The sequence below is a fragment of the Pseudomonas sp. PME37.24/006 genome (assembly GCF_055556635.1).
Genome location: NZ_JBVHNL010000003.1, coordinates 603,845 through 833,029 on the forward strand (window position 1 = coordinate 603,845; position 229,185 = coordinate 833,029).

Sequence of the window (229,185 nt, forward strand, 5' to 3'; positions counted from 1 at the left end):
CGCGGGATGGAGCAGTCTGGTAGCTCGTCGGGCTCATAACCCGAAGGTCGTCGGTTCAAATCCGGCTCCCGCAACCACCTTCGAAACGAAAGCCCTGACAGCCTAGCTGTTGGGGCTTTTGTTTTATGGGCGCCTGAAAACGTCTGGGCATCACCTGCACAACCCTACCTGAAGCACTATCCTCTTCTTGCAGATAAATCTTTCATGGCGTCCGGCATGGACACCTTGAAGCGGCACGCCTGTACCCATACATTATTTGTCACACAAAGAAACTTGGCTTCCGCCTTCCAATCTGAGCCGCACTACCCAAGAGGTATCCGATGCGCGCCAGCTCCGACGCTACTGCCCCACCTTCCCTGCCCAAATCTCAACTCCTGTTATGGCGCCAACGCCTGGATCGATACCGCCAGCCGCTGGGGCTGAGTGTCGCGCTGCTGCTGTTCGTGGTGGCGCTGCTCGCCTGCCGGCACCTGCTCGATGAGCTCGACCCCAGTGCTCTGCACCAATCCATCCTGGCCGTGCCGACCGTGAATCTGTTCGGCGCCGTTGGCCTGACCGTACTGGGTTTCATCGCCCTGCTCGGTTACGAATGGTCGGCCAGCCGCTACGCAGCCGTCAGCCTGCCAGCCCGCACACTGGCCACCGGCGGCTTCTGCGCATTCGCCATCGGCAATGCGGTCGGCCTGTCGATGCTTTCCGGTGGTTCGATTCGCTATCGCCTGTATGCCCGCCACGGCATCGGCGCTGGCGATGTGGCGCGCATGACGGTATTCGCCAGCCTGTCACTCGGCTGCGCCCTGCCCCTGCTGGCAGCCCTCGCGGCCCTGGCTGATCCAGGTGCAGCGGCCGCCGCCCTGCACCTGCCAACCCCGGTATTGATCGGCCTCTGCCTGGTGCTTCTGGCCCTTGGCGCGGCACTGCTTGTGGCTTTGCATCGTGCTCGCCTCACGGAGCGACCGGCCCCGGATTGCGTCACCGTGCGCCTGCACAGGCACCTGCTGCGCCTGCCCGACACACGCCTGAGCCTACTCCAAGTACTGATCACCCTGATAGATGTCAGCGCCGCAGCGGGTGTGCTGTATCTGCTGCTGCCCGAAGCGCCGCCCTTCACCACCTTCCTGCTGGTCTACCTGCTGGCGCTGGCCGCTGGTGTGCTCAGCCACGTGCCCGGCGGTGTGGGAGTATTCGAAGCGGTGCTGCTGGCAGCTTTCGCCAACGAGCTCGGCGCCGCTCCATTGGCGGCGGCGCTGCTGCTGTATCGCCTCATCTATATCGTGCTGCCGTTGCTGGTGGCGTGCTTGCTCTTGTTGGCCATGGAGCTGCGCCGCTTGGTCGATGCCCGCCAGGCGATTCGAGCCGCCAGCGGCCTTGCCGCCCCAGTCCTGGCGCTGCTGGTGTTCATCTCGGGGATGGTGCTGCTGTTCTCTGGCGCGACGCCGAGCCTGGACGAACGCCTGGAGATTCTCGACTTTCTCATTCCGCACCGACTGATCGATGCCTCGCACTTCGGCGCCAGCCTGATCGGCCTGCTCTGCCTGCTGCTGGCCCAAGGGCTGCGCCGTCGTCTCTCTGCGGCCTGGGCGATGACCCTCGGGCTATTGATCACCGGTGCGGTGCTGTCGCTGCTCAAGGGCTTCGACTGGGAGGAAGCGTTGCTGCTGAGCATCACCGCTGGCCTGCTGGCCTTGTTCCGCCCCTACTTCTATCGCCCCAGCCGCATCATGGAGCTTCCCTTCTCGCCCTGGCACCTGGCGGCCAGCGCCTGCGTGCTCGGCGCCTCCATCTGGCTGCTGTTCTTCGCCTATCAGGACGTGCCCTACGAACACCAGCTGTGGTGGCAGTTCGCGGTCAACGCTGACGCACCACGTGGCCTGCGTGCCGCCCTCGGTTGCGTGCTGCTGCTCGGCGTGGTCTTCCTCGCCTGGCTGCTGCGCGCCGCACCACCGGCCATCACCCTGCCGAGCAGCGAAGAACTGGATCGCGCAGCGCAGATCGTCAAGGCCTCTGGCCAGGCCGATGGCGGCCTGGCGCTGACCGGCGACAAGGCCCTGCTGGTACACCCGGAGGGCGATGCCTTCCTGATGTACTCGCGCCGCGCCCGTAGCATGGTCGCCCTGTTCGACCCCATCGGCACGGCGCAGCGGCGTGCCGAACTGGTCTGGCAATTCCGCGACCTGTGCGACCGCCATCACACTCGCCCGGTGTTTTACCAAGTGCGCGCCGAGAACCTGCCGCTGTACATGGACATTGGCCTGACCGCCATCAAGCTGGGTGAAGAAGCTCGGGTCGACCTGAATCGCTTCGACCTGGAAAGCACCGGCAAGACCATGAAAGATCTGCGCTACACCTGGAACCGCGGGCAGCGCGACGGCCTGGCGCTGGAATTCTTCGAGCCCGGCCAAGCGCCTCTGGACGAATTGCGCGGCATCTCCGACGCCTGGCTGAACGGCAAGCAGATGCGCGAGAAAGGCTTTTCCCTCGGTCGTTTCGATCCCGCCTATCTGCGCCACTTCCGCATCGTCGTCGCGCGAGTCGAAGGCCGCGCCGTGGCCTTCGCCAATCTGCTGGAGACCGACAGCCGGGACCTCGCCACTCTCGATCTGATGCGTGTGCTGCCGGATGCACCAAAGCTGACCATGGAATTCCTCATGCTCGGCTTGATCCTGCATTTCAAGGCAGCCGGCTTCGCCCGCTTCAGCCTTGGCATGGTGCCGCTTTCCGGGCTGCAGCCACGTCGCGGTGCGCCGCTGGCCCAGCGTCTTGGCGCCCTGGTGTTCCAACGCGGTGAGGCGTTCTACAACTTCCAGGGCCTGCGCCGCTTCAAGGACAAGTTCCAGCCGGACTGGGAACCCCGCTACATGGCCGTACCTGCCGGGCTCGATCCGCTGGTGGCGCTGACCGATACCGCCGCGCTGATCGCCGGTGGTTTTACCGGACTGGTGAAACGTTGATGACCCGTACTGCCAAACGCCTGATACCGATACTGATCCTCCTGCTCTTGCTGGTCGCTGGCGGCCTCTACTACTGGCTGCGGCCGCCCGCCGAAGCCAGCCTGGCACGCCAGCCGCTGGCCTCCGGCGGCGACCTGATGCTCGCCACACCGGGCGATAGGGTGCAACGCCGCGTGCTCTTGGCCCTGCCCGCCGACCAGCAACTTGGCGATGCCGAACTGCTGGAGCTGGCGCAATCCAATCACGCCATGATCGGTCAGTACCAAGCCACGCAGCAGAGCTGTGAAGCGCAGGCCAAGCGCCTGGAAGAAGCCACTGCACTGATGGACGGCCCAGTGAACCTGTTCGCTGGCAGCGACAATGCCGCCATGCTCTCCTGGCGCTGGCTTGCCGCCCAGACCGACGACAAGGCTCAGGCCCTGTCGGTCGGCTTCTCGCTCTCCAAGCCCGATTGCGACACACCTCCCCCGGCCAGCAGTGCCCACGGCCACTGGCTGGCCGTATGGAACGACAACCCGGATGACGCCAGCGCCCGCTTCGTACGCCAGCAGGGCAACGCTGAAACCCTGATCGGCGACTACCAGACCGCGCCCAAGGCGCTGCTCACGGCGCAACTGCGTCGCTTGCTGCAAGGCGCCAGCGATGCGCTGCCGGTAGTCGAAGTGCCGGCAGCCCAGCCCGGTGATACGGTAAGCCTGTTCTACTCGGGTGACGGCGGCTGGCGTGACCTGGACAAGGCAGTCGCCGAACAGATGGCTGAGCGTGGCTACCCGGTGGTCGGCGTCGACACCCTGCGCTATTTCTGGCAGCGCAAGAGCCCCGAACAAGCCGCCAGCGACCTCTCCGAATTGATGCGCGAGTACCGGGAGAAATGGCACGCCAAACGCTTCGTGCTGATCGGCTACTCCTTCGGCGCCGATGTGATGCCGGCGCTGTACAACCGCCTGCCGGACAGCGACAAGAGTCAGGTCGACGCCGTGCTGCTGTTGGCCCTGGCGCGCAGCGGCGCTTTCGAAATACGCGTTCAGGGCTGGCTCGGCAAAGACGCCAGCGAAGCGGCCACCGGGCCAGAACTGGCCAAGCTCCCTGCTGAAAAGGTGCTGTGCGTCTATGGCACCGAAGAAACGGCCGAAAGCGGCTGCACCCAGGCCGAAGCCGTGGGCGAGAGCCTGCAGTTGCCAGGTGGGCACCACTACGACAAGGATTACCCTGCGCTGGCCCAGCGACTTATCGCTGCGATCCAGAAACGCCAGGGCAGCACTCACTGACTGCGGCCAAACGAATAGCGGCAGGCGCACGCAATCGACGTACGACGCTGGTGTTAGCGCAGCCATGCCGCTAGAATTGCGCACTTTTTGATCAGAGGCGCTCCAGCGCCCGCATCACCCCAGCCTGAGGTTCGCCCGCATGACCACCACCGCCACGCCGAAAGTCGGCTTCGTTTCGCTCGGCTGCCCGAAAGCACTCGTCGACTCCGAACGCATCCTCACCCAGTTGCGCATGGAAGGGTACGAAGTGGTGCCGACCTACCAGGACGCCGACGTGGTGGTGGTCAACACCTGTGGCTTTATCGACAGTGCCAAGGCCGAGTCGCTGGAAGTGATCGGTGAAGCGATCAAGGAGAATGGCAAGGTCATCGTCACTGGCTGCATGGGCGTCGAAGAAGGCGCGATCCGTCAGGTGCACCCCAGCGTGCTGTCGGTCACCGGTCCGCAGCAATACGAGCAGGTGGTCAACGCCGTGCATGACGTGGTGCCGCCACGCCAGGATCACAACCCGCTGATCGACCTGATCCCACCGCAGGGCGTCAAACTCACACCGCGCCATTACGCCTACCTGAAGATTTCCGAAGGCTGTAACCACAGTTGCAGCTTCTGCATCATCCCGTCGATGCGCGGCAAGCTGGTCAGCCGTCCGGTGGGCGACGTGCTGGGCGAGGCCGAGCGCCTGGTCAAGGCAGGCGTCAAGGAACTGCTGGTGATCAGCCAGGACACCAGCGCCTACGGCGTCGACCTCAAGTACAAGACCGACTTCTGGAACGGCCAGCCGGTCAAAACGCGCATGAAAGAGCTCTGCGAAGCGCTCTCCAGCATGGGCGTGTGGGTGCGCCTGCATTACGTGTACCCGTACCCCAACGTCGACGACATCATCCCGCTGATGGCTGCTGGCAAGATCCTGCCGTACCTGGACATCCCCTTCCAGCACGCCAGCCCGCGCGTACTCAAACTGATGAAGCGCCCGGCCTTCGAAGACCGCACCCTGGCGCGCATCAAGTCGTGGCGCGAGCAGTGCCCGGATCTGACCATCCGTTCGACCTTCATCGTCGGCTTCCCCGGCGAAACCGAAGAAGACTTCCAGTACCTGCTCGACTGGCTGACCGAAGCCCAGCTCGACCGCGTCGGCTGCTTCCAGTACTCGCCGGTAGAAGGCGCGCCGGCTAACGATCTGGATGTAGATATCGTCCCGGATGACGTCAAACAGGATCGCTGGGATCGCTTCATGGCCCACCAACAGGCGATCAGCACCGCACGCCTGCAGATGAAGATTGGCCGCGAAATGGACGTGCTGATCGACGAAGTCGACGACCAGGGCGCGGTAGCCCGCTCCTGCGCCGATGCCCCGGAAATCGACGGCAGCGTCTTCATCGAAGGCACCGACTTCCAACCGGGCGACAAGGTACGCGTGCGTATCGTCGATGCCGATGAATACGATATGTGGGCTGAGCGGGTTTAACCCCTACCCTCACGACAAACGCCCATTGGGTCGGGAATGACGCACCGCGTCAGCCTGGTTCAATGGGCGTTTTTGTATCAGGCCCTCTGGCCTCAAAGCAGGTAGACCATGAACCGCCGCAAGAAGATAAAGCAGCTGTTAGAGGCTCACGCCAAAAAGGCCAATGCCAAACTGGCGCCTAAGAACAAGCCTAAATACATCTGCAAAGCTGACAGGCTGAAACTGGCCAATGAGGCGAGCGAGGCACCAGCCGTTTTGCCTGAGAGCTGAGTACTCGCTGGCGCCTGTAGCTAATACGCCATACTGTTTCCTGACGCGGGCTAAAGCTCCTCAACCAAACGTCGGCCGCAGAGGTAGTCATGTGCAAGCCATGGAAGATCAGCACTGTTTATGCGCTTTGTTTTTTGCTCAGTGCCTGCATCGGTTCAACACCGCCTCAACCCTGGTTCGAGGGCGAGGCCGCATGGCCAAGTGTTCACAGATTTACAATCAGCACCGGGGGCACGCCGCAGCCCTTCGAGCTCGCCACGAAAATTCATTATGTAGACACGTCCAGCACCTGGATCTATCTGTATGTGAATGACTTCAAAAGAGGCTCGGCCTCTATGAGTTACTCAGCCAAAGACGCCTATATAAAAAAGGAAAACGGCGAACGCATCACGCCAACGCTTTACATAACCAGCCCGGACGCGGAAAACATACCGCCTGGGCTGCCATGGGCAGGGAAAATTCCGGATATCGCCGTACGGGAACCAGCAGTGAACCCCAACGACAGCGGCGGAGTGCATGGCGGCGTTGATGTGCGTTTCGATACTTCGCCACCAGAGGCAGGATCGCGCTGGATCTTGCACCTGGGCAAAGTGACCTTCGGCGATACGGACGTCGAAATCCCGGAGCGAACGATAATTCTCAGAGCCAGGCAGTGGTACACGGTGCCCGTGCAGTGACTAAATAGCCCGGACACATAGGGTGGATCGGGGCGCGAAGCCAACGCGAAGCGTGTCCACTGCGCTCCTTACTGAACCAATCTTTCAAGATTCAATGCCGCCTATGAAGTACATCGTACCCATCAGTGAACAATCATGCCCCGACGGTCTCTACACCGGCCCGGTCGCGCCAGAAGACGCTGGCTATCTCACCCGCTGCGTGATCCCTCATCTGCAACCGCTGAGCGATGAGGAGTATCTCGACGGGCCGGCAGCGATACTGCAAACCGGTGCTCGTTACAGCTACCTACTCAGCGGTGAAGACATCTACTGGTGCGTGGAGTGGCAACCGGGGCTTGTCGTGGTGAGGTTTTCGCCCGATACCAGCATGGCCTGGGTAGCGTTGCGCTCGCCCGTGCCTAACTTCGGAGGCCGTGTCGCCCTGGAAGTCGATACTGCCCAATACGATGAAGACGACGAGGACCATCAATACAACCTGGTGTTCAGAAGCTGGGACGCGCAGTTCGACGAATACCATAGGGTTCGGGGCGCCTTTGAATCTGCCTCCGCCAGCGAAGAGGCGTCGTTCAACGCAGCCATAAGGCACGCCAACAGACTGTCGAATCAGGATCACAGCGATGACATGGAGCGCCGTGATCGTCTGGAGCGTTTTACCGCCCGCTGTGGCGAAGGCATCCGGGTGAAATATTAGCGCCATGTTAAAGCGTCCCAAGCCAACGCCGTGCAGGCATACCGGCGAACCGACAAGCAGCCCGTTTAATGGCAGCCGGAAAAACCCAAGAGCGTTGGTGGCATGCCTGGCCTACAACCTATTCAACTCGGCTCTGTTTTCTCTATTCATCAGAGAGGCGCTGATAATCCGCGGTGATGGGCCTGGGGGCTTTGGTGAGCTGATACTCAAGCTGCTGATGTCTCATATGGCGCTCGCACTGCTAGTGATGGGGTTGATTGCCTCCATCAAGGTGTTCTGCACCGAAAAGCGTGGTTGGGGCTCGATAACGGCATGCGTTATGTCGACGTTGATCCTCCTTGGCTTCTCCGCAATCGCGGTCGCGGAAGCCTGCATGGATGATCGCGGGCATTGCCGCAATTGGCATTGGTACACCTAGCCTTCAAGGCCAACGATTAGGTTATCGGCAGATCTGCTGTCCGCGGCACGTTCAGCAGACACCCAAGTTCCCAAGCCTCACGACCACGCTGTCTCACTTTGTCCAACCTTTACGCCCATGGATGCATACGATTCGCGCCTGCAAACGATTCGTAAGGAACATTCCATGCACGCGCCCTTCCCTCGCCGCCGTATTGGCACCCTGATTCGCCTGGCGACTTTCTGCCTGGCCACTGGCAGCACCTTCGCCCATGCCGACACCGTCGAGTTGGACGACATGGTGGTGACCGCCTCCGGCTTTGCCCAGAACCTGGAGGACGCTCCGGCCTCGGTCACGGTGATCAGCGGTGATGATCTGCGTAAGCGCTCGGTGCAGAACCTCGGTGATGCGGTGCGTGATGTGGAAGGTGTAGTGGTCAATGGCGGCGCCAACGAGACCGATATCCAGATCCGCGGCATGCCTGGCGACTACACGCTGATTCTGGTCGATGGCAAACGCCAGAGCGGGCGGGATTCGCGGGTCAATGGCAACCGTGGTTATGAGCAGAGCTTCGTACCGCCGACAGCAGCCATCGAGCGTATCGAAGTGGTGCGTGGGCCGATGTCGTCGCTGTACGGTTCGGATGCCATCGGTGGGGTGATCAACATCATCACCCGCAAGGTATCGCCCGAGTGGGGCGGTAACATTTCCTATGACTACTCGGCGCGCCCGAATAGCGACCAGGGCAATGCCCGCAACACTCAGTTCTACCTCAATGGCCCACTGATCAACGAGGTGCTTGGCCTGCAGGTGTGGGGCAGCTACCTCGACCGCCAGGCCGATGACGACGCCGAAGCTAACGAAGGCTTCGCCAAGTCCGACAACAAGAGCCTGACCGCTCGCCTGGCTCTTACGCCAAACGAAAATCATGACTTCCTGCTCGAAGCGGGCGCCTCGCGCCTGAAGAACGGCGATGGTCTCAGCGCCAACTGGTCGACCCGCGAACAGAAGAACGACCGTGATCACTGGTCGCTGACCCACGACGGCCGCTGGGGTTGGGCGGATTCGACGCTGTCTTTCGCCGAAGAAACCACCAGCCGCGAGGGCAAGGCGACACCGGCGCAGACCGACGTGTTCGGGCGCAAGCCGGAGATCCGCAACCGCGTGCTGGACGGCAAACTGGTGATTCCAACCGATTACCACGTCACCACCACCGGCGTGCAGTGGAACGAAGCCACGCTGACCGACTGGAACCAGGCCAACCGCGGCACCTCCCGCGAGCGTGAGAACGAGGAATACTCGGTGGTGCAGAAGGCCCTGTTCGCCGAAGACGAGTGGTCGATCACCGACGATTTCGCCCTTACCACCGGCGTGCGCCTGGATCATCACGAGCAGTACGGCAGCCACGTCAATCCACGCGTCTACGGCGTCTGGCACCTGAATAACGAATGGACGCTGAAAGGTGGCGTGGCCCGCGGCTTCAAGGCGCCCGAACTGCGCGCTGTGATCGACGACTACGCGGTGATACGCCGCAACCGCTTCGTGCAGTTCGGCAACTCCAACCTCAAGCCCGAGAGCAGCACCAACTACGAGCTGAGTGCGATGTGGTCGAACCGTGACGACCTGTCGGCCGGTGCCACGCTGTTCTACAACGACTTCAAGGACAAGCTGTCCACCGTCACCACCGCCGAACAGTGGCAGGGCCTGACGGTGATGGAGCGAGTCAACGTGGACAAAGCGGTGATCCGCGGTCTGGAGTTGAGCGGCAGCTGGCAGGCACTGGCCAACGTGGCGATCAAAGGTAACTTCACCTATCTGGATTCCGAGCAGAAAAGCGGCGTCGACAAGGGCCGGCCGCTGTCCCTGACCCCCAAGCGCAAGGCGAGCCTGCGTGCCGACTGGGACATCAACGACAGAGCCCTGGCCTGGGCTGCCACCAACTACAGCGGCGAGGAATATGGCGCCACGCTGACCGGCCAATCGTCCCGCGCCTACACCACTGCCGACATCGGTGGCTCTTACAAGCTGACGCAGAACCTGACGCTCAACTCGGCCATCTACAACCTGGGTAACAAACGCCTCAATGACGAGGACGACGGCACGGTCAACTATGGCCGTACCTACTGGCTGGGCGCGTCGCTGGACTTCTGATGCCCTGAGCGCTCCGCACCCGCTACTGCACCTGAGTCGGACGCGGAGCGTCCTGCAAAGGCATTCCCACGCGGAGCGTGAGGAACGATCAATGTGGTGGGCTAAAGCCATTCAACGCCGATGGTGGCTGGCTATTTGATCGTTCCCACGCTCCGCGTGGGAACGATCACTAGTGACTGGCAAGCACCACCCTCGTCCCCTCTTTCGCCTCCGGCGTGGCGCGTTTGCTCATCTCGTCGGCCTGCCTGCCCAGGTACCAGCCGAGTGCTCCCCACACCAATGCGCAGAGCGCACCCACGATTGCCACCAGCACCGCACCCTGGCTGAGCATATCCAGGCCACTTTTCAGCCAACCGCTGATCGCATCGCCGGCCCGATAGACGACGGTGTCGATAAAACCCTTCGCCTTGTATTTGCTTTCGGCATCCAGCGGCGCGAAGAGCATTTCCCGCCCAGGCCTGACGAAGGCGTACTCGCCAATGCGTCTGACGATCATCAGCCCCGCCAGCATGGCGAACGTCGGTGCCAGGGCAAGCCCGATAAAGCCCACGCAGACCAATATCGGCACGATCGCCAACAACATGCGCACACCCAGTTTCTGAGCGATACGCCCGGTGATGAACAACTGCGACAGCAAGGCGCCAGCCTGCACGATCACATCGATGATGCCGAATACCCGGATCTGCGACTCGCGGTCAGGAAAGCGCTCAGCCACCAGGCGCGCCTGCTCGAAGTACAGAAAGGTCGTCACGGTCGCGAGCAGCACCACGAAGCCGGCGATCGCCAACAGGTAAGGCGATTGCAGCACCCGCGTCAGGCCGCTGAATGGATTGCCCGTCACCGGCTTGCGAGTGCTCTCCGTCAATGCAGCGCCCGGCCTGCCAGCGCCGCCGACCTCCCGCCAGCGCATCAGCGGTGCCTTGAGTGCCAGGGCGACGCCCAACAGCATGGCCGCCAGTAGCATCAACCCGGACTCGCCGATAACGCCGACCAGCAGCGCACTCATCGCCGGCCCCACCAGGCCGCCGACACTGGCGCCAGCCGCAATGAAGGCGAACAGCCGCTTGGCCTGATGCCCGTCGAACACGTCGGCCATCAAGCTCCAGGCCACCGACACCACGAACAGGTTGTAGACCGAGATCCACACGTAGAACACCCGCGCCAGCCAGACGTTGTCATCGCTTAGCTGAAACAGCCCGGCAAAGGCCAGCAGGTTCAGGCAGAAGAACCCGTAGACCCAGTCGACGAAGTGGATGCGTGGCACACGGGAGCTGAGCCAGGCGAACAGCGGCACAGCCACCAACATGACCACGAAGGTGGCGGTGAACAGCCATTGCAGGTTCTCGATACCGGCCATGATACCCATCGACTCGCGAATGGGCCGCAGCATGAAATAGCCGGAGAACAGGCAGAAAAACAGGGCGAACCCCGCAACTGCGGGACTCAGCTCGTGGCGTTCGGCGTTGATGGCGACGCCGAAGCGCCGCACCAGAGTTGCTGAGAGCATGATGACACTCCTGCGGCGAGGTTCAACGGTAGCTGACACCGGTCAACTGTTCGGCAACCTGCCACAGACGGGCCGCTGCTTCGGCGTCCTTCGCCGCGGCTGGTACGGTAGCCAGGCCCAGCGGCCCACGCTTCTCCTCCTCACCGATCGGTCCGTAGTAAGCACCGCCCCGCGCGTTCGGCGCAGTGGCTGCATACAGGGTCGGCAATGCGCCTTGGGCAGCGGAGTGATAGCGCTCGCGATCCTTGGCCCATTCGCGTCCAAAGTCGCTATCCAGACCTGGGCCACGCTTGATCAGCTCGGTCACGGCAACACCTGGGTGCGCGGCAATGCTCTGGATGCCCCAACCTTGCGTCTCGCTGCGGCGTTGCAGCTCGAAGGCCCACATCAGAACGGCCAGCTTGGACTGGGCATAGGATGAGTAAGGGTTGTAGGCCTGTTCGGACTGCAGATCCGCGAAGTTGATGCTGCCGCGCCCGACCGCGATGCTGGATAGCGTGACGACACGAGGGGAGTTGCTCTTACGCAGCAGCGGCAGCACATAGCCAGTCAGGGCAAAATGTCCCAGATAGTTGGTGGCCAGTTGCAGCTCGAAGCCATCTGCTGAAGTGGCTCGCTCTGGGGGCGCCATCACAGCGGCGTTATTGATCAGGCCATCGAGGCGCGGCAAGGTCGCATTGAGGCGTTCGCCCAGCGCTTTGACCGATGCCAGATCAGCCAGATCGACCGCCTCGAACTGCACTTGGGCACCCCGAACTTCCTGTTTGATGCGGGTAATGGCTTCTTTTCCGCGCTCTGGGTTGCGTGCAGCAATCACCACCTCGGCGCCAGCCGCTGCAAGGGCCTTGGCATCTTCATAGCCCATGCCGCTGGTACCGCCGGTAACGAGGAAGATACGCCCGCTCTGCGAGGGCATGTCAGCCAGGCTCCAATCCGGTTTTGGTTGACTCTGGGCGTTGGAGACACCAGCTTCCAGCATGCAACTGAGGGCGAGGCCAACGGTTGCCAGGCCTTTGCGCCACGCGGCGCTGACGGCGCTCAATGGGTTCATCTGCAGGGTTATGTTTGTCATTGTTCGATCCTCACGTAGGTAATGACCTGACGAGCCGCTGCGAAGCGATGCGTCGACGTGAGGCATTGTTCACCCTGGAATTACCTGCGATAAGCCGTATAAAAATGGACGCTATGTACGGCCATTCGTACAATCTGATTTTCTCTGCGGAGCAGCATAGCCATGCGCCAGCCCAACCTCACGGATGTCGCGCTGTTTGCAGCGGTCGTGGAAGCCGGTGGCTTCCGGGTGGCGGCGCAGAAGCGTGGCATGTCGGCGTCATCGATCAGCGATTGCGTGCGCCGACTGGAAAGCGACCTGGGCGTGCGCTTGCTCAACCGCACTACGCGCAGCGTAGTTCCGACGGATGTGGGTGCTCGGCTGCTGGAGCGGCTGCGCCCTGCCCTCGACGAAATCGGCGCAGCCTTCAGCGACCTCGATGACGATGCGCTACACCCGGTCGGTACGCTACGCCTCAACGTCCCGGTGCCGATTGCCCGCTTCGTGCTGCCGCGGCTGATCCCCACCTTTCTTGAACGCTATCCCGGTGTGAGCGTGGAAGTGACGATGGACAACACCTTCATCGACGTCATCGCTGCCGGCTACGACGCGGGGGTGCGCTATGAGGAACGTGTCGCCAAGGACATGATCGCGGTGCCCATCGGGCCTCGCCGGCAGCGCTTCGTGGCAGCCGCATCGCCTGCTTATCTGCAAAAATACGGCACACCGTTGCACCCCAGAGACCTGCTCAACCACCGCTTGATCGGTCATCGCTTCGAAAGCGGCAAGCTGGGCGTGTGGGAGTTCGAAAAAGACGGTGCCGTCGTGCGTGTTCCGCCGCAAGGGCCGCTGCTCTCATCGTCCCAGGATCTTGAAGTGGGCGCCGCTATCGGTGGCGTGGGCATCATGTACACCTTCGAGGAATACCTCGGGCCACTGTTCGAGCAGGGAACGCTATTGCCGGTACTGGAAGACTGGTGGCAGGCATTCGATGGCCCCTACCTGTATTACAACGACCGCCGCCACGTGCCCTCGCCGCTCAGGGCATTCGTGGATTTCCTCAAGGCCGAAAACCAAGGCTGAGCGCATCAATGTTTGATCGTTCCCACGCTCCGCGTGGGAATTCGGCCCTGGGCGCTCCGCGCCCGCCACTGCACCCGGATTGGACGCAGAGCGTCCTGCGCAGGCATTCCCACGCGGAGCGTGAGGAACGATCGGAGCGCAGCCTGGCGACGCAATTCAACGACCCTCCACGGGTAAACGCAGCACCGCGCAAAGGCCAGCAGGCGGGCGGTTTTCCAGGATCAGTTCGCCGCCGTGGGCCTGCACGCACGCGCGGGCGATGGCCAAGCCGAGACCCTGCCCTCTCGTACTTTTCCCTGCACTCAGTTGCACGAACGGCTCGAACACCTGATCCAGCCGTCCGGGATCGATGCCCGGCCCGTGGTCGAGGATCTCCAAGCTAATCTCGCCCGTTTCGGTAAGTTCCAGGCTGATCACTGCATCACCACCATGTTGCAAGGCGTTGTCGATCAGATTGGTAAGCGCCCGCTTCAGCGCCAGCGGTCGGCAACGACAGAAAACCTCGTGCCCCGTCTGCCAACTGACCGGCTGACCCAGAGTGCGATAGCGCCGCGCCAGATCATCGAGCAATCCGCTCAATGACAGACGCACCGTCGGTTCCTGCACGGCATCGTCGCGGATGAAGTCCAGCGTCTCGGCAACCATCGCGCGTAGCTCGTCGAGGCTGTCGAGCAAGTCCTCGCGCAAGGGGCCGTCATCGAGCAACTCGAGCTGCAGGCGCAGCTCGGTCAAAGGCGTGTTGAGGTCATGGCTGAGCGCCGCGAGCATCCGCGTACGCCCTTCCACGTGCCGCGCCAGGCGCTCCTGCATCAGGTTGAAGGCCTGGCTCAGCTCCTGCGCCTCGCGCGGGCCGAACAGCGACAACGGTGCGATGCGCTCGCCCCGGCTGATGCGCTCGGTGGCGGCGGCCAGCGTCCTGAACGGGCGCACCACCCGGGCCATGAAGAACAGCAGGATCAACAGGATCGGCACGATGCTCACCGGCAAGGCATACGCCAGCAGGCGACTCCATTCATAGGCGCCGGATGGATGCTGCAACGCATTGAGGTACTGCCCCGACGGCAGCCTGATGCTGCTGCGCAGGCGCAACGGCTCCCAGCCGGCGGGGCTCAGCACATCTTCGCGAGCGGGCCCGCCGCCGATGCGTTCGAGCTGCATATGGATCAGGCCTGCAGGAGCCTGCAGCTCATTGGCCAACTCGGCGGTCAGGCGTAACTCTTCCGGGTGCATCTCGAAGCCCGGAACATCCGCCTCGGCGGCGATCCAGAAACGCGCCTCGACGCCGCCCATCGATATCAGCAAGCGCTCGCCATCGCCCTGATTCAATTCCGAAGCCGCGTGGTAAGCGGTACCCAGACGCTCCAGTACCTGGGCACGGGACAGCGGATGCACCAAAGCGCCGGTGCGCTGCAGCAGCAGGACGGCAATAGCATGGGATGCCAGCAACGCGACGATCAGCAACACCGCCAACTGATGAACCAGCCGCTGCGGCCACAGGCGCGCCAGCAACCTCATGAGCGCGTCACCTCCGCGACCAGCATGTAACCGCCGCCCCACACGGTACGCAGCAGGTCGTCACAGCCGGCGCTGTCGGTCAGCTTGCGACGCAGGCGGCTGACCTGGCGGTCGATGGTGCGATCAAACACATCGCTGTCCGGGCGAGCCGTCAGGTCGATCAGTCGGGCGCGATCCAGCACCTGATTCGGATGGTCGAGAAAGACCTGCAGCAAGCGCCCTTCCGCCGTGCTCAGGCGGATCGCCTGCCCGTTGCTATCACTCAGACTGCCACTGCCGCTGGCAAACGCCAGGCCGGCGAACTGGTAATGGCGCACCAGCGGCTGCGGCGCCGACTCGACCGGCGCCGGCTCAGCGCTGAGCGGGCCGCGCCGGCGCAGCACGCTGTGGATGCGCGCCACCAGCTCCCGAGGCTCGAAGGGCTTGGTCAGGTAATCATCGGCGCCCAGATCCAGCCCACGGATGCGATCACTGGTGGTATCGCGGGCGGTCAGCAGAATCACCGGCACGCCGTTGCGCCGGTGCAACCGGCTGCACAGTTCGAAGCCATCACCGTCAGGGAGCATCACATCCAGCACCACCACGTCGAACTGCTGGCCGTCGAGCAACTGCCACATACCCTCGGCGCTTTCCGCGGTGCGCACGTCGAAAGCGTGCTTGCGCAGGTAAACGGCCAGGGGCTCGCGAATCTTGCGATGGTCGTCGACCACTAGAACGCGCGGTGCAGAGAGCGGAGCAGTCGGATTCATGGTGGCTCGGGGCAGTCGCAGCCTGGGCGATCAAGGCTGTCTATGCAGAGGATTATCATTTGCATGCCGATGATACGCCAGAGCCCGCCGCAACTGCAGCGGCGTCGCGTCGCAGGCGGCGTATCTGCTTCATTTGATGACGCACGGTTTCGGCCACACGCGCCTCGGCTTATGATGCCCGCCATGATCAAAGACCCGTTCCAACGCCTGAACCTCGACCGCGAGGTGCTCAGCGTCAGCCAGCTCAACAACCGCGCACGCCTGCTGCTCGAAGATGTCTTCGGCGGCATCTGGGTAGAAGGCGAGATTTCCAACCTGGCGCGGCCGGCCTCCGGGCATATTTACTTCACCCTCAAGGACAGTCAGGCCCAGGTGCGCTGTGCGCTGTTCCGGCAGAACGCTGCGCGGGTACGTCAGGCACTGCGTGACGGTCTGGCGGTCAAGGTTCGCGGCAAGGTCTCGCTGTTTGAGGGCAGAGGTGACTATCAGCTGATTCTCGACTCCGTGGAGCCGGCCGGTGACGGAGCCCTGCGCCTGGCCTTCGAGGCCTTGAAGGAGAAGCTTGGCGCAGAAGGGCTGTTCGCCGCCGAGCGCAAGAGCCCCCTGCCCGCTCACCCCCGGCGCATCGGCATCATCAGTTCGCCCACCGGCGCAGTGATCCGCGACATCATCAGCGTATTTCGCCGCCGTGCGCCGCAGGTCGAACTGAGCCTGATTCCCACCGCCGTACAGGGCCGCGAGGCCACCGCGCAGATCGTCCGCGCCTTGAAGCTGGCGGATGCCCAAGGCTTCGATGCACTGATTCTCGCTCGTGGCGGCGGCTCGCTCGAAGACCTCTGGTGCTTCAACGAAGAGGCCGTGGCCCGTGCCGTGGATGCCTGCGTCACACCCATCGTCAGCGCGGTCGGCCATGAAACCGATGTATCGATCAGCGATTTCGTCGCCGACGTGCGCGCTCCTACGCCGTCAGCCGCCGCCGAACTGCTGGCGCCCCATAGCGATGATCTGGTGCAGCGGGTCACGGTGCTGCAGCGCCGCCTTACCCTGGCCATCAACGGTCGTCTGGCACGCGAGCGCATGCGCCTCGAGGGCCTTACCCGGCGCATGCGCCACCCGGGCGAGCGGCTGCGTCAGCAGGCCCAGCGCCTCGATGATCTGGACATGCGCCTGCGCCGCGCTTATGCGCAGCAGGTCAATGGGCGCGCTCACAAACTCGCGCAGCTGCAGGCGCGCCTGGCCGGGCAGCATCCGGGCCGTCACCTCAAGCTGCTGCGCCAGCGCCTCGACAGCCTCGCCGAACGCCTGCCAAGGGCCATGAGGGAAGGTCTCAAGTCCCGCCGCCTGCTGCTGCAGAGCCAGATGCAGACGCTGCACGTGGTCAGCCCGCTGGCCACCCTTGGGCGCGGTTACAGCATCCTGCTCGACGACCGCGGCCGGGCTATCCGCAGCGCCGCCGCCACTCAACCGGGGCAACGCCTCAAGGCACGCCTGAGCGAAGGCGAGCTGGATGTACGCGTCGAAGACAACCACGTTGCACCGGTCACACTTTCGCTGCTGGACTGATATCGATAAGGAAACCCCATGCGCTCCCTGCTGTTGCTGCTCACCCTCTGCCTCGCCCTGCCCGCTCACGCCGAAGGCTTCATCAGCCGCCTGCTGAACAAGCCAGTGCCCGGTGGCGTTGCCGTGGTCGACCTCGGTGCTTCGGCTAGTGCGCCCAGCGCTACCTACCAGGGCAAACCGGTGCTGGTGGTGCATGAAGATCAGCAGCGCTGGATCGCCATCGTCGGTATTCCGTTGAGCGTCAAACCCGGCACCCAGCAGATCGAGTCGGGCGGTCAGCGTATGAGCTTTCAGGTAGGCAGCAAGACCTACGTCGAGCAGCGCATCACCATCAAGAACCAGCAGCAGGTCAATCCCAACGCCAAGAACCTTGCGCGCATCGAGCGGGAGCTAGCCGAACAGACCCGCGCCTACCAGCAATTCAGCCCTCGGCAACCGAGCAACCTGATGTTCGACAAGCCGGTCAACGGCCCATTGTCGAGCCCCTTCGGGCTGCGCCGCTTCTTCAACGGCGAAGAACGCAACCCGCACTCCGGGCTGGATTTCGCCGCCAATCGTGGCACACCGATCAAGGCACCGGCGGCCGGCAAGGTGATTTTGGTGGGCGACTACTTCTTCAACGGCAAGACCGTTTTCGTCGACCACGGCCAGGGCCTGATCAGCATGTTCTGTCACCTGTCGGAGATCGGCGTGAAGGTCGGCGACGAACTGCCGCGCGGCGGCGTGCTCGGCAAGGTCGGTGCTACGGGCCGCGCCACCGGGCCGCACCTGCACTGGAACGTCAGCCTCAACGACGCGCGGGTCGATCCGGCGATCTTCATTGGTGCTTTCAAGCCTTAACCTGCGCCAGGCGTTGACGTGTAGAGTGGCGATTATTCGCTGATCGCCGCGATGCAGATGGCAGTCGGCGCACTCACCGACCAGGAGCCATGATGATCACCGTCCATCACCTGAACAACTCGCGCTCGCAGCGCATCCTCTGGCTGCTCGAAGAGCTGGGCGTGGAGTACCAGATCCAGCGTTACGAGCGCGACCCGAAGACCATGCTTGCCCCAGCGGAACTGCGCGCCGTACACCCGTTGGGCAAGTCGCCGGTGATTACCGACGGCGACCTGACCCTGGCCGAGTCCGGCGCCATCATCGACTACCTCGCCAACCGCTATGGCCCGGCACTGTTACCGCCCGAAGACAGCCCCGAACGCCTGCGCTGCACTTACTGGCTGCACTACGCGGAAGGTTCTGCCATGCCGCCGCTGCTGCTCAAGCTGGTATTCGACAAGGTGGAAAGCAGCCCGATGCCCTTCTTCGTCAAACCCATCGCCCGCGGCATTGCGCAGAAGGTCAAGAAGGCATTTGTGACCCCACAACTGCAGCTGCATCTGGACTATCTGGAAGGCGAACTGGGCAAGAGCACCTGGTTCGCCGGTGAGCAGTTCAGCGTTGCCGATATTCAGATGAGTTTCCCACTGGAGGCGGCCACGTCGCGGGGCGGTCTGGATGCCAGCCGCCCTCGGCTTAAGGCTTTCCTGGAACGTATCCACGCCCGACCCGCCTATCAGCGCGCCCTGGAAAAAGGTGGGGAATACGCCTACGCCAGTTAAGGCACCGGCCAGCCTTACATTGCGTACCACGGCACGTCAGGACTAATCACCCCACAGCCCAACAAACAAAGACTCGCGCTCCAGCGTCCTGTTCCTCGCCGCGAATCGAGCTCAACCCTAGACCTGAGAGGCAAGCGTAATGCCCACGCTCGCCCACTTGCAGCCTGCGTTTGCTATGGTACGTGCCCGCCGCGATCCGAGCCTCGCCTCGGACAGTCAATGAAACAAGCGAGAAACGCGATGAAAGAGCACTACCAGTCCACCCTCGAGTGGCTGCAACACTATCCCGAACTGCACACACTGATCAGCCTAGCCCTGCTGGTAATAGGCGCCTGGCTGGCCAACTGGATCGTCAAGCGCATTCTGGTGCGCGGCCTTTACCGTGGCTTGCGATCCACCAGCATGGGCCAGGACAAGGCCCTGGCCGATTCCCATGTAGTACGCCGCCTGGCCAACATCGTGCCGGCGCTGATTATCACCAGCGGCATCAAGGTCGTCCCGCACCTGCCTACTGCCGTGGTCACGGTGGTGGATAACGTCTGTAGCGCCTTCATTATCCTGACCATCGCCCTGGCCATCGGCGGTGTGCTGAACCTGTTCAACACCCTGTACCAACGCCGGCCGAGCGCGCACCTGAAACCTATCAAGGGTTATATCCAGGTGGTCACCATCGTCATCTATGCGATTGCCGCAATCCTGATGGTCGCGACGCTGATCGACCGCTCGCCGCTGATTCTGCTCTCCGGCCTCGGTGCCATGGCCGCAGTACTGATGTTGATTTTCCAGGACACCTTGCTTTCACTGGTGGCCAGCGTGCAGATTTCTTCCAGCGATATCGTCCGTGTCGGCGATTGGATCGAAATGCCGCAGCTCAATGCAGACGGCGACGTGATAGACATCGCCCTGCACACCGTCAAGGTGCAGAACTGGGACAAGACCATCACCACCATCCCGACCAAGCGCCTGATCAGCGATCCGTTCAAGAACTATCGGGGCATGCAGGAATCCGGCGGCCGCCGCATCAAACGCAGCCTATTCCTGGATCAGACCAGCGTGCGCTTTCTCAGCCCGGAAGAGATCGCCCACCTACAGCGCTTCCTGCTACTCGGTCAGTACCTGAGCAGCAAGCAGAGCGAGTTGCTGAGTTGGAACACCGAGCTGGCCGAAGCTGCACAGGAGCCCGCCAACACACGCCGGGTCACCAACCTCGGCACCTTCCGCGCCTATGTTGAGCACTACCTGCGCCAGCACCCGGGCATCAACCAGAACATGACGCAGATCGTTCGCCAACTGCAGCCCACCGGCGACGGCCTGCCGCTGGAGCTGTACTGCTTCACCAATACCGTGGCGTGGGTGCCGTACGAGGGGTATCAATCGGATATCTTCGACCACCTGCTGGCGATCCTTCCGGAGTTCGGTCTGCGCGTATTCCAGCACCCGAGCGGCGCCGACATGCGCGAGCTGCGGCCGACCCTACAAGCCGGTAGCTGACGGAGCAAAACCTGGCGTGGCACCACGCCAGGTTGCCTGTCGCAATGCAAAAGCTGAAATAACCAAATTACCGCAATAAAAAATCATCTATGACCAAGTCTTGGTGGCTTTCACCAATTTCCAAGACAGGCTTGCCAGCTTTCCCCTCACTGGGTAGGGTTAGCCACATGAACGTCTCGCAAACCCTCATCCTCCTCCGGCAACACGCCAATCTATGCTTGGTCGCCCAGCGACTGCGCTAGGGTCTGTTGGCGCCCAAGCACGTCGGCAAACCCGCTCCCCGCTTATCCCCTTTTTATCTTTTTGTTTTCAGTACGGCCGTTGCCGGCCTTCGTCTTCAGGAATTTTCCATGAGCATGCTCAAAGACCCATCGAACAAGTACCGCGCCTTCACCCCGATCAACATTCCGGATCGCACCTGGCCGGACAAGATCATCGACCAGGCACCGATCTGGCTGTCCACCGACCTGCGTGATGGCAACCAGTCGCTGATCGAGCCGATGGATGCCGAGAAGAAGATGCGCTTCTTCAAGTGCCTGCTCGCCGTGGGCCTGAAGGAAATCGAGGTGGGCTTTCCGTCCGCCTCGCAGACCGATTTCGACTTCGTGCGCGAACTGATCGAAGGCGGCCACATCCCGGATGACGTCACCATCCAGGTGCTGACCCAGGCTCGCGACGACCTCATCGAGCGCACCTTCGAATCGCTTAAAGGCGCCAAGAAGGCCATCGTTCATTACTACAACGCCTGCGCGCCGAGCTTCCGCAAGATCGTCTTCAACCAGGACAAGGCTGGCGTCAAAGCCATTGCCGTTTCCGCCGGCACCACCATCAAGCGCCTGGCCGAAGCCGCACCGGAAACCGCATGGGGCTTCGAGTACTCGCCTGAAGTGTTCAGCTCCACCGAAATCGATTTCGCCGTCGAGGTATGCAACGCGGTGATCGACGTGTTCCAGCCGACCCACGCGAACAAGCTGATCCTCAACCTGCCGGCCACCATCGAGAACGCCACACCGAACAACTACGCCGACCAGATCGAGTGGTTCGGCCGTCACGTCGACAAGCGCGACAGCGTGCTGATCAGTCTGCACACCCACAACGACCGTGGCACCGGCGTGGCAGCGACCGAGCTGGGCCTGATGGCGGGCGCCGACCGTGTCGAAGGCTGCCTGTTCGGCAACGGCGAGCGCACCGGCAACGTCTGCCTGGTGACCGTGGCGCTGAACCTCTACACCCAGGGTATCGACCCACAACTGGACTTCTCCGACATCGACGCCGTGCGCAAGGTGGTCGAAGACTGCAACCAGATTCCGGTGCACCCGCGCCACCCCTATGTCGGTGACCTGGTACACACCGCCTTCTCCGGCTCGCACCAGGATGCCATCCGCAAGGGCTTCGCCCAGCAGAAGGAAGGCCAGGTCTGGGAAGTGCCGTACCTGCCGATCGATCCGGCCGACATCGGCCGCGATTACGAGGCGGTGATTCGCGTCAACAGCCAGTCCGGCAAGGGCGGCATCACCTTCCTGCTCGAGCAGGAATACGGCATCAACCTGCCACGTCGCATGCAAATCGAGTTCAGCCAGGTGGTTCAGGGCGAGACCGATCGCCTGGGCCTGGAAATGACTGCAGGGCAGATTCACGGCCTGCTCGAGCGCGAATACCTGCAAGCCAAGGCGCCGTACGAACTGAAAGGCCACCGTCTGCAGGAAGAAAACGGCGACAGCAACGTCGAGGTGCAGGTGCAGGTGGACGGCGCTGTGCAACGCTGGAGCGGTGCTGGCAAGGGCGCACTGGAAGCGTTGGTATCGAGCGTACCGCTGTCGGTGGAGATCATGGATTACCACGAGCACGCCATCGGCGCTGGCGCCAACGCCAAGGCCGCCTGCTACATCGAGATCCGCCTCGATGGCCAACGCCCGCTGCACGGCATCGGTATCGACGAGAACATCACCACCGCAAGCTTCCGCGCCCTGTTCAGTGCACTGAACCGCGCCATTCGCCAAGCCGACGGGAAAACCCAAGCGGCCTGACGATTAGCCGGTAACGCACAAAGGGACGCCTCGGCGTCCCTTTGTCGTTTCTGAAGCGATGGCTGGAGCGATGGTTCTGTAGCCTGGGTCGAGCACAGCGACACCCGGGGGAATCTCCTGGGTATCGCTTCGCTCAACGCCAGGCTACGGTCTGTTAGTGCTCAACCCAGGCTACCAGCAGGCTCTTTCACGGGCTTCACCTGCCGCTGCAGGGTGTTGCCGAGGAAGAATGCCGGGGACTGCCAGCGGGCGATGAACATCAGCACCAGGCCCAGCAGCAGAATCACCACGGCGATCACGAATACCAGGCCGAGCCCAGCGATGTGGGAGCCACTGCCGAAGTCTGGCGACATGCTGTCGAAGGTGGTCTGCCAGAAGATGATCGACAGCATCACCGCCCCCACCAACGGGCACAGCCCTCGCATGAAGAAGTGGCGCACGCTGTCGAACAGGCTGTGGCGGAAATACCAGACGCAGGCAAAGGCGGTCAGCGCGTAGTAGAAGCAGATCATCATGCCCAGCGCGGTGATGGTATCGGCCAGCACGTTTTCGCTGAGGGTGCGCATGGTCACGTAGAACACCGCCGTAGCGATGCCTGCAGCGATGGTCGCGTAACGTGGCGTCTGCGAAAGCGGATGCACGCTGGCGAAACGCTTCGGCACCGCCCGGTAATACCCCATCGCCAGCAACGTACGCGCAGGCGAAATGAAGGTGGATTGCAGGGACGCCGCCGTGCTCGCCAATACCGCGATGGACATCAGGATCGCCAGCGGCCCCATCACCGGGCCAGCCAGGTGGGCGAAGACGTTTTCCTGGATCTGCGCATTGCCCAGGCCCAGACCGGTATCGCCGGTGCCAGCGAACTGCAGGGTAGCCGCCGCGGTGAACAGGTAGAGGGCGAGGATCAGCAGCACGGTGATGGTCGCCGCGCGCCCAGGCACCTTCTCGCTGCCCACCGATTCTTCGCTGACCGTCAGGCAGACATCCCAACCCCAGAAGATGAAGATCGACAGCGACAGACCGGCGGCGAAGGCAGAGAACGAGTCGATGTTGAACGGGTTGAACCACTCGGGATGGAAGACCACCGGCGAGCTGTCCGGCGCAGCGGCGAAGGCGGCCAGCGCGAAACCGATCAGCACCACCAGTTGCAGGGCCACCAGCGTGTACTGCACGCCCATGGTCATGCCGATGCCTCGACAACAGACCCACACCGCCATGGCGATGAAGATGCAACAGGTGACGATGTTCACCAGCAGGTTCTGGGTAAGACCCGCCAGCCAATCCAGCCCGGTCAGTTGGGCGAGAAACAGGTAGAAGAAGTCCACCGCGATGCCCGCCAGATTGGAGAGCACGATGGTCGTGGCAGTGACCAGCCCCCAACCACCGATCCAGCCGATCATCGGCCCGAACGCCCGTGCCGACCAGGTGAACGAAGTGCCGCTGTCCGGCTCGGCCGCGTTGAGCTCCCGATAACCGAGTGCCACCAGCAGCATCGGCAGGAAGCCCACGATGAACACAGCAGGCAGGTAGACACCGACTTCACGGACGGTCGGGCCAAGGGCGCCGGTCAGCGTGTAGACCGGCGCGATGGTGGAAATGCCCAGCACCACACAGGCCAACAGTCCGACTTTGCCTTGCGCCAGCCCCTTGGCGGATGCTCCAGCGGCAGCAAGAGGGCCTCCCTGGACGGTCGATGATTCACTCATAAGCCTCTGCCATCATTTTGGAATTGTTCGTCAGAGCGCCTCGAACCTGACAGGGTTCAGGCGGATTCAGCGTGTTTACCGTGTCAGTGCATAAGCCTGGCAAGCATCGCGGAAGGCCTGGAACAGCTTCAACGACTCGGGGTTTTCGGTGAACCGCCATTCCGGGTGCCACTGCACGCCGATCAGGAAACCTGGCGAATTCGCTATCGATACCGCCTCTACCAGACCATCCGGTGCCAGAGCCTCGATGCGCAGGCTGTCAGCCAGGCGATCGATGCCCTGGCTGTGCAGGGAGTTGACCTGAAACTGCGGCGGCAGGCCGATACGCTCGAACGCCCCGCCAGGTTGCACGGTCACCGCATGCTGCGGCGCGTACTGCTCGGCAACCGACTCGCTCTGCGGCTCACGATGATCCAGATAGCCCGGCAACTCCTGGACACGCTGGTGCAGGGTGCCACCCAGTGTCACGTTGAGCTCCTGGAAGCCCCGGCAGATGCAGAACACCGGTACGCCCTTCTCGATGGCCAGACGCAGCAACGGCAAGGTATTGGCGTCGCGACGTGGATCGTGCTGAGTGCCTTCCAGGCTAGGCGTGCCCTGGTAATGACGCGGCTCGACGTTGGAGGGCGAGCCGGTGAACAGGATGCCATCCAACTGATCGAGCAACTGATGCGGATCACTCGGCGTGCTGCGCGCAGGCAATACCAGCGGCAGGCCAGCGTAAGCCGCCGCCTCGACGTATTTATCGCCTACGGTGTGCGAATCGTATTTACCAAGTTGCTGCCGGCAGGCAGTAACGCCGATCAGGGGCATGCGGGTCATGGTTTTTTCTCCGGAAAAGCCTGCCAGCGGCTCACGCCGGCAGGCACAGCATCAGATACCGAGGCGATCACGCAACTGGTAGTAAACGGCGCCCAGGGCCGTGAACGGCACCCGCAGCAACTGCCCGCCAGGGAACGGGTAATGCGGCAGCTCGGCAAAAGCGTCGAAGCGCTCGGCCTGCCCGCGCAGTGCCTCGGCCAGTACCTTGCCGGCCAGGTGCGTATAGGTCACGCCATGGCCACTGCAACCCTGGGAGTAGTAGATGTTGTCGCCGATACGACCGACCTGCGGCAGGCGCGACAGGGTCAGCAGGAAGTTGCCCGTCCAGGTGTAATCGATCTTTACGTCCTTGAGCTGCGGGAAGGTCTTGAGCAGCTTGGGTCGGATGATCGCTTCGATGTCCGCCGGGTCACGGGCGCCGTAGACCACGCCGCCGCCGTAGATCAGGCGCTTGTCGGCGCTCAGGCGGTAATAGTCGAGCAGATAGTTGCAGTCTTCCACGCAATAATCCTGCGGCAACAGGCTGTGCGCCAGCTCGTCCGACAGCGGCTCGGTGGTCAGTACCTGAGTACCGCAGGGCATCGATTTGGCTGCCAGTTCCGGCATCAGACCGCCGAGGTAGGCGTTGCCCGCCACGACCACGAACTTGGCCTTCACCTGCCCGTTCGGCGTGTGCACCACTGGCTGTGGGCCACGGTCGATGCGGGTCGCCGGGCTCTGCTCGTAGATCGCCCCACCCAGGGAGGCCACTGCAGCGGCTTCACCAAGGGCCAGGTTGAGCGGATGGATATGGCCGCCGCTCATGTCCAGCATGCCGCCGACATAACGGTCGGTGCCGACCACTTCGCGGATGCGCCGCTCGTCCATCAGCTCCAGCTGGGTATGGCCGTAGCGCTCCCACAGCTTCTTCTGCGACTCGAGGTGGCCCAGCTGCTTCGGAGTGATGGCAGCGAATACGCCACCGTCCTTCAGATCGCACTGGATGTTGTACTTGGCGACCCGCTCACGAATGATGCGCCCGCCTTCGAAGGCCATCTCGCCGAGCAGTTGTGCCTGACGTGCGCCGACCTGACGTTCGATGACGTCGATGTCGCGGCTGTAGCTGTTGACGATCTGCCCGCCGTTGCGCCCCGAGGCGCCGAAGCCGACCTTGGCAGCTTCCAGCACGGTAACGCGAAAGCCATGCTCGAGCAGGAACAGCGCCGTGGACAGCCCGGTATAACCGGCGCCGATGACGCAGACATCGGTCTCGACGGATTCGCCGAGCGTGGGGTAATCGACTCGCGGATTGCGCGAGGCGGCGTAGTAACTATCGACGTGTTGAGTCATGCGAAACTCCCTGAAACCATCAAAGCGCGCAATCGTGATGAAGCCGGCTGCCGGCCTGCCGCGCTAGCGTCGGCAAGAGACAAGCGGTTTCCAGTTCGGTGTACTTGGCTAAGGCCGCGCAGCCGTCAGCGTCGTGGCAAGCCCCGCCGATAAAGGCCGGGGCTGGGCATACAGGCGGCGCGACGTTAGCAGGGCTAATGCCGGTGAGGCTGCGCCGCTCCGTCAGACCGTATGCAGGTACCAGTTGTATTCGAGGTCGGAAATGGTCGTCTCGAACTCGTGCATTTCCGCTTCCTTACAGGCGACGAAAATGTCGATGTACTCCGGGCGGATGTACTTGTTCATCACTTCGCTGTCGTCGAGCTGGCGCAAGGCGTCACGCAGGTTGTTCGGCAGGCTCTGTTCCAACTGCTCGTAGGAGTTGCCCTCGATCGGCTCACCCGGCTCCAACTGGTTGGTCAGGCCGTGGTGAATACCGGCGAGGATCGACGCCATCATCAGGTACGGGTTGGCATCGGCGCCGGCTACGCGGTGCTCGATACGGATGGCATCGCTGCTGCCGGTCGGCACGCGTACCGCCACGGTACGGTTGTCCAGGCCCCAGCTCGGCGCGTTGGGCACGTAGAACTGCGCGCCAAAACGGCGATACGAGTTGACGTTCGGGCACAGGAAGGCCATCGAAGCAGGCATGGTTTCCAGGATGCCGGCGATGGCATGGCGCAGAGGGGCGTGCTGCTCCGGGTCTTCGGTGGCGAAGATGTTCTGGCCGGTCTTCTTGTCCAGCAGCGAGATGTGCACGTGCAGACCATTGCCCGCCTGGCCCGGATAGGGCTTGGCCATGAAGGTCGAGTCCATCTCGTGGTCGTAGGCGATGTTCTTGATCAGGCGCTTGAGCAGCACGGCGTAGTCGCAGGCTTTGATAGCGTCTTCGACGTGGTGCAGGTTGACCTCGAACTGCGCCGGGGCGCTTTCCTTGACGATCGCATCGGCCGGCAGATCCTGCTCTTTGGCCGCTTCGAGCATGTCTTGCAGGCAGTCGACGTACTCGTCGAGATCGTCGATCAGGTAGACCTGCGTGGAGATCGGGCGCTTGCCGGAAATCGGCGAACGCGGCGGCTGCGGACGGCCGTTAACGTTCTCCTGGTCGATCAGGTAGAACTCCAGCTCGAAAGCGGCGCAGATGGTCAGGCCCAGCTCGTCGAACTTCTCCACCACCTGGCGCAGCACTTCGCGCGGGTCGGCGAAGAACGGCTTGCCGTCCAGCTCGTGCATGGTCATCAGCAATTGCGCGGTCGGGCGCTTCTGCCAAGGTTCCTTGCACAGCGTGTCGGGGATTGGGTAGCAAATGCGGTCGGAGTCGCCGATATCCAGACCAAGGCCGGTGCTTTCTACGGTCGAACCGTTGATGTCCAGCGCGAACAGCGACGCGGGCAGGTTGATGCCCTTTTCGTAGACTTTGTGCAAGCTGGCACGCTCGACACGCTTGCCGCGCACGATGCCGTTCATGTCGGTGATCAGCAAGTCGACGTACTGAATCTCCGGGTGATCCTTGAGAAAAGTGTTCGCCTCGTTGAGCTGGACGACACGGGGGGTAACCGAAGTCATGGGAAGCATTCCTTTTGGCTCGGCGCGCCCGCGGAAGACATCTCACGAGCCTGGCGCCTCTTTATTCTGGGTATCCGCAGCGCGGATTTGATTCAAGGCAACGGCCTGAGTATAAGTGGGCGATTACGCAACCGATACTGGCATTTAGACAATTCATGATTGCATCGACGCAATATGAGATCAGCCATGCCGATCTTGCACTAGTACTCGCTCTGATACGCGGACGCTCTCTAGCGCGGGCCGCAGAACAATTGCATGTGGACGTTTCCACGGTGTTTCGTGCCATCCGCAAACTGGAGGCCAGCCTCGGCGTTGCACTGTTCGAGAAAAGCCGCCGCGGTTACATGCCGACACAAAGCGCCCAGGCCCTGGCCGAACAGGCCGAGCGTGCTGAACAAGCGCTGGATGCGGCGCGCATTGCCTTGCAACACGGCGAAAAAGTCATCAGTGGCACCGTGCGCCTGACCTGCACCGACGCGGTGCTGCAAAACCTCCTACTGCCCAGCCTGGCCGAACTGATGCCGCGCTACCCGGCGCTGTCTGTGGAGCTGACGACCACCAACACCTTTGCCAACCTCAGCCGCCGCGACGCCGACATCGCCCTGCGCCTTTCCAACACGCCACCCGAGCACCTGGTCGGCCGACACCTGGGGCACACCGCCTACTACATCTGCGGTCGCCCCGAATACCGCGAACTCTTCCTGCAAGCGCCCACCGCAGTGCCGTGGATCACCCCGGACGACTCCATGTCCGACCACATCACTGTGGCTTGGCGGCATCAGGCTCACCCCAGCCTGATGCCGCGTTACCGCTGTAGCAGCATGTCGGCGTTGGCCACACTGGTGCAGGCCGGCCTCGGCGTTGCCGCCCTGCCCGACTTCATGGCTCACAGCCTGGATGGCGTGGAACGCCTGAGCGACGCGTTGGTCGATTGCAATACTGCCCTGTGGCTACTGACCCGCCCCGACTGCCTGGCCCTGCGCTCGGTACAAACGCTGTTCGATGAGCTCACGCCGCTGCTGCGCGCCCGTCTCAATAGCCGATAAGCCCGCATCCGTAGCCTGGGTTGAGCGCAGCGATACCCGGGAAAGCCTTGGCTCGCCCCAGGCGACGAAACTGCATGCCTGCTTGCTCGTTCCCACGCTCCGCGTGGTGACCAGACACGGGCGCTCCGCCCCCTGCGCGCCTGCCAGGAAAACCGCACGAAGAGCGTCCTGCCAAGGCATTCCCACCTCGTGCGTAAATAAGCATCGGTGGAGGATCAGGACAGAGCGCAGCAGGATTGTGCAATCGACATTCGAGCGTCCGGCGCTACGCTTATCATCCCCCGCGGCCAACGCAGCCGCATTGCAAACGATAGGAATTGCCCATGACCACCATTCTCGGCTACGCCGCCCAGGACTCCAGCAAACCTCTCGCGCCCCATCGCTTTCAGCGTCGCGCCGTCGGTACCCACGACGTGCAGATCGACATTCTCTACTGCGGCGTCTGCCACTCCGACCTGCACACCGCGCGCAACGAGTGGAAGAACACCCTCTACCCGTCAGTACCGGGCCACGAGATCGTCGGCAAGGTGACCGCAGTGGGCAGCGCCGTAACGACCTTCAAGATCGGTGATCTGGCTGGCGTCGGCTGCATGGTCGACAGCTGTCAGAGCTGCCCATCCTGCTCCGAAGGGCTGGAGCAATATTGCGAGAGTGGTTTCACCGGCACCTACAACGGCCCGGTATTCGGTGGCGAAAACACCTTTGGTGGCTACTCCGACAACATCGTCGTCGACCAGAAATTCGTCCTGCGCATTAGCCACACCGACAACCTGGCCGCCGTCGCACCGCTGCTGTGCGCAGGCATCACCACCTACTCGCCGCTGCGCCAGTGGAATGTCCAGCCCGGTGACAAAGTCGGCGTGGTCGGCCTTGGTGGCCTTGGCCACATGGCCGTCAAAATCGCCGCCGCCATGGGCGCTCACGTGGTGCTGTTCACCACCTCGCCGAACAAGCGTGAAGACGCCCTACGCCTCGGCGCGGCCGAAGTGGTGGTATCGAAGAATGCCGACGAGATGGCCGCCCACGCCAACAGCTTCGACTTCATCCTCAACACCGTTGCCGCGCCGCACAACTTGGACGCCTTCCTCGGTCTGCTCAAGCGCGATGCCACCATGACTCTGGTCGGCGCACCGGACTCACCGCACCCGTCGCCGGAAGTATTCGGGCTGATCTTCAAACGCCGCCGCCTGGCCGGCTCGTTGATCGGCGGCATCGCCGAGACCCAGGAGATGCTGGATTTCTGCGCCGAACACGGCATCGTTTCGGAAATCGAGATGATCGATATCCAGAACATCAACGAAGCCTACGAGCGCATGCTCAAGAGTGACGTGAAGTACCGCTTCGTGATCGACATGGCCTCCCTGGCCAAGGACGAGCACGCCGCATAACGCTGGCCAATCGTCACAAACAACCGGCCCGGTTTCGCCCTAGCGAACCGGGCCGGTGTCGTTTCTGCGGCATGCCTGCGCGCGGCCAAGGCGTTTACCAGGCGAACCTCGCAAGCCGTCGGGCGGTCACACGCTGACGCCCCATCAACTCGAGGAGCATTCGATGTCCAAACGCACTCTCGGTCAGTCCGGCCTGCAGGTTTCGCCCATCGCCTTCGGTGGCAACGTATTCGGCTGGACGCTGGACGAAGCGCAGTCCTTCGCCATGCTCGACGCCATCGTCGACAACGGCCTGGACTTCATCGACACCGCCGACATGTATTCGGCCTGGGCCCCAGGCCATCAGGGCGGCGAGTCGGAAAGCATCATCGGCAAATGGTTGAAACGCAGCGGCAAGCGCGAACGTATCGTGCTGGCGACCAAGGTCGGAATGGAAATGGGCCACGGCGGCAAAGGCCTCAAGGCGGACTACATCCAGAAAGCCGTGGAGGACTCGCTCAAACGCCTGCAGACCGACTACATCGACCTGTATCAGGCCCATCAGGACGATGCCGACACGCCTCTGGAAGAAACCTTGGGCGCCTTCTCGCGCCTGATCGAGCAAGGCAAGGTGCGGGTGATCGGCGCTTCCAACTACAGCGGCGATCGCTTGCGCGAAGCGCATCAGGTGGCGCAGCGCTTGAGCGTGCCGAGCTACCAGAGTCTGCAGCCGCACTACAACCTGCACGAACGCAAGACCTATGAAGAGGAACTGGAGCCGGTGGTGCAGGAACTCGGCATCGGGGTGATCAGCTACTTTTCCCTGGCCAGCGGCTTTCTCACCGGCAAATACCGCACCCGCGACGATATCGCCGGCGCCCGCGCCGACATGGTCAAGGGCTACATGGACGAACGCGGCGTCACCATCCTCTCCGCGCTCGATGAAGTCGCCGCAGCCCGTGACGCGACGCCGGCCCAGGTTGCACTGGCCTGGCTGATCGCCCGTCCGAGCATCACCGCGCCCATCGCCAGTGCCACGTCGAGCAGGCAACTGGCCGATCTGGTTGCCGCCACCCGCCTGCAATTGAGCGACGACGAAGTGACCATGCTCAACCAGGCCAGCGCCTATTAAGGCAACAAAGTAAAAGCGGCAGTCGCCGTGGATGGCGTTGAGCGAAGCGATACCCATCAAAGGCTACTTGCAAGGCCCGATGGGTATCGTTGCGTCGCCCCTAGGCCTACCCGGCCCGTTCCATCCTACGTATGGTCGATTTGATGCGCTTTTGATGATCGTTCCCACGCGCTGCGTGGGAACGGTTTCTTGGGTGTTCCGCGCTGCCTTCCTGAATCAGCGAAACTCGAACGGGTCAGCATCCTGGTGCGCCGGAAAACGCTCGCGATAGGCAGCCAATGCGGCGCCATCCAGGCGCTGATGGAACAAGCCAGGCTTGTCGCGGGCATCGAGCAGGCTGTCGCCCAGAAAGTCCAGCACCTGGGAGTCGCCGCTGTAGGGGTGGTTCTTACCGTCCACACCGATGCGATTCACCGCTGCGACGTAACACAAGTTCTCGATCGCCCGGGCTGGCAGTAGCCGGTTCCAGTGCGAGCGCCGCGCCGCGGGCCAGTTGGCGGTGTAGAGCAGCAGGTCGGTGCCCTGGGGATCACGGCTCCAGACCGGGAAACGCAGGTCGTAGCAGATCAGTGGCCGCACTCGCCAGCCCTTGACCTCGAATACCTCCTGCCGGTCACCGGCCGCGTAGTGCTCGTGCTCCCCGGCCATGCGAAACAGGTGGCGCTTGTCGTAATGCGCCAGCGAACCATCGGGTCGCGCCCACAGCAGGCGGTTGCGATAGCTGCCATCGGCGGCCTGGATGATCAGGCTGCCAGTGATCACCGCGCCAACCCGCTGTGCCTGCGCGCTGAGCCAGCGGCTGGTGGGGCCGCCTTCCGGTTCGGCCAGCTCGGCCGACTGCATGGAAAAGCCGGTGCTGAACATCTCCGGCAGTACGACCAGATCGGCGCCAGCAGCCTGTTGCAGTTGCGCTTCGAAATGCCCGCGATTGGCCTCGGGATCGTGCCAGGCGAGGTCGCTTTGGATCAGCGCCAGTTGCAGATTGGTTGTTTCGCTCATCAATGCCTCTCTTGCTGGATGCGGATCCGTGCGATGTGAATAAAGCTGCGTTGTCCAGTTGTAGGAGCTGCGACCCCGCAGCGATTATCGTCACGCCCGCGATTCTGCGTGATGGCCACCACCATCGCGCCGGGGGCGGCGCTCCTACAGTTCGCTTCCCCGCGGCGCAATTATATCTGCCGTAGTTTTTCCGCCGCCTGGCGCAGGGTTTCTTCACGCTTGGCGAAACAGAAGCGCACCAGACGCTGCGCCGGATCCGGCGTCTGGCAGAATACCGACACGGGAATCGCCGCCACGCCGTGCTCACGGGTCAGCCATTGGGCCATGGCCACGTCGTCCAAGTCAGGGCGGATCGCCGAATAGTCGGCCAGTTGGAAATAGGTGCCCGGCGTGCGGCTGAAGGTGAAGCGCGAGCCCCCCAGCAGGTCGCAGAACAGGTCGCGCTTGGCCTGGTAGAAGCCGGGGAGTTCGTCCACGTGCTCGGGGCAGGCGGCCATGAAGTCCGCCAGCGCCCACTGCAGCGGGGTCACGCCGCAGAAACTGACGTATTGATGAACCTTGCGCAGCTCGGCGCTCAGCGCGGGTGGCGCCACCACGTAACCGGTCTTCCAGCCGGTGACGTGATAGGTCTTGCCGAACGAGCTGACCACGAAGGCGCGGGCATAGAGTTCGTCATGGCTCAGCACACTGGCGTGCTGGCGACCATCGAACACCAGGTGCTCGTAGACCTCGTCGCTGATCAGGTAGATGTCACGGTCGCGGATCAACGCGGCCAGGCGATCCAGCTCTTCACGGCTGATCAGCGCACCGCTCGGGTTGTGCGGTGTATTGAGGATGATCAGCCGGGTACGCGGGCTCAGCGCCGCCTCCAGCCGTTGCCAGTCGATGGCGAAATCACCGCTGGCCAGCGTGACATGCACGCAGCGGCCACCGGCCAGGGTGACGCCCGGGTCGTAACTGTCGTAGCTCGGGTCGAAGACGATCACCTCGTCGCCGGGGTGAATCAGCGCCTGGATCGCGCAGAAGATCGCCTGGGTCGCGCCGGGCGTGACGGTCACCTCGCTGTCCATACCGACTTGGCGGCCATACAGGCGCTCGATCTTCAGGGCGATCTGCTCGCGCAGCGCCGGCAAGCCGGTCATCGGCGCGTACTGATTATGTCCGGCGGCGATGTGCCGGTTGACGGCCTCGCGCAGCGCCTCGGGGCCATCGTAATCGGGAAAACCCTGCGACAGATTGATGGCGCCGGTCTGGGCGGCGAGCTGGGACATGGTGGTGAAGATGGTGGTGCCGATCGACGGCAACTTGCTGGTGAACATCGCAGCGTCCTGGGCAATTGAGGCAGACGCCGAGGATAGCCGATGGCGTGAAGCCCACGCACCCGGTAATAATCGCAGGCCAACCGATGAGAAGCCCATGAACGTCGAAGACCTGCGCCTGTTCGTCACCACCCTCGACACCGGCAGTTTCACCGCAGCCGCCGATGCCCTTGGCGTCACCAAGCAGTACGTCAGCCGGCGTGTTGCCGCGCTCGAGGCACTGCTCGGCGTGCGCCTGCTCAACCGCACCACGCGCCGCCTGCAGGCCACCGAGTTAGGCTTGCTGCTGCATGACAAGGCCACCACCATCCTGGCCGACCTGCGCGACGCTCAGGAACTGGTGTCGGCTCAGGGGGCTTCGCTGCGCGGCACCCTGCGGGTCAGCGCGCCGATGACGTTCGCGACCCTGCACCTGAGCCACCTGTTGCCGCTGTTCATGCAGCAGCACCCGCACATCAATCTGGAAATCGACCTTAATGATCGTGCCGTCGACCTGCTCGCCGACGGCTACGACATGTCGATCCGCATCGGCACGCTGGAAGATTCCAGCCTGATCGCCAAGCGCCTGACCGACATGCAGACCATTCTCTGCGCCAGCCCGGCCTATCTTCACGAGCACGGCACGCCGGAAAACCTCGATGATCTGCAGCGGCATGCCTGCCTGCTCTACGGCCATAGCCGGCATGTCGAATGGCGCCTGCGCGATCAGGGTAAGGCCCGCAACCTGACCATGCGTGGTCAGCTGCGCGCCAACAATGGCGAACTGATCCGCGATGCCGCCATCGCCGGCATGGGCATCGCCTACCTGCCCACCTTCATCATCGGTCAGGCGCTGGAAAGTGGCGCACTGGTTCCCATACTCGACAAGCACTGGCCAGCTGCGGCGGCGGTCTACGCGGTGTATCCGCAACACCGGCAATCTGCGCGGGCGGTGCAGGTGTTCTCGGATTTCATCAAGGAACATGTTCAACACATGGGCGATTGAGCCCTGAATAATAGTCAACCCAAAGAAGACAATCATTCCAATTTCAGCCCGTTAATCAATCCACAGATAGTCAGTAGACTCACTCCCATGCCGCCGAATCAGGCAGCGATCATCAACAGGAGGATTCATCATGCTGGCTATCCGTAAATCGACCGATCGTGGCCACGCCAACCATGGCTGGCTCAACTCCTTCCACACCTTCTCTTTCGCCAGTTACAACAACCCGAAAGAAAGGGGCTTCTCCGACCTGCTGGTCATCAACGACGACACCGTGGCTGCCGGCCAGGGCTTCGGCGAGCACCCGCACCGCAACATGGAGATTTTCTCATACGTGCTGCAAGGTGCTCTCGAGCACAAGGACAGCCTGGGTACCGGCTCGGTGATCCGCCCGGGCGACGTGCAACTGATGAGCGCAGGAACCGGTGTTTCGCACAGCGAGTTCAACCACTCGCCCAGCGACTCGGTGCACTTTCTGCAGATCTGGATAGTGCCGAGCGAGCGTCAGGCCGAGCCACGCTATCAGCAGGAGCACTTCAGCGAAGCGCAGAAACGCGGTCGCCTGCAGTTGATCATCTCGCCAGACGGCGCTGATGGCTCGTTGACCGTACGGCAGAATGCGCGGGTATATGCCGGGTTGTTCGACGGCGCCGAGCGGGCTCAGTTGCAGCTCGACGAGAACCGCTATGCCTACGTTCACGTGGCTCGCGGCAGCGTCGAGCTGAACGGCCAGCCGTTGCAGGCCGGCGATGGTGTGAGGTTGCGCGATGTGCGTGATCTGCATCTGAGCAACGGCGAACAGGCCGAAGTACTGGTGTTCGATCTGCGGCCCAACGAACTACCGTCGCTGTCCTGACAGGCAGTAGCCCGGCGTTGAACGAGCGATACCCGGGGAATTCCCCTAGGTGTCGCTGCCCGCTTTCGTAGCTTGTCGCTGAGCGGAGCAATGCGCGGGGAGCGGTGCTCAGCCTTGCATGCTTGGGCAGAGCGGATACCGCTTCCTGGGTTTCGCTTCGCTTTACACCAGGCTACTCATGCAGATCGATGCGCTTGTCCCTAGGCGCCCCTATACGCCTGCCTTAGAATGAGCTTCCGCCGTTCGCCGGCCATCCGCTCAGTCGAAAATCCCATGCGTTGGTTGCTCGCCTTCACCCTGCTCTCTCTGACCTTCGCTGGCCAAGCTGCGACCGCGCCTGCCTCTCCCGCCGCGACCGTCGACAAGATTCTGGTGGAGAAATCCCAGCGTCGGCTGCACCTGATCGGCAAGGGCGAAACGCTCAAGTCATACCGCATTTCCCTGGGCAAGCAGCCGCTTGGCGCCAAGCAGCGCGAAGGCGACCTGCGCACGCCGGAAGGTTTCTACTGGATCGACTGGCGCCGCAAGAGCGAGAACTACCAGCTGTCCCTGCACATCTCCTACCCCAACGCCCGCGATCAGACCCAGGCCAAAGCCGCCGGGGTAAAGCCGGGCAGCATGATCATGATCCACGGTACGCCAGTGGACGACGAATACCCCGAGTGGTTCTTCCACACCCTGGACTGGACCGAAGGCTGCATCGCCATGAAGAACGCCGACATGCGCGAGGTCTGGGCGATGGTGAAGGACGGCACGCTGATCGAGATTCGCCCCTGAGAACCTATCCAAAGTCTGCTGCGCGTCGGCCCTGCTGCGTAAAAAACAGGCTCGGACTGCTCATTTACAACGCGTAAACTCCGCGTCCTCGCCTGTTTTTGCCTTGCATGGCTCTAGCTCGCGAGACTTTGAAAAGGCTCTTAGGCGAGGCGCTTACCAGCGGATGCTGCGCGCCACCTCGGTGCCGCCCGGCGCCAGCCATTGCGCACTGACCAGCACCGGTTGCAGTGCCGCGCCGGGTTCGACTCGCCCCATCAACCTGGCCTGCCGGGCGAGCAGATCAGCCGCCAGGTCGGCCTGATGCTGACCAGCCAAGCTCAACTGCCCAGCCAACTTCCAGCCAACGCTGCAATCGAGCGCCACACGCGCCTGCCCCAGATCCAGCTGCCAGGGTGCGAGCAGCGCTAGACCATCACCCTGTAAATTCCCGTTGGCTGACAGACAGCGTGTTCCACGGCCCTGCAACTCGATGCTGCCCTGCCACTGCCCTGCCAAGCGGTAACCGGTTACGAACGTATGTAGATCGCTGGCGGGTTGCAACGAGGCATGCCAGGCCCAGGGCCAGCCGGACACCTGCAGTTGCCAGCGCTGCCCTTGATATCCAGCACTCGCCTGCGCGCTGAGCCGCCAGGGTTGCCAATTCCAGCGCAACGGGCCGAGATCGCCCAGGCGCTCGGCCTGCCCCTGCCAGATACTGCCGCTGATGCCTGCCAGCGGCACGGGCAGCGGCGCCAACAGCCAGCGGGCGGGCAGCTCGACCAGCAGCGTCATGACAAAGACCAGCAACGCCCACAGCCAACGACGCCGCGTCATCGTTGCAACGCCAATTCGAAGTGCAACGCCGACTCGCCACGCTGCAGGCCCCAGCGCAGCGGCCGTGCGCCTTCTCGTTCCAGTTGCAGAAGCCAATCCTGCAGCACGCGCTCATCTTTCAGCTGGCCGCGCACCAGCCACTCTTCGCTGCCGGGCTCCAGGGTTTCGATGCTGATTTCACGGGCCTTGGCGGCCTGCTGCAGGTCATCGGCGCTCAACGTCCTCTCGGCACGCAGCGCCAGGGCCGACTGCGCCAGCGTCTGCCACTGGCCGAACGCCTGCCAGTGCTGCCGACCTTCACGCCAGGTCAGCAGCGCCAGCAACACGGCGACGATCACGACCGCCAGCAACCGCATACCGCGGCGCTCAAGATTTAGATTCATGATGCTGCTCCCAGGTCGAAGGTCAGATTGAGCTCGTCGTTTGCCTCGCTCACCTGCACCGCTACGCCTATGGCGCTGGCCATCGCCTGCCAGGGTGACTCGTCGATGACCTCATGCCCTTGCAGGCGCAGCGTCCAACGCTGACCGTCGAAGTGGGCAGCGCTCAATTGCCAGCTACCGTTGGCGCGCAACCAGCCATCAAGCTCGCTCTGCAGGTGCTCCAGTTGCCGCAAGCGAAGCTGTCGTTCATCTGCCCCCTGGCGTTGCTGCTTCAACCGTTGCGCCGCTTCACGGAAGGAAGCGACTGGCCCGACCACTTCTTCCACCTGCGCTTGATAGATGCCTTGCTGCCGCCACTGCTGGCTGGACCACAGGCCAACCCAGAGCACGGCCAGGGCCAGACAGGCGGCAGGCAGGCGCCATAGACCAGGGCTCATCTGCCGGGCCTGGCGCTTAGCGCGGCGGCGCTCGAACAGAGTAGGCAGGCCATCCAGCGCGGCGAAACGCTCAGGCCAAGCCCCCTCGAACGCCTGCATCTCGAGCTCGCGCCAAACACCGGCGGGTGCTGCCGCCTGAAGCTCGATGGGCCACGCCAGCCAGTGCTGACGTGCCTCGGCGCTGCTACCCACTAACAGGCTCAGCCGCGCGTCCCGCTGCCAGCACCACGCGGTGCCTGGAGACGGCGCCGGCAACAACTGGAACTCCGCCCAGCAGCGCTGCACGTCGAGCTGCCACGCAGCACACTGGTCCAGCCAGCCATCCAGCAGCGCCTGGTCGACGCAGACCAGTTGCAGGGAGCCGGGCTCACGGCCCAGACATCCGCAGGCCATCGTCTGACCGTTCTGCAGCAGGCGATCCTCGAGCAATAGCGGCCACTCGTGGCGTTTCAGCCCCGGCGGCGCGGGTACCTGAAAATGGCTGCACAGCTCACCCGGCAGCACCAGCGCCACCCGCACACCCGCTATCGAGGGCGGCGCGCCAGAACCCGACGCCTGAACGTACCCCAGCTCAACCTGCGCCCACTGCCAGGCCTCGCCATGGGTATCCGGGCGCATTAACAGCCAGGGGCGTGCCGCGCGGCGGCGCCAGCGTTCACGCTTCATGAGCGGCCCCAAGGCAAGGCGAACGTACAAACATAGGGTGCTCCATCACGCTGAAAAGTCAGGCGCACGCCCCTGTCCGGGCGCAACCTGTCCGTCGATGGCCAGGCCAGCCAGCGGCTGTCCTGGCGAAAGGTAAAACTCACTGATTCCACCCCATCCAATTGCTCGCGCAGTGTCCAGACCGGCGCGGCCGCGGCGTACAGATCACTGGATGCCTGCAGCAGCAGACGCTGGCTGCGACGGTCGTAAACGAGGCGCTGACGCTGCAGGCGGGCGCCACCTTCTGCGCTTGGCCAGGCGCCCAGCGCCACCCATTGCAGTTGCAGTTCATCCGGCTTCCAGTCCAGCCAGTTCAAGGCGAGCGGCAAGCGCCGTTCATGCAGCTGACGCAGCACGGTGGTATCGAAACGACGCTCCAGCGCCAGGCAGAAATCCAGTACCGGCATCCCCGGTGAGCCTTGCGACAAGCGCTCACGAACGTTGATCCAGCCGTTGACCAGGGCAGCCAGCAGCACACCGAGCAAAGCCGTGAGCGCCAAGGCGACCAGCAGCTCCACCAGGGTCAGGCCACGCTGCCTGCTCATCACGGGCGCACCAGAAACAGTTGATACAAACCCAGCGACTCACGGCGATCACCATCCGCGAACAGGCTCAGTTCGGCACGCCGCAGATCCCGTACACCGGTGCCCTGCATCTGCAATTGCCAGTGGCAGTTGGCGTGGCCCTGGGCGAGCACGCCAGTGAGGCTGTTCTGCGCAGGCCAGAGCTGCTCGACCGCGAAACGTGCCTCCAGCTCACGGGCACACAACGCCCCCAGTTGATGCTGCTGGACGCTCTGCTGCACGGCCAGGCGCTGGCGCAGGACCTGGCTGGTCATGACCGCCAGCGTGGCGGCGATACCCAGGGCGACCGTCACTTCAAGCAGGGTGAAACCCCGTTGGCGCTTCATGGCAGGGACGTCCGCTGCAAGCGACCGGCGCTGTCCCACTGCCATTGCTCGCCACCCTCCGGCCATTGCCAGCGCAGCGCCTGCGGACGACCGACACCGTTTGGCGTGAAGACCAGACGCGGCTCACCAGCAGCCGGCCAGTCAGGCCTCACCGCCGCCGGCCACTCGCCCAGCGCTACCGGCTCGACCTGCCAACGCAGTTGATCGTTCTCCCGCACCTGGCGCACGAACTCCGGGCGCAGGCCATTCCAGCGCAGGCCATGAATCTGCCCGGCGTGCAGCGCCACTCCCGCCTGGGTGCGGCTGGCGGCGGCAAGGCGTTCCAGCGCCTGCTGCGCCGGCGCCTGGCCGCTGTCGAGCCAGGCCACGCTGAGGCTGGTCAGCAGGCCGGCGATGAACAGCACGACCAGCAATTCCAGCAGGCTGAACCCGCGCTGCGCAGGCGTAGGGTAGATGACGCGCTTTTTATCCAGCATGGCGACAGTGGAACGGTGGACGGGTGAAGCGTCGTCCACCCTACGTTGCTTGACTACCATCGCGTTCTGGCAAAGGGTCATAAGCCGCAGCTCAAAGATTCCAGTTGCCCAGGTCGCCGTCGATGCCTTCGCCGCCATCGACACCATCGGCGCCCAACGAATAGATATCGACCCGGCCATGCTCTCCCGGGCTGCGGTACTGGTAAGCATTGCCCCAGGGGTCCTGCGGCAGGCGGCGGATGTAACCGTCGGCGCGCCAGGAACGCGGCAGCGGTTCGACGGTGGGCTTGGTCACCAATGCCGCAAGCCCCTGCTCGTTGCTGGGGAAGCGCAGGTTGTCGAGGCGGTACATGTCCAGGGCCTGCTCGAAGGTCGACAGGTCGGCCATCACCTTCTGCTTCATGGCCTTGTCCTGGCTACCCAGCACGCTGGGCGCGACCACGGCGATCAGCAGCCCCATAATGAAGATCACCACCATGATTTCCATCAGGGTGAAGCCCCGTTGAGTGAAACGATTGCTGCGCATGATGGCTCTCCTCATCACAGTGTCAGGCCCTGATTGAGCTGCATGATCGGCAGCAGCACGGCCATTACGATGAACAGCACCACGCCGCCCATCACCAGAATCATCAGGGGTTCGAATAGCGCCATGGCGGTGTCCACCTGGCGGGCGAAGCCACGCTCCTGGTTGTCCGCCACGCGTTCGAGCATGTCCGGCAAGGTGCCGCTGGCTTCGCCGCTGGCGACCATGTTCAGCAGCAACGGAGGAAAATGGCCGCTGGCCTCCAGCGCACGGTGCAGGCTGACGCCGCCCTTCACCTCGCTGCCGACCCGTTCCAGCGCCAAACGGATACGCCGGTTGTTGACCGTGGCGGTCGCCACCTGCAGGGCTTCCAGCAGCGGCACACCACTGCCGGCGAGGATCGCCAGGCTGCGCGACAGCCGCGCGCTCTCCAGCACCTGCAACAGCACGCCGACCTGGGGCAGGCGCAGTAGCAGATCATCGCGGCGCAGGCACCAGTGCGGCTTGCGCAGCAGCAGCCTGCCGACCAACGCTGCCAGCAGTGCCGCGCCCAGCAACCACGGGCCAAGCAGCACCAGCGTATTACTGATGCCGATCAGCAGCGTGGTGATCCACGGCAGGCTCTGCCCGGCATGGGCGAACTGTTCGGTGAGCTTGGGCACCACGAAGGTCATCAGGCCGATCACCACGGCCAGGGAAACGCCCATCAGCACGGCCGGATAGATCAGCGCGGTGCGGGCCTTGTGCTGTTGCCGCTGGACCTGTTCCAGGTGCTCGGCCAGGCGTTCAAGTACCTGGGCCAGGCGACCGGAGCGCTCGCCCGCCTCGACCAGCGCGCAATACAGCGTCGAGAACACCCCGCCCTGACGCGCCAGGCTGCGGGCCAGGCCAACGCCCTCGGCGAGGGAGCCGCGCACCGCCACCAGCAGGCTGCGCAGGGCTGGCTGGACCAGTTGCCGTTCCAGAGTGCCGAGTGCATCGACCAGCGGAATGCCTGCGCCGGTGAGAGTCGCCAGTTGCCGGGTCAGCTCGCACAACTGCGCGCGGCTGACCCGCTGACGACGTGGCTGCCGGCTTTGCGGGTCGTGACGGTGCAGCTCACGGGCGAACAGACCACTCTCGCGTAATAGCTGCCGGGCGTGGCGCTCGCTGTCCGCCTGCAGACTGGCCTTGTGCGGTTTGCCGGCCAGGTCGACGGCGTGATAGCGATAGGTCGGCATACTCAGCCCTGCACCGCGCGCAGCACTTCGGCGAGGCTGGTGTCGCCGCGTGCCAGGCAGTCGCAGGCCATGGCCGACAGGCTCTGCCGTCGATCCTCGAGGTAGGCCTGCATGCTCACCTCGCTGGCGCCGCTGTACAGCAGCGCGATCAGCCCGGCATCCAGTTCGATGAATTCGTAGAGCCCCAGGCGGCCCTGATAGCCGCTACCCTGGCACTGCTCGCAACCGACTGGATGAAAGCTGTGTTCGAGGTCGGCCAGCTCCGGCATCAACTGCCGTTCGGCGTCCTGCAAGGGTCGACGCTCGGCACAGCTGCACAGGCGGCGAACCAGGCGCTGGGCGAGCACGCCACGCAGGCAGGAGGCGATCAGGAAGGGCTCGATGCCCATGTCGCGCAGCCGCGTCACGGCGCCCACTGCGCTGTTGGTATGCAGGGTCGACAACACCAGATGCCCGGTGAGACTGGCCTGCACGGCGATCTGTGCGGTCTCCCGATCACGGATTTCGCCGAGCATGATCACGTCCGGATCCTGGCGCAGGATCGCTCGCAAGCCAGTAGCGAAGGTCAGCCCGGCACGCGGGTTGATGGCGGTCTGGCCGATACCGGTGATGGCGTATTCCACCGGGTCTTCGACGGTGAGGATATTGCGGCTGCCGTCATTCAGGCTGTTGAGGCTGGCGTACAGGGTGGTGGTCTTGCCCGAGCCGGTTGGCCCGGTGCTCAGCACGATGCCGTTGGGGCGGCCCAGACAGGCACGCAGGCCCTGCTCCACCGCAGGCGGCATGCCCAGATTGGGCAGCGCCAGCAGGCTGGCCTGCTTGTCCAGCACGCGCATCACCACCCGCTCGCCGTGAATGCCCGGCAGCGTGGAAACCCGCACGTCGACTTCGCGACCAGCAGCACGCAGGGTGATACGTCCATCCTGGGGCTGGCGTTTTTCGGCGATGTCCAGCCGCGCCATAACCTTGATCCGCGACACCAGCATGGCCGACAACGCCCGTGGCGGGCGCAGGACTTCGCGCAGATGGCCGTCGATGCGCAGGCGCACCACCAGGCTCTGCTCGAAGGTTTCGATATGGATATCCGAGGCCTGCAACTGCAGCGCCTGGGCGAACAGGCCGTTGATCAGGCGGATCACCGGCGCCTCGTCATCGCTCTCGAGCAGATCCTCGATGCGCGGCATGTCATTCATCAGGCTGTCGAGATCGACCTGCTCGCCGATGCCCTCGATCAGCGCCGCGTTCGCCCCCTCGCCGGCCTGATACAGCAGGCCGAGACGTTGCTCGAACTCGGCCCGCGGCAAGCGACACACCGATCCGGGCGCGCCTTCGACACGCAGCAACTCCTGCAGTTGATCGCTATCGGCGTCATCGCACAGCCACAGGCTCCAGCCGTCATCAGCCGGCACCCAAGCTACGCCGGTCTGACGAGCCAGGCGATAGGGCAACAGGCTCATTACCAGATGCCCTCGTCGAGGCGCGCGCGGCTGGCCGGAAAGAGCTGCTGCAGCCTGGCGTCGCCGTCCAATGCGGGTAGTTTGAGCGCCGTTTCGCGTTGCAGGTTCTGGTATTTGTCGGCACTGAAACTGGCGATGCTCGGCCCGTCACGCAGAATGCGCGGACGAATGAACACCATCAGATTCTGCTTCACGCCGCTCTTGCCCGTGGAGCGAAACAGCCGGCCGAGCCCGGGAATGTCGCCTAGCAACGGCACCTTCTGATCCCTGCTGCTGACTTCATCGCTGATCAGCCCGCCGAGAATGATCAGGCCGTTGTCCTCGACCATCACCTTGGTCTTGATCTCGCGCTTGTTGGTGATCACGTCGCTGGCCGAGGCGAAGTCGGCGATCGACGAAACTTCCTGGACGATATCCAGGCGCACGCTGTTGTCGATATTGATCTGCGGCTTGATGCGCAGCTTCACACCGACTTCGCGGCGCTCGATGGTCTGGTACGGGTTGCTGTTGTTCTGGGTCACCGAGCCGGTAACGAAGGGCACTTCCTGGCCAACCAGAATCGATGCCTCGGCGTTGTCCAGGGTCAGCAGGGTCGGCGTAGACAGCAGGTTGAAGCCACTCTTGCTCTTCAGCGCGTTGAGCAGCACGGCGAAATTGAACCCACCACCGAAATGGCCGATGCCGGCGGTCGCGCCGTTGACACCCGAAAGCAGCTCGCCGAGGGCGGCGTTGTCACCACTGGCCGCCGCACCGGCGATACCCGCTATGTTCGCGCCGCCCGCGCTGAAGTTGACCACCCCGGCGCCGAGTTTCTCGTCGGCGAACAGCCACTGCACGCCCAGCTCCTCGGCACGGGAATCGGAGACCTCGGCGATGATCGCCTCGACCACCACCTGGGCGCGGCGGATGTCCAGTTGTTCGACGATGGAACGGTAGGCCGCCAGCTCGCTGTCCGGGCCGACCATCACCACCGCGTTGGTGCCCTCCTCGTACTCCAGGCGCACGCCCGAATCGCTGATCGGCAAGCGCGCAGCCTGGACGCCCTCCGCTCCCTCGCCGGGTGCCTGTGGTGCCTCCTGACTGAGACCACGCAGCACCTTGACCACCTCACTGGCATTGGCGTGGCGCAGGTAGATCACCTGGGTATTGGAGCTGCGCAGCTCGCCACCCGGCCGATCCAGTTGTGTCAGCAGGGCGCGCACCCGTTCACGGCTGTCGGCACTGCCGCGCACCAGCAAGGCGTTGCTGCGCGGGTCGGCGATCACCTGGGCGCTGTCGCCGCCCTTCTCGCTGGCCAGCAAGCGGGTGATCAGCACGCTGGTATCGGCAGCGCTGGCATGCTGCAGGGGCATCACCTGCAGCGGCTCGTCACTGACCTGATCGAGCTCGGCAAGCAGGCGATCGATACGTTCGAGATTGCTGCGCCAGTCGGTGACCACCAGCAGGTTGGCGGCAGGATACGGGGTGATGACGCCCACCCTTGGGTCGATCAGCGGCTTGAGGATGCCGAGCAACTGTTCGCTGGCGGCATTGCGTACGCTGAATACCCGGGTGGCGATACCGTCGCCGCCAGCCTGCTGCCCGCCACTGGGGTCCACGGGCACTGGCTCCAAGCGCGCCGCCTGATCAGGGAGAATCTTCACGCTGCCGTTGGGCAGGTTGACCGCGGCAAATCCCTGGGCACGCAACTGGGCGAGAAAGATGTCGTAGATCGCTTCGCTGTCATGGCGCTCGACCGTGCGCACGGTGACCTTGCCCTTGACCCGCGGGTCGACGATGAAGGTCGTCCCGGTGATCTGCGACACGCTGTCGATGAACTCGCTGAGCTCGGTGTCGACGAAATTCACCTCGTATAGCGGCGACTCGGCGACCGGCAGATCCAACACGTCATCGGCCAGAATCTGGGTAGCGCCCAGGGCCAGCAGAGCGGCCAGGCAGTAGCGAACGATCATCTCTTATCCTTGCCGCTTGAAGCCGGTCACGGCAGGCCGTGGCGGCCAGGGCAAGCGCTCGCGCCGCCCCTGGTTATCGAAAATCAGCCCCGTCTCGTCGATGTCCTGCAACACGACGCCAGGCCCCAGGCGTTGCCCACGGCTGAAGCTGCGCACCTGCTGGCCGTAGCGCAACACCACCACCGAGGCGCTCAAGGGCACGGCACGCAGGCTGCCGAGGTACTGAACCGGCAGGCGCGTCAACGGCAATGCACCGCTGTCGGCGGTCACTTGCCAGTGGCCCACCAGCAGCCCCGGTAGCGCGGCCGTATCGACGGCAACAGCACGGGCCGGCTGCGGTTCACGGCTGAGCTGCAGTACGCACTGCGCCGCCAGCCATGCGCCAAGGGTCAGCCACAGGCCGCCCCACAATCGCTGGGCGCTGATCAACTGACGCCTCTGGGATGCCAGCCGGGATGGCCCTGCACATAGCGCACACTGGGCAGATGCAGAGCAGGTAACTGCCAACCGCTAGATTGCGTGGCCAACCACGCCTCGACGCGCTGCCAAAGCGGTTCACCGGCGTTGGCGTCGTAGGCCATGGAAACACTGCGGCACAGGCCGTCGAGCGGCGCCAGGCCGGAAACGCGCTTACCGGTTGGGCTGTAATTGACCTGCCAGGTTTGCCCCTGCCAACGCGGCAGATCACGACTGTTGTCGAGCAACAGAGGGTTGCCGAACAGCTGGTCGGCAGCACTCTCCAGCACGCCTTCGAGAGCCTTGAGCGGCGCTTCCACGACGGGAGCCGGATAGCCGCCAGTCAGGCTGATCAGGTGTTCACGGGTGATCGCCTGGCCGGCGGCAACCGGGCTGTCATAACGCAGACCGGGCAACAGCACCTGCATCTGGCCGTCATCGGACAGCGCCTGATGCAACAGGCGATCCCAGCTGCCACCGCGGGTATCGCGGCGCCACAGCGCTTGTGGCGCCTTCGCCAGAGGCTGATCGAGCCAGGCGGAGTGAGGCGCTCGCTGGCCTTGCAACTGTGTACGCAGGCGTGCGGCGTGCGCCTTGCCCGCCGGTGAAAGCAACTGCTCGAATGCGGGGTGAAAACGCGCAACGAACTGCCATTGCCCGGCCTGCCGCTGACACCCAATATGAAAGGCACCGCTGGCCCGACAGCCACCGAGCACTACCGGCACCAGCCTGCCGCTGGTCTGCAGCACCTCGATCGGCGCCGGCCAGAAATCCTGCCCGCGGGCACACAACAGCAGGTCGGCATCGCTCAGCCGCTCGGCCAGCCAGAGGCCGGGCCCGGTACCCACATCGGCCAGGGCGATGATCAGATCGGCCTGGGCACGTGCTTTCTTGAAGGCCGGCAGCAGCGATTGGTACCACTGTTTCAGGGAGGCGTTCTGATCGGCGGCATAAGGGTCGGTCACCCCGACGACCGCGATCCGCACCCCGGCGCGCTGGATGATGGTGAAGGGTTCGATGCCCAACGTTTGTGACTGGGCGTCTGCCAGGCCGGCGCCGACGACGGGCCGAGCGAAATGCCGATAAAGACCAGCGCAGCGTTGCGGCCACAGCACGCGCTCATCGCTGCTGACCCGCACCTCGCTGCCAAGCAGTTGGCTGCCCTGTGCGCCACTGCTTCCCTGCGTCAGATAAGCCAGGCCACTGCCGTTCCAGCCCTGACCGTTTTCCAGAGTCAGGCAGCGCTCGGCACCGTGGCGCTGGCGCAGCTCTTCCAGCAAGGCACCCAACACTGAATAGCCGCCCGTGCTGACACCTTCGGCCAGACGTGCATCGAGCAGTGGATTGAGTTCGCTGCGCGACTGGTGGGCATTGCTGCCACTGAGCCAGGGCGCTCGCCCAAGGTGCGAAACCGGTCCCAGCCGAGTCGCAGGCACTACCGGTTGGCCAGGCTGGCGGGCATCCAGCGTATCGGCGAAATACAGCAATTCCAGTTCGGATTGTCCGTCCTGACGCGGGGTCGCGAAGCCCGAGCAGGCACTCAGCAAAGGCGCCATTGCACCGATGCCCATCCAGCTCATCACTTCACGTCTGCCGATGTCTGTCATCGCCCCACCCGCCTCACCTTTATGCATTGTCGGGGCGGGATACTGGGCAGCTTATGTGACAGTTTAATGGCGGTTATTCGACAGCCACACCTCGACCTTCAATCGAAAAATTCAGATAAATCAGAAAGGTAGCGTCACAAAGCTTTCAATAGCCGTTAACAGAACTGCCAGAAAATCATCACATTCGGTCTCTAAAGTCCCGGTTTCCTCAAGCCGCTTCAACAGAAAAAGGACATGACCTGATGAGTCGAGATACCGGCGATAACCTGAACCGCAACCCCAGTGGCAACCTGCCGATGGCATCGGTTCTGGATTCGTACCTGAGCCGCCGCAGCGTGATGCGCGGTGGCCTGGGCGCCGCGATCGCCATGATCGCGGGCACCGGCCTCACCGGCTGTTTCGACAGCGGCGGTTCCAGCAACGACAGCCCTTCCGAGCCGCCAGCCGAGCCGAAACTGGAGCTCGGCTTCCAGTCCATTGCAGGCTCGCGCACCGATGCCTGCGTGGTAGCTGCCGGTTACAGCGCCTATGTGCTGGCCCCCTGGGGAACGCCGTTCAACAGCGCGGGTGGCACCTGGCAGGCCGATGGCAGCAACACCTCCACCGAACAGGAAAACTCGGCCGGCATGCACCACGACGGCATGCACTTCTTCCCCATCAACGGCAGCTCCGATGATGGCCTGCTGGCGATCAACTACGAGTACATCGACGAAGACGCTCTGCACCCGAACGGCCAGACCTTCGTCAATGGTCAGCGCCCGGCCGAGGAAGTACGCAAGGAGATCAACGCACACGGCGCTGGCGTCATCCGCATCAGCAAGGTCAGCGGCCGCTGGCAGGTGGTCGATAACGATCCGCTGAACCGCCGCTTCACCACCGCCACCGTCATGGACATCTCCGGCCCGCTGCGCGGCACCGATCACGTCAAGACCAAGTTCTCCACCGACGGCACCCAGACCCGCGGCACCAACAACAACTGCGGTAACGGTTACACCCCGTGGGGCACCTACCTGACGTGCGAAGAGAACTGGCCGTCGATCTTTATCAACACCGGCACCCGCCCTGCCGACCAGTCACGTATCGGTGTCGGCACCGGCACAGGCCGCTATAGCTGGGAAACCGCTGCCGGGGATGCGTCGGAACAGGACGACGAATTCACCCGCTTCAACATCACCCCGAGCGGTGCATCGGCGACCGACGATTACCGCAACGAAGCCAGCACCTATGGCTATATCGTAGAGATCGACCCGTACGACTCCAGCACCCGCGCCGTGAAGCGTACCGCCCTGGGCCGCATCCGCCACGAAGGCTGCTGGCCGGCACTGCCGGTAGTCGGCAAGCCAGTGGTGTTCTACACCGGCGACGACTCCAACAACGAGTACCTGTACAAGTTCGTCTCCGACGCGGTTTGGGACGCTGCCGACGCCAACCCGAGCGACCGCCTGGCCACCGGCGCCAAGTACATGGACAGCGGCACGCTCTACGTCGCTCGTTTCGACGCCGACGGCAGCGGTGTATGGATCCCGCTGGTAGCCGCCACGCCGACCACCGATGGCAGCACCCTGGGTACCAAGTTCACCGACCTGCCGGGCATTATCCTCAACACCCGGGGCGCAGCCGATGCTGTGGGCGCGACGCCTATGGATCGACCGGAGTGGACCGCCGTCAACCCGCTCAATGGCGACGTCTACCTGACCCTGACCAACAACAGCGCGCGCACTGCGGCGGCCGTTGACGCTGCCAACCCACGCGGCCCGAACCGTCACGGCCATGTGATCCGCTGGCACGACAGCGACGATCAGCTCAGCTTCGCCTGGGACATCTTCGTATTCGGCGCCAACGCCTCGGGCACGCCCGATATCAACCGTTCCGGCCTGACCGAACTCAACCAGTTCGCCAGCCCGGACGGCATGAGCTTCGACAGCCGCGGGATTCTCTGGATCCAGACCGATAACGGCGAATCGAGCGTGACCAGCTACACCAACGACCAGATGCTGGCGGTAATTCCCACCAACCTGGTCGACGCCAACGGCGAGCAGGTACCGGTCAACGCGCAAAACCAGACGGATCTGCGCCGTTTCTTCGTCGGCCCCAACGGCAGCGAAGTGACCGGCATCGCCTTCACGCCGGACAACAAGACGATCTTCGTCAATATCCAGCATCCGGGTAACTGGCCATCCACCGACGTCGCCACGGACGAAACACCAGCCAGCACCAGCGTCCGCCCACGTGCTTCCACGGTGGTGATCCAGCGCAACGACGGCGGCGAAATCGGCGTCTGACCTACCCACGCGGCACGGGGTCATCCCGTGCCATCTCTCTTTGCCTGGATCGAGCTCCGCGACGTCCAGGCCCTTCTTTCCGTGTATCGCCACGCTCGACACCGGCTACCAAAACACCCGGTGCGCAGCCTGCGATTGGTGGCAACGGCATGCCCATCTGCTCGCATCGCCCGCAAGCGGACTCCTACGGATTAGATCACCATGCATCGTAGGAGCCGCGACCCTGCGGCAAATGGTGGCAACAACGCGGACGTTCAGAATGGCTACCAGCGCATTCGCGCCGAGGTCGACGCTCCCACAAATGTGGTGCCGGACGCTCCTCTTGCAGGCGCCTCGATATTGTAGGAGCCGGCTTGCCGGCGATCCGCGAACGCCCTGTCAATTCATCTGAACAACCGCTTCGTAGCCTGCGATTGGTCGCATCGCCCGCAAGCGGGCTCCTACGCAAGTAGGCGACTTGCGCTACAAAGCGAACGGCAAGGGTTCGCGGCTGATCACTTGCACTCGCTGCACCGGCACCTGTGCGTGCCAGCGCACCACGCCCTGAGCCTGCACCTGGAACTGGCTGCTGATCAGCCGGCCATCCTGCTCGAATTCGAGCTGCAGCATGAAATCACCGCTGTTGAGCAGTAACCCTTCGCTCAAGCGCTCGAAGGTCGGGTCGTCCACGGCGCCCACTGCTTCGCGCAAGGCGGCCACGTCACGGTAACCATTGGCTGGTCGGCCGGTGATGATGCGAGTCAGCAGCGAGCGCGCGAACTCACCTTCGTAGAGGGCATCGAGCAGAGGCAAATGTTCAAGGCTCAAGGCATTGGCATTCAACCGCCAGCCCGACGTCTGCGGCAGCGCACAGAGCTGGGGATAACGCTGCTGTCGCCCAGGTTGCGGCGTGAGCAGCAGATTCAGTTCGCTCATGTCCACCATGGGCTGATTGGCGGCGAGCCGAGGCGGCGTCTGGCGCAGGTACTGGTCGCTTTCGGCGCCGTGCAGGCGGCTCTGGCCGTCGCTGTCGATCCAGTCGGCCAGGGCATGCACCAGTTGTTCGGCGGCCAGGTCGTCACCGAGCAGGTACTGCAGCTGACGCTCGGCACGCTCAGCCTCCTGGCCGGCCAGCGCATTGACGTTGAAGCAACTGTGCAGATCGCGGATGCGCAAGGTCGCCGCACCGCCAGCAAAATCGTAACGCAGCGGCTGCCCACGCAGGGCTTGCCAGAAAAGCGGGCTCTGCCGCCAAGCCGGATCCCTGAGGGCTTGCTCGGCGAAGGCCAGACCGGCGACTTCCATTGCCCGTGCTTGAATTCGCTGCTGCTGCAAGCGCACCGCATCGACCTGCTGCCGCCCCTGTTGCACCATCCACGCCAGCCCACCGGCGAGCATGGCCAAGGCCACCAGTACCATCAATAACGCTGCGCCGCGCTGCCGCCTGCCCCCCATCGCTCACCCCTCGAACCAAGAGTCGACAGTCAACAGGCTGAATGTTGCAGAGACGTGGCAAACGCCCCTTTTCGTCATCACCACGTCACCGTAGCGTCATAAAGCGCAGGCAAATTAGTCCTTCAATTTCATAGTGTTGGAGATTCGCAATGGGCGGCATCGGTATCTGGCAACTGGTCATCGTGCTGTTGATCGTATTCTTGCTGTTCGGCAGCAAACGTCTGAAGACGCTGGGTGGCGATCTTGGAGAAACCATCCAGGGCTTCCGCAAATCCATGGCCAGTAACAGTGAAACAGACGAGACGCCCGCGCAGGTGCAACAACAGGCGCCGTTGCCGGGAGCCGCTCAACAGTCCCACACCCAAGCGGATCGTCAGGCCTGATGTTCGAAGTAGGCTTCACCGAACTACTGCTGGTGAGTGTTGTGGCGCTACTGGTGCTAGGCCCGGAACGCCTGCCGGTCGCAGCCCGTACGCTGGGTCGCGGCCTTGGCCAGGCAAAGCGGGCGATGGGCATGCTGCGCGATCAGGTCGAACGTGAACTGGATGCCCAGGCCGTAAGCAAGGAACTGGACGCTGCGCCGTTGCGGCAACTGGAGCAGGAGCTGCGTCGCAATATCAACCTCCAAGCAGAGCAGCAGCCGACGGCTGCCAAACCCGAGGGCACAATATGAGCAACATGCCATTGACCGCCCACCTGGGAGAACTGCGCAAGCGACTGGTACGCTGCCTGCTGGTTATTGTGCTGGCGTTCCTGGGGCTGTTTCCGTTCGCGCAGACGCTCTACACGCTGATCTCCGAACCGCTGCGCCGCTACCTGCCAGAAGGCGCGAGCATGATCGCCACCAGCGTGACGTCGCCCTTCCTGGCGCCATTCAAGCTGACCATGATGGTCGCCGTATTCATCTCCATGCCCGTGCTGCTGCATCAGGCCTGGGGGTTCGTGGCGCCGGGGCTGTATCGCCGCGAGCGGCGCATCGCGGTACCTCTGCTGGTCTCGAGCATTCTGCTGTTCTATGCAGGCATGGCCTTCGCGTTCTTCGCGGTGTTCCCGATGATGTTTGGCTTCTTCGCCAGCGTCACGCCGGACGGCGTGGAAATGATGACCGATATCGCCCTGTACCTGGACTTCATCCTGGCGCTGTTCCTGGCATTCGGATTGGCCTTCGAAATTCCGGTGGCCACCTTCATCATCGTCTGGGCCGGGCTGACGGATGTCGACACGCTGCGCCGTAGCCGGCCTTACGTGATCGTCGGCTGCTTCGTGGTGGGCATGTTGCTGACCCCACCCGACGTGTTCTCGCAAACCATGTTGGCAGTGCCGATGTGGCTGCTGTTCGAGGTCGGCCTGCTCGCCTGCGGCAGCATCCAGCGTCGGCCCGAGCAGGAAAGCGAGCAGGAATTGGCAGTCACCGATTAAGGCTCGAAATGGGCGCCTCGAGCGCGGCAAAGATTGCGGAAGTCGATCTATCGATAGCCTGCTGGCGGGCAGCAGGCTGAGTCAGAACTGCAGATCGGACAAACGCCACACTTCGAAAGCGGGCATTTCGTAAGGATGGTTTTTCTTCATTGCCTTGACCGCGTTGTGGATCAGCTCATCGGCGACCACCAGCTCGACCTTCCACTCCGCGAGCGTTGCCAGCTCTCCGCTCTGACCAATGAACGGCGTGCTGCCCTCAAGCGGGCGAAACTGGCCGCGGCCAAGCGTTTGCCAACAGCATTGCTCGTACTCGCCGATACGCCCGCCGCCCGCTACAAATACGGCCGACTTCACGCTTTCCAGATGACTTTCCGGAACGTAGAAACAAAATTTGTACATCAACTACTCCGCTGCAAGTCGCTGAAAACAATAAGCTAATCATGTCACAGAATAATGGCACATTGACACATCCGATGCGTGACACAGCCGACACTGCTGACATATTCAGACTCGCTTCAGGAGGCACCGTTCCCGGCTAGAAAGACGTTGTAATGGGATTGGGCGATGCGTCGCACACTTCGCCTGAAGGCATTGTGGGTCGCAGCGATGGTGGGTTAAGGCGCGACGAAGACCCTGTGGTTTCCCGAGGAGGGTCAGATACCTCCCTTACCCTGCGGATATAGACTTATACGTAGCGCTGAAACGAAAAACGCCAGGCAATGCCTGGCGTTTTTCTTGTCACCGACTGTGGATCAGTCGACCCACACCCGCGCATTGCGGAACATGCGCAGCCAGCCGCCGTCTTCCTGCCAGTCATCCGGGCGCCAGGAGTTCTGCACGGCGCGGAACACGCGCTCCGGGTGCGGCATCATGATGGTCACGCGACCGTCACGGCTGGTGAGGCCAGTGATCCCGCGCGGCGAGCCGTTGGGGTTGGCCGGGTAGTTTTCGGTGACCTTGCCGTGGTTGTCGACAAAACGCAGTGCGACGGTGCCGGACAGGTCGGCTTCCAGCAGTGCCTCTTCGCTCTCGAACTCGGCATGACCTTCACCGTGGGCGATAGCGATTGGCATGCGCGAACCTGCCATGCCGCGCAGGAAGATCGATGCCGACTCCTGCACCTGAACCATGGCGACGCGGGCTTCGAACTGCTCGGAACGGTTGCGCACGAAGTGCGGCCAGAACTCGCTGCCCGGAATCAGCTCGTGCAGGTTGGAGAGCATCTGGCAGCCGTTGCACACGCCAAGGGTGAAGCTGTCCTTGCGCTCGAAGAAGCCCTGGAAGGCATCGCGGGCACGGGCGTTGAACAATGCCGACTTGGCCCAGCCTTCACCAGCGCCGAGCACGTCGCCATAAGAGAAGCCACCACAGGCGACCAGGCCCTTGAAGTCGTTCAGGTCGACACGACCGGCGAGGATGTCGCTCATGTGCACGTCCAGCGCAGCGAAACCGGCGCGGTCGAAGGCCGCGGCCATTTCCACCTGACCGTTGACGCCCTGCTCACGCAGCACGGCAACCTGCGGACGCACGCCCTTCTTGATGTAAGGCGCGGCGATGTTGTCGTTGACGTCGAAGCCAAGCTTGACGCTCAGGCCAGGATTGTCTTCTTCCAGCAGCGCATCGAATTCCTGGTCCGCGCAGTCGACGTTGTCACGCAGACGCTGAATGCGATGGCTGGTTTCAGCCCACTGACGCTGCAGCAGGCGACGCTGACCGGTGAACACCGGCTGGTCGTTGAAACTGATGGCCACATCGCCATTGTTGACCGGCTGGCCGATTACCGCGACGCAGTCGGCGAGGCCGGCAGCGCTGAACTGCGCCAGCACGTCCGGGGTGGCGTCCTGACGAACCTGGATCAGCGCACCAAGCTCTTCGTTGAAGAGGATGGCCGCCAGCTCCTCGCGGCTCTCGGCCAGGCCGTCGAGCTGCAGGTTCAGGCCGCAATGACCGGCGAAGGCCATTTCCAGCGCGCTGACCAACAGGCCGCCGTCGGAACGGTCGTGGTAGGCCAGCAGGTGACCGTCGGCGTTGAGGCCCTGGATCACCGCGAAGAACGCCTTGAGGTCTTCGGCGTCGTCGACGTCCGGCGCCTGACGGCCAAGCTGGCTGTACACCTGGGCGAGGATCGAAGCGCCCATGCGGTTCTGGCCACGGCCGAGGTCGATCAGGATCAGATCGGTCTCGCCCTTGTCCATGCGCAGCTCGGGCGTCAGGGTCTTGCGCACATCGGCGACCGGCGCGAAACCGGTGACGATCAGCGACAGCGGCGAGGTGACGCTCTTCTCTGCGCCCTCTTCGCTCCACTTGGTCTTCATCGACATCGAGTCCTTGCCCACCGGAATGGTCAGACCCAGCTCGGGGCACAGCTCCATGCCGACGGCTTTCACCGTGTCGTACAGACGCGCGTCTTCACCCGGGTGACCCGCAGCAGACATCCAGTTGGCGGACAGTTTGATGTCGGACAGTTTCTCGATACGCGAAGCAGCGATGTTGGTCAGGGTTTCACCGATGGCCATGCGACCGGACGCAGGGGCATCGAGCAGTGCCAGCGGCGTGCGCTCGCCCATCGCCATGGCTTCACCGGTGTAAACGTCGAAGCTGGTGGCGGTGACGGCGACATCAGCAACCGGAACCTGCCAAGGGCCAACCATCTGATCACGGGCAACCAGGCCGGTGATGGTGCGGTCGCCGATGGTGATCAGGAAGCTCTTGCTGGCCACGGCCGGGTGGCGCAATACGCGCTCGGCGGCTTCGGTGATGTCAAGGGTGCTAGGGTCGAAGTCATCGCCCAGCTCGACTTCACGGGTTACCGAGCGGTGCATACGCGGCGGCTTGCCGAGCAGCACTTCCAGTGGCATGTCCACCGGCGTGTTGCCGAAATGGCTGTCGGTTACGGTCAATTGCGGCTCTTCGGTGGCTTCACCGACTACCGCGAATGGGCAGCGCTCGCGCTCGCAGATGGCCTGGAAGCGGTCGAAATCCACAGCGCTGACGGCCAGTACGTAACGTTCCTGGGACTCGTTGCTCCAGATCTCGTGCGGGGCCATGCCCGGCTCGTCGTTGGGCACGTTGCGCAGCTCGAAACGACCACCGCGGCCGCCATCGTTGACCAGTTCCGGGAAGGCGTTGGAGATACCACCCGCGCCAACGTCATGGATGAAGGCGATGGGGTTCTGGTCGCCCAGCTGCCAGCAGCGGTCGATGACCTCCTGGCAACGGCGTTCCATTTCCGGGTTCTCGCGCTGTACCGAGGCGAAATCCAGATCGGCCGAGCTGGCACCGGTGGCGACCGACGAAGCGGCGCCGCCGCCCAGACCGATCAGCATGGCCGGGCCGCCGAGCACGATCAGCTTGGCGCCAACGGTGATCTCGGCCTTCTGCACGTGATCTTCACGGATGTTGCCCATGCCACCGGCGAGCATGATCGGCTTGTGATAGCCGCGCACTTCGTCGCCATGGGGGGTGCTGATCGACTGTTCGAAGGTACGGAAGTAGCCGGTCAGCGCCGGACGACCGAATTCGTTGTTGAACGCAGCGCCGCCCAGTGGGCCTTCGATCATGATGTCCAGTGGCGTGACGATGCGCTCAGGCTTGCCGTAGGCCTGTTCCCAAGGCTGTTCGAAGCCGGGAATGTTCAGGTTGGAGACGGTGAAACCGGTCAGGCCGGCTTTCGGCTTGGCGCCGCGACCGGTAGCGCCCTCGTCGCGAATCTCGCCGCCGGAACCGGTGGAAGCACCCGAGAACGGCGAGATGGCCGTCGGGTGGTTGTGGGTTTCCACCTTCATCAGGATATGCACCGGCTCCTGCACCGCACCGTACTGGCGGGTTTCAGGATTGGGGAAGAAACGCCCGGCGGTGTGGCCGACGATGACCGACGCGTTGTCCTTATAAGCGGACAGCACGTTTTCGCTGTTCATCTGGTAGGTGTTCTTGATCATGCCGAACAGGGATTTTTCTTGGGCTTGGCCGTCGATGTCCCAGCTGGCATTGAAGATCTTGTGGCGGCAATGCTCGGAGTTAGCCTGGGCGAACATCATCAGTTCGATGTCGTGCGGGTTGCGCTTCAGGCCCTGGAAGGCCTCGACCAGATAATCGATTTCGTCTTCGGCCAGGGCCAGGCCCAACTCGGTGTTGGCCTTTTCCAGCGCGGCACGACCGCCACCGAGGATGTCCACTGCGGTCAGCGGCTTGGGCTCGGCATGGCTGAACAGCTTGGCAGCGTCTTCCAGGTTGCTCAGCACCAGCTGGGTCATGCGGTCATGCAGGATGGCGGCCGCCTGCTGCACATCGGCGTCGCTCAGCTCGCCCGAGACGTAATAGGCGATACCCCGCTCCAGGCGGCGAATCTTGCCCAGGCCGCAGTTGCGGGCGATGTCGCTGGCCTTGCTCGACCAGGGCGAAATGGTGCCAAAACGCGGGATGGTCAGCAGTAGACGACCGCTTGGCTCCTGCACCGGCACACTCGGGCCGTACTTCAGCAAACGGGCCAGCACTTGCTCTTCATCGGCACTCAACGCACCGTCGACATCGGCAAAGTGTGCGAACTCGGCGTAAAGGCCGGTCACAGCGGGAACCTTGCCGGTCAGTTGCTCGAGCAATTTACCGTGACGAAAAGCAGAAAGGGCGGGAGCGCCGCGCAGGATCAACATCGGGGACAGCCTCTGGGAAGGGGGTGTACTTTGAGGCCGCGTATTCTAGCCTAAAGCGTCGTTCGCGGCACGCCCACTCGCGCCGTACGGTGATTGGCGGGTGACGAGCGAAATACGTCGAAAAAAGCACGTTTGCCTAGCAGAGCGCGGCTTCGCTGTCCAGATATGGAACGGCACGACGTTGGCGTATACTGCGCCGATGCCCTCCCCTTACCTGATTGGCAAGCGCTACGCCGGCTGGCTCTCGGCGATCGGATTACTCCTGATGCTCAGCGGCTGCGCGGAACCTCCCAGCAGCCTTGAGCGTATCAAGGAGGAAGGCGTGCTGCGTGTAATAACCCGCAACAGCCCGGCTACCTACTTCCAGGATCGTAACGGCGAAACCGGCTTCGAGTACGAGCTGGTCAAGCGCTTCGCCGACGACCTCGACGTAAAACTGGAAATCCAGACCGCCGACAACCTCGACGACTTATTTTCCCGCCTAGGCCAGCCCAACGGCCCAGTGCTGGCTGCCGCCGGCCTTGTGGAAAGCCAGGGGCGCCAGCAAAGTGCGCGCTTCTCCGTGCCCTATCTGGAAGTCACCCCGCAGATCGTCTACCGCAACGGCCAACGTCGCCCGAGCCGCCCTGCGGATCTGGTCGGCAAGCGCATTCTGGTGCTCAAGGGCAGTAGCCATGCCGAACAGCTGGCCGCGCTGAAGATCGAGGAACCAGAGCTGCAGTACGAGGAATCGGCCGATGTGGAAGTGGTCGACCTGCTGCGCATGGTGGATGAAGGGCAGATCGACCTGACCCTGGTCGACTCCAACGAGCTGGCCATGAACCAGGTGTATTTCCCCAACGTGCGCGTTGGCTTCGACCTCGGCGACTCGCGCAACCTGGGCTGGGCCGTGGCCCAGGGCGAAGACACCAGCCTGCTCGATCAGGTCGACGGTTTTCTGCGCCGCTCTCAGGACAACGGCAGCTTGCAACGTCTGAAGGAGCGCTACTACGGCCACGTCGATGTACTCGGCTACGTCGGTGCCTATACCTTCGCCCAGCATCTGCAGCAACGCCTGCCGCGTTACGAAAAACACTTCCGCAAGGCTGCACAGGAAAACGATCTGGACTGGCGCATGCTCGCTGCCGTGGGCTATCAGGAATCGCTCTGGCAGCCCGGCGCCACCTCCAAGACTGGCGTACGCGGCCTGATGATGCTGACCCTGCGCACCGCCCAGGCGATGGGCGTGTCCGACCGCCTCAATCCGCAGCAGAGCATCCAGGGCGGCGCCAAGTACCTGGTGCACGTCAAGGAACAACTGCCAGACAGTATTCAGGAACCGGATCGTACCTGGTTCGCCCTCGCTTCATACAACGTGGGCGGCGGGCATTTGGAAGACGCCCGCAAGCTGACCGAAGCCGAGGGGCTTGATCCCAACAAGTGGCTCGACGTGCAGAAGATCCTGCCACGCCTGTCGCAGAAGCAGTGGTACAGCAAAACCCGCTACGGCTACGCCCGCGGCGGCGAACCAGTGCACTTCGTGCGCAACATCCGCCGCTATTACGACATCCTCACCTGGGTGACCCAACCGCAACTGGAAGGCAGCCAAGTCGCTGAAAGCGGGCTACACGTACCCGGCGTGGTCAAGGATCACCCAGAAGAGCAGGACAAGACGCCGCTCTAAGAACGCTCGATACCATGCGCCTGTCACGGCCACATGGCGTCGCTAACGAACGCTTTTCATCACGTCGATAAATCCCCTCAACGCTGCCGATACGTGGCGATGGCCCGGGTAATACAGACGCAGCCCGCCAACCTGCGGCGACCAGCCCTCCAGCAGGGCGATCAGCCTCCCATCCTCCAACCATCGCTGTGCCGCCATTTCCGGCACATAGGCGATGCCCAACCCGTTGACCGCGGCTTCGATCATCAGTTGCGTATGGTTAAGAGTCATGGCGCCGGGCACGTCGACGACAATCTCCTGCCCGCGCTGCTCGAATTCCCAGCGGTACAGCTTGCCACTCGGCAGGCGCTGACGAATGCAGCGATGCGCGCGCAAGTCCTCGGGTGTTTGCGGCCTACCGGCGCTAGCCAGATAACCCGGGGCAGCCACTGCCAGGAAACGAAAATCTTCACTCAGGGCGACTGCGATCATGTCCTGCGGCACAGCCTCTTGCAGCCGAATGCCGGCATCGAAGCCCTCGCGCACGACATCCACCAGTTGACCATCGGTGACCAGATCCAGTGAAACCTGCGGATAACGCTCCAGGAAGGTCGGCACCACTCGCCTGAGCAATACGCGCATGGCCTCCTCGCCGCCGTTGATGCGCAAGGTTCCGGTGACATGACCACCCTCTTCGGTCAGCGCATCGATGGCTTGATCCAACCCCTGCAATACCGGCACCAAGCGCTGCAGAAAATGCTCGCCTGCCTCGGTCGGCGCCACGCTACGTGTCGTGCGGTGCAGCAGGCGGACACCCAGCCTGCGCTCCAGCGCGGCAATCACGTGGCTGAGCGAAGAGCGCGAGATCCCCAGTTCATCGGCAGCCTTGCGAAAGCTGCGGTGCTGCGCCACGGCCATCAATGCGGTGAGATCGGTCAGCGTCGGCCTATTCATTGTTCACTCCCATTCACCAGCTCATGCGGATTAAAGCCGATTATCTCAACAGGGTGAATGATTACAGTGATCTGAACTCACCAAAGAGCGCTAACCATGAACAAGACTTGGCTTATCACTGGAGCCACATCCGGACTTGGCAAAATAATGACCCGCAAACTGCTGGAGCGCGGTGACCGGGTAATCGCCACAGCACGCCGCTGCGAGGCCTTGCAGGATCTACTGAGCGCTTACGGGGAACACCTTCAGGTACTGCCGCTTGACCTGACCGATACCTCACAGATTCATAGCCTGATCGATCACGCCTTCGAGCGTTTCGGTCGTATCGACGTGATCGTCAGCAACGCGGGCTACGGCCTGTTCGGTGCCAGCGAACAGGTAAGCGACGAACAGATCGACCGGCTGCTGGCCACCAACCTGACCGGTTCGATCCAGTTGATCCGCAGCAGCCTGGCGCACCTGCGCGCTCAGGGCGGCGGGCGCATCGTCCAGTTGTCATCCGAGGGTGGGCAGATTGCCTATCCCGGCTTCAGCCTCTATCACGCCAGCAAATGGGGTATCGAAGGCTTCGTCGAGGCCGTGGCGCAGGAGGTAGCACCGTTCGGGATCGACTTCATCCTCGCCGAACCGGGCCCTACCCGCACGAACTTCGCCGCGGCGCTCGATCTGGCAACTCCTTCCGGCGTTTACCAGGACACACCGGCAGGCAAGGTTCACGAGATGATCGCCACAGGCGCATTCGAGATCCGTGGAGATGCCGCTAATACGGTCGACGCGATCATACAGGCGGCCGACTCGGCTCATCCTCCCCTGCGGCTGGCTCTGGGCAGTACTGCCTACGAAAACATCCATCGCGCGCTGACCCAGCGCCTCGAATCGCTCGAAGCCCAGCGCGCTGTAGCCTTTTCGGCCGACAGCCAAGGAGCCTGAGATGAGTCTGTATCAGTTAGCCCGAATGACCATAGCCGCTGCACTCGTGCTGGGCGGCGCGAGCAGCGTGGCCGCGCAGGAATCTAACAGGGTCGCCGGCACCTGGAACCTGATCGCCGCCACAATTGAAATCGATGGCATGACGTCTTACCCCTACGGGCCCGAGCCACGCGGCAGACTGGTCTTCACACCGGATATGTACTTCGTGGAATTCCTGCACGACCCACGCATTCCACGCTTCCAGTCCAACGAACGTGGCAGAGGAACCGACGCGGAAAATCGCGCCGTCATAGCAGGCAGTCTGGCGTTGTATGGCCGCTATACCATCGATGCACAAGGCAACTTCAGCGGCAATACCGTGGAGGGTTCATCGTTCCCGAACTGGATCGGCGACGTGCGGACGACCCGGGAACTGCGCATGGACGTACAAGGCAACCAGATGATCGAAAGCTTCCATCGCCCTGGAGGCGCAAAGGTCAGAATCGTTTTCGAGCGTGCCGATTAGCTGCCCGACAGCCTACCCCCAATTAACGGATGCCACAGGGAGCGAACCCATCGGGTAGCAGTCTGGTTGCCATTCGCGCAGAAACTCTACGCCTGTTTCTTCGCTATCAGCGAGCTGCCTGCGGCCGATCTTCTGCGATCGCTTTACGCACATCCCCCGCCAGGCTGAAATCGAATGCCTGCTGCACATCCAGCTGTTTCGGTAACACGCCATGGCGGTGGAAGAAGTCTGCGGCTTTCTGCAGGCTGGTCGCGACTTCCTCGTCCAGTGCGGCGGGCTGGATGCGCGCCTCTTCCACCCAGCGCCGGGCGACGTTCTGGGGAATATTGAGGTCTTCTGACAGCGCGTCAGCCATTTGCTGTGGATGGGCAAGCGCCCACTGCTGGGCCTTGGCCAGGCGAACCAAAAGGTCGCCGATGGCGGCTTTCTTGTCGGCATCCGCCAGGGCTTTTTCGCTGGCCAGGGCGTAGGAATAGCCGCTCATGATGCCGCGGCCATCAGCAATCACCCGTGCGTTGTCGATCAGGATGGCATTGGAGGTGTAGGGTTCCCACGGCACCCAGGCATCCACTGAGCCACGCACTAGCGCGGCACGACCATCGACCGGGCCCAGGAAAGAGAAGGTCACATCCTTATCGGTCAGGCCGTTCTTCTCCAGCAGACCAAGAGCCAGAAAATGCCCCCAGCCGCCACGATTCACGGCAATGCGTTTGCCTTTGAGATCCTTCACGCTCTGCGCGGTTGAACCCTCAGGCACCACCAGGGCCACGGTCGCGGTGTTGTAGCGCCAGGCACCTACCGCCTTCAACTGGGCACCGGCGGCATGTACGAACAGAAACGGGATATCGCCGGTGAAGCCAACGTCCAGGGCATTGGCATTCAGCGCTTCGAGCACTGGGGCACCGGCAGCGAACGGCGTCAGCTCGACCTTGTAATCGAGATTCTCCAGCTCGCCCGAAGCGCGCAGCGAGGCGTAGCGATCACCCTTCACATCGCCGAGGCGAATGGTGACGGGCTCGGCGGCCTGCAACAAACTGCTGAACGACAAGGCGGCGAGAAGAGAAGTGACGGTAAAACGGATACGGGACATGTGACAGACTCCAATGGCGATTACGCGACGAAAGCGGCTGCGTGGGTACGCTCACTGGGCTCGAAAGAAACGGTCATGATGTTGCCTGCTCCGCCGGTACGGTGGCAGGCCCTGGCTTACTTGAAGGCGCTGCCAAAAGAGGTGTCGATAACCGCCTTGGTGTCGAATGCCTTGGGCAATGCGCCGGTTTCGACGAGGAAGTCGGCGGTGTCCTGATAATCACGGGCTGCCTGCTCATCCACCGGGCCGACGCTCATGTTGGCCTGGCCGATCCAGTGGCGGGACACGGCAGGATCCAGATTGGCCTTCTTCGCCCACAAATCCGCGTAGGTTTCCTTGTTCGCCTCAACCCAGGCGCGGGCCTTCTGCAGGCGACCGAGGAAATCGGTGATAGCGGCCCGTTTCGTATCCAGCGTATCGGCGTTGGCGGCGATACTCGACAGCCCCGGCATCAGGTCGCGGGCGGTGATGATCGGCTTGGCGCCGGAAAACACGATCTGCTGGGAGATGTAGGGTTCCCACACCGGGAACGCGTCGATGCTGCCCTGTGGCAACGCCGCAGCAGCGTCGATGGGCATCAGTTTGACGAACTCCACGTAGTCGCGGGGTAGCCCGGCTTTCTCCAGAGCCCGCAAGGTCAACTGCTGGCTCCAGGCTCCTGGCCAGTAGGCAACCTTTTTGCCTTTCAGGTCAGCGATGGTCTTGGCTGGCGAATCCTTGGGCACCAGCAGCGCGATGGTGTCCGGGTTCTGCCGCGATACGCCGATCAGCTTCACTGGCGCGCCCTTGGCAGCCAGGAAGATAAAGCCCGAATCGCCGAGAAAGCCCAGATCCAGCGCGCCCGCATCCAGGCCTTCCGCGACTGGCGCGGCGGACTGAAAATGCTTCCAGTCGACCTTGTAGGGCGCGCCTTCCAGCACACCGGAGGCCTCCACCGAAGCGCGGACGTTGTAGTAGTTCTGGTCACCCACGCGCAGGGTGATCTGCTCGGCCGCCTGAACCAGAGGCGCGGCCAGGAACGCGCTAGCCAGCGCGGTGCGCAACAGTGCGGACAATTTCATTGCAAGGTTTCCTCAGGAAGGTTGCCCAGACGGGCGATGTGTTCATGAATGGCAGGGATCAGTCCCTGGCCATAGGTGATGGCGTCGCCCAGTGGGTCGAAACCACGAATCAGAAAGGTGGAAACCCCGAGCTTGTAGTACTCACCCAACGCCGCCGCGACCTGCTCGGGCGTGCCGACCAGTGAGGTAGAGTTCCAGCGCGCGCCAGTCAACCGAGCAACGCCCATCCACAAGCGGCTGTCCAGTACCTCACCCTGCCCGGCAGCCGCCAACAGGCGCTGCGAACCGACGTTTTCGGGGGCGTGCTCGGTGAGTGGCAAGCCCAGGCGAATGCGATTTTCGCGAATCTGTTCGAGTATCTCGGCAGCACGCTTCCAGGCGGCCTCTTCGGTGTCGGCGACGATGGGTCGAAATGACACCGAGAACCTCGGCACGCGGCCATGTACGGCGGCGGCAGCCCTTACGCTGGCAACCTGTTCGGCCACCGAAGCCAGGGGCTCGCCCCAGAGCATGTAGGTGTCGGCATGCTGCGCCGCGACCTGCACCGCCGCTGCCGAAGCACCACTGAAATATATCGGGATGTGAGGGCGCTGAGTGCAGCGCACCGCAGGCGAGGCGCCCTGGAAACGATAGAAGTCGCCACTGAAATCCACCGGCTGCTCGGCCGTCCAGATCGCTTTCAATGCCTGCAGGTATTCTTCAGTGCGGGCGTAACGCTGAGCGTGATTGAGGTAATCACCGTCGCGCTGCAAATCCTCGTCATTGCCGCCACTGACAACGTTGAGTGCCAGGCGCCCACCACTGAACTGATCCAGCGTGGCGAGCTGCCGGGCAGCCAGAGGCGGCGCGATCATCCCTGGCCGATACGCCAGCAGAATGCCCAGCTTGCGCGTCGCGGCAGCAGCGAAAGAGCTGACCACTGCCCCCTCCGGGCCGTTGGAAAAATAGCCGACCAGTACCCGGTCGAAGCCCGCCTCTTCATGGGCCTGGGCGAACCGGACGACGAATGCTGGATCAACCGCATCGCCCAGTGGCTGATCCACTTCCGAAGCTGGCGCGGCCGTAATCATGCCGATGATTTCAATGCTCATGTCGCGATTCCTGTCACGTGGTCATGTCCGGGAGCCAAGGTGCTACAAACGTCTCGCTTATAATGAAAACGTCTTTAATGGCTAATTCTTATAAAATTTATAGATACACGAACAAGAAATGAAATTCATTTTAGGAATATCCTAATATGCGAAATAATAAAAATCGCACGACAGGCTCAAGCATGGCCTGCAGCCACGTGGTGACGATGGAAATAACCCGCTCATGAACGACGGGGGAACCCCGCAGGGAGAGAAGGCGAGCCGAGCGACGCGCCAAAAAATTACACAATTCGCATATTAGCTTATGCATAAATTGAATTTTTATAATCAATGGCGGATTGCTACCTTAGGCTCCAAACCGCTACGGATTACCCGCCATGAGCCACCCCACAACTCCGGAACGCCTGAACGCCTTCGTTGCCGGCCTCTCGGATCTGCTGAACCGCGAGCCCGATGAGGGCACCCTGATCGAACGCGGTGGTGAGCTGCTGCAGCAACTGGTCAGCCATGACGACTGGCTACCGCGCGAACTCGCGCAGCCCAGTACCGAGCGCTACCAGCAATACCTGCTGCACCTTGACCCAGCGCGGCGCTTCTCGGTGGTCAGCTTCGTCTGGGGCCCAGGGCAAAGCACACCGGTGCACGACCACCGCGTCTGGGGGCTGATCGGCATGCTGCGTGGCGCCGAGGATTCCCAGGGATTCAGCCGCCAGGCCGACGGCAGCCTACACGCCGATGGCGACGTCGTGCGCCTCAAGCCCGGCCAGGTAGAAGCGGTATCGCCGCGCATCGGCGACATCCATCAAGTCAGCAATGCCTTCGATGATCGCGTGTCGATCAGCATCCACGTCTATGGCGCCGACATCGGTGCGGTGCATCGCGCCGTGTACCGCGAAGACGGCAGCGAAAAACTGTTCATCTCCGGCTACTCCACGCCTCCCTCCATTGCCCAACGGCAGCCTGCCCAACACGAGTCCTGAACCATGAGCCAAGTCGACACCCGCTCTTTCGCCGATATCCGCACCGCCCTGCTGCAACAGCAGGAAGTCGCCCTTATCGATGTGCGCGAAGAAGCGCCCTTTGCCGAAGAACATCCACTGTTCGCTGCCAATATTCCGCTGTCCAAGCTCGAGCTGGAAATCTACGCGCGGGTGCCGCGCCGCGACACCGCGATCACCGTTTATGACGATGGCGAAGGTCTGGCCCAGGTCGCCGCTGAACGCCTGCTGCAACTTGGTTACAGCGACGTGGCCCTGCTGCAAGGCCAACTGGCCGGCTGGCGCAACGCCGGTGGCGAGCTGTTTCGCGACGTCAACGTACCGAGCAAGTCTTTTGGCGAACTGGTGGAAAGCCAACGCCACACGCCATCGCTGGCCGCCGAAGAGGTACAGGCGCTGCTCGATGCCAAGGCCGACGTGGTGGTGCTCGACGCCCGCCGCTTCGACGAATACCAGACCATGAGCATCCCCAGCGGAATCAGCGTACCGGGTGCCGAGCTGGTGCTGCGCGCCCGCGAGCTGGCGCCTGATCCGGCCACGCAGATCATCGTCAACTGCGCGGGGCGCACCCGCAGCATCATCGGTACTCAATCGCTGGTGAATGCCGGCGTACCAAACCCGGTCGCCGCGCTGCGCAACGGCACCATCGGCTGGACTCTGGCTGGTCAGCAGCTGGAACACGGTCAGAGCCGCCGCTTCGGCGAGGTGAGCGCGAACAACCATGAGCAGGCTGCACGCTCGGCACGCGCCGTGGCCGACAAGGCCGGCGTCGGCCGTGCCACGCTCGAACACCTGAGCCATTGGCAGGCACAACCAGCGCGCACCACTTACCTGTTCGACGTGCGCACACCGGAAGAATACGAATCTGGCCACCTGCCCGGCTCACGCTCCACGCCCGGTGGCCAACTGGTACAGGAAACCGATCACTTCGCCAGCGTACGCGGTGCGCGCATCGTGCTCGCCGATGACGACGGCGTGCGCGCCAACATGAGCGCCTCCTGGTTGGCCCAACTGGGCTGGGAGGTGCACGTGCTGGACAACCTGCCACAGAACGCTTTCAGCGAAACCGGCGCCTGGCCGACTCCCCTGCCCGCTCTGCCGCAGGCCGAGGAAATCAGCCCGCACACTCTGCAAACCTGGCTGGCCGCAGGCGACACCGTAGTGATCGACTTCACCACCAGCGCCAACCATGTCAAACGTCACATCCCCGGCGCCCACTGGGCGATCCGCGCACAACTGCCGCAGGCCCTGGAAAACCTGCCAGTGGCCGAACGCTATGTACTCACCTGCGGCAGCAGCCTGCTGGCCCGCTTCGTGGTCAGTGAACTGCAGGCTCTGACCGGCAAACCGGTGTTCCTGCTCGCGGGTGGCAACGCTGCCTGGTTCGCCGCCGGCCTACCCGACGAATCCGGCGAACAGCACCTGGCCGTGCCACGCAGCGACCGCTACCGCCGCCCCTACGAAGGCACGGACAACCCCCGCGAAGCGATGCAGGGTTACCTGGACTGGGAGTTCGGCCTGGTCGAGCAACTGGGCCGGGATGGCACCCATGGGTTCAGGGTGATCTGATTGGTTCGGTGGATCACGCTCCATCGATCCACCGAAGCATTTCTGCGATGACTACCCTTCACTCACGCCGCGCACTCGAACCACCGCCTGATAGGGCTTCATACCACCCTCATATGAGGGTGGATAAGCATTGTCGTCCGCGCGCGCTCAGCCCATGCGGTCTGAATGCAATCAGAACTCCAGGGTGCTGGACAGTTGCACCTGGCGCGGATCACCCACCGAGACGTTGAGGGTGTTCACCGACGAGCTGTAATAGGTCTTGTCGAACAGGTTCTTGACGTTGAGCTGCAGCTTGAGCTTGTTGTCGCCAAGGCGGGTGTCGTAGCTGGCGAAGGCATCGGCCACCGTATAGGACGGCAGGGTGAAGGTGTTGCCGGCATCGCCTTCCCGCTCGCCGACATAACGCGCACCGGCGCCAGCGCGCAGGCGGTCGCCGCCAAACAGCGCGCCAAAGTCGTAGACAGCGGAAAGCGAGCCGGTCTGCCGAGCGACGTTCTGTAGCCCGTTACCCTTGAGATCGGGGTCTTTGGTCACCTCGGCATCGGTCAGCGCGAACGTGCCGATCAGGCTGAGGCTGTCGGTCAGTTGCCCGGTAACGTCCAGCTCCACACCTCGGGAGCGCACTTCGCCAGCGCCAGTAGCGATGGTTTCAGTGCCAATGGTCTGGGTAACCAGCACGTTTTCCTTGACGATATCGAACAACGCCAGGGTACCGGTGATGCGCCCCGGCATATCAAGCTTGGCGCCGAGCTCCCAGGATTTACCCTCCTCCGGCGGCACGCCATTGATCGTTACGCCGTTGCTCAACGGTGCAATCGTCGAGTTGGGCTTGAAGGACTCGGTATAACCGCCGTACAGCGACAGCTCGTCGTTGAGTTTGTATACAAGGCCCACGCGCGGCACCCAGACCTGGCCGTCGATATCGGTGTTCTTGTTGAACGGCCGTCCACGCCCGGCAAGTTGGTCATACAGCTGATAGCGGGCGCCAGCGACGAAGATCCACTGCTCGTTGAGATGAATGGAATCCTGGATGAAGGCCGACTGGGTGACCACACGATCGGTCTGGTCGCTATCGGAGGCCGCCACCGTGGTTGGTACCGGTACCACGCCGTAGACAGGGTTGAACGGGTCGAAGCGAATGCCGGTGTTCTGGCGCAGCAGATCGGCGCGATAGAACTTGCGGTACTCGTGATCCACGCCCATCAGCAGATCGTGCTGCATACCGCCGAGCACCACCTTGCCATCCAGATCGAAGGTGGCGAAATGAGAGGTACTGACCGCGCCCTGGGTGCCGTCCAGGCGCCTGGTGTAAGTGCCGTCGCTCTCTGCGCGGAAGATTCGCGCCTGGTAATCGTCATAACGATCGCGGTTGTAGCTGTAGGCGAAGTGGGCCTTCCAGTCTTCGTTGAACTGATGGGACAGGTCGAAGATGGTCAGGTGCGAGCGGCCGTCGGTGATGTTGTAAGCCTCGTCCAGACGGCGCTCGGCAGGAATGTTCAGGGGCTTGCCGTCACGGAACACCGTGCCGCGATCGAAAGGCACCGAATACTCGCGGTACTCATGGCTAAGGGTCACCGTGGTGTCCTCGCCGTACCATGCAAGCGAGGGCGCAAAGGTCTTGTCGCGGTTATTGCCGAAGCTGCGCCAGTAGTCGGCGTCGTCGTAATCGGCGACCAACCGATAGGCCAGGCCTGTTTCGCCCAGCGGGCCGGTGACATCGAGGGTGCCGCCACTGCCGTTCTTGCCGTGGCCGAAGGTCGAGGCACGGCCGGTGATGGCGCGGTAGCTTTCCAGCTGCGGCTTCTTGCTGACCACGTTGATCACACCGCCCGGATCGAGAATGCCGTAGAGCATCGACGATGGCCCTTTGAGCACTTCGACCCGCTCGGCGGTGGCGGTGAAATTGCGGCCCTGGATGGTGCGCATGCCGTCACGCAGGATGGAGCCGTCACGGTTGTCACCAAAGCCGCGCTTCATCACCGCATCGAGCGTGCTACCCAGGGTATTGGACTGGGTGATGCCACTGACGTTGGCCAGGGCATCATCGAGATTCTGGGGCTGCTGATCCTGCAGCACCTGCGCCGGCACCACGGCAACGGCCTGGGGAATCTCCAGCAGCGGCGTGTCGCTGCGCATCAGCGAGGTGGTTTCAGGTGGCTGATAGCTGTAGGCCGTGCTGCGTTGCGACTGAATGTTCACGGCATCCAGATTGACCGCGCCCTCGCTGCGCAGCGCCTGCAGCGCCACGGTATTGGTGCCGGCCTGGCGGTAGGTGAAGCCGGAGCCAGCCAGCAAACGGGCTAACGCCTGCTCGACGCTCATGCGCCCCTGCAGCGCCGGAGCCTGCACGGCGTAAGGCGCTTCGTCGGTGTATACCAGGTTGAGGCCGGTGGTTCGGCTGAACGCGTCGAGCGCTTGCGGCAGCGGCTGCGCAGGTATGGCGAACGCGTAGGTCGCCGCCTGATCGGCAACGGCCTGGGCCAGCGCGGGTTGTGCCAGTGGCAGCATACCTGCGCTCAGCAGCAGCGCCGCCAGGCCCACATGTTTCAAGGTGGCATCCTGCCGACGCATGGTGCGGTGATTCATGGCTTTGTTCATCCCGGGTGCTGGTTCTCGTTGCGAAAAAGTCGCATTCAAAGCAGTACACGGATGCCGACGGGGTTTACCTCATCCTCCAGCGAAAATATTTTCAGCGCAGGATGATCAGCCGCCCCAGCACCTTGTGTTGCTCGAAGCCGACCACCGCCTGCAGGGCATCGAGAATGGCCTGGGGATTCTGGCTGGCGAAGCTGCCACTGACCCGCTGCTCACGCAGCTCATCGCTGAGCAGCACTATGCGGCCTGGGTAATAGCGGCGTAGCTCGGCCACCACCTCGCCCAAGGGTGCGCGATAGAAACTCAGGCGACCATCACGCCAAGACGTTAGCGCGTCGACATCGACACCCTGCAGCGTGCCGCTGACCCCATCGGCAAAACTCAGTTGCTGGCCGGCAGTGAGTACCCTCGCCGTGTCCGCGGGGCCACCGCGGACGGCCACTCGGCCCTGCATCACCGAAACCCGCGCGCCGTCATCGAGCCGGCGTACTTCGAAACGTGTGCCGAGCACCCGCGCTTCGCCACCGGCAGCCGCCACGGTGAAGGGAATATCTCCTGGCACCACGCTGAAATACGCCGCGCCGCGCCGCAGCTCGATGTGCCGCTCGCCTGCGCCATATTCGACGGCGATGGCGCTGTCGGCATCCAGCACCACGGTGGAGCCATCGCTCAACGTCACGCTGCGCAGCTGCCCGGGCGCCGAGACAATATCCGCGCCCAGGTCATCGACCCAACGCAGTGGCTGCCACCCGCCTCCCCAGACCACCAGCAGCAGGCAGGCGGCCAGCGCCAATGCCGAAGCCCAATACGGGCGCCTGCTCGTCGGCGGGCGCAGGTACTGCTGCAGGGCGGCAGCCTCTTCCTCGGCGAGGTGCTGGGCAGCAGGGCGGCTCAGGTGCCAGAGCGACTGCATGCGCACGAAGGTATCGACATGCTCGGGCGCGGCGGCCAGCCACTGTTCGAAGGCCATCTGCACCTTGTCGCCCGGCTGGCCCTGCAAACGGCCGAGCCACAGCCAGGCGTCCTGCTCGATGCGCGACAGTGACTCCTCCTGTAGATATGACTCGTGACTCATGGCGCGGCGCTTCCGTGTGAGTGGCTGGCCGGCGTGTCGATGACGCTGGCCTTGCAGGCTTCCAGGGCGCGCATCATATGTTTTTCCACGGCGCTCTGGGAAAGCGCCATGCTGCGGGCGATCTGCCCGTAGGTCTGACCGTGAATGCGATTGAGCAGGAAGATATGCCGGGTTCGCTCCGGCAGCCGCCGCAGCGCGGCCTCCACGCGGCGCAGATCGCTGCCAGCCTCCAGAGCCGCGTCCGGGGAAACGCTGCTGTCGCCACGCTGTTCGGGCAGCAGCCCGGCTTCGTTGCGAGTGCGCGCGCCCTCGCTGCGCAAATGGTCGATGGCCAGGTTGTGGGCGCTGCGGATCAGGTAGCTGCCCATGTCCTCGAGCGGCGCACTGGGCCGTCGCCAGAAGCGCAGGAACAGCTCCTGCACCAGATCCGCCGCGGTCGCCCGACAACCGACACGCCGCCGCAACACCGCCTCCATCTGTTCACGACGGGCGAGAAAGGTGCGCAGGAAAGCATCGCGCTGCACCGGCTCCGTCGCGGACGGGTCGGGCTGGCGAGGCTCGGGCGAAGACGGCTGGTCGACCATGACGTGGGGTTGCTCGTGACGATGCGCCAGAGGCGTGGCAGCAATCCGGCGAATGATAATGCTTATCAACAAATACCGATAGCGTCGTGACGACCGACAAGCGGAACGATCGCGGCCGACCCGCGGCCTAAGGCACATGCGCATAAAGGAGCCGCCATGACTTTTTCCATCGTTGCCCGCTGCCCCAGAACCGGCCAGTTCGGCGTTGCCGCCGCTACCGCCATGCCCGCCGTTGGCAAACTGCTCAGCCATGCCGCCGCGGGAGCGGGCGCAGTGGCGACCCAGGCCCAGGTCAACCCGTACCTGGGCCTCGACGGGCTGGCATTGCTACGTCAGGGCCATTCGGCCCCTGCGGCACTCAAACGGCTGATGGATACCGACCCGTGCATGGAGCTGCGCCAGTTGGCCCTGATCGACCGTAACGGTGACAGCGTGTGCTGGACAGGTGATGAGTGCATTCCCTGGGCGGGCTCGCTGTCCGGTGAGCAGTTTTCCGTACAGGGCAACCGCCTGGCAGGCCCGCAGGTGCTGGACGCAGTGGCCGATGCATTCCGGCTTGGTGAAGATCGCCCGCTGGTCGAGCGTCTGATCGATGCCTTGGAGGCCGGTGATGAGCGCGGCGGCGACCGCGAGGGTGAATCTTCGGCAGTGATCTATATCGTCGACCGCGAGGAATATCCGCTGTGGGACATTCGCGTCGATCATCACCGCGATCCAGTTGCCGAGCTGTGGCGCCTGCACGGCGTATTCGCGCGCGAAGTGCTGCCGGAAATACTCGCCATGCCGACCCGCGAGAACCCGGCCGGCAAGGCGGCCGAAGATTCGGTCTGAAAGATCGCCGCCAACCGGAAAAACCGCCCGCCTCCCCTATCGATGGAGCACAGGCTAAGGTGTAGGCCACCCCCTTCCCACGGAGAACATCATGAGCAAGCGCGCCCTGATTCTGATCGACATCCAGAACGACTACTTCGCTGACGGCAAATGGCCGCTGCATGGTATCGACGCGGCCACCGAAAATGCCGTTCGTGTACTGGCCGCAGCCCGCGCGGCGGGTGATACGGTCATACACGTGCGTCACGAATTCGAAGGCGACGGTGCGCCCTTCTTCGCCGCAGGATCCACGGGTGCGCATATCCATCAAAGCGTGCAGCCGCAGGCGGGTGAGAGTGTGGTGCTCAAGCACAAGGTCAACGCGTTTCGCGACACCGATCTGAAGGCGCAGCTCGACAAGGCCGGCGTCGAACAGATCACCCTGGTCGGCGCCATGAGCCATATGTGCATCGATGCCGCCGCCCGCGCCAGCGCGGACTTCGGCTACACCACCACGGTGATTCATGACGCCTGCGCGACACGCGATCAGGAATTCGAAGGCAATCAGGTTCCGGCAACGCAGGTACAGGCAGCCTATATGGCCGCACTGGCGTTCGCCTACGCGACCGTTATCTCGACCGAGCAATACCTGGCGAGCTGAGCGGCAAACCGTAGCCTGTGGTTGAGCGTAGCGATACCCAGGGAGATCGCTCCCGGGTATCGCTACCCTCAACGCCGGGCTACGGACAGAAAAACCGTAGGAGCTGGCTTGCCAGCGAATCGATCTGCGCTCCGACACCAGCGGCGAATCTTCTGCCGCTTTCGCCGGCAAGCCGGCTCCTACAACCGTTGCACCTGCCAAATCCTTCTGCTGCACAGAGCCCTAAAACCGTAGGAGCTGGCTTGCCAGCGAATCGATCTACGCCCCAACACCTGCGTCGAATCTGCCACCGAAATCGCCGGCAAGGACTAGGCGTCCCCCCGGCTCCTACAACTGCTGCACCAGATGCCGCGGGTGGTGCCTCAGGCCAGCTCTTTGCGCAGCTGACGGGCGGCAGCGACCATGTTGACCAGCGCGGCTTCGGTCTCGGGCCAGCCGCGGGTTTTCAGGCCACAATCGGGGTTCACCCACAGGCGTTCGGCAGGGATGCGGCGCACGGCCTTGCGCATCAGCTTGACCATTTCGGCCGTGTCCGGCACTCGCGGCGAATGGATGTCGTAGACGCCCGGGCCGATCTCGTTGGGGTACTCGAAGGCCTCGAAGGCGTGCAGCAGCTCCATGTCCGAACGCGAGGTCTCGATGGTGATCACGTCCGCATCCATGGCGGCGATGGACTCGATCACGTCGTTGAATTCGCTGTAGCACATGTGGGTGTGGATCTGCGTTTCGTCACGCACGCCACTGGCGCACAGCCGGAAGGACTCCGTTGCCCAATCCAGATAGTGTTGCCAGTCGGCCTTGCGCAGCGGCAGCCCCTCACGGAATGCCGCTTCGTCGATCTGCACGATGCGGATGCCGGCACGCTCGAGGTCGACGACTTCGTCGCGAATCGCCAGGGCCAACTGCCGGGCCTGCACTTCGCGGCTTACGTCTTCGCGTGGGAACGACCACATCAGCATGGTCACCGGGCCCGTGAGCATGCCCTTCATCACCTTGCCCGTGAGGCTCTGCGCATAACGGATCCACTCCACGGTCATGGCCTGGGGTCGGCTCAGGTCGCCAACGATCACCGCCGGTTTCACGCAACGCGAACCGTAGCTCTGCACCCAGCCGAAACGGGTAAACAGGTAGCCGTCCAACTGCTCGGCGAAGTACTCGACCATGTCGTTGCGCTCGGCCTCGCCGTGCACCAGCACGTCGAGCCCCAGGCGCTCCTGAATCTCCACCGCATGGCGAATCTCACTGTGCATGGCGTCGGTGTAATCACCCAGCGACAGCTTGCCCTGCTTGAACGCCTGGCGCGCCAGGCGAATCGCCGCGGTCTGCGGGAACGAGCCGATGGTGGTGGTCGGGAAAGGCGGCAGATCGAGGCCGGCTCGTTGCTTGGCGATGCGCTCGGCGAACGGCGCCCCACGCTGGCTATCGCGGGTGGTCACAGCGGCCAGGCGCGCCTGCACCTGCGGCTTGTGGATACGTGGTGACGCCGCTCGACTGGCCTGCACGGCGCGGCTCTCGGCCAACGCTGCACGCACGTCGGGAGCGTCCGGCTGATTGACGGCGCGAGCCAGCAGCGCCACCTCGGCGCATTTCTGCGTGGCGAAGGCCAGCCAGCCTTTCAGTTCGGCATCCAGTTGATCTTCACGCTGCAAATCGACAGGGCTGTGCAACAACGAGCAGGACGGCGCGATCCACAGGCGTTCGCCAAGCCGGCTGTGCGCATGGCCGATCACCGCCAGGGCGCTTTCCAGATCGCAGCGCCACACGTTGCGGCCATTGACCACGCCGAGGGACAGCACCTTATAGGCCGGCAGGCGGTCGAGGATGGTCGGGTACTGCTGTGGCGCGCGCACCAGGTCGATGTGTAGGCCGTCCACCGGCAGGTTGGCCGCCAGACCAAGGTTCTCTTCGAGGCCGCCGAAGTAGGTGGCGACCAGCTTCTTCAGCGGTTCGCGCTGCAGACTGTTGTAGGCGCGTTCGAACGCGTTCTTCCAGTCCTGAGGCAGGTCGAGCACCAGAATCGGCTCGTCGATCTGCACCCATTCCACGCCCTGCTCGGCCAGGCGCTGGAAGATCTGCCCGTAGAGCGGCAGCAGGCGCTCGAGCAACTCCAGCTTGTCGAAACCCTGGGCCTCGCCCTTGAGCTTGCCCAACCACAGGTAGGTCAGCGGGCCGATCACCACCGGCTTGACGTTGTGGCCCAGGGCACGGGCCTCATCCACTTCCTCAAACAGTTGCTCCCAGCTGAGGGCGAACTGCTGGTCTGCAGTGAACTCGGGCACCAGGTAGTGGTAGTTGGTATCGAACCACTTGGTCATCTCTTGGGCATGGGCGCCGCCGCAACAACTGTCGCCACTCACCCCGCGGGCCATGGCGAACAGGGTATCCAGGGTCGGCTTGCCGCTGCCAGGGCGGAAACGCTCGGGGATCACCCCGAAGGTCAGGGAATGGGCCAGCACCTGGTCGTACCAGGCGAAATCGCCGACCGGCAGCAGCTCGATACCGGCCTCCTTCTGCACCTGCCAGTGCCGGGCACGCAACTCACGGCCCACGGCACGCAGGCCGGCTTCGTCCAGCTCACCTTTCCAGAAGGCCTCCTGGGCTTTCTTCAGTTCGCGGTCACGTCCGATTCGGGGGAATCCGAGGCTGTGTGCCAGGGCCATGGCGATATCTCCAATGCATAAATGATGACGTGCATTGTCGAGGCGCCTTTCGAGTGAAACAAACTCAATCGACTAACGTTAAAAACAAATTTTACTCACGTTGGTAACGCGCGGCTCATCCCGGCCATCCACTTGAGGCCTCAGCCGGAGTCGGGCAAGCTGGCCTCTGCGCCTTGGACGAAACCGGCATGCCAGATATCCCCGACGACCCCGCCCAGACCGAACGCACCCGCGAAACCGTGCTGCGCTATCACTACAGCTGGAAGTACCGCGATCTGGATGCGGTGATGGCGCTCTATCACCCCGAGGTCGAGTACCACGACTTCTTCCTCAACCGCAGCATGGGCCTGGCCGAGCTGCGCGACTACGTGCTCAGCACAATGCCGCGCCACCCGGACGAAGCGCTGGAACACACCGACCGCATCCGCATCGACGGCCATACTGCATTCATCCAGTACCGCACCACGCTGCATGGCGGCGAGGGCCTGGTGTCGTTCCGCACCGCTGAAGCCATCACCGTGCGCGACGGGCTGATCTGGCGGGTCAACGAATACGCCTCGCTGGTGCATGAAGGTCAGGACACGCGACCACCGATCCAGACCAGCGCGGCAATCAGCAAGCTGGGCCTGTCGACACGGCAGCTGGGCTTCATGGCGCAGGACCTGCAGGACTATTTCCAGCGCCGCCAACCCTTTCTCGACCCGGCCCTGAGCCTGCAACAGGTGGCCACTGCCACCGGCTACAGCCGCAACCAGATTTCCTACCTGCTCAACCAGGTGCTCGGCCAGAGCTTCTACCGCTACGTCAACCAGGCGCGCCTGCAGCACCTGCTGCAACGCCTGCAGGCAGGCAATGACCTGCGGCGCATGGACGAGCTGGCCTTCGAAGCCGGCTTCAATTCCCTGACGGCCTTCTACAGCACCTTTCGCCGCCACACCGGCCTGTCACCCAAGGCCTACCTGAAAGACATCTACGCGCGGGTACGCGCGCAAGACAACGCCTGATCGGGCTTCTAGTCTTGCTGCATACATTCTGCGTGGAAGCGGTGCATGAACGACTGGCGCAACATCAGCCTGTGGATGGATCAACTGGATGAGCCGCTGACACCGCGCCCATCGCTGCAAGGCGATATCCAGGCCGATGTCGCCATCATCGGCGCGGGCTACACCGGCCTGTGGACGGCCTACTACCTCAAGCGCCAGGCTCCCGAGCTGCGCATCGTCATCGTCGAGGCGAAGATCGCCGGCTTCGGTGCATCCGGGCGCAATGGCGGCTGGCTGATGGGCAACCTGCTCGGCGAGGATCGCCTGCTTTCCGGCCTGACCCCGCAGGCCCGGCGTGAATCCTATGACCTGCTGCACGGCATTCCCGATGAAGTCGGCCAGGTGCTACAACGCGAAGGGATCGACTGTGATTACCGCAAAGGCGGCGTGCTGTATTGCGCGGCCCGCTATCCCGAGCAGGAACTGCGCTTGCGCGAATACCTGCGCGGCTATCGTGAAGAAGGCCTGGGCGACGACGACTACCGTTGGCTACCCGCCGAAGAACTCGCCCAGCAACTGCGCATCCCCGGCGCCTATGGCGCACTCTACACGCCACACTGCGCGACCATTCAGCCGGCCCGGCTGGTGCGCGGCCTGGCCCGCTGCGTGGAAGCGCTGGGCGTGAGCATTTACGAAGGCACGCCGGCCCTGAGCTGGCAGGCCGGCAGCGTGCGCTGCGAAGCGGGCGAAGTGCGCGCAGACTGGATCGTGCCTGCAGTGGAAGGCTACGCCGCCAACCTGCCGCCGCTCGGCCGCCATCAGATTCCGGTGCAGAGCCTGATCGTCGCCAGCGAACCACTGCCCGCCTCGACCTGGGCGGAGATCGGCCTGGAACGCGGCCAGGCCTTCTGCGAAACCAGCCGCCAGGTCACCTACGGCCAGCGCAGCATGGATGACCGGCTGATCTTCGGCGCGCGCGGCGGCTATCGCTTCGGTAGCCGCCTGCGCAGCGACTTCAACCTCAACGACGAAGAACGTGGCCTGCGCCGCTACCTGTTCAGCGAATTGTTTCCGCAACTGCGCAATGTGCGCATCACCCACGCCTGGGGCGGCAACCTGGGGATGGCGCGGCACTTCCATCCGCACATGCTCTGCGACCGCGGCAACGGTATCGCCCTTTCCGGTGGTTACGGTGGCGAGGGCGTAGGCGCCAGCAACCTCGGCGGGCGCACCCTGGCCGACCTGATCCTCGGCAACGACAGCCTGCTCACCCGCCAGCCCTGGGTACGTCACGACACCCGTGTGCAGGACTTGCCGCGCTGGGAGCCGGAGCCCTGCCGCTGGCTCGGCTACAACGCCATCATCCGCAGCTTCGTGCGCGAAGACAAACTGCTGGCCGACCCATCCAGCCGCCCGTGGCAGCGCTACATGGCACAGCGCGTCGCCAGCATGATGGAAGGTTTCATGAAGTGAATACCCTCACCCGACACTCAGGTTGCAAGCCATGACCATCACGCATTTCCGTAATACCGACAGCGTCGCACTCGACGAACACAACCCGGTCGCGGTACCGCTCAGCGAGCCCGCCGCCGTCACTTCGGTGACCTGCGTGGAGCGCGACGACGGCGTGGAAACCGGCATCTGGGAATGCACGCCCGGGCGCTGGCGCCGACAAATCGTGCAACAAGAGTTCTGCCACTTCATCGCCGGGCGTTGTACGTTCATTCCGGACGTGGGCGAGCCGATCGAGATCAAGGCCGGCGACGCGCTCATGCTGCCGGCCAACACCACTGGCGTGTGGGACATACAAGAAACGCTGCGCAAAACCTATGTACTGATTTTCTGACTGCTGCCTCCAAAACATCGACAACAACAGTTGAGGTCTCCCATGCTGAAATCGCTCATCCCGCTCATGCTCGTCGCCTCGGTCAGCCAGGCAGCGCAGGACGTACGCATCTACAACTGGACGGACTACATCGCTCCCGACACCCTGAAGAGCTTCCAACAGGCCAGCGGCGTAACACCCCACTACGACGTCTACGACAGCAACGAAACCCTCGACGCCAAGCTGATGGCCGGCCGCTCCGGCTATGACGTGGTCTTCCCCTCCAACCACTTCATGGCCCGGCAGATTCAAGGCGGCGCGCTCAAGCAACTGGACAAGAGCCAGCTGCCCAACTGGCAGAACCTCAACCCGACGCTGCTCAAGGCGCTGGAAGGTAACGATCCGGGCAACCACCATGGTTTCCCCTACCTGTGGGGCAGTACCGGCATCGGCTACAACGTCGAGAAGGTCAAGGCCGTACTCGGCGATGACGTACCGCTGGACTCCTGGGATCTGATCTTCAAGCCCGAGCTGATGGCCAAACTGAGCAAGTGCGGCGTGGCGATTCTCGACAACGGCCCGGAAATGCTGCCCATCGCCCTGCACTACCTGGGCCTGCCGCACCACAGCCAGAAGGCCGAGGATTACAAGAAGGCCGAAGCGCTGCTGATGGAGATGCGCAAGAACGTCGCCTACTTCCACTCATCCAAATACGTGGGTGAACTGGCCAATGGCGACGTGTGCATGGCGGTGGGTTTCTCAGGCGACATCATGCAGGCCAGCGCCCGCGCCAAAGAGGCCGGCAACGGTGTCGACATCGCCTACGTGATTCCCAAGGAAGGCGCGCCAATGTGGTTCGACATGGTCGCCATTCCCAAGGATGCGCCCAACGAAAAGGCCGCCTACGCCTTCATGAACTATCTACTGGAGCCCAAAGTGATCGCTGGAATCAGTGACTACGTGCACTACGCCAACGGCAACAGCAAGGCGGACGCGCTGGTCGACCCGGCACTCAAGGCCGACACCACCGTCTACCCGCCCGATGACGTCATGGAAAAGCTCTATGCGCTGGAAGCCATGCCACTGAACGTCGACCGCATCCGCACGCGGATCTGGACGAAAGTGAAGAGCGGTACCTGAAGTATCTGACGTAATGGCGATGGGCTGGCGTTCGCAACGAGCGCCAGCCCAGCCGTCAGATCCACAGATCGTTTATCGCCGTACGCTCACCGCCCTCCTCTCCGGTATTCAGCACACCACGCGGCTCGATGAGCATCAGCTTCACTTCCTGCTCGGCGTAAGGCTTGTGCTCCACACCCTTGGGCACCACGTACAGCTCGCCGCTGCCAAGCGTTACCTGGCCATCACGGAAATCGAGTCGCAGTTGCCCATCGAGGACGAAAAACGCTTCGTCCGTCTCGGCATGCGAATGCCAGATGAAATCGCCCTGCAGGCGCACGACCTTGAACTGGTAGTCGTTCATTTCCGCGACCACTCTGGGTGACCACTGATCGTGGATCAGGGCCAACTTCTGCTCGAGGTTGACGGTTTTTTTCGATGACGGATTCTGGCTGGGCATAGGCGGCTCCTCGGTTGGTTTTCACCACTCTAGCGAGGCGCCGGAGCGCTATCTTGTACGATCCTGCAACCTGACCATGCTCAACCAGCGGGCCGGGGACAGACCGAAGCTTCTGACGAAATGACGGGTCATGTGGCTCTGGTCGAAAAAGCCGGCGATCAGTGCCGCGTCGGCCAGACCGATGCCCGCCAATGTCAGCTCACGGCAGCGATCCAGCCGACGCATCGTCACGTAGCGGTAGGGGCTGGTGCCGAACAGCGCGCGAAAATCCCGGGAAAGACTCCAGCGCTCACGCCCGCTGACATGCTCCAGCTCGTCCAGGGTGATGCTCGCCCCATTACGGCTATGGATGTACTCCCTGGCCCGCTGTGCAGCGCGATAATCGAAGGCGTGCCGCCCGCGACTCTTCCCCGCGACCGTATCCAGTGCGCGAGCGAGGTCATGGATGGCATCGTCTTCCTCCAGCGGCTCGAGAGGATGATCCATCGCCTGCATGAACGTCTCGGTGGCCCAGCGCAGACGCGCGTCATCGCTGAGCCCACCAGCGATGAAGGGCAGCGGTTTGCCGCCCAGCACCTGCTGGATCAGCACGGGATCGATATAGAGCATGCGATAGCGAAAACCGTCCTCGGTTCCCGCCATGCCGTCGTGCAGCTCGTCCGGATGCAACACCAGCGTGCCGCCAGGAAGGCTGTGACGCATGGCCCGCCGATAACGAAAGCTCTGCACGCCGGACAGCGTGCGGCCAATGGCGTAAGAGTCGTGACGATGCGGGTCGTATCCATGGCCGCTGAAATAGGCCTCGATGCGCTCCACCCGACCCGGCACGTGGCTGCGCAGCACCCAGTCGCGGCCGTTCGTATCTGTGCCCATGCCTCGACTCCCCTGCCGCTGCGCTATCTGACGCCGCCACAGTAAATCGACTTGGGCAGGAAGTCTCTTGTCGTGTGCTTCCGGCTGAAAACGAACGGCGGCGCCAGACGGGCTTTCTCCGTAGATCCCGCCCTCTGGCGCGGCCATCACCGGCTAGCGGGAGCTCTCCGCTGTGGCCTGCTCGTCCTCGTCTCGGCGGTGCAACCACTGATAGAGCGCTGGCAGCACCAGCAGGGTCAGTGCGGTGGAGGAAAGAATTCCGCCGATCACCACGGTCGCCAATGGCCGCTGAACCTCGGCACCCGTGCCTGTGGCCAATGCCATGGGCACGAACCCCAGCGAGGCGACCAGGGCGGTCATCAACACAGGCCGCAAGCGTGTCAGGGCTCCCTCGGTGATCGCAGCAGATAACGGGCGCCCTTCTTCGCGCAAGCTACGGATGAAGGCAATCATCACCAGGCCGTTGAGAACGGCCACTCCGGACAATGCGATGAACCCCACGCCTGCAGAGATCGACAGGGGAATATCACGTAACCACAGCGCCATCACACCGCCAGTCAGTGCGAAGGGAATACCGGTGAAAACCACCAGGCCATCCTTGAGGTTGTTGAACATCATGAACAGCAAGGTCAGAACCAACAGCAAAGCCACCGGCACCACGATTTGCAGCCGCTTGGCCGCTGACTGCAGCTGCTCGAACTGGCCGCCCCAGGTCGTCCAGTAGCCAGTGGGTATCTGCACGCCTTGCTCGATACGTTGCCCGGCTTCCTCCACGAACGAGCCCAGGTCACGACCGCGAACGTTGGCACTGACCACCACCAGGCGCTTGCCGTTTTCACGACTGACCTGGTTGGGGCCCAGCACCAGGTCGAGGCTGGCGACATCCGCCAGGGTAATGAACTCGATCTGATCCGCCACACTGCCAGGGCGCGGCGGAATGGGGATGAGCAGGCGCGACAAGCCGTCCACGTCGGTGCGCAATTGATCGGACAGACGCACGACGATGGCGAAGCGGCGGTCGCCCTCGAACACGGTACCGGCCTGCTGGCCGCCCACCGCGAAGGCGATGGTGTCCTGCACGTCGCCGATGTTCAGGCCATAGCGCGCGACCTTTTCGCGGTCGACGTTGATGGTCAGCATCGGCAAGCCGGAGGTCTGCTCGACCTTGACCTCGGAAGCACCGCTGATCGATTCCAGCACCTCGGAGATTTCGCCAGCGGTCTTGTTGAGTACGTCCATGTCGTCCCCGAATACCTTGACCGCCACATCGCTCCTCACCCCGGAAATGAGCTCGTTGAAGCGCAGTTGAATGGGCTGCGACAGCTCGTAATTGCTCCCGGCCACCGAGGCACTGACACGCTGCAGATCGGCAATCAGGGCTTCCCGTGACTTGTCTGGATCCGGCCACTGTTCTTTGGGCTTGAGCATCACGTAAGCGTCGGAAATATTCGGCGGCATCGGGTCGGCGGCGATCTCCGCGGTGCCGGTTCGGGCGAACACGCGCTCGATCTCCGGCATGTTTTCCATCAGCGCGGTTTCCAGACGGCGCTGCATTTCCACCGATTGCGTCAGGCTGGTTCCGGGTACCCGCAACGCCTGCAGGGCGAAGTCGCCCTCGCTCAGGCTGGGCACGAACTCACTGCCCATGCGCGTGGCGACCAGGCCGGAGAGTGCGACCACCAGCAGAGCGGCGGCGAACACCGGGGTACGATGGCTCATCACCCACGCCAGCACTGGCTGGTAAGCGCGGCGCGCCGAGCGCATGACCATGCCCTCCTCTTCCTTCACCTTGCCGGTGATGAACAGCGCAATGGCGGCGGGCACGAAGGTCACGGAAAGGATCATCGCCCCCAGCAGCGCGATCACCACCGTGAATGCCATGGGGTGGAACATCTTGCCCTCGACCCCGGTGAGGGCAAAGATCGGCAGGTAAACGACCATGATGATCAACTGACCGAAGATCAACGGACGCCTGGCCTCCCTGGACGCCGCGAACACCTCGCGGAAGCGCTCCGCGCGGGTCAGCATGCGGCCGTGGTGCTGCTGAGCATGGGCCAGCCGGCGGATCGAGTTTTCCACGATCACCACCGCACCATCGACGATGATGCCGAAGTCCAGCGCCCCCAGGCTCATGAGGTTGGCGCTGACGTTGTTGGCGAACATCCCGGTGAAGGTGAACAGCATCGACAGCGGAATCACCATGGCGGTGATGATTGCCGCACGGATATTGCCCAGGAACAGGAACAGCACCGCGATGACCAGAATCGCCCCCTCGATGAGGTTCTTCTTGACGGTGGCGATGGCCTTGTCGACCAGGTTGGTTCGGTCATACACGGCGACCGCCACCACCCCTTTCGGTAGCGAGCGGTTGATCTCCACCAGCTTGGCCGATACGGCCTGAGACACGCTGCGACTGTTCTCGCCGATCAGCATGAACACGGTGCCGAGGACCACTTCACGGCCGTTCTCGGTCGCCGCGCCGGTGCGCAATTCGCGGCCAATCTGCACGTCCGCCACGTCACTGACGCGAATCGGCGCGCCACCGGCGTTCGAAACGATGATGTTGGCGATGTCTTTCTCGTCCGATACCTGCCCCGGTGCGCGAACCACCAGCTGTTCGCCGTTACGTTCGATGAACCCCGCGCCCACGTTGGCATTGTTGCGTTCGAGCGCAGTGATCAGGTCGCTCAGGGTCAGCCGGTAGGCGGCCAGCCGGCGGGGATCCGGGGCGACCTGAAACTCCTTGGCGAAACCGCCGATGGTGTTGATCTCCGCAACGCCGGGCACGTTGCGCAATTGCGGCTTGATGATCCAATCCTGGATGACCCGCAGATCGGTGGCGGTATAGGCCGTGCCGTCCTCCTTGGTGGCACCGGGCTGGGCTTCGACAGTCCAGAGGAAGATCTCCCCCAGCCCCGTGGAAATCGGCCCCATCGCCGTTTCCGCATTCACGGGAAGCTGCGCGCGGGCCATCTGCAGGCGTTCGTTGACCAACTGCCTGGCGAAGTACAGGTCGGTACCGTCTTCGAAAATGACCGTGACCTGAGAAAACCCCGAGCGCGACAAGGAACGTGTCTGTATCAGTTGCGGCAGACCAGCCATCGCGGTTTCGATGGGGAAGGTCACGCGCTGCTCGGTTTCCTGCGGCGAAAAACCTGCAGCAGCGGTATTGATCTGCACCTGGACGTTGGTGATATCGGGGACGGCATCGATCGGCAGCTTCTGATAGCTGGCGATCCCCACACCGGCCATCCCGAGTACGAAAAGCAGCACCACAAAGCGCTGCTCGATGGCGAATTGGATAATACGCTCGAACATTAGATTTCTCGCTGGTGGCCGTCAGTGGGCGTGGTCTGCAGAGCCTTTACCAAGCTCGGACTTGAGGATGAAGCTGCCCTGCGAAGCAACCGCGACGCCGGCACTCAAGCCCTGTGTGACCTCGACGAAACCATCGCTGGTCACCCCCAGCGTTACCGGCTGGGCAACGAATCCTTTCGCGACCCTGACGAATACCTGGGTCTGCTCATCGATACGCTGCACGGCTGCGGCCGGAATAGTGACGGCAACTTCACGGGATGCGGTCGCCACCTCGATGGCGACGGGTAAGCCAGGCCGCCAGGCACCATCGGGGTTGGTCAGCACCGCGCGGGCGGTCGCGGTGCGCGTCTGCTGGCCCAGCAGGCTGCCGATGTAGGAAATACTGCCCTCCACTTGGGTCTGCAGTTCAGGTGACAACACCTGAACCGTCTTGCCGACCTGAATGGCTGCCAGATCCTTTGGCGCGACGTTGAACGTGGCCCACACATGATTCAGATCGGTGAGCGTGAAGGCGTTGCTCGATGCATCGACCACCTCGCCCAGCACGAAATGCTTCTCCACGACGGTGCCGTCGAACGGTGCACGCAGCTCGTAGCGATTGCCCTGGGATAACGCTCCTTGCCCACCCAGCGCGTTGATCTTCTGCCTGGCATTACCGAGGGCGATATCCGCCTCCTGCGAGAGCTGGCGTGCCTGCAGATAGTCCTGCTCGGCGGAGATGCCGTCCTGCCATAGCTGCTTCTCGCGGTCGAGGGTGGTTCTGGCCAACTCGCTACGGCGCTGTGCTGCCGCCAGCTCGCTGCGCTGATCGGAAATCTGCTGGCTGGCGATGACCGCCAGCGTCTGGCCCTTGCGCACCATGTCGCCGAGATTGACGGGCACGCTTTCAACCACGCCGGCAATGCGGGGTACCACATGGGCGGTACGATCCTCGTCGAAGCGGATTTCTCCAGGCAGTCGGGCCGTGGAATCGATGATCCGAGGTTGCGATTTCTCGCTCTGGATGCCTGCAATCTTTATCTGCTGCTCGGTCAGTTCGAGCAGCCCTTCGGTCTTCGCGTAGGCGAACTCAAGGGTTTGTTCTGCGCTTCGCACGGTGATTTTCGCGTCGAAGAAATGCGGCTCAGCGATGCCCATCGGACTGACAAATGCAGCCTTCTGCGGCGTGAATGCGAGCGTAACCTGCTCACCCGAGGCACGTGTCGCGTCGAGGGTGACAGAGGTATTCGCTGACGGCGTAATGGGCTTGCCATCTTTCAACAGGTAAATGGAGATCGGCTTCGAACCGTCCTCACTTTCGGGGGCTACCAGCTCCAGGCTGACGGCACCCTGGGTATGGATTTCACCGCCGTTGGGCCCAGCCTGCTGCTCGTCATGCCCACTCTCGCTGTCGGCATGCCCCTCTTCGGCGTGGCTGGCGGCGTCCTCGCTCGCGTGATCGGCCGAGCGTTCATTCAGGTACCAGGCGCCACCACCGGCCACACCAATCCCAAGGGCGAGGCTGATCGCCAAGGCCAATTTCTTACTCATGAATACTCCCGAATGGATAAGCCGGGCGCCTACCGAAGCAGTAGGCGCCCCATGGCGATTCTGAAAATGAAAATCTGCGTGATGAGTGCCGAGGCTCACTCGACAGCGGTGACGTCACCGAGGATGCGTTCGAGCTGCACCCAGGATTCGGTGGCCGCAGACAACGCCTGGATGTATTGCGCACGCGACTGGATCAACGTGCGCTGCGCGTCGAGCACATCGAGGAAGCCGAACTTGCCCATCTCGAAACCACGCGCGGTGCTTTCAACGGCGTTCTGGGCCGAGGGCAGGATCATCGATTCGAAGGAGCGGATTTCCTCCTTGGCCATCAGCCACTGATCAGCCGAGGTGGCGATTTCGTTGCGCAGCCGCAGCTCGGTGGCATTGCGCTGGTCACGGCTCTGATCAGCTCGGCGCGCCGCCGCCAGGATATTTCCCTGGTTACGATTGAAGAGCGGCAAGGGCATGGACAGCCCGACCAGGTTCACGCGTTCACGGTCGGCAGCGCTGTACTGGCTGCCGATGCTGACGTCCAGATCAGGGATGCGCTGCGTTCTTTCCAGCGCGAAAGAAGCCTCCTGCTGTTCGATGGCCAGCCTCGCAGAACGCAACTCGGCACTGCCGCCAAGTGCCGACAGCAAACGGGAAACGGACGGCAGCTCCGGAATACGGGTCGCATCACCTTGCAGCCGAAGCGTGTCGGCAACCTGTTCCTCGCCCAGAACGAGGCGCAGACGAGCCTTCGCGATGCCCTGATCACGGGTGGCTCGACTGGCTTCCAGTTGCAGCTCGGCAAGTTGCACCTGGGCGCGCGTCAGCTCTATCGGTGAAACCTTGCCGGCCTTGACTCTGCCCTGTGCAATGCCGAGCGCGCGTTGCGCAACTTCACGGGACTCGTTTGCCAGCTCGACCCGCATGCCGGCCTGCAGGGCTGCGTAAAAAGCCTGGATGACGTCCGCCCTCAGCGCGTTGCGGCTCTGCTCTACCGTGAGGGCAGCGACATCCATGCCACGCTCGGCGAGATCGACACGCGCCCCGCGCTTGCCGCCCAGTTCGATGGGCTGAGTCAGTTGCACGGTGGTGGTTCGCGTATCGCTGCGGGTGTCTTCAACCTCCCACGACAACTGCGGGTTGGGCAGCAACCCGGCCTGTTTACGTTCGGCCTTGCTGATGTCCAGCTCCCAGCCGGCAGCGGCCAACGTGGGGTTGTTCTGTTGGGAAAGCCGCAGCGCCTCAGGCAGCGTCAGAGCCGCGGCACTGGCATTGGCCTCCCCCGCCCACAGAAAAACTGTCGCGGCGAGCACCAGCGTTATGCCCCGTGAACATCCCAAAAAACCTGGATTGGCAGACAATTGTTAAGCCCTCAATCAATACAGTGTCGACACCACAAGTGCGGCAGCCGAACGACCGATGACTATTCGAAGTAGTGATTGGGGCTAAATCTAATTAGGCGCGCTTATCGCCAAGGTGACCGCAAGATTACAAATATGTAATCCACTCTTTCGGCAAAAACTTTTGCATTAAGATCGCCTCGCCAAATAACCCTGCCGGCAAGCACTCATGTCGCTTGGTGACTCGCAAGCCCAGCGTCCGTACGAACGGAACAGAGCCGTCACAGGGCTGCGTCAGGTTGCCACAGCCCCCGTAAATAGCGGCCAAGAGCCTTTACCCTTGAGTGACTACAGGGTTTAGAATTTCTTGATTCACCCTAGCGTTTCGTCCCCAAGAATAACGATCAGAACAATCACCGAATCAATCCCTTCAGGACACTAACAATGCGAATCCTAATTATCGAGGATGAGCCTAAAACTGCCGAATACCTCCATCAAGGCCTTAGCGAAAGCGGTTATGTGGTAGATAGAGCAGCAACAGGTATCGACGGTTTACATCTGGTCAAACAACATATTTATGATTTGGTAATACTCGATGTGAACCTGCCGGAAATGGATGGCTGGGGGGTTCTCGAGAACATCAGGCGCAGCACCAGCACCCGCGTCATCATGCTGACGGCGCGCGGCAGGCTGGCCGACAAGATCAGAGGGCTGGATCTTGGCGCAGACGACTATCTGGTAAAGCCGTTCGAGTTCCCCGAGCTGCTGGCCAGGGTCAGGTCACTGCTGCGACGAACCGAGCAAACCCATGTACCAGACGTCTTAAAGGTGGCCGATCTCGAGCTCGATCCAGGCCGCCATCGGGCCTTTCGTGGCGCTCAGCGAATCGACCTGACGACCAAGGAGTTCGCGCTGCTTCACCTGCTGATGCGCCGTTCGGGTGAAGTGCTTTCCCGTACGCAAATCATCTCACTGGTGTGGGACATGAACTTCGATTGCGACACCAACGTCGTCGAGGTCTCCATTCGACGCCTGCGCGCCAAGATAGACGACCCCTTCGAGCACAAGCTGATCCACACCCTCAGAGGTGTTGGCTACGTGCTCGAGGAGCGCTCATGAAGCCCGCCAGTCTGTCCATGCGCCTCGGCCTCTCGGTGGTGTTCATGGGCGCAGCATTGGTGGTTCTGCTGACCATACTGGCCTACTTCGCACTGACCCACGAGCTATCATCGCTGGCGACCGAAAGCCTGCGCGGCAAGCTGAGTCAGATAGAGCACAGGTTGGCCGAAGACAAGCTGACCACGCGTAACCTGAGAGACAAACCGCACGAACTGCTCGACCTGGTGCTCGGCCACGACAACCTGCGCTTGACCCTCTATGAATCAGGCGCCGAGGTGCGCGAGCTGCTCAGCATCAACGATCTGCCCGCGGCCTTACCTGCCAATGACACGGCGCTGGGTAAAATCACCTATGGCAAAAGCACTGATAGCCGCGACCACAACATCCTCATTGCCACGACGGCGATGCGCCTGGTCGATGGCAACAAGATCATCGTGCGCCTTGCGATGGATCGCACCAACGACGAAGACCTGCTCAGCGCGTACTTCAAATACACCCTGAGTGCATTGCCGTTCGTGCTCCTGCTCATCGGAGGTGGAGCCTGGTGGGTGGTGCAGCGCGGGCTCAAACCGCTGAAGCGCTTCGGCAAGATAGCCGCACTGGTCTCCACCCAGGATCTGACCCACCGCATACCGGTGGAGCGCCTTCCCAAAGAGCTGGGTGAGCTGGCCGAAGGCATCAACTTCATGCTTCATCGTCTCGATGGCGGCGTTCAACAGCTCTCGCAGTTCTCCGACGACCTCGCGCACGAGTTGCGCTCTCCGCTCTCCAATCTGATGGGCAAAGCGCAGGTTTCGCTGTCCAGGCAACGCACTCCGGAAGAGTACAAGGCGGTTCTTGAAAGCAGCATCGAAGAGCTCGAAAGAGTCGCCCGCATCGTCTCCGACATGCTGTTCATCGCCCACGTCAGCCACCCGGCCGCGCTGGTAAAATTCGAAGCGATCAGCCTGAGCGATGAAGTGAGCCGGGTTGTCGATCTGTTCCATATGGCAGCGGAAGAAAGGCACATAACCCTCGCCATCGAAGGTACCGGCACGGTCCGTGGTGACCGGCTGATGATCCAGCGAGCCATTTCCAACCTGCTCTCCAACGCGATCAGGCATACACCGACAGGCAACACCATCGACCTGAACATCGAAGAACGCGAAGGCTCGACGACACTGTCCATCCGCAACCCCGGCAGCGGCATACCGCAGCAGCACCTACCGCATATCTTCGAGCGTTTCTATCGCGTCGACGCCAGCCGCTGCCGTGCAGATGGCGGTACGGGGCTGGGACTGTCCATCGTGCGTTCGATCATGAGCCTGCATCACGGCAGTGTCAGTGTTGACTCCACCGTTGGTGAGACGACTGTCTTCCAGTTGACGTTTCCACGTTAGAACTTCCTGATTATTGAATACGTTCCGCCAGGCGCCTTCCTGTCAACAATGTAATATTCACGCCACGCTGGCGATAGCATCGGCAACAGATAATGACTGCACATTTAAAGAGGAGTGCAGTTATGAAAGTGAGTAAGTATCTGGTTGCCTTTGTCCTGCTGAGCGGTGCGTCTTTTGCTCAGGCCAAAGTATCCGTCGAGAAACTCCACGAGAAGTACCAGAACGAAAGCAGCGCGATCATGCAGGAATATGCGGCGAGCACCGGCAAGCCCGCCCCGCTGATTCGTGACTATGCCTATGGCATGAAAATCGACGTGGCCAAGCTGGTGCACACCACGAAAGACATCAGCACCTGCGGTAACTTCAAGAAGATCATGAGTTATGAAGACTCGCAAGGATCGTTGCATTCCGTGCGCTATACGATGCCAGGACAATGCGTCAACCAGCGATGATACAGAAGTGCTGTATATGAAAGCCGCCTCTTCAGGCGGCTTTTTAATGGCTGCGACTCAGTAGTCCCTGCACATGGGAAATGGCAACACCGAAGTTATCGAGCGAACATAAAAAAGGCGCCCACCAGGGGCGCCAGGATTCACCTCTTCCAAAGGAGCATGAATGCTTCAAAGGTGAATAGGGTGAGCGCTCGAAGAACTCCGAACGCTGCAAGGGACATGCAATGACTATATCCGGCGAAGATAACAAGAGCGTTGTTGGAACATTACAATCCTGCAATCAATCACTAGTTACCTTTACATACACAGCACCTACTAGAGAACGCTGAGTGGGTATTCGACTATCAAGCGAACTTCGTCCAGATCCGACTCGAACTGAGTCGCCCGTGTGTTGGCCTGACGAATGCGAAAGCTCATATCCTTGAGCGATCCAGTCTGCACGATGTATTTGGCTTCGAAGTCCCTCTCCCAGCGCTTTTGGTCGGTCAACGGATTGCCGTCTGCATCCCGGCGCATGTAGACGCTGTTGGCATTGGAATAGTCGGCGTCCGTTCCTTTGCCATACCGCGCCATGAAGGACAGCCCTGGCACGCCGTAGGGCGCCATGCTGAGGTCGTAACGGAGCATCCAGGACTTTTCCTTGGGCGAGTTGAAGTCGCTGTACTGGATCGAGTTGTCGAGGTAGATGGAGTCGGCCTGGCGCAGGTAATCGAAGTCGTCGTCACCATTGTTGCGCTGGTGCGTCAGCGCCAGTGTGTGAGCACCGAACTGCACGCCAAGCTTGCCGCTCCAGATGCTGTTGTTGAATTCACCCAGTTGCTGGGAGCCTTCGTCCACCGCCTTGTAGTAATTGAAGCCACCGATCAATGCCACGTCATCGCTGATCGGGTAGCGCAGGGATGTACCCACGTAGTACTGATCCCATGCATCTTTCAGTCGGCTGCTGTAAGCGCTGAAGCTGACGTTTTCATTGAGGCTGTAATCACCACCGAAGTAACCGACCCACGGCGAGTCGACACCGCCGGCGTAAAAGGTCGCGAAATTGTCGCGCATGTTGCTCGACACCGGCTGGCTCATCGAGTGCAGGCGACCACCCTGCAGGGTCAGCCCATCCAGGCTGTTGTTGACGACGGTAACGCCGCGGAAGGACTCGGGTAACAATCGCGAGTCACCGTAATGAACGACCGGCGTGGCAGGAAATACATCCCCGACCTTTATCGTGGTATCGAATGCCCGCGCTTTCAGTGCGCCACCGACTTTGCTGTAGTCGTCGCGCGCCTCGCCATCGCGATCCACCGGCAGCACGTCGAACGAACTGCGCCCGCCATTGCGGCCACCGCCGGTGTCGAGCTTGATACCGAGCATGGCAAAGGCATCGACGCCAAAACCAACGGTGCCCTGGGTGAACCCAGACTCGAATTTGCCAATGATGCCGTGTGCCCAGGCCTCGGAATAACCGGCACCACCCGGCGCGGTTTCGCCGTTGCGATGATCACGGTTGAAATAGAAATTACGGTTGAGGATGCTCAAACTACTGCCTTCGATGAACCCCTCCTTCTGCTCATCGGCAATTGCATAATTGCTTCCAATGATCGCTGACATGACGGCAAGCGACAGTGCGGCTTTTTTCTTCATGGTTGCTCCAGACGTTAAGGCAGTTTTCTTATAGATAGGTGGCGCTTTTGTAATTCGTGAAACGTTGGCCAAACGCTATCTTCCGCCCGGGAGCTAACGCCAAGGTGATGGGGAAATTACAATTCTGAAAGGAATGAGTAGCCACGCGAACCATGCGTTGACGGCCACTTTTACGGGGTGTCTGCCATTACGAGAGTGAGCAGGAAGTTGCCCGCGAGTAGTCTGAAGACCGGGCCTACTGCAATTGAAAACGGCCTTGCAAGGCGAGCATTGCTCTGGCGGCGATGCGGATATCGATGGGCTTCAAGGAGGATTGGGTCTGACGCCCGCTTGGTGCCGATCAGCGAATTGGCGACGAGCAAACCACCGTTCAAAACGAAGCGATTTCGTAGTGAACGGCGGGTTGCATGGGAAACCCCTGGAACGGCTTGCCCGCCCCGGGGTTCACGGTTTACTGATTACGCGTCACGCGCCAGATGGTATTGGCGAGGTCGTCGGCGATGATCAGTGCGCCTTTCGGGTCGACGGTGACACCCACCGGCCGGCCGCGGGTTTTGCCCTCGTCGGTGCGGAAGCCCGTGGCGAAGTCGATCGGCTCACCCGCCGGACGCCCGTCATTGAACGGCACGAAGATCACCTTGTAGCCCACCGGATTGTCGCGGTTCCAGCTGCCATGCTCACCGACGAAAACGCCGTTGGCGAACTGCTCGCCCATCTCCGGAATGGAAAAGTCGACACCCAGCGCGGCGACGTGGGACCCAAGGCTGTAGTCCGGTTTGATGGCACTTGCCGCCTTGTCCGGATTACCCGGTTTCACCCGCGTATCGACTGTCGTGCCCCAGTAGCTGTAGGGCCAACCATAGAACTCGCCTTCACGCACCGAGGTCAGGTAATCCGGCACCAGGTCAGGGCCCAATTCATCTCGTTCGTTGACCACGGCCCACAACTGCCCGGTCTCCGGCTGAATGGTCAGCGCCGTGGGGTTACGCAACCCGGTCGCGTAGGGCTTGTGAGCACCGGTCTCGGCGTCGACCTGCCAGACCAGCGCGCGGTCGGCTTCGACTTCCATGCCGCGCTCGCCGATATTGCTGTTGGAACCGATACCCACGTACAGGTAGCGACCGTCCGGGCTGATGGTCAGTGCCTTGGTCCAGTGATGGTTGATCGCCGACGGTAGGTCGGTGACCTTGTTCGGTGGGCCGCCCGCTTCGGTCTGCCCATCTTCATAATCGAAGCTGACCAGCGCGTCCTGGTTGGCCACGTACAACTTGCCCTCGAAGAAGGCCAGGCCGTATGGCGCATTGAGGTTGTCGGCGAACACCGTCTGCACCTCGTAGGTGCCGTCGCCATCGGCGTCACGCAGCAGCGTCAGGCGATTGCCACCTTTGACCTTGGTATTGCCCTGAGCCTTGATATAACCCGCGATCACGTCCTTGGGCTTGAGCTTCGCAGCGTTGCCGCCGCGGCCTTCGGCGACGAGGATATCGCCATTGGGCAGCACAAGCGTCTGACGCGGAATACGCAGGTCAGTGGCGATCGCCGTGACGCTGAAACCCTCGGGCACGGTAGGCTTTTGATCGCCCCACTCCTCTGGTTCGGCGATCTTCATGCTGGGTAAAAAACCGCGTTGTGGTTCCGGCAGTTTGGGATCCGGGCCACGGTCCATGGTGGTATCCGCTTCGCCGCCGCAGGCGCTCAGCAACAGCGCCATGCTCAGGACAGTCAGTGAGCTTGCAGTTCTCATTCGACACCTCCCGAACGCAGGCCGCTAAGACCGATCCACGCCGTAATGGTGATCAACAGGGTCACTATCACCGACAGCACCAGGCTCGCCGGCATGATGGCCCAGGCGTCTTTCGCGTGCTCGAAGGCGTTGACCAGCCCGAGTACCCAGGTAATCAGCAACAGCAGGAAGTACATGACCGGGCGCCCGGCCTTGCGGTCGGCACGGATCAGATTGACCAGCGCGAACAGCAACGCCAAACCGGAGAACAACAACCCACCGGCGATTAGCCAGGCGGCGAAGTTACTCCACTGGATCTGGAAGGTCTTGTAGTAGGCGATGTCGCTCAGCAAGGCGCCGAGAAACAGGGGGACGGCTCCGGCAAGCAGGATCGCATGTAGCGGGCTTGGCGTGCGTCGATAGACGGGGTGGGTGGTAACGGTCACGGCGGCTCCTTATCGTTCAGCGACACTGGATCGAGGCTCGGTACGAATGCACCGGCCCGTCAGGCTCGCGCTGACTGCGCATAGGAAAGGATCGCGCTGCCGGAACGTTAGTTCACCTCCATTTCCCGACGGAAATATTTTGAAAAATCGACTGCATTGCTCAACAGAGAATCTCCCACAATCGGCTGCCTGGAGTGAAAGTGCCAGGCAGCCGATTGCACCTCAACTTGCAGTACTGCTGCATCATCGGCGTATGCAGCAATCGTTCAGGGCTTGGGCAGATAGCCCGGCAGTGCCTCTACCCGCTCGAGCCACCGCGCGACGTGGTGGTACGGGCTGAGATCCACACCGCCTTCAGGCGCCAGCACGACGTAAGGGTAAACCGCACAATCGGCGCCACCCGCCTGGTCACCTGCGCAGCGCTCCGACCATCGACACACCGCAATCACTGAGCGAGCACGCCTGCATCGCGCTGGCCTCGCAAGGCCGCCACTGGTACTACCGCCACAAGGGCAAGGAACTCGCCGAAACCATCACGCCTAGGCTGGTATGCAACCAGATCCGCGCTGCCAGCCAGGCCAGCGTGGAAGGGTTAGCAGGCCGTTGAAAAACGTTGGCGAGGCAGCCAGCGCAAGGCAAAAACAGGCGAAAAAGCGGAGTTTACGTGTTGTAAATGAGCATTTTGAGCCTGTTTTTAACGCCGCGATGGCCACGCAGGTAGTTTTTCAACAGCCTGTTAGGCATCACCCGGCTAATGCATTACCAGGTGGCGGACGAGCTGGCCGACGGTCGCCTGGTGAGAATCCTCAGGGATTTCGAACCGGAGGACCTGCCAATCCAACTGGTCTACCCGCACGCCTTGCAGCTCTCGCCGCGGGTGCGCGCATTCGTGGAATGGGCATGCCCGCAGTTGGAGAGGCTTGTGCCGGATCCTTCCGGGCAATGACGATCAGCCCAGCAACCCCTTGAAGAACTGTGAGGCGTTTTCGTCGAGGGTGGCGATGTCGTAACCGCCTTCCTGCACCACCACGCAGGGCAGGCCGAGGGCGCGAATGCGACGCCCAAGCGCCTCGAAGCCGGCATGGCTTACCGAGACCTTGGACTGCGGGTCGTTCTCGTAGATGTCGAAGCCCAGCGAGAGCACCAGCACCTGGGGGGCGAAGTCGCCAAGGGCCTGCTCGGCCTGGCCGAGATAGGTGAAGAAATCCGCCTCGGACGCGCCATGGGGCATCGGCAGGTTGAGGTTGTAGCCCTCACCTGGACCACTGCCCTTCTCGTCATCGAAGCCTGCCACCACCGGGTAGAAGTTGGTCGGATCGCCGTGGATGGAGATGTACTGCACGTCGTCACGCTCGTAGAAGATCTCCTGGATACCCTGACCGTGATGCATGTCGGTATCGAGGATGGTCACCCTGTCGAAGCGCGCCCTGAGCACTTCTGCGGCAATGGCGGCGTTATTGAGGAAGCAGAAGCCCCCGGCGCCTTCGGCACGGGCGTGATGGCCCGGCGGGCGGCACAGGGCGTAGGCCTGAGGCTCGCCGTCACGCACCGCAACAGCGGCAGCGACGGCGGCCTGCGCCGACCAGTAGGCGGCCTGCCAGGTGTGCTCACCGATAGGGCAGCTGCCGTCGGCCAGGTAGCGAGCGGTCTTGCCGAGGATGCCGCGCAGCGGATTGTTCTCGCGGATGAAGATGTTCGACATCACCTCGTCGCCCCAGTCTTCGTCCACTTCGTGCCACTGCGTGTAGGCGTCTCGCAAGTACTCCAGATACGCAGTGCTGTGCACAGCATTCAGCGGCGCAAGGCCGTGATCCTCGGGTTCGATCAGCGCAAAGCCCAGCTGGCGCGCCATGGCCAGCAGCGGATCGATGCGCGCTGGAATTTCCTGCGGCTCGCGCATCTGCCCGCGGGACAGGTAGGAGCGTGGGTGATGCAGACGTTGGTGCGGATGGAAGAAAGTCTTCATGGCGATTCTCGTCAAAAGCGTTGGTCTCGCGGTGCCGGCGGCCAGCAGCGCCTGTCATTTCAGTAGCCCAGCTCGGCGTCGACCTGATTGTTCAAAGGCAGGCCCGCGCTCAGGCGTTCGAGGTTGTCGGCGATCTGGCTGGCGATGCAGGCATCGGAGGCGGCCGAGGCCATGTGCGGCGTCACCCACACACCGGGCGCCTGCCACAAGGGCGAATCCACGCGCAGCGGCTCTTCGGCGAACACATCCAACAGCGCACCGCGCAGCTGACCACTGGCCAGCGCTTCGAGCAGATGGTTTTCTTCCACGTGCTCGCCGCGGCCGCAATTGACCAATGCGGCTCCCTCGGCCATGCGTGCGAACACCTCGTTGTTGAGCAGCCCGCGAGTCGCGGGCGTCAGCGGAAGCAGATTGACCAGCAGGTCGAGGCCATCGAGAAACTCGGGCAGCGACGCGTCCCCGGCGAAGGTGGCGACATCCGGGAGCTGCCGCGCGGTGCGGGCCCAGCCGCGAACGGTGTAGCCAGCCTGGGTCAGCCGCGAGGCCACCGGCGTACCGATGGAGCCCAGGCCCATGACGCCGACCTTGAAGTCCCGCGCGGCGCGTTGCACCGGCCGCTGCCACTGCTGGCTCTGGCGACCATTGAGCACCTGGTCGAAGCCGCGGTGAAAATGCAGCACGCCCCACTGCACGTATTCGGCCATGCCCTGGCTATGATCCGGATCCACCACGCGGCAGACGGGAATCGAACCCGGCCGCGAAGGGTCATGCTCCAGATGATCCACGCCCGAGCCGATCGAGTGGATCAGCCGCAGCGCCGGCAGCCTGCCCAGACTTCCGGTAGCGGGATACCAGCACACCGCGACCTCGGCCTGCTCGGCGCCCTCCTCGCCTGGGCGAAACACCTGCAGATGCGGCGCATGTCGAGTGAACAGACCGGCCAGCCAGTCTTCCAGTTTCGGCTCTCGGCAGAGCAATACGATGCGCGCCATGAGCCTAGCTGCACCAGTCGTTGCGCTGATCGTCGATCAGGCTCAGGGCGGCTTGCCAGGCCAAATCGATGATGCCCTCGATACCATCGCGCGAGAACTGCTCTGCGGTATGCCGGCACACTTCCTCACTGGGAATGTTCAGCGCCACACCCGCCGCCATCGCCTGAATCTGCGCCTGGCAGGCACGTTCGAGGAAATAGATCTCGTGGAAGGCGTGCGCCACGCTCTGGCCGCCGGCCAGCAGGCCGTGGTTACGCAGGATCATCGCGTTGTGCGTACCCAGATCCGCGACCAAGCGTGCACGCTCCTCCAGCGACAGCGCGATGCCTTCGTAGGTGTGATACGCCAGATTGCCGTAGAACTTCAGGGCATGCTGAGTGAGCGGCAACAGGCCGTCACGCTGAGCGGCCACGGCCATTCCGGCGGCGGTGTGGGTGTGCACGATGCAGTGCATGTCCGGCCGTGCAGCGTGAATCGCCGAATGGATGACGAAGCCGGCCGCGTTGACCCGGCCCTGGCCGTCCAGACGATCCACGACATTGCCGTGCAGGTCGATCAGCACCAGATCGCTGGCGCGCATCTTCTCGAAGGCAACGCCATAGCGGTTGATCAGAAAGTGATGCTCGGGCCCTGGCACGCGCAGGGTGATGTGCGTGTCGATCAGGTCGGTCATGCGGTAGTAGGCGACCAGCCGGTACAGCGCGGCCAGGTCGCAACGGGCCTGCCATTCGACCTCGGTGAGGGTGTCGGGTTTGCTCATGGGGTAACGGCCTCCGGGTTGGACAGGCTGACGGGTTGCCGCTCGCTGGCGCGCAGGTGGGCCAGGCCGATGACGCCAACCAGCGACATCAGCGCGAGGATGCTGAAGAACAGCGCCAGCGGCCACCACTGCCCGGCGTACTGCCCGGCCAGGTAGGTGCCGATCAGCGGCGTCAAACCACCGGTCAGGCCGCTGCCCAACTGATAGGCAATCGAAATACCGGAGTAACGCACCTGCGCTGCAAAAGCTTCGGCCATGTAGCCGGCGATCGCCGAATACAGCGCCGCCAGCAGCAATACGGCCAGGGCGATACCTGCCGTCATGTAGATCAGGTTACCGGTCTGCACCAGCAGGAACATCGGGTACGGCACCAGCATGCACAGGCCCGCCACCCATTTGAGGAAGCGCCCCTCACCAAAGCGCTCGGCGAGCAGTGCCGAACACGGCTGGGAGAGGAACTGCAGAATGGTCACCAGGAACAGGCAGTCGAGAATGGTCGACTTGGATATGCCCTGATACTGCGTCACGTAAGTGATCATGAAAGTGTTGGTGAAGAAGAAACCGCCGGAACCGATGGTCACCGCCAAAGCGGCGAACAGGATCTGCCGCCAGCTATGGCGGATGACATCCTTGACCGGGCTCTTGGAGGTCTGCTTCTGCTCCTTGACCTTGGCGAACTCCGGCGACTCGGGAACACCGAAGCGGATGAACAGCCCCACCATCATCAGCACGCCACTCATCAGGAACGGCACACGCCAGCCCCAGCTCATCAGCGCGTCCTGATCCATCTCGCTGATGGCGCGAAAGGCGATCAGCGCCAGCAGCAGGCCAGCCGGGCTACCCAGCTGGGCGAAGGAGGCAAAGAACACCTTGCGGCCCTTGGGCGCATGTTCGCTGGCCATCAGCACCGCGCCGCCCCACTCGCCGCCCACCGAAATACCCTGCAGGAAGCGCAGCGCGACCAGTCCGATCGGACCCCAGATACCGGCCTGAGCGTAGGTTGGCAGCAAGCCGATGCAGGTGGTCGCCACGCCCATCAGCACCATGGTGAACAGCAGCATCTTCTTGCGCCCGAGACGATCCCCGAGATGACCGAACACCACCCCGGCGAACGGCCGCGCGATGAAGCCGACAGCGAAGGTGGCGAAGGCGGCCATGGTGCTCAGCACCGCGTTGTCACTGGGGAAGAACAGCTGCCCCAGCACCAGCGCGGCGGCGAAGGCGTAGATGTAGAAATCGTAGAACTCGATCGTGGTGCCGATGAAGGCGGCCGCCGCGGCACGGCGCGGCGTGGAGGTGGGTGTAGTCATCGCAAGCTCCCGGATTCGTTTTTATAGGCAGGAGAAAAAGCACATCCCAGGTGCGGGATCGGTCGCACTCTGGCGGTGCATTGCCAGATCATGCCCCCGCCCCTATGCTAAGCAAAGCTTCTAATATCAATACTCAAGTATAAGCAAGACGGATAATCGAACACCCATGAACCCCGGCCACCGCAACCCCGAGGCCCGCCGTTTCCTCAACGACCGGCTGGACTGGAACCTGCTGCGCACCTTCCTGGTGATCGGCCAGGAAGGCAGCATCAGCCGCGCCGCAGCCCGCCTGCACCTGAGTCAGCCGGCGGTCAGCCAGGCCCTCAAACGCCTCGAGGAACAGCTGGAAAGCGCCTTGGTAATTCGCAGTGGCCCACGCATCGCGCTGTCCAGGGCCGGCGAGGAAGTCATGCAGATCGCTGCCGAACTCTACGGCACCGTCTCGCGCCTCGGCCCGGCGCTGGATGCCCCGGAGGAAAACGTTGCCGGCAAGATCCGCATGCTGATGATCAGCCGCATCCAGTCGAGCTTCTACGACGACTTCCTGGCCAACTTCCATGTCGACTACCCCAGGGTCGAGTTCGAATTCGACGTGCTGCGCAGCTCCGACGTAGTGAGCGCGCTGCTGCAGAAAACCGCTTCCTTCGGCCTGAGCCTGTGCCGAACGCCGCAGTCACGGCTGGAACAACGGGTGATGCTCAAGCAACGCTATGCGTTCTTTTGCGGCAAGCGCCACCCACTGTTCGGGCGCAAGAACCTGAAACTCGGCGACCTGCAAAGCGAGAACTTCGTCAGCTTCACCAGCGACCAGATCGGCGGCAACCTCTCGCCACTGACTATCTTCAGGGATCAGCAAGGCTTCACCGGCCGCATCGTGGCCTCCTCGCCGAGCCTCGACGAAATACGCCGCCTGGTCGCCGCCGGCTATGGCATCGGCTGCCTGCCGGAACATATCGTCGCCAAGGACGTGCAAGCCGGCGAAGTCTGGCGCCTGCCGCCTGCCGAAGGTGTCATCGACGTGGACGTCTACCTGCTCTGGAACCGCGACCAGAAACGCACCCACGCCGAAGCGATCTTCCTGGAACGCTTCGAGCAAGCGTTGCGGGCGACGGAGTTGCAGGATCGGTTTTGAGCAGCGATGCAGGGGCAACACCGCCTGCATCGGCCTTGCGCGCCGGCTAGAGAAATTCCACCCCTTCGCACTTGTAGGCTCCGATGAACAGGTCGTCGGTGAGAATCTCACCGTCGAGGTTGAAGCAGAACAGGTAACTCTCGGTGCGATCACCGATCTCCACGCTCTTGAGACCGATGCATTCGTTGGGGTGGCCGGGTACCAGCTTGAACGAGGAAATGCCGCGCTCGGGCACACGCTCACCAATCTCCAGCACCTGAACGTCGCTAAAGTCCTCACTGGCGATTACCAGCTTGTTGCTACCTCTCTCGCGCCCGTCGACCTCCTCATCGAAGGGCTCGGTAGATACCTTGCGGGGGAAAAACAGCCATTGGCGTCGGTACGGATGCCACTCAGCCGCCTCATGGATCACGTACCCCTGCTCGCCCACGCCCAGCGCTTCGCGGATCAGTGCATAACGATCCTGCCAATCGATGCTCTGCAGGCCGTAGTCACGGCCAACCACCTTCACCCACTCCTCCTCGGGACGCTTGCCGTGGCTACCGACCACCAACTGATCGCCCCATAGAGTGGCCCATTCGCTCTTGAAGCCCTTGAAGCGTTCATCGCCGCTGCCGGTCATGAGAATCTGTCGCGGGATCAGCTGGTTGTGCTCGCGTATCTCGCAGACTAGACCGGTGCGGTCGTCGAAGGTCAGCAGGCGCTTGCCGAACATCACCAACTCGGAGAATTCCGCACCCCGACCGCCTTCGGCGATCAAGCTGACCAGCTGGAATTCGCCACCTTGCTCGGGCAAGATTTCCTCGAAGCGATAATGCGCGCGACCCGCTCCGTCAACAACGCGGTGCAGGCGGTCATGCCGCAGGGTCGAGCGCCAGGCGACCTGACCATCTTCCAGTTCGATCTGCGAGGCATGGTCTTCGTCAGTGATGATCGCCAGCAAGTATTCATCGGTCTGGTCATCGTATCGCTCCAGGCGCTGGCGGTCGGCATCGATGTGGGTCATTTGGGTAGTACCTTTACTGGATTGCAACGGCAGACCCCCGCCACGGCACCTCAGTTCAGAACAGTTGCAACGGCTCAGCGATTTCGAGGCCTTGGGCAGCACACAGAGAGATTCGTCATGCGCAAGCAGCATCACTTTCGCGACAGCAAAGACGGCCTGCTGGCCTGGGATGTCCTGCCTCTTTTCGCTTAGGTTGAGGTTGTCGCCCTCACCCGGCCCGCTTTCAAAAACGGAGGTTCATAGCTGCAGCAAAAATAAATCTAACCCTTCAGCCGGTTCGCGGAGCTGCCCACGCGCTGGGCATTTGTGCAAGACTTCTTGTGCTAAATCCAGCGCCGCACCTGGGCCTGATAACTCGTAAAAGACGCCCCGAAGCGCTCCGACAAGGCACGTTCCTCCGCAGCGATCTGAAAGCGGTTGATGTAAGCGATGAACCCGACCACGCCGATGACCGCTTGTGGCGTGCCAAGCACCATCGCCCACGACAGCAGCACAACGGCAAAGCCCAGATACATCGGGTTGCGGCTGTGCCGATAGATGCCGGTGCTGACCAGGCTGGTAACCTCCTGCGGTACCAGCGGGTTGACGGTGGTGCGTGCTCGACGAAAGCTGCTAACACCCGCCAAACAAACACCCATACCCAGCAGCAAGAATGGCAAGGCGATAACCAGCCGTACCGCTGAAGGCTGGCCAAACGCGTACGCCGAACTTAGCCACATCAACAGTGCAAATACACAGGCGACCAGCACAGGCGGAAAACGGTTATTCAGAAAATCCATCTTGAAAACTCCCTGGCCCTGCAATGAGTCCGCTGTTCTGGAGAAAAGCGAACATCTTCTCGCCATAACCCAAAGGTAATTATCGAGGGTTCTCGTCAAGCTCACTTCTGATCAGGTCGTAAAGCTGCTGAGCACCGAACTGGGTGAGCGGGCGGCCATTCACGAAGAACGTCGGCGTGCCGCGTACGCCCAGGCGCTGGGCGTCAGCAGTATCCTTCTCCAGCGCGGCGTTAATGTCGGCCGACATCATGTCCTCACGTGCTTTCGGCACATCCAGCCCGGTACGCTCTGCTGCGTCCCAGGCGGCAGCGACCTGAGGATCGTCATGCCAGGCAGGCTGGGAATCCAGCACTGCTTCGATCACCGGAATGAACAGATCCTGCTTTCTCGCCGCTTCGATGATCCGTGCGGTTTCTTCCGAGCCCTTATGGTTGAGCACATAGCGCAGAACCAGCCTGATATCCCCTGGGTGCTTGTCCATCATCTGTTTGACGATTGGATAGAAGGCCCTGCACGCCTCGCATGAGGGGTCGAAAAACTCGACGACTGTCACGCTCGCATTGGCAGGACCGAAGCTCGGTGAATGAAACCGCACCAGGTTCGCAGCACGCGGTGCCTCGGTGGCGGCTGTATCAGCCGGAACTGGCTGGTAGGCAGGTGCTCCCTCTCTCGGATAGAGAAACCCCGCAACAGCGAAGCCAATGACAGCAAGGACGATAACGGCAACGACCAACAGACGGCGACTCATGCAACTGACCTCCGGCGAACGAGCAAAAGTAGAACAGCGATCAAACTGAACACCCCAAGGGAAAGCAAAGGCAGCGGCAAACTGCCGAGTACCGTCATGTCGGCGCCAGAGCAAGACGGGCCCATGCCGCAGGGCTTGATGGCTTCGGGAATGACTCGGAAATACAACAGGTTGTGGTACAGCGAGACCAGCAAGCCCGCGACAGCGACAGGCAGGGCGTAACGCCAAACACCGGCATCGGACAGGTAACAGGCGACCCCCAGGATGACCACGAGCGGAAACATGAAAGCACGCTGAAACCAACACAGGTTGCAGGGAGCCTGCCCCATGACCTCACCAACGAACAGCACCGCCAGCGTAGCGAGCAGCGCCAATAGCCAGGCAGTGAGCAACAGAGACCAAACGCTAGACCGTAGGTGGTTCATACACATCCCGTATTGCTGGCCACGATAGGCAACAACTAGCGCTGCTACCGAATAATGGAGACCAACATAAAGGCTGTAGCGACTACAGAGTCAAATGTTTTGAGGTTGACTGCACCATCCCCGCATATTTGCTCCCTCTCCGAATGCGAATGCCGCTTCGCCACCTGCGATACGCCGGAAATACTCGGCCCGTATTTAGCCCAATGAACTGTCCCAAAAATACAAAACCCCTGACTTTTGGCTAAGTGCAGGGGTTTTGTATTAGGTACGAGATGCCTTTGGTGAGGGCATCAGGGCAGTGCTTTAGCGGCTAACCACCTCCATCGACTTCACCGCCACTACCTTGGCCTGCCTCAACGCGTGCTCGACCACGACGGTTTCAATACTGCGAACGCTGGTTCCCAAGCGTTTCTTGGCTACCGCAAGACCGTATGCAGCAAGCTCATCGCTAGGGATATCGCTGGCCATAAGCGGCACTTGAACCATCAGCACACCATCGCTCAGTACCGTTACCTGAAGGTTCAACAGCTGCCCATTGGCCAACGTGACGACCCCCTCCACCGACCTGGAGCCAGAGCGTTGCAACACAGGCGCCTGGCGGCTTCCGTTATCGGCCAGTTCCAGCGTGATGCTGTTGCCCATGTCAGTCGCAGCGTACTGACCTTCTGCACTTAGCGGCTCACCCGAACGGGTTCGATAAATTGCCAGACTTTTACGCACTGCGGGCTCTGAGCGACCATCGAGCAGCGCCAGGCTCATCCTGCCGTTACCGGTTAGCACAGCATCCTGAAGAACCAACGCGTCACCCATGCCGATGTTCGCTGGGGTCGTTGCCAGGCTGGGCGTATCGCTGAACAGCGCCGTAGACAGAATCGGCTGAACAGTGGCTTGGCCCTCCACGATCACCTGATTATCAGGCCGCTTAACCGCTACGCCAGTGCCGTTGACGCCCTCTGGTGCATTGATCAAACCAACTGGCGTGAAGAATGGCGGCTGAATGCTGGCGATGCCGATCACTGGCTGGTCAGCCAACAGATAGTTGGATGCGTCACCACCCTGCAGTTGCAAACCGGTAACGCTTACAGTTTTCCCTTGGCCCGCCGTCGGTGTTTCAAACGCAGCGTTCCCCGTTGCACCGACAGCATCGCCGACAACGATACCGTCAACAGTGATATCCCGGATGATGGCCGTGCTACTGCCGTCGTACGGCTTGTCGGCAATATCAACCCTGACAGTCACCACCTTACGGTCGATATCGGCGGTGCCGATCTGCGCATCGGTGTCGAATGCGTAGTTGTTCGCCTCATCGCCGGTCAGGGCGATGCCCGAGCCGGTAACCGATTTGTCCTGCCCCGCATTCTTGTCGATGAACGCGCCCTTGTCGCCACTGCCGGTGACCTTGCCCTGGTCGCCATCGACGATGCCGATCAGCGAGATATTGCTCAGGTCAGCAACCGTGGTGCCGTCGTAGGTTTTGTTGGCTACGTCGGCGTTTGCGGTCAGGGTCTTGCGGTCGATATCAGCGGTGCCGATCTGTGCATCGGTGTCGAATGCGTAGTTGTTCGCCTCGTCGCCGGTCAGGGCGATGCCCGAGCCGGTCACCGATTTGTCCTGGCCCGCGTTCTTGTCGATAAACTGACCTTTGTCGCCACTGCCGGTGACTTTGCCTTGATCACCATCGACGATACCAACCAACGAGATATTGCTCAGGTCAGCAACCGTGCTGCCGTCGTAGGTTTTGTTGGCCACATCGGCGGTTGCGGTCAGGGTTTTGCGGTCGATGTCGGCGGTGCCGATTTGCGCATCGGTGTCGAATGCGTAGTTGTTCGCCTCATCGCCGGTCAGGGCGATGCCCGAGCCGGTAACCGATTTGTCCTGACCTGCGTTCTTGTCGATAAAGGCGCCGGTGCTACCACTGGTGTTCACCTTGCTTTCATCACCGTCGACGATGCCGATCAGCGAGATATTGCTCAGATCAGCAACCGTGGTGCCGTCGTAGGTTTTGTTGGCCACATCGGCGGTTGCGGTCAGGGTTTTGCGGTCGATGTCGGCGGTGCCGATTTGCGCATCGGTATCGAACGCGTAGTTGTTCGCCTCGTCGCCGGTCAGGGCGATGCCCGAGCCGGTAACCGATTTGTCCTGACCTGCGTTCTTGTCGATAAAGGCGCCGGTGCCACTGGTGCTCACCTTGCTTTCATCACCGTCAACGATGCCGATCAGCGAGATATTGCTCAGGTCAGCAACCGTAGTGCCGTCGTAAGTTTTGTTGGCTACGTCAGCGGTCGCGGTCAGGGTTTTACGGTCGATATCGGCGGTGCCGATTTGTGCATCGGTGTCGAATGCGTAGTTGTTCGCCTCGTCGCCGGTCAGGGCGATGCCCGAGCCGGTAACCGATTTGTCCTGACCTGCGTTCTTGTCGATAAAGGCGCCGGTGCTACCACTGGTGTTCACTTTGCTTTCATCACCGTCGACGATGCCGATAAGCGAGATATTGCTCAGGTCAGCAACCGTGGTGCCGTCGTAGGTTTTGTTGGCTACGTCGGCGGTCGCAGTCAGGGTTTTGCGGTCGATGTCGGCGGTGCCGATTTGCGCATCGGTATCGAATGCATAGTTGTTCGCCTCATCGCCGGTCAGCGCGATGCCCGAGCCGGTAACCGATTTGTCCTGGCCTGCGTTCTTGTCGATAAAGGCGCCGGTGCTACCACTGGTGTTCACTTTGCTTTCATCACCGTCGACGATGCCGATAAGCGAGATATTGCTCAGGTCAGCAGTGGTAGTGCCGTCGTAGGTTTTGTTGGCTACGTCGGCGGTCGCGGTTAGGGTTTTGCGGTCGATCTGCCCCACATCACCACTTACGCTGGAGGCGTCGACCTGGTAGCCGTACACCTTGACGTTTCCATTGGTCGCCTCGGAAACCTCGACGTCGTCTACCGTTACGCCCTTTCCGGCGCCGGCATTCTTGTCGGTGTAATAGGCATTACCAAACGAGAGCACGTCGATGGTGTCGCCATCGATTGCGCCGCTCATGTCGAAGTTTGCATTGTTGACGGTCGCGGCGGTGTCGCCGTCATAGGTCTTGCGAACCTCTCCCTGCAGCTCAACCTTCACCTTCGGTGCATAGCTGTACAGGTGTCCATTGCCGCTGCCCAGCACCGTATCGCCATACTGCGCGGCGTACTGTTTGAAAGCGACATCCAGGCCGCCACGCGTATCGTCCAGAGGACTGCTGGAATAGGTGAGCCAGCGGCCGTTGTCGGTAACCAGCGCGTTGGCGCCCGCGTTGTTGACGAGGTTACGCTCGGCGACCAATACGACGGCGTCGCCGCTGCCCTGAGCGGTGACTGTGCCGCCGCTGCCGATGACGATATCGCCGGTGCCAGCCTGGGCGATGATGTGTCCGCTGGCGTCAGTGTTGCGCAGCGCGCCATCGATCTGGATATCACCGTTGAGCAGCGTCAGGTTGTTGTTGGCGCTGAAGCCAAAGCCGGAAGCTTCAACGGTCGTGGTACCCGTACCGTCGGCACGGCCGATGGTGAGGTTCTTGATTCCCACCAGTTTGCTGATATCGGTCGCGGGCGCGCTCGCATCTAGGAAGATGCCGCCACCAGCGTTACCGCTGCTGCTGTCCAGCTGGATATTGGTCGTCGCGTCGTAGGGCTCCAGGCGAATACTTGCCGTGGACAGGTTCTGCAAGGTCGCCTGGCTGAAGTCGACGTTGTTGGCGCGCAGGGTCAGCAGGTCAGTGCCAGTGTCCAGATTGACCGTGCTGGTGAAGTTGATTGCGCCGTCGGTGTAAACGGAAGCGCCCCCCTTCATTGTCAGGGGTGTACTGAAGTTCACGTCGCCACTGAGGCTGAGGAGACCACCGAGAATCTTGTTACCTGTAGAGGCACCCAAACCTTGGCCGCCTGCTGCGTTAATGGCATCACCAAAGTACAGGCGGCCATTACCCAAGACCATATCACCCAACAGTGTCGCACTACCGTTGTTACCTGAACCAAAGGAGATATATAAATTGCCACCCTCGGTATTGATAGGTGTGTTCAGGGTGAAATGCCCCTGTCCGCCGACATCCGAGTCACCAGAAAGGCGTACATACCCACCATTGGTAGAAATCGCGCCGCCAACCGTTAAACCATCTGCGCCCAGCAAAGTGATACTACCTGCTCCAGGCGTACCGCTACCGATCACAGCCACGTTGTGAGAGGGAATATCTGCAATCGACGGATTAACACCCTGACCTAGTGCGGTGAGGTTGAATACGTTGCTGATAGAACCGGTCCCAACACCACCGGACTGAAAATAAATACTTCCAGTCCCTGATACAACGAGACCGTTCTGGTTGTTATCAAATTTTATATCACCCCGGTTACCAGACCCGGTTACTGCATCGCGAATAACTTCTGCACGGAAGCTCACGTCTTCCTGCATGCTGATGGTGCCATCGCCGCCATTGAGATTCAGATCCGCGAACTGGATGCTGTTAGTGGCCTGCATCAGCACGTTGGCCGTCTGCTCCTCCAGCGTCTTCTCGTACACCGTCACGGCACCGCTGCCGTTCGACCAGTCGCCACTGGTGCCGCTGCCACCGGAAACGATGATGGTGGTCGGATCGAGCAACAGATCACCCGTACGCCCCTTGGCTGCACGCGCGTCGGTCTTGCCCGCATACTGAAGCGTTTGCTTGCCAGACACTTCAGCCTTGCCGCCGTTACCTGCCTGCTCACCACCACGGATCGAGATGTCGCCCGCGAAACGGTTGTCACCGTCCGACCAGAACACCACCGTGCCGCCATCACCGGCCTGGGTCGCGTCGGCTTTGACCTTCACGCTGCGCTCGACCGTCACCTGCGAGGCATTGGCCACGCTGGCATCCTTGCCCTGCCAGCCGCCACCGACCTTGATCGTGCCGCCACCTGCCGCGCCGCTGGCATCCAGCTGCGCATCGGCAATGGCGATACGCTCGCCCGTCACGACGATGTCGCCGCCCTTGCCATGCACGGAGGAAGCGTCGAGCGTACCTGCGATTTGCGTGAGGCCACCCTCGGCATCACCATCCAGAAGAATGCGCCCACCACGCTCCACCAGGCCGTTGGCTTCGATGATCCCGGTGTTGTTGATCACGCTGTTCAAGGCAGCATCAGCCGATCGCGCACTCAACGCGACCAGGCCGCCGTCGGCGCTGATGTGACCTTCGTTTTTAACCAGAGCATCGAGCACACCACGCTCAATGTTGACACCGACCAGGCCGTCGCCCTGGAAGTCCAGTGTCACCTTGTCGCCAGCCGCCATTAGCGTGCTGCCACCCGGTGTCTGGATCGTCCCGCTGTTGCCAACCTGGGGGCCGACCAAAGCAACCACGCCACCTTTCGCTGCATTGATGGTGCCCTGGTTGAGCACTGCGCCCGCACCGGCACCGCCGTTCAAGGTGGTTTTACCTGCGAGGAAATCCTGGTCGCTGATCTGCAGCGAAGAGGCAACCAGCCCACCGACGTTGACCTCGGCGCCCTTGCCGATCACCACGCCGTTCGGGTTGAGCAGCCACACCTGGCCATTGGCATCGAGCTTGCCAAGGATCTGGCTGGCATTACCGCCACCGATCACGCGGTTCAGGGCAATGCTGTCGACGCCAGGCTGGTGGAACGTGACACTGGCATCGCTGCCGATATCGAAGCTATTCCAGTTGGTAACCAGCTTGCCACTGTGCTGATCGATAACCATATGGCTACCGTTCTGAGAAATATTACCGCTGCCACCGACGATGGCTCCTCCAGTCGGAAGGTCGGCCGCCAGGGCCATGCCGCTGCCCAGCAGACCGACAGCGGCGAGGAAACCGATGGCGCCGCCGCGCTTGCCGCGTGAGGTGGAATGTTCTGCTACAGCGACGAATGCCTGATCGGCATCGCTCCAGACCAGACGGTAAAGATGGTTCAACGAAGCCCGCTTCATGATGTGCTCCTAAAATTCTTAAATAACCGCAATGACTTGATCAGAATGCGTACGAGGCTTGAATCCAGGCGCGCCAGTCGCTGGCACGGCTGTCTGCATCCAGGCCGGACAAACCACGACCTGGGTTGTTATCGAGCGTGCGCGCGACAGCGGTACGGACACTGAAATCACCCGCCCACAGGTTGGCGCCTATGCCCACGGCATGCAGGTCGTAGCGGTTGGTGTCGCCAGCATTGTTGATCGAGCCAGGCCAGGGGTTCTCGTGCAGCCAGACACGGCCGGTGTCGAAGAATCCGAGCCCCTGCAGCGTCACGCCAGGCAGGTTCAGATCGAGGTTGCGGCGCAGTTCGAGGGTGGCCAGCCAACCATGATCCGCAGAGGCTTCGCCGACCGGATAAGCACGTACGCCGGCCGGGCCACCCAGCAGGAATTTCTCGGAAGAGTCGAGGTTGTCACTGGCCCACTGAGCTGAAATGCCGCCGAACAACGTCCACGGGCTCGCGGCACCCAGGCTCTGCAAGCGCGACACGCGCAGGTTCAGCTTATGGAAGCTGCCATCGCTCTCAGCGCTCACGCTGTCGGCGAACTGGTCGTCACGGTTGCCGGACAGGTCGAGCTCACCCAGCGTCAAGGCCAGCATGGCATCGGTCACACCGCCGCCGGCAAAGCCGTCAAAACGGTTGCCACTCATGGCCAGCACGATGTTGTTCAATTCCCGATCGCGCAGGTTGGTACCCAGTGCATGATCCTCCAGCGCCTTGTACTCATAGGTCGCCGCGAGATTGAGATTCTCCAGTCGCGAGCGAATCAGCGGGTAGCTCAAGCCCAGCGAACCGCTGCGCGCAGTACCGCGCAGATCGAGGGGGCGGAATTGCTCCTGATCGACGTCATAACGCAGGTAAGAGCCCGCGGCATTCAGGCGCAGCCCGGAAGCGGCCAGCGGCAGGCTGTAGGAGCCACCGACAATATCGCTACCAGTGCTTTTGCTGACGCCGATATTCAGTTGATCACCAATGCCCAGCGGATCGTTGAAGCTCAACTGTGCATTGGCGCGCGCCGTGCCGGTGCTGCGATTGCCATAGTTGTCAGTCGACACGCCACCATTGAGCAGCGGGCCCTGTTTGGCATTTATCAACAGGCGACTGGTACCGGGCTCGATGCCGCGTTCCAGCGCCGACTGGGCACTGATGCCCGGCTGATCGTTGATCAGCAACAACGCCCGCTCCAGATCTTCGACGCGCAACACCTCGCCTTCGGCAAGGGCGCTGTCGGCGATCCCATGCAAACGCTCGTGGCTGCTGCGGGTAGCGCCGCTCATTTCGATGCGCGAGGCCCCGGACTGCAGGCGGCCCTTGACCAGGGCGATCTCCAGCTGGCCTTCGGTGAGGTCCTGACGCGGCAGATAAGCGCGAGCCAGTACATAGCCGCGGCCACGAAGATAGCGAGTAAGGCTGTCTACAAGTTGCTGAAGACCGGCATGGTCGAGGGTCTTGCCCAGAACGGGTTTGATCAGCTCTTGCAGATTCTCGGCTTCGGCCAGCGCGGTATCTCCGCTGAAGCGGATTGCCTTGAGCTGCACCCGAAGGCCGGAGTCCCCTGGCTGGTTGGTACCCGATGGCAGTTCGAAGGCAGCTGGCGGCTGAGTGGAGCGAGGTTCGGAAGGTTGGGTCTGCTGGTGCTCGTTAAGTAACTGCCCTGCGTCGGGCACAGCCTGCGCAAACACCAGCGGGGCAGCACTGGAACCCGCCAGAACGACGGCGCAATACAGCAGATGCTTGCCCGCGCGAACGGAATCCTTGTGAGGAACTGGCATCGTACAACTCCATGAAATTTGGGAAACCAACCATCGGGTCAAGCCGATGGATGAAGAGCCCGCGGAGTCTACTCACGCCATGAACGATCAAATTTTGCCCAACCGGATGGGACTTTTGCCGCAGCGGATATCCGTGATTATTTTGCAAAGCAGGCCGAATGAGAGCGGCGAACCGGCCACCTCGAAGCGAACGCAGGTACGCGGCTGTGCAGCCTGAGAAGGCGCCCGAATGAATCGCGAACAGCGCTAGTACTGAGCTCGCCAGGTCATGCCGAGACTGCGCTGCGGGCCCGGTAAAACACCGTAATCTCCAGAGCCCAGGGTGGCGTACACCGCACTGGCATAATCCTGGTCGAACAGGTTTTTAGCCCATAGCTCGAGTGCCCACTGCTGATCGATACGGCCTATGCCGATACGCAGATCGGTCAGCCCGTAGGCAGGCTGATAACTGCCAGCACCTCGTTCCAGAACCCCGTATGAACCACTGCGCCAGCTGTAATCCAGCGCCCCAAACAACGCCAAGCCGAGCGCCAATGGTCGTTGGTAATTCAAGCCAGTTGCCGCGCTCCACTGCGGGGCATTGAACAGCCGCTTGCCCGAAAGATCACACGACAATGCTGCGCTTTGCGGCGCGCAGGGCGCGTTCTCGAACGAGCGGTAGCGTGCATCGCTCAAGGCGGCAGCAAGATGCCACTGCCAATGGCCACTCAACAGCACTCGACTATCGAGCTCCACACCGCGCAGGCGTACCTTGCCCACGTTGATAAGGCTGTCGCGCAGTGGCGGTGACAGATCATCGACCGCCTTGCTGTTGCTCAATGCCTGGTAGTCGTCGACGTCCGTTTGGTAGAACGCCATGTCGACGAGCAGCCGCTCCTGCCACCAGCGGCTTTTGAAGCCAACCTCCATCGAGGTAGCCCGCTCCGGGCCGAATGTAGGTGGCACCCGCGGCCCCGTCACCTCGAGGTTGATGCCGCCGGCCTTGTAGCCTCGCGACCAGTTGGCATAGCCAGTAACCGCATCGGTCAATTGATAGCTGATCGCTAACTGCCCGGAAAGGTTATGTTCCTCGATGCTGTTGCGGCGCAGGTACTGGCCGCCCAGCGCAACATCGCGCAGCAGCGTGCCACCGAGCTGCGACACCAGATCGCTGCCGAGCGGAGCCAGGCCATCGACGGACCGGGTAATACGTCCGCGTTTGCGCTCGCGGGTGTAACGCAGCCCCGGCGTGATGGCGAGTCGCTCAGTGGGGCTCCAGGTGAATTGCCCGAACACCGCCTGACTGTCGCTTTTCTGCTCCCCGCGAATATCCTGATGGGCGCCTTGCAGCAAGGTCGACGGCACCATGCCAGGGGTTACGCCAAGCGACGTCAGTTCCGCACGGTCGCCAAGAAAGAATGCCGCGGCATCAGGGCCAAATCGCACATCACTCTGGCGCTGAAAGCGTTGCCGCAGGTAGTAGAGACCCAGCACATAATCGAACTTTTCATCGAGCGTCTGCGCAAGGCGTAGTTCCTGGCTGAACTGGCGATGGTCGATATCCACGGCCGAACGAGCTATCGACAGCGCCATACTGTCGGCGTCGCTCTTGCTGTCATAGGCCCAATCCCGATAGCCCGAGATGCTGCTCAGGGTTATGTCGTGATCGAGATGGTTGTCGAGTAGCAGCGTCAGACCGCGTTGCCGGGTCTCCAGGCGGTTGGGTTCATCGTGATCGATGCGGCGGGCGTAGGGGTCTACAGGAGGCGGCGAATACCCGACAAAGGCGGCACGCTGACGAGTCACCGCACTCAGGTTGCTGGCAACCAGCACTGCGCTCTCATCCTGCACGGCATACTCACCGATCAACCGAGCACTGAAGAACTCGTTGGGCTCCCACAGTAACTGCCCTCGCCCGCCCTGCCTGTCTTCACCTGCTACTGCACGGCCGCTATAGCGATTCTCGATGGCGCCGTCGCGCGCAGCGTCGTAGAGGCTCAACCTGCCAGCCAGCACTTCATCGATTAGCGGGCCTGACAGGCTCGCACGGTATTGGCGCAGGCCGTCCTGGCCCATGCTCACCTCGGCACTCCCCTCGCTGACGAAGCTGGGTGCCCGGCTGAGGATATTGATCGCGCCTGCCGTGGCGTTCTTTCCATACAACGTGCCCTGCGGGCCGCGCAGCACTTCGACCCGCTCTATATCGCCAAGATCCTGCAGGGACATGCCCTGGCGACCGAGATAAACGCCGTCCGAGAATACCGCCACGCTGCCATCGAGCCCGTCGTTAGCGGAGCTCGACCCCAGCCCACGGATTCCGTAGGCGGCATAGCGAGGGTTGGGAGCGCTGAGCGTCAACCCGGGAATGCGCGCAGCCAGCGCATTCATAGTATCCAGGCCGGCCCCGCCAAACTGCGCTCCCTCAACCACAACGAGACTGATCGGTACCTCCTGCACACGTTCTTCACGATGACGAGCGCTGACATTGATTTCATCGAGTTGCAGGGCGGCAGTTTGTGCCCATACCGCGAACGGCGACATCAGGCCCAGCAGGTGCGGCAAGGTTCGTCTGAGCCTCATCATGCTGGCCCCTGCCGCTGTGCGCCGCTTCGGCTGAGGGTATCGATGCAGGCCATCAGATCCCGGCTCGATGCCGGTTTGAGCAACGTGGCATCGAAACGCAGTTGCGCTGACATGCCTGCCGGGCGCAACGCGGGCGCCGCCGAATACAGCAGCACTGGCAAATCGGGCCAGCTCAAGCGCAGGGTATGCAGCAGCTCCCAGCCGTCCATACCCGGCATGCGCTGATCGGTGACGAGCAGATCGGGCGTGTCGCGCTGCAACCATTCGAGCGCCTGAAGACCGTTCTCGGCGCAGTCCACATCGAACCCGTAACCGGACAGCAAATCGCACAACCACTCACGATTCTGCTGCAAGTCATCGACCAGCAGCACACGCCGGCCATTGCCCTCTACGTCGATGCCATGCTCGTCGATGAAGCTGCTTTCCAACTCATCTTCACCGGCCGGCTCCAACACCAGCTCGAACGCGAAACAACTGCCCCGTGGCTCCAGCCGTTCCAGCTTCAGTTCACTGCCCATATGGAGCAGCAACTGAGTGACGATGGACAGCCCAAGCCCACTGCCGTCATAGGATTCGACACCTCGGCCACGCTGGAATGGCTTGAGCAACTGCTCTCCTGCATGAGGATCGATCCCGATGCCGCTGTCACTGATCTTGAGGCTCAGTCGCACCCGCCCGTCCGCTTCGGCACTGGCATCGACTTCAAAGCGAATCCAGCCGTCGTGGGTGAATTTCGCGGCATTACCCAGCAAGTTGAGTAATACCTGGCGCAAGCGGCGAAAATCCGCCCGCACCAATGCGGGTAGATCAGCGGCAAAACGGCACTCGAGCCGGTTGTTCTGCCGTGCAGCCAGAAAGGCCACCTCTTCTTCCAGCTCGCGCAGGAAGCCGTAGAGATAACCTGGCGCCAGCGTCAACTCCAACTGCTGCAGCTCGCTGCGGGAAAACTCCAGCAACTCGTCGATCAGCTCCAGCTGTTGCCGAGCATTGCGTTCGATTTTGTGGGGAAAATCATCACGTGCGACACCTGCCTGAACGAGGCGCGCGTAATCGATGATGCTCACCAGCGGGGAGCGCAGGTCATGGCTGATTCGCGCCATCAGCGTACTGCGGGCACGCAGCGACTCGCGCAGCTGGCTGGTGCGCAAGGCGACGGTACTCTCCAGCCTTTCCTGCTCGGCCTTTTGCTGGCGCTCCAGGGCGGTCAGTGCGCGCTTTTCCCTTCGCCGGCTACGGCTGACTTCGGTGATCAGCGTGCAGACCAGTATCGCCACCCCCGGCAACGTCGAGGACAAGCTCAACACACTGCCGCGGGCCTGCCAGGGCAACTGGTCGAGTTGCAGGACATAGCGCACCAGGAACTGCAGCAGCATGAAACCAGGCACTGCCCAGGCCATCCAGCTGAGCGGCAGGCCTCTTCGCCAGGCCGTAAACAGTGTCGCAGGCAGCAGCAGATAAGCGGCGACCCGCGTGCACCACTCAGCAAGCGGTCGCCCCTGGGCCGAATCGACCAGAAGGCCCCAGAGGCACGCACAGATGAATAGCAGCAGGATCAGATCGTAGAGCCTGCCCCAACGCGCAGGCAGGCGGCGAACCTGTAACAGTTCGCGGGCGTAAGCCAGGAAAAACAGAAAAGACAGTACGCTCAACAGCGACCATATCGGCAGACTCCAGGGCATCAGAGCAGGCCAGGTAATCAGATAGCCACTGGCGACCCAGGTCACCGTGACGTAACTGAATACGGTTGCCGCGTGAACCGCCAGCAACCGAGAGCGCACGATCCAGCCGACGACCAGACTGAAAGGCACCACCAACAGCACGATACCGAGGGTGATACCGTCACCCAGCGAAACCCGCTGTCTGTCTTTAAGCAGAGCGGTTTCACTCCACAGAACCGGGTGCAACAGCAGCAGCGTGGGCGTGGTGACCCTTACCAGTACCTGAGCGCGTTCACCTGGTTCGAGCACCAGCTCGAACACCGGCTGGCGCTCGGCTAGCGGCCATTGCTCGAGCGGATACGCCGCACCGGCAACTTGCGTTTGCCAACTGGCACCGCGCAACACATGCAACTGAATGTCGTGCAGCCGCGGTTCGCCGACGGTCAACCAACGCTGGCAGATTCGCGTATCTCGATTCTCGACCTCGAAGCGTAGCCAAAAGGCTGAATGGCTGTACTCCTGCCCAAGCAGCTCAGGCGATGCCGGGCTGAATTTCGAGGCGGGCAGCTGGGAAACCTGCAAGGCATCGAGCCTGGCGTCGGAATCCTCGAGCATCTGTATCTGTGGTGCCAAATCCACACGCGCAGCCTGGCAGGCGTCGACGGCCCATACCAGAGGACTGCAAAGCCACATGAGCACCAGCAGCAAAGCACTGAGCCAAACCCTGCTCATGCCCACACAGGAGCGAAGAGGTGAGCACGGTGCCGCATCGGATGAGCCATAGCGATCATCGTACTGGGATGAGCCTTGCATAATGACTAGTCCGCATCAGTTCGCTGCGACGAACCCTTGTTATGGGCTTGCTGGCGATACTGGCTTGGCGTCATGCCCACGCGCTCTCGAAATGCCGTAGTGAAATTGCAGGCGCTGCGAAACCCGACCTGATCGGCAATGTCCTGAATATCCATCGCACTCTCGGCCAGCAGTTCCTGGCCACGCCGCAACCGGGCTTCGCGAATGTAGGCGAACACCGTACAGCCCAGATGCTCGCGAAAAATGCTCGAAAGCCGCTTTTCGTGGGTACCCGTCTTGCGGGCAAGCTCTGCCAAGGAAGGCATATCATCGAGGTGCTGAGCGATCAAGCGCATGGCCACACGCAACGAAACCTGGTCATCACTGCCCGGCTCTGCGGGAAGCTGGGTTTGCTCGGGCGCCGTTTCACGCCATGCCAGTTGCAGGTGGATTCGGATGCGTGCCAGAACTTCCTGAGGGTCGCAGCCTTTCAAGACGTAATCGACGCTCCCCAATGACAACCCCTCGAGTCGCTCCTCCACAGCTGCGGAGGAGGTCAGGAATATGATGGGAACGCGGCAGGTTGCAGGCGCCTCGCGCAACAAGCGGCAGAGGGTAAACCCATCCATACCCGGCATGCGGACGTCGAGCAAAATCAGGTCGGGCTTTAGCGACAGGGCACGCTGGTAGCCCTGACGGGCGTCGCTGGCCATGGACAACTGCCAGGCTTGCTGACGCAGCACGACGACCAACCCCCGTATTTCCTCGGGCGAATCGTCTATCAGCAAAATATGCGGTGCATTGTTGAAATTGTTCTGCATCACTCCAGCCCAATTAACGTCATGGGTTCGGCCGACGACCGGTAATAGATCAACGCGATTATCCTTGCGAGCAAAAGCGCTGTCCGGCGTAACAAAAGGCCTAACATCAGGAGCGCGATAAGATAACGCAAAGCCTCGTGGATAGACATGATGCAGCGTCCCATATACGACCACACGTCGTCCCAAATGCCGCCCCCCCGATATTCGCTACGCGCCGCCAACCTGGCCGATCTGTACTGGCTGGTTCATGTGGTGGAGGCGGGTAGTTTTTCTGCCGCCGCACAGCGTACCGGAGTCGCCAAATCCAATTTGAGCAGGCGAATCATCCAGCTCGAAAAGCGCATGGACGTGCAACTACTGATCCGCAAGCCACGAGCTCTTCATCTCACCCCGATCGGCTCACGCATTTATTGTCATGCGCTGGATATGCTTGACGCTGCCAAAGCGGTCGAGGAGATCGCCAGGGATGCCAATGGCCCACCACGTGGCCCCGTTCATCTATCCGCGCCCAGAGTATTGTCGCCCTGGTTCTATTCCTGCCTGCGCACGTTCAGAGATCGGTATCCAAATGTCGAGTTCTACCTGAGTGAGGCCGATGGTGAAACTGAACTGGCGAACAATCACCTGGATATATCGCTCAGCCTCCATGAGGTGCCTGGCGATAGCACCGACATCGTGTCGAGGGCCATAGCACGCCTGGAAATGGTGATTGTGGGCAGCCCCGAGAAGGTGGGTAACCTTGGTAACCCCAACCGATTGGATGGGCTGAGCGATATGGATCTTCTTACCACCCGATCCTCCACGGGCCTACGGCCCTGGCTATTGGTAGATGGGGAGAAGGCGCTGGACAGGGCAGCGCTATGCTTACACGATTACCAGTCGATGCTCGACGCCGCCCGTGCCGGCCTAGGCCTGGCCTGCGTACCGCTGCACAGTTGCATCGACGATCTACGAGCCGGGCGCCTGCAACATGCCTGCCCAGCCGAACACCCGAAAGCGGCAGTGCTGTATACGCTCACCAATCCCCACCGCAGCATAACGCCTGCAGCCCGTGCTTTAGTTCAGCACCTTCGTGACGAACTCGAAGTTCAGCCAGCCGCCGGCATGGCTGCTTTGATGAGCCTGGCTGCCGTTCAAGAATGAAGGTTATGACTGAAATCAGCCCCTAAAGCCCCATCAACTGTCGCTTCAGAACCTTTCAAACAAAACTGCTATGCCTCTGGAGCACGTTTGTCGAAACGAGCCATCTCGCAATCTGCTCGTCGCCCAGATGACATTTCATCGGCCAACTGCGCTGCGCGCCAACATGAGCTGAATCCTTCTGGTTGCTGCGTAGTCATACCTCATCAGTAGCAGCACATTCGCTTGATCTTTCTTCCGGCCGGCTACAGGCCACCGCCGAGGTGCAGATATGGCTACGCATAGTGAGATGGTGCTGGAACAGGCCATGTTGGCCGTTTTGGGTGCATGTATCGACCTGGGTTATGACGTCGACAAGCTGGCCCAGACAGCCCAGGTGCTGATCCTGGACAACAGCAAGTACAACCACGTCGAGCAGCCCCTCGCCTCAACCCCACACGAGGCGATAGAAAGAGCGCTTTCAACCGTGAAAAGCGCACCGCGCCTCTAGCCGCAACAGCTTCAAGATCAAGCACGCATCGCCACTAGCGGTGCGTCAGCTTGGCTTCCTGGAAACCCAGCTCACTGTGAAACGCTGTGAAATTTTCAGGCGTTTGCGAATTGCTGTGAAGGCGATGCGCAGTGGCCATTTGCTTGCTGATAACGTCCGTGGCGAAGGCAGTATCGCTGCCACGTGTCATCAATCCACTGAGGGAGCAGGTCGATGTCTACTACCGTTTCACCTACTGGCGGTAACCCGAATACTCCGAGTTCGTCGACTTCGGTATTCGATGCGAAGTTGGACATCGCCAAGTCCAGCAAAACCCTCGCCGATTACATGCGCCAGAACGGCAAAGGTGCGATTACCAAACAGGAAGTTTCGCAACTGGCCAACGATACATCGGGCAAAGTGCCCAGCGATGTGGTCGAGGCGGCCAAGTACATGCAGCGCCATCCAGACGTATTCACCGCCATCGAAACCCACGACGTAGCCGGGGCAGATGATCTGTCCGGGGTCTGGAACCTGGACTGGGCAGCCAGTGGCGGGCTGAAAGGAACGCCGACCGAAGCCATCGCCAAGATGCAGGACACCTTCGATTATGCGATCGCCAAGTCCGCGCAAATCACCGAGATCACCACCGCCAGCAAGGCCGAGCTGGACTCGACCAAGCAGCGACCGAGCAACTGATACTGCGGCGCTCTGCTCCGCTGCAAACGCCAGGGTGCCTGCATGCGCCCCGGCGTGGAGGCTCGTTTAAACGGAACGCCTCAAGGATCGAGGCGCCGACGCAACCACGACAACGGCGCCAGTAGACAGAACACCGTATACGCCAGCAAACGTGTAGGGATGCGTGCCGGCAACGGCGCCGGGCGCCAGCGTGCTTCGGGTACGAAGCTGCCAGGCGGGCGAAAGTGCGCCAGCGGCCGAGTCAGAAAGCCATGCCACAGGCCCTCACGCGATATCAGCACACGCAAATTTTCCGGGATGAAGAAGCCCGAGTGGGGATAGGTGTCTGTGCGCACATTGAGAACGGTCTTTGCGTCGTAACCCGACACCCCCCCGGGGCCCGCGCCGGGAATGGCGTATTGCGCGTAGGGCACCGCACCATCCTGGCCGCCGACATGGTTCAGCACCGCTTCCACGCGGCCTTCTGCGACAAGCCGATCCCAGTCGAAATCCGGGCGCACGATGCTCGCCGCGGTGATGATGCGGCCGAATTTCAGGTCGGCGAAATCCGCATCCGCCAGCACACGCGACAGCAGCAATGTGCCAAAGCTGTGGGCGATGATGTCGGGCGCGGTCGGCAGGCCGCTTTTCTCCGCCTGGCGGATGGCAATCCTCATGCGTTCGCCCAGCCGCCGGGCGAGGCGGCGGTGCAGCCAGCGGGTGAACACGTCGATGGTCGCCCAACCGTATTTGTAGATGAGCACGGGAGCGGAGTAACTGAGCCGATTGGCGATTTCCCAACTGAACTCTTCCTGCCATTTGGCGCGGCTGTTCATGCCATGGATAACGATCACCCAGCGGATATCTCGACTGGTTTCGCCCACAAGACGGTAGAAATGTTCAGCGATGACCTCACAGCCTTCCTGCAGATAGTCGGTGTGACAGTAAGGGCATGACGTAGGCTGGCCGCCGGGCGGCAGCACCCTGTCGCAGCCGCGTAAGGGGCAGCGGTAGGAATCGATTCTGCGTGCTGCCGTGGATGCGACCAGGTTGTCGAGGAAGGCCTGCAGTGCTGTGTCGCTGTCCTGGGCACCGACTACCCCAGCGAACTGTTCCAGTGTGAATTCCAGCTCGACGCCCTGCTCCAGGCGCCGGTCGATTTCCGCTTGCCAGCGGTCATGTGATGACGGGCTCATGGCGCGTTGTTGTACTCCCAGAGCAGCTCGACGATACGCACGATGTCCTCGCGCTTGCACTGCGCCCAGATCCGCAACCGCGCCTCGCGCCCATAAACCTGAACGGCGATACGGCGGCTGGTGCCATGCTCTTCGGCGGCAAAATGCAGCATGCCCTGCGCCCTGTCGAACTGGCCGGTGTCCACAGCCTGCAGCACCACACGCACCGGCTCCACGGCGTCGATGCCGCCTTCTGCGAGGGTCGAGGCCATTTCCACATAGCCGCCGTCGAGCTCGAAGCGGGTGGAGTGCACGCCCTTGCCCTTCATCGCCGCCACTTTCACCGCCTGGTCGAGAGGGATCGGCAACGCAGCGGCATCCGGGCAGCCGATGGCCGAGAGGGTCGTGCGCACATCCTTGAAGACGGCCTTGTGATCGATCTCGGGGTTACGGTGAATGAGGACCGCGCAATAGGGATCGCCGAAGCGCCATTCGTAGCGCACCACGCTGCGATCCAGACGCTGGCGGTAGGCGTCGAAGCGGTAACGCTCCAGCCCTTCCTCGATGGCGAAATCCTTGGGCTTCCAGCGGTTCCAGCCGGCCTTGCCCTGATGCCAGACCAGCGATAGACCGCCCTCCCCCAAGCCGATGTGCTTGAGCGCCAGCGCCTCGGGGAAATCCAGGCTGGCACTCGCCTGCAGCAGAGCGGCATGGGGGCTGGCGGCGATACCGGCGGCCAGCGCGCCGATCTCGACCTGCGGCGGCTGAATCAGATAAAGGTGTTGATCGCCCCAGCCTTCGACTTCCGCCAGCCATGCCTCCAGGCCTTCCTGGGTCAGCTCGTCGGCATCGATGGCGGCATCCAGATTGGCGGCGAAGTCTTCCTTGGTCGCGCCGATGCGGACGCTGGTCCCACGCAGCAGTTCCTTGATGAAGGCATTGCCCTGGGCGACGATGACCCGTCGCACCAGCTCCTTGAGTTGCGCTTTGCTCAGCTGATCCGTGCCCATGCCCTCTCCCGACGATGCGCAGCGTCATGCCAGCGCACCATAGTCGCCGGGCATGACATAGCTATACGCCATCATACTGCGTGAAGAGGTATTTCGCTTAGTCCAAATCTAGGCAGCGAGCCGCGCGCTGCTGTCCGGGCTAGCGGCGCTGCTGCCTAGCTATGCCACTCAAGCGTGGTGCAGATACCAACGCCAATCCTGCTCGCCGACCTCGGCCATGAACTGGCGGTACTCGGTTTGCTTGATCGCCAGAAACACCTTGAGGAACGCCTCGCCCAACGCCTCTCTGGCCCAGCTCGATTGCTCCAGGGCACGCAGCGCAGTGAGCCAATCGGTCGGCAGGAACTCGGTGGTCTGTTCGTAACCATTGCCGACGATGGCTGCGCCCGGGTCGATCTGCTCGCGGATGCCAAGGTGGATGCCGGCGAGAATCGCCGCCGCCGCCAGATAAGGGTTGGCGTCAGCGCCACAGATGCGGTGCTCGATATGGCGGCTGTTGGCCGGGCCACCCGGCACGCGAAACGACACGGTGCGGTTGTTCACGCCCCAGCTCTTGGCCAGCGGTGCATAGCTGTTGGCCTGGAAGCGGCGGAACGAGTTGGCGTTGGGGCAGAAGATCGCCAGGGAATCGAGCAGCGTGGCCATCATGCCGCCGATGGAATGGCGCAGCAGCGGCGTGCCTTGTGGGTCTTCGCTGGCGTAGAGGTTGTTGCCCTGCTCATCGGCCAGACTGACGTGCATGTGCAGGCCACTGCCGGCCAGATCGCCGAACGGCTTGGCCATGAAACAGGCCTGCAGCCCGTGCTTGTTGGCGACACCCTTGACCAGGCGCTTGTAGCGAATGCCCTCGTCGATGGCCTGCAGTGCATCGAAGCGATGCTCCAGGGTCAACTCGACCTGGCCAGGCGCGTACTCGGAAATCGCCGTGCGCACCGGTAGGCCCTGCACGTCGCAAGCGGCATACAGGTCGTCGAGGAACGGCTGCAACTGCTCCAGCTCGTACACGCCATACACCTGCGGCGCCTGAGGTCGCACGCCATTGCTCTGCAGCGCCGGTTGCGGGCGGCCCGTGGCGTCGCGCTGCTTGTCCAGCAGGTAGAACTCCAGCTCCACGGCCATCACCGGGTAAAAGCCGTCGGCCTTGAGGCGTTCGATCACTCGCACCAAGGCATGTCGAGGGTCGGCCGGCGTGGCGGGCAAGCCCTGGGTCGGGTGCATGCTCACCTGCACTTGCCCAGTGGGCGAGCTACGCCAGGGCTGCAGGGTCAGGCTGCCGGGCAGCGGGTATGTCCAGCAGTCGGCATCGGCCACTTCCCAGACCAGGCCAGTGGTTTCGACGTCTTCACCCTGAATGGTCAGGGCCAGAATCGAACTGGGCAGCGGCCGGCCATGTTCATAGATCGCCAGCAGCTCATCACGGTGCAGCAGCTTGCCACGCGGCACGCCATTGGCATCGATGAGCATCAGCTCGATGCTGCGCACCTCGGGGTGGGCGGCGAGAAAGTCGCGGGCTTCCTGGATATCGGCGAATTGCATGGTCAGCTCTCGTAAAAATTACAGAAAACACCGCTGTAATCCCCTGCCCGCCTTCAGGGCGTGGCAGGAGGATCGCGGCGGTCAATCGACATCACAGGTCACGCACGGGCACCGGGAATTGCCAGCAGCTCGGTCAGCCCTGCATCGAGGGTGGCGAGCAGCTTGTCGACGTCGGCGGTGCTGGTATCCGGGCAGCACAGGGTCATGTTGTGGAACGGTGTGATGAGGATGCCACGGTTGATCAGGTACAGGTGCAAGGCCATCTGCAGGCTGTCATGGAAAGCGGCTTCGGCTTCGGCACCGGTCTTTGGCGCCGTGGCGCAGAACTGGAATTCGCAGCGCGCCCCCAACTCGGTCACCGACCAGTTCAGCCCGTGCTTGCCGATCAGCTGACGCAAGCCGCCGGCCAGGCGTGCAGCCAGCGGCAGCATGTGCTCGTAGGCCGCTGGCGTCATCACCTCTTCCAGATTCACGCGCATGCAGCGCATGGCCAGGGCGTTGGCCGACAGCGTGGTGCCCATGCCACTGTGGCCATGGCCGTGGCTGGTTTCACTGGCGTGTTGCTGGGCGAGGCGCATGGCCTGTGCCATCTCGTGGCTGCAACCGTACACCGAGCACGGCACGCCACCGGCGATGGGCTTGCCGAGGGTGATGAAGTCCGGCTTGAGGTTCCAGGCGCGGGTGCAGCCGCCGGGGCCGGTGGAGATGGTGTGGGTTTCGTCGATGATCAGCAGGCTGCCGTACTGCTTGCTCAGCTCGCGAACCTTCTCCATGAAGCCCGGCTCGGGCAGCACCATGCCGATATTGGTCATAGCCGGCTCGCAGAGAATCGCCGCGACATCACCTTGAGCGAGCGCGGCCTCCAGCGCGGCAACATCGTTGAACGGCACGGCGCGGCTGGTCTTGGCCAGGTTGCGTGCCTGGCCGATCAGGCCGCCACGGTGCACGGTGCGGCCTTCCTTGCAGCGCACCATCACGTCGTCGACGGTGCCGTGGTAGCAGCCGTCGAATACCAGCAGCACCTTGCGCCCGGTGATCGCCCGGGCCCAGCGGATCACGTAACGGTTGGCGTCGGTGGCGGTGGTCGCCACCTGCCAGAACGGCAGGCCGAAGCGCTCGGCAAGCAGCTCGCCAGCGATCACGGCGTCCTCACCCGGCAACATGGTGGTCAGGCCGTTGGCGCCCTGCTCGGCGATGGCCTGGGCAATCGGGTCAGGCGAATGGCCAAACATGCTGCCGGTGTCGCCCAGGCAGAAGTCGATGTACTCGTGGCCGTCGACATCATAGAAACGCGCGCCCTTGGCACGGCTGACGAACAGCGAGCTGGGCATCGACCAGTCACTCATCCAGTGCATCGGTACACCGCCGAACAACGACTTGCGGGCACGCTTGGCCAACTCGACGGACTTCGGGTTGCGCTGCAGAAAACGCTGGCGTTCACCGGCCACGAAGGTTGCGACCGCCGACTCGCTGATTCCACTGTTGAACATGAAGAATGCTCCTGATGTTGTATGAACGGGTCGCCGTAACGCTCAGTTGCCGGCAGATACACCGCAGTCGATTGCCATGTCGGCGCCGGTGATGGATCGCGCGCTGCTCTGACAGAGGAAATACGCCAGATCGGCCACTTCGCCGGGCTGGATGAAACGCGCCGCTTCGCCTTGCGGATACTTGGCCAGCAGATTCTGGTAGTACGCTTGTTGGTCGCCATTGCCGTAACGCTGGGCCTGGAACTGCAGCATCGGGGTTTGCACATCGCCCGGCGACACGCTGTTGCAGCGCACGCCGGACGGCGCCAGATCCAGCGCCAGCGCCTTGGTCATGAGGGTCACCGCGCCTTTGCTCGCGCAGTAGGCGGCAGCGTTGCGATTGCCCTGCCGGCCAGCGTCGCTGGAGATGTTGACGATGGCGCCCTTGCTCTCGCGCAGCGCCGGGATGCTGGCCGAACACATGAAGAAGGTGGCCTTGAGGTTGACGTCCAGCACGATGTCGAAATCCTCTTCGCTGAACGATTCCACCGGGCCTTCACGCCACACACCGGCGCAGTTCACCAGTGCGTCCAGCCGGCCGATGCTGGCGAGCAGCGCCGCGACCACCTCCTTGCAGGCGCTCGGCTGACGAATATCGGCAGCACGGGCGCCGGTCAGCTTGCCTTCGGCCTGCAGCGCGGCGAGCGCAGTGGCGTCCAGATCGGTGCCGAAGACCTGCCAGCCGCCTGCATTGAAACGCTCGCACATGGCCTGGCCGATACCGCCCAGGGCACCGGTAATCAGAACGACGGGCAGCATCAGCTTCACTCCTCGGCTTGGTAAGCCGGTTGACGATGGGTTGCGCTCAGGGCGCCTTGTTCTCGATCAGGCTGTTGCCGCCATCGATCACCAGCGACTCACCAGTGATGTAGCTCGCCTCCGGTGAGGCCAGGAAGGCCACTGCGGCGGCGACTTCTTCGGGATAGCCGGCGCGGCCCACGGGCACATAGGCCGCAGCGCGCTGTTCTTCAGGCTGGGTGGCGGCGGTAGTGATCCACCCCGGCGCTACCGAATTGACGGTGATTCCCTGGCCGGCCACTTCCAGCGCCAGTGACCGGTTCAAACCGAGCATTCCGGCCTTGGCCGCGCTGTAGCCGGCCTCCCCCGGATTGCCAACCCGCGTGCCAGTCACCGAGCTGACGTGTACGACACGGCCATATTGGCGCTGCTGCATGCCCGGCAGCACGGCGCGGGTGAGCAGAAATGCGGAAGTCAGGTTGCGCGAGATCGACAGGTTCCAAACGTCGAGGCTCATCTTCGACACCTCGACGAACGGCTCGGGGCTGCCCTGCATGGCCATGCCGGCGTTGTTGACCAGGATGTCGATGCGCCCCCAGAGCGCCTCCGCCCAGTCTGCGAACGCCTGCGTCTGCGCTTCGTCGGTGAGGTCGACTGCGCAGCCCTCGGCCTCGAAGCCCGCGGCGCGCAGCTCGGCTACACGCTCGGCGATGCGCGCGCTGCTGGCGGTGACGATCAGCTTAACGCCGGCCGCCCCGAGCCTGCGCGCAATGGCCATGCCGATGCCGCTCTCGCTACCAGCACCGCTGATCAATGCCACCTGACCTGCCATTGCCCTGAACATACCGACCTCATTCCACGGGTTTGATGGGCTGGATGCTAAGCGCATAAATCTGATACAAAAAGACGACTGTTATCAGAGAAACTGACAACCATGGTATTCACCAGCGAATCGCTTCGGGTATTTCTCGCTGTCATCGACGAAGGCTCGTTTTCCGCGGCAGCGCGCGTCCTGGGCCGTGTGCCCTCGGCCGTGAACATGGCGGTGTCGCAGCTGGAGGCAGAACTGGATCTGATCCTGTTCGATCGCTCGACCCGCAAGGCGCTGCCCACCCCAGCCGCCCGCGCACTGGAGCCCCAGGCCAGACAGGTGGCCAGTCAGCTGAACCTGCTCGACGCCCATGCACTGCAGTTGCACAAGGGCCTGGAAAGACGGCTGGTGCTGGCGATGGCCCCGGAGCTACAGACCGGCGCCTGGAGCCAGCCGCTGATTACCCTGGCCCGGGAATTCCCCACTCTGGAGATAGAGATTCGCTCGGCTGCCCAGGCCGATGCGGTGCGCATGCTGCACGACGGCAGCGTGCACGTGGCGTTGATGTTCGAGCGCCCCGGCATCGACGAGCGCGAAGCCTTCGCCGAAGCCGGCAGCCAGTTGCTTACCGCAGTCGCCGCGCCAGGCTACCCGTTCACCAGCGAGGGAGAACCACTGGACGAAGCGCACATGGCGGACACACGGCAGATCGTGGTGGCCAGCGGCGACCCCAACGCCTCCGACCCGCAGATCGTGCTTTCCCACCGCGTGTGGCTCACGGACAGTTACCTGGCCACCCTCGACCTGGTGCAAGCCGGCCTGGGCTGGGCCTACCTGCCGCAGCCGCTGGTTCAGCCGATGATCGCCTCGGGCGTGCTGTCCGCGGTCAAGTTCGACAACATGGCCAGCCAGATACGTCTGTGGGTCGATGTCATCTGGTACAAGAGCCGCCCCCTGGGGCTGGGGGCACGCCGTTATCTGCAACTGCTGCGCGAGCAGGTCGAGGCTGGGCCGGCGCGTTCGTAAGTGCCTGGCTCTGCTGCAGCGTTCCGCACTTCATCGACCCGCCGCCAACGCTCTGTTAGGCAACGATTCTCGGCAGGTTGCCCGAAGCCCAGGAAACCGGGGTTCTCGCTGCTGTCGCCTGGCCCAGATCGCTCACCGCATCAAGGCGAGCGATCTGCTCGGCCGACAGTTCGAGCGCCAGGGAACCAAGATTGTCGGTGAGCTGCGCCAGGGAACGTGGCCCGATGATCGGCACCGAGCCGTGAGTACCGGCCCAGGCAATTGCAACCTGGCCAGGGTTGACGCCCAGCTCATCGGCAATCGAGATCAGCACGTCGAGAATCTGCGTGCGCTGCGCCGAGTTCTCGGCCTGGAATACCCGCCCACCGAAGCCTTCGGCCCGGCCCTTCTCGCCCTGCCGGTATTTGCCAGTGAGCATGCCGCCGCCGAGCGGAGACCAGGTAACGATCCCCAGCCCCAGAGCATGGGACGCCTGGAACAAATCGGCCTCGGGATCGCGGTGCACCAGGCTGTGCTCGAACTGCGCCGCCGCGATGGGAACGGCGCGGGTCAGTTGTGCCAGGGTGGCAGCATGGGCGAGACGCCAGGCCGGAAAGTTGGACAGGCCCGCGTAGAGAATCTTGCCGGCGCGAGCAAGATCATCCAGACCGCGAACCACTTCTTCCATGGGCGTAACAGCGTCGGGATGATGCACCCAGTAGATATCGATGCGGTCGGTTTTCAGGCGCTTCAGGCTCGCCTCGACCGACGCGACCATCGCCTTGCGGCTGTTACCGGTGACCAAGCGGTTGGCATCGGGTGCCGCGCCGTTGGTGAACTTGGTAGCGAGGACGAAATCCTCGCGGCGCCCCTCCAGCAGCGTACCGAGCAGCGCCTCGGACTGGCCGAACTGGTACACGTCGGCGGTATCGATGAAGTTGCCGCCAGCTTCGGCGTAGGCGTTGAAAACGGCCTCGCTGGTATCAGGGTCGGCACCATAGCCCCAACCGGTTCCAAAATTGCCGGTGCCCAGCGCCACCTGGGAAACCTGCAGGCCCGTTTTGCCAAACGTGGTGTATTTCATGCTGTTCTCCACCGCCGTCAGGCGGCCACTGTTAGAGGTCGATTAGCGCTATTGCTCAGGGCGACGAGGCACCACCAGATTGCCCACGGAAACCTGCACGACCTGCCCATCCTGATTCAGCGTGGTGGTGCGCATTTTGACCAGCCCTTGAGTAGGCTTGGATCTGGATGGCCGCACCTCCAGCACCTCGAGTTCCACCCGCAGTTCATCGCCAGGCCTGACCGGCAGCGGCCAGCGCAGCTCGTCGAAGCCGGCGCCGACAATGCCGCCGGCGAGTTTCGGCTCGCAATCGACCAGCAGGCGCATGGTCAGCGCGGCGGTGTGCCAGCCACTGGCGGCCAGTGCGCCGAAAATCGAGGTGCTGGCAGCAGCTTCGTCAAGATGGAATGGCTGGGGATCGAACTCGGCAGCGAAGGTCTTTATAGCCTCCGCGTCGAGGCGAACCCGGGTAGTGCCAACGAAGCGTTGACCCGGTTGCAGGTCGTCCAGGTAGTAGATGGTCATCTTTCAGGCTCCCTCTTTTTACGGGCCGCAGGTGCGGCGTGAAAAAGTACTGTCATCAGCCAAGCACAACGACCGGGCGATGCTGCTAGCTCGCTTTCTCAGGTAAGGCTGCAAGTATCTGCAAACGACACAGGTCGATGATCTCGTCTGCCAGCGGGGAATCGTCCGGGCAGGCGCGGGACAACACGATCGCCCCGACTGCCTGGGCGAACAAGCCGATCATTTGCGCTCGCGCGTGCTGCCCTTGCGTATCGCCCTCATGATCGAGCGTCGCTAGCATGCCTTCGATGCCCTGCGCGAATATCGCCTTGATCTCGTCCGGTTGACGCGTCGCGTCGCCGCCAAGCGCGGCCATGGTGCAGCCAGACCCGCGCTCATCACGGTGCTGTCGAGAAACGTAGAAGTTGAAGAACGCGGCGGCGTCTACACCGCTACTGCGCTCCAGCGTTTTTGAAATGCCGCACGCGGCCGATTCCGCCATCAGGTCAGCCTTGGAGCCGAAGTGCTTGTAGAACCCGCCATGCGTGAAGCCGGCAGCGGCCATCAGATCCGCCACGCCCACGCCGTCATAGCCGCGCTCACGAAACAGAGCAGAGGCTGTTTCGACGATCAGCGCTCGGTTCGCCTGGGCCTGAGCCTTGGTCACTCGCATATCCACATGCCTCCTGGTGCATCGCCTATCAAGCGTCAAGCATACATTGATGTCGATCATAATCAATTTTATTGACATAAAAGATTACGACCATCATTTTAAATACGCCGAGCCCAACCAAGGTGCGCCTCCCCACATCGAATGAGGGCATTCGTGATGCAGACGCCGCCCGTGCTGCTTGCAGGTATTCGCGCCATGAATGGCGGGCGTATCAGCGTGGTCCCTGGTGTTGCCAACAAGCTGAATGTCGTGTTCATGTGGGCGATGCCGCGCTGGCTTCACCAGGCTGTGCTGGCCCGAATAATGGCTGCGTGATCAGCCTGGCAGCGCCCGCTTGGCGCTGCCGAATTCCCCGATTCACCGCATTAGCAGTACCGCTGAATATGCAGCGGCCACTAACCCAAATGGAGCGTGTCATGTCCGACGATGTACTGTTCAGCCCCTTCAAACTGAAAAGCCTGGATCTGCCCAACCGCATCGTCATGGCGCCCATGACCCGTGCCCTGGCGCCCGAAGGTATTCCCGGCGAGCAACATGCCGAGTACTACCGCCGTCGCGCTGCCGGCGGCGTGGGCCTGATCCTGACCGAGGGCACGGTGATCGACCGCCCGGCCTCGCGCAACATGCCAGGCATCCCGTTCTTTCATGGCGACGCGGCACTCGCCGGCTGGGCTGAAGTGGCCAAGGCCGTACACGCGGCTGGCGGTCGCATCGGCCCACAAATCTGGCACACCGGCTCGACCCGTTCCCGTGGCGAATGGGTGCCTGATGCGCCGGTCGAAAGCCCGTCCGGGCTGGTGGCCCCCGATGATCCGCGCGGCGTGAGCATGACCCTGGAAGACATCGCCGACACCGTGGCGGCATTCGCCAGCGCTGCAGCGGATGCCAAACGCCTGGGCTTCGACACGGTCGAGCTGCATGGCGCCCATGGTTACCTGATCGACCAGTTCTTCTGGCCAGGTACCAACACCCGCACGGATGCCTTCGGTGGCGCGACCATCGCCGAGCGCTCGCGCTTTGCAGCGGAGGCGGTACGCGCCGTTCGCGCGGCCGTCGGGCCGGACTTCCCACTGATCCTGCGGGTCAGCCAGTGGAAGCAGCAGGACTACGCCGCGCGCCTGGCGACCACGCCAGAGGAAATGACCGCCTGGCTGGCGCCGCTGGTCGAGGCTGGCGTGGATATCCTGCATTGCTCGCAGCGCCGCTTCTGGGAGCCGGAGTTCGCGGATATCGACGGCGAACAAGGCCTCAACTTCGCGGGTTGGGCGAAGAAGCTGACGGGTGCGGCGACCATCAGCGTCGGCTCGGTAGGGCTCGATGGCGACTTCTTCGGCGCCTTTGGCGGCAAGGGCTCCGATGCGGCCGTGCTGGACAATCTGCACCTGCGCCTCGAGCGTGAAGAGTTCGACCTGATCGCCGTGGGCCGTGTACTGATCTCCGACGCGCAGTGGGCCAACAAGGTTCGTAACGGTGAGCCACTGCCAGGCTTCAATGCCGCCGACCTCGCCACGCTAGCCTGACCCCGGCGCACGCAATGTGCGCTTGAAACACGGCAGGCGCGGGGATCAAATCTCCGCGCCTTGCTCGTCTTCACCCAAAGCCGTCAGTGCGGCAATTCACCACGCCAGGTGCCCTCGCCAAACCTTACCGCGGTGGTAAAGTTCGGCCCCATGAAATTCGCCCGCGATGAACGGTCACTGATTGCATGGATGCTCTACGCCAGCGTCCTGTTCAGTCTATTCGTCTGCGGTATTCATCACGGGCAGATGAGCGGCCTTGCCCTCAGCGGCCTGAACGGCGGTTACTGCGCCTCAGGCAGCGATCACGGCCAGCGTTACGACGACGGCAGCTCCAGCCAGCCTCGGCAGATGAGTGCGCAATTCAACTGCCCGCTGTGCTCGTCTTCTTCCCTGGCCGTCGCCCTCAATACCGCGAGCTGGAACATTGGCCACCTACTCTCGGCGAGGCCGTCGCCAATCGTCGTGCGCAGCCTGGCGCAACCGCCACCGCGCTATCTATGGCCCTCCCTGAATCCCCGCGCCTCCCCTTCCCGCTTCCTCGCTGTGTGACCCAATCAGCCTGATTCCATCGGCCTGCGCCCGCGCGCGGTCGGGAAACAGCGTCACTTATTCCGCGTGGAAAAACCTTTGATGAAAACAACAGACACCGCTCTGCTGCTGCCACTCGCGCGCCGTTCGGCGCCAACCGTCATGCTGTCCTGCCTGTTCGCCCTCACGCCGCTAAGCCAGGCCGTTGCCGACACCCGCAATACCGGCGATTCGGTCGTCACCCTGGGCGCGGTCAGCGTCGTTGCCGGGCAAGCAGGCCCGCTGGCCAGCCACAACATCCTCAGCTCGGTCGATGTACTGGGTGCCGACATCCTTGCAAAGCAGCCGGTGCAATACAGCTGGGAGCTGTTCAACCGCGTGCCCGGTGTAATGCTGACCCAATTCAATCAGGGCACCACCTCCGGCAAGTTGTCGTTTCGCGGCTTCAACGGCGAGGGTGAGGTGAATGCCGTCAAGTTGCTGATCGACGGGATTCCCAGCAATACCAACGACGGCAACATGCCCTTCATCGACATGGTCTTCCCGTTGGAGATCGACAGTATCGAAGTGGTGCGCGGCACCAATGACCCGCGCTACGGGCTGCACAACATCGCCGGCAACGCGAGCATCAATACCCGTCAGGGCGGCAACGACGGCAAGTTGCGGCTGCGCTACGGCAGCTTCGACACCCGCGAGCTGCAACTGGTGAAGGGCGTCGAGGACGGCAACTGGAGCCAGAACTACGCCTTCAGCTATCAGGGCAGCGATGGCTATCGGGATCATGCCAAGGCCGAGCGTATGAGCTTCTCAGGCAAGTGGTTCTATACCGCAGACGATGACGCCTGGCGCGCCGGCTTGATCGCCAGGCACTACACGGTCGATGCTGATGAAGCCGGCTACCTGAGCCGCTCCGACTCCCGCAACCGGCCTCGGCAGTCCTATGCCAACAACGCCACCGACACCGGTGAGCGGGAAATGAACCAGCTCAGCCTGCACCTAGATGCCAACCTCTCGGATACCCTGAGCTGGGCCAGCAAGGCCTACGTGAATGCCTTCGAAGACCGCCGCTGGACGCAATACTGGCGCACCTCGTCGCAACAGGAACGCTACGCCGACGAAACCCAGTACGGCGCGCTGAGCAGCCTGACCTGGCGCCCCGAGGTAGAGCATCTGCATGCCTTCGCTCTGGAGGGTGGTGCCGAGGTCCAGCGCCAGGAGAACGAAAGCCTGCGTTACCGCACGCAGCAGCGCAACCGCGTGGCACAGACCCGCGATCAGCAGTTCGACCTGAATGTTTACGGCGCTTATGTGCAGGCGGTGATCGAGCCCACCGACTCGCTGAAGATCATCCCCGCGTACCGCATCGACAAGCTCTATGGCGGCTACGTCAACGGGCTGAGCGGTGAGCATGCCGACGTCAATGACTATGGTCTGATCAAACAGCCAAAGATCAGCGTCGTCTACTCGCCCTGGGATCAAGCCAGCTTGTATGCCAACTGGGGCCGCAGCTATCAGGTCGGTGTCGGGTCGGCGGCTTATCGCCTGGCGACCCTCAGCGACGACCTGAAACCGTCGATCAACGATGGCTGGGAAACCGGGATCAAGTTCAAGCCAGCCGCCTGGATCGATGGCCGGATCGCCTACTGGGAGCAGAAGGCCTCGGATGAAGTGCAGCGCAAGCTCAACGACGCCGTTGGCGATGCCGAGAACGTCGGGAAAACCTTGCGCAAAGGCTGGGATGTGCAGCTCAACCTTTATCCCACCGACGCCAGCAGCATCTGGCTGTCCTACTCGCGGCAGTTCTCGGAGATCCTCGAACCCAATCCCAACCTGCCGGCCAGCAAGGGCAAGGAGATGGATCACGTGCCCCATCACCTGTACGCCGCCGGCTCGACCTACCAGCTAACGCCAAAGCTCGAGCTGTCCGCCTGGCTCAATGGCCAGAGCGACTACTACCTGGAGCGCACCAACAGCACCGGAAAGTTCGGCGATTACGTGCTGCTTAATCTGGGGGCGACTTATCAGGTCACGCCCACCCTGAGCGTCGATGTGCAGGCCAAGAACATCACCGACCGCTACTCCGAATACGCCTGGTATGACGACAGCGCCGGTGTGCAGCAATCGCTACACGCGGCAGGCGATGGTCGGGCGGTTTATGCGGGGCTGACGCTGGACTTCTAGACGACGGCCATGGCCACGTAGCGACTGGCTACGTGGCCATGGCGCGCCTACTCACTGCTCTTCATCACGCAGTTGGCTGCTCAAGCGGTCGCAGCTTTCGGACCAGTCGCTCAACCAGTCGGGCAGTGGCGGGGACTGTTCGGGCAAGTTCAGTTCCAACGCGAACTCACCTGGCGATACGTTGCCTTTCGGCCCGCGGAACAAGCCGCGCATGATGACCACGCCCAGCACCCGGCCATCCCTCACGAATCGGTGTTCGATAAAGCTCCATTTTTCATCCCAACCCAACATCCGGGTATGAATTTCAAAAGCCTGGAACAGCTTCAGTTCGCGACGGAACTTGCCCCATACATCACCGACGATAGGCAGAGCACGATGACGCAGCGCTACCCGAAACGCGCCGCTGCGAAGCACGTAATCCATACGCCCGACATCAGACAGGGTGAAGTAGCGGCCATTGGTGACGTGGCGGTTAAGGTCGAGATCAAGCGGCCAGACGCGCATGCGCACGACGGTGGTTTCGAACGCAGATACAGGCCGGCGCCATGGCCGGCGCAGCAGCATCAGAAAAAGGCGAAACCAAAGATTCATAACGCGAACACCTGCTCGAACGAAGACGTGCACTGTAAACACGTCGCGCCAAGCAAGGTAGTTGCAGAACTGCCTTACCCCATGGGATTTATGCAAAAACGATAGTGCTTTCGCCCGGCTGCCAATAGAGGCAATGCCGTTCGCTGCACATCGAGTATCTGTTCAACACAGGGCTAACAGCGCGGAGCAGGGCCGGTATCTTTTTTAGGCATATGCGCCGAGGAGGCAAGCCTCCTGTTTGGTTCCAGCACCCTATTGGTTTGAGCGATGAAGTCGAGCATCACGGCTTGCACCAAGGCGCAGTTTTCCAGTTGGGCCTTACTCAGGCACCTGCTCCCCACGCATTGCCCGTCCGCTGACATCGCTTTGAAGCATATGCCGGTTGGGCCTTTTTCAAGGTCAAGTCGGCAGCCTGTTTCAGAGGTAAATCTATTTATATAGTTGTCCATAATAATGTGAGGCAACGATGGGCAAATCGGTTCGCACTGTATTGATACCGCTCGTCATACGGTTCGTTTGTGTGAACCTATCGGAGCGCTCACGCTCTCGGCCAACGCTGAAGATTCTCCTCACTATCAGCAAGCTAAGGCAGCAGTGAGGACGATCAGCCAACGCCTGTCGGCCCCTCGATGACCTGGCGCACTTTACGGGCCAGATCGGTCGGCACGTATGGCTTGGATATCACCTCGAACTCACTGCCGGCAGCGTCGGTGCTCTCCAGAGAACTCTCGGAGTAACCCGTGGTGAGCAGTACTTTCAGCCCCGGTTTGCGACGCCTGGCTTCGCGGGCGAGCATCACGCCATTCATTCCGCCGGGCATGATCAGGTCGGTGAACAGCAGGTCGTAGTCGGCCATGTCGAGCATTAGCAGCGCTTCACGGGCGTTCATGGAGATCTCGGCGATGTAGCCATAGTCTTCGAGCACCATCTTGGCCAGATCGGCCACATCCGGCCGGTCTTCCACGATCAGCACGCGCTCAGTGCCATTGCGCTCGCCTGGCTGCTCCTTGGCAAGACGCTGGGTGACCTGGCTGTCATCCGCGGGGAAATACAGACGCAACGTCGTACCAACACCCTCTTCGGAATAAATCCGCACCGTGCCGCCGGACTGTTTGACGAAGCCATAGACCATCGACAGGCCGAGGCCTGAGCCTTTGCCCTCCTCCTTGGTGGTGAAGAAGGGATCCATCACCCGCGTACTCACGCTCTCGGCCATGCCGATGCCGTTGTCGGTGATGGCGATGCTGACATAGCGGCCGGGCATCAAGCCGTCATACGACATGCTGCCCAGGTCGTCGACCAGCACGTTCTTGGTTTCGATATCGACCGTCGGGTGCTCGCGCCCTTCAAGGGCATCGCGGGCATTGATGAGGATATTGAGAAAGGCCACTTCGGCCTGCGTCGGGTCGATCCGGCAGTTCCACAGTGCGGGCTCAAGCGTCAAGCGCAGGGTGGTCTGGCCGAGGGTTCGTTCGCCCAGTTCCTGGAAGCCGTTGATCAGCCCGTTGAGGTTGAGCACCCGACCCTCGAGCTTCTGCTTGCGCGCAAACGCCAGCAGTTGCTGGGTCAGCGTGGCCGCACGGTCAGCGGCATTACGGGCATTGTGCACATAGCGCTGCATGCGCTCCTGGTCGTATGCAGGCTTGGTGATCGTGCGGTCGAGCACTTCGAGGTAGCCGATCATCACCTGCAACAGGTTATTGAAGTCATGGGCGATACCCCCGGTAAGCTGACCCAGCGCTTCCATTTTCTGCGCTTGGCGCAAGCCTTCCTCGGCGTCGCGACGGCGGCTGATATCCAGCTGGGAAGAAAATAAGTAAATCAGTTCACCGGCATCGTTGTAGACCGGCGAAATAAACAGCGCATTCCAGAACGTCGAGCCGTCTTTACGGTAGTTGATCAGCTCAACGGCCAGTTCTTGCTTCAGCGCCACTGCTTCACGCACCTGCGCGACCACCGCGCGATCGGTTTCCGGCCCCTGCAGAAAACGACAGTTCCTGCCGAGCACGTCCTCAGCGCTGTAGCCGGTCATCTCCAGAAAGGCGTTATTGGCAAAGATGATCGGATTATCGTGACGATTCGGGTCGGCGATGATCATCGGCATGCGGGTGGTTTCTACCGCCGCGAAGAAGATGTTTTTGCCGGTACCCGAGATGTCGCCGGACGACGTGTTATCAACGCGGAAACTCTGTTTGCCGCTACTAATCATCAGCGTTACCTGTATGAATGGGCGCAGCCAATCGAACGGCCGCTCTACAAAATTCGAGCAACCTACCCTCAATAAGTTCTACAAACAGAATTATCTGTACAACTTTACCGCGCTAATTAGGTGGCCATTTCAGTGCGATATGCCGGCAGAGAACCAGCCAATTTCGGCTGCTGCAAACAATCAGCCTGTGAAGCACCATGCCTCTAATGGCACACTCTCTTACGTCGTTTATTTGCCAGCGCAAGGTTCCCCGTGCAAGCCACCATCAACCATTTCGATTGGGCATCGACGCCGCTCGGCGCGAGGGAAACCTGGCCGGATGCACTGCGCACCACGTACGGCATCATGAGCAAAAGCAGTTTCGCCATGTGCGCAACCTGGGGGCCAGAACGCACCTTCATTTACAACGAGGCCTATGTGCCGTTTCTCGGCAACCGTCATCCCGGTGCGCTGGGCAAACCCATCCAGGACGTCTGGCCCGACGTATGGGAGACCATTGGCCCACTGGTGGACAAGGTGCTGGCCGGCGAGCCGATTCATCACGAGAACATGCACTTGGTGATGACCCGCAACGGCTATCCCGAGGACACCTACTGGACGTTTTCCTACGGCCCACTGGAAGACGCTTCAGGCGCAATCGCCGGTTTCCTCAATGTGGCTATCGAAACCACCCAGGTGGTAACGATTCAACAACCCGCCATCGCCAACGCCGAGCGGGTGCAACTGGCGCTGGCTGCGGGAGCCATAATCGGTACCTGGTTCTGGGATCTGCCCACCAACCGCTTCACCGTAGACGAAGCCTTCGCACACAACTTCGGCCTGAATCCCGCGCTCGGTCGTGAAGGTTTGAGCCTGCAGCAGGTCGTCGAAACCGTTCATCCCGATGATATCGAGAGCCTGCTCGAGGCCATCAACGAAGTCATCTCCCGTGGCGGCCCCTACGCCCACCAATATCGTGTGCGCCGTGCCGACGGCTGCTATTACTGGCTGGAGGCCAATGGTCGTGTGGAACTGGCTGCCGATGGCAGTGGATTGAGTTTCCCTGGCGTACTGATCAACGTGGAGGAGCGGCGCGCCATCGAAGGCGAACGTGATCGCGCCATTGCACGGGTCATGGCACTCAACGCCGAACTCGAACAGAAAGTCATCGCGCAGACCTTCGAGCGCGGTCGTACCTGGCAGATAACGCCGGATCTGCTCGGCGTACTCAACGACGATGGTTATTTCGAGGCATCCAACCCCGCCTGGCAGACGACTCTTGGCTGGTCGGAAGAGGAGCTGGCTGACAACCACTTCCTGGCATTCGTGCACCCCGCTGATCAAGCCGATACGCAGCGCGTCTGGCAGCAGGTCAAGCTGGCCGGTGAGCCCGCACTGGGCCTGGAAAATCGCTTCCGTTGCAAGAACGGTGAATGGCGCTGGCTGTCCTGGGTGGCCGTTCCCAGTGGTGGCAAAACGTACTGCTCCGCACGGGATGTGACCCGGGAAAAGCTCAACCGTGTCGAGCTGAAAAAACGCACTGCCGAGCGCGACCGCCTGTGGGAAAGCACCAACGATCTGATGGGTTCCGCAGGGCTAGACGGTTACTTCAAAACCATCAACCCGGCCTGGACTCAGTTGCTAGGCTGGGAAGCCGAGCAACTGCTCAGCACACCGTTTATCGAGATAGTGGTGGAGGAAGATCGGGCAGACGTTTTCGGGCTCCTGGAGCGCCTGAGCAAGGGCGAAAAGGTCAGCGGCTTTACCAGCCGCCTGCGTTGCAAGGCGGGTGATGCGCGATCCTTCCTGTGGACAGCGGCTCCGGACTCCGTGAGTGATGTATTCCACTTCGTCGGCCGCGATGTCACCGCCCAGCACATGGCCGAGGAGTCGCTGCGACAGTCCCAGAAGATGGAGGCGATCGGGCAATTGACCGGCGGCATCGCCCACGACTTCAACAACCTGCTCGCGGGCATTTCCGGCTCGCTGGAACTGATGCATCTGCGCATCGAGCAGGGCCGCTTCCATGAGCTGACCAAGTACATGAGCTCGGCAGAAACTGCCACCCGGCGTGCCGCCGCACTGACACATCGGCTGCTGGCCTTCTCACGGCGCCAAACGCTGCTGCCCAAGCTGACGGACGTCAACCTGCTGATCGCTGGCATGCTGGAAATGATCCAGCGTACCGTCGGCCCGAGCATCCACTTGGAAAGCGAACTGCAGCCGAACCTGTGGACAGCCCTGGTCGATGCATCGCAACTGGAAAACACCCTCCTCAACCTGTGCATCAACGCCCGCGACGCCATGCCCAACGGCGGCGTGATCAAAGCGACCACGGAGAACCTGTGGATCGATGCCAAGCGCGGCGCCACCCTCAATCTGCCCGAAGGCGACTACCTGAGCCTGGCGGTGCTGGACAACGGCGTGGGCATGCCGGCGCAGATCGTCGCCCGCGCAGTGGAGCCGTTCTTCACCACCAAACCGATGGGCGAAGGCACGGGGCTTGGCCTGTCCATGGCATACGGTTTCGCCAAGCAGTCAGGTGGCCAGATGCGTATCACCTCGACGGTGGGTGAAGGCACGGTCGTGACCCTGTACCTGCCCCGCCACAACGGTAAAGCCGAAGTCGAGGCGACACCCTCGGCGATCGCCGGGCTCGATCTGGCAGCCGAGGGAACCGGCAAGACGGCGCTGGTGGTCGATGACGAACCGGCCATACGCATGTTGGTAACCGAGGTGCTCGAAGAGCTCGGCCTCAACGTGATCGAGGCCGGCGACAGCGCTGCCGGGCTGAGCATTCTGCAATCCGAGACCCAGGTCGATCTACTGATCAGCGATGTTGGCTTGCCGGGTGGCATGAACGGCCGGCAGATGGCCGATGCTGCGCTGACCAGCAGGCCCAGCATGCCGGTACTGCTGATCACCGGCTACGCGGAAAACTCGTTGCTCACCGATGGCCAGCTACGCACGGGGATGGCGGTGCTGACCAAGCCTTTCACCCTGGAAGCGCTGGCTTCGCGGGTACGCGAATTGGTGACGGAATAACGCTCCCAACACCAGGTTGCAGCACCAGCCCTCTCAGCCCAATGCTTCCTCGTAGTCCTTGACGTAGTCGGTCGCCAGCGCAGTTTTCTGCTGCTGGGTGAGCATCTTCCCGGCCTGCTGGAAGAAGGTGTGCTCCTCGTCCTCCAGGTGATGGAAGATCTTGTCCTTGAGTTTGCGGGCGGTGGCGAGCCACGAAGGGCTGGAGGGGTCGGTTTCTTCCAGGGTCTCAAGCAACTCATCCATCTCGTGGTGCTCGGCGACACCGTGGCGAGACAGATCGACACCAGAGTCGTGCTTCATCAACGGCGAGTAGAAGAACCGCTCTTCCGCTCGAGCATGGGCGAGCAGCTCCTCTTTCAGCTCACGGTAATACTGGGCGCGCTCCGGCGAATCGCCCTGAGTGGCGACTAATGCCTCGGCCATTGCCCGCTGGCGATCGTGGCTTTCACGTAATGCTTCGAAGATCTGCATAGGGGTTCTCTCATCAGGTAACGGATTGTCCGTGGCCTTTCGAGGCCATCTGCAAGGTCAGACCGAGGCGGCAAAATCGTGGTTCAACCAATAAACGCGCGCAGCCGAGCACACCGGCGAATGCGGCAAGACGAGAATCAGTTGTTATGAGAGGCGTATCAGTGCTGCGAAAGAATGGCGCTCAGCAGCCCGGGGAAGCGCGTATCCAGCTCGGCGCTACGCAAGGAGTTCATGTGCGTGGTGCCGATGTTGCGCGTATGTACCAGGCCGGCATCGCGCAGCACCCGGAAATGGTGCGACATGCTGGACTTCGGGCGGCCGCCATCAAGCTCACCACAGGTGGCCTCAGTCACACCGGCCAGGCAGCGAACGATCTCCAGGCGAACGGGGTCACTCAAGGCGTACAGCAGACGCTCGAGTGTCAGGTCACGGGGATCGGGATGTTTGAAGGGGCGCATGCTGCACATGATAACGGGGCTATCGACAATTGCCATAGTTCGATTATGATCGAACTACAGTAACGAACGAATCAATCTGGAGTTTGCCCATGTCTGCGCTGTTCGAACCCTTCAAGCTGAAAGACGTCACCCTTCGCAACCGCATCGCCATCCCGCCGATGTGTCAGTACATGGCCGACGATGGCCTCATCAACGACTGGCACCATGTGCACCTGGCCGGCATGGCCCGCGGTGGCGCAGGCCTGCTGGTCGTCGAGGCGACCGCCGTTGCCCCGGAAGGCCGTATCACCCCCGGCTGCGCCGGCATCTGGAGCGACGAACACGCCCAGGCGTTCGTCCCGGTGGTGCAAGCCATCAAGGCCGCCGGCTCAGTGCCAGGCATCCAGATCGCCCACGCCGGCCGCAAAGCCAGCGCCAACCGCCCATGGGAAGGCGACGACCATATCGCCGATAACGATTCGCGCGGCTGGGAAACCATCGCACCGTCGGCCATCGCTTTTGGCGCCAACCTGCCGAAAGTACCGCGCGCCATGACCCTGGAAGATATCGCCCGGGTACGCCAGAACTTCGTCGACGCCGCCCGCCGCGCCCGTGACGCCGGCTTCGAATGGATCGAGCTGCACTTCGCCCACGGCTACCTGGGCCAGAGCTTCTTTTCCGAGCACTCCAACCAGCGCACCGATGCCTATGGCGGCAGCTTCGACAACCGCAGCCGCTTCATGCTGGAAACCCTCGCCGCCGTTCGCGAAGTCTGGCCAGAGCACCTGCCGCTGACCGCGCGTTTTGGCGTGCTCGAATACGACGGCCGTGACGAGCAGACTCTCGAAGAGTCCATCGAGCTGGCCCGCCGCTTCAAGGCTGGTGGCCTGGATCTGCTGAGCGTCAGCGTCGGCTTCACCATCCCTGATACCAACATCCCATGGGGCCCGGCCTTCATGGGCCCGATCGCCGAACGCGTGCGCCGCGAGGCCGACCTGCCGGTGACCTCCGCCTGGGGCTTCGGCACGCCACAACTGGCGGAAGAAGCAGTCAAAGCCGGTCACCTCGACCTGGTATCCATCGGCCGCGCCCACCTGGCCGACCCGCACTGGCCATACTTCGCCGCCAAGGAGCTGGGTGTCGACAAAGCCTCCTGGACGCTGCCAGCCCCCTACGCCCACTGGCTGGAACGCTACCGCTAAGCGGTATTTCCGCCTGACTAGCTGACTAGTCAGCCATTCGGCGCTTACGAAGCCGGCCAAGAATTCTGGCCGGCTTCGTCGCTTTGGGTGCCCATTCCAGGCACCTGCAGCCTCGCTTGAGTTCGATAATCGATGGCCCTCGCAGTGTTTGCGCAACCATCACAAAGGCGCCTCTGACCGAGGAAGTCCGCCCGCCCGCTCCCTTCACAAGTTGCTTGCCGTCCATTGGGGCACAGCGCATCATGCCGCCACCCCTGCCTGCGGTACCCTCCGATGCCCCATCGCCCTGCCCCCTTCCCGCCTGATGAGGAAGAGCGCGTTCTCTCACTCGAACACCTCGAAATCCTCGACTCCGCGCCGGAGCAAGGCTTCGATGATGTCGTGCAGTTGGCGACCACGTTGTGCGAAACGCCGATTGCGCTGGTGTCGCTGGTCGACCGTGAGCGGCAGTGGTTCAAGGCCTGCATTGGCCTGGATGTCAGTGAGACCCACCGCGACCTGGCGTTTTGCGCCCATGCGATTCTAGAGCCGGACAACGTGCTGGTGGTGGAGGATGCGACCCAGGATCCACGCTTCCAGCACAGCGCGCTGGTGCTCGGCCCACCCTACATTCGCTTCTATGCCGGGGCTCCCATTCGCACCGATGCAGGCCACCTGCTGGGCTCCGTGTGCGTGATCGATACCCGCCCACGCACGCTCAGCGAGGCACAGCGCCAGGCCCTGCAAGCTTTGGCGCGGCAAACAGCGGCCCTGCTGCACTTGCGTCTGCTCGAAGTGCAGCGTGAGCGGCGCGCCAGCGAACTGGCAGATCAACTGGAACAGGCCCAGGCCCAGCACCGCGAGGCCGAAGCGTCGCTGCGCCACGTACGGCGGGTGTCATCGCTGGGAATGCTTACCGCGAGCATCGCCCATGATGTGAACAACCTGCTGCAAGTACTCAGCGCCAGCCTGCAGATGGCTCATCTGCGTGCGCGTCGACCTGCAGAGGTGGAACGTTTCTGCCAGACCGGGCTGCAGGCAGTGGAACAAGGCGGCAATTTGATCCGTCAGCTACTGGCCAACGTACGCCAGGACGGCCCGGAGCTGACCTGCATCGATATCAGCGAGCGCATAGAACGATCCCGTGACCTGCTCGCCGGCACCCTGGGTAATGGCATCGAATTGAGCTTCGACCTGACAGCCAGAGACGTGGCCGTGATGTGCGACGAAGTGCAGCTGCAGGCCGTGGTACTCAACCTGCTCAGCAATGCCCGCGACGCCATGAAAGGCCGCGGTCAGGTGCAAATCGCTACGCGCCAGCAACAGCTCGCAGGTGACTCATTGCTGAGCGACGGTGCGTATCTGGTACTCACTGTGAAGGACGACGGGCCGGGCATGTCCGAGGAACTGGCAAGCAAGGTGTTCGACCCGTTCTTCACCACCAAGCAGGCAGGCCACGGAACCGGGCTGGGCCTGGCACAGGCACGTGACTTCGCCAACAACACCGGCGGTGATGTGCGGGTCGAGACCGCACCAGGCGCTGGCACCAGCATGAACCTCTACCTGCGTGTGCTGGGCCGTATCAGCGTCGTCGATCGAGCAGGTTGACCACCAGGCGATCCAGCCAGCCCCACAGGCGCTGACGCAGACGCTTCCAGAACGGCCGCGCCTGCCACATCTGCAAGTCGACCTCACGGCTCTGCGGGAAATCGGTTTCGAAGCTCTGCTGCACCGCCGCGGTGAAATCCGCATCCAGGGTTTCGACGTTGGCATCCAGGTTGAAGCGCAAATTCCAGTGGTCGAAATTGCAGGAGCCAACACTGGCCCAATCGTCCACCAGCACCATTTTCAGGTGCAGGAAACGCGGGCGGAATTCGAAGATGCGCACACCGGCCTTGAGCAATCGCGGGTAGTAACGCTGCCCGGCGAAGCGCACGGGTGGGTTATCGGTGTGCCGGCCACTGAGCAGCAAGCGCACGTCTACACCCCGCGCCGCAGCCTTGCGCAGCGCCCGGCGTACTTTCCAGGTCGGCAGAAAATACGGCGTAGCCAACCACACGCGCTGTTGTGCGCCGTTAAGGGCTCGAATCAGCGACTGCAGGATATCGCGGTGCTGTCGTGCATCGGCATAGGCCACCCTGCCCCAACCCGTCCCGGTTGGCGGCAGTTGGGGCAGCGGCTTGCGGTGCGGCGTGAGATACGGGCGCCAGGCGAAGCGCGCATTGTTGGCCTGCCACTGCCGGTCGAACAGCTGCAACCAGTCGACCACCAGCGGCCCGTCGATTTCCACCATCACTTCGTGCCAGGCACTGACCGGCTCACCGGGCGTCCAGAACTCATCGGTGGAACCGGTGCCGCCGACGAAGGCGACCCGGTCGTCGACCACCAGCAACTTGCGGTGGTCACGGTACAGATTGCGCGCGCCGCGGCGCCAGCGTATCGGGTTGTACCAACGCAGCTGTATGCCGGCATCGAGCATCGATTGCCGGTCACGCTGACTGAGCCCCTGGCAACCGAACGCATCGAACAGGCAGCGCACCGCCACGCCGCGCTGCGCGGCTTCACACAGGGCACGCAACAGGGCATCGGTACAAGCGCTGCTGACCACCAGATATTGCTCGAGCTCGACCGTCTCACGGGCCGCGTCGATGCAGGCGATCATCCGCGGAAAGAAGGTCGGGCCGTCGCTCAGCAGGGTGAAGCGATTACCTTCCCGCCAGGGAAATACCTGACCGGGCATCAATTACGCTCACAGGGTGGAAGGAAGGACGACGGGCGCATGGCATCTCGGCCGAGGGCTGGGGATGCGCCACGATAGCCGCCCGGGTACGCCTTGCAAAGCGCCACACACGGGGAGACACAAAGGTTGTGCATCAGTGCCGTTGGCCGCACATCCGGCAGCGGTCGCCCGCCATTACGCCGGTGCAACGCTGACAGTCGCCATTCAGGGTACCGCGGCGCCAGCGCCAGATCTGCAGCAGCCGCTGCGCGGCCCACAGCGCACCGCAAGCCGGCAACAGGATCATCCAGGGAAAAATCGCCCGCACGGTCGGTGCCCAGGATGCCAGCGCAGCGCCCTGCTGTGACAGCAGCACCAACGCCATCATCAGGATCGCGCCGCCGATGATCAGGATGAAGGGCAAAGCCAGGTTTCTGACGAAGAACATCGGCGCACACACTCAAAACTATCGGACGCACATGGTAAGCAAGGTTGCGGCAAGACTGAACCTGCTCGTTCGCGATCATCACCGCGTGCCCTGTCACACAAGCATCATCGAAGCTTCACAGTGGTGACACCCGCCCTGCCTAGCCTGCAGTTGTTTCCTGAGTTTGCTCAGGTCAGCAGGCCAATCCGGTTCGAGTGCGCAGCAGGGCTGCCCCGACCCGCAACGGAGGTAAGGCATGACCCAGAACGCCATGGCACCCGCGCGCAGTACCGCTCCCCGTCGCCTGCAGGCAGAACGCCTGACCACCTCGCGCGCCTTGCGCGAAGCACAGGCCCTGCGCTTCCGTGTGTTCAGCGCCGAGTTCGACGCCAAACTGAAAGGCGCCGAGCTGGGCCTGGACATGGATGACTACGACCTGCACTGCCAACACATCGGCGTACGTGATCTGAACAGCGGCGAGCTGGTAGCCACCACACGCCTGCTCGACCACCATGCAGCCGCTGGCCTCGGGCGCTTCTACAGCGAAGAGGAATTCGCCCTGCATGGGTTGCGTCACCTGCAAGGCCCGGTGCTGGAGATCGGCCGCACCTGCGTGGACAGCGCCTACCGCAACGGCGGCACCATCGCCGTGCTGTGGGCCGAGCTGGCCGAGGTGCTCAACGAAGGTGGTTATCGCTACCTGATGGGTTGCGCCAGCATCCCCATGCAGGACGGCGGCATTCAGGCACAGGCGATCATGCAGCGCCTGCGCGAACGCCACCTGTGCACCGAACACCTGCGTGCAGAACCGAAAACCCCGCTGCCTGCCCTGGAGCTTTCAGGCAACGTCATCGCCGAGATGCCGCCGCTGCTCAAGGCTTATATGCGCCTGGGTGCCAAGGTGTGTGGCGAGCCTTGCTGGGACAAGGATTTCCAGGTCGCCGACGTGTTCATCCTGCTCAAGCGTGACGAGCTGTGCCCGCGTTATGCGCGGCACTTCAAGGCGGCAGTCTGAGTGAAAACTTGCTGGTGGCGGCCGGACGCGGTAAATAATGCGCCGCTGGCCGTCGCCTTCGATTCACGGCGGCAGCCAGCGCATGCGCCCACCAACCGCCCAGCAGGTCAGAAACCGCCTATGAGTAAACTGCGTTTGTATGTGCGCCTGATCCGCCTGCTGGCGGTGATCGCTGCAGGTACCCTGCTCGCCGCCTCTCTGGTTCCCATCGAACGCCTGACTCGCCGTGACCTGATGGGTCTGCGCCAGCGTATGACCCGTTGGTTCATGGCGCGCCTGAGCAACGCACTGCCCTTTCGGGTCAACGTAAGCGGGCAATTGCCGCAAAAGCCCATGTTGTGGCTGAGCAATCACATTTCCTGGACGGACATCCCGCTGATTGGAATGCTGGCGCCGCTGTCGTTCCTGTCCAAGGCCGAAGTACGCACCTGGCCGGTCGCCGGCTGGCTGGCACACAAGGCCGGTACGCTGTTCATCCGCCGCGGTGCGGGCGATGGCGGATTGCTGAATCAGCAGTTGGGCCGACACCTGAACGGCGGCAGGCACCTGCTGATTTTCCCCGAAGGCACCACCTGCGATGGCACGGCGGTGCGCACGTTCCATGGCCGTTTGCTGAGCAGCGCCATCGAAAGCGGCATCGATCTGCAGCCAGTGGCCATCCGTTACCTGCGTGATGGCCAGCGCTGCCCTGTAGCGCCCTTCATCGGCGACGACGACATGCTCTCGCACCTGCTGCGCCTGATGAGCAGCGATGTCGCCGAGGTGCACATTCACTTGCTGGAACCGATCGACAGCAGCTCGGGCAACCGTAACGAGCTGGCCCGGCGCGCCCATGCAGCCGTCAATACAGCGCTGTACGGCGCAGACGATAGCCAGGACGCCGTCCAGGCTGCCTGAAGCTGACGCTAACGCATCGAGAGCTGGTTCTCCTGGCGCAGCCAGCGCCGGAAAATCGGCTCGGCGAAGAACAGCACCAGGAACAGCCGGATCACCTGCATCGCTGTCACCAACGGCACCGCCAATTGCAGGGTTTCCGCCGTCAGGCTCATTTCAGCGATGCCGCCCGGCATCATGCCCAGAGTCAGGGACTGGAAATCCAACCCGCTCGCCCAACCGATCAGCACGGCCGCCACGAACGCAACCAGCATCATCGCCAGGGTGGTGATCAGGGTGCGGGCCAGAAAAGACGGCGCATAACGGAAGAAGGCGCGGTTGAAGAAACAGCCCAGCGCGCTGCCGATCATCAACTGTCCAACCTGGCTGGCACCGGCCGGCAGCGTGCTGCTCAGGTCGAAACCAATACTGAACAGCGCGCTGACCAGCAGCGGCCCGAACAACCAGGGATTCGGCTGTTTCAGCCGATACAACAGCCAACCGACGGCGCCTGCCAGCGGCAGAATCAGCGCCAGCCAGGGCCAATCCGGGTTGGATGCATGCAGGTGAACCTCGCCCTCGCCCATCATGAACTTGAACAGCGCCGGCACCAGCAGCACCACCGCAACCACCCGCAAGCTTTGCGCCGCCGCGACGCGGGTAAGCTCGGCACCATTTCGAGCCCCCAGATTGACCATTTCTCCCGAGCCGCCGGGCATGCTGGAAAAGTATGCAGTCGCCATGGTTTCCCCGGTACGGCGCATGAACCACACGCCCACGATGCTACTCAGCACGGTAATCAACGCACCGATGACGATGGGCACCAGGTGCCCGGCGATCTGCCCGACCAATGCAGGGGTGAAGTGCAAGCCAATACCGATCCCGATGATCCACTGACCAAACTTGCGACCGCCGGGGAACGGCTGTAACTGCCAGGCGGTGGTGCAGCGCACCAAGATGACGGCGACCAGCGAGCCGATCATCCAGGGTAGCGGCCAACCGATGGCGCTGGCGATCAGCGCTCCGATCACGCCAACCAGCGGCGTTCCCAGGTAATTCAGCCAGTGGCCTTTGAACATTGTTTCCCCTTAGGTGCATGCAACTGCGGTACGGCAGCAACGCGATCGGACGGACCGGCGTAGCGGCTGATCGAGCGCCGATGGCGCTGGAGAGAATCGGATTGGCCGCAGACGACCGTGACTTTTGTCGCCATGCAGCTCATCCATTCGCAGGAAAAACAGAGATAAACCCCTCTAAAACGAGCAATCTCAGTTAATCAACGCTGGCAATATTGATCTTAATTCAAACAAAAAACAATTCTAGCTTATCGTAACCACCCACCACGGCATCTTTGCGCGCAGCCGATTACGTAGCAGAATGCAGCGCCTGGCTGAGGAAATCGGCCACACCGACAGCACCCCAAACAACAATTCGATGCCCACTGCCATGGCTCAGGAAAACACCAACCCGATGGTTCTCACTGCTTTGCAGAAACGCGTCGCCCGCGAGGTCATCGCCTACGTTCGCCATGAGCGCCTGCCCGTCGGCCATCACCTGGCGGAGTCCCATCTGGCGCAGACCCTGAATACTTCGCGTACGCCGGTGAAGTTCGTGCTGAACCATCTCACCGAGCGCGGCATGCTCAAGCACGACCGCAACCGTGGCTTCTTTCTCGCCCGGGCCGCCGACGATCTCAACGACCTGGTGCTGGAGATCGCCGAAGCCGAAGAGGATTCGGTGTACATGAAATTCGTCGAGCTGCGCCTGTCGCGCCAGCTCCCGGAGCACCTCAGCGAAATCGACCTGATGCGCCAGTTCGGCGTGTCGCGCACTGAACTGCGTTCGGCGCTGCTGCGCATGCAGCAGGAAGGCTGGGCCGAGCAGCGCACTGGCCAGGGCTGGCGCATGCTGCCAGTGATCGACTCGATAGAGGCCTACGAGGAAAGCTTCAGTTTCAGGGTGACCATCGAGCCAGCGGGCCTGCTATCACCGACCTTTCAGGTCGACCAGAAGGTGCTGGCGCTGTGTCGTCAGCAACAGGAATACATCGCCGCCACCGGCTACCTGACGATGACCACGCAGGAGTTGTTCGAAGCCAACTCGAAATTCCACGAGATCATCGCCGGCTTCTCGGGCAACCGCTTTCTGCTGCAATCGTTGAAACGCCTCAACGGCCTGCGCCGCCTGGTCGAATACAGCGTGGATCTGCCGCGGCCGACGCGGCGCAAGCAGGTGCTGGAGCATCTGGAAATTCTCGATCTGATCGAGCGTGGCGACCGCCTCGGTGCCGCCGACCGCCTGCGTGCGCACCTCGAAGGCGCCAGGCGCAACAAGCTCAACCCGGCACTGCTCGAACGACTCGGCCTGCAGAACGAAGATTGAACGCTAGCCCTGCGCGCGCTGCTCGCGGGCGAAGGCCATGAGCTGCGGGTAGAAGGCGCGAAAGTCCTCGCTCAAGGGCTCGTACAGGCGGCGCAAGTCGTCCAGGCCGCCATCCAGCAAACCAGGCCGTGACAGGCGCCGCGACATGCCAGCAATCACCTGGCCAAGCACCTCGAAATCCCGGTAACTGCCCAGCCAATCCTGAGCAGCCATGCGCGGTGCCATGTGCTGCAGGTGGCCGGGTAACTGCGACTCGGCGGCCAGCACCTGGTAAACGCGGGTGGTGAAGCGATCCAGCGGCTGCTCGCTGTAACGCTGCCAATCCCGCGCCAGGCAGTGATCGAAGAACAGATCGAGAAAGATCCCGGCGACCCTGCGACGCTCGGCAGGAAAGCGCGCCCGCGCCTGCGCCTGTAGCGCATGGCTGTCGGTAAAGGCGTCGATGCGACGGTGCAGTGCGATACCCGCTTCGATGGCAGCCGGCCACTGCCCAGCCAGCGGCCCTTTGACGAAATCGCCGTACAGGCTGCCGAGCAATTCGGCGGGCGCATCGCCGCCCAGGTGCAAATGTGCAAGGTAGTTCATCGCGTACAGAGTAAAGCCTCGGCCGGTTGGCTGCGAGGGGTTCGCCATCACACCGGTTGATATGCACTATCTGCCTGAACGATCTGTATATCGCCAAGTCCCGATATATAGTTCGCTGCATGGCGATATTGCTCTGCACCGATATCAGGAGAAACGATGAGTAACGACGACATCGATCTGGACGACGTGATCAAGGCCCTGGCCCATCCGGTGCGTCGAGACATCCTGCGTTGGCTCAAAGACCCCGAAGCGAATTTCGCCCTGCAGGAGCATGCCCTCGACATCGGCGTGTGTGCAGGCAAGTTCGGCGAGCGTACCGGCCTGTCGCAATCCACCGTATCGGCGCACCTGGCCACCCTGCAGCGTGCCGGTCTGGTGACCAGCCGCAAGGTCGGCCAGTGGAATTTCTTCAAACGCAACGATGCAACCATCGATGCCTTCCTGCGCCTGATCGGCGAGGAACTACGAACCGCCGCCTGATTGCCTGGCGCTGACCGTTTCTAACCGCACATCCGTACATCAACCCGTTCTGAGCGAATGACCCAAGGATCCTGACCATGACCACATTGTTCGACCCCATCAAGATCGGCGATCTGGAACTCGCCAACCGCATCATCATGGCACCGCTGACCCGTTGCCGCGCCGACGAAGGTCGCGTGCCCAATGCGTTGATGGCCGAGTACTACGTCCAACGCGCATCGGCCGGGCTGATCATCAGCGAAGCCACATCAGTCACGCCGATGGGCGTGGGCTACCCGAACACTCCGGGCATTTGGTCCGATGATCAGGTGCGTGGCTGGAGCGGTGTGACCAAGGCGGTGCATGCCAACGGCGGCAAGATCGTTCTGCAACTGTGGCACGTGGGGCGGATTTCCGACCCGTCGTACCTCGACGGCGAGCTGCCGGTAGCCCCCAGCGCTATCAAGCCTGACGGTCACGTCAGCCTGATTCGCCCGATGAAGGAATACGTGACCCCGCGCGCCCTGGAAACCGAAGAGATCGCCGACATCGTCGACGCCTACCGACTGGGCGCAGAAAACGCCAAGGCTGCCGGCTTCGACGGCGTGGAAATCCACGGTGCCAATGGCTATCTGCTCGACCAGTTCCTCCAGGACAGCACCAACCAGCGCACCGACAACTATGGCGGCTCCCTGGAAAACCGTGCGCGCCTGCTGCTGGAAGTCACCGATGCCGTGCTGAGCGTCTGGGAACCGGGTCGTGTCGGTGTGCATCTATCGCCTCGCGCCGACAGCCACGACATGGGCGACTCCAACCGTGCGCAAACCTTCATCTACGTGGCTCGCGAGCTCGGCAAGCGCAACATCGCCTTCCTCTGCGCCCGCGAACGGGAAGCCGATGACAGCCTGTCGCCGAGCCTGAAGGAAGCCTTTGGCGGCGTGTTCATCGCCAACGAGCGTTTCTCGAAGGATCAGGCCAATGCCTGGCTGGCCAGCGGCAAAGCCGATGCAGTGGCCTTCGGCGTGCCATTCATCGCCAACCCGGATCTGCCGGAGCGCCTGCGTCAAGGCGCAGCGCTGAACGAAGCGCACAGCGAAACCTTCTACGGCTCGGGCCCGGTCGGCTACATCGACTACCCGCGCCTGTAATTTTCGCCGCGCAAAGAAAAGCCCGCGTAAAACGCGGGCTTTTTGTTGACTGGCAATTCTCTAAAATAGCAAATCGGGTCGCACTTACGATCTAGCGAGCTAGAGACCTGCAAGGGCTAGGCGCCCCCACAAAAACAGGCGAGGAAGCGGAGTGTACTGGTGTACATGAGCATGACTCGCTTCGCTCACCCTTCGGGCCGCGCTAAAGCGCGTTAGCCGCGAGCGGCTGTCCGAGCCTGTTTTTAACGCCGCAGGGCCGACGCGCAGCAGATCGTCCTTAGCGGGCGTCGATCTGCTGCTGCAAATTCTGAATCTGCGCCTGCAGCGTGTTGACGCTGCGCGTGGTCTGCGCGCGGAACGAATCGAACTCAGCGGTACTGCTGCCGCTGCTGGCCGCCGGACGATTGTCCATCTGGCTCTTGAGCACCAGCAGATCCTGCTCCAGGCGATCGACAGCTGCGTTGGAGTTGCCGGCCTTTTTCAGCGCCTCGATGTCACCCGCCAAGCCCTTGACCTGCGTGGCCAGCTTGCCGGCATCCGCCTGACCGCTCTTCAGTGTGGCGAGCTCACTTTTCACGGCAGCCAGTTCGCTTTTCAACGAGTCCTGTCCGCTGCCCAGAGTCTTCAAGCTCTCATCGTACTTGCCGCTGTCGCCCTGCTGGGCCTTGAGGTCGGCGATCAGTTGCTCGATGCGCTTGTCCTGCCCGCTCTGCTGGCCACCAGCGGCCTGCTGTTGCTTGGTTAGCTCAGCGACCTTGCCTTCCAGCTGACGCACCTGCAGGCGCAGGGCCTCGCTGCCGGTGGTCACGTTGGATTCAGCCGCCACCACCTTGCCGGAGATGTCCTGAATGCGGCCCGCCGCCTCTTCGCTGATACGCGCGAAGCTTTCCTGAGTAGCGACCAGTTGCTGCTCCATCAGGTTGATCTGTTGGAAGCTCCACCAGCCCACGGCGCCCAGGGCGATGCTCAGCGCACCCACCAGTGCCCACAGCGGGCCAGTGCTGGCTGCACGGGGTGCAGCGGCGGCCTTGCCAGGAGCAGCGGCACGGGCATAGGGCTGCGGCTCGGGGTCGAAATCGTCCTGATCGCGGCGATCCGGCGTCAGGCTGGGCACGTCATCGAATTCGTCGTGGGCATCGTTACGCATGTAGGGAGACCTTGAGAAAACCACGGTGGAGGCAGATTGCCGCGCAGTATACCGATTCGCACGAGGCGCTTCAGTGTCGTGCCATCAGGAAATGGCTGCACCGCTGCGGGGCGTATTGCGCAAGAAGACCCGCTCAAACCGGCCAGGTTCCGCAACCTGTGAACTGGTACACACCTTGCTAAACGTTCAGGGCCCATCACCACGATGGACATCGTCACCCTGCCTGAATCACCGCCTTCTTTTCACAAGCACGGGATCGCTCATGGAACTGAACAAAGAAGTGTTGGACTGCATGAAAAACCTGCGCCGCCGACTGCGTGAAGAACTTGCCATGGACATACGGCTTGCCCAGCAGGACGCGGTATCCGCCATGCTGAGCGCCTGCCTGGTTTCCAATGACCGGGAAACCCGCGAACTGGGCCTGCGCCTGGCGCAGTTGAGCGACATGCCGATGGCTGAGGAATTGTCGGTGCCACGCTTCGAACACAACTTGCCGCTAGCCAGTACCTCGACACGGGTTTATCGCGGCCAGCGCGTCTACGCCTGAGCCCGCCACCAGCGACAAAACTCGTCGAGCGCCGGCCATAATCCGGCTTTCGCCTCGTAATCCAGGTAATGCCGTGCCTGGCTGATATCCAGCGAGAAGTTACGGCTCATCACGTCCACGGTCAGCCGTGACAACGACGGCTCGGGGCGCCCCGGCAAGAGGCTGCAGAGCCCTTCATTGAGCGTCGCCACGCTACGTGCCAGACCGACCGGCACGTGGCGGGTGACCAGCGGTAACTCCAGTTGGCGCAGCACGTAATTGACCACGTCCCAGAGCGGAACCGCTGCACCATTGCTGATGTTGTAGGCCTTGCCCAGGGCCGGCCCGGCGGCCAGCAAGGCGCTGAGCAGCGCCTCGTTAAGGTTGTGCACACTGGTGAAGTCGACCTTGTTCAGACCATTACCGATGATCGCCAGGCGCTTCTTGCGCTGCATGGCGATCAGCCGCGGGAAGATGCTCACATCGCCCGCCCCGGTGACGAAGCGCGGCCGCAGAGCGACCACTTCCAGGCCGAACTCCTGGGCGCCGAACACGCGCTGCTCGGCGAGAAACTTGGTACGCGCGTAGTGGCTGGAGAAACGCTTCGGCACCTGCTCTTCGCTCAGACCGACATGATCGCGCCCATCGAAATAGATCGACGGCGACGACAGATGAACGAGTCGCCGAACCCGGCGTTTGAGGCACGCCTCGATGACATTCTCGGTCAGCAGCACGTTGCCGCGATGAAAATACTCGTAGCGCCCCCACACGCCCACGGCACCCGCGCAATGCACCACGGCCTCCACGTCGCTGCACAGCGACAGGGCCAGCTCCGGGTCGTTGAGGTCGCCGGCCACGAACTGCGCGCCACGGCGAACCAAGTGCTCCACGGCCTCATCTCGGCGCCCGGTCACGCGCACGTCCAGGCCCTGCTCCAGGGCGTAACGGGCAAAGCGCCCGCCAATGAAACCGCTTGCTCCGGTGACCAGAATCTTCATCACGTCCTCCGCTCGCTCGTCGGCGCACTATAAAGCCTGGCGCCCGGTCGCAGCAGACCGCTCAAGCTAATGGCACCAGATAGTCACCTGCATGACGATGCAAATGCCCGGTCAGGCGGTCGAGCAGCTCGCCGCCATTGCGCCAGTGGTGCCAGTACAACGGCACATCGACTGGCCGGTCGGCGAGCAGCTCAACCAACTCACCGCTGGCCAGCGCCTCGTGCATCTGCGGCTCGGGCACCATGCCCCAGCCGAGGCCCTCGGCAGTCAGGCGCAGGAAACCTTCCGACGAAGGACAAAGGTGATGCAAAAAGCTGCCCGAGAGCCCCAGCTCACTAAGGTAGCGGTGCTGTAACTGGTCATCCGGGCCGAATACGATCGCCGGCACATGGGCCAGGCGCTCGGCCGTCACGCCGTTGGGAAAATGTCGGGTGATGAAGGCTGGGCTGGCCATGGCCCGGTAGCGCATGGCGCCGAGCGGCAGGCTGCGAGCACCGGAAACCGGGCGCTCGGCCGCACACACGCAGGCCGCCACATCACCGGCGCGCATACGCTTGAGGCCCACTTCCTGATCCTCGACGACCAGTTCCAGCAGCACCCGGTGACTGGCGCAGAAGTCCGCCACCGCCCTTGCCCACCAGGTCGCCAGGCTGTCGGCATTGACGGCGATGCGCAGCCGCTGGGTTTCGCCGTCGACCTCCAGAGCCGGCACCTGCTCCTGCAGATCACGCTCAAGCAGGCGCACCTGCTGCACATGATTGAGCAAGCGCCGACCGACATCGGTGGGCGTCGGCGGCATGGCCCGCAGCAGCACCGGCTGCCCGATGCGCGCCTCCAGCAGCTTGATGCGCTGAGACACCGCCGATTGCGACAGCCCCAGAACCTGGGCGCCGCGCTCGAAGCCAGCCTGTTCGACGACCGCAGCAAGGGCAGCCAGCAACTTGTAATCGAGCAATCGATTTTCCTAATGAGCGATCAGCAATATTGTTTTTTCTTATACAAGCAATCACCGCAGACTGATAGCCATCTCTCCCCTACTCAGGATGCATCGGTCATGTCAGCTCTCGGCAATTTCCTTCTCTCTCATCCAGAAAGGGCGCACTGATCATGTGGCAGAGCTACAGCAATGGCCTGGCGATCACCGCCGGCCTGATCATCGCCCTCGGCGCACAGAATGCGTTCGTCCTCGCCCAGAGCCTGCGTCGTGAGCACCACCTGCCGGCGGCGCTGCTGTGCATCGTTTGCGATGCGTTACTGATCAGCGCCGGGGTGTTCGGTCTGGCGACCCTGCTGGCGCAAAGTGAACTGTTGTTGAGCGTCGCACGCTGGGGCGGCGCGGCCTTTCTGCTCTGGTACGGCGCCCAGGCTCTGCTGCGTGCCTGCCGGCCGAACGCCCTCGAGGTACAGGGCAGCACGCCTCGTTCGCTGCGCGCGGTGTTGCTGGCGACCCTGGCGGTAACCCTGCTCAACCCCCACGTTTATCTGGATACCGTGCTGCTGATCGGCTCCCTCGGCGCCCACCAAAGTGTCCCCGAGGCCTACGCGGCGGGTGCCGCCAGTGCCTCGCTGGTGTGGTTCATGTGCCTGGCGCTCGGCGCTGCCTGGCTGGCGCCGTGGCTGGCTCGGCCGCTGACCTGGCGAATCATCGATCTGCTCGTCGCCGCGATGATGTTCGCGATTGCCTGGCAACTGATCGCCAGCCCGCTCTGACCTGGGAAGGGCATCGAAACGGGCCTCGGTGCTATGCTGCGGCCCTCGTCGAAATCTGCCGGAGCCAGCGTGGAAACCAGCGTCTTTCTCATGGTCATCGCTTCGGCGGCCCTGCACGCAGGCTGGAACGCGCTGCTGAAAATCGGACTGGATCGTTTTCTCACCGCCTCGCTGATCCAGATCGGCGCTGGTAGCGTCGCGCTGCTGGCCCTGCCATTCGTAGCCATGCCCAATGCCGCGGCCTGGCCGTGGATCGTCCTCTCGGCAATTCTGCATATCGGTTACAACGTCTTTCTCAGTCGCGCCTATCGATACGGCGACCTCGGTCAGGTCTATCCGATTTCCCGGGGCAGTTCTCCGCTATTGGTGGCAGGCCTGTCGGTGCTGTTGCTGGGTGAAGTCCTGCCTGCCGGGCAACTGCTCGGCCTGGCGGTGCTAGTCGCCGGTATCTGGTTGATGGCGGTCCGAGGTGGCAGCGGCAAAGCCAGTGGCGGCCTGCTGTTCAGCGCGCTGATGACCGCCCTGTTCATCGCCGGCTACACGCTGTCCGACGCCAGCGGTGCCCGTGCCAACGGCGACCCGCTGTCCTACTCGCTGTGGTTGTTCGCCGTGAACGGCCTGGTGATGGCCCTGGTGATTGTCGGCCAGCGCGGCCCACGCATCGTTCGCGAACTGGGCCCGCACTGGCGTGCCGGGCTGTTCGGCGGAGCGATGTCGATGTTTGCCTACAGCATCGTCATCTGGGCGATGACCCAGGCCCCGGTGGCGCTGATATCGGCCCTGCGCGAGACCAGCGTGGTGTTCGCCCTGCTGATCGGCAGCTTCTGGCTGAAGGAAAGCCTGCCACCAATTCGCCTGCTGGCCTGCCTGATCATCCTCGCCGGTGTGGCGACGATGAAGATCGCCTGAGGCGCTTTCACGCCTGATCGGCCTGATGGCCAACGAGGGCTCTATCCCGCACAGTTGCTGCGTGGTTATAGAGTAGCCCCGGTGCTATGATCCCTGCCCTGCGTCGCAAAGGGTATAAATCCGCCGACGCTTGTTTGGCCGCCCGTGATCGGCCTTGCGCTCATCGCAACTGACCTGATTAGGAGAATAACCATGGCTTTCGAATTGCCGCCGCTGCCTTATGCACACGATGCTCTGCAGCCGCACATCTCCAAGGAAACTCTGGAGTATCACCACGACAAGCACCACAACACCTATGTCGTGAACCTGAACAACCTCGTGCCCGGTACCGAGTTCGAAGGCAAGAGCCTGGAAGAAATCGTCAAGACTTCCTCCGGTGGCATCTTCAACAACGCGGCCCAGGTATGGAACCACACCTTCTACTGGAACTGCCTGAGCCCGAACGGCGGCGGTCAACCGACTGGCGAACTGGCTGCGGCCATCGAAAAATCCTTTGGCTCCTTCGAGAAATTCAAGGAAGAGTTCAGCAAGGTCACCATCGGCACCTTCGGTTCCGGTTGGGGCTGGCTGGTGAAGAAGGCTGACGGCTCCCTGGCGCTGTCCAGCACCATCGGTGCTGGTTGCCCGCTGACCGCTGGCGATACCCCACTGCTGACCTGCGACGTGTGGGAACACGCCTACTACATCGACTACCGCAACGTCCGCCCGAAGTATGTCGAGGCGTTCTGGAACCTGGTCAACTGGGACTTCGTAGCGAAAAACTTCGCCGCCTGATCCCTGACGTCACGCTTGCCTGCAAGCGAACGTCTGCTTGATTAGAGATGCCCTCCTGACGCGAGTCAGGGGGGCATTTTTTCATCTGCACAACGCCCATTTCGGCACACCAGCGGTGCGTCGGGATCGACGGACGGTACTCAAGAGTTGGGAGCTGTCTCCGAAACAATGCAGGTGTTGCGGGAAACCGGCACTATTGGATGAGCGCCGTGCAGTTATGGCCTTTGACTGCTACCGCGACTTTGCCAATACTCAACCCCATCCGGCGCCCGGTATCGCACAAGGAACTGCCATTTGAAGCTGGAACTCAAGCACAGTCTGTCCGTGAAACTGCTTCGCGTCGTGCTGTTGTCCGCGCTTGCGGTTGGCGTGGTGCTGAGCCTTGGCCAGATCGTGTTCGATGTCTACAAGACCCGCCATTCGATCACCAGCGATGCCCAGCGTATTCTCGGCATGTTCCGTGATCCCTCGACTCAGGCGGTCTACAGCCTCGACCGGGAGATGGGCATGCAGGTCGTCGAAGGCCTGTTTCAGCATGAATCGGTGCGGCAAGCTGCCATCGGGCACCCTGGTGAGCAGATGCTGGCCGAGAAAGACCGACCACTGGCCGAGCTGCCCATTCGCTGGCTAACCGACCCGATTCTCGGCGAGCAGCAACACTTCACCACCCGCCTGGTCGGCCGTGAACCGTATAACGAATACTACGGCGACCTGAACATAACGCTCGACACCGCGCTGTACGGTGAAAGCTTCATCACCAATTCGGTGATCATTTTCATTTCCGGCGTACTGCGCGCACTGGCCATGGGCTTGGTGCTGTACCTCGTCTATTACTGGCTGCTGACCAAGCCGCTGGCCAAGATCATCGAACACCTGAGCAGCATCAACCCGGATCGGCCCAGCGAGAACAAGCTGCCGATGCTCAAGGGCAACGAAAAGAACGAACTCGGGCTATGGATTAACACAGCCAACCAGTTACTCGCGTCAATCGAACGCAATACTCACCTGCGTCGCGAAGCCGAAAGCAGCTTGCGGCGTATGTCCCAGTACGATTTCCTAACCGGCTTGCCGAATCGCCAGCAGTTGCAACAGCAGCTCGAACAGATCCTCGAAGACGCCGGACGACTGCAGCGTCGGGTTGCCGTGCTGTGCGTTGGGCTGGATGATTTCAAGGGCATCAACGAGCAATTCAGCTACCAGACTGGCGACCAGTTACTACTGGCGTTGTCTGACCGCTTACGTAGCCACAGCGGCCGTCTGGGCGCCCTGGCGCGCCTGGGTGGCGATCAGTTCGTGCTGGTACAGGCCGATATCGAACAGCCCTATGAGGCAGCAGAACTGGCGCAAAGCGTACTGGACGACCTCGAGGCACCCTTCGCCCTCGACGACCATCTGGTGCAATTGCGTGCAACCATCGGCATCACCCTGTTCCCGGAAGACGGCGACAGCCCCGAGAAGCTGCTGCAGAAAGCCGAACAGACCATGACCCTGGCCAAAAGCCGCTCACGCAACCGTTACCAGTTCTATATCGCCAGTGTCGACAGCGAGATGCGCCGCCGCCGCGAGCTGGAAAAGGACCTGCGCGAGGCCTTGGCGCAGAACCAACTGCACCTGGTCTATCAACCGCAGATCAGCTTCCGCGATCACCGCGTGGTGGGTGTCGAAGCCCTCCTACGCTGGCAACACCCACAACACGGCCTCGTCGCGCCGGATCTGTTCATCCCATTGGCCGAACAGAATGGCAGCATCATCGCGATAGGCGAATGGGTGCTGGATCAGACCTGCCGCCAGCTTCGCGAGTGGCACGATCAGGGCTACGGCGACCTGCGCATGGCGGTCAACCTGTCCACCGTGCAGTTGCACCACGCCGAGCTGCCACGGGTGGTCAACAACCTGATGCAGATGTATCGCCTGCCCGCCCGCAGCCTGGAGCTGGAAGTGACCGAAACCGGCCTGATGGAAGACATCAGCACCGCCGCCCAGCATCTGCTCAGCCTGCGCCGCTCCGGAGCACTGATCGCCATCGACGACTTCGGTACGGGTTATTCGTCACTCAGTTACCTCAAGAGCTTGCCGCTGGACAAGATCAAGATCGACAAAAGCTTCGTACAGGATCTCCTCAACGACGAGGATGATGCCACCATCGTTCGCGCCATCATCCAGCTCGGCAAGAGCCTGGGTATGCAGGTTATCGCTGAGGGCGTGGAAACCGCCGAGCAGGAGGCTTACATCATCGCCCAGGGTTGCCATGAAGGTCAGGGCTACTTCTACAGCAAGCCATTACCGGCGCGCGAGTTGACCCAGTACCTCAAGCAATCCAGCCGCGCCCACCAGCTCAGCAACCCGATGCCACTATAGCGTCCAGCGCGATTCGGCATACCTGTGAGCCTGTTGCTACAGCCGCAAATAGCGGCAGTAGCACACCCAGCCTTTGCGTAAAATGAAAATCTTTCGCATTATGTTGCAGCTCGCGTGGACGACCGCGCGCGCTCCCCATTAACACGCAAAGGATTTCGTCATGATTCGTATGCCCCTGGCCTCTGCCAGCCTGCTGACAATCGCCATTGCCCTCGCGGGCTGCGGTGAAGACAAAGCGCCTGCCAACCAAGCCGCTGCGCCGGCTCCGCAAGCGAGCACCAGCAGTGCACCAGCAGCAGCCGGCGCCTTCGACGAAGCCGCTGCGCAGGCCGTGGTCAAGCACTATGCCGACATCGCTTCAGCCGTGTTCGACGACGCCGCCAGCACCGCCAAAACCTTGCAGACGGCCATCGACGCCCTGCTCGCCACACCTAACGAGGAAACCCTCAAGGCTGCCCGCGAAGCCTGGCTGGCCGCCCGCGTGCCGTACATGCAGAGCGAAGTGTTCCGCTTCGGCAACACCATCGTCGACGACTGGGAAGGTCAGGTTAACGCATGGCCCCTGGATGAAGGCCTGATCGACTATGTCGCCACAGACTACCAGCACGCTCTGGGCAACCCCGGTGCCAGCGCGAACATCATCGCCAACACCGAGATCCAGGTCGGCGAAGACAAGCTCGACGTCACCGAAATCACCCCGGATCTGCTCGCCAGCCTGAATGAGCTGGGCGGCTCCGAGGCCAACGTCGCCACCGGCTACCACGCCATCGAATTCCTGCTCTGGGGCCAGGATCTGAACGGCACCGGCCCAGGCGCTGGCGAGCGCCCGGCTACCGACTACGTGGTCGGTGATGGCGCTACCGGCGGCCACAACGAGCGTCGTCGTGCCTACCTGAAGGCTGCTACCGAACTGCTGGTCGCCGACCTCGACGAAATGGCGGGCCAGTGGAAAGCCGGCGTTGCCGACAACTACCGCGCCACCCTGGAAAGCGAATCCGCCGAGAACGGTCTGCGCAAGATCCTCTTCGGCATGGGTAGCCTGTCTCTCGGCGAACTGGCCGGCGAGCGCATGAAAGTCGCGCTGGAAGCCAACTCCACCGAAGACGAGCATGACTGCTTCAGCGACAACACCCACAACTCGCACTTCTACAACGGCAAGGGCATTCGCAATGTCTACCTGGGCGAGTACAAGAAGGCCGACGGCACCAGCCTGACTGGCCCAAGCCTGTCGTCGCTGGTCGCCAAGGCAGACGCCGCTGCCGACACCACCCTGAAGGCCGACCTGGAAGCCACCGAAGCCAAGCTGCAGGCCCTGGTCGACAGCGCCAACAAGGGTCAGCACTTCGACCAGTTGATCGCCGCCGACAACGCCGACGGCCAGCAACTGGTACGTGATGCCATCGCTGCGCTGGTCAAGCAGACCGGTGCCATCGAGCAAGCAGCGGGCAAACTGGGCATCAGCGATCTGAACCCGGACACCGCCGACCACGAGTTCTGATTCGCCGCAACGCTGGGTAAAAGCAGGCCGATGCGAAGCAGTTCGCATCGGCTTTTTTCTGTGCGATTTTTACCCTATGGAGCGGCTACCGCCTTACTGAGCAGAACCAATCGGGAGAGTGAACATGAGCATGAAGCTATACATCGTCAAGGTTGCGCACACGAGCGAATACCCCGACCCAATCACGTTCAGCAAGGGCACACCATTGAAGGTGGGTGAGCGGTACGAGGGGGCGGAGGATTGGAATGACTGGTTTTTCTGCAGCACCGAAATGCACGAAGGCGGCTGGGTGCCGCTGCAAGTCATAGAGGTTACCGGCAAGGGTGCTGCATACGCTCGAGAGGATTACACCGCCAGAGAACTGGATGCTCGTAAGGGAGAACAGCTCAAAGGACTGAAAGAACTCAACGGTTGGGTTTGGTGCGTTCGAGACGGGACTCTGGATACAGGCTGGGTACCACAGGAGAACTTGGCGGAAATCGTAGAGACATCTACCTCGCTTTAAGTGCGAGTCAAAACTGGATCGAATGTCCTCTGCGATGGTATTGAAACGCAAATCCATCTTATTTAAAGCTGCATAGGCTGCTAAGATTCCCGCCCTTGATTTTCCTGTCACGGACTCTGTCGATGCCTGCGCCATCCGGTCGTCTGCTATCAATGCTGGGCCTGGCCCTCAGCCTGGTGGCGTGTGACCAGTCCCCGCGCTTTACCGAAGCAGAGCCTGGCGAAGCGCTTTCCGGCGGCACGGCCACGGTATCGCGCAGCGACCACAACGCCTTCTCCCTGCCCTCTGCGAACCTCAAAGCCGAACGTCGCCTGAATTTCAGCGTGGGCAACAGCTTCTTCCGCAACCCCTGGGTCATCGCGCCATCCACCACCACCGCCCGCGATGGTCTCGGCCCACTGTTCAACACCAATGCGTGCCAGAACTGCCATGTTCGAGATGGCCGTGGTCATCCACCCGAACCCGGCAGCGTCAACGCCGTATCGATGCTGGTGCGCCTGTCGATTCCTGCCGACAGCACGGACGAGTGGATCATCGAGCGCCAGGGCGTGCTGCCAGAACCGAAATACGGCGCGCAGTTGCAGGACATGGCCAATCCCGGCGTTGCGCCGGAAGGCAAGGTACGCGTCGACTACAGCACACACAGCGTGCAATTCGAAGACGGTTACCGCATCGAGCTGCGCAAGCCGCAGTTGAACATCAGCCAGCTAGGCTACGGGCCGATGCACCCGGACACGCTGTTTTCCGCCCGGGTCGCCCCACCTATGATCGGCCTCGGCCTGCTCGAGGCGATTCCACAGGAGGCCATCCTGGCCAACGCCGACCCCGAGGATCACGATGGTGACGGCATCGCCGGGCAGCCCAACTGGGTGTGGGACGATGTGCAGCAGAAAACCGTACTCGGCCGTTTCGGCTGGAAGGCCGGGCAACCGACCCTGAATCAGCAGAACGCCCACGCCTTCGCCCACGACATGGGCCTGACCAGCAGCGTCGTGCCCCGTGACCAATGCACCGATGCGCAAACCGCCTGCCGCGAGGCGCCCCACGGTGGCGAGCCGGAGGTCAGCGACAACATCATGAAGATGGTGCTGTTCTACACCCGCAACCTCGCCGTGCCAGCTCGTCGCAAGGCCGACGACGCACAGGTGCTGGCAGGCAAGACCCTGTTCCATCGCGCAGGCTGCCAGAGCTGCCATACACCAAGCTTCGTCACTGCCGCCGATGCGGCCGAACCGGAACTGGCCAACCAGACCATTCGCCCCTACACCGACCTGCTGCTCCACGACATGGGCGATGGCCTTGCCGATGGTCGCAGCGAATTCCGCGCCAGCGGTCGGCAATGGCGTACCGCGCCGTTGTGGGGTATCGGCCTGACCGAGAAAATCAGCGGCCACACACAGTTCCTGCATGACGGCCGCGCACGCAACCTGCTCGAAGCCATCGCCTGGCACGGTGGCGAAGCCGAAGCCGCCAAACGCCACGTGCTGACATTTTCCAGCGAGGAGCGCACCGCGCTTCTGGCCTTTCTGAACTCACTGTAAGGAGCCGCGCATGATCCGTTCTCCGCTGACCATCGCCCTGCTGGGCCTGACTCTGGCCGCCTGCTCACCTGCCGATCCGCAGGCAACGGTCAGCGCTGCGCTGGCCGAAGGCGTACTGCTACCCGCCCACATCACCTGGAAAGAAGCCGATGCTGGCCTTGCCAGCAGCGCCAAGTCGTTCTGCGCAGGCGAGAAGGATCTGGCCTCCGCCCGCCAGGCCTTCCTCTCCGCCCAGAGCGCCTGGGCCAACCTGCAGCCGCTGGCCGTAGGGCCGCTTGCCGAAGGCAATCGCGCCTGGCAGGTGCAATTCTGGCCGGACAAGAAGAACCTGGTAGCGCGTCAGGTGCAGGCGCTGGTCAAGAGCAAGCCACAGCTCAGCCCTGCCGACCTGGAGAAATCCAGCGTCGTCGTCCAGGGTCTCACCGCTTACGAATACCTGCTCTATGATCCGGAAATCGACCTGCAGGATACCGAGCAGAAAGCCCGCTACTGCCCCCTGCTGGTGGCTATCGGTGAACATCAGCAGGCTCTGGCCAATTCGGTGCTGGAGCAATGGCAAGCCAAGAATGGCGCGCTCAACCAGTTCAACACGTTCCCCAACGAGCGCTATGCCGAAGCCGGCGAGGCGATCTCCGATCTCCTGCGTACCCAGATCACCGCTATCGACAGCCTGAAGAAGAAGCTCGGCGCACCGATGGGCCGGCAGAGCAAGGGGTTACCACAGCCCTATCAGGCCGAAGCCTGGCGCAGCCAAGCCAGCCTGGCCAACATCGGAGCCAGCCTGGCCGGCGCCGAGCGCATCTGGCGTGGCGCGGACAAGGACGGCATCCAGGCGCTGCTCGGCAGCGACCATAACGACCTCAAGCAACGTATCGATGCAGCCTATGCCGATACCCGTCAGAAGCTCACCGGTCTGCAGCGCCCGCTGGGCGAACTGCTCGGCGATGAAGAGGGGCGCAAGGCTCTCAACCAATTCTACGACAGCCTCAACGTATTGCACCGCCTGCATGATGGCGAACTGGCACGTGCACTGGGCATCCAGCTGGGCTTCAACGCCAACGACGGGGACTGACCGATGAGCATCAAACGCAGAGCCTTTCTCGGCCTGAGTGCAACGGTTCTGGCGGCCGGTGCACTGGGCGGCTGGAAGCTGAGCCACACCGGCGAGCAGCCCCTGCTGCTGTCGGCCCGTAACGACCAGGGCGGCAAACATTACGCCGTCGGTTACCGGCTGGATGGCGAGCGCGCTTTCTCTACTCAAGTAACCGAGCGCTGCCATGATGTGGTGCCCCATCCCAGCTTACCCATGGCGCTGTTCGTCGGTCGCCGACCGAGCACCGAGAGCTACCTGATCGATACCCGCGACGGCCGCCTGCTACAAACGCTGCGCAGCGAGAGCGATCGGCATTTCTACGGCCATGCGGTGTTCCACAAGGATGGCGAATGGCTGTATGCCACCGAGAACGACACCCGCGATCCCGGTCGTGGTGTACTCGGCGCTTATCGACTGGAAGGCGAGCGCCTGCTACGTCGCGACGAACTGTCCACCCACGGCCTGGGGCCCCACCAGGTGCTGTGGATGCCGGATGGCGAAACCTTGGTGGTGGCCAACGGCGGCATCCGCACCGAGGCGGAAAGCCGGGTGGAGATGAACCTGAATGCCATGGAAGCCAGCCTGGTACTGATGGCCCGCGACGGCACCCTGCACAGCAAGGAGCAACTGCCCGAGCAGATGAACAGCGTGCGCCACCTGGCCGTGGCCAGCGACGGCACCATCATCAGTGGCCAGCAGTACATGGGCGACTCCATGGACGCCGTGCCGCTGGTGGCGATCAAACGTCCCGGCCAGCCGTTCCAGCACTTCCCGATGGCCGATGCGCAACGCCAGATGATGAACCAGTACACCGCCAGCGTGGCGGTGCACAGTGATCTGCGTCTACTGGCGATGACTGCGCCACGCGGCAATCGCCTGTTTATCTGGGATCTGGACAGCGGTGCAGTGCGCCTGGACGCCGCCCTGCCCGACTGCGCTGGCGTCGGTGCGGTGGAAAACGGCTTCGTGGTCAGCGCCGGCATCGGCCGCTGCCGTCTCTACGACTGCCGCAGCGAACGCATCGCCATGCAGCCCCTGGGGCTCCCGGCTGGACTCTGGGACAACCATCTGCGCCTGGCATGAGCGACTGCAAAAAAGGCAGAAGCGGACGGTCGCGATCTCGTGGGAGGGGCTTTAGCCGCGAGCTCTTTACGCCTAGCTAGGCAAAATCGAGGCTAAAGCCTCTCCCACAAAAGCTCTGCTCACCGGCCGCTTTCGCCACGCCGCTGCCTGATTACCTAGCCGTTTAGAGCAAGCCAAGCTGCTCGGCCCGAGGCTCGCTGTCGGTGTACTCAGGCAACGGCGGCAAGCCCGGCAGGCGTTCGCTCAACGCCTGATGAAAGCGCAGCGCCTGGGCGGCGGCCAGGTGGTTGTCCGGGGTGTGCAGGAAGACGTAGGGCGTCAGGCCCTGTTCGATCCAAGCGGCGACCTTGTCCAGCCAGGGCTCAAGAAAGGACTGATTGGCGTCGAGATCCGGGCCGCCGATGAAACGCACCTGAGGGCTGTCGCTGAACGCCGCCGGGCGAATCGGCAGACGTGGTTTCTTTGATTGCGCATGCAACACCGCCGGATCGCTGGAACGACAACTGAACAGCGCACGGGAATCCAGGCAGATGCGCTCGACACCCCGCTCGTGCAGCAGTCGATTGAGGGCGCGCTCTTCATCGCCCTTGTCGAAGAACGCTGGGTGGCGTACCTCGACGGCCAGTCGGCGCTGGGCGAACTCATCCAGCCACACGGCCAGCTCGCCCAGCCGTGACGGCCCGAACATCGCCGGAAGCTGCAGCCACAACGGCGCCACTCGTTCCCCCAACGGCGCCAGCAGGTCGAGAAACGCCTGGGTGCTGTCGAGCTGATCGCGCAGATCCCCTTCGTGACTGATGTCCTTGTGCACCTTGGCGCAAAAGCGGAAGTGCTCGGGCATGCGCTGTACCCAGCGAGTCAGCTTATCCTGGTCAGGCCGGGCATAGAACGTGGTATTGCCTTCCACCGCATTGAATACGCGGCAGTAGTGCTCGAGGCTATCAGCCAGATTGAGATCGGCAGGATAGAAGCTGCCGCGCCAGGCGGCCTCGTTCCAAGAGGGGCAACCAAGGAAATAGGGAAGCATCGCAAATCGCTGAGGAGTCAAAGGCCGCTATTGTGCCCTGTGTACAGCGATAGAGGCATACCGGAAGTCGATCAGGCGTACAGGTCGAGCCCAAGCACCTGCTGTGCGTCCATGTCGCGCACATAGGATTCTGTGCTGCTGTAGCTGGCGATGGCCTGGGCTGCGCGATTGCTCATGGCTGGCTGGTAGGTGACATCCAGCGAGCGCATCGGGAAGTTGTCGGTGCTGGCGTTGGTCTGCTGCACACGACGGATCTGCGGGGCCTGTTCGAAGCCCTGAGTAGCCGCGGTCGATGCCGGTTGCTCGCGCTTTACTTCCTCTTCCCGGTTCGCCTCACGATAGGGCGTAACCGCAGTCCCTGAGCGAGGGCCACGATCCGGTGAGTAGGGCGCGATGTTACCGTCGATACGCATCAATGAAGGCTCGGCAGAAAGGCGTGCGGAAGTGCTGGCAATTTAGCTGCACCACACGACCTTGGCAATGCATGGCGGGAAGTTGACGACAAAAGGACGGCTCGTCCGTCGGCAAATTCAAAATCCAGCCGGTGGCGGCATCTTGGGCGTAGCCACCTTGTCACGCAAGTAGATCGGCTGCGCCTGATCGGCGACCACCGCCTCACCCCGCGCCCAGGCGAAACGCGCCAGGCTCAGCAGGTCTTCGGCGTGGGGCAGCATGCCGTCGTCACTGGCAGCGACCTGCGCGGCGATACGCGGTGCGAAGGTGCCCCAGCCAGTGCCGGCACCGAACCAATCGCCAGCGGCGTCGGTCGGCAGCAGTGCCTGCTCGGGAGCCAGCACGGCCTCATGACCAACCAGACGCATCTCGCCTTGCTCAGCGCGGTAACAGCCCCAGTACACCTCATCCATACGCGCATCGATGGCCGCTGCGACCTGGGTGGCACCGTGTTCACGCAGCGAGCGCTGTGCCAGCACCGCCAGGTTGGACACCGGCAGCACCGGGCGATCCAGCGCGAACGCCAGCCCCTGTACCACGCCAATGGCAATGCGCACGCCGGTAAAGGCACCGGGGCCACGACCGAAGGCAATGGCGTCCAGCGCCGACAGTGCTACGCCCTGCTCGCCCAGTAGCGCCTTGATCATCGGTAACAGCCGCTGCGCATGCATGCGCGGGATCACCTCGTAGTGGCTCGTCACTCGACCATCGTGCAGCAGGGCGACGGAACAGGCTTCGGTGGCGGTATCGAGGGCCAGCAGAGTGGTCATGGTGATCTGTAGAGGTGGCTGAGCGGGCGGGCATTAAAACGGTTTGAGGCGTTTTTTTCCAGCACAGCGGGTCAAGCGGCGGGTTATAGATCCCGTGAGGCGGTGAGGCGGTGCGGCGGTGCGCTGTACCGCCCGCGCCGATGCCCCTGACAGGCACCGGCGGGTCTTCGAGTCAGCCCACCAGCAGGCGGGCCGGCTCGCTTACCATTTCTCGATGACGGGTTTGGCGTCCCAGCCCTTCAGGGGCTCTTTCGACCAGGTGCCATAGCCGGAGTTGGGGAACACGATCCACTCGGTGCCCCATTTTGCAGACTCGGCTTCGGCGGTCGCGCGCTGCTCCGACACCGGCGTCTTGCGGAAACGTGCATCGAAATCATGCAGGGTGTCGCCGAGCAGCATCACGATGCGGTAGTCCTTGGCGACCAGCGCACGACGCTCAACCTTGGGCGGCCCGAGTAGCAGCACGCTTTCTGCGCTGACCTGCGGCAGATCAAGTTTCTTCAGCGCCGTCAGGGTGTATTCCTTCTGCTCTTCCGAACGATCCGATACATAGCGGATGGCCACGCCCAGCTTGTCGGCATGCTCGAGGAACTTCTTGGCGCCCGGAATCAGCACCGGATTGCCATCGCGCTCCCAGGGCAGCCAGGTGTCCCAGCCGTCGTAGGTATGGCAATTGGCAAGATCGCGCGCCAGCAGCGCGGAGTTGTCGATGATGGTTTCGTCCACATCGGAGACGATGGCCAGTTTCGAAGGATCTTCTGCCGCTGCCACCGCGGCGTCCAGTTTCTCGGTGGCGATGTTGTAAGCCTGCATCTGCAAGGCCCGAACTTCCGCTGATTGCTGCTGATACCGCAGCGCCATGGTGAACTGGTCAACTGAGCACTCGCCCTTTTTTTCCGGGGCGCCGTCGGCCAATGCGACGGATGCGCTCAGCGCCGATGCCACGATGGCGATGGGCAAGCAGGCAAATCTTCTGTTCTTGGTCATGAAATTCACTCTGATGGGGTGGTTGATGTAAAGCCGCCTTCCTCAACTGTAAGTGACGGTCGATGAAACCAGGAGAGCAGCTCGGGGCCGTAGCCGCCATAGGCTGCTTACCCTGGAATAGTGATGCATGCCGAAAGTGGCAGCTCGATGCTGGAAAGGCCTGACCCGCTCGATACTAGATAGGGCGTCGCTCCATTCACGGTTCAGGAACGACCTTGGCCTACCCCGTACAGCCATCGACATGCCCAAAAACGACAACGGCCCGCAAGCGGGCCGTTGATGTCAGGTAAACATGGCTTAGCTGAGCGCCGCCAGTACCTTGGAGGTGATCTGCTCGACCGAGCCGACACCAGCGATGGCACTGTACTTCGGCGTGCCTTCGGCGGCCGAAAGTTTCTGGTAGAAATCCACCAGCGGCTTGGTCTGCGAGTGGTAGACCGACAGGCGATGACGCACGGTGGCTTCCTTGTCGTCATCGCGCTGGATCAGATCCTCACCGGTTTCGTCGTCTTTGCCGGCGACTTTCGGTGGATTGTGCTCGGTGTGGTATACGCGCCCGGAGTTCGGGTGTACCCGGCGGCCGGCAATGCGCCCGACGATTTCTTCGTCATCAACGGCGATTTCAACCACGAAGTCGATCTGCACGCCTGCATCCTTGAGGGCCTGAGCCTGAGGAATGGTGCGCGGGAAGCCGTCGAACAGGAAGCCATTGGCACAATCCGGCTGAGCGATACGCTCCTTGACCAGATTGATGATCAGCTCATCGGAAACCAAACCGCCAGCATCCATCACGCTCTTCGCGGCCAGCCCCAGTTCGGTACCGGCCTTGACCGCTGCACGCAGCATGTCACCGGTGGAAATCTGTGGAATCGAGAATTTCTTGGTAATGAAACCAGCCTGAGTACCTTTGCCGGCACCGGGCGCCCCCAACAGAATCACGCGCATCGATGTGCTCCTCAAGTTCTTGGTAGTGATGGTGGACTCGCCTCGTGGGGCCAATCTCGAACAATTTCGGCAGGCCAGCCAGAGGCCGTACTGCCAGAAGGTCGACCAAGATACACAGCGCCCCTGAGCCGCACAAGCCACTGAAAGACGCAGGCAAATGCGACCAAGGCCTCATTTCCAGGCGACATCACGCAGCTTGCAGCATATTTTCGGTTCGCCGCCATACAACCAAAGTCCAAACCGACACGATCTGAACAAAGAGCCGCTCTTATACGACTTTTTGCTGCCATTAACGGCATATTTTGCATATCGCAATAATACGCCCGTGTCGCACCCGAGACCCTTAGCCTGTATTGCGTAAGCCCGCTGCGATACCGGCTACGCTGACCAGCAACGCCTGCTCCAGAGCGCTCCCCGCCTCCTGCTCACGCTGTCGAGAGCGTGCCAGCAATTCAGCCTGTAGCAGATGCAACGGATCCAGGTAAGCGTTACGCACGGTGATGAACTCTAAGGTTTCGGGGCTGTGCGCAAGCAACTGCGATTGCCCAGTCAAACCCAGAACCACCGTCCCCGCCTGCGACAATAGGTCGCGCAAATGCACACCCAACGGATGCAATTCAGCGTCGACCAGACGTTCGTCATAAAGCCTGGCGATAGACTCGTCAGCCTTGGCCAAGACCATTTCCAACATGTCGATACGCGTACGGAAAAATGGCCAGTGCTCGCGCATATCTCGCAATACTTCGCCTTCACCACGCTCCAGCGAGCCGCTCAAGGCGGCTTCCCAGCCCAGCCACGCGGGCAACATCAAGCGCGTCTGCGTCCAGGCGAAAATCCATGGAATCGCCCGCAGGCTTTCCACTCCGCCCTCGCGCCGTTTCGCTGGCCTGCTACCCAGCGGCAAGCGACCAAGCTCCTGTTCTGGTGTCGCCTGGCGGAAGTACTCGACGAATTGTGGATTCTCGCGCACCACACCTCGGTAGGCAGCCACACCATCAGCCGACAACTGATCCATCTGCGCGCGCCAGGCCGGCTCTGGAGCGGGTGGCGGCAGGAGGGTCGCCTCCAGCACCGCAGCGAGATAGAGATTGAGGTTCTGCTCAGCGATGTCCGGCATGCCGAATTTGAAGCGAATCATCTCGCCCTGCTCAGTGGTGCGGAAACGCCCGTTCACCGAACCCGGCGGCTGCGACAGGATCGCCTCGTGGGCAGGACCACCGCCGCGCCCCACGGTGCCACCGCGGCCATGGAACAACAGCAATTCGACCTGATGCTGACGGCAGATCTCCACCAAACTCTCCTGAGCACGGTACTGCGCCCAGGCAGCGGCCGTGGTGCCAGCATCCTTGGCGGAATCGGAGTAGCCAATCATCACTTCCTGCGGGCCATGCAAATTCGCGCGGTAGCCCGGCAAGCCAAGCAACTGCTCGATGGCGGTCGCGGCGTTATCCAGATCCGCCAGGGTCTCGAACAACGGCACCACGCGCATTGGCCGACGCAACCCGGCTTCCTTGAGCAGCAGTTGCACGGCGAGCACATCGGACGCGGCACCGGCCATGGAGATCACGTAGGAGCCGAGGGACGCGGCAGGCGCGGCTGCCACTTCACGGCAGGTCGCCAGCACTTCGGCCGTCTCGCCAGCAGGGCGAAAATCGGCGGGCAGCAGCGGTCGGCGACTGGCCAACTCAGCCTGCAGAAACTCCAGGCGTTGCGCTTCATCCCACTCCTGGTAACGCCCCAGGCCCAGGTAATCGGTTATTTCACCGAGCGCAGCGGCGTGGCGCGTCGCGTCCTGGCGCACGTCCAGACGTACCAGAAACAAACCAAAGGTGCTGACCCGGCGCAAGAAGTCGAGCAACGGCCCATCGGCGATAACGCCCATGCCGCATTCGTGCAGCGAGCGGTAGCAAAGGTGCAGCGGCTCATAGAGCTCTCGGTTGTCATGCAAGACGGCGGCCGGCGGGCTGAGCGGCCCGCCGAGCGACTCATGGGCCCAACTGCGTGTCGCACGCAAGCGCTCGCGTACCTGCTTGAGTAAGGCGCGGTAAGGCTCGGCACTATCACCGGTGCGCGCATGCAATTCGGCACTGGCCTGCTGCATGGACAACTCGGCAGCCAGGCTGTCGATGTCGCGCAGGTACAGATCCGCAGCCATCCAGCGCGCCAGCAACAGTACTTCGCGGGTCACCTTGGCCGTCACGTTGGGGTTGCCGTCACGATCCCCGCCCATCCACGAGGCAAAGCGAATTGGCGCCGCTTCCAATGGCAGGCGCAATCCGGTTTCCCGGTGCAGCGCTTGGTCGGCTTTGCGCAGCACAGTCGGGAGGGCGTACCACAAGGAGTTTTCAATGACCGCAAACCCCCACTTGGCCTCATCCACTGGCGTCGGACGCACGCGGCGAATCTCCTCGGTGTGCCAAGCCTCGGCGATCAGCCGCTGCAGGCGTGTGGAGATCGCTTCGCGCTCGGCAGCAGAGAGATCACGGTGATCCTGCTCAGCCAGCTGCGCGGCAATGGCGTCGTATTTCTGGATCAGGGTACGCCGCGCGACTTCGGTCGGGTGAGCGGTGAGCACCAGTTCGATATCCAGCCGCCCCACCTGGCGCGCCAAGGCTTCGCGGTCATGGCCGCCTGCGCGCAGACGCTGCAGCAGCTCATCAAATATACGATTCTCGAAGGGTTGCGCTTCGTTCGCCTCACGCCGACGTACACGGTGGTACTGCTCAGCGATATTGGCCAGGTTGAGGAACTGGTTGAATGCGCGAGCCACTGGCAGCAGTTCGTCGTCGTTCAGTTCGTCAAGGGTGTCACTGAGCTGCTGGGCGCCATCCGCTGAACCCTGGCGCGCCGCCTTAGCACCCTTGCGGATACGCTCGATCTTGTCGAGGAAAGCATCGCCGTACTGCTCACGGATGGTGGTGCCAAGCAGCTCACCAAGCTGGTGAACGTCCTCGCGTAGACGTGCGTCGATTTGCGTCATCCGATATCCCTCCGCCGCTGCATGAACGTTCAGAGTGCCCAGCCTCGTGGCGCCTGACAAGCAGGTCTGCGACCAAAGCAGCAGAACGACGGCGGCAATCGGCAGCGCAGGTGCGTCAATCGGAACGCAGCCAGAGGGCTCAGGTCAGTAACAGAGAACCCGCCCACTTCGAGGTACCTATGAAGATTCGCGAACTCGTCCAGCAATGGGAACAGAACGCAACCGGCCGCTTGGTCAGCACGCCTTATCAGGTGCACCTGGATGTGGAGTCGGCCGCACGCCTGGCAGCGCTCAGCCACATGTATCCCAAACGACGCCCGGAAGAGCTGCTCGCCGAACTGCTGGGAGCTGCGCTGGAAGACCTCGAAGCCAGCCTGCCCTACGTACAGGGCACTCACGTGGTCGCCACCGATGAAGAAGGCAATCCCGTCTATGAGGACGTAGGCCCAACGCCGCGTTTTCTCGAATTGGCGCGCCATTACCTGCATGAGATGAACGCCAACGAAGAGGAAACAAGTCATTAAGAGCCTGCCAGGATCTTGCGCTCTGGACACCGGAAAGCGCCGAATGACGAGGCATCCGACATTTTTCTGGCGACGCGATCCTGGCAACACGAACTTTTTTGCTGAACGTTTCCTGTCTAAGCCAACTCACAGGGTTATGCCGTGATGACCGCTGGTCGCCGGGGAAAAACTTACTCAGCTGCTATCGCTCCTGAGTTGCCCGAACGGCAGGTGACCATTGTGGGAACCGACTGTTTGCCAGGAATTTACCAATGGAGTTGCACACCATGACCACTAAAACTGCCCCAAACGCTCGTACTCAACTAGCCGGCTGGAAGGTTGCGGCACTGGCTATCGGCAGCAGCTTGCTGCTTGTCGGTTGCGCGGGCAATCCGCCCAGCGAGCAACTGGCTGTGACCAAGTCGGCCGTCAACGAAGCCGTAAGCTCCGGCGGTACCGAATTCGCCGCGGTGGAAACCAAGTCGGCTCAGGACAAGCTGAAGCAGGCTGAGCTCGAAGTCATCGAGAAGAACTACGAAGAAGCCAAGCGCCTGGCTGAACAAGCCGAGTGGGATGCACGCGTAGCCGTTCGTAAAACCCAAGCGGCCAAGGCCGACAAAGCGCTGAAAGATGCCCAACAAGGCATCGAGGAACTGCGTCAGGAAGGTATGCGCAGTGCTCAGCCGGCTCCGACCCAGGGCCAGTAACGGCCTCGTCAGACTTCGCCAATTGAATAAAGGATGAACGACCATGCGTAAACAAGTGATGATTCCCGCCCTGCTGGCTCTGAGCGTTGGCTTGGCTGCCTGCTCCTCGCAACCTAACGTGAACCTGGAACAGGCACGTAGCGGCTACTCCACCCTGCAAACTGACCCGCAAGCGGTGAAGGTTGCAGCACTGGAAACCAAGGATGCCGGTGAAGCGCTGGAGAAAGCCGAGCGCGCTTACCGTGAGAAGGAAGACGAGAAAAAAGTCGACCAGCTCTCCTACCTGGCCAACCAACGCATTGAAGTTGCGCGTCAGACAATTGCCCTGCGCACCACCGAGGCAAGTCTGGAACAAACTGGCGCCCAACGTGCTCAGGCTCGCCTGGAAGCCCGTGACGCGCAGATCAAGCAACTGCAGAACAGCCTCAACGCCAAGCAGACCGAGCGCGGCACACTGGTCACCTTTGGTGACGTGCTGTTCGACTTGGATCGCTCCGAGTTGAAGCCAGGTGGCATGCACAACATCACCAAGCTCGCCCAGTTCCTGCAGGAAAACCCTGATCGCAAGGTAATCGTAGAAGGCTACACCGACAGCACTGGTGCAGCTAGCTACAACCAGACCCTGTCGGAGCGCCGCGCAAATTCTGTACGTACTGCACTGGTACGTCAGGGCGTAGGCCCGGAGCGCATCGTCGCCCAGGGCTATGGCAAGGAATACCCGGTCGCCAGCAACGCCGACTCTGCCGGCCGTGCGATGAACCGTCGTGTGGAAGTCACCATTTCCAACGACAACAAGCCGGTTGCTCCACGTTCGTCGATGAGCAACTAAAGGCCCCGGCCTGCCTAGGACTCTCTGCGCTCCTCTCGAGGAACGCAGATTTTCTACCCAACAAACCCCGCTTTTGCGGGGTTTGTTGTTTCTCGGCTCTTCACTCGTTACAGCGCACGGCCCGTTTGCGGTCATCCACCAGCACGCCGCTGAGCCCCTTCTGCTGAAGATCGAACAGCACCAATACGCCGTCAATGCATTGGGCAACCTGATCGGCCGGTTTCAGACTCACCTTGTAGTCCTCGCCGGGAACGGTCTTGAGCATGGTGAACTCGGACAACAGCAAGGCATCCTCCGGTTTGGCGAAGTGCAGGTAGCCGTAGTAGCCAAGCACCATGACCGTAGCAGCGATGCTGCCGATGGCGGTGAGAATCAGGGGAATGGGGTTGCGCTCGCTCATGCACACATCTCGAAAAACACCCTGACAGAGGATGACAGGGAGCATTGAAGTGGGGATCGGCGAAGCGAAACGCCACCAATCCCCCTCTGGCATGCAATCAGAGAATATTGGCGTAGTCGGCTTCGATCCGATCCAGGCTCAGGTGGTTGAGGAAGTTGGAGAAGCACATCCAGGCCGACAGCGAGTTGAGGTCACGGAACTGCTGCGGCAGGTATTTGGGTGGACTCACCAGCCCCTCATCGACCAGTTGGCGTAGCGTACGCATATCTTCGAGCGTGGTCTTGCCACAGAACAATAAAGGGATCTGTTCCAGCTTGCCTTTGCGCACCGCGAGCTGGATGTAGTTGTAGACCATGATGAAACCCTTCAGATAAGACAGATCCTTGGTGAAGGGCAGACCGTTCGGGGCGGAGCCTCGGAAGGCGCGACTGGCGTTGCTGTAGCTGTCTTCCAGGCTGAAGCCCTGCTCCCGGTAAAAATCACAGACCTGCAAAAAGTCCGCACCCTGCTCGGCCATATGAATGGCACGAGTACGGTTGGTGAGCTTGCGCAGACGGCTGGGATAGGAGGCGAAGGCGATCACTTCCATGAGGATGGCCAGGCCTTCCTGGGTGACCGTCGACGAGGGCGGCCCCTTGGCCAGGAAGGTGCAGATCGGCTGGTTCTGGCCATTGAGCGTGGTGGCCACGTGCACCAGGCCTTCGTGTACTTCCAGCGCTTTGACGTCGCGCTCGTTGAACATGGCGTCGCTACGGATCTTGATGTAATCGGCACCGGCGGCCGCATCGGCAAGAATGCCGTCGGACTCGAACACGCGAATGGTGCTGTCGCTCTCCCCGAACACCAGGTTCAGTCGGTTCTGCAGCAGCGCGACGGCATCCTTGGCGTTCAGCGTCTTGGGTTCGTCCTTGAGGTCGCCACGGCTGTCGATGTTGTTCAGGTAACCGGAAAACATCAGCCCCAGATCGGCCAGGGTCGGGTCACCGGCATGGAAGGCGTCGGACGCCGCGCCGTAAAGCTCCTGGGAAATCAGCCCGAAATCCGAGGTACCACGGGCCTCCAGCATACGAATGACCATGCGGTACTCGCGGCACATGCGCCGCATGATCTGCCCCACCGGGTTGAACTGGCCGAGCTGACGGGTGATGTCGCGCTCGATGTTCTGCAGCTCCAGCTTCTTCGCGGCCGGGTCAAAGGCCAGCGGCCGGCTGTCGTAGTAGCTACGATCGATCGCCGGTAGCTCCTTGCCCTTGTGCTTGAGAAAGGTCTGCCGAATGGAGTCGTCCCATTTCACCGCATCGAGTACACGGATCGGCGTCTGCGCCTCGACGATACGATCGGACAGCGCGCGCACGACCAGTTGGTAACCGTCGAGCCCTGTGTGGCTGTTCATGAGAATCCTCTTTGCGTTGCTGGAATTGCCGAACCGGCTCTCATGGCCCGGTTCGCTGATAGCGCGCCACCTCGACAAACACATCGGAGTTGGCCGGATCATTGAGGTAGGCGAACACCTGTTCCAGGCCACTGGAGACCAGAACGCCATCGCCCTGCGGCATCTCCACGCTGCTGCCCTTCAGCTCACCGTTGTCGATGGCCTGGAGAATGCGTTCAACATCGAGGTTGAACAGTACCAGTTCGTTGTTGTGGGTCAGCTCGAAACCGCCGATGGCGAAATTCGCGCCCATGCGCTTGGGCACACCCGCCGACAGGTACCAGCGCCGGCCATGGTGGGCGACGGTAAAGCTGTAGCTCTGCAGACTGGCGACGTTGTCGATGCTGTCGGTGTAGGCATCGGCCTTGTACAGATTAGAGCCCGAACGGCTGATATCCAGAAAGCGCAGCTCGCCCCACTCGTCGGTGCGCGACCAGGTGCCAAGCAGCGGAATTGGCGCTGCTTCGTTAGCCGGGATCGGCTCCTTGAAGGTCACCAGGCAACCGCTCAACAATAGAAACGACAGCACCACCAGTGCGCGCCAGGCTTTCATCATGCTCTCCTTGAAACGATCGAGGGATCGCCACGCGCTGATAGTCCATTCCCTCGACGCAGCACGTCAAGCATCCAAACCAGTTGTCCATCAACAGGATAGGCGCTGAATCACAGGTAATAAAAAGCCGCCCGAAGGCGGCTCTGGTAAACCCTTAGAGTTCCGGACGCATGTGCGGGAACAGGATGACGTCGCGAATCGACGGTGAGTCAGTCAGCAACATCACCAGGCGGTCAATGCCGATGCCCTCACCGGCAGTGGGCGGCATGCCGTATTCGAGGGCGCGAACGAAGTCGGCGTCGAAATGCATGGCCTCGTCATCACCGGCGTCCTTGTCGGCCACCTGCTGCTGGAAGCGCTCGGCCTGATCTTGCGCGTCGTTCAACTCGGAATAGGCGTTGGCGATCTCGCGGCCACCGATGAACAGCTCAAAGCGATCGGTCACGCTAGGATCATCGTCGCTGCGACGGGCCAGTGGCGACACTTCGAACGGATAACGGGTAATGAAGTGCGGCTGCTCAAGCTTGTGCTCGACCAGCTCCTCGAAAATCATCACCTGCAGCTTGCCCAGACCTTCGAAGCCGAGCACCTTGGCGCCGGCTTTCTTGGCGATCTCACGCGCCTTGTCCAGATCCTGCAGATCGGTAGCGCTGATCTCCGGGTTATACTTGAGGATCGAGTCGAACACCGAGAGGCGCACGAAGGGCTCGCCGAAGTGGAACACCTTGTCGCCGTATGGCACGTCGGTACTACCCAGGACGCTCTGGGCCAACTCGCGGAACAGCTCCTCGGTCAGGTCCATGTTGTCTTCGTAATCGGCATAGGCCTGGTAGAACTCGAGCATGGTGAACTCGGGGTTATGCCGGGTCGAAACGCCTTCGTTACGGAAGTTACGGTTGATCTCGAAGACTTTCTCAAACCCGCCAACAACAAGCCGCTTGAGGTACAGCTCCGGCGCGATACGCAGGAACATGCCCATGTCCAGCGCATTGTGGTGGGTTTCGAACGGCTTGGCCGCGGCGCCGCCGGGAATGGTCTGCAGCATCGGTGTTTCCACTTCGAGGAAGTTGCGCTCGGCGAGGAAACGGCGGATGTGGGCGATCACCTGGGAACGCACGCGGAAGGTTTCGCGCACTTCCTCGTTGACGATCAGGTCAACGTAGCGCTGGCGATAGCGCTGCTCGGTGTCGGTCAGGCCGTGGTGCTTGTCCGGCAGCGGACGCAGCGACTTGGTCAGCAGACGCACGTCGGTCATCTCGACGTACAGGTCGCCCTTGCCGCTGCGGGCCAGGGTGCCGACAGCGGCGATGATGTCGCCCATGTCCCACGATTTGACCGCTGCCAGGGTTTCTTCGGGCAGGGTCTTGCGGTTGACGTAGACCTGGATGCGCCCGCTCATGTCCTGAATGACCATGAAGGAGCCACGGTTGAGCATGATGCGACCGGCAACCTTGACCGGAATGGCAGCGGCTTCGAGCTCTTCCTTGGTCTTGTCGACGTACTGTTTCTGCAGATCAGCGCAGAGGTTGTCGCGACGGAAGTCGTTGGGGAAGGCGTTGCCCTGCTCACGGATGGCAGCAAGCTTTTCCTTGCGCTGGGCAATCAGCTTGTTCTCTTCCTGTTGCAGTTGCTGCTGGTCGGGTTGTTGGTCGCTCATGTTCGTCGGGATTCCATCACGGGGTAGTCGCCGCCCCCACTGGGGCGGAACCAAAAGGTATTACAGGCCTTGTTTCAAGCTGGCTTCGAGGTACTGGTCGATGTCGCCATCGAGAACCTTCTGGCAGTCGCTACGTTCGACGCCAGTACGCAGGTCCTTGATGCGCGAGTCATCGAGCACGTAGGAGCGGATCTGATGACCCCAGCCAATATCGGACTTGGTGTCTTCCAGTGCTTGGGAAGCCGCGTTGCGCTTCTGCATTTCCTGCTCGTACAACCGGGCCCGCAGCATTTTCATGGCGGTGTCCTTGTTGGCGTGCTGGGAACGTTCGTTCTGACACGCCACCACGGTATTGGTCGGCACGTGGGTGATACGTACCGCCGAGTCTGTGGTGTTGACGTGCTGACCACCCGCACCAGAGGAGCGGTAGGTATCGATGCGCAGATCGGACGGGTTGATGTCGATCTCGACCTTGTCGTCGATCTCGGGCGACACGAACACCGCCGAGAACGAAGTATGGCGACGGGCGCCAGAGTCGAACGGGCTTTTGCGTACCAGGCGGTGCACGCCGATTTCGGTGCGCAGCCAGCCAAAGGCGTACTCACCCTTGATGTGCACGGTGGCGCCCTTGATGCCGGCGACTTCACCTTCGGACAGCTCGACGATCTCGGCACTGAAGCCGCGCTTGTCAGCCCAGCGCAGGTACATGCGCAGCAGAATGTTGGCCCAGTCCTGCGCCTCGGTACCACCGGAGCCGGCCTGGATATCCAGGTAGGCGTTGTTGGGATCCATCTCGTGGCTGAACATGCGGCGGAATTCCAGCTTTTCGAGGATGCCGCGCAGGCGCTCAATCTCGCTGGCGACATCGTCGGCCGCACTCTGATCGTCTTCTTCGACGGCCATGTCGAGCAGGTCGCGCGAATCGGCCAGGCTGCCGGTCAGGTCGTCGATGGTCTCGACGATCAACGCCAGCGTGGCGCGCTCACGGCCCAGGTTCTGGGCGTATTCCGGCTTGTTCCAGACGTTCGGGTCTTCGAGTTCGCGGTTTACTTCAACAAGACGATCATGCTTGTGATCGTAGTCAAAGATACCCCCGAATAGTCTGGGTGCGCTCGGACAGGTCCTTGATGCTGTTCAGGATCGGGTTGATTTCCATGGCTGTCGGCACTCGCAGGTAAAACTTCGGAAAAGCCGACGAGTATACCCGACTCACTATTATCTGGCAGCATGCCAGGCTGCATCAATCGACCTGCGACAGACCAATGGCCATCTATACTCGAGAGGCTGCCCACTCAGCCGTTGAAGGATCATCGCGCACCATGTTTCGTGCCCAAAGCCTGCGTAGCCGTCTCGCCCTGTCGATCGCCCTGCTGGTGAGCCTGTTGAGCTGGCTGCTGGGCAGTCTGATCAGCCAGGATTCCGCCCAGCGCATTCGCGAGGACGTGGGCCGCGACCTGGCTGAAGCGTCGTACATGATGATCGACCGCCTCGACCGCGACATGCAGAGCCGCGCCAGCATGCTGCAGGTAATCGGTAGCCTGCGCGTGCTGCGCCAGCCGGATGACATCGATGACGTACGCCGCCTGCTCGATCACCTGCAAGGCGAATTCCCCAGCATCGCCTGGATCGGTTTTACCGACCCCCAGGGCACGGTACTGGCCTCCAGCAACCGTATTCTGGAAGGCGCCAGCGTTGCTCAGCGCCCGGTATTCCTGGAGGGCCGCAAGGGCCTATTCATAGGTGACGTGCACGAGGCTGTGCTGCTGGCCAAGCTGCTGCCCAACCCGACGGGCGAGGCGATGAAGTTCGTCGATATCAGCCTGCCGGTATACGCCCCGGACGGTAGTCTGGTCGGCGTGCTGGCCTCGCACCTGTCATGGTCATGGGCAGACGAGGTGCGCCGGGCGATTCTCAAACCCATCGAGGATCGTCGGCAGATCGAGTTCTTCGTGGTCGGTCGCGATCGTACCCTGCTGCTGACCCCCACGAAAATGATCGGCCAACGCCTGCACCTTCCCGCCATGCAGGATCTGCCGGGCAAAAACACCGACTGGGCCGTGCAGCAGTGGCCAGACGGTGACCAGTACCTGACCGGCCTGGCGCTCAGCCAAGGTTATCTCGACTATCAGGGCCTGGGCTGGATGGTCGTCGCCCGTCAGGCCGTGGCGCTGGCCGACGCACCGGTACGGGCGATCCACACCACCATCGTACTCTGGGGCAGCGTTCTGGCGCTGCTGTTCGCAGCCTGTGGCTGGTTGCTGGCGACTTACATCACCCGACCGCTACGCACCATCGCCAATGCTGCGGATCGCCTCGCCAATGGCGAGATCACCGTAATTCCGGAAATCGACAGTCCGCGGGAAATCGCTCAGCTCAGCCACTCCATCCGCCATCTGGTGGAAAGCCTGACCCATCAGCACGCCGAGCTCGGTGCCCTGGACAACCGTGCCCACCATGACCCGTTGACCGGCCTGCCGAACCGCGCAGCCCTGGCCAGGTACCTGCCGCGGGCTGAACAGCGTAGCCAGGGCACGCCATACGGGCTGGCGGTGCTGTATCTGGATCTGGACGGTTTCAAGCCGGTCAACGATCAGCACGGCCACGCCGTGGGTGATCACGTTCTGCGTGAGTCGGCCTCACGTATGCGCGGCTGCCTGCGTGCAGGGGATCTGGTGGTGCGCCTGGGCGGTGACGAGTTTCTGATGATCCTGCAGGTACCGCTCGATGAAGCGGCCGGGCAAGCCCGCCAAGTTGCCGAGCGGGCGATTCAGACACTCGGCGCAGTGATCGAATTGGAGGGTCGCGAACTGCAGATCGGCTGCAGCATCGGTGGCGCGCTGTGGCCGCAGGATGATGCCGATCTGGAGCAGGTGGTAGAGCAGGCGGATCAGGCCCTGTATCGCGCCAAGCAGAATGGCCGCGGTCGTGCGGTGTTTCATGGTGAGCCGCAGATCGACAGCTCGCCTGCTTGATTCAGGCCAGGGAGCTGGTGTCGTTCACCAGACCAACCTGGTCGCGACCCGCTTGCTTCGCCATGTAAAGGCCGCGATCCGCCAGGTTGACCAGTTGCAGGGAGGTCTGCCCGGCACGCGGTACCAGGGTCGCAACGCCCAGACTGGTGGTCAACACCGAGCCCGGCTCAGGCTTGTCGTGGGCAATACCTAGATCGGTGACCGCACGACGAACCTTCTCGGCCAGCAGCCGTGCGCCCCCCGCCGACGTGCTAGGCAACACCATGGCGAACTCTTCGCCGCCGTAGCGGGCCGGCATATCGCTGGAACGGCTGCAGCAGCTGCGTAGCGCCTCGGCAACACGCCGCAGGGCATCATCGCCGGCGACATGGCCAAAGTTGTCGTTAAAGCTCTTGAAGAAGTCGACATCGATCATCAGCAACGACATCGGCGTCTGCTCGCGCAGAGCGCGGCGCCACTCCATCTCCAGGTATTCGTCGAAGTGCCGGCGGTTGGACAGTCCGGTCAGCCCATCAGAGTTCATCAGGCGCTGCAGCACCAGGTTGGTTTCCAGAAGCTGCTGCTGGCTTTCACGCAGGGCGCGGTAGGCTTCGTCGCGCTGCTGCAACGCGGTGTAAGAGCGAGAGTGATAGCGAATGCGCGCTACCAGCTCGATGGTGTCCGGCAACTTGACCAGATAATCATTGGCACCCGATGCGAAAGCGGTGCTCTTGACGGTCGCATCGTCCTTGGTCGACAGCACGATGATCGGCACATCACGCAGCGAGGGCCGCGCCCGATAGGCACCCAGCAGGGTCAGACCATCGACGCCAGGCATCACCAGATCCTGCAGGATCACCGTCGGACGTAGCTGTTCGGCCACCGCGACTGCCTGAGTGGGATCGGCGCAATAATGAAAGTCGATGCCGCCCTCGCCCAATAGCTCGCGGCGCACTGCCTCGCCGATCATCGCCTGATCGTCGACGAGCAGCACCATGACCGCGCCTTCCTTGGGTGAGCCAAGTTCTTCCGTGGAATTTGGGGGGGCTTGCATATTGGTCTCCAGACCCCACCCAGATTGAAGGCGAGTCTCTAAAAATTTAACCGCAGGGTAAATCTATCAGCCAAATAGCTCAACGATACGGGCCGCGATGCGCTCTAGCGCAAGTATTTCCTTCGCAGCATCGAGTTCCGCAGCCGCTTTTGGCATGCCATACACCGCACAACTGGCCTGGTTCTGGGCAATGGTGAGAAACCCTCGCGCGCGCATGTTCTTCAGGCCCAGAGCACCATCGCGCCCCATGCCGGTGAGCAAGACGCCAATGGCTTCACCCGTCCAGTGCTCGACCACGCTGTCGAAGAACACGTCGATGGAGGGCCGATAGACATAGCTGCTTGGCTCTTCGGTATAAGTCAGTTCGCCATTACGCTGCAGACGCATATGGTTGTTGGTTCCCGCCAGCAGCACCACGCCTGGCTGCGGCTGCTCACCGTCGCGGGCCAGGCGCACCGGCAGCGCCGACTCACTGGCCAGCCAATCGGCCATGCCGGCAGCGAACACTTCATCGACATGCTGCACCAGCATCACCGCGGCGTTGAAGTCGCCTGGTAGCTGTTTGAGCAGCGACGCCAACGCCGCCGGGCCACCTGCCGAGGCACCGATAGCTACCAGCCGACGAGTCACAGACCTGCCTGGCACCTGCGCAGGAACACTGCGCTTACGGCTGGTGTTCTGGCCGATAAGCCAGCCAATGTTCTGGATCTTGCGCAACAACGTAGCCGCATCCGCCGTTCTATCGCCACCCAGCGACGGCGTATTGACCGCGTCCAGGGCGCCGTAACCCATGGCTTCAAACACGCGGTTGACGTGCTGTTCGATATCCACCGAGACGATCAGGATCGCGCAAGGGCTCTGCGCCATGATGCGCCGAGTGGCCTCGACGCCGTCCATGACCGGCATCAGCAGATCCATCAGCAGCAGATCCGGCAGTTCGACTTCGCAGTGCTGCAGCGCTTCGGCGCCGTTGCCCGCGACCCAGACGATGCGATGCTCAGGCTCCAGAGCGAGGGCCCGGCGCAAGGCCTCCACCGCCAGCGGCATGTCGTTGACGATCCCTATCCTCATTCGTGCGGCTCTCCAACCAGATCGACCACGGCGTCGAGCAACGCCTCGTCATGGAAACTGGCCTTGGCAAGATAATAGTCGGCTCCGGCATCCAGACCACGCCGGCGGTCTTCTTCGCGATCCTTGTAGGACACCACCATCACCGGCAGCGACTGCAGACGGCTGTCGCGGCGCACCAGGGTGACCAGTTCGATACCGTCCATGCGCGGCATGTCGATATCGGTGATCAGCAGATCGAAGTGCTCGGCGCGTAGGGCGTTCCAGCCATCCATGCCGTCGACCGCCACCGCCACGTCATAACCACGACCAAGCAGCAGCTTGCGTTCCAGTTCGCGCACGGTCAGTGAGTCGTCGACCACCAGTACGCGCTTGCGCTGAACACCGGCGAGCTGGCGGACGCTACGGTCGACCCGCTCCAGGCGACCACTGCCGAGCAGTTTGGCCACCGACATCAGCATGTCCTCGACGTCGAGAATCAGCACCGGCGTACCGTCGTCCAGCAACGCGCCTGCCGACACATCCTGCACCTTGCCGAGCCGCGCATCCAACGGCATCACCACCAGCGTGCGCTCACCGACGAAACGCTCCACCACCAGCCCGAACAGGTTGTCGCGGTCGCGAATCAGCACCACCGGAATGCCGTCTGCGCTAGGTTTGCCTTCGGGCCGCTGAAGAATCTGGCTGGCCGCGATCAAGCCGACATGCTGCCCCTCGCTCCAGAAATGCTGACGACCTTCGAGCTGGACGATATCTTCGGCCTGCAGGCGAGTCATTCTCTCGATATGCGCCAGCGGCAAGGCATAGGCCTCGCCACCGACCTCGACGACCAGGCTGCGCACCACCGACAACGTCAACGGCACCTCCAGGTGGAAGGTCGAACCCTGCCCCTGGCGTTGCTGCATGCGTACACCGCCGCGCAGTTGCCGCACCATATGCTGAACGGCATCCAGGCCAACACCACGGCCGGACACCTCGGTGACCTGATCACGCATGCTGAAGCCGGGCAGGAACAGGAAGGCCAGCAGCTCCTCCTCGGTCAGTTGCTCGCCGGTCTGCTCGGTGGCGAAACCTCGGCTGATCACCGCACTGCGCAGCTTGTCCAGATCAACGCCGCCACCATCGTCACTGAGTTCCAGCAATAGCATACCGGCATGGTGGCGGGCGCGAATCAGTATCTGGCCGTCAGGGTCTTTACCGCGTGCCAGACGTAACTCGGGCGGCTCGATGCCATGATCCAGAGCATTGCGCAGCAAATGCGTCAGCGGTGCCTCGAGGCGCTCCAGCACGTCGCGGTCGACCTGAGTGCTTTCACCCTCGATCACCAACCTCACCTGCTTGCCGAGCGCGCGAGCAAGATCGCGCAACATGCGCTCATGGCCGGACAGCACATCGGCAAACGGTCGCATGCGTGAAGACAGCGCGGCGTCGTACAGGGACTGGGCACGCTGGCCGCCCTGCCAGCCGAAATCGTCCAGATCGGTCATGTGCTGGGCCAGCACCTGCTGGCACTCGGTGAGCGCCTGGCGGGTTTCCACCAGCATGGCTTCGGCCTGCGCATCGATGCTGCCTTCGGGGAGCGCTTCACGGGCGACATCGAGGGCACGGCGCGCGACGGTTTGCAGACGTTTGAGACGCTGCAGGCCATCGCCGAGAGGTTTGATGCGCTGGAACTCGACCAGCGACTTGCTGGAGATATCCAGCAGATGATCGAGTCGCTCCGCGCTGACGCGCAGGATACGACTACGCCCCTCGCCCGATGCTTCGCTACTTTCGGGCCTGCTCTGCCTGGCAGGTGTCGCTTGCGGCTCCATCGGTACCTGAATAACGGGCTCCGGCTCTGGCGTAGTAGCGGATTGCGGCGGCACCAGCGGGCGGGGGCTCGACACGTACCCACCCCGTGCCAACGTACCGAGGCGTTCGACCAATGCGTCGACTTCGCCGTTCGCCCCGCTCGATACCCCTGATGGCGAGCCCAGGCTCAACAAAATGTCGGCCCCCTGCAACAGTGCATCGATATGTTCGGACTGCAGCAACAAGCGCCCTTCCTGGGCTTCGACCAGGCAATCCTCCATTACGTGGGCGACTTTCACCCCGGCGTCGAGACCGACGATGCGCGCTGCGCCCTTTAGGGAATGGGCTGCGCGCATGCAGGCCTCGAGGGAATCAGCGTGACGCGGATCGCGTTCGAGTACCAGCAAGCCGTTGTTGAGTACCTGGGTCTGGGCCTCGGCTTCGAGCTTGAACAACTCCAGCAGCGAAGCGTCGCGCATCTGATCGGGCGTCATCCAAGGCTCCTGGCGATGGTTTGCTGCAATATCTGCTCATCGAGCAGGGTCACGCTGCGACCTTTCCACTGCAGAACCCCGGAGGCGAAACGCCGTGCCATCGGCACACTGCCATTGCCCGCCTCGACCACCTGACTGACGGCGATGGCCTCGATGCCTTCCACCTCGTCGACCGGCATGACCACGGGGCCATCCGTAAGGCTGAAAATCAGCATGCGCGGCACCACGCGACGCTCGGTAGCCATCTCGGCGCTGTCCAGCCCAAGCATTTCAGCCAATGAGACACAGGCCACCAGGGCGCCACGTACGTTGGTCACCCCCATCAAGCCCAGTGAGCGTTGGTGTGGCAAAGAGTGGATCGAGGTGCGCGTCGCCACCTCGCTCAATGCACGGGTCGGCAGCGCCAACCAGGCCTCGCCAACGCGAAAGATCAGAATCGAGCGGCGCTCGCAGCTGTCCTCCTCTACCCACTCACGCTCCGGCTCATCCTCGTTGCGCTGCAGAGCGAAGCGATCCAGCAGGCGGGTGGCCAGAGATGCGTGAACCTCGCAGTTGCGGCAGTGGATGTGCTGCACCAGGCGCTCGCAGGACTTGTCGCCCTGCACGCCAATACGGTTCCAGCAATCGTCGATATCCGCCCGTTCGATATCGCTCAGCGGCAGAAGACTATCGGTCATCGCGGCTCACTCCACGCCCGGCACGTTGCTGCAGGCGCTTGGCGCCAGCCAGATCACCACGGGAGGCGAGTATCGCCGACAGGTGAGCAAGCGCCTCAGCGTGCTTGGGCGCCAAGTACAAGGTTTTACGATAATAGTCCTGGGCCTCGCTGCTACGCCCGGCCACATCACTGAGCAGGCCCAGCCAGTAGAACGCCTGGGCCGTCGGCCCGTACGCGGCGAGATAGCGTTCGCAGGCCGTGCGGGCTTCGGTGCTGCGCCCGGCGTTGGCAAGCGTGGCGATTTCAGCCAGGGCGGCATCGCCTGCGCCAGCGGCCACGGGCGGAGGTACTGCGGCAGGCACCCGGCGCATTGGCGGCTTGTTCGGGACAGCGACAGGTGCTGCGACCCTGGCACGCGCGGGTATGACCGGGGCGACTTGGCTCAGCGAGGCAGCGAGGCGCGGCGCCTTGTCACTGGCTCGGCGAAACACGAAGGCCAGCGGGATGTTCAAGGCCTGCATGCCGACTTGGCTGAACAGGCTGGCCTCGGCCGGGCCAATGAACAACGCACCGTCGTCACGCATCAGCCGTTGCAGCACGGCCGCCACGGCTTGCTGGGTCGGTCGGTCGAAGTAGATCAGCAGATTGCGACAGAACACGAAATCGTAGGGCGCCTCGCCGGCCAGCAGACCGGGGGCCAGCAGGTTGCCGGCGAGCAGACGCACCTTGCGACGTACTTCGTCCTTGAGCTGAAAGCCTTCCGGGGTCTCGACAAAGTGACGATCACGAAAGCTCAGGTTGTCGCCACGGAACGAATTGCGCCCGTACAGCGCTCGCTGTGCACGAACCAGTATCAGCTCGCTGATGTCCATGGCGTCGATGCGAAAGGTGCCGCCCGGCAGTCCGGCATCGAGCAGCGCCATGGCAATCGAATACGGTTCTTCGCCACTCGAACAGGGCAGGCTGAGTATACGCAGCGGGCGCACGCCCATGATCTGTGCGACCCGCTCGCGGGCCAGTTGCGCGAGCGCGACAAAGGATTCCGGGTAGCGAAAAAACCAGGTCTCCGGCACCACCACGGCCTCGACCAGTGCCTGCTGCTCGATGGCGGAGGCCTGCAATTGCAGCCAGTAGGCGTCTTCGTCGGCACAACCCAGCGCGGCAACGCGCTGGCGAACCGCACGTTCGATCACCACCTGGCCAACCGACTCGGCATCAAGGCCGATCAGGCCATGCAACAGGCGCTCGAAACGGCCGCTCATACACCGGCCTCCAGAGTCGCCGCGAACAGCAGATCACGCACCGGTTCGTCGAGCAGATCGGCCACGCGAACCCATTGCACCAGCCCCTGTTCGGCCTTGAGCACCGGCCCCAGGTAGCGGGCGTCCGGCAAGCTCACGCCTGAGTCGACAAACGCTTCGGCGGGGCTGCGCAAGGTATCGCTGGCCTGTTCCAGAATCAGCCCCAGCATGCGCGCAGGCTGGCTCGCCTGGGGTTGGTAGTTGACGATCACCAGACGTGTGCTGGTGCGCACGATGGCCGCCCGCCCGAGCGCCTGGAAAGACAGGTCGAGCACCGGCACCGGCTTGCCGCGATAGGCGAACAACCCAGCGACCCAATCCGGCGCTGCTGGAATCTGCTTGAAGCTGCGCAGCGGCATCACCTCGACGACCTCGCGAACATCCAAGGCGTAACGATCCGTGCCCATACTGAACAACAGGAACAGCTGACCGGGGCTACGCCGCCCCGGCGATGGCCTGCCCGTTTCGCTCACCGGCTCAGACCTTGAATCGGCTGACGCCGGTACGCAAACCGTTCGCCACCAGATTGAGGTCATCGATCGATGCGCTGGCCTGGCGTAGCGACTCGACGGTCTGCGACGAGGCTTCACTGAGCTGCACCAGCGCCTGATTGATCTGCTCGGCACCGGTGGACTGCGCCTGCATGCCTTCATTGACCATCAATACACGCGGCGCCAGCGCCTGCACCTGATGAATGATCTGCGCGAGCTGCTCGCCGACCTGGCCGACTTCGCCGATGCCACGGCGCACTTCCTCGGAGAACTTGTCCATGCCCATCACCCCGGCGGAAACCGCCGACTGAATCTCGCGAACCATCTGCTCGATATCGTAGGTGGCGACGGCGGTCTGGTCGGCCAGGCGACGAACTTCGGTGGCGACCACCGCGAAGCCACGGCCGTACTCGCCCGCCTTCTCCGCTTCGATGGCGGCGTTGAGCGACAGCAGGTTGGTCTGGTCGGCCACTTTGACAATGGTGGTGACCACGTGATTGATGTTGCCGGCCTTCTCGTTGAGGATCGCCAGCTTGGCGTTGACCAGCTCGGCGGCGCTCATCACCTGATGCATGGTGTCTTCCATGCGGGCCAGGCCCAACTGCCCTGCCCCGGCCAGTGTCGAGGTTTGTTCGGCGGCGCCGGATACCTCGGTCATGGTGCGCACCAGATCGCGCGACGTGGCGGCGATTTCCCGGGACGTAGCACCGATCTCCGTGGTGGTGGCCGCGGTTTCCGTCGCGGTGGCCTGTTGCTGCTTCGAGGTAGCGGCGATCTCGGTCACCGAGGTGGTCACTTGTACCGACGAGCGCTGCGCCTGCGCGACCAGGGTTTTGATCTCTTCGGCCATGCCATTGAATCCGGTTTCGATGGCCCCGAACTCGTCGCGGCGCCCCAGGTTCAGGCGCGCGGTCAGATCCCCGCTGGCCAGCGCTTGCAGGGTGTGCACCACTTGCTGAACCGGACGGGTGATCGCCTGCATGAGAAAGTAACCACAGACGAATGCAGCGATGATCGCCAGCACCACCGAAATAGCCATGCTCAGCTCGGCGCGGTCGACTGCGGAGACGATGCCCTCGGCCGAGGAGTAGGCCACGTCGCGATTGAGTTCGATCATTGAAGTGAGCTGAGTACGCCCAACGTTCCAGGTATCGGTCAGTTGCCCAGCCAGCAGGGCTCTCGCTTCGACGGGACGCCCCTCGTCGTATACAGCCAGTACGCTGGCCTGCTGCTGAGCGAACAATTCGCGGGTCTGATTGAAGGCCTCGAGTGCACCACGGTCGCTGTCATCGCGGATAGTGGCCCGGTAATCGGCAAGAGACGCGACCAGCTTGTCGCTGGCCATCTTGATCAGCTGACGGTCGGCGTCGCTGAGGGTGTGCTGCTCCCTGATGCTCACCTGCACGATGGTCTGGTGGAACATTTCCGTCCAAGCACTGCGCACCTGGGTGATGTGGAACATGCCGGGCATGGCATCGTCCAGTAGGCGCTTCGCCCCGCTATCGACCTTGAGCAGGCGCTCGAAGGATGCAGCGGCCATCAACAGCATGATCGCGATGATGACCGCGAAACTTGCCTGGATACGCTGGCGAACAGTCCAGTTCTTCACATTCAACCCCATCTGCCGAGACTCTAAATGAAGCCTGCGAGCAGCGCCCACAGGTCATGCGCCGGACTCTATGGGCGTTGCGCTTACAGCGCAAGCAAGACAGGCCTATTTACTGTAGCAACAGGCGCTTGAGTGTCAGGAGGGAGGAAGAAATATGGCTGCCGGACGGCGTGGAACCGTCGGCAGCACGATGCGGCAGGGTTACTGCAGATCCTGGCGAACCTGAGCTTCGAGTTCGGCCTTGAGGGCCGGGTCGAGCTTCAACTGGCGGGCCAGTTCTTCGAGGTAGGCACGTTCCATGAAGTGCTCTTCGTCGACCATCAACACGCTGGCGACATACATTTCCGCGGCCATCTCCGGCGTGGTGGCCGAACGTGCCACATCGGCGGGATCCAGCGGTTTGTTCAGCTCAGCCTGCAGCCAGCGCTGTGTTTCGGCGTCGCTGGCCAGTTTGCTGAACTCGCCTTCGATCAGTTCGCGCTCACGCTCGTCAACGTGGCCGTCGGCCTTGGCCGCTGCCACCAGCGCCTTGAGAATGCCCTGGCTATGCAGCTCCACCTGAGGAGCAGGCAGACGGTCGAGGGTCTGCGGCTCGCCCTGTGGCGCACCGGCCTGCTTGGCCTGCCAGTTGCCATAGGCCTTGTAGGCGATCACGCCCAGCGCGGCGAGGCCACCGTAGGTAATCACCTTGCCACCGATCTTGCGGGCGCTCTTGTTGCCCAGCAGCATGGCCAGGGCCGCACCGCCACCGGCGCCCTTGAGCATCGAGCCGATGCCACCGTTGTCACCTTTGCCGGCGCCGCCACTGCTGCCGCCCAGCAATCCACCCAGCGCTCCGCCCAGCCCCGAAGAGGACTTGCCGCCGGTTTTCTGTTGCAGCAATTCCTGCCCGGACTTCAGCAGTTGATCGAGCAAGCCGCGCGTATTCATGGATATCTCCAATGGTTCAAGAACGAACGAATCTACTGCGAAGCCTGGCCGCCGTTGGTTACAGATTGCGTCAAGATATTGCGCGTACGGCCGAGTCGCACAGGCAGATAGACAATCGGCCTGTGGGCAACGTTCAAGAGACGTGAAGAACCAGAGGCTGGTTAACGCGGCGCCAGATGAGAGATCAGCAACTGCACCGATTCCTGGCCACGGAATTCGTTGACGTCCAGTTTGTAGGCCAGCTCGACCCAGCGCACGGTCGGGTTGGGCCACACCTCACGGTCGACACCAAAGGCGATGCCGTCCAGCTGCAGGCTGCCGCACTCGCTCTTGAGCACCACCTTGAGGTGGCGCTCACCGACGATGCGCTGCTGCACCAGCTGGAACGCGCCATGGAACAGCGGCTCGGGAAAGTGCTGCCCCCAGGGCCCGGCATTGCGCAGCTCGCGGGCCAGCGGCAGATTGAATTCGTCGATGCTCAGTACACCGTCGGACAGCAGCCGCCCGGTAAGGTCATCCTCGCAGAGCTGACGACGAACTTCTTCATCGAACGCCTTGGCGAAGGTCTCGAAGTGCTCGGCTGGCAGTGACAGACCAGCAGCCATGGCATGCCCACCGAACTTGCTGATCAGCCCCGGATGGCGCGAGGCCACGGCATCCAGCGCGTCGCGGATATGAAAGCCCGGTACCGAGCGTGCGGAGCCCTTGAACAGTCCCTCGCCAGCATCGGCGAAAGCGATGGTCGGGCGGTGATAGCGCTCTTTCAGGCGCGAGGCGAGGATGCCGATCACCCCCTGGTGCCAGTCGGCCTCGAACAGGCACAGCCCGAACGGCAGGTTTTCCAGGGGCAGATCCTTGAGCTGAGCCAGCGCTTCACGCTGCATGCCCTGCTCGATGGCCTTGCGATCCTGGTTGAACTGATCGAGCTGTACGGCCATGTCACGGGCCAAACCTTCGTCCTCGCAGAGCAGGCATTCGATCCCCAGGCTCATGTCGTCGAGACGCCCGGCGGCGTTCAGGCGCGGGCCGAGAATGAAGCCCAGATCGGTCGAGGTGATGCGCCCATGCTGCTTGCCGGCAACCTCCAACAACGCCCGCAACCCAGCCCGGGCGCGGCCGGCACGGATACGAGCCAGGCCCTGATGCACCAGAATGCGATTGTTGGCGTCCAGAGGCACCACATCGGCCACACTGCCCAGGGCCACCAGGTCGAGCAGTTCGCCCAGATTCGGCTCGGGGCGCTCGGCAGTGAACCAGCCCAGTTCGCGCAGCCGCGCACGCAGCGCCAGTAGCACATAGAAAATCACCCCGACGCCGGCCAGCGACTTGCTCGGGAAAGTGCAGCCGGGCTGGTTGGGATTGACGATGGCATCGGCGTCAGGCAACTCGTGGCCCGGCAGGTGATGGTCGGTGACCAGCACCTTCAGCCCGGCCGCCTTGGCCGCCGCGACGCCTTCGATGCTGGAGATGCCGTTGTCCACGGTGATCAGCAGCTCCGGCTGGCGGGTTAGCGCCACGGCAACGATTTCCGGGGTCAGGCCATAGCCGTACTCGAAGCGGTTCGGCACCAGGTAATCGACATGGGCAGCGCCCAGCATGCGCAGCCCGAGCATGCCGACGGTGCTCGCGGTGGCGCCATCTGCATCGAAATCACCGACGATCAGCAGGCGCTGACGCTCGCGCAGCCCTTCGACCAGCAGCGCCACCGCCGCATCGATGCCCTTGAGCTGGGTGAAGGGAATCAGCCGCGCCAGGCCCTTTTCCAGCTCCACTGCCGAGAGCACCCCTCGGGCCGCGTAAAGACGGGTCAACAACGGTGGCAGATTACCCAGGTCGGGAAGAGAAGCAGGAAGCGGGCGGGACTCGATACGCATGGACGTCGGATTCTACTCTTGCGGTGAAACAGGGGGCCGCGCCAGGCCAAAAGGCGTCTCGCGGCTCGGATCAGTTGCCCAGCGTTCGCTCGCCGGCCAGCCATTCCACGGGGATTTCGTGCTGGCCACGCTCGTCGGTGACGAACAGTTCGCCATCACTGATCATCACGCTCCAGCTCAGTGCGCGAGGCATATCCAGGCAAAGATCGGCCAATGCTTCCTGCCCCAGGGCGACCACGTTGATGTTCTTCAGGGTGCGCACCGGGTCGAGGCACTTGGTCTGCCACACGCGCAGGTTGCCGTAGGCCACCAGGCTGAACTTCTCGGTACGGCGCGAGCACCAGGTGATGCGCTCGCTGTCCGGCTGGCCGACTTCGATCCAGTGCAGCACGCGACCGTCCAGGCTTTTCTCCCACAGCGCCGGTTCGTCAACGTCGGACAGGCCGCGCCCGAAGGCCAGATGCTCCTGATAGAACAACGCATAGGCGATCAGCCGCGCCGCGAGACGCTCCTCGGTTTCCGAAGGATGGCGGGCCACGGTGAAACGCAGGTTTTCATAGATGCTGCGATCGATATCGGTGAGGTTGAGGTCGATCTTGTAGGTCGTGGACGGCTGGGCCATTGCGCACTTCTTGGAATTCGGAAAAGTGCGCCAGTCTATCAGGCCAGTTGGAAGCGTGGGCAGAGCGCCGCCCAAAGGGGCGCCTGCCCTGACTCGTTAGGACTCGGCTTTCCAGTCCGGATAGCGACGCTCTGCTGGCGCCGGCGGGAAGTACTGGTACAGCCAGGTTTCGCTGAGCACCTCCTTGTTGTCGACGCGGCGCAGATAGGCACGCATGTTCACCGGCTCGACGCTGTCGCTGGTCGGGAACCAGTCGAACTGCGCGCGGAAACCTTCGACGTCCGGGTAGAGAGCAAGAATGCTGTAATCCTTGACCTCGCCATGAGAGGCCTCGACCACCACCTCGACCTGCGCCTTGGCGTCCATCTTGGCCAGCGGGCCGCCGCCGAAGTCGATGGCGAAGCGTCGTGCCCACTCTTTCGGCCAGTGCTCGCCCGGCGCCCAGCCGAGGGTGAAACCGCCCATGCCGGAGCGGGTTGCATGCACTTGCGCCAGGGTCGGTTTGACCGGCGGCAGCGCAGCCCAATGCAGCTTGTAGCCGAAGTTCAGCGAGGTGCCGGGCTCGATGGCCTGCTTGGGATTCCAGAAGCAGACGATGTTATCCATGGTCTCGCCAGTGGTGGGAATCTCCAGCAGATCGATGCTGCCCTCGCCCCACGGGGTGGTCGGCTCAACCCACAGGCTTGGCCGGCGGCTGTACCAGACCACGGTGTCCTGGTAGGACTTGAAGTCATGGTCGAACTGCACCAGGCCGAAGCCTTTCGGGTTGGTATCGGCGAAGGCGTTGAACTGCAGTTTCTCCGGATTGTTCAGTGGTCGGCAGACCCACTCGCCGTTGCCACGCCACATGGACAGGCGGTCGCTGTCATGAATCGCCGTGGTGACGAAATCACACATGCGGCGTTCATGGCCGCCGCAGGAGAACATGCTGGTCATCGGCGAGATGCCCAGTTGCTTGATGGTCTTGCGGGCATTGATGTGGGCGTCGATGTCCATCACCACGCGGTCTTCCAGGCAATCGATATCGAAGCGGAAGGCGCCGGTCGCGCTCGGTGAGTCGAGCAGCGCGTAGAGCACGAAACGGGTGGCGTTCTTGTCCGGTGTTTCGAACCAGAACTCGGTGAAATCGGGGAATTCTTCCGGCGTGTCGGTGAAGGTATCGACTGCCAGGCCGCGAGCGGACAGGCCGTACTGGCCGGTGTTGTCTACGGCGCGGAAGTAGCTGGCACCGAGGAAGGACAAAATGTCGTACTTGGCGATATTCGGCTGCTTGAACACCTTGAGGCCAGCGAAGCCCAGGTCACCCTTGAGCTGCGCTACATCCACACCGCTCTTGCCGTATTCGAACAGGTCGGGGCGGAAATGCACTTCGCGGGCGACCCGGCTCTTGGCGTCGACGGCGTGCATGCGCACTGGCTGACGGAAGCCCATGCCGACGTGGAAGAACTGCACATCCAGTTGCCCGCCCAGTTCGTTCCACAGCGAATGCGCCGGGTCGTACTGGATGGCATTGAACTGCTGGGGCGTCAACTCGGCGAGGGTCTTGGGCAACACCTCAGCGGTGCTCTTGTAGGCGCTGCCGGCCATGCTCTTGGCACGCCCCTGCAGTTGCTTGAAATCGAAAGGCTCGGCCTTGCCGTCAGCGGTTTCGGCGAAGCTGCGCAGGCTGAACAGCCCGGCTGGAAGTCCGGCACAAGCGGCCATCATCATGGAGGCTTTCAGGAGGTTACGTCTTTGCATGGGCGTACCCGAATAGGTGAGAAATATCTGCACGGAGGCGATTAAAAATACCTACAACAGATAGCCCTAGCCGCCACATGGTTCCGCGGAGAATTTGCAACCGCCGATGTCTTGCCAAACACTTACAAACGCTTGGCCTCTAGCAACGCCTTGATGGCTTTACGATCTCGCTTGCCGTCGCGCTTGCCGAGCAGCTCGAGAAAGGCAAAAGAATCGAGGCCATTGAGCGTGGTCTTCGGGCTGACGATCTTGCGCCGCGGATCGGCGCCGCCTTCGAGCAGCAGCTTCACCAGCTCAGGCTCGTCATAGAGGATGGCGCCATTGAGGGCGGACAGGCCCACCTGGTCAGGCTCATCGACCGGGCAACCGGCCTCCAGGGCCTCTTTCATCTGCGCCAGCGCCATGGCCTTGCGCGCTTGCGACTCGCCGTAGGCGGCGGCCATCAAGGTCAGGGTCGGTGCCTGCATGCTCGCGTTGCCGAGCACGCAACCGCGCTCGTCCATCACCTGCAAGCCATGATCCTTCTGTGCATCCTCGGCGTGGGCAAAGCCCGCCAGCAGGCACAGCAGCAGAACTTTAAACCGCATAACGTTTCTCCAGCGTGCTGTAACCCATCCCAACCCCCTTGCTGACTTTGAGCTGCACGGCGACCCGCTCCTTGAGCGCTTCGACGTGGCTGATCACCCCGATCATCTTGCCGCTGGCGTTGAGGTTATCCAGCGCATCGAGAGCAACTTCCAGGGTTTCTCCGTCCAGGGTACCGAAGCCTTCATCGAGAAACAGCGAATCGATACGCGTCTTGTGGCTGACCAGATCGGACAGCGCCAGGGCCAGGGCCAGGCTGACCAGAAAACTTTCGCCGCCGGACAAGGTGCGAGTATCCCTGGCCACATCGCCCTGCCAGGTATCGATCACCTCCAGCTCCAGCTCGCCCAGAGACTTGCGCGCCAACTGGTAACGACCATGCAGACGCTGCAGTTGACCATTGGCCAGGTGCACCAGATGGCCGAGGGTCAGCCCCTGGGCGAAACGCCGGTACTTGGCGCCATCGGCCGAGCCGATCAGGCTATTGAGTTGCTGCCAGCTGTCGTACTCGCGGCGCTGTGCCTCGATGGCCTCGAACAACGCCTGCTGATTGAGGCGGCGCTGCTCATCGCCCTGCAACTGCCCGCGAATTTCACCCTGGCGCTGGCCAAGCTGTTTCAATGTCGTCTGCAAGGCTTGCAGGTGTTCATCCAGATGCTCGGCGCTTTGTTCGGTCTGCGGCTCTGCGCGCAACACGCTCAGTTGCGTCTGAGCCGCAGCATGCAGCGCGCGCGCTTCGGTCTGGGCTTTTTCCAGGCGCTGCTTGAGCGCCTGCAACCCCTCGCGCTGCACGTCATCGAGCAAAGCGCCGAGAAACTCGTCTTCATCGCTGAATGGGCTGCCTGCCAGTGCTGCCTGCCAATGAGCCGCAGCGCTCTGCTCGGCCTCGTTCAGGGCGACCTGCCGCTGCGCGAAACCGTCCAGGGTGATGCGCAACTCCAGGCAGCGCCGCTCCGCACTCTGCCAGCTTGCCTGGGCAGATTCGAGGCTTGCAGCGGCCTGATCCAGCAACCCGGCAACCAGCGGTTCGCCACCCACTTCCTGCCAGCGTACCTGCCACTGATGTGCCTGTTTATCCGCATCGGCGACCTGATGCTGCATGCCTGGTTGCTGCTGTGCCAGCGCCTGACGCCGCTGCTGCGCCTCCTGCCAGCGCCCGGCGTCGGCCTTGCGATCGGCCAGCCAAGCGGCACCGTCATCGGGTAGCGCATGACCAAAGGCGGCCAATTGTGCCGTCAGCTCGGCTTCGACCTGGCCGTGATGCTCGCGCTGCACCCGGAGCTGTTCGTCCAGTGCCTGCGCCGCCGCCTGGGCGAGATCACGGTCGCGCTCGACGGCATTCAGTTGCTGCTGGGCAGCGGCATGTTTTTGGCTGCAGATATTGGCACCCTGACGAGCACGCTCCAGTTCCTGCTTGAGGCCATCGAGCCGTTTCAGGGTAGCGTCGACCTCGACGCGTTCGGCGATCTGCCGGGTTTGCGCGGCGGCGAGTGCCGGCTCGTCATCGGGCAATGGATCGAGCACCTCACCTTGACGTTGCCAGGCAGCCGCCAGCGCATCGAGCTGGCGCTGCAGTTCCTGCTCCTGCTCCCTGCTCTGCGCCACTTGGGCCTGCAGAGCGGCAAGCTGATTGCCGAGATTCTGCCCCTGCTCGGTCAGTGCCTCGAGCGTCTGCCGCGCCTCATCGCGCTCGCGCTGGGTCGCCGATACGTCCAGTGCCTGATAGGCGGCGATGGCCGGATGTTCGGTGGAGCCGCACAACGGGCAAGCCTCGCCAACCTGGAGCTGAGTGCGGTAGGCCTCCAGCGCCTGGATACGCTGCTCCTGCTCAAGCAACTTGTCCTGATCGGTCAGCCGCTGTTTCACCTCGCGGTAGCGCTCGCGCAGCGCCAAACGCTCGGCCTCGCGCTCGCTCAGGCCTTGCTGCTGTCGCGCAAGGCCGGTCGTAACGCGCTGCTGTTGCTGGTTGAGCTGGCTGCGCCGCTCGGCCAGTTGGCCAAGCTGCTCCAGTGCGCTGCCGCGGGCGTGCACCTGCTGCCAGTGATTGCGCCAGTCGGTTTCACTGCGCCCGGCCAGGGCCTTCTGCCAACGCTCGTCCACCTCGGCCACACGCTGCTCGGCATCGGCCTTGGCCTGAGTGGCAGTCTGCACCGACCGGGAAAGATCGCCCAGGCTGAGTTGAAACCGCTGCAATTGATCGGCGCCAACCTGCTGCTTGACCTGCAGAGCGGCAATGGCCTGCTGTGCCTGATCGCGCGCTTCGAAGGCGTGCTGCCAGCCGCTGAGCTGGGCGCTCAGTCGGTCATGATCGGCAGAGGCCTGCAACTGCACATCGAGGGCCTGGCATTCATCGCCCAGCCGCTGCAACGCTTCGTGCTTTTCCAGGGCAATCGCAGCACTGGCCTGCGCTGCCAGCTTCAGGTTGGTGTGCAGGCCTGCACTGGCCTCGGCAAGTTCCTGACGATGCGCTCGCTGTTGATCTTCACTGGCCGCCAACGCTTGGGCAGCCTCGCGCCGGGACTGATACGCCGGCTGCAGCCGCTGCGCCGGCTCGCTCTTGTGCAAGCGCGTGAGCTCGCTGGCCGCCTCGTGTTCGGCCTGGGTCGCGGCCTCGACCTGACTGGCGGCTGCCGTGACCTGCGCCTCGGTGCGCGCCAGATCGGTCAGCCACTGCCGCTGTCGGCCGGCTTCGGCGAACGCGCTCTGCGTCTCACCCTCCTCGACCGCCAGTTGCGCCGCCTCGTCACCAAGGGCCTGGCGCTGCTCGTCGCCAAGCAGCTCGACGCCCTCGGCACGGGCGCGCAACTGATCGAGATGGGTCTTCACATCACGGGTCTGCTCGAACACCCGCTGGGATATCTGCCCGTAGATATCGGTGCCGGTCAGCTCTTCCAGCAGCTCGGCGCGCTGGTTGGCGGAGGCTTCCAGAAAAGCGGCGAAACCGCCCTGGGCCAGCAGCATGGATTTGGTGAAACGGCCAAAATCCAGGCCCGTCAGGCGTTCCACTTCGCGGGGTTTCTCACTGAGCTTGTCGGTGATGATCTCGCCGTCCAGCCGCGCCAGCTCAGCCTTGGCGCCCTGCAACGCGCCGTCGGATTTGTCCCGCGCGCGCCGCTGACTCCAGAACGCCCGGTAGCCCTGCCCCTTCACCTCGAACTCGACCTCGGCCAGGCACTCGGCCGTGTGCCGGGTCATCAGCTCATTCTCGCCGCCGACCCGCTCCATGCGCGGCGTACGGTGATACAGCGCCAGGCAGATGGCATCGAGCAACGTCGTCTTACCCGCCCCGGTGGGACCGGTGATGGCGAACAGGCCATTGCTGGCGAAGGGCTCGGCGGTGAAATCGATCTTCCACTCGCCCTTGAGCGAGTTGAGGTTCTTCAGGCGCAGGCTGAGGATTTTCATGGAAAGGTTGCTTGGCTCGAGTCAATGGCAGGCCGCTATTGTGGCACTGTTGCCGAGCTGCGGGGATCAGACTCGAACCAACGCGCTTGACGTGCGTCGTAACAAAAACGTCCGGCTACCCCCGCAAGGCGCGGGTAACGTGTGAGATCCGTCCACAAGGAGAGAGATTCGCCATGGTCCGTCCCGTCCACCACCTGCTCGGTGGTATCGCACTCAGTCTCGCCACCCTCAGCGCCCAGGCCGCCGACGCCTTGCCGCAAGCGCAATGGCCGTTCACCGCCGAACCCCGTGCCACGCTCGACGAGCCCTGGGCCATGACCTTCCTGCCCGACGGCACCTTGCTGGTCACCGAAAAACGCGGGGCGCTCAAACATGTCGACCCGAAGAGCGGCGCTACCCACGATATCGCCGGTGTGCCGGAAGTCGCCTACGGCGGCCAGGGTGGCTTCGGCGACGTGATCCTGCATCCGGACTTCGCCAATAACGGCTGGGTCTACATCAGCTATGCCGAAGCCGGTGATGGCGATACCCGTGGCGCAGCAGTCGCCCGCGCCAAGCTGCAACTCAACGACGATGGCAGCGGCGCACTGACCGAACTGAGCGTGATCTGGCAGCAAACGCCGAAAGTCAGCGGCGCCGGCCATTATGGTCATCGCCTCGCGTTCGGCCCGGACGGCAAGCTATGGATCACCTCCAGCGAGCGGCAGAAATTCACCCCAGCACAGGACATGAAAGCCAATCTCGGCAAACTGGTGCGCCTGAACGATGACGGCAGCCTGCCTGGCGACAACCCGTTCGCCGATCAGGGCGGTGTCGCTGCCCAGGTCTGGTCGCTGGGCCATCGCAACATGCTCGGCATCGCCTTCGACGCCCAGGACAAGCTGTGGGTGCACGAAATGGGCCCGGCTGGCGGCGACGAACTAAACCTGATCGTGCGTGGCGAAAACTACGGCTATCCGGAGGTTTCCAACGGCGATCACTACGGCGGCAAGCCAATCCCCGATCACGACACCCGCCCCGAGTTCGAAGCACCGAAGATCACCTGGAATCCGGTCATCTCACCGGCTGGCTTCGTCATTTATCAAGGTGAGCACTTTCCGGGCTGGGACGGTGCAGGGCTGATCGGCGGGCTGTCCTCGAAAGCGCTGGTGCGCGTCGCCTTCGACGGCGACAACGCCCGCGAGGCCGAGCGTTACGACATGGGCGCGCGCATTCGCGAAGTGGAGCAAGGCCCGGATGGCAGCATCTGGCTGCTGGAAGATGGCAGCGGCGGTCGCCTGCTGGAGCTGCTGCCCAAGTAGCCGTACGCTGATTGCCCATTCATGGGTGTCGCCTCGCTCAACCCAGGCTACGTAAATACATCGCACACAAAAAACCGCAGCCTGGCTGCGGTTTTTTATGCCTGGCGCTGGCTTCAATAAACGAACGTCAGCAGCACGTTGAACACCAGAGCGGCGACGAAGCCGATGGGCGCCGCCTTGAACAGCAGTTGCGGGAACAGCGAGGCACGGCTCTGCTCCGAGGTACAGGAGCCGAGGATCAGGCTGCCGCCCGACGAAAATGGCGAAATCGAGGTGGCTTGAGCGCCCACCACAATGGCGATGAACAGCACCATCGGCTCCAGCCCCAGAGCCGAGGCAATCGGCAGCACCATGGGAAACAACGCGGGGGTCACAACGCCCAGGGTGCTGGAGAACAGCGACATGAACGCCGCCACCACGCCAAACACCACAGGGACTAGCACCGGAGGAATGCTGCCGCCGATCCACGAGGCCAGCACATCGATGGTGCCGGCCTTGATCGCCACCGAAATCAGCATACCCACACCGCAGATCATGATCAGCGTGCCCCAGGGCACCGAAGCCATGGCCTTGCGTTCGTCACCCAGTTTCAACAGCAATGCGATCACCGAGAAGATGCTGGCGATCAGGCCGATATCCATCTTCGCGTTGATGAAGCTGATGGTGGTATTGCCAGGCAGTGCGATATGGGCAATCGGCGCAGCCAGGACGATGGCCATCATGGCCAGGGTCAGCCACAAGGTGATCTTCTGCTCACGATTCAGCGCCGTTGGCTCGCTGACATCGAATACTGCGGTCTTCATCGCGCGGCCCTGACGGGTCAGGAACACGAAGGCGGAAATCACCAGCAACGGAATGACCAGGGTACTGACGAAGATCCCGATCGCATTGATGAACGCATCGTTGTCACTGATCCCGGCGTTGGTCATCAGCCCGCGGAAGATGATACCGCTCTGGCTGGACATGAAATTGGCGCCGCTCAAGGCACCATAGTTCACTGCCATGCCGCCGACGATCAGGCTCATGCCGGTGCGTTGGCAAAGCAACAGGGTGATCGGCGCCATGAACGCCAACACCGTGTAATACCCGGCCCCCATTGCAGCGATCACGGTGGCGGTGAAGAACACCGCGAACGGCAGCAATTGCGGCACGCTACGGCAGCGGTAAATCAGGTGTTCGGAGAGCTTCTCCAGGGTGCCATTGACGGTGGCGAAGCTGTAGAACAGGCAGACCGAGAAGATGATGAAGAAAATCTTCACCGGCCACATGCTGATCACCTCGGACGGGCTCAGGCCCATGCCGAAACAACCGATCAGGTAGGCAAAGGCGATGGCGAACAGACCGATGTTGATCTTGGTCTTGTAGCCGAGGGCTACGGCGGCGACGATCGCCGCAACGACGAGCAGGCTCATCATGATGAAGGCTTCCTATTTGTTGTTCGAATGGGATCAGCGGGTACTGGTAAAGCCGAAAAGTTTGCCGGGGTTATGCACCAACACCTGATGACGCTCGGCCGCATCCGGCAACAGCGTCTCGATCAATTCGAACTGACCGGCATAGTTTGTCCGATCTTCGAACTGGGTGTTGGGCCAGTCGCTGCCCCACAGGAAGCGCTCGACGCCACCCGCCGCCTGGCGCACCTGGATCAGTAACGCAGCCGCCCTGAGCGGGTCGGATTTGCTGCGGTATGCGGCCGACAACTTGAGCCATACGCGCGAATCGCCCAGCAGTTGCAGGAAAGCCTGATGGCCGGGGTTATGCGGGTCGATGCCGTCGGTCGGCAGGCCGAAGTGGTCGATCACTACGTCCACACCGGTGGCGACGATGGCCGGCACGATCTGCGCAAGGTCATCGATGCCGCGCTGGATCTCCACCTGCCAGCCACGGCTCGCCAGGCGAACGAAAAGCGCCGTCCACTCAGGCCCGGTGTAGTCCTCCAGTGCCTTGCCAATCAGGTTCAGGCGAATCCCTACCACGCCGCCTGCAGCGAGCTCGTCCAGTTGCGCGTCACTGACAGACGCGTCGACCACCGCCACGCCCCGCAGACGCTCCGGATGCCGGCGCAGGGCCTCAAGCATGAAGCTGTTGTCAGTACCTAGAAAGCTCGGTTGGATCAACACGCCATGGGACAGGCCGTGGCGGTCCAGATGCTCGAGGTACTGCTCGACCAACGCATCGTAATGCGGGCTGTAGCGGCGATTGGCGACCATCGGCAGATCTTGGCGAAAGATATGCGCATGGGTGTCGACGCCGGTGATGGCAGGGCTGGGAGTGCTCATGAAGGAAATACCTGATCGATTGTTGTAGAGGCCGGCATCAAGGCCGCCTGCTGTTATAACGACATCCAGTCATATATATGAATAGTTGACCATATATCTGACTCGGACATTCTGTCAATTGACCCGCCGGTGGTAGAGTGGCGCCAGCCTGTGGCAACCGGACAACAACACGCTATGAACGCCTCGACACTCGGATACGACCAACGCCTGCCGCTGTACCAACGTTTGCGTGAGGAGATGCTGGCCAAGATCGCCGCGGGCGAATGGTCGCCCGGTGCGCCGATTCCCACCGAAGCGGAACTGACCAAGCTGTATGGCGTGGCCATCGGCACGGTGCGCAAGGCGGTCGATACGCTGGTCAACGAAGGGCTGCTGCTGCGTAGCCAGGGGCGCGGCACCTTCGTGCGCCGACCGAATTTCGATTCGTCGCTGGCGCGCTTCTTTCGTCAGGTGAATGCCAGCGGCGGCCGGGAGACGCCCAGCAGCCAAATCCTCTCGAAGGAACTGCAGAAGCCCTCCAAGGAGGTTGCCAAGGCACTCGCCCTGAAAAGCGGCGAGCAGGTATTGCGCATGGAGCGTCTGCGGGTAATCGAAGACCGCACCCTGTTCCACGAGGAAATCTGGCTGCCCGCTTCACGTTTCATCGTGTTGCTGGATATCGACTCGAATACCTTCGGTGACCTGCTCTACCCCTTCTACGAAAGGCAGTGCGGCCAGTGCATCGCCTCGGCACGGGAAACGCTCACGGTTGGTTCGGCAAACGCCGAGATTGCCCAGACGCTGTCCATTGGCCAGGGTGACGCTATCGTGGTGATCGAGCGCACCGCCCTGGGCTACGACCGCAGCCCGCTGGAATACCGCCTGTCGCGGGCCGCGGCGGACAACTTTCGCTACCAGATCGATATCTGCTGACCACCACGAGGCGCCTGCTGAGCAGGCGCCTCGCAACTGTTCGTCGCCCTCCAGTCTCCCCCTCCCGACAAGAGCCAGACTCGCCCTGACAGCTGCGACCTTTTCGCGGTCAGGCCAGTGCCTTCTGCTCCTTTCAAGCGCTCACCTGAATAGCCGCCAGAGCCTCTGCCATGGGGCTGCGGTCATTTTCTGACAGGAAAATCTCGGCCGCCCACTATTTAGATTTACGCGGTGCTGCCGAAGTGCTATCAGGTGCTGAAAGAAACTGTCGCGCGGCAGAAAACAATAATTCCAACAATCAGGAATGCGCCCATGAACAGCTTACGTCGCTTGCCGATAAACCGTCGTCTGTGGCTCATCATGGTGCTGCCGATCCTGATGCTGGTGCTGCTTGGCGGCTACATGCTCAATCAGATCAGCATCGGTCTGTATGCGGGAAAGGCCGAGAAGACCCAGCACGTGGTACAGAGCACCGTTGGCCTGCTCAAGTACTACCAGGGCCTGGAAGCCAACGGCAGCCTGAGCCGCGAACAGGCGCAGAAACAGGCGATGGAAGTGATTCGCGGGTTGCGCTACGGCGGCCAGGAGTACTTCTGGATCAACGACCAGACGCCGACCATGATCATGCACCCGACCAACCCAAAGCTCGAAGGGCAGAACCTCTCCGGGCTCAAGGACCCGGACGGCAAGGCGCTGTTCAACGAGATGGTCGCCATCACCAGAAGCCAGGGCGCAGGCGCGGTAAACTATCGCTGGCCAAAACCAGGCAGCGTCGATCCGGTACCGAAGATTTCCTACGTCGAGCTGTTCCAGCCTTGGGGCTGGATCATTGGTTCCGGCGTGTATGTCGATGACGTGCAGGCCGAATTCAAATCCCAGGCCCTGCGCGCCCTAGCTATCGGCGTACCCGCTACCCTGCTGCTGATCGTTCTGGTGGTGATGATCTCGCGCAGTATCTCCCTGCCCTTGCAGCAAGCGGTAACCGCGATGTCCAACATCGCCAGCGGCGAAGGCGACCTGACCCATACCCTCGACGATCAGGGGCGCGACGAACTGGCCGCCCTGGCCGGACACTTCAACGCCTTCACCGGCAAGATGCGTCAGGTAATCCGCCAGTTGCTCGACTCTGCAGGCTCCCTGGATCAGGCCGCGCGCTCGCTGGGCGAAATCTCCAGCGCTGCGCAGCAGCACAGCCAGCAGCAGGCCCAGCAGATGGAACTGGTCGCCACCGCCGTCAACGAAGTGACCTACGGCGTGCAGGACGTGGCCAAGAACGCCGAACACGCCTCCAGCGAAGTGCACACCGCCGAGGAGCAGGCCAAGCAGGGCCAGCGCAATATCGACGCCAGCCTGAAACAGATCGACCAGTTGTCCGGCACCATCGATAAGGCCGTGACGGTGATCCAGTCACTGGCCACGGAAAGTACCCAGATCGGCGGCGTGCTGGAAGTCATCCGCTCGATCGCCGAGCAGACCAACCTGCTGGCACTCAACGCCGCCATCGAAGCAGCACGCGCCGGCGAACAGGGCCGCGGGTTTGCCGTGGTGGCCGACGAGGTTCGCCTGCTGGCCCAGCGCACGCAGAAATCCACCGCAGAAATCCAGGGCATGATCGAGCGCCTGCAGGGCAACTCCGAGGCGGCGGTAAAAGCCATCAGCGACAGCAGCCGGGCTTCGCAGTTGACGGTCGAACAGGCCAGCCAGGCTGGCGAAAGCCTGGTGCTGATCGCCCAATCGCTACGCAACCTGACCGGACTCAACGCCTCCATCGCCAGCGCCACGCTGCAGCAGTCCCATGTGGTCGACGACATCAACCAGAACGTCACCCACACCGCCGGGCTGGCCCACAGCGCCGCCGAGTCGGCCGAGCAATCGAGTGCCGCCAGCCAGCATCTCAAGCAACTGGCCGAGCAGCTCAGCCGCCTGCTGGGGCAATTCCGCGTTTGATGGGAGCTGAATGATCAAGCCCGTATTCGGCCCGGCAGCGGGCCGAATACCTCACGCAGCGAAACCGCCTAAGAAGCTCATCCCCCTCCCCAACGCAAATGCCGCCCCCTCGCTTGCAAACGTCGGCACCATGCACGATAGACGCCCGCTATAGCGTCAATTAGCCATCATTAAACGCTTGCTTTCCCATACAGAAACAATAGCCTCAGCGTCCTCAGGCCGCCCTTCAGCGCATGCACCTCACTCCGCGCGACGGGGATGGCCACACCCCTCCTAAAGGTACGCTGCACATGTCTCAACCGTTAACGATCGCCCAGCGCTTGGCAATGGGATTCGGTCTGGTGCTTTCGCTGATGATTCTGATCGCGCTGGTGGGCATTCAGCGTGTTCAAGTCATCGACAGCAGCCTTAGCGAGGTCAGCGAAGGTGCCAGCCTCAAACAGCGCTATGCCATCAATTTCCGTGGCAGTGTGCACGACCGCGCGATTGCCATTCGCGATCTGGTACTGGCCCGCGACTCCGCAGCGCTGGACAGCCAACTGCGGAACATCGAGCGGCTGAATGCCTTCTACCAGGAGTCCGCCGCGCCCCTCGACAAGCTGGTTGCGGCCAGCAATTCGAGCGCGGAAGAACAACGCCAGCTCACCCAGATCAAGGCCATCGAAAGCAGTACTCGCGAGCTTACCCAGCGCCTGATAAGCCTGCGCCAAACCGGTGATGTCGAGGGGGCGCAAACGCTGCTGTCCCGAGAAGTGGCAGCCGCCTACCTGGAATGGCTGAAGCGCATCAATACCTTCATCGACTTGCAGGAACGAGAAGTCACCACCAGCCTGGATGGCGTGCGCGAAACGGCCGGCAGCTTCGCCCTGCTGATCGTGGCGGTGACCACCGTGGCAATTCTGCTCAGCGTGATCGTTTCGATGCTGATCATCCGCCAGATGCGCTCGACCCTCGGCGCCGAGCCCCACGAAGTGGCCCAGGTCATTCAGCGTCTGGCAGGCGGCGCCCTCGACCAGAAAATCGAAACCCGCTACGCCAACAGCGTGATGGGCGCGGTCAAGGACATGAGCGCACGTCTGAGCGATACCATCAGCCAGGTGCGTAGCGCTGCCAACGAGTTGAATCAGTCGTCGGATCAGTTGCGGGCCACCTCGGCCAGCAACAACCGGCAGTTGCAGGCCCAGTCAGAAGAGGCTGAACAGATGGCAGCGGCCATCAACCAGATGGCTGCAACGGTCAACGAAGTTGCCGGGTACGCCGGCACCGCTGCGGCGGCAACACGCGCCGCCGACACGGAAGTGGAGAATGGCAGCCACCTGGTGACGCAAGGTGGCCAGGCGATTCAGGAGCTGGCCAGCGTGCTCGATTCGGCCGCGGACAGGGTCGAGCAGCTCGCCCGCGACAGCAGCAACATCGAAACCATCATCGCGGTGATCACCGCCATTGCCGACCAGACCAACCTGCTCGCACTGAACGCCGCAATCGAAGCGGCGCGTGCCGGTGAACATGGCCGAGGCTTTGCCGTAGTGGCCGACGAGGTGCGCTCCCTGGCCAACCGAACCCAGGCCTCGACCCGAGAAATCAGCGCAATGATCGAAAAACTCCAGGCCGGCGCCAGCGGCGCCGCGCAGATCATGCAGACCAGCAGTCAGATGGCGCGCAAGACCGTCGAACAGACCACCGCGACCGAGCAGGCGCTAGAGCGCATTCGCCAGGAGGTCGGCGCGATCAAGGACATGAGCGCGCAGATCGCCAGCGCCGCACAGCAGCAAAGCCTGGTGGCCGAGGACGTCAACCAGAACATCAGTCGCATCCACGCCAGTACGGTGGAAACCACTGCCGGCTCCACTCAGGTGTCTGCGGCCAGCCAGGAGTTGTCTTCTCTGGCACGCCGCCTGATGGAGCGGGTGAGTTTCTTCAAGGCCTGATAGCCTGTTCATGACCTTTATGAGCATGAAGCGGCAGCTACAACTTGACGGCGGGCTTTGAGCGAATTCGTAGGAGGAGCTTTAGCCCCGAGCTCTTTACGCCTAGGCAGGCACAATCGCGGCTAAAGCCCCTCCCACTAAAACACGATCGCGACTGGCTGCTCTCGCCACCTAGCTGCCAAAATCGACGAACCTGGGCTAAAAGATCATAAACAGGTCTGAATCAGGCCGACTCGTCGCGCAGGTCAGCCACCACCTGGTTGTAGAGGCCATGCAGCCGCTGCGCCTGATCCGGCTCGAAGGTTTCGCCAAGCAGACGCTGCTCGAACACCTGCTCCGGCGTCAGCTCATCAAGGGTGCTCTGCTCACCATGCAGGCTGGCTACCGCGGTGCCGCGAGCGCGACGAATGCGCAGCACCTCCACCGGCAGGCCTTCGCACAACGCGGCGATACGCACCTGCAGATCGCTGAGGTAGTCGTCGCCTTCGACCTGCACTTCCAGCCAGACCGGGCGCTCGGGCGTGCCGTCAGTGGCAGCGTCGGCAAGGGCGGCAGGTAGCGTTTTCAGGGAACCGCGAATCGATTGCAGGGCCTGGAAGCGCGGCACGGGCAGCGCACGCACCTCACGCAAGCCGCCTTCGCCCACGTCCACCAACAGCACCTCCTTCTGCTGGCGGGCTTCGTCGAAACTCAGGGGAATTGGCGAGCCGCTGTAGCGGATATGTTCGAGGCCGCCGACTTTCTGCGGCCGATGAATATGGCCAAGCGCGATGTAATCGGCGGCAGGAAAGGAAGAGGTCGGGAAGGCTTCCAGCGCGCCGACGTAGATTTCCCGCACCGACTCGCTGGCACTGGCGCCAACGGTGGTCAGGTGCCCGGTGGCGATGATCGGCAAGGCAGCGCCCAGTTCGGCACGACGCGCCATGGCCAGCTCAAAGAGCGCCTGATAATGCCCGTGGATGGCCTGTTGCAGCGACAGTTGCTTGTCCGCCGCGCTCTGCCCCGCCTCGCTGCGCAACACATCACGCGGGCGGATGAAGGGAATGGCGCAGAGCAGCGCCGCCGGCTGGCCATCGGCGCCAGCGAGCACCAGCAACTGATCCTGCAGGTGAACGCCAACGCCGGGAATCACCCGGGTGCCGAGCTGAGCCAGCAAGGTACGGCTCTCACCGAGCATGGCCACCGAATCATGATTACCGCCGAGCACCACCAGCTGGCAGCCAGTGTCGCGCAAGGCCACGACGAAATGGTTGTACTGCTCACGGGCATAACTGGGTGGCGAGCCGGTGTCGAAAATGTCCCCGGCCACCAGCACCACCTGCACGTCGTGCTCGCGCACCTGGTCGATCAGCCAGGCGCAGAACGCCTGGTGCTCGGCCTGGCGCGTCTTGCCCATGAAGTGCTGGCCCAGGTGCCAGTCGGAGGTGTGCAGAAGGCGCATGAATGGCCCGATCCCGTGACTGAAAAATCCGGCCACCATGCCTTTTCGGCGCTGCCAAGGCAATGGTTTCACATCAGGTAACACACCCTGCAGCGACCGTACCACCTGCGCTGCGAGCCTATTTGCGGCGAATTGCCCGGCACGGGCCGGATCACGGGTCGAACCCTGGCGCCAAGACCTCGGTCGGAAAATCGTTCCCCTCCCCTTACCGATCCCGCTGAGGAGTATCCGCCGATGAGAACCGCGTCCGCCCGCCCCTTCTCCCTGTGCGCCACTGCACTGGCCCTGTTTGGTCTGCTGCACAGTGCCACCGCCCACGCCCAGACGATCGCCCTCGACGTGCCCTACGTGCCCACGCCCGAACCGGTAGTGGCGCGCATGCTGGAAATGGCCAATGTCGGCCCGGATGACTACGTGGTGGATCTCGGATCAGGTGACGGTCGCATCGCCATCTCGGCGGTGAAGGATCGCGGCGCCAAGGCTGCCTACGGTATCGACCTGAACCCGCAGCGCATCGAAGAGGCCGAAGCCAACGCGCAGCAAGCCGGTGTCGCGGACAAGGTGGTGTTCGAGCAAGGCGACCTGTTCAAGAAGGACATCGCCGATGCCGACGTGTTGACCATGTACCTGCTGAACTCCGTCAACATGCGCCTGCGCCCGGTGATCCTCGACACCCTGGAACCCGGAACTCGCGTGGTTTCCCACGCCTTCAGCATGGAGGATTGGGAGCCGGATCGCAGCGATATCGTCGAAGGCGCACGCATCTACCTGTGGATAGTCCCGGCCAAGATTGCCGGCAACTGGCAGATCGAGAGTGAAGGCGAGACCTTTCATGTCGACCTGCAGCAGCGCTTCCAGGAGATCAGCGGCACCACCCAACATCAGGAAAACCTGCGCGGCCGCCTGAATGGCACCGAGCTGCGCTTCGAGGTCGACGGCAAGCTGTACGTCGGCCAGGTCGAGGGTGATCGCATCGAACCGATTTCCGCCGAAGGCGCGGTGACCGGCTGGAGCGCACGACGGAGCTAAGTCATGAACGCACGCACAGCGGCACGACAACCCGGCCTGTCGGTCATCGACGGCGTCGCCATGCTGGTCGGCGTGGTGATCGGCGTCGGCATCTTCGGCTTCCCGCCGCTGGTGGCCCAGCACGCCGACAATGCCTTCGTGTATATCGGCCTGTGGCTGGCCGGTGGCCTGGTGATGCTGGTCGGCGCGCTGTGCTATGCGGAGCTTGGCGCCAGCTACCCGGATCGCGGCGGTGAATACCACTACCTCAACCTGGCCTGGGGCCGGCAGGTCAGCCTGTTGTTCGCCTGGGCCAGAGGCACGGTGATCCAGACCGGCGCAATCGCCGTGGTGGCGTTCATCTATGGCGATTACGCCCAGCGCCTGCTGCCGTTGGGTGAATATGGCAGCGCCTGGCACGCCACCTTGGTGGTGCTGGCGCTGACCGCACTGAATATCCTCGGCACCCACGAATCCAAACGCCTGCAGGTGCTGTTCACCAGCATCACGCTGGCGTCGCTGGTCACGGTGACCCTCGCCGGCCTGCTGCTGGCCGAGCCGGTTGCGGCGGTGCCTGCGCTAGAAACACAAGCCAGCGGCAACCTGGCGGGCATGCTCGGCATGGGCATGGTCTTCGTGCTGCTCACCTACGGTGGCTGGAACGAGGCAGCCTATCTCTCCGGCGAGCTGCGCAACCCGGGACGTAACATGAGCCGCGTGCTGCTGTTCGGCACGCTGGTGGTGACCGCCGTGTACCTGCTGGCCAACCTGGTGTTCATCAACATCTTCGGCCTCGATGGCCTGCGCCAGTCGACCGCCATCGGTGCCGACCTGATGACCATCGTCGCTGGCCCCTGGGGTGGCGTGTTGCTCAGCGTGCTGATCTGCATCACTGCAATCAGCACGCTGAACGCCACCATTCTCACCGGCTCGCGGGTGTATTACGCGCTGGGGCGGGACGTACCGCAGTTGTCGATGCTCGGCGCCTGGAACGACCGCGCGGCAACGCCGGTACGGGCACTGCTGGTGCAATGCCTGATCACCCTGCCGCTGTTACTGTTCGGCGCCTTGAGCGAGAACGGCGTACAAAGCATGGTGGCCTACACCGCGCCGGTGTTCTGGCTGTTCATGTGCCTGACCGCCCTTTCGCTGCTGCGCCTGCGCCGCCTGCAACCGAATCGCGAACGGCCGTTTAGTGTGCCGCTGTATCCGCTGATGCCTGTTCTGTTCGCCGGCAGTTGCCTGGCGCTGTTCGTCTCCAGCGCGCTGTATGCGGGTGCGGGAGCGCTGCTTGGCTTGGTGGTGCTAGGCGTCGGGTTGCCGTTGCTGCTGTTGCAAAGGCCTGCTGAGGTGATGCCCAGCGGTTCGAACTGAGGTGGGATCTGTGTTACACAATCTTCCCGCCTTTTAGGAGACTGCTTGCCATGCAGCCGAAACCGCCCATCGAACTGCTGATCTGCGACTGCGACGGCGTACTGATCGACAGCGAGATCATCGCCGAGCGCCACCTGCACGCGGCACTGGCCAAACACTACCCGGCCCATGAGCTGGACGTAGTATTGGCCGGCACCTTCGGCCTGCAGAGCCGTGACATTCTCGCTCGGGTCGAGGCGCACTTCGGCAAACGCCTGCCCGAGGGTTTTCTGGAAGAAAACCGAACCCGCATCAAGGCGCTGATCCGCGCTGAAGTACAGCCAATCGAAGGCGTACGCGATGCCCTGCTGAAGATCGACCTGCCTCTGGCCGTGGCCTCCAACAGCTATGCAGACGCGGTGGCCTTTGCGCTGCAACGCTGCGAGCTGGTCGAACGAGTCAACCGTGGCGCGTTTAGCGCCGACCAGGTCGAGCGGCCGAAACCCGCGCCGGACCTGTACCTGCTCGCTGCGAAGAGTGCTGGCGTTGATCCACGCAACTGTCTGGTCGTCGAAGACAGCGTTACCGGCGCGACCGCCGCACTGACGGCGGGTATGCAGGTAGTCGGCTTCTTGGGTGCCAGCCACATCCCACCGGAACACGGCGAAACCCTGCGCCAGCTGGGTGTCCAGCATCTGATCGGGCGCATGAGTGAACTGCCTGAGCTGGTACAGCGCCTACAGAACGGCGGCACTTGAGCGCTAACAGAGCCTGTGCAGCGTCTTACTGCAAGGCGCTCGCCCCGGTTTAGCCGTTAATACGCTTCCACTCGTCCACCACATCGCCCATGGTGCGTGGCACGCCACTGCGAATCCAGGCCATGAACGGCCGGTCGAAACGGAAGGTTGCACCGCACTGTTCATGCATGAAACGGCGTACCTTCTGAGTACTACGATAATCATCGCCAATGGGCGTATCGCGAGTGATGTTGCCGCCATGCCAGTCGAAAGCCATTGCTGCATCTCTTGTTGATGAAAGTCTGCGTTACGTTACTAGCCAGCCGATCAGCGCGCCAGCCAGCACCACCCGCCAGGGCGGCTGCTTGCCGACCATGAGTGCGATCAGGGCAAGCAGCGCGAGCGCGAAATCCACAGGGCTGAGAATCGTGCTGGTGCCGACCGGCTGGTACAGCGTGGCCAATAGCAGGCCGACCACGCCGGCGTTAACCCCGAGCAGCGCCGCCTGCACACGTGGGCGAGTACGCAGCCGAGCCCAAAATGGCAGCACGCCCGCCAGCAGCAGGAACGACGGCGCGAAGATCGCCAATAGGCACAGCAGGCCGCCGCCCCAACCCGATAGCGGCGCCGGCATGGCGCTGCCGAGAAACGCCGCGAAGGTGAACAACGGGCCAGGCACGGCCTGAGTTGCACCATAGCCGGCCAGGAACAGGTCGTTGCTCACCCAGCCGCTTGCCACCACGTCGGCCTGCAACAGCGGCAGCATCACGTGGCCACCGCCGAAGACCAGTGATCCCGTGCGGTAGAACACGTCCACCACGCTCAGGATCGGGCTTTCCAGCGAGAGGGCCAGCACGGGCAAGCCGAACAGCAGCGCCACGAACACCAGCAACCAGAGGGCGCCCGCTTGTTTGCTGATGCTGATGGGCAACCCATCACCCGCGCTTTGCTTGGCGGGCTTGAACAGCACCGCACCCAGCAAGCCGGCGCTGATGATCACCGCCAGTTGCCCCACAACCCCAGGCACCAGCAATGCCAGGCCGGCCGCCGCCAGCATCAGCGCTCGGCGTGAGGTATCCGGGCAAAGCGTGCGGGCCATGCCCCATACGGCTTGGGCGACAACAGCCAGGGCGACGATCTTCAAACCCTGCAGCGCACCAGGCGTCAGCGCATCGCCCTGCCCGGCAATGCCCTGAGCGAACAGAATTAGCAGCACCGCAGAGGGCAAGGTAAAGCCGAGCCAGGCGGCTAGCGCACCACGATAGCCGGCCTGGGACAAGCCAATCGCCATGCCCACCTGGCTACTGGCCGGGCCAGGCAGGAACTGACACAGCGCGATCAACTCCGCATAGCTGCGCTCATCGAGCCAGCGGCGACGGCTGACGAACTCGTCGCGAAAATAACCGAGATGCGCAACCGGACCACCGAAGGACGTCAGCCCCAGGCGCAGAAAAATCAAGAAGATCGACCACGCCCGGCGGTCGTCACGGGAGGCATCCGGCATGCGCTATCTCAATACGAAGCTGCGGCATCAAGCGCTACGCATCGGCATAGCCGCGCTTCTGCGCCTAAATCGTGGGTAAATACGCGCTCCAATGTGCCCTGCCTGTGTGACTTTTTAAAGACACGCTGATCACCCAGAACCTGCTCACGATCTGGGCTGCCCCTCGAGCCAGCACGTTTTTGAGCCACGCCCTCGCGGCGAATGGTGGTCACACCGCTGTAGCGCAGGATGGCCGCTATCGCTTCGCGCCGGGGGCGACGCTCCTACACGATTAGCGTCCGGCGCTCATCTTGCGTGTAACTCGAGATTGTAGGAGTCGCGACCCCGCGGCGAATGGTGGTCACACCGTTGTAGCGCAGGATGGCTGCTATCGCTTCGCGCCAGGGGCAACGCTTAGAGGCTGTTCATCATCTGCTGCGCGTCGGCCCTTGCAGAGAAAAGAATCGTGAACCGGTGCTCAGTCGTGCTTCAACGAGCGACTCAGTGCCTTGGCCATATCCTGATCCACGTGCCGGCGCCACTCACGGTCGTCGTCGCTATCTGGCTGCAAACGCCGTTCGATTTCTGCGTTGGCGCTGGCCTGGCATTGGCGAAAACCGTCATCCCAGCCGGTGGCGTACTGAGGCTCGTGGAGATACACCGGCACGTCTTTGCGAAACGCGCCGAGCGCCTTGGCCGCACTGTTGCCGCTCACGCAACCGTCCTCGTACCCGGTGGCGAAGGCCGCAGAGTAGCCCTGCGCAAGCATGTAATCGCGCGTACTCTGGCACGCGCCCAGCAACGGCACGAGCAGCAGCGCCAGTAACAGCCGGCTCGCGTTGTTCATCGTCATGGCTTCCTCCTTACCCATTAAAGGCATTGAGCAGTTTTTCCTTCAGTGCGCAGTAAGCCCAGGGGCTGGTGCTGCACGCACCACTGTTCAAGGCAGTACGAAAGCGCAGCAGGTCGACCTGCTGCAGGTAACGCTCGGCGTCCTCGAAGCGCTCGCTGCCACCGAAGCCGCCCTCGCGCATTTCATCAATGGCCTGCTGCTTGCTCCAGCCCTGATAAACGATGCGGTACATGGCGGCTACCAGCCCCGTGCGGTTTTGCCCGTGCTTGCAGTGGATCAACACCGGGCCGTCAGCCTGGGCCTGACGAATGCTGCGCAGCGCCTGCAGTACATCGGCGTCGTCCATACGATCCGCGTGCAACGGTTGATGGATCTGGCGGATGCGCGGGTCGCTCAGCCACTCGGCATCGCTGCGCTGATAGAAGTTGATCACCGTGGCGATTTTCAACTGCTGCAGCTCGCCTTGCTGCGCGGCACTGGGCAAGGCACTGCGATACAGGTCGGGCTGCATGCGGTAGAGATTGAAGGTTTTGTCGACCGTCATCGCCCAACGTGGATCTGCCGGCTTGGCAGCGCCCGACTGAACGCCACTCCAGGCAGACGTCAGCGGCAGGCAACAAACAATCGCGAGCAACAGTGCCCGAGGGCTGAAAAGGCTCATCGGCGCTCTCCTTCGCGGGTTGCCTGCAAGCGCATCGGCACTCGCCTCGGGGTCGAGGTTGCGAGGGCAGCCGGGCGATACAGCAGCGCGCGGTAACCGACCACGGCGATCACCCAGTCGAACAGCAGCGTCCACAGGTTGTGGGAGAGGAAGTGCGCGCCTTGCAGCATGCGCCCAAGCGATAACACGCAGCCCAACGTCAGCGCGAAGGCGAGCGTCCACCTGGCCAGACGTGGGCGGCGATCACGCAGCGCGAAAAACAGCGCGAGCAGCGAAAAACCCGAAGACGCATGCCCGCCCGGCCAGCAACGCCCTGGTTTGTCGGTCACGGGGCGCGCACCGATCAGCGGGCTGAACGCCTCTTTACCGCCAAACGCCGTAAGGCTCCACGGGCACTGCACACCGGTGAGGGTTTTCAGCGGCACAACGATGCTCGTCGCCAGGCTCAGCATGAGCACCAAGTACCCCAACTCACGGCGCCAGCTACGCAGTTTCACGGGTAACAGGCTGAACAGGAATGCAGCGATACACAGCACACCCAGAGCGATCACCAGGTTCTTGGCTTGATCGTGCAACACATCTTCCAGCCAGAAACTGCCCTTGCCGATAAACCCCATCGCGGGATCGTAGAAGAGCCTGGCCAAGGCGAAATCCAGCGGCGCGGGATCGATCACCAACAGCAAGGCCATCAAGCCAAGCGGAATGCCCAGCCACAGCTTGAAATCGAAGGGCCGCGAATCGGTTGGCTTAGCGGAAATCAGCATGGTGAAACTCCTCGGCAATCGACGCGATCAGGGATGCTTGGCAACGATTTGCGGCGTGCTCGCTTGCCAGCTCAGCAGGCCTTGGGTAAAGGCGTGACTGGCACCCTGGTAGTAGGCAATGTCGCGCGCCACCAGCGGGTCGTCAGCCTTGACCACGCTTTCGTGGCTGAGCCCCAGCGCATCGTCATGGCGGCGCATGGCTCGCTTGGGGCTGAGGATGGCCAGGTCATGACCGTCGAACAGCCCAAGGTGCTGGTAGTTGCCGATTAACGCCCGGCCCGCGCCAGCGTTGCCGCGCAACACGTTGCGGCCAAAGAAGGTCGAGGTGTAATCGAAGCCCAGCAGCCCTATCAGCGTGGGCGCAATATCGATCTGGCTGGTCAGCGTGGACACCTCGGCCGGCTTGATGATGCCGGGGGCGTAGATGAACAACGGGATGTGGTAATTGGCCACGGGCAGGTCTTCCTTGCCCGCACTGCCGGCGGTGTGGTCGGCGACGAACAGGAACACGGTGTCGGCAAACCAGGGCTTGTTCTTCGCCTCGGCGAGAAAGCGGCCAATGGCGTAATCGGTGTACTTCAGCGCGCCCTCACGACCACTGCCGGAGGGAATGTCGACGCGGCCGTCCGGGTAGGTATAGGGGCGATGGTTGGAGGTGGTCATCAACTGCAGGAAGAACGGCTTGCCGGCAGCGTGATCCGCATCGGCGGTGCGCAAGGTTTGCTCGTACAGATCCTCGTCACACATGCCCCAGGCGTTCTGGAAAGTCATGTCGGCAGCGGCCACGCTGCTCTGGTCGATGATCCGGTAACCGTTGCCACTGAAAAACGCGTTCATGTTGTCGAAGTAACCGCGGCCACCGTAGATGAATACGCTGTCATAGCCTTTATCTTTGAACTGCTGCCCCAGGCTGGCATAGCCAGACTCACGGCCGATGCGTTTGACAATGGAACGCCCCGGCGTCGGCGGCACGGAAAGCGTAATCGCCTCCAGGCCCCGGTCGGTTCGCGTGCCGGTGGCGTACAGGTTGTTGAAAAACAGGCTCTGGCTACGCAGCGTATCCAGGTTCGGCGTCAGTCCACGGCTGTCACCGAAGCTGCCCAGGTAACGGGCACTGAGGCTCTCGATGGTAACCAGCACGACATTGTGGTGCTGCTCAGCCCCCGGATTATCGATAACCCGGCGGATATCCTCCGGGTCTTGGGTGACGAAGCGCGCGTTGTCCTCTGCCACCTCGTTGCGTAACAGCGAACCCACCTGCTGATCAGGCTCGGTGGCATAAAACGTCAAGTAGTCGAGTTCGTTATTGCGAAACGCGGCAAAGAACTGGAAGGGGCCATTACTGGCAAGCTCGTTCTGGTAGGCATTACCGCCCAGGCCACGGGGGAAGCTCTGATTGATCGCCAGCGTCACCAGCAACGCACTGGCGAGCACCGCCCCCCAGGCGCCCAATGCAGCTTTCTTGGGCATTAGCGGTGCGGATACGGCGCGAGTCACGATCCTGTTGAGGGCCAGAGTCAGCATCAAGGCCACCATGGCCAGGGCCGCGATCAACGGATACACCGGATAGGACTCGAGAATGTTGTTGATCACCTCCTCCGAGTAAACCAGGTAATCCACGGCGATGAAGTTGAAGCGCACGCCGAACTCGTCCCAGAACAGCCACTCCGCGGTGGCCGTGAACAGCATGGCGAACAGGCTGACGCCCAGTAACAGATGAAGAAAAACCACATGCCCGCGGCTGCGCCACACACGATGCGGGCACATCAGCAGATACAGCGAGATCGGCAGCGCCGCATACAACAGGAACGCCACGTCGTAGACCACACCGACCGCATAGAGCCGCAGGATCTCGGCGCCACTGGCACCCGCCTCGCCCCAATAGCCAATCAGCAGTGCGCTGCGGGTGAGCAGGAAGGTAACCGCCCAGGCGAGCAGAATAATCGACAGGTAGCGTAGTTGGGCGTATCGGAGCTGTGGCATCGTATGATCCTGGCTGGATGAACGAGCGACAGTCTTGCCCTGGCCCTGTGAGGGCCTCGTCAATGCCTCGTGAAGAAAACGTCAATTACGGTGAAGAGAACGTTGTATGCGCATTCTGGTAATCGAAGACAACCGTGACATCCTCGCCAATATCCTGGATTACCTGCAGCTCAAGGGTTACGCGGCAGATTGTGCCCAGGACGGATTATCCGGCCTGCACCTGGCCACGCAGGGCCATTACGACCTGATCGTGTTGGACATCATGCTGCCCGGCCTGGATGGCTATCAGCTGTGCCGGCGCTTGCGCGAAGAAGCGCGCAGCAGCATTCCGATCCTGATGCTCACCGCACGCGACGCCCTGGAAGATCGCCTGCAGGGGCTGAGCGCCGGGGCCGACGATTACCTGATCAAGCCCTTCGCACTCTCCGAACTGGTCGCCCGCATCGAAGCCATACTGCGCCGCTCACAAGGCAATCGTCAGCGCAAGCTGGAGGTCGCCGACCTCACCTACGACCTCGACACACTGAACGTGACCCGCGCCGGTATACCCATCAAGCTCAACCCACTGGGCATGAAACTGCTCGGCGTACTGATGCAGCGCTCGCCCGCCGTGGTGCGCCGCGAAGCCCTTGAAGAGGCCCTGTGGGGCGACGACTGCCCGGACAGCGACAGCTTGCGCAGCCACATCCACCAACTACGCCAGGCGATCGACAAACCCTTTGCCACGCCGCTGCTGCAAACCCTGCACGGCGTGGGTTACCGCCTGGTGGCGAATCGCGATGGGCACTAAGCAACCGTTCCGGCGGCGCATTCTTATCGCCTTCGTGACCATGACCATACTGGTCAGCGGCATCTTTTCCCTGAGCATCGTGGCTATCGTTCACCTGATCGAAGAGCACCTGGTTTCCGAAGAACTTGCCCTCGAACTGGGCGCGGTTCTGGAGCAGGACTTGAAGAACGACCAGGCCCCACGCCTTGACGCTAAAACCCGCTTCTATGCCTCGGGCTATCCGCAATACGCTATCCCCAGCCGCTATGCCGACCTGCCGGAGGGCTTCAGCGAGCAGGTCGAGGGCGAGCGAGCGTTCTACATCTTCACCCAGTTCATCGGCGGCGGGCGTTATCTGCTGGTACAGGAACAGAGCGAGTTCGAAAAGCGCGAACAGGTGCTGTTCAACGTCGTGCTGGCCGGTTTTCTGCTCTCCGTACTCGGCGCCCTGGGCCTGGGCTGGATCATGTCCGAACGGGTCATGCGCCCGGTGAGCAAGCTGGCCAATCAGGTACGCCACCGCGACCAGTTGCTGCCGCTGGCGCCCGCCCTGGCACCGGAATACCCGGACGACGAAGTCGGTCAGCTCGCGGCGGCCTTCGACAGCACCCTGGGGCGCCTGCGCCAATCTCTGGAGCGCGAACGCCTGTTCACCAGCGACGTCAGCCATGAGCTCCGCACGCCGTTGATGGTCATCGCCAGCTCGTGCGAGCTGCTCGCCCAAGTCGCCCTCGAACCCACCCAACGCAAACAACTGGAGCGCATCGAAAGAGCCAGCGCCGAAATGCAGGATCTGGTGCAGACCTTCCTGCAACTGGCTCGGGTCAAGGGCAACGAAAGCCTCTTCGCGGGCAGCGCCAGCCTGCGGCAGATCGCCGATGAGCAGGTCGATATCTGGTCACCGCTGATGCGCGAGAAAGGTCTCGATTTCCGCCTGGACGTGGAGGCGCAGAACGATGCCGTCTACAACCCGACCTTGCTGCGTACGGTGATGGCCAATCTGCTGCGCAATGCCCTGCACTACACCGAAACGGGCTTTGTGACGTTGACCCTGCACGCCAACGGCTTTCGCGTCGAGGACAGCGGCGTGGGCATTCCAGAGCAGCATCATGAGCAGATTTTCGACCCCTTCGTGCGCGGCGAACAGGCCCGTGGCGAAGGGTTGGGCCTGGGCCTCTCGCTGGTCAAACGCATCTGCGCGCACCAGGGCTGGCACATATCGCTACACAGCCTGCCGGTTGCCGGCAGCTGTTTTCAGGTGTCGTTCAAGGTGCCGGCCTAACGCTTTTTTCACATCCTTTTAACGGGTTCATCAGAAGCCGCTTCATAAGATCGGGGCACAACCACCAAGGTGCCTCGCCATGTCCAAACCCAGATCCATCGATCTCGCCTTTTCCGGCAAATACGATCAGAAACATGCTCAGGGTTATCTGCACAAACACCAGGATGGGCTGGCCCGGCGCCTCTCTCACTGGCGCGACGTTCAGGTCGGCCGCAGTGCCTTGCGTCTGGCCGGCGACCCCAACCTGGTGCTGGATCTGCCCTGTGGGGCGGGCCGCTTCTGGCCGATGCTCGCCGAACACCCGAACCGGGTGATCCTGGCTGCCGACAACTCCGCCGACATGCTCGCCACCGCCCTCGCCGCCCAGCCGCCTGAAGTGGTCGCACGGGTGAAAACCTTCAAGACGTCAGCCTTCGATATCGGCCTTGGCAACAGCTCAGTCGACTGCGTGTTCTGCATTCGCCTGCTGCATCACTTCCAGTCGGCCGAGCATCGTATGGCTGCGCTCCGCGAGTTTCACCGGGTCACCCGCGACACGGTGATCGTCTCGCTGTGGGTCGATGGCAACTACAAAGCCTGGCGGCGTAATCGCCTGGAGCGCCGCCGTGGCGCTGGCGAAAACCGCTTCGTGGTAAGCCGCGACAAGATCGAGCGCGAGTTTCTCGACGCGGGCTTCCAGGTGCTCGGCCACCGCGACTTTCTGCCTGGTTATGCCATGTGGCGCACCTATGTACTGCGCAAGCGCGAGGTGCTGTGATGGCCACGCTACTCGGCTTTCAATCGGCCGTTCAGACCAGCTCCACCTTCGAGCGCTGGTGGCAGCGCAGCGGCACCTGGGTCGAGCCGCCCAACCAACGCCGCGACGGCGAAAGCGGCGTGCAACTGCTGCAGCCACGCAACCCGTCGTCCCCTGCCCTGTATAGCAAACGCCAAACCGGCCACCTCTACCGCAGCCTGCTGCATCCCTGGGGTCGCCCGACCATCGTCCGTGAACTACAGGCCTATCAGGCATTTACCCTGCTGGGCATCACCGTGCCCACACTGGTGTACGGCGCAGCCAGAAAACAAGCCGGGCATTGGCAAGCGCTGTTGATCACTCAAACGCTGCCGGGCTTTATCAGCCTCGATCAGTGGTACGCCGTGGAGCGAAGCGCCGAACAGTCGATATGCATGCTGACGGCCCTGGCCAACACCTTGGCGCGCCTGCACCAGAGCCGCTGGCAGCACAGTTGCTGTTATGCCAAGCACATCTTCGTCAAGGTCAGCGATCTTGAAGGCAACTCACCCAGCGCAGAGATCGCCCTACTCGACCTGGAAAAAAGCCGTCGCCGCTGGCGCAAAGCCGACGCCTCACGCCACGACATGCGCCAGCTACAACGCCACCGCGGCGCGATGCCCGACGAAGATTGGGATTTCCTAATGGAAGCCTATGCATCATTGATGCAGCGCTAAGGTGTGTTGCCGCGCCAAGGCGTAGGGCGTATTAGCCGAAAGCGTAATCCGCCGAGTGAATCGAAAAACGCCTCGAGGTATTTGCTTTGCCATCTACAAATAAAGCTGAGGGGCGGGCTTTAGCCCGCTCCAGTGAGCGAAGCGAACGACTTGAACCACTTGTTAGAAAGCATTGATACGATTAAAGCGAAACTCTAAGAGAAATACCACCTACTGACTTAGCATGGTTTACAGTTAATTGCAGCTGTTGATGTTAATAAATACCCCCCTAAAATATTCAATTTCTGCTGTCACGCACTCAAAAGTGTGGTCGCTATAATTGATGGAATAGTTTGTCGGGCAGTAGTAATTTATTATGCAAAAAGTTGCCGCCGTGCAATAGCCGCCTAATGATCTATAGCTATCTACTGGTTTGTATAGTGCGTGTTTATCTATAGCATTCTTGAGCTTTTTGTTCGCGCCGCACTGAGTTTCGATATCATCATAGATCAGGCCAATAAATAGCAAAAGAGTCAATACTGCTAGTAGCATTGCTAATATCTTGATTATTTTTTTGGCTGATTTCATGTATGACATGACGTCTAACGTTTGGTTAAGGGGCGGGCTTTAGCCCGTCCCAGTGAGCGCAGCGAGCGATTTGAACCACTTGTTAGAGCTACCACTGGACTACGACCGGAGTGCTAAGTGTTTTATGGCTATTAAGGGGGAAAGCAGACTCACCTATTTGACCTCTTGCGCCACAATTATCAACTCTACAGCTTTCACCAACATCGTCTAGGATAATGCTATTGCCGCTTTTATAGATTCGCGCCTTGCAAGAGTTTACCTTCGGGAGGATTTCATTATCTTGGACGTGCTCGTATGTTTCATGGGCTACTTTTTTAGCTGTGCCATATAGTCTGCATACGTGCCCATTGGCATGCCAAGACTCATAGACAAAATATATGGAGTCTTGACTTGATGTTTCTACTTCTAGAAAGTTAACCATTGCGCTTTCAGTGCCACTTTCTAAATTTTCAATTGTTACTGTGCTTTCATAACGGCCATCTATTTCAATAGAAAAGGCAGTATTTGGCATACATGTGACAAGAATAGATAAAATTAGTGGAATGCGCATTTAGCCATGACTCTAACGTTTGGTTAAGGGGCGGCGGCACGCCGTCCCAGTGAGCGTAGCGAACGATTTGAACCGCTAGTTAGGTTTCTTGTTCATAGATTTTGAAAATACTCTGGATTTTTTCCTGAAAGTTTCTCGATACCGTCCAGCTCGGGGTTAATTAGGTTTCGAGAGTTGTGAGCGATAAGCTCGGGAAGACTCAAGCTTATACCTTTATTTATAGATTTAAACAGCACTATGCATAAGCCATGTTCTAATTTTTCGTCAATATTCGTGCTTACATCTTTGATTTTAGCGATGGATATAGTCCAGTTCATTTTTCTGGAAATATTTAGATTTAATACTACATAGTCTGATATTGGTAGTATGGTTAGTGTCACTCCGTTTGCGACGCCACACTCGCTTTTAAGGTGCTCGCTGTGTAGCCCAAGATTACTTCTACCCGGAATTACCGGCTCTGGATCACCATCTTTGAACCAGAGCGCTTTATTTAATTCTTGCGCGTAATCCGATGTGTCAAATTTCTCTCCAAAAATGACGTGACCAAGACCAATTGCAAGTTTTGCCATAAATCGAACATCATGGCGAAGATATAATGACAATTTGTTCTTACGTTGCTGCCCATCACTGCATTTTGTATTGAAGTACTCAATCCGCTTTAAGTCTAACTCGTCTGGCTCGGAGAATCCTATGTCAGCCAAGTTTGCCCCCAAAACCTCTGTGCAGGAGATTTTTCTAATTTTTCTGCCGGGGAAAGAGTCCTTGAATGATAGCCAAGTAATAGTAGGATTTTTTATTGAGCGTTCAGACCATATAAAGTAACCCCTTGTTTTTACCTTTTTTACCGTCCTGGGATTTCCGCCGGCATACCAATACATCCGCTCATCCGCCGGCCTGACCCAATATACTTGTTCTCCCAATGGGCCAATCCAGCACTCGCAGACCTCATTGCCTTCCATTTCGGGAGGGTTAAGGTCAGATACCCCCATATTTCTTAAAGGAAGAGGTGTCGGATTTTCAGGGTCAAAGAATGAATATGCTGCTTCATTTAACTCGTTAAAAACTAAAAAATCTTTTTCGAACGATGCGTCTACAAATAAGCCTAAATTATTATTACAAGCCCCACACACATTTCTAGTTTTAAGATTGTCAGGTGCTTGCGCCCCACCTAAGAATTGCGAGATTACATGCTCTAATGTGAATTCTTCATTGCTTTTTTTCGCCTTGCAATAAATACAGGTCTTCACTCAAGTATTTCCTTATTTTATAACTGGCCGGCAATGAGTTCGGCAGGGACCTAACGCTTGGTTAAGGGGCGGGCTTTAGCCCGTCCCAGTGAGCGAAGCGAGCGATTTGAACCACTGGTTAGCCTAGCGCTCATGTATCACTAGCAGCAACATGGATGAAAAGCTCAAGCGAGCTTTCCACTAGCAACGGCGAGTGGCCTTGATTTGAGTGGGTTAGAAAAAACAAAGCGCCCTGGGGGGTGCCTGATGGCATAGAAAAGTAAGTGTAGAGGCGATTTTTTACAAGCTCGGAATAGCTGATATTAATTTTGTAACCTTCAATTTGGATATTGGAGAGTTTGCCGTAGCACTTTGTTTGCAATGAGGAAAATAAAGAGTTTTCACTACACAGCTCAAAGGATGATGATGCGCCGTGCCTTCCTCTATGGATCGAGCGGGCTACTGCATTCAACTCCGAAGTACTACCGTGAAGGTGCAACTCCTTGTCTTTCAACTCTGCAAACATGATCTCCCCCTGGCTGTAGCTTTAAGACTTCGGCGGCTAACGTTGCGCTCACCCGCGGATTGTAAGTGGCGCGTTGCGATAAACTTCGCGCAGCGATATTGCAAAAGCGCTACTTACAATGCGTCAGGTGCAATGCTTTGTTAGAACTATTTGATAATTTGACGGAAAGTTAAACTGATACGCTCACCACTAGCACCAACTTTAGGTATTGCATGAAGCCAAAACTCTTGCATTTCTTGTGACATATAAAGCAATGAACCACTCTCTAACGGGTAGAAAAACTCTACAACCGGTTCCAGCTTTGAACGATATGCTATTTCACGCACAGCTCCAAGAGAAACAATTGCTACACCAGTGCCTTTTGCTAACTCCTCACTAGAGTCAGAATGAAAACCCATTGAAGAGTTGCCATCAAGATAATAATTTAGAAGACAATTATTTGGACGAAAACCAAGCTCTAGCTCAATAAGCGCACAAACATTTTCTAATTCAGGCAGCATTTTTACTTGCTCATAATATATTTGCGAATAATTATAGGAAACGCCAAAGCTAGCAGTTTTTCTCGCTCTCATCCGTTCGTCCCAAGTAATTGAATCACGAAGAAACGTGAACAACTCGCTAGGATGTGAGACGAATTTTGATTTTAAATATATTGGTGGTCTTTCCATATTCTGAAGTTCTAACGATTAAGCTAAGGGGCTGGCTTTAGCCAGTCCCAGTGAGCGAAGCGAACGATTTGAGCGCCTTGTTAGCTGCGCGAAGCTGGAGGGCTGGGGATTAACGCGGAGTTAAATTCAATAGTCCCACTTAGCGTTCCATTTCTTACGCTAAATGCTGCCTGTGCAAGCTTGTTTATATCATTGCAAGATGTATTTCCAACTAAAATATCTTGCTCTTCATATGTGAATTGTTCTGTGCCTAGTTTTTGATAATTAGAAATGTAGCCGTAGATCATTTCTATTTCTACAGGATACGATTTTTTCCCGATTTTATTTTTGAATTCATATTTTTCATCGAGGGAAAACCCAACTTTTACCCAAGGGTCTTGGCCGTTTTCCTCGTTCTCTCTTAGCTCTTTGTGTGCAATTTTACTTATCTGACTATCACTAAATAATTGATTGCAGAAATCCAAAGTTGCTAGCTCTTTACCTTGAAATAGTACAGTGGTTTCTGCATCCATTTCAAACCCTTCGTCTGTGGTTTCTGGCCTGTACTTTAACGATGCTGATTTAATGAAATATGTCCTGCCGTAAACGTAAGGGTTTCTTAAGAGCTCGAATAGAGGCAGCCAATCTTTTCTTTTAGCTGCGCTAAATGAAAGAAGCTTAATATTATTAATTTCTGCATAGTTTCTTGCTGGCTGTGAAAATCCGTTTTTTGCCACTACCACGCTCTGATTAATGCCTAGCCTTCTATGCTTTTCTTTTAGCTCTTCAACTTTTTTTATATCTAGCGCTCTAGATGTGGTGGTGCACTCTACGCCTATTTTAATATTGCAATTTAAGACTCTTGTTTCAATTAAAATGTCTACTTCACGATTTATGCCTGCCTCTCGGTCAAAAATCATTGCTGATTCTGTTATTTTTGCATCAGCTGGCGCCAAGTGCTTATTTATTATTTTTACCAGTTTCTGAAATTCATTTGTCCTAGGTGGCATCTTTCATCCTTGCACATAGTTTTAACTCGTAGTGCAGCTAACGTTTGGTTAAAGGGCGGGCTTTAGCCCGTCCCAACGAGCGAAGCGAGTGATTTGAACCATTTGTTAGCCTGCAGATACACCGAAAAACTGCCGTGCAGATTTTGCAAGCGCTGGAAGCTGACCAAGTTCAGTGCAGACGTTTCCTTCAAACTTCCATGGCTCAGTAATTCCGAGGTTTGAAATGGAGACCTTAAAGTTTACGATGCCGCGAGAGTTGCAGGTTGCCTCCAGCATAAATTCACCTTCTATTGACTCCCACTTTTCAGAGGTTTGCCAAGGCAGCTCATGGCTTGCAAGGTATTCAAAAAGATTTGCCAAGCCATATGCATCGGTATACGCCCAAACCTCACGCTTAACACTCTGTGCAGACGAACTGAAACAGGCGGAAAAATAGTCGCCTTGCACGTCATCAAAGATGAGTGTGTTGCCAGACTCTGTAGAGTGAATAGCGAACATCTCTTTCCTCTGTAGGCTAACGTTTGGTTAAGGGGCGGGCTTTAGCCCGTCCCAGTGAGCGAAGCGAGCGATTTGAACCACTAGTTAGGTATTTGGCCACTCGGTACATATGGTGCCACCACTGTTCGCTACCAGAAACTGCGCGATTTTTTGGACAAGTGAAGAAGACGTAGACGAAATTTTTAGTACCAGCGGTTTTTCTGAAACAGGGTCTATATCAAGACGTTCGCTATTTGTGGCGCGACATATGATTGTAAGCTCTGTCCATTGATCATCGTTAGGATGTCGACTATTACCATCAGAGTCAAAGTCCTCCTTACCCCACAGATAACGTGCGACAGCTGGAAACGGTGGCCGTGAGCCAGGTTCTATAAGGTAGAGCGAAAATTCTTCTTCCATATACCTAACGTTTGGCTAAGGGGCGGGCTTCAGCCCGTCCCAGTGAGCGAAGCGAACGATTTGAGCCAGTTGTTAGGCCTGGCCTGCCCGACACGGTAGCCGCAGCAACGCAGAAAGAAAAGGCTGACGCCGCCAAGCTGAAAGGTGAGCGCGGTAAGTTATTTGTGACATTGCCCGGCATAAACCAACTCCTTTTGATAATGCCAATAACCAGGGTGCTTATTGGCGATGCGGTGTTGCGGGTAAAACAGACCGGAGAGGAATTTCCGGAGGCTGCCTAACGTTTGGTTAAGGGGCGGGCTTTAGCCCGTCCCAGTGAGCGAAGCGAACGGTTTGAACCATTTGTTATGTATGGTTGGCGAGTACGGCAGGAAGATTTTTCTTGATTTGCTCTACAAACGGTTCCATGCGCCTATATGCTCTCTTGGATAAGTCCAGTTGATACTCAAGGCTCTTTCTTATTTCAGCATGAATGTGAATTGAGTTTCTGGCCTCATAGAATTCTATAATTTCATTCTTAAGCCCATCGTCAATTAAGCCTAGTTTCTCAGCGCATTGCGCTTTTCGGTCAAATCTTACCTTCGTGACATCGGTTTTTCCGATGTCTTCATATGTTGGTATTATTTCTTTGCCGTCGTGCTCAAGCGCGCTTTGTAGTGCTGCTTGTTTTGCTGCTGGAATAGAAATCACTTTTTTCATCTTGAATTCAGTGAGGGACTGAACATCAGGGTTTGATGATAAGTTTTCAAATAATATGTGATGAATTACTGCCTCATATATTGAGGCATACGATAGAACTTGGATTCGAATCTGTGCTCGTAATAGCCATGAGTCAGCTGATAGGCCTTCGAGGAGTTTATAAACATACCTGGCGGAAATGAACTCATCTGCGAGTCTATCTCTTAATGTTACATCTGTAATAAAGTCAAATCGGTCTTTGTGCCAAGCCCAATCTGCAAGATGGGCATCAAGGTAGTTATTTATTACTAATTTTGTTTCGTCCGGAAATGCCATGGATGTTCCTTGCAATAAATACATAACGGTTAGTTAAGGGGCGGGCTTTAGCCCGTCCCAGTGAGCGAAGCGAACGATTTGAGCCTGTTGTTATGTTGGTGGCGCTTTCATTCGCGCTCGGATACAAAGTAGTAACCGTTTAAATCGTTATTTAAATGTTCGATAAGCTTTCTTAGGGAAACATTAAAATCAAACTTATCCAGATTTTCCTTTTTGCAAAAAGAAATGTACCGATCATTTTGAATATTAAAAGCCTGCTTTATCAATTGATCGATAGTTTCTTTGAAGCCGGGCTTGCCCTTGTCGTGAACTTGGAAGCCCATCGTAAATGTTTTTGTGAAATCCCAAGGGCTAAGATACTTTCCGTCACTGCGCCGATTAAAGTTTTCATGATGAAAAGCTAGATTGGTTACTATCACGCCATCAACTTTATCGAAATCTTTTACATCAAAGATACACTCAGTTTGCTCATCAGGTCTATTCTTTCTAAAGCATACGCCTGAGCTTCCGGCCAGTGAGTTTGCAACGTCGACGAAGTCATCAAGGTTGTAACAGCATACGACTAGAATATTTGACTCAAAATCTCCTGCGGGGCGAAATTTTTCGTTTGCGCTCTTAAAAAAATCTTTTAACGGCAAGAATCTACTTTTGGGGCGGCCCTCACCTTGCTCTCCGCTGGGAGCAGGATCTTGTAATTTCAGTCTACTGAAGCATTTAACCTCAACGTTTACCTGAAGGAAGTCATAATTAAAAGAAAAGTCTATATCTTTTTTTCGATGCTCGGGATTACTTTCATTATGCTTTGGCTCGTATTCAAAACCATCTTTAAAATCAACATACATCCTGGACATTACAGTAAATTCGCATGCACTTTGAATATATTGATCTATATCGAATATGGATCTTTCAAACTGCAGCTTATGCGCTACAAGTGATTTCATTTGTTTTTTTGTTAAAAGTAAGTCAAGAGCTTTTAGCCACTCTTCTAGTTCGTGTCTATAATCCTTATTTTCGCAATTATAAAAATGCAAATCACTTTTGGGGGTAAGTTTCATTTTTCATTAAATTACATAACGTTTGGTTAAGGGGCCGGCTTTAGCCGGTCCCGAGCGAGCGAAGCGAGCGGCCTTGAATGCTGTAATGGACTCTCCCCGCGCCACAGTTCTATACCGAGAACGGTGGTGACTGAAATTGGGAGAGCCGTTATGAAGCATATTGCAGTTGATTTGGCCAAGTCCGTTTACCAGGTTGCCGAGAGTGTCCGTTCCGGCCAGGTGGTGCAGCGCAAGCGGCTGAACCGAGAGGCGTTCAGGCGATATATACAGGAGCAAACCGAGCCGGTCGAGTGGGTGATGGAGGCTTGCGGTACTGCGCATTATTGGGGGCGCGTCGCGCAAGCGCTGGGTCACCAGGTCAAACTGATACATCCGCGTTATGTGCGCCCTTACCGGCGCCGCAACAAAACCGACCGCAACGACTGCGATGCCATGCTGGAAGCGGCGCGCTGCACCGATATTCACCCGGTGCCGGTGAAAAGCCATGAGCAGCAACAGGTGCAGCATCTGCATGGGCTGCGCGAAACCTGGAAGAAAAGCCGCACCCAGCGGATCAACCTATTGCGCGGCATCTTGCGCGAGGCGGGTATAGAAGCCCCAGTCTCAACCGTCGCGTTTATCCGTACAGCCCACGAGTTGGTTGAGCGCCCAGAGGTTGCGCCCTTGAGCCATCAACTGCATATCGTCCTGGCGGAAATCAACCTGCATGAGCAGTGCATGAGCGAGTGTGAGCAGCAACTCAAACGCTGGCATGCCGACGATGAAGTCGTGCGCAAACTGGATGAAGTCAGCGGTATTGGCTTGCTGACCGCCAGCGCTCTGAAAGCCGCCGTCGGTAAGCCTGAGCGCTTTGCCAATGGTCGCCAACTCAGCGCCTGGCTGGGCATGACGCCGCGCGAATTCAGCAGCGGCAACCGACGCAAACTGGGCCACATCAGCCGGCAAGGCAACGTTTATGTGCGCACCCTGTTGATCCACGGTTCGCGAGCCGCCTTGCTTGCGGCTCAGCGCTGTCAGGCGCGTACGCCGGAGAAGTTGACGACATTACAACGCTGGGCCGTTGAGACGGCGGCGCGGATCGGCCACAACAAAGCGGCCGTGGCCCTGGCCAACAAACTGGTACGGATCTGCTGGGCGGTGTGGTGCCACGAACGGCGCCTCAGCGGTAATTGGCAAAGTACAAAGCCCGCCTGACGGCGGAGTAATCAGCAAAGAGATGATGATTTTCTAGTGGTTGTGATGAGCAG

General features: G+C 61.7%; 195 protein-coding genes, 1 tRNA gene and 4 pseudogenes. 84 read left to right on the forward strand and 116 right to left on the reverse strand.

The features are described from left to right. The 9 genes from ACZ3GY_RS13885 (at position 1) to ACZ3GY_RS13925 (ending at position 9,870) form a co-directional block, all read left to right on the forward strand. Positions 1-77: transfer RNA gene (locus tag ACZ3GY_RS13885), tRNA-Met, on the forward strand. A gap of 243 nt (positions 78-320) precedes the next feature. Next, entirely contained in the window at positions 321-2,951 is a 2,631-nt protein-coding gene (gene mprF, locus ACZ3GY_RS13890; protein ID WP_465910565.1) for a bifunctional lysylphosphatidylglycerol flippase/synthetase MprF, read from the forward strand. Beyond that, positions 2,951-4,219, forward strand: coding sequence for a virulence factor family protein (locus ACZ3GY_RS13895; protein WP_465910567.1), 1,269 nt, complete (start codon positions 2,951-2,953; stop codon positions 4,217-4,219). The genes mprF and ACZ3GY_RS13895 overlap by 1 nt, the downstream gene beginning before the upstream one ends. Before the next feature lie 139 nt (positions 4,220-4,358). After that, positions 4,359-5,684, forward strand: coding sequence for a 30S ribosomal protein S12 methylthiotransferase RimO (gene rimO, locus ACZ3GY_RS13900; RefSeq protein WP_465910568.1), 1,326 nt, complete (start codon positions 4,359-4,361; stop codon positions 5,682-5,684). Positions 5,685-5,792: 108 nt separating this feature from the next. Next, the gene (locus ACZ3GY_RS13905) at positions 5,793-5,954 is read left to right on the forward strand and encodes a DUF2986 domain-containing protein (protein ID WP_465910569.1); all 162 of its coding nucleotides are present in this window, start codon (positions 5,793-5,795) and stop codon (positions 5,952-5,954) included. Positions 5,955-6,043: 89 nt separating this feature from the next. Next, positions 6,044-6,631 carry a hypothetical protein gene (locus ACZ3GY_RS13910; RefSeq protein WP_465910570.1) on the forward strand — a complete coding sequence of 196 codons (588 nt, stop codon included), beginning with the start codon at positions 6,044-6,046 and terminating at the stop codon, positions 6,629-6,631. A gap of 103 nt (positions 6,632-6,734) precedes the next feature. Next, on the forward strand, positions 6,735-7,322 hold the full coding sequence (locus tag ACZ3GY_RS13915; protein WP_465910571.1) for a hypothetical protein: 588 nt from the start codon (positions 6,735-6,737) through the stop codon (positions 7,320-7,322). Positions 7,323-7,326: 4 nt separating this feature from the next. Further along, complete coding sequence (locus ACZ3GY_RS13920; protein WP_465910573.1) at positions 7,327-7,740, forward strand: hypothetical protein; 414 nt, start codon at positions 7,327-7,329, stop codon at positions 7,738-7,740. A 165-nt stretch (positions 7,741-7,905) separates the two neighbouring features. Then, on the forward strand, positions 7,906-9,870 hold the full coding sequence (locus ACZ3GY_RS13925; RefSeq protein WP_465910574.1) for a TonB-dependent receptor domain-containing protein: 1,965 nt from the start codon (positions 7,906-7,908) through the stop codon (positions 9,868-9,870). Positions 9,871-10,039: 169 nt separating this feature from the next. Here the strand turns inward: ACZ3GY_RS13925 and ACZ3GY_RS13930 are convergent, their stop codons facing one another. Beyond that, the gene (locus ACZ3GY_RS13930; RefSeq protein WP_465910575.1) at positions 10,040-11,377 is read right to left on the reverse strand and encodes an NTP/NDP exchange transporter; all 1,338 of its coding nucleotides are present in this window, start codon (positions 11,375-11,377) and stop codon (positions 10,040-10,042) included. Positions 11,378-11,399: 22 nt separating this feature from the next. Beyond that, the gene (locus ACZ3GY_RS13935) at positions 11,400-12,356 is read right to left on the reverse strand and encodes an SDR family oxidoreductase (RefSeq protein WP_465911042.1); all 957 of its coding nucleotides are present in this window, start codon (positions 12,354-12,356) and stop codon (positions 11,400-11,402) included. Between the two features lie 255 nt (positions 12,357-12,611). Between ACZ3GY_RS13935 and ACZ3GY_RS13940 the strand changes: the two genes are divergently transcribed. After that, positions 12,612-13,511: a LysR family transcriptional regulator gene (locus tag ACZ3GY_RS13940; protein WP_092364169.1), complete on the forward strand. Its 900-nt coding sequence runs from the start codon at positions 12,612-12,614 to the stop codon at positions 13,509-13,511. A gap of 156 nt (positions 13,512-13,667) precedes the next feature. Here the strand turns inward: ACZ3GY_RS13940 and ACZ3GY_RS13945 are convergent, their stop codons facing one another. Further along, a complete protein-coding gene (locus tag ACZ3GY_RS13945) occupies positions 13,668-14,993 on the reverse strand; it encodes an ATP-binding protein (RefSeq protein ID WP_465911043.1) in 1,326 nt (441 codons plus the stop codon). Between the two features lie 29 nt (positions 14,994-15,022). Beyond that, positions 15,023-15,775 carry a response regulator transcription factor gene (locus tag ACZ3GY_RS13950; protein WP_465910576.1) on the reverse strand — a complete coding sequence of 251 codons (753 nt, stop codon included), beginning with the start codon at positions 15,773-15,775 and terminating at the stop codon, positions 15,023-15,025. A gap of 183 nt (positions 15,776-15,958) precedes the next feature. Between ACZ3GY_RS13950 and xseA the strand changes: the two genes are divergently transcribed. From xseA to leuA, 5 genes are all read left to right on the forward strand, one after another. Further along, positions 15,959-17,338 carry an exodeoxyribonuclease VII large subunit gene (xseA, locus tag ACZ3GY_RS13955; RefSeq protein WP_465910578.1) on the forward strand — a complete coding sequence of 460 codons (1,380 nt, stop codon included), beginning with the start codon at positions 15,959-15,961 and terminating at the stop codon, positions 17,336-17,338. Between the two features lie 18 nt (positions 17,339-17,356). Next, complete coding sequence (locus ACZ3GY_RS13960) at positions 17,357-18,178, forward strand: M23 family metallopeptidase (RefSeq protein ID WP_225834199.1); 822 nt, start codon at positions 17,357-17,359, stop codon at positions 18,176-18,178. Between the two features lie 92 nt (positions 18,179-18,270). Next, on the forward strand, positions 18,271-18,939 hold the full coding sequence (locus ACZ3GY_RS13965) for a glutathione S-transferase (RefSeq protein ID WP_465911045.1): 669 nt from the start codon (positions 18,271-18,273) through the stop codon (positions 18,937-18,939). A 240-nt stretch (positions 18,940-19,179) separates the two neighbouring features. Then, positions 19,180-20,430 (forward strand): mechanosensitive ion channel family protein, encoded by a 1,251-nt coding sequence (locus ACZ3GY_RS13970; RefSeq protein WP_463565705.1) that lies wholly within the window; start codon positions 19,180-19,182, stop codon positions 20,428-20,430. A 350-nt stretch (positions 20,431-20,780) separates the two neighbouring features. After that, the gene (gene leuA / locus ACZ3GY_RS13975; protein ID WP_465910580.1) at positions 20,781-22,457 is read left to right on the forward strand and encodes a 2-isopropylmalate synthase; all 1,677 of its coding nucleotides are present in this window, start codon (positions 20,781-20,783) and stop codon (positions 22,455-22,457) included. Positions 22,458-22,618: 161 nt separating this feature from the next. Here the strand turns inward: leuA and ACZ3GY_RS13980 are convergent, their stop codons facing one another. The 4 genes from ACZ3GY_RS13980 to ACZ3GY_RS13995 form a co-directional block, all read right to left on the reverse strand. Next, positions 22,619-24,163 (reverse strand): APC family permease, encoded by a 1,545-nt coding sequence (locus tag ACZ3GY_RS13980; protein ID WP_465910582.1) that lies wholly within the window; start codon positions 24,161-24,163, stop codon positions 22,619-22,621. Between the two features lie 75 nt (positions 24,164-24,238). Continuing rightward, complete coding sequence (locus tag ACZ3GY_RS13985; protein ID WP_465910583.1) at positions 24,239-24,985, reverse strand: gamma-glutamyl-gamma-aminobutyrate hydrolase family protein; 747 nt, start codon at positions 24,983-24,985, stop codon at positions 24,239-24,241. 51 nt (positions 24,986-25,036) lie between these two features. Continuing rightward, positions 25,037-26,314, reverse strand: a complete 1,278-nt coding sequence (locus ACZ3GY_RS13990; RefSeq protein ID WP_465910584.1) for an NAD(P)/FAD-dependent oxidoreductase — start codon at positions 26,312-26,314, stop codon at positions 25,037-25,039. Positions 26,315-26,536: 222 nt separating this feature from the next. Next, positions 26,537-27,919: a glutamine synthetase family protein gene (locus tag ACZ3GY_RS13995; protein WP_225834220.1), complete on the reverse strand. Its 1,383-nt coding sequence runs from the start codon at positions 27,917-27,919 to the stop codon at positions 26,537-26,539. 155 nt (positions 27,920-28,074) lie between these two features. On the opposite strand from ACZ3GY_RS13995, the gene ACZ3GY_RS14000 reads away from it, so the two are divergent. From ACZ3GY_RS14000 to ACZ3GY_RS14010, 3 genes are all read left to right on the forward strand, one after another. After that, positions 28,075-28,965: a LysR family transcriptional regulator gene (locus ACZ3GY_RS14000; protein WP_465910585.1), complete on the forward strand. Its 891-nt coding sequence runs from the start codon at positions 28,075-28,077 to the stop codon at positions 28,963-28,965. 323 nt (positions 28,966-29,288) lie between these two features. Continuing rightward, on the forward strand, positions 29,289-30,353 hold the full coding sequence (locus ACZ3GY_RS14005; RefSeq protein ID WP_465910586.1) for an NAD(P)-dependent alcohol dehydrogenase: 1,065 nt from the start codon (positions 29,289-29,291) through the stop codon (positions 30,351-30,353). A gap of 163 nt (positions 30,354-30,516) precedes the next feature. Next, positions 30,517-31,464 carry an aldo/keto reductase gene (locus ACZ3GY_RS14010; protein WP_465910588.1) on the forward strand — a complete coding sequence of 316 codons (948 nt, stop codon included), beginning with the start codon at positions 30,517-30,519 and terminating at the stop codon, positions 31,462-31,464. Positions 31,465-31,680: 216 nt separating this feature from the next. Here ACZ3GY_RS14010 and ACZ3GY_RS14015 read toward each other — a convergent pair whose 3' ends face one another. Together ACZ3GY_RS14015 and ACZ3GY_RS14020 are read right to left on the reverse strand one after the other, a co-directional pair. Further along, positions 31,681-32,463 carry an amidohydrolase gene (locus tag ACZ3GY_RS14015; RefSeq protein ID WP_465910589.1) on the reverse strand — a complete coding sequence of 261 codons (783 nt, stop codon included), beginning with the start codon at positions 32,461-32,463 and terminating at the stop codon, positions 31,681-31,683. Between the two features lie 170 nt (positions 32,464-32,633). Beyond that, positions 32,634-33,782, reverse strand: coding sequence for a pyridoxal phosphate-dependent aminotransferase (locus ACZ3GY_RS14020; protein WP_465910590.1), 1,149 nt, complete (start codon positions 33,780-33,782; stop codon positions 32,634-32,636). 97 nt (positions 33,783-33,879) lie between these two features. Between ACZ3GY_RS14020 and ACZ3GY_RS14025 the strand changes: the two genes are divergently transcribed. From ACZ3GY_RS14025 to ACZ3GY_RS14035, 3 genes are all read left to right on the forward strand, one after another. Next, complete coding sequence (locus ACZ3GY_RS14025) at positions 33,880-34,767, forward strand: LysR family transcriptional regulator (protein ID WP_465910591.1); 888 nt, start codon at positions 33,880-33,882, stop codon at positions 34,765-34,767. Between the two features lie 130 nt (positions 34,768-34,897). After that, positions 34,898-35,620: a pirin family protein gene (locus ACZ3GY_RS14030; RefSeq protein WP_465910593.1), complete on the forward strand. Its 723-nt coding sequence runs from the start codon at positions 34,898-34,900 to the stop codon at positions 35,618-35,620. A 273-nt stretch (positions 35,621-35,893) separates the two neighbouring features. Beyond that, positions 35,894-36,397: a L,D-transpeptidase family protein gene (locus tag ACZ3GY_RS14035; RefSeq protein ID WP_465910594.1), complete on the forward strand. Its 504-nt coding sequence runs from the start codon at positions 35,894-35,896 to the stop codon at positions 36,395-36,397. A gap of 153 nt (positions 36,398-36,550) precedes the next feature. Here the strand turns inward: ACZ3GY_RS14035 and ACZ3GY_RS14040 are convergent, their stop codons facing one another. The 12 genes from ACZ3GY_RS14040 to ACZ3GY_RS14095 form a co-directional block, all read right to left on the reverse strand. Further along, on the reverse strand, positions 36,551-37,210 hold the full coding sequence (locus ACZ3GY_RS14040; protein WP_465910596.1) for a hypothetical protein: 660 nt from the start codon (positions 37,208-37,210) through the stop codon (positions 36,551-36,553). Then, complete coding sequence (gspM, locus tag ACZ3GY_RS14045) at positions 37,207-37,593, reverse strand: type II secretion system protein GspM (protein ID WP_465910598.1); 387 nt, start codon at positions 37,591-37,593, stop codon at positions 37,207-37,209. Before gspM ends, ACZ3GY_RS14040 begins: the two co-directional genes overlap by 4 nt. After that, positions 37,590-38,696: a GspL/Epsl periplasmic domain-containing protein gene (locus tag ACZ3GY_RS14050; RefSeq protein ID WP_465910599.1), complete on the reverse strand. Its 1,107-nt coding sequence runs from the start codon at positions 38,694-38,696 to the stop codon at positions 37,590-37,592. Before ACZ3GY_RS14050 ends, gspM begins: the two co-directional genes overlap by 4 nt. Then, positions 38,693-39,283 (reverse strand): prepilin-type N-terminal cleavage/methylation domain-containing protein, encoded by a 591-nt coding sequence (locus ACZ3GY_RS14055; protein ID WP_465910601.1) that lies wholly within the window; start codon positions 39,281-39,283, stop codon positions 38,693-38,695. Before ACZ3GY_RS14055 ends, ACZ3GY_RS14050 begins: the two co-directional genes overlap by 4 nt. Beyond that, complete coding sequence (locus ACZ3GY_RS14060; RefSeq protein WP_465910602.1) at positions 39,280-39,645, reverse strand: type II secretion system protein; 366 nt, start codon at positions 39,643-39,645, stop codon at positions 39,280-39,282. Before ACZ3GY_RS14060 ends, ACZ3GY_RS14055 begins: the two co-directional genes overlap by 4 nt. After that, the gene (gspH, locus tag ACZ3GY_RS14065; RefSeq protein WP_465911047.1) at positions 39,642-40,121 is read right to left on the reverse strand and encodes a type II secretion system minor pseudopilin GspH; all 480 of its coding nucleotides are present in this window, start codon (positions 40,119-40,121) and stop codon (positions 39,642-39,644) included. Before gspH ends, ACZ3GY_RS14060 begins: the two co-directional genes overlap by 4 nt. A gap of 91 nt (positions 40,122-40,212) precedes the next feature. Beyond that, the gene (gene gspG, locus ACZ3GY_RS14070; RefSeq protein ID WP_092364112.1) at positions 40,213-40,647 is read right to left on the reverse strand and encodes a type II secretion system major pseudopilin GspG; all 435 of its coding nucleotides are present in this window, start codon (positions 40,645-40,647) and stop codon (positions 40,213-40,215) included. A 14-nt stretch (positions 40,648-40,661) separates the two neighbouring features. Continuing rightward, positions 40,662-41,864, reverse strand: coding sequence for a type II secretion system inner membrane protein GspF (gene gspF, locus ACZ3GY_RS14075; protein WP_463565724.1), 1,203 nt, complete (start codon positions 41,862-41,864; stop codon positions 40,662-40,664). Positions 41,865-41,866: 2 nt separating this feature from the next. Continuing rightward, entirely contained in the window at positions 41,867-43,315 is a 1,449-nt protein-coding gene (locus tag ACZ3GY_RS14080) for a GspE/PulE family protein (protein WP_463566094.1), read from the reverse strand. A 5-nt stretch (positions 43,316-43,320) separates the two neighbouring features. Then, on the reverse strand, positions 43,321-45,255 hold the full coding sequence (gene gspD, locus ACZ3GY_RS14085) for a type II secretion system secretin GspD (protein ID WP_465911048.1): 1,935 nt from the start codon (positions 45,253-45,255) through the stop codon (positions 43,321-43,323). 21 nt (positions 45,256-45,276) lie between these two features. Further along, positions 45,277-45,702, reverse strand: coding sequence for a pilus assembly protein PilZ (locus tag ACZ3GY_RS14090; RefSeq protein WP_092364103.1), 426 nt, complete (start codon positions 45,700-45,702; stop codon positions 45,277-45,279). Next, the gene (locus tag ACZ3GY_RS14095) at positions 45,699-47,336 is read right to left on the reverse strand and encodes a bifunctional UDP-sugar hydrolase/5'-nucleotidase (RefSeq protein ID WP_465910604.1); all 1,638 of its coding nucleotides are present in this window, start codon (positions 47,334-47,336) and stop codon (positions 45,699-45,701) included. The genes ACZ3GY_RS14090 and ACZ3GY_RS14095 overlap by 4 nt, the downstream gene beginning before the upstream one ends. A 242-nt stretch (positions 47,337-47,578) precedes the next feature. Between ACZ3GY_RS14095 and ACZ3GY_RS14100 the strand changes: the two genes are divergently transcribed. Then, positions 47,579-49,618, forward strand: a complete 2,040-nt coding sequence (locus ACZ3GY_RS14100; RefSeq protein WP_465910605.1) for a PhoX family protein — start codon at positions 47,579-47,581, stop codon at positions 49,616-49,618. A gap of 462 nt (positions 49,619-50,080) precedes the next feature. Here the strand turns inward: ACZ3GY_RS14100 and gspK are convergent, their stop codons facing one another. Then, complete coding sequence (gspK, locus tag ACZ3GY_RS14105) at positions 50,081-51,052, reverse strand: type II secretion system minor pseudopilin GspK (RefSeq protein WP_463565727.1); 972 nt, start codon at positions 51,050-51,052, stop codon at positions 50,081-50,083. 149 nt (positions 51,053-51,201) lie between these two features. Between gspK and tatA the strand changes: the two genes are divergently transcribed. From tatA to tatC, 3 genes are read left to right on the forward strand one after another with little or no spacing between them, the layout of a single operon-like run. Beyond that, positions 51,202-51,435 carry a twin-arginine translocase TatA/TatE family subunit gene (gene tatA, locus ACZ3GY_RS14110; RefSeq protein WP_463565728.1) on the forward strand — a complete coding sequence of 78 codons (234 nt, stop codon included), beginning with the start codon at positions 51,202-51,204 and terminating at the stop codon, positions 51,433-51,435. Further along, entirely contained in the window at positions 51,435-51,725 is a 291-nt protein-coding gene (tatB, locus tag ACZ3GY_RS14115; RefSeq protein WP_463565729.1) for a Sec-independent protein translocase protein TatB, read from the forward strand. The genes tatA and tatB overlap by 1 nt, the downstream gene beginning before the upstream one ends. Next, entirely contained in the window at positions 51,722-52,471 is a 750-nt protein-coding gene (gene tatC, locus ACZ3GY_RS14120) for a twin-arginine translocase subunit TatC (RefSeq protein ID WP_465910607.1), read from the forward strand. The genes tatB and tatC overlap by 4 nt, the downstream gene beginning before the upstream one ends. 81 nt (positions 52,472-52,552) lie before the next feature. Here tatC and ACZ3GY_RS14125 read toward each other — a convergent pair whose 3' ends face one another. After that, positions 52,553-52,870 (reverse strand): YqfO family protein, encoded by a 318-nt coding sequence (locus tag ACZ3GY_RS14125; protein ID WP_463565731.1) that lies wholly within the window; start codon positions 52,868-52,870, stop codon positions 52,553-52,555. 353 nt (positions 52,871-53,223) lie between these two features. Then, on the reverse strand, positions 53,224-57,120 hold the full coding sequence (gene purL / locus ACZ3GY_RS14130) for a phosphoribosylformylglycinamidine synthase (protein ID WP_465910609.1): 3,897 nt from the start codon (positions 57,118-57,120) through the stop codon (positions 53,224-53,226). A gap of 199 nt (positions 57,121-57,319) precedes the next feature. On the opposite strand from purL, the gene mltF reads away from it, so the two are divergent. Further along, positions 57,320-58,783, forward strand: coding sequence for a membrane-bound lytic murein transglycosylase MltF (gene mltF / locus ACZ3GY_RS14135; RefSeq protein WP_463565733.1), 1,464 nt, complete (start codon positions 57,320-57,322; stop codon positions 58,781-58,783). 42 nt (positions 58,784-58,825) lie between these two features. Here the strand turns inward: mltF and ACZ3GY_RS14140 are convergent, their stop codons facing one another. Further along, the gene (locus tag ACZ3GY_RS14140) at positions 58,826-59,716 is read right to left on the reverse strand and encodes a LysR family transcriptional regulator (protein ID WP_465910610.1); all 891 of its coding nucleotides are present in this window, start codon (positions 59,714-59,716) and stop codon (positions 58,826-58,828) included. A 96-nt stretch (positions 59,717-59,812) separates the two neighbouring features. On the opposite strand from ACZ3GY_RS14140, the gene ACZ3GY_RS14145 reads away from it, so the two are divergent. Continuing rightward, entirely contained in the window at positions 59,813-60,646 is an 834-nt protein-coding gene (locus ACZ3GY_RS14145; RefSeq protein ID WP_465910611.1) for an SDR family oxidoreductase, read from the forward strand. Between the two features lies 1 nt (position 60,647). Next, positions 60,648-61,151, forward strand: a complete 504-nt coding sequence (locus ACZ3GY_RS14150; protein ID WP_465910612.1) for a lipocalin-like domain-containing protein — start codon at positions 60,648-60,650, stop codon at positions 61,149-61,151. 106 nt (positions 61,152-61,257) lie between these two features. On the opposite strand, the gene ACZ3GY_RS14155 is transcribed toward ACZ3GY_RS14150, so the two are convergent. The 3 genes from ACZ3GY_RS14155 to ACZ3GY_RS14165 form a co-directional block, all read right to left on the reverse strand. Further along, positions 61,258-62,241 (reverse strand): ABC transporter substrate-binding protein, encoded by a 984-nt coding sequence (locus tag ACZ3GY_RS14155; protein WP_465910614.1) that lies wholly within the window; start codon positions 62,239-62,241, stop codon positions 61,258-61,260. Positions 62,242-62,357: 116 nt separating this feature from the next. Then, complete coding sequence (locus ACZ3GY_RS14160) at positions 62,358-63,302, reverse strand: ABC transporter substrate-binding protein (RefSeq protein ID WP_465910615.1); 945 nt, start codon at positions 63,300-63,302, stop codon at positions 62,358-62,360. Then, positions 63,299-64,393: an LLM class flavin-dependent oxidoreductase gene (locus tag ACZ3GY_RS14165; RefSeq protein WP_498056004.1), complete on the reverse strand. Its 1,095-nt coding sequence runs from the start codon at positions 64,391-64,393 to the stop codon at positions 63,299-63,301. The genes ACZ3GY_RS14160 and ACZ3GY_RS14165 overlap by 4 nt, the downstream gene beginning before the upstream one ends. Before the next feature lie 377 nt (positions 64,394-64,770). On the opposite strand from ACZ3GY_RS14165, the gene ACZ3GY_RS14170 reads away from it, so the two are divergent. Both ACZ3GY_RS14170 and ACZ3GY_RS14175 read left to right on the forward strand, forming a co-directional pair. Continuing rightward, positions 64,771-65,373: a cysteine dioxygenase family protein gene (locus tag ACZ3GY_RS14170; RefSeq protein ID WP_225839240.1), complete on the forward strand. Its 603-nt coding sequence runs from the start codon at positions 64,771-64,773 to the stop codon at positions 65,371-65,373. A 3-nt stretch (positions 65,374-65,376) separates the two neighbouring features. Further along, a complete protein-coding gene (locus tag ACZ3GY_RS14175) occupies positions 65,377-66,960 on the forward strand; it encodes a rhodanese-related sulfurtransferase (RefSeq protein WP_465910616.1) in 1,584 nt (527 codons plus the stop codon). 171 nt (positions 66,961-67,131) lie between these two features. On the opposite strand, the gene ACZ3GY_RS14180 is transcribed toward ACZ3GY_RS14175, so the two are convergent. From ACZ3GY_RS14180 to ACZ3GY_RS14190, 3 genes are all read right to left on the reverse strand, one after another. Then, a complete protein-coding gene (locus tag ACZ3GY_RS14180; protein WP_465910617.1) occupies positions 67,132-69,546 on the reverse strand; it encodes a TonB-dependent siderophore receptor in 2,415 nt (804 codons plus the stop codon). 103 nt (positions 69,547-69,649) lie between these two features. Then, positions 69,650-70,630, reverse strand: coding sequence for a FecR family protein (locus ACZ3GY_RS14185; RefSeq protein ID WP_463565742.1), 981 nt, complete (start codon positions 70,628-70,630; stop codon positions 69,650-69,652). Next, positions 70,627-71,214: an RNA polymerase sigma factor gene (locus tag ACZ3GY_RS14190; protein WP_465910619.1), complete on the reverse strand. Its 588-nt coding sequence runs from the start codon at positions 71,212-71,214 to the stop codon at positions 70,627-70,629. The genes ACZ3GY_RS14185 and ACZ3GY_RS14190 overlap by 4 nt, the downstream gene beginning before the upstream one ends. 156 nt (positions 71,215-71,370) lie before the next feature. Here ACZ3GY_RS14190 and ACZ3GY_RS14195 point away from each other — a divergent pair, with 156 nt between their 5' ends. Both ACZ3GY_RS14195 and ACZ3GY_RS14200 read left to right on the forward strand, forming a co-directional pair. Continuing rightward, positions 71,371-72,045, forward strand: coding sequence for a DUF1028 domain-containing protein (locus ACZ3GY_RS14195; protein ID WP_225839232.1), 675 nt, complete (start codon positions 71,371-71,373; stop codon positions 72,043-72,045). 91 nt (positions 72,046-72,136) lie between these two features. Then, positions 72,137-72,685, forward strand: coding sequence for a cysteine hydrolase family protein (locus ACZ3GY_RS14200; RefSeq protein ID WP_465910621.1), 549 nt, complete (start codon positions 72,137-72,139; stop codon positions 72,683-72,685). Positions 72,686-73,047: 362 nt separating this feature from the next. Here ACZ3GY_RS14200 and metE read toward each other — a convergent pair whose 3' ends face one another. Next, positions 73,048-75,345: a 5-methyltetrahydropteroyltriglutamate--homocysteine S-methyltransferase gene (gene metE, locus ACZ3GY_RS14205; RefSeq protein ID WP_465910623.1), complete on the reverse strand. Its 2,298-nt coding sequence runs from the start codon at positions 75,343-75,345 to the stop codon at positions 73,048-73,050. Positions 75,346-75,533: 188 nt separating this feature from the next. On the opposite strand from metE, the gene ACZ3GY_RS14210 reads away from it, so the two are divergent. From ACZ3GY_RS14210 to ACZ3GY_RS14225, 4 genes are read left to right on the forward strand one after another with little or no spacing between them, the layout of a single operon-like run. Further along, a complete protein-coding gene (locus ACZ3GY_RS14210) occupies positions 75,534-76,349 on the forward strand; it encodes an AraC family transcriptional regulator (RefSeq protein WP_465910624.1) in 816 nt (271 codons plus the stop codon). 45 nt (positions 76,350-76,394) lie between these two features. Beyond that, entirely contained in the window at positions 76,395-77,801 is a 1,407-nt protein-coding gene (locus ACZ3GY_RS14215; protein ID WP_465910626.1) for an NAD(P)/FAD-dependent oxidoreductase, read from the forward strand. Positions 77,802-77,832: 31 nt separating this feature from the next. Then, positions 77,833-78,174 carry a cupin domain-containing protein gene (locus tag ACZ3GY_RS14220; RefSeq protein ID WP_465910628.1) on the forward strand — a complete coding sequence of 114 codons (342 nt, stop codon included), beginning with the start codon at positions 77,833-77,835 and terminating at the stop codon, positions 78,172-78,174. A gap of 42 nt (positions 78,175-78,216) precedes the next feature. Further along, positions 78,217-79,293 (forward strand): polyamine ABC transporter substrate-binding protein, encoded by a 1,077-nt coding sequence (locus ACZ3GY_RS14225; RefSeq protein ID WP_465910629.1) that lies wholly within the window; start codon positions 78,217-78,219, stop codon positions 79,291-79,293. Positions 79,294-79,348: 55 nt separating this feature from the next. Here ACZ3GY_RS14225 and ACZ3GY_RS14230 read toward each other — a convergent pair whose 3' ends face one another. The 5 genes from ACZ3GY_RS14230 to ACZ3GY_RS14250 form a co-directional block, all read right to left on the reverse strand. Further along, on the reverse strand, positions 79,349-79,732 hold the full coding sequence (locus ACZ3GY_RS14230; protein WP_465910630.1) for a cupin domain-containing protein: 384 nt from the start codon (positions 79,730-79,732) through the stop codon (positions 79,349-79,351). A 48-nt stretch (positions 79,733-79,780) separates the two neighbouring features. Next, the gene (locus ACZ3GY_RS14235) at positions 79,781-80,605 is read right to left on the reverse strand and encodes an AraC family transcriptional regulator (protein WP_465910631.1); all 825 of its coding nucleotides are present in this window, start codon (positions 80,603-80,605) and stop codon (positions 79,781-79,783) included. A gap of 153 nt (positions 80,606-80,758) precedes the next feature. Continuing rightward, complete coding sequence (locus ACZ3GY_RS14240; RefSeq protein ID WP_465910632.1) at positions 80,759-83,923, reverse strand: CusA/CzcA family heavy metal efflux RND transporter; 3,165 nt, start codon at positions 83,921-83,923, stop codon at positions 80,759-80,761. 21 nt (positions 83,924-83,944) lie between these two features. Further along, a complete protein-coding gene (locus ACZ3GY_RS14245) occupies positions 83,945-85,453 on the reverse strand; it encodes an efflux RND transporter periplasmic adaptor subunit (protein ID WP_465910634.1) in 1,509 nt (502 codons plus the stop codon). Between the two features lie 95 nt (positions 85,454-85,548). Continuing rightward, positions 85,549-86,757 carry a TolC family protein gene (locus tag ACZ3GY_RS14250; RefSeq protein ID WP_465910635.1) on the reverse strand — a complete coding sequence of 403 codons (1,209 nt, stop codon included), beginning with the start codon at positions 86,755-86,757 and terminating at the stop codon, positions 85,549-85,551. A 471-nt stretch (positions 86,758-87,228) separates the two neighbouring features. Between ACZ3GY_RS14250 and ACZ3GY_RS14255 the strand changes: the two genes are divergently transcribed. From ACZ3GY_RS14255 to ACZ3GY_RS14265, 3 genes are all read left to right on the forward strand, one after another. Further along, positions 87,229-87,903, forward strand: a complete 675-nt coding sequence (locus ACZ3GY_RS14255; RefSeq protein WP_463565754.1) for a heavy metal response regulator transcription factor — start codon at positions 87,229-87,231, stop codon at positions 87,901-87,903. Further along, positions 87,900-89,282 carry a heavy metal sensor histidine kinase gene (locus ACZ3GY_RS14260; RefSeq protein WP_465910636.1) on the forward strand — a complete coding sequence of 461 codons (1,383 nt, stop codon included), beginning with the start codon at positions 87,900-87,902 and terminating at the stop codon, positions 89,280-89,282. Before ACZ3GY_RS14255 ends, ACZ3GY_RS14260 begins: the two co-directional genes overlap by 4 nt. Before the next feature lie 122 nt (positions 89,283-89,404). Beyond that, positions 89,405-89,734, forward strand: coding sequence for a DUF2790 domain-containing protein (locus tag ACZ3GY_RS14265; protein ID WP_465910637.1), 330 nt, complete (start codon positions 89,405-89,407; stop codon positions 89,732-89,734). Positions 89,735-90,049: 315 nt separating this feature from the next. Here the strand turns inward: ACZ3GY_RS14265 and ACZ3GY_RS14270 are convergent, their stop codons facing one another. The 4 genes and pseudogenes from ACZ3GY_RS14270 to ACZ3GY_RS14285 all read right to left on the reverse strand — a co-directional run. Beyond that, entirely contained in the window at positions 90,050-91,336 is a 1,287-nt protein-coding gene (locus ACZ3GY_RS14270) for an OprD family porin (protein WP_465911050.1), read from the reverse strand. Positions 91,337-91,820: 484 nt separating this feature from the next. Further along, the gene (locus ACZ3GY_RS14275; protein ID WP_465910639.1) at positions 91,821-93,113 is read right to left on the reverse strand and encodes a PQQ-dependent sugar dehydrogenase; all 1,293 of its coding nucleotides are present in this window, start codon (positions 93,111-93,113) and stop codon (positions 91,821-91,823) included. After that, positions 93,110-93,538 carry a DUF2231 domain-containing protein gene (locus ACZ3GY_RS14280; RefSeq protein WP_463565758.1) on the reverse strand — a complete coding sequence of 143 codons (429 nt, stop codon included), beginning with the start codon at positions 93,536-93,538 and terminating at the stop codon, positions 93,110-93,112. Before ACZ3GY_RS14280 ends, ACZ3GY_RS14275 begins: the two co-directional genes overlap by 4 nt. Before the next feature lie 266 nt (positions 93,539-93,804). Beyond that, positions 93,805-93,933, reverse strand: a pseudogene (locus tag ACZ3GY_RS14285) (glutathione S-transferase family protein); the annotation flags it as partial. A gap of 341 nt (positions 93,934-94,274) precedes the next feature. Here ACZ3GY_RS14285 and ACZ3GY_RS14290 point away from each other — a divergent pair. Further along, a pseudogene (locus ACZ3GY_RS14290) lies at positions 94,275-94,484 on the forward strand (LysR substrate-binding domain-containing protein); the annotation flags it as partial. 3 nt (positions 94,485-94,487) lie between these two features. On the opposite strand, the gene ACZ3GY_RS14295 reads toward ACZ3GY_RS14290, so the two are convergent. Genes ACZ3GY_RS14295 through ACZ3GY_RS14310 form a run of 4 tightly spaced genes read right to left on the reverse strand, consistent with a single transcriptional unit; the run spans position 94,488 to position 98,566 of the window. After that, entirely contained in the window at positions 94,488-95,504 is a 1,017-nt protein-coding gene (locus ACZ3GY_RS14295; RefSeq protein WP_465910640.1) for a histone deacetylase family protein, read from the reverse strand. 59 nt (positions 95,505-95,563) lie between these two features. After that, a complete protein-coding gene (locus ACZ3GY_RS14300) occupies positions 95,564-96,496 on the reverse strand; it encodes a 2-hydroxyacid dehydrogenase (RefSeq protein ID WP_465910641.1) in 933 nt (310 codons plus the stop codon). A 4-nt stretch (positions 96,497-96,500) separates the two neighbouring features. Next, entirely contained in the window at positions 96,501-97,256 is a 756-nt protein-coding gene (locus ACZ3GY_RS14305) for a class II aldolase/adducin family protein (RefSeq protein ID WP_465910642.1), read from the reverse strand. Further along, positions 97,253-98,566 carry an MFS transporter gene (locus ACZ3GY_RS14310; RefSeq protein ID WP_465910643.1) on the reverse strand — a complete coding sequence of 438 codons (1,314 nt, stop codon included), beginning with the start codon at positions 98,564-98,566 and terminating at the stop codon, positions 97,253-97,255. The genes ACZ3GY_RS14305 and ACZ3GY_RS14310 overlap by 4 nt, the downstream gene beginning before the upstream one ends. A gap of 166 nt (positions 98,567-98,732) precedes the next feature. Here ACZ3GY_RS14310 and ACZ3GY_RS14315 point away from each other — a divergent pair, with 166 nt between their 5' ends. Further along, the gene (locus ACZ3GY_RS14315; protein WP_225839195.1) at positions 98,733-99,698 is read left to right on the forward strand and encodes a LysR family transcriptional regulator; all 966 of its coding nucleotides are present in this window, start codon (positions 98,733-98,735) and stop codon (positions 99,696-99,698) included. A 46-nt stretch (positions 99,699-99,744) separates the two neighbouring features. On the opposite strand, the gene ACZ3GY_RS14320 is transcribed toward ACZ3GY_RS14315, so the two are convergent. The 9 genes from ACZ3GY_RS14320 to ACZ3GY_RS14360 form a co-directional block, all read right to left on the reverse strand. Then, positions 99,745-100,704: a hypothetical protein gene (locus ACZ3GY_RS14320; RefSeq protein ID WP_465910644.1), complete on the reverse strand. Its 960-nt coding sequence runs from the start codon at positions 100,702-100,704 to the stop codon at positions 99,745-99,747. Between the two features lie 323 nt (positions 100,705-101,027). Then, the gene (locus ACZ3GY_RS14325) at positions 101,028-101,483 is read right to left on the reverse strand and encodes a methyltransferase family protein (RefSeq protein ID WP_465911051.1); all 456 of its coding nucleotides are present in this window, start codon (positions 101,481-101,483) and stop codon (positions 101,028-101,030) included. A gap of 79 nt (positions 101,484-101,562) precedes the next feature. After that, a complete protein-coding gene (locus tag ACZ3GY_RS14330; protein ID WP_465910645.1) occupies positions 101,563-102,231 on the reverse strand; it encodes a DsbA family protein in 669 nt (222 codons plus the stop codon). After that, complete coding sequence (locus ACZ3GY_RS14335; protein ID WP_465910647.1) at positions 102,228-102,656, reverse strand: disulfide bond formation protein B; 429 nt, start codon at positions 102,654-102,656, stop codon at positions 102,228-102,230. The genes ACZ3GY_RS14330 and ACZ3GY_RS14335 overlap by 4 nt, the downstream gene beginning before the upstream one ends. A gap of 303 nt (positions 102,657-102,959) precedes the next feature. Next, entirely contained in the window at positions 102,960-108,605 is a 5,646-nt protein-coding gene (locus ACZ3GY_RS14340) for a YDG domain-containing protein (RefSeq protein WP_465910649.1), read from the reverse strand. Between the two features lie 40 nt (positions 108,606-108,645). Then, entirely contained in the window at positions 108,646-110,418 is a 1,773-nt protein-coding gene (locus ACZ3GY_RS14345; RefSeq protein ID WP_465910650.1) for a ShlB/FhaC/HecB family hemolysin secretion/activation protein, read from the reverse strand. A 246-nt stretch (positions 110,419-110,664) separates the two neighbouring features. Next, positions 110,665-112,980, reverse strand: a complete 2,316-nt coding sequence (locus ACZ3GY_RS14350) for a TonB-dependent receptor (protein ID WP_465910652.1) — start codon at positions 112,978-112,980, stop codon at positions 110,665-110,667. Continuing rightward, complete coding sequence (locus tag ACZ3GY_RS14355) at positions 112,977-115,370, reverse strand: hybrid sensor histidine kinase/response regulator (protein WP_465910653.1); 2,394 nt, start codon at positions 115,368-115,370, stop codon at positions 112,977-112,979. Before ACZ3GY_RS14355 ends, ACZ3GY_RS14350 begins: the two co-directional genes overlap by 4 nt. A gap of 86 nt (positions 115,371-115,456) precedes the next feature. After that, positions 115,457-116,251: a response regulator transcription factor gene (locus ACZ3GY_RS14360; RefSeq protein WP_463566099.1), complete on the reverse strand. Its 795-nt coding sequence runs from the start codon at positions 116,249-116,251 to the stop codon at positions 115,457-115,459. A gap of 147 nt (positions 116,252-116,398) precedes the next feature. Between ACZ3GY_RS14360 and ACZ3GY_RS14365 the strand changes: the two genes are divergently transcribed. The 3 genes from ACZ3GY_RS14365 (at position 116,399) to ACZ3GY_RS14375 (ending at position 118,559) form a co-directional block, all read left to right on the forward strand. After that, complete coding sequence (locus ACZ3GY_RS14365) at positions 116,399-117,394, forward strand: LysR family transcriptional regulator (protein ID WP_465910654.1); 996 nt, start codon at positions 116,399-116,401, stop codon at positions 117,392-117,394. 268 nt (positions 117,395-117,662) lie between these two features. Continuing rightward, positions 117,663-117,881 (forward strand): hypothetical protein, encoded by a 219-nt coding sequence (locus ACZ3GY_RS14370; protein ID WP_225839170.1) that lies wholly within the window; start codon positions 117,663-117,665, stop codon positions 117,879-117,881. A 213-nt stretch (positions 117,882-118,094) separates the two neighbouring features. Further along, on the forward strand, positions 118,095-118,559 hold the full coding sequence (locus tag ACZ3GY_RS14375; protein ID WP_465911057.1) for a hypothetical protein: 465 nt from the start codon (positions 118,095-118,097) through the stop codon (positions 118,557-118,559). A gap of 80 nt (positions 118,560-118,639) precedes the next feature. On the opposite strand, the gene ACZ3GY_RS14380 is transcribed toward ACZ3GY_RS14375, so the two are convergent. The 6 genes from ACZ3GY_RS14380 to ACZ3GY_RS14405 all read right to left on the reverse strand — a co-directional run bounded on the left by ACZ3GY_RS14380 (position 118,640) and on the right by ACZ3GY_RS14405 (position 125,370). Beyond that, positions 118,640-119,734, reverse strand: coding sequence for a hypothetical protein (locus ACZ3GY_RS14380; RefSeq protein WP_465910656.1), 1,095 nt, complete (start codon positions 119,732-119,734; stop codon positions 118,640-118,642). Further along, positions 119,731-120,723 (reverse strand): hypothetical protein, encoded by a 993-nt coding sequence (locus ACZ3GY_RS14385; protein WP_465910657.1) that lies wholly within the window; start codon positions 120,721-120,723, stop codon positions 119,731-119,733. Before ACZ3GY_RS14385 ends, ACZ3GY_RS14380 begins: the two co-directional genes overlap by 4 nt. Before the next feature lie 168 nt (positions 120,724-120,891). Next, on the reverse strand, positions 120,892-122,259 hold the full coding sequence (locus tag ACZ3GY_RS14390; RefSeq protein ID WP_465910658.1) for a glutamine synthetase family protein: 1,368 nt from the start codon (positions 122,257-122,259) through the stop codon (positions 120,892-120,894). Positions 122,260-122,357: 98 nt separating this feature from the next. Next, positions 122,358-123,749, reverse strand: coding sequence for an aspartate aminotransferase family protein (locus ACZ3GY_RS14395; RefSeq protein ID WP_465910659.1), 1,392 nt, complete (start codon positions 123,747-123,749; stop codon positions 122,358-122,360). A gap of 42 nt (positions 123,750-123,791) precedes the next feature. After that, positions 123,792-124,547: an SDR family NAD(P)-dependent oxidoreductase gene (locus ACZ3GY_RS14400; protein ID WP_465910661.1), complete on the reverse strand. Its 756-nt coding sequence runs from the start codon at positions 124,545-124,547 to the stop codon at positions 123,792-123,794. Between the two features lie 46 nt (positions 124,548-124,593). After that, positions 124,594-125,370, reverse strand: coding sequence for an SDR family NAD(P)-dependent oxidoreductase (locus ACZ3GY_RS14405; RefSeq protein ID WP_465910662.1), 777 nt, complete (start codon positions 125,368-125,370; stop codon positions 124,594-124,596). Between the two features lie 90 nt (positions 125,371-125,460). On the opposite strand from ACZ3GY_RS14405, the gene ACZ3GY_RS14410 reads away from it, so the two are divergent. After that, positions 125,461-126,363, forward strand: a complete 903-nt coding sequence (locus ACZ3GY_RS14410; protein WP_225839162.1) for a LysR family transcriptional regulator — start codon at positions 125,461-125,463, stop codon at positions 126,361-126,363. A 55-nt stretch (positions 126,364-126,418) separates the two neighbouring features. Here ACZ3GY_RS14410 and ACZ3GY_RS14415 read toward each other — a convergent pair whose 3' ends face one another. The 3 genes from ACZ3GY_RS14415 to ACZ3GY_RS14425 all read right to left on the reverse strand — a co-directional run bounded on the left by ACZ3GY_RS14415 (position 126,419) and on the right by ACZ3GY_RS14425 (position 128,582). Then, positions 126,419-127,426, reverse strand: a complete 1,008-nt coding sequence (locus ACZ3GY_RS14415) for an aldo/keto reductase (protein WP_465910665.1) — start codon at positions 127,424-127,426, stop codon at positions 126,419-126,421. A 48-nt stretch (positions 127,427-127,474) separates the two neighbouring features. After that, positions 127,475-127,930, reverse strand: a complete 456-nt coding sequence (locus tag ACZ3GY_RS14420) for a MaoC family dehydratase (RefSeq protein WP_465910666.1) — start codon at positions 127,928-127,930, stop codon at positions 127,475-127,477. 85 nt (positions 127,931-128,015) lie between these two features. Next, positions 128,016-128,582, reverse strand: a complete 567-nt coding sequence (locus tag ACZ3GY_RS14425) for a TetR/AcrR family transcriptional regulator (protein WP_465910667.1) — start codon at positions 128,580-128,582, stop codon at positions 128,016-128,018. A 153-nt stretch (positions 128,583-128,735) separates the two neighbouring features. Between ACZ3GY_RS14425 and ACZ3GY_RS14430 the strand changes: the two genes are divergently transcribed. The 4 genes from ACZ3GY_RS14430 (at position 128,736) to ACZ3GY_RS14445 (ending at position 132,811) form a co-directional block, all read left to right on the forward strand. Next, on the forward strand, positions 128,736-128,897 hold the full coding sequence (locus ACZ3GY_RS14430) for a hypothetical protein (protein WP_463565778.1): 162 nt from the start codon (positions 128,736-128,738) through the stop codon (positions 128,895-128,897). 101 nt (positions 128,898-128,998) lie between these two features. Next, complete coding sequence (locus ACZ3GY_RS14435; RefSeq protein ID WP_465910669.1) at positions 128,999-130,102, forward strand: NADH:flavin oxidoreductase; 1,104 nt, start codon at positions 128,999-129,001, stop codon at positions 130,100-130,102. 150 nt (positions 130,103-130,252) lie between these two features. Beyond that, the gene (locus ACZ3GY_RS14440) at positions 130,253-130,651 is read left to right on the forward strand and encodes a DUF2946 domain-containing protein (RefSeq protein WP_465910670.1); all 399 of its coding nucleotides are present in this window, start codon (positions 130,253-130,255) and stop codon (positions 130,649-130,651) included. 141 nt (positions 130,652-130,792) lie between these two features. Continuing rightward, complete coding sequence (locus ACZ3GY_RS14445) at positions 130,793-132,811, forward strand: TonB-dependent receptor (RefSeq protein ID WP_465911052.1); 2,019 nt, start codon at positions 130,793-130,795, stop codon at positions 132,809-132,811. Between the two features lie 51 nt (positions 132,812-132,862). On the opposite strand, the gene ACZ3GY_RS14450 is transcribed toward ACZ3GY_RS14445, so the two are convergent. Both ACZ3GY_RS14450 and ACZ3GY_RS14455 read right to left on the reverse strand, forming a co-directional pair. After that, positions 132,863-133,402: a thioesterase family protein gene (locus ACZ3GY_RS14450; protein WP_465910671.1), complete on the reverse strand. Its 540-nt coding sequence runs from the start codon at positions 133,400-133,402 to the stop codon at positions 132,863-132,865. Positions 133,403-134,006: 604 nt separating this feature from the next. Then, a complete protein-coding gene (locus tag ACZ3GY_RS14455; RefSeq protein ID WP_465910673.1) occupies positions 134,007-135,611 on the reverse strand; it encodes a histidine kinase famiy protein in 1,605 nt (534 codons plus the stop codon). A gap of 252 nt (positions 135,612-135,863) precedes the next feature. On the opposite strand from ACZ3GY_RS14455, the gene ACZ3GY_RS14460 reads away from it, so the two are divergent. Further along, entirely contained in the window at positions 135,864-138,635 is a 2,772-nt protein-coding gene (locus tag ACZ3GY_RS14460) for a PAS domain-containing protein (RefSeq protein ID WP_465910675.1), read from the forward strand. A 33-nt stretch (positions 138,636-138,668) separates the two neighbouring features. On the opposite strand, the gene ACZ3GY_RS14465 is transcribed toward ACZ3GY_RS14460, so the two are convergent. Both ACZ3GY_RS14465 and ACZ3GY_RS14470 read right to left on the reverse strand, forming a co-directional pair. Beyond that, the gene (locus tag ACZ3GY_RS14465) at positions 138,669-139,106 is read right to left on the reverse strand and encodes a hemerythrin domain-containing protein (protein WP_463565784.1); all 438 of its coding nucleotides are present in this window, start codon (positions 139,104-139,106) and stop codon (positions 138,669-138,671) included. 158 nt (positions 139,107-139,264) lie between these two features. Next, entirely contained in the window at positions 139,265-139,600 is a 336-nt protein-coding gene (locus tag ACZ3GY_RS14470; protein WP_225839151.1) for an ArsR/SmtB family transcription factor, read from the reverse strand. Positions 139,601-139,653: 53 nt separating this feature from the next. Between ACZ3GY_RS14470 and ACZ3GY_RS14475 the strand changes: the two genes are divergently transcribed. Both ACZ3GY_RS14475 and ACZ3GY_RS14480 read left to right on the forward strand, forming a co-directional pair. Beyond that, positions 139,654-140,745: an NADH:flavin oxidoreductase/NADH oxidase gene (locus ACZ3GY_RS14475; RefSeq protein WP_225839149.1), complete on the forward strand. Its 1,092-nt coding sequence runs from the start codon at positions 139,654-139,656 to the stop codon at positions 140,743-140,745. A 273-nt stretch (positions 140,746-141,018) separates the two neighbouring features. Beyond that, positions 141,019-142,332: a sensor histidine kinase gene (locus ACZ3GY_RS14480; RefSeq protein WP_465910677.1), complete on the forward strand. Its 1,314-nt coding sequence runs from the start codon at positions 141,019-141,021 to the stop codon at positions 142,330-142,332. Here ACZ3GY_RS14480 and ACZ3GY_RS14485 read toward each other — a convergent pair. Together ACZ3GY_RS14485 and ACZ3GY_RS14490 are read right to left on the reverse strand one after the other, a co-directional pair. Then, positions 142,307-143,464: a phospholipase D-like domain-containing protein gene (locus ACZ3GY_RS14485; protein WP_465910678.1), complete on the reverse strand. Its 1,158-nt coding sequence runs from the start codon at positions 143,462-143,464 to the stop codon at positions 142,307-142,309. The two genes, ACZ3GY_RS14480 and ACZ3GY_RS14485, sit on opposite strands and share 26 nt — an antisense overlap. A gap of 133 nt (positions 143,465-143,597) precedes the next feature. Then, on the reverse strand, positions 143,598-143,891 hold the full coding sequence (locus ACZ3GY_RS14490) for a hypothetical protein (RefSeq protein ID WP_465910679.1): 294 nt from the start codon (positions 143,889-143,891) through the stop codon (positions 143,598-143,600). Positions 143,892-144,126: 235 nt separating this feature from the next. On the opposite strand from ACZ3GY_RS14490, the gene olsB reads away from it, so the two are divergent. Both olsB and ACZ3GY_RS14500 read left to right on the forward strand, forming a co-directional pair. Beyond that, on the forward strand, positions 144,127-144,885 hold the full coding sequence (gene olsB, locus ACZ3GY_RS14495; protein WP_225839143.1) for an L-ornithine N(alpha)-acyltransferase: 759 nt from the start codon (positions 144,127-144,129) through the stop codon (positions 144,883-144,885). A 120-nt stretch (positions 144,886-145,005) separates the two neighbouring features. Then, a complete protein-coding gene (locus ACZ3GY_RS14500) occupies positions 145,006-145,782 on the forward strand; it encodes a lysophospholipid acyltransferase family protein (RefSeq protein ID WP_465910682.1) in 777 nt (258 codons plus the stop codon). Between the two features lie 8 nt (positions 145,783-145,790). On the opposite strand, the gene ACZ3GY_RS14505 is transcribed toward ACZ3GY_RS14500, so the two are convergent. Beyond that, the gene (locus tag ACZ3GY_RS14505) at positions 145,791-146,837 is read right to left on the reverse strand and encodes an AbrB family transcriptional regulator (protein WP_465910683.1); all 1,047 of its coding nucleotides are present in this window, start codon (positions 146,835-146,837) and stop codon (positions 145,791-145,793) included. Between the two features lie 298 nt (positions 146,838-147,135). On the opposite strand from ACZ3GY_RS14505, the gene ACZ3GY_RS14510 reads away from it, so the two are divergent. Then, complete coding sequence (locus ACZ3GY_RS14510) at positions 147,136-148,140, forward strand: GntR family transcriptional regulator (protein WP_463565790.1); 1,005 nt, start codon at positions 147,136-147,138, stop codon at positions 148,138-148,140. Between the two features lie 3 nt (positions 148,141-148,143). On the opposite strand, the gene ACZ3GY_RS14515 is transcribed toward ACZ3GY_RS14510, so the two are convergent. After that, complete coding sequence (locus ACZ3GY_RS14515) at positions 148,144-148,725, reverse strand: acyl carrier protein phosphodiesterase (RefSeq protein ID WP_465910685.1); 582 nt, start codon at positions 148,723-148,725, stop codon at positions 148,144-148,146. A gap of 156 nt (positions 148,726-148,881) precedes the next feature. Between ACZ3GY_RS14515 and ACZ3GY_RS14520 the strand changes: the two genes are divergently transcribed. After that, on the forward strand, positions 148,882-149,205 hold the full coding sequence (locus ACZ3GY_RS14520; protein WP_465910686.1) for an ArsR/SmtB family transcription factor: 324 nt from the start codon (positions 148,882-148,884) through the stop codon (positions 149,203-149,205). A gap of 77 nt (positions 149,206-149,282) precedes the next feature. Beyond that, complete coding sequence (locus ACZ3GY_RS14525) at positions 149,283-150,332, forward strand: alkene reductase (RefSeq protein WP_465910688.1); 1,050 nt, start codon at positions 149,283-149,285, stop codon at positions 150,330-150,332. Between the two features lie 277 nt (positions 150,333-150,609). Here the strand turns inward: ACZ3GY_RS14525 and ACZ3GY_RS14530 are convergent, their stop codons facing one another. Beyond that, positions 150,610-151,479, reverse strand: a complete 870-nt coding sequence (locus ACZ3GY_RS14530; RefSeq protein ID WP_465910689.1) for an ATPase — start codon at positions 151,477-151,479, stop codon at positions 150,610-150,612. A gap of 262 nt (positions 151,480-151,741) precedes the next feature. On the opposite strand from ACZ3GY_RS14530, the gene ACZ3GY_RS14535 reads away from it, so the two are divergent. Beyond that, positions 151,742-152,026 carry a hypothetical protein gene (locus ACZ3GY_RS14535; protein WP_465910691.1) on the forward strand — a complete coding sequence of 95 codons (285 nt, stop codon included), beginning with the start codon at positions 151,742-151,744 and terminating at the stop codon, positions 152,024-152,026. On the opposite strand, the gene ACZ3GY_RS14540 is transcribed toward ACZ3GY_RS14535, so the two are convergent. Both ACZ3GY_RS14540 and ACZ3GY_RS14545 read right to left on the reverse strand, forming a co-directional pair. Next, positions 152,017-153,003 (reverse strand): NAD-dependent epimerase/dehydratase family protein, encoded by a 987-nt coding sequence (locus tag ACZ3GY_RS14540; RefSeq protein ID WP_465910692.1) that lies wholly within the window; start codon positions 153,001-153,003, stop codon positions 152,017-152,019. The two genes, ACZ3GY_RS14535 and ACZ3GY_RS14540, sit on opposite strands and share 10 nt — an antisense overlap. Before the next feature lie 61 nt (positions 153,004-153,064). After that, entirely contained in the window at positions 153,065-153,958 is an 894-nt protein-coding gene (locus ACZ3GY_RS14545) for a LysR family transcriptional regulator ArgP (protein ID WP_465910694.1), read from the reverse strand. Between the two features lie 152 nt (positions 153,959-154,110). On the opposite strand from ACZ3GY_RS14545, the gene ACZ3GY_RS14550 reads away from it, so the two are divergent. The 9 genes from ACZ3GY_RS14550 to ACZ3GY_RS14590 all read left to right on the forward strand — a co-directional run bounded on the left by ACZ3GY_RS14550 (position 154,111) and on the right by ACZ3GY_RS14590 (position 164,474). After that, positions 154,111-154,713, forward strand: coding sequence for a LysE/ArgO family amino acid transporter (locus ACZ3GY_RS14550; RefSeq protein WP_465910696.1), 603 nt, complete (start codon positions 154,111-154,113; stop codon positions 154,711-154,713). A gap of 69 nt (positions 154,714-154,782) precedes the next feature. After that, a complete protein-coding gene (locus ACZ3GY_RS14555; protein WP_465910697.1) occupies positions 154,783-155,622 on the forward strand; it encodes an EamA family transporter in 840 nt (279 codons plus the stop codon). A gap of 192 nt (positions 155,623-155,814) precedes the next feature. Further along, positions 155,815-156,396, forward strand: coding sequence for a superoxide dismutase [Fe] (gene sodB / locus ACZ3GY_RS14560; protein WP_463565800.1), 582 nt, complete (start codon positions 155,815-155,817; stop codon positions 156,394-156,396). Between the two features lie 294 nt (positions 156,397-156,690). Then, positions 156,691-158,754 carry a putative bifunctional diguanylate cyclase/phosphodiesterase gene (locus ACZ3GY_RS14565; protein WP_465910698.1) on the forward strand — a complete coding sequence of 688 codons (2,064 nt, stop codon included), beginning with the start codon at positions 156,691-156,693 and terminating at the stop codon, positions 158,752-158,754. Between the two features lie 160 nt (positions 158,755-158,914). Next, positions 158,915-160,252: an imelysin family protein gene (locus tag ACZ3GY_RS14570; RefSeq protein ID WP_465910699.1), complete on the forward strand. Its 1,338-nt coding sequence runs from the start codon at positions 158,915-158,917 to the stop codon at positions 160,250-160,252. A 124-nt stretch (positions 160,253-160,376) separates the two neighbouring features. After that, a complete protein-coding gene (locus tag ACZ3GY_RS14575; RefSeq protein ID WP_465910701.1) occupies positions 160,377-160,757 on the forward strand; it encodes an SH3 domain-containing protein in 381 nt (126 codons plus the stop codon). 122 nt (positions 160,758-160,879) lie between these two features. After that, positions 160,880-162,298: a di-heme oxidoreductase family protein gene (locus ACZ3GY_RS14580; RefSeq protein ID WP_465910702.1), complete on the forward strand. Its 1,419-nt coding sequence runs from the start codon at positions 160,880-160,882 to the stop codon at positions 162,296-162,298. A gap of 10 nt (positions 162,299-162,308) precedes the next feature. After that, positions 162,309-163,370, forward strand: a complete 1,062-nt coding sequence (locus ACZ3GY_RS14585; RefSeq protein WP_465910704.1) for an imelysin family protein — start codon at positions 162,309-162,311, stop codon at positions 163,368-163,370. 9 nt (positions 163,371-163,379) lie between these two features. After that, on the forward strand, positions 163,380-164,474 hold the full coding sequence (locus ACZ3GY_RS14590) for a DUF1513 domain-containing protein (RefSeq protein ID WP_465911053.1): 1,095 nt from the start codon (positions 163,380-163,382) through the stop codon (positions 164,472-164,474). A gap of 163 nt (positions 164,475-164,637) precedes the next feature. Here the strand turns inward: ACZ3GY_RS14590 and ACZ3GY_RS14595 are convergent, their stop codons facing one another. The 6 genes from ACZ3GY_RS14595 to ppc form a co-directional block, all read right to left on the reverse strand. Beyond that, positions 164,638-165,501 (reverse strand): DUF72 domain-containing protein, encoded by an 864-nt coding sequence (locus tag ACZ3GY_RS14595; RefSeq protein ID WP_465910705.1) that lies wholly within the window; start codon positions 165,499-165,501, stop codon positions 164,638-164,640. A gap of 71 nt (positions 165,502-165,572) precedes the next feature. Beyond that, complete coding sequence (locus ACZ3GY_RS14600; RefSeq protein ID WP_465910706.1) at positions 165,573-165,914, reverse strand: hypothetical protein; 342 nt, start codon at positions 165,912-165,914, stop codon at positions 165,573-165,575. A gap of 117 nt (positions 165,915-166,031) precedes the next feature. Next, positions 166,032-166,724: a tRNA (adenosine(37)-N6)-threonylcarbamoyltransferase complex dimerization subunit type 1 TsaB gene (tsaB, locus tag ACZ3GY_RS14605; RefSeq protein ID WP_225839109.1), complete on the reverse strand. Its 693-nt coding sequence runs from the start codon at positions 166,722-166,724 to the stop codon at positions 166,032-166,034. Positions 166,725-166,925: 201 nt separating this feature from the next. Then, the gene (locus ACZ3GY_RS14610; RefSeq protein ID WP_465910707.1) at positions 166,926-167,684 is read right to left on the reverse strand and encodes an HAD family acid phosphatase; all 759 of its coding nucleotides are present in this window, start codon (positions 167,682-167,684) and stop codon (positions 166,926-166,928) included. Positions 167,685-168,008: 324 nt separating this feature from the next. Beyond that, a complete protein-coding gene (gene adk / locus ACZ3GY_RS14615) occupies positions 168,009-168,656 on the reverse strand; it encodes an adenylate kinase (RefSeq protein ID WP_225839105.1) in 648 nt (215 codons plus the stop codon). Positions 168,657-168,999: 343 nt separating this feature from the next. Beyond that, on the reverse strand, positions 169,000-171,636 hold the full coding sequence (gene ppc, locus ACZ3GY_RS14620) for a phosphoenolpyruvate carboxylase (RefSeq protein ID WP_465910708.1): 2,637 nt from the start codon (positions 171,634-171,636) through the stop codon (positions 169,000-169,002). Positions 171,637-171,815: 179 nt separating this feature from the next. On the opposite strand from ppc, the gene ACZ3GY_RS14625 reads away from it, so the two are divergent. The 3 genes from ACZ3GY_RS14625 to lptF all read left to right on the forward strand — a co-directional run bounded on the left by ACZ3GY_RS14625 (position 171,816) and on the right by lptF (position 173,675). Further along, on the forward strand, positions 171,816-172,160 hold the full coding sequence (locus ACZ3GY_RS14625) for a pilin assembly protein (RefSeq protein ID WP_465910710.1): 345 nt from the start codon (positions 171,816-171,818) through the stop codon (positions 172,158-172,160). Between the two features lie 251 nt (positions 172,161-172,411). Further along, positions 172,412-172,846: a DUF4398 domain-containing protein gene (locus tag ACZ3GY_RS14630; protein ID WP_463565812.1), complete on the forward strand. Its 435-nt coding sequence runs from the start codon at positions 172,412-172,414 to the stop codon at positions 172,844-172,846. 43 nt (positions 172,847-172,889) lie between these two features. Further along, on the forward strand, positions 172,890-173,675 hold the full coding sequence (gene lptF, locus ACZ3GY_RS14635) for a lipotoxin F family OmpA-related lipoprotein LptF (RefSeq protein ID WP_463565813.1): 786 nt from the start codon (positions 172,890-172,892) through the stop codon (positions 173,673-173,675). Positions 173,676-173,775: 100 nt separating this feature from the next. On the opposite strand, the gene ACZ3GY_RS14640 is transcribed toward lptF, so the two are convergent. The 5 genes from ACZ3GY_RS14640 to prfB all read right to left on the reverse strand — a co-directional run bounded on the left by ACZ3GY_RS14640 (position 173,776) and on the right by prfB (position 178,873). Continuing rightward, complete coding sequence (locus ACZ3GY_RS14640) at positions 173,776-174,075, reverse strand: PA3694 family proteiin (protein WP_465910711.1); 300 nt, start codon at positions 174,073-174,075, stop codon at positions 173,776-173,778. Between the two features lie 97 nt (positions 174,076-174,172). Next, a complete protein-coding gene (locus ACZ3GY_RS14645; RefSeq protein ID WP_463565815.1) occupies positions 174,173-175,468 on the reverse strand; it encodes a flavohemoglobin expression-modulating QEGLA motif protein in 1,296 nt (431 codons plus the stop codon). A 40-nt stretch (positions 175,469-175,508) separates the two neighbouring features. Beyond that, positions 175,509-176,060: a hypothetical protein gene (locus ACZ3GY_RS14650; protein WP_465910713.1), complete on the reverse strand. Its 552-nt coding sequence runs from the start codon at positions 176,058-176,060 to the stop codon at positions 175,509-175,511. Between the two features lie 154 nt (positions 176,061-176,214). Continuing rightward, a complete protein-coding gene (lysS, locus tag ACZ3GY_RS14655) occupies positions 176,215-177,717 on the reverse strand; it encodes a lysine--tRNA ligase (RefSeq protein WP_465910714.1) in 1,503 nt (500 codons plus the stop codon). Positions 177,718-177,777: 60 nt separating this feature from the next. Further along, positions 177,778-178,873 (reverse strand): peptide chain release factor 2 gene (gene prfB, locus ACZ3GY_RS14660; protein WP_465910716.1). Its coding sequence is split into 2 segments (ribosomal slippage): positions 177,778-178,800 and positions 178,802-178,873, totalling 1,095 coding nucleotides; the frame shifts between segments, so codons are not numbered across the junction. 163 nt (positions 178,874-179,036) lie between these two features. On the opposite strand from prfB, the gene ACZ3GY_RS14665 reads away from it, so the two are divergent. Continuing rightward, positions 179,037-180,689, forward strand: coding sequence for a diguanylate cyclase domain-containing protein (locus ACZ3GY_RS14665; protein ID WP_465910717.1), 1,653 nt, complete (start codon positions 179,037-179,039; stop codon positions 180,687-180,689). Between the two features lies 1 nt (position 180,690). Here the strand turns inward: ACZ3GY_RS14665 and ACZ3GY_RS14670 are convergent, their stop codons facing one another. The 13 genes from ACZ3GY_RS14670 to ACZ3GY_RS14730 all read right to left on the reverse strand — a co-directional run bounded on the left by ACZ3GY_RS14670 (position 180,691) and on the right by ACZ3GY_RS14730 (position 198,293). Continuing rightward, complete coding sequence (locus ACZ3GY_RS14670; RefSeq protein ID WP_463565819.1) at positions 180,691-181,722, reverse strand: diguanylate cyclase; 1,032 nt, start codon at positions 181,720-181,722, stop codon at positions 180,691-180,693. Between the two features lie 66 nt (positions 181,723-181,788). Further along, positions 181,789-182,793, reverse strand: a complete 1,005-nt coding sequence (locus ACZ3GY_RS14675) for a chemotaxis response regulator protein-glutamate methylesterase (RefSeq protein WP_463565820.1) — start codon at positions 182,791-182,793, stop codon at positions 181,789-181,791. After that, positions 182,790-185,078: a hybrid sensor histidine kinase/response regulator gene (locus tag ACZ3GY_RS14680; RefSeq protein WP_465910718.1), complete on the reverse strand. Its 2,289-nt coding sequence runs from the start codon at positions 185,076-185,078 to the stop codon at positions 182,790-182,792. Before ACZ3GY_RS14680 ends, ACZ3GY_RS14675 begins: the two co-directional genes overlap by 4 nt. Then, complete coding sequence (locus ACZ3GY_RS14685; RefSeq protein ID WP_465910719.1) at positions 185,075-185,755, reverse strand: chemotaxis protein CheW; 681 nt, start codon at positions 185,753-185,755, stop codon at positions 185,075-185,077. The genes ACZ3GY_RS14680 and ACZ3GY_RS14685 overlap by 4 nt, the downstream gene beginning before the upstream one ends. After that, positions 185,745-186,998 (reverse strand): CheR family methyltransferase, encoded by a 1,254-nt coding sequence (locus ACZ3GY_RS14690; protein ID WP_465910721.1) that lies wholly within the window; start codon positions 186,996-186,998, stop codon positions 185,745-185,747. Before ACZ3GY_RS14690 ends, ACZ3GY_RS14685 begins: the two co-directional genes overlap by 11 nt. Continuing rightward, entirely contained in the window at positions 186,995-187,510 is a 516-nt protein-coding gene (locus ACZ3GY_RS14695) for a chemotaxis protein CheW (protein ID WP_463565824.1), read from the reverse strand. The genes ACZ3GY_RS14690 and ACZ3GY_RS14695 overlap by 4 nt, the downstream gene beginning before the upstream one ends. A gap of 4 nt (positions 187,511-187,514) precedes the next feature. Continuing rightward, positions 187,515-189,137, reverse strand: a complete 1,623-nt coding sequence (locus tag ACZ3GY_RS14700) for a methyl-accepting chemotaxis protein (RefSeq protein ID WP_465910723.1) — start codon at positions 189,135-189,137, stop codon at positions 187,515-187,517. A 201-nt stretch (positions 189,138-189,338) separates the two neighbouring features. Continuing rightward, entirely contained in the window at positions 189,339-190,067 is a 729-nt protein-coding gene (locus ACZ3GY_RS14705) for a tellurite resistance TerB family protein (RefSeq protein WP_463565826.1), read from the reverse strand. Between the two features lie 161 nt (positions 190,068-190,228). After that, positions 190,229-191,941 (reverse strand): single-stranded-DNA-specific exonuclease RecJ, encoded by a 1,713-nt coding sequence (gene recJ, locus ACZ3GY_RS14710; RefSeq protein ID WP_465910724.1) that lies wholly within the window; start codon positions 191,939-191,941, stop codon positions 190,229-190,231. Between the two features lie 70 nt (positions 191,942-192,011). Next, positions 192,012-192,563, reverse strand: a complete 552-nt coding sequence (locus ACZ3GY_RS14715; protein WP_465910725.1) for a YaeQ family protein — start codon at positions 192,561-192,563, stop codon at positions 192,012-192,014. Positions 192,564-192,659: 96 nt separating this feature from the next. Beyond that, positions 192,660-194,303, reverse strand: coding sequence for a glucan biosynthesis protein D (locus ACZ3GY_RS14720; RefSeq protein WP_463565829.1), 1,644 nt, complete (start codon positions 194,301-194,303; stop codon positions 192,660-192,662). A gap of 122 nt (positions 194,304-194,425) precedes the next feature. Beyond that, entirely contained in the window at positions 194,426-194,890 is a 465-nt protein-coding gene (locus ACZ3GY_RS14725; RefSeq protein ID WP_465910726.1) for an ankyrin repeat domain-containing protein, read from the reverse strand. Next, positions 194,880-198,293 carry an AAA family ATPase gene (locus ACZ3GY_RS14730; RefSeq protein ID WP_465910727.1) on the reverse strand — a complete coding sequence of 1,138 codons (3,414 nt, stop codon included), beginning with the start codon at positions 198,291-198,293 and terminating at the stop codon, positions 194,880-194,882. The genes ACZ3GY_RS14725 and ACZ3GY_RS14730 overlap by 11 nt, the downstream gene beginning before the upstream one ends. A gap of 173 nt (positions 198,294-198,466) precedes the next feature. Between ACZ3GY_RS14730 and ACZ3GY_RS14735 the strand changes: the two genes are divergently transcribed. After that, complete coding sequence (locus ACZ3GY_RS14735) at positions 198,467-199,594, forward strand: PQQ-dependent sugar dehydrogenase (RefSeq protein WP_465910729.1); 1,128 nt, start codon at positions 198,467-198,469, stop codon at positions 199,592-199,594. Between the two features lie 113 nt (positions 199,595-199,707). Here ACZ3GY_RS14735 and ACZ3GY_RS14740 read toward each other — a convergent pair whose 3' ends face one another. Then, positions 199,708-201,009, reverse strand: a complete 1,302-nt coding sequence (locus ACZ3GY_RS14740) for an SLC13 family permease (protein WP_463565833.1) — start codon at positions 201,007-201,009, stop codon at positions 199,708-199,710. A 33-nt stretch (positions 201,010-201,042) separates the two neighbouring features. Then, complete coding sequence (locus ACZ3GY_RS14745; RefSeq protein WP_465910730.1) at positions 201,043-201,873, reverse strand: amidohydrolase family protein; 831 nt, start codon at positions 201,871-201,873, stop codon at positions 201,043-201,045. A 174-nt stretch (positions 201,874-202,047) separates the two neighbouring features. Between ACZ3GY_RS14745 and ACZ3GY_RS14750 the strand changes: the two genes are divergently transcribed. The 4 genes and pseudogenes from ACZ3GY_RS14750 to ACZ3GY_RS14765 all read left to right on the forward strand — a co-directional run bounded on the left by ACZ3GY_RS14750 (position 202,048) and on the right by ACZ3GY_RS14765 (position 206,660). Further along, positions 202,048-202,785 (forward strand): GntR family transcriptional regulator, encoded by a 738-nt coding sequence (locus ACZ3GY_RS14750; protein WP_463565835.1) that lies wholly within the window; start codon positions 202,048-202,050, stop codon positions 202,783-202,785. A gap of 402 nt (positions 202,786-203,187) precedes the next feature. Beyond that, positions 203,188-203,874 (forward strand): annotated as a pseudogene (locus ACZ3GY_RS14755) (cache domain-containing protein); the annotation flags it as partial. A 267-nt stretch (positions 203,875-204,141) separates the two neighbouring features. Continuing rightward, positions 204,142-204,732, forward strand: a pseudogene (locus ACZ3GY_RS14760) (methyl-accepting chemotaxis protein); the annotation flags it as partial. Positions 204,733-205,022: 290 nt separating this feature from the next. Further along, positions 205,023-206,660 carry a methyl-accepting chemotaxis protein gene (locus tag ACZ3GY_RS14765; protein ID WP_465910732.1) on the forward strand — a complete coding sequence of 546 codons (1,638 nt, stop codon included), beginning with the start codon at positions 205,023-205,025 and terminating at the stop codon, positions 206,658-206,660. 223 nt (positions 206,661-206,883) lie between these two features. Here the strand turns inward: ACZ3GY_RS14765 and sbcD are convergent, their stop codons facing one another. Further along, a complete protein-coding gene (gene sbcD / locus ACZ3GY_RS14770) occupies positions 206,884-208,101 on the reverse strand; it encodes an exonuclease subunit SbcD (protein WP_465910734.1) in 1,218 nt (405 codons plus the stop codon). A 234-nt stretch (positions 208,102-208,335) separates the two neighbouring features. On the opposite strand from sbcD, the gene ACZ3GY_RS14775 reads away from it, so the two are divergent. From ACZ3GY_RS14775 to ACZ3GY_RS14785, 3 genes are read left to right on the forward strand one after another with little or no spacing between them, the layout of a single operon-like run. Then, a complete protein-coding gene (locus ACZ3GY_RS14775; RefSeq protein WP_463565838.1) occupies positions 208,336-209,130 on the forward strand; it encodes a methyltransferase domain-containing protein in 795 nt (264 codons plus the stop codon). Positions 209,131-209,133: 3 nt separating this feature from the next. Then, the gene (locus ACZ3GY_RS14780; protein ID WP_465910736.1) at positions 209,134-210,483 is read left to right on the forward strand and encodes an APC family permease; all 1,350 of its coding nucleotides are present in this window, start codon (positions 209,134-209,136) and stop codon (positions 210,481-210,483) included. Positions 210,484-210,533: 50 nt separating this feature from the next. After that, positions 210,534-211,220 carry an HAD family hydrolase gene (locus ACZ3GY_RS14785; protein ID WP_465910738.1) on the forward strand — a complete coding sequence of 229 codons (687 nt, stop codon included), beginning with the start codon at positions 210,534-210,536 and terminating at the stop codon, positions 211,218-211,220. Between the two features lie 49 nt (positions 211,221-211,269). Here ACZ3GY_RS14785 and ACZ3GY_RS14790 read toward each other — a convergent pair whose 3' ends face one another. The 6 genes from ACZ3GY_RS14790 to ACZ3GY_RS14815 form a co-directional block, all read right to left on the reverse strand. Continuing rightward, positions 211,270-211,476 carry a DUF6434 domain-containing protein gene (locus ACZ3GY_RS14790; RefSeq protein ID WP_465910740.1) on the reverse strand — a complete coding sequence of 69 codons (207 nt, stop codon included), beginning with the start codon at positions 211,474-211,476 and terminating at the stop codon, positions 211,270-211,272. Positions 211,477-211,506: 30 nt separating this feature from the next. Next, positions 211,507-212,703, reverse strand: coding sequence for a chromate efflux transporter (chrA, locus tag ACZ3GY_RS14795; RefSeq protein ID WP_465910742.1), 1,197 nt, complete (start codon positions 212,701-212,703; stop codon positions 211,507-211,509). A gap of 457 nt (positions 212,704-213,160) precedes the next feature. Beyond that, on the reverse strand, positions 213,161-213,535 hold the full coding sequence (locus tag ACZ3GY_RS14800) for a hypothetical protein (RefSeq protein WP_465910743.1): 375 nt from the start codon (positions 213,533-213,535) through the stop codon (positions 213,161-213,163). A 10-nt stretch (positions 213,536-213,545) separates the two neighbouring features. Then, positions 213,546-214,196, reverse strand: a complete 651-nt coding sequence (locus ACZ3GY_RS14805; RefSeq protein WP_465910744.1) for a dual specificity protein phosphatase family protein — start codon at positions 214,194-214,196, stop codon at positions 213,546-213,548. Next, positions 214,193-214,960, reverse strand: a complete 768-nt coding sequence (locus ACZ3GY_RS14810) for a phosphatase PAP2 family protein (RefSeq protein WP_463565845.1) — start codon at positions 214,958-214,960, stop codon at positions 214,193-214,195. Before ACZ3GY_RS14810 ends, ACZ3GY_RS14805 begins: the two co-directional genes overlap by 4 nt. A gap of 27 nt (positions 214,961-214,987) precedes the next feature. Continuing rightward, positions 214,988-216,943, reverse strand: a complete 1,956-nt coding sequence (locus ACZ3GY_RS14815) for an LTA synthase family protein (RefSeq protein ID WP_465910746.1) — start codon at positions 216,941-216,943, stop codon at positions 214,988-214,990. A gap of 106 nt (positions 216,944-217,049) precedes the next feature. Between ACZ3GY_RS14815 and ACZ3GY_RS14820 the strand changes: the two genes are divergently transcribed. The 4 genes from ACZ3GY_RS14820 (at position 217,050) to ACZ3GY_RS14835 (ending at position 220,446) form a co-directional block, all read left to right on the forward strand. Then, positions 217,050-217,733: a response regulator transcription factor gene (locus ACZ3GY_RS14820; RefSeq protein WP_465910747.1), complete on the forward strand. Its 684-nt coding sequence runs from the start codon at positions 217,050-217,052 to the stop codon at positions 217,731-217,733. Continuing rightward, entirely contained in the window at positions 217,723-218,994 is a 1,272-nt protein-coding gene (locus ACZ3GY_RS14825; protein WP_463565848.1) for a sensor histidine kinase, read from the forward strand. The genes ACZ3GY_RS14820 and ACZ3GY_RS14825 overlap by 11 nt, the downstream gene beginning before the upstream one ends. Positions 218,995-219,073: 79 nt before the next feature. Further along, a complete protein-coding gene (locus tag ACZ3GY_RS14830; RefSeq protein WP_465910749.1) occupies positions 219,074-219,751 on the forward strand; it encodes a class I SAM-dependent methyltransferase in 678 nt (225 codons plus the stop codon). Further along, the gene (locus ACZ3GY_RS14835; RefSeq protein WP_465910750.1) at positions 219,751-220,446 is read left to right on the forward strand and encodes a lipopolysaccharide kinase InaA family protein; all 696 of its coding nucleotides are present in this window, start codon (positions 219,751-219,753) and stop codon (positions 220,444-220,446) included. Before ACZ3GY_RS14830 ends, ACZ3GY_RS14835 begins: the two co-directional genes overlap by 1 nt. 655 nt (positions 220,447-221,101) lie before the next feature. Here ACZ3GY_RS14835 and ACZ3GY_RS14840 read toward each other — a convergent pair. The 8 genes from ACZ3GY_RS14840 to ACZ3GY_RS14875 form a co-directional block, all read right to left on the reverse strand. Next, positions 221,102-221,563, reverse strand: a complete 462-nt coding sequence (locus tag ACZ3GY_RS14840) for a hypothetical protein (protein ID WP_465910752.1) — start codon at positions 221,561-221,563, stop codon at positions 221,102-221,104. Between the two features lie 92 nt (positions 221,564-221,655). Further along, the gene (locus tag ACZ3GY_RS14845) at positions 221,656-222,810 is read right to left on the reverse strand and encodes an HNH endonuclease (RefSeq protein ID WP_465910753.1); all 1,155 of its coding nucleotides are present in this window, start codon (positions 222,808-222,810) and stop codon (positions 221,656-221,658) included. 130 nt (positions 222,811-222,940) lie between these two features. Continuing rightward, complete coding sequence (locus ACZ3GY_RS14850; RefSeq protein WP_465910755.1) at positions 222,941-223,315, reverse strand: hypothetical protein; 375 nt, start codon at positions 223,313-223,315, stop codon at positions 222,941-222,943. 146 nt (positions 223,316-223,461) lie between these two features. Next, positions 223,462-223,983: an alpha-ketoglutarate-dependent dioxygenase AlkB gene (locus ACZ3GY_RS14855; protein WP_465910757.1), complete on the reverse strand. Its 522-nt coding sequence runs from the start codon at positions 223,981-223,983 to the stop codon at positions 223,462-223,464. Between the two features lie 80 nt (positions 223,984-224,063). Beyond that, complete coding sequence (locus ACZ3GY_RS14860; protein WP_465910759.1) at positions 224,064-224,972, reverse strand: restriction endonuclease; 909 nt, start codon at positions 224,970-224,972, stop codon at positions 224,064-224,066. A 105-nt stretch (positions 224,973-225,077) separates the two neighbouring features. After that, complete coding sequence (locus ACZ3GY_RS14865; protein WP_164091001.1) at positions 225,078-225,470, reverse strand: DUF6228 family protein; 393 nt, start codon at positions 225,468-225,470, stop codon at positions 225,078-225,080. A 744-nt stretch (positions 225,471-226,214) separates the two neighbouring features. Next, positions 226,215-226,883, reverse strand: a complete 669-nt coding sequence (locus tag ACZ3GY_RS14870) for a hypothetical protein (RefSeq protein WP_465910760.1) — start codon at positions 226,881-226,883, stop codon at positions 226,215-226,217. Between the two features lie 107 nt (positions 226,884-226,990). Continuing rightward, a complete protein-coding gene (locus ACZ3GY_RS14875) occupies positions 226,991-227,938 on the reverse strand; it encodes a hypothetical protein (RefSeq protein WP_465910761.1) in 948 nt (315 codons plus the stop codon). A 150-nt stretch (positions 227,939-228,088) separates the two neighbouring features. On the opposite strand from ACZ3GY_RS14875, the gene ACZ3GY_RS14880 reads away from it, so the two are divergent. Continuing rightward, positions 228,089-229,132, forward strand: coding sequence for an IS110 family RNA-guided transposase (locus ACZ3GY_RS14880; protein ID WP_465910763.1), 1,044 nt, complete (start codon positions 228,089-228,091; stop codon positions 229,130-229,132). The last annotated feature ends 53 nt before the right edge of the window (positions 229,133-229,185 follow it).

What these genes read in the sequence shown, in the direction of transcription:
- mprF (WP_465910565.1), top strand. Translation starts at nt 321, where the DNA reads ATGCGCGCCAGCTCCGACGCTACTGCCCCACCTTCCCTGCCCAAATCT.
- ACZ3GY_RS13895 (WP_465910567.1), top strand. Translation starts at nt 2,951, where the DNA reads ATGACCCGTACTGCCAAACGCCTGATACCGATACTGATCCTCCTGCTC.
- rimO (WP_465910568.1), top strand. Translation starts at nt 4,359, where the DNA reads ATGACCACCACCGCCACGCCGAAAGTCGGCTTCGTTTCGCTCGGCTGC.
- ACZ3GY_RS13905 (WP_465910569.1), top strand. Translation starts at nt 5,793, where the DNA reads ATGAACCGCCGCAAGAAGATAAAGCAGCTGTTAGAGGCTCACGCCAAA.
- ACZ3GY_RS13910 (WP_465910570.1), top strand. Translation starts at nt 6,044, where the DNA reads ATGTGCAAGCCATGGAAGATCAGCACTGTTTATGCGCTTTGTTTTTTG.
- ACZ3GY_RS13915 (WP_465910571.1), top strand. Translation starts at nt 6,735, where the DNA reads ATGAAGTACATCGTACCCATCAGTGAACAATCATGCCCCGACGGTCTC.
- ACZ3GY_RS13920 (WP_465910573.1), top strand. Translation starts at nt 7,327, where the DNA reads ATGTTAAAGCGTCCCAAGCCAACGCCGTGCAGGCATACCGGCGAACCG.
- ACZ3GY_RS13925 (WP_465910574.1), top strand. Translation starts at nt 7,906, where the DNA reads ATGCACGCGCCCTTCCCTCGCCGCCGTATTGGCACCCTGATTCGCCTG.
- ACZ3GY_RS13930 (WP_465910575.1), bottom strand. Translation starts at nt 11,377, where the DNA reads ATGCTCTCAGCAACTCTGGTGCGGCGCTTCGGCGTCGCCATCAACGCC.
- ACZ3GY_RS13935 (WP_465911042.1), bottom strand. Translation starts at nt 12,356, where the DNA reads ATGCTGGAAGCTGGTGTCTCCAACGCCCAGAGTCAACCAAAACCGGAT.
- ACZ3GY_RS13940 (WP_092364169.1), top strand. Translation starts at nt 12,612, where the DNA reads ATGCGCCAGCCCAACCTCACGGATGTCGCGCTGTTTGCAGCGGTCGTG.
- ACZ3GY_RS13950 (WP_465910576.1), bottom strand. Translation starts at nt 15,775, where the DNA reads ATGAATCCGACTGCTCCGCTCTCTGCACCGCGCGTTCTAGTGGTCGAC.
- xseA (WP_465910578.1), top strand. Translation starts at nt 15,959, where the DNA reads ATGATCAAAGACCCGTTCCAACGCCTGAACCTCGACCGCGAGGTGCTC.
- ACZ3GY_RS13960 (WP_225834199.1), top strand. Translation starts at nt 17,357, where the DNA reads ATGCGCTCCCTGCTGTTGCTGCTCACCCTCTGCCTCGCCCTGCCCGCT.
- ACZ3GY_RS13965 (WP_465911045.1), top strand. Translation starts at nt 18,271, where the DNA reads ATGATCACCGTCCATCACCTGAACAACTCGCGCTCGCAGCGCATCCTC.
- ACZ3GY_RS13970 (WP_463565705.1), top strand. Translation starts at nt 19,180, where the DNA reads ATGAAAGAGCACTACCAGTCCACCCTCGAGTGGCTGCAACACTATCCC.
- leuA (WP_465910580.1), top strand. Translation starts at nt 20,781, where the DNA reads ATGAGCATGCTCAAAGACCCATCGAACAAGTACCGCGCCTTCACCCCG.
- ACZ3GY_RS13980 (WP_465910582.1), bottom strand. Translation starts at nt 24,163, where the DNA reads ATGAGTGAATCATCGACCGTCCAGGGAGGCCCTCTTGCTGCCGCTGGA.
- ACZ3GY_RS13985 (WP_465910583.1), bottom strand. Translation starts at nt 24,985, where the DNA reads ATGACCCGCATGCCCCTGATCGGCGTTACTGCCTGCCGGCAGCAACTT.
- ACZ3GY_RS13990 (WP_465910584.1), bottom strand. Translation starts at nt 26,314, where the DNA reads ATGACTCAACACGTCGATAGTTACTACGCCGCCTCGCGCAATCCGCGA.
- ACZ3GY_RS13995 (WP_225834220.1), bottom strand. Translation starts at nt 27,919, where the DNA reads ATGACTTCGGTTACCCCCCGTGTCGTCCAGCTCAACGAGGCGAACACT.
- ACZ3GY_RS14000 (WP_465910585.1), top strand. Translation starts at nt 28,075, where the DNA reads ATGATTGCATCGACGCAATATGAGATCAGCCATGCCGATCTTGCACTA.
- ACZ3GY_RS14005 (WP_465910586.1), top strand. Translation starts at nt 29,289, where the DNA reads ATGACCACCATTCTCGGCTACGCCGCCCAGGACTCCAGCAAACCTCTC.
- ACZ3GY_RS14010 (WP_465910588.1), top strand. Translation starts at nt 30,517, where the DNA reads ATGTCCAAACGCACTCTCGGTCAGTCCGGCCTGCAGGTTTCGCCCATC.
- ACZ3GY_RS14015 (WP_465910589.1), bottom strand. Translation starts at nt 32,463, where the DNA reads ATGAGCGAAACAACCAATCTGCAACTGGCGCTGATCCAAAGCGACCTC.
- ACZ3GY_RS14020 (WP_465910590.1), bottom strand. Translation starts at nt 33,782, where the DNA reads ATGTTCACCAGCAAGTTGCCGTCGATCGGCACCACCATCTTCACCACC.
- ACZ3GY_RS14025 (WP_465910591.1), top strand. Translation starts at nt 33,880, where the DNA reads ATGAACGTCGAAGACCTGCGCCTGTTCGTCACCACCCTCGACACCGGC.
- ACZ3GY_RS14030 (WP_465910593.1), top strand. Translation starts at nt 34,898, where the DNA reads ATGCTGGCTATCCGTAAATCGACCGATCGTGGCCACGCCAACCATGGC.
- ACZ3GY_RS14035 (WP_465910594.1), top strand. Translation starts at nt 35,894, where the DNA reads ATGCGTTGGTTGCTCGCCTTCACCCTGCTCTCTCTGACCTTCGCTGGC.
- ACZ3GY_RS14040 (WP_465910596.1), bottom strand. Translation starts at nt 37,210, where the DNA reads ATGACGCGGCGTCGTTGGCTGTGGGCGTTGCTGGTCTTTGTCATGACG.
- gspM (WP_465910598.1), bottom strand. Translation starts at nt 37,593, where the DNA reads ATGAATCTAAATCTTGAGCGCCGCGGTATGCGGTTGCTGGCGGTCGTG.
- ACZ3GY_RS14050 (WP_465910599.1), bottom strand. Translation starts at nt 38,696, where the DNA reads ATGAAGCGTGAACGCTGGCGCCGCCGCGCGGCACGCCCCTGGCTGTTA.
- ACZ3GY_RS14060 (WP_465910602.1), bottom strand. Translation starts at nt 39,645, where the DNA reads ATGAAGCGCCAACGGGGTTTCACCCTGCTTGAAGTGACGGTCGCCCTG.
- gspH (WP_465911047.1), bottom strand. Translation starts at nt 40,121, where the DNA reads ATGCTGGATAAAAAGCGCGTCATCTACCCTACGCCTGCGCAGCGCGGG.
- gspG (WP_092364112.1), bottom strand. Translation starts at nt 40,647, where the DNA reads ATGCGCAGCAATCGTTTCACTCAACGGGGCTTCACCCTGATGGAAATC.
- gspF (WP_463565724.1), bottom strand. Translation starts at nt 41,864, where the DNA reads ATGCCGACCTATCGCTATCACGCCGTCGACCTGGCCGGCAAACCGCAC.
- ACZ3GY_RS14095 (WP_465910604.1), bottom strand. Translation starts at nt 47,336, where the DNA reads ATGACAGACATCGGCAGACGTGAAGTGATGAGCTGGATGGGCATCGGT.
- ACZ3GY_RS14100 (WP_465910605.1), top strand. Translation starts at nt 47,579, where the DNA reads ATGAGTCGAGATACCGGCGATAACCTGAACCGCAACCCCAGTGGCAAC.
- gspK (WP_463565727.1), bottom strand. Translation starts at nt 51,052, where the DNA reads ATGGGGGGCAGGCGGCAGCGCGGCGCAGCGTTATTGATGGTACTGGTG.
- tatA (WP_463565728.1), top strand. Translation starts at nt 51,202, where the DNA reads ATGGGCGGCATCGGTATCTGGCAACTGGTCATCGTGCTGTTGATCGTA.
- tatB (WP_463565729.1), top strand. Translation starts at nt 51,435, where the DNA reads ATGTTCGAAGTAGGCTTCACCGAACTACTGCTGGTGAGTGTTGTGGCG.
- tatC (WP_465910607.1), top strand. Translation starts at nt 51,722, where the DNA reads ATGAGCAACATGCCATTGACCGCCCACCTGGGAGAACTGCGCAAGCGA.
- ACZ3GY_RS14125 (WP_463565731.1), bottom strand. Translation starts at nt 52,870, where the DNA reads ATGTACAAATTTTGTTTCTACGTTCCGGAAAGTCATCTGGAAAGCGTG.
- purL (WP_465910609.1), bottom strand. Translation starts at nt 57,120, where the DNA reads ATGTTGATCCTGCGCGGCGCTCCCGCCCTTTCTGCTTTTCGTCACGGT.
- mltF (WP_463565733.1), top strand. Translation starts at nt 57,320, where the DNA reads ATGCCCTCCCCTTACCTGATTGGCAAGCGCTACGCCGGCTGGCTCTCG.
- ACZ3GY_RS14140 (WP_465910610.1), bottom strand. Translation starts at nt 59,716, where the DNA reads ATGAATAGGCCGACGCTGACCGATCTCACCGCATTGATGGCCGTGGCG.
- ACZ3GY_RS14145 (WP_465910611.1), top strand. Translation starts at nt 59,813, where the DNA reads ATGAACAAGACTTGGCTTATCACTGGAGCCACATCCGGACTTGGCAAA.
- ACZ3GY_RS14150 (WP_465910612.1), top strand. Translation starts at nt 60,648, where the DNA reads ATGAGTCTGTATCAGTTAGCCCGAATGACCATAGCCGCTGCACTCGTG.
- ACZ3GY_RS14155 (WP_465910614.1), bottom strand. Translation starts at nt 62,241, where the DNA reads ATGTCCCGTATCCGTTTTACCGTCACTTCTCTTCTCGCCGCCTTGTCG.
- ACZ3GY_RS14160 (WP_465910615.1), bottom strand. Translation starts at nt 63,302, where the DNA reads ATGAAATTGTCCGCACTGTTGCGCACCGCGCTGGCTAGCGCGTTCCTG.
- ACZ3GY_RS14165 (WP_498056004.1), bottom strand. Translation starts at nt 64,393, where the DNA reads ATGAGCATTGAAATCATCGGCATGATTACGGCCGCGCCAGCTTCGGAA.
- ACZ3GY_RS14170 (WP_225839240.1), top strand. Translation starts at nt 64,771, where the DNA reads ATGAGCCACCCCACAACTCCGGAACGCCTGAACGCCTTCGTTGCCGGC.
- ACZ3GY_RS14175 (WP_465910616.1), top strand. Translation starts at nt 65,377, where the DNA reads ATGAGCCAAGTCGACACCCGCTCTTTCGCCGATATCCGCACCGCCCTG.
- ACZ3GY_RS14180 (WP_465910617.1), bottom strand. Translation starts at nt 69,546, where the DNA reads ATGAATCACCGCACCATGCGTCGGCAGGATGCCACCTTGAAACATGTG.
- ACZ3GY_RS14185 (WP_463565742.1), bottom strand. Translation starts at nt 70,630, where the DNA reads ATGAGTCACGAGTCATATCTACAGGAGGAGTCACTGTCGCGCATCGAG.
- ACZ3GY_RS14190 (WP_465910619.1), bottom strand. Translation starts at nt 71,214, where the DNA reads ATGGTCGACCAGCCGTCTTCGCCCGAGCCTCGCCAGCCCGACCCGTCC.
- ACZ3GY_RS14195 (WP_225839232.1), top strand. Translation starts at nt 71,371, where the DNA reads ATGACTTTTTCCATCGTTGCCCGCTGCCCCAGAACCGGCCAGTTCGGC.
- ACZ3GY_RS14200 (WP_465910621.1), top strand. Translation starts at nt 72,137, where the DNA reads ATGAGCAAGCGCGCCCTGATTCTGATCGACATCCAGAACGACTACTTC.
- metE (WP_465910623.1), bottom strand. Translation starts at nt 75,345, where the DNA reads ATGGCCCTGGCACACAGCCTCGGATTCCCCCGAATCGGACGTGACCGC.
- ACZ3GY_RS14210 (WP_465910624.1), top strand. Translation starts at nt 75,534, where the DNA reads ATGCCAGATATCCCCGACGACCCCGCCCAGACCGAACGCACCCGCGAA.
- ACZ3GY_RS14215 (WP_465910626.1), top strand. Translation starts at nt 76,395, where the DNA reads ATGAACGACTGGCGCAACATCAGCCTGTGGATGGATCAACTGGATGAG.
- ACZ3GY_RS14220 (WP_465910628.1), top strand. Translation starts at nt 77,833, where the DNA reads ATGACCATCACGCATTTCCGTAATACCGACAGCGTCGCACTCGACGAA.
- ACZ3GY_RS14225 (WP_465910629.1), top strand. Translation starts at nt 78,217, where the DNA reads ATGCTGAAATCGCTCATCCCGCTCATGCTCGTCGCCTCGGTCAGCCAG.
- ACZ3GY_RS14230 (WP_465910630.1), bottom strand. Translation starts at nt 79,732, where the DNA reads ATGCCCAGCCAGAATCCGTCATCGAAAAAAACCGTCAACCTCGAGCAG.
- ACZ3GY_RS14235 (WP_465910631.1), bottom strand. Translation starts at nt 80,605, where the DNA reads ATGGGCACAGATACGAACGGCCGCGACTGGGTGCTGCGCAGCCACGTG.
- ACZ3GY_RS14240 (WP_465910632.1), bottom strand. Translation starts at nt 83,923, where the DNA reads ATGTTCGAGCGTATTATCCAATTCGCCATCGAGCAGCGCTTTGTGGTG.
- ACZ3GY_RS14245 (WP_465910634.1), bottom strand. Translation starts at nt 85,453, where the DNA reads ATGAGTAAGAAATTGGCCTTGGCGATCAGCCTCGCCCTTGGGATTGGT.
- ACZ3GY_RS14255 (WP_463565754.1), top strand. Translation starts at nt 87,229, where the DNA reads ATGCGAATCCTAATTATCGAGGATGAGCCTAAAACTGCCGAATACCTC.
- ACZ3GY_RS14260 (WP_465910636.1), top strand. Translation starts at nt 87,900, where the DNA reads ATGAAGCCCGCCAGTCTGTCCATGCGCCTCGGCCTCTCGGTGGTGTTC.
- ACZ3GY_RS14265 (WP_465910637.1), top strand. Translation starts at nt 89,405, where the DNA reads ATGAAAGTGAGTAAGTATCTGGTTGCCTTTGTCCTGCTGAGCGGTGCG.
- ACZ3GY_RS14270 (WP_465911050.1), bottom strand. Translation starts at nt 91,336, where the DNA reads ATGTCAGCGATCATTGGAAGCAATTATGCAATTGCCGATGAGCAGAAG.
- ACZ3GY_RS14275 (WP_465910639.1), bottom strand. Translation starts at nt 93,113, where the DNA reads ATGAGAACTGCAAGCTCACTGACTGTCCTGAGCATGGCGCTGTTGCTG.
- ACZ3GY_RS14295 (WP_465910640.1), bottom strand. Translation starts at nt 95,504, where the DNA reads ATGAAGACTTTCTTCCATCCGCACCAACGTCTGCATCACCCACGCTCC.
- ACZ3GY_RS14300 (WP_465910641.1), bottom strand. Translation starts at nt 96,496, where the DNA reads ATGGCGCGCATCGTATTGCTCTGCCGAGAGCCGAAACTGGAAGACTGG.
- ACZ3GY_RS14305 (WP_465910642.1), bottom strand. Translation starts at nt 97,256, where the DNA reads ATGAGCAAACCCGACACCCTCACCGAGGTCGAATGGCAGGCCCGTTGC.
- ACZ3GY_RS14310 (WP_465910643.1), bottom strand. Translation starts at nt 98,566, where the DNA reads ATGACTACACCCACCTCCACGCCGCGCCGTGCCGCGGCGGCCGCCTTC.
- ACZ3GY_RS14315 (WP_225839195.1), top strand. Translation starts at nt 98,733, where the DNA reads ATGAACCCCGGCCACCGCAACCCCGAGGCCCGCCGTTTCCTCAACGAC.
- ACZ3GY_RS14320 (WP_465910644.1), bottom strand. Translation starts at nt 100,704, where the DNA reads ATGACCCACATCGATGCCGACCGCCAGCGCCTGGAGCGATACGATGAC.
- ACZ3GY_RS14325 (WP_465911051.1), bottom strand. Translation starts at nt 101,483, where the DNA reads ATGGATTTTCTGAATAACCGTTTTCCGCCTGTGCTGGTCGCCTGTGTA.
- ACZ3GY_RS14330 (WP_465910645.1), bottom strand. Translation starts at nt 102,231, where the DNA reads ATGAGTCGCCGTCTGTTGGTCGTTGCCGTTATCGTCCTTGCTGTCATT.
- ACZ3GY_RS14335 (WP_465910647.1), bottom strand. Translation starts at nt 102,656, where the DNA reads ATGAACCACCTACGGTCTAGCGTTTGGTCTCTGTTGCTCACTGCCTGG.
- ACZ3GY_RS14340 (WP_465910649.1), bottom strand. Translation starts at nt 108,605, where the DNA reads ATGAAGCGGGCTTCGTTGAACCATCTTTACCGTCTGGTCTGGAGCGAT.
- ACZ3GY_RS14345 (WP_465910650.1), bottom strand. Translation starts at nt 110,418, where the DNA reads ATGCCAGTTCCTCACAAGGATTCCGTTCGCGCGGGCAAGCATCTGCTG.
- ACZ3GY_RS14350 (WP_465910652.1), bottom strand. Translation starts at nt 112,980, where the DNA reads ATGATGAGGCTCAGACGAACCTTGCCGCACCTGCTGGGCCTGATGTCG.
- ACZ3GY_RS14355 (WP_465910653.1), bottom strand. Translation starts at nt 115,370, where the DNA reads ATGAGCAGGGTTTGGCTCAGTGCTTTGCTGCTGGTGCTCATGTGGCTT.
- ACZ3GY_RS14360 (WP_463566099.1), bottom strand. Translation starts at nt 116,251, where the DNA reads ATGCAGAACAATTTCAACAATGCACCGCATATTTTGCTGATAGACGAT.
- ACZ3GY_RS14365 (WP_465910654.1), top strand. Translation starts at nt 116,399, where the DNA reads ATGATGCAGCGTCCCATATACGACCACACGTCGTCCCAAATGCCGCCC.
- ACZ3GY_RS14370 (WP_225839170.1), top strand. Translation starts at nt 117,663, where the DNA reads ATGGCTACGCATAGTGAGATGGTGCTGGAACAGGCCATGTTGGCCGTT.
- ACZ3GY_RS14375 (WP_465911057.1), top strand. Translation starts at nt 118,095, where the DNA reads ATGTCTACTACCGTTTCACCTACTGGCGGTAACCCGAATACTCCGAGT.
- ACZ3GY_RS14380 (WP_465910656.1), bottom strand. Translation starts at nt 119,734, where the DNA reads ATGAGCCCGTCATCACATGACCGCTGGCAAGCGGAAATCGACCGGCGC.
- ACZ3GY_RS14385 (WP_465910657.1), bottom strand. Translation starts at nt 120,723, where the DNA reads ATGGGCACGGATCAGCTGAGCAAAGCGCAACTCAAGGAGCTGGTGCGA.
- ACZ3GY_RS14390 (WP_465910658.1), bottom strand. Translation starts at nt 122,259, where the DNA reads ATGCAATTCGCCGATATCCAGGAAGCCCGCGACTTTCTCGCCGCCCAC.
- ACZ3GY_RS14395 (WP_465910659.1), bottom strand. Translation starts at nt 123,749, where the DNA reads ATGTTCAACAGTGGAATCAGCGAGTCGGCGGTCGCAACCTTCGTGGCC.
- ACZ3GY_RS14400 (WP_465910661.1), bottom strand. Translation starts at nt 124,547, where the DNA reads ATGCTGCCCGTCGTTCTGATTACCGGTGCCCTGGGCGGTATCGGCCAG.
- ACZ3GY_RS14405 (WP_465910662.1), bottom strand. Translation starts at nt 125,370, where the DNA reads ATGTTCAGGGCAATGGCAGGTCAGGTGGCATTGATCAGCGGTGCTGGT.
- ACZ3GY_RS14410 (WP_225839162.1), top strand. Translation starts at nt 125,461, where the DNA reads ATGGTATTCACCAGCGAATCGCTTCGGGTATTTCTCGCTGTCATCGAC.
- ACZ3GY_RS14415 (WP_465910665.1), bottom strand. Translation starts at nt 127,426, where the DNA reads ATGAAATACACCACGTTTGGCAAAACGGGCCTGCAGGTTTCCCAGGTG.
- ACZ3GY_RS14420 (WP_465910666.1), bottom strand. Translation starts at nt 127,930, where the DNA reads ATGACCATCTACTACCTGGACGACCTGCAACCGGGTCAACGCTTCGTT.
- ACZ3GY_RS14425 (WP_465910667.1), bottom strand. Translation starts at nt 128,582, where the DNA reads ATGCGAGTGACCAAGGCTCAGGCCCAGGCGAACCGAGCGCTGATCGTC.
- ACZ3GY_RS14435 (WP_465910669.1), top strand. Translation starts at nt 128,999, where the DNA reads ATGTCCGACGATGTACTGTTCAGCCCCTTCAAACTGAAAAGCCTGGAT.
- ACZ3GY_RS14440 (WP_465910670.1), top strand. Translation starts at nt 130,253, where the DNA reads ATGAAATTCGCCCGCGATGAACGGTCACTGATTGCATGGATGCTCTAC.
- ACZ3GY_RS14445 (WP_465911052.1), top strand. Translation starts at nt 130,793, where the DNA reads ATGCTGTCCTGCCTGTTCGCCCTCACGCCGCTAAGCCAGGCCGTTGCC.
- ACZ3GY_RS14450 (WP_465910671.1), bottom strand. Translation starts at nt 133,402, where the DNA reads ATGAATCTTTGGTTTCGCCTTTTTCTGATGCTGCTGCGCCGGCCATGG.
- ACZ3GY_RS14455 (WP_465910673.1), bottom strand. Translation starts at nt 135,611, where the DNA reads ATGATTAGTAGCGGCAAACAGAGTTTCCGCGTTGATAACACGTCGTCC.
- ACZ3GY_RS14465 (WP_463565784.1), bottom strand. Translation starts at nt 139,106, where the DNA reads ATGCAGATCTTCGAAGCATTACGTGAAAGCCACGATCGCCAGCGGGCA.
- ACZ3GY_RS14470 (WP_225839151.1), bottom strand. Translation starts at nt 139,600, where the DNA reads ATGGCAATTGTCGATAGCCCCGTTATCATGTGCAGCATGCGCCCCTTC.
- ACZ3GY_RS14475 (WP_225839149.1), top strand. Translation starts at nt 139,654, where the DNA reads ATGTCTGCGCTGTTCGAACCCTTCAAGCTGAAAGACGTCACCCTTCGC.
- ACZ3GY_RS14480 (WP_465910677.1), top strand. Translation starts at nt 141,019, where the DNA reads ATGCCCCATCGCCCTGCCCCCTTCCCGCCTGATGAGGAAGAGCGCGTT.
- ACZ3GY_RS14485 (WP_465910678.1), bottom strand. Translation starts at nt 143,464, where the DNA reads ATGCCCGGTCAGGTATTTCCCTGGCGGGAAGGTAATCGCTTCACCCTG.
- ACZ3GY_RS14490 (WP_465910679.1), bottom strand. Translation starts at nt 143,891, where the DNA reads ATGTTCTTCGTCAGAAACCTGGCTTTGCCCTTCATCCTGATCATCGGC.
- olsB (WP_225839143.1), top strand. Translation starts at nt 144,127, where the DNA reads ATGACCCAGAACGCCATGGCACCCGCGCGCAGTACCGCTCCCCGTCGC.
- ACZ3GY_RS14500 (WP_465910682.1), top strand. Translation starts at nt 145,006, where the DNA reads ATGAGTAAACTGCGTTTGTATGTGCGCCTGATCCGCCTGCTGGCGGTG.
- ACZ3GY_RS14505 (WP_465910683.1), bottom strand. Translation starts at nt 146,837, where the DNA reads ATGTTCAAAGGCCACTGGCTGAATTACCTGGGAACGCCGCTGGTTGGC.
- ACZ3GY_RS14510 (WP_463565790.1), top strand. Translation starts at nt 147,136, where the DNA reads ATGCAGCGCCTGGCTGAGGAAATCGGCCACACCGACAGCACCCCAAAC.
- ACZ3GY_RS14515 (WP_465910685.1), bottom strand. Translation starts at nt 148,725, where the DNA reads ATGAACTACCTTGCACATTTGCACCTGGGCGGCGATGCGCCCGCCGAA.
- ACZ3GY_RS14520 (WP_465910686.1), top strand. Translation starts at nt 148,882, where the DNA reads ATGAGTAACGACGACATCGATCTGGACGACGTGATCAAGGCCCTGGCC.
- ACZ3GY_RS14525 (WP_465910688.1), top strand. Translation starts at nt 149,283, where the DNA reads ATGACCACATTGTTCGACCCCATCAAGATCGGCGATCTGGAACTCGCC.
- ACZ3GY_RS14530 (WP_465910689.1), bottom strand. Translation starts at nt 151,479, where the DNA reads ATGCGTAACGATGCCCACGACGAATTCGATGACGTGCCCAGCCTGACG.
- ACZ3GY_RS14535 (WP_465910691.1), top strand. Translation starts at nt 151,742, where the DNA reads ATGGAACTGAACAAAGAAGTGTTGGACTGCATGAAAAACCTGCGCCGC.
- ACZ3GY_RS14540 (WP_465910692.1), bottom strand. Translation starts at nt 153,003, where the DNA reads ATGAAGATTCTGGTCACCGGAGCAAGCGGTTTCATTGGCGGGCGCTTT.
- ACZ3GY_RS14550 (WP_465910696.1), top strand. Translation starts at nt 154,111, where the DNA reads ATGTGGCAGAGCTACAGCAATGGCCTGGCGATCACCGCCGGCCTGATC.
- sodB (WP_463565800.1), top strand. Translation starts at nt 155,815, where the DNA reads ATGGCTTTCGAATTGCCGCCGCTGCCTTATGCACACGATGCTCTGCAG.
- ACZ3GY_RS14570 (WP_465910699.1), top strand. Translation starts at nt 158,915, where the DNA reads ATGATTCGTATGCCCCTGGCCTCTGCCAGCCTGCTGACAATCGCCATT.
- ACZ3GY_RS14575 (WP_465910701.1), top strand. Translation starts at nt 160,377, where the DNA reads ATGAGCATGAAGCTATACATCGTCAAGGTTGCGCACACGAGCGAATAC.
- ACZ3GY_RS14580 (WP_465910702.1), top strand. Translation starts at nt 160,880, where the DNA reads ATGCCTGCGCCATCCGGTCGTCTGCTATCAATGCTGGGCCTGGCCCTC.
- ACZ3GY_RS14585 (WP_465910704.1), top strand. Translation starts at nt 162,309, where the DNA reads ATGATCCGTTCTCCGCTGACCATCGCCCTGCTGGGCCTGACTCTGGCC.
- ACZ3GY_RS14595 (WP_465910705.1), bottom strand. Translation starts at nt 165,501, where the DNA reads ATGCTTCCCTATTTCCTTGGTTGCCCCTCTTGGAACGAGGCCGCCTGG.
- ACZ3GY_RS14600 (WP_465910706.1), bottom strand. Translation starts at nt 165,914, where the DNA reads ATGCGTATCGACGGTAACATCGCGCCCTACTCACCGGATCGTGGCCCT.
- tsaB (WP_225839109.1), bottom strand. Translation starts at nt 166,724, where the DNA reads ATGACCACTCTGCTGGCCCTCGATACCGCCACCGAAGCCTGTTCCGTC.
- adk (WP_225839105.1), bottom strand. Translation starts at nt 168,656, where the DNA reads ATGCGCGTGATTCTGTTGGGGGCGCCCGGTGCCGGCAAAGGTACTCAG.
- ppc (WP_465910708.1), bottom strand. Translation starts at nt 171,636, where the DNA reads ATGACGCAAATCGACGCACGTCTACGCGAGGACGTTCACCAGCTTGGT.
- ACZ3GY_RS14625 (WP_465910710.1), top strand. Translation starts at nt 171,816, where the DNA reads ATGAAGATTCGCGAACTCGTCCAGCAATGGGAACAGAACGCAACCGGC.
- ACZ3GY_RS14630 (WP_463565812.1), top strand. Translation starts at nt 172,412, where the DNA reads ATGGAGTTGCACACCATGACCACTAAAACTGCCCCAAACGCTCGTACT.
- lptF (WP_463565813.1), top strand. Translation starts at nt 172,890, where the DNA reads ATGCGTAAACAAGTGATGATTCCCGCCCTGCTGGCTCTGAGCGTTGGC.
- ACZ3GY_RS14640 (WP_465910711.1), bottom strand. Translation starts at nt 174,075, where the DNA reads ATGAGCGAGCGCAACCCCATTCCCCTGATTCTCACCGCCATCGGCAGC.
- ACZ3GY_RS14645 (WP_463565815.1), bottom strand. Translation starts at nt 175,468, where the DNA reads ATGAACAGCCACACAGGGCTCGACGGTTACCAACTGGTCGTGCGCGCG.
- ACZ3GY_RS14650 (WP_465910713.1), bottom strand. Translation starts at nt 176,060, where the DNA reads ATGAAAGCCTGGCGCGCACTGGTGGTGCTGTCGTTTCTATTGTTGAGC.
- lysS (WP_465910714.1), bottom strand. Translation starts at nt 177,717, where the DNA reads ATGAGCGACCAACAACCCGACCAGCAGCAACTGCAACAGGAAGAGAAC.
- ACZ3GY_RS14665 (WP_465910717.1), top strand. Translation starts at nt 179,037, where the DNA reads ATGTTTCGTGCCCAAAGCCTGCGTAGCCGTCTCGCCCTGTCGATCGCC.
- ACZ3GY_RS14670 (WP_463565819.1), bottom strand. Translation starts at nt 181,722, where the DNA reads ATGCAAGCCCCCCCAAATTCCACGGAAGAACTTGGCTCACCCAAGGAA.
- ACZ3GY_RS14675 (WP_463565820.1), bottom strand. Translation starts at nt 182,793, where the DNA reads ATGAGGATAGGGATCGTCAACGACATGCCGCTGGCGGTGGAGGCCTTG.
- ACZ3GY_RS14680 (WP_465910718.1), bottom strand. Translation starts at nt 185,078, where the DNA reads ATGACGCCCGATCAGATGCGCGACGCTTCGCTGCTGGAGTTGTTCAAG.
- ACZ3GY_RS14685 (WP_465910719.1), bottom strand. Translation starts at nt 185,755, where the DNA reads ATGACCGATAGTCTTCTGCCGCTGAGCGATATCGAACGGGCGGATATC.
- ACZ3GY_RS14690 (WP_465910721.1), bottom strand. Translation starts at nt 186,998, where the DNA reads ATGAGCGGCCGTTTCGAGCGCCTGTTGCATGGCCTGATCGGCCTTGAT.
- ACZ3GY_RS14705 (WP_463565826.1), bottom strand. Translation starts at nt 190,067, where the DNA reads ATGAATACGCGCGGCTTGCTCGATCAACTGCTGAAGTCCGGGCAGGAA.
- recJ (WP_465910724.1), bottom strand. Translation starts at nt 191,941, where the DNA reads ATGCGTATCGAGTCCCGCCCGCTTCCTGCTTCTCTTCCCGACCTGGGT.
- ACZ3GY_RS14715 (WP_465910725.1), bottom strand. Translation starts at nt 192,563, where the DNA reads ATGGCCCAGCCGTCCACGACCTACAAGATCGACCTCAACCTCACCGAT.
- ACZ3GY_RS14720 (WP_463565829.1), bottom strand. Translation starts at nt 194,303, where the DNA reads ATGCAAAGACGTAACCTCCTGAAAGCCTCCATGATGATGGCCGCTTGT.
- ACZ3GY_RS14725 (WP_465910726.1), bottom strand. Translation starts at nt 194,890, where the DNA reads ATGCGGTTTAAAGTTCTGCTGCTGTGCCTGCTGGCGGGCTTTGCCCAC.
- ACZ3GY_RS14730 (WP_465910727.1), bottom strand. Translation starts at nt 198,293, where the DNA reads ATGAAAATCCTCAGCCTGCGCCTGAAGAACCTCAACTCGCTCAAGGGC.
- ACZ3GY_RS14735 (WP_465910729.1), top strand. Translation starts at nt 198,467, where the DNA reads ATGGTCCGTCCCGTCCACCACCTGCTCGGTGGTATCGCACTCAGTCTC.
- ACZ3GY_RS14740 (WP_463565833.1), bottom strand. Translation starts at nt 201,009, where the DNA reads ATGATGAGCCTGCTCGTCGTTGCGGCGATCGTCGCCGCCGTAGCCCTC.
- ACZ3GY_RS14745 (WP_465910730.1), bottom strand. Translation starts at nt 201,873, where the DNA reads ATGAGCACTCCCAGCCCTGCCATCACCGGCGTCGACACCCATGCGCAT.
- ACZ3GY_RS14750 (WP_463565835.1), top strand. Translation starts at nt 202,048, where the DNA reads ATGAACGCCTCGACACTCGGATACGACCAACGCCTGCCGCTGTACCAA.
- ACZ3GY_RS14765 (WP_465910732.1), top strand. Translation starts at nt 205,023, where the DNA reads ATGTCTCAACCGTTAACGATCGCCCAGCGCTTGGCAATGGGATTCGGT.
- sbcD (WP_465910734.1), bottom strand. Translation starts at nt 208,101, where the DNA reads ATGCGCCTTCTGCACACCTCCGACTGGCACCTGGGCCAGCACTTCATG.
- ACZ3GY_RS14775 (WP_463565838.1), top strand. Translation starts at nt 208,336, where the DNA reads ATGAGAACCGCGTCCGCCCGCCCCTTCTCCCTGTGCGCCACTGCACTG.
- ACZ3GY_RS14780 (WP_465910736.1), top strand. Translation starts at nt 209,134, where the DNA reads ATGAACGCACGCACAGCGGCACGACAACCCGGCCTGTCGGTCATCGAC.
- ACZ3GY_RS14785 (WP_465910738.1), top strand. Translation starts at nt 210,534, where the DNA reads ATGCAGCCGAAACCGCCCATCGAACTGCTGATCTGCGACTGCGACGGC.
- ACZ3GY_RS14790 (WP_465910740.1), bottom strand. Translation starts at nt 211,476, where the DNA reads ATGGCTTTCGACTGGCATGGCGGCAACATCACTCGCGATACGCCCATT.
- chrA (WP_465910742.1), bottom strand. Translation starts at nt 212,703, where the DNA reads ATGCCGGATGCCTCCCGTGACGACCGCCGGGCGTGGTCGATCTTCTTG.
- ACZ3GY_RS14800 (WP_465910743.1), bottom strand. Translation starts at nt 213,535, where the DNA reads ATGACGATGAACAACGCGAGCCGGCTGTTACTGGCGCTGCTGCTCGTG.
- ACZ3GY_RS14805 (WP_465910744.1), bottom strand. Translation starts at nt 214,196, where the DNA reads ATGAGCCTTTTCAGCCCTCGGGCACTGTTGCTCGCGATTGTTTGTTGC.
- ACZ3GY_RS14810 (WP_463565845.1), bottom strand. Translation starts at nt 214,960, where the DNA reads ATGCTGATTTCCGCTAAGCCAACCGATTCGCGGCCCTTCGATTTCAAG.
- ACZ3GY_RS14815 (WP_465910746.1), bottom strand. Translation starts at nt 216,943, where the DNA reads ATGCCACAGCTCCGATACGCCCAACTACGCTACCTGTCGATTATTCTG.
- ACZ3GY_RS14820 (WP_465910747.1), top strand. Translation starts at nt 217,050, where the DNA reads ATGCGCATTCTGGTAATCGAAGACAACCGTGACATCCTCGCCAATATC.
- ACZ3GY_RS14825 (WP_463565848.1), top strand. Translation starts at nt 217,723, where the DNA reads ATGGGCACTAAGCAACCGTTCCGGCGGCGCATTCTTATCGCCTTCGTG.
- ACZ3GY_RS14830 (WP_465910749.1), top strand. Translation starts at nt 219,074, where the DNA reads ATGTCCAAACCCAGATCCATCGATCTCGCCTTTTCCGGCAAATACGAT.
- ACZ3GY_RS14835 (WP_465910750.1), top strand. Translation starts at nt 219,751, where the DNA reads ATGGCCACGCTACTCGGCTTTCAATCGGCCGTTCAGACCAGCTCCACC.
- ACZ3GY_RS14840 (WP_465910752.1), bottom strand. Translation starts at nt 221,563, where the DNA reads ATGCGCATTCCACTAATTTTATCTATTCTTGTCACATGTATGCCAAAT.
- ACZ3GY_RS14850 (WP_465910755.1), bottom strand. Translation starts at nt 223,315, where the DNA reads ATGTTTGCAGAGTTGAAAGACAAGGAGTTGCACCTTCACGGTAGTACT.
- ACZ3GY_RS14855 (WP_465910757.1), bottom strand. Translation starts at nt 223,983, where the DNA reads ATGGAAAGACCACCAATATATTTAAAATCAAAATTCGTCTCACATCCT.
- ACZ3GY_RS14860 (WP_465910759.1), bottom strand. Translation starts at nt 224,972, where the DNA reads ATGCCACCTAGGACAAATGAATTTCAGAAACTGGTAAAAATAATAAAT.
- ACZ3GY_RS14865 (WP_164091001.1), bottom strand. Translation starts at nt 225,470, where the DNA reads ATGTTCGCTATTCACTCTACAGAGTCTGGCAACACACTCATCTTTGAT.
- ACZ3GY_RS14870 (WP_465910760.1), bottom strand. Translation starts at nt 226,883, where the DNA reads ATGGCATTTCCGGACGAAACAAAATTAGTAATAAATAACTACCTTGAT.
- ACZ3GY_RS14875 (WP_465910761.1), bottom strand. Translation starts at nt 227,938, where the DNA reads ATGAAACTTACCCCCAAAAGTGATTTGCATTTTTATAATTGCGAAAAT.
- ACZ3GY_RS14880 (WP_465910763.1), top strand. Translation starts at nt 228,089, where the DNA reads ATGAAGCATATTGCAGTTGATTTGGCCAAGTCCGTTTACCAGGTTGCC.